Annotated in this window: 201 protein-coding genes, 2 tRNA genes, 1 pseudogene and 1 riboswitch (1 of these 205 running past the window's edge); of the genes and pseudogenes, 78 read left to right on the forward strand and 126 right to left on the reverse strand. The window is 72.4% G+C overall.

The window, feature by feature from the left end; translation table 11 throughout:
- Positions 1-2,033 (reverse strand): hypothetical protein (locus QSK22_RS00695; RefSeq protein ID WP_285491901.1); only part of this gene is annotated, 2,033 nt, incomplete at its 3' end.
- Positions 2,034-2,147: 114 nt separating this feature from the next.
- Between QSK22_RS00695 and ybiA the strand changes: the two genes are divergently transcribed.
- Both ybiA and QSK22_RS00705 read left to right on the forward strand, forming a co-directional pair.
- Positions 2,148-2,681 (forward strand): riboflavin biosynthesis intermediates N-glycosidase, encoded by a 534-nt coding sequence (gene ybiA, locus QSK22_RS00700; protein ID WP_285491902.1) that lies wholly within the window; start codon positions 2,148-2,150, stop codon positions 2,679-2,681.
- A gap of 19 nt (positions 2,682-2,700) precedes the next feature.
- Positions 2,701-3,879, forward strand: a complete 1,179-nt coding sequence (locus QSK22_RS00705; protein ID WP_285491903.1) for an alpha/beta hydrolase family protein — start codon at positions 2,701-2,703, stop codon at positions 3,877-3,879.
- Here the strand turns inward: QSK22_RS00705 and QSK22_RS00710 are convergent.
- The 4 genes from QSK22_RS00710 to QSK22_RS00725 all read right to left on the reverse strand — a co-directional run bounded on the left by QSK22_RS00710 (position 3,869) and on the right by QSK22_RS00725 (position 7,435).
- Positions 3,869-4,759: an LLM class flavin-dependent oxidoreductase gene (locus QSK22_RS00710; protein ID WP_285491904.1), complete on the reverse strand. Its 891-nt coding sequence runs from the start codon at positions 4,757-4,759 to the stop codon at positions 3,869-3,871. The two genes, QSK22_RS00705 and QSK22_RS00710, sit on opposite strands and share 11 nt — an antisense overlap.
- Positions 4,759-5,694, reverse strand: coding sequence for a zinc-binding dehydrogenase (locus QSK22_RS00715; RefSeq protein WP_352231395.1), 936 nt, complete (start codon positions 5,692-5,694; stop codon positions 4,759-4,761). Before QSK22_RS00715 ends, QSK22_RS00710 begins: the two co-directional genes overlap by 1 nt.
- 77 nt (positions 5,695-5,771) lie before the next feature.
- Positions 5,772-6,551 carry an ABC transporter permease gene (locus QSK22_RS00720; RefSeq protein ID WP_285491906.1) on the reverse strand — a complete coding sequence of 260 codons (780 nt, stop codon included), beginning with the start codon at positions 6,549-6,551 and terminating at the stop codon, positions 5,772-5,774.
- Positions 6,548-7,435, reverse strand: coding sequence for an ABC transporter ATP-binding protein (locus QSK22_RS00725; protein WP_285491908.1), 888 nt, complete (start codon positions 7,433-7,435; stop codon positions 6,548-6,550). Before QSK22_RS00725 ends, QSK22_RS00720 begins: the two co-directional genes overlap by 4 nt.
- A gap of 160 nt (positions 7,436-7,595) precedes the next feature.
- Here QSK22_RS00725 and QSK22_RS00730 point away from each other — a divergent pair, with 160 nt between their 5' ends.
- The 3 genes from QSK22_RS00730 to QSK22_RS00740 are packed head-to-tail and all read left to right on the forward strand — an operon-like array spanning position 7,596 to position 9,714.
- Positions 7,596-8,192, forward strand: a complete 597-nt coding sequence (locus QSK22_RS00730; RefSeq protein WP_285491909.1) for a hypothetical protein — start codon at positions 7,596-7,598, stop codon at positions 8,190-8,192.
- The gene (locus tag QSK22_RS00735) at positions 8,186-8,944 is read left to right on the forward strand and encodes a hypothetical protein (RefSeq protein ID WP_285491910.1); all 759 of its coding nucleotides are present in this window, start codon (positions 8,186-8,188) and stop codon (positions 8,942-8,944) included. The genes QSK22_RS00730 and QSK22_RS00735 overlap by 7 nt, the downstream gene beginning before the upstream one ends.
- A 44-nt stretch (positions 8,945-8,988) precedes the next feature.
- Positions 8,989-9,714 carry a hypothetical protein gene (locus QSK22_RS00740; RefSeq protein ID WP_285491911.1) on the forward strand — a complete coding sequence of 242 codons (726 nt, stop codon included), beginning with the start codon at positions 8,989-8,991 and terminating at the stop codon, positions 9,712-9,714.
- A gap of 116 nt (positions 9,715-9,830) precedes the next feature.
- Here QSK22_RS00740 and QSK22_RS00745 read toward each other — a convergent pair whose 3' ends face one another.
- From QSK22_RS00745 to QSK22_RS00765, 5 genes are all read right to left on the reverse strand, one after another.
- Entirely contained in the window at positions 9,831-10,439 is a 609-nt protein-coding gene (locus QSK22_RS00745) for an HDIG domain-containing metalloprotein (RefSeq protein ID WP_285491912.1), read from the reverse strand.
- A 129-nt stretch (positions 10,440-10,568) separates the two neighbouring features.
- A complete protein-coding gene (locus QSK22_RS00750) occupies positions 10,569-12,623 on the reverse strand; it encodes a M6 family metalloprotease domain-containing protein (protein WP_285491914.1) in 2,055 nt (684 codons plus the stop codon).
- 135 nt (positions 12,624-12,758) lie between these two features.
- On the reverse strand, positions 12,759-13,343 hold the full coding sequence (locus tag QSK22_RS00755; protein ID WP_285491915.1) for a hypothetical protein: 585 nt from the start codon (positions 13,341-13,343) through the stop codon (positions 12,759-12,761).
- Positions 13,344-13,413: 70 nt separating this feature from the next.
- On the reverse strand, positions 13,414-13,896 hold the full coding sequence (rraA, locus tag QSK22_RS00760) for a ribonuclease E activity regulator RraA (protein ID WP_285491916.1): 483 nt from the start codon (positions 13,894-13,896) through the stop codon (positions 13,414-13,416).
- Between the two features lie 17 nt (positions 13,897-13,913).
- Positions 13,914-14,393 (reverse strand): Lrp/AsnC family transcriptional regulator, encoded by a 480-nt coding sequence (locus QSK22_RS00765; RefSeq protein ID WP_285491917.1) that lies wholly within the window; start codon positions 14,391-14,393, stop codon positions 13,914-13,916.
- Between the two features lie 139 nt (positions 14,394-14,532).
- Here QSK22_RS00765 and rocD point away from each other — a divergent pair, with 139 nt between their 5' ends.
- The 3 genes from rocD to QSK22_RS00780 all read left to right on the forward strand — a co-directional run bounded on the left by rocD (position 14,533) and on the right by QSK22_RS00780 (position 18,168).
- Positions 14,533-15,765 carry an ornithine--oxo-acid transaminase gene (rocD, locus tag QSK22_RS00770; RefSeq protein ID WP_285491918.1) on the forward strand — a complete coding sequence of 411 codons (1,233 nt, stop codon included), beginning with the start codon at positions 14,533-14,535 and terminating at the stop codon, positions 15,763-15,765.
- 169 nt (positions 15,766-15,934) lie between these two features.
- Positions 15,935-16,558: a PadR family transcriptional regulator gene (locus tag QSK22_RS00775; RefSeq protein WP_285491919.1), complete on the forward strand. Its 624-nt coding sequence runs from the start codon at positions 15,935-15,937 to the stop codon at positions 16,556-16,558.
- Positions 16,555-18,168 carry a DHA2 family efflux MFS transporter permease subunit gene (locus tag QSK22_RS00780; RefSeq protein ID WP_285491920.1) on the forward strand — a complete coding sequence of 538 codons (1,614 nt, stop codon included), beginning with the start codon at positions 16,555-16,557 and terminating at the stop codon, positions 18,166-18,168. The genes QSK22_RS00775 and QSK22_RS00780 overlap by 4 nt, the downstream gene beginning before the upstream one ends.
- A 39-nt stretch (positions 18,169-18,207) precedes the next feature.
- Here the strand turns inward: QSK22_RS00780 and QSK22_RS00785 are convergent, their stop codons facing one another.
- From QSK22_RS00785 to QSK22_RS00800, 4 genes are all read right to left on the reverse strand, one after another.
- Positions 18,208-18,753 carry a flavin reductase family protein gene (locus QSK22_RS00785; RefSeq protein WP_285491921.1) on the reverse strand — a complete coding sequence of 182 codons (546 nt, stop codon included), beginning with the start codon at positions 18,751-18,753 and terminating at the stop codon, positions 18,208-18,210.
- 21 nt (positions 18,754-18,774) lie between these two features.
- Positions 18,775-19,383 carry a DUF6113 family protein gene (locus tag QSK22_RS00790; RefSeq protein ID WP_285491922.1) on the reverse strand — a complete coding sequence of 203 codons (609 nt, stop codon included), beginning with the start codon at positions 19,381-19,383 and terminating at the stop codon, positions 18,775-18,777.
- Positions 19,384-19,465: 82 nt separating this feature from the next.
- Positions 19,466-20,371: an N-acetyl-1-D-myo-inositol-2-amino-2-deoxy-alpha-D-glucopyranoside deacetylase gene (gene mshB, locus QSK22_RS00795; protein WP_285491923.1), complete on the reverse strand. Its 906-nt coding sequence runs from the start codon at positions 20,369-20,371 to the stop codon at positions 19,466-19,468.
- Positions 20,372-20,502: 131 nt separating this feature from the next.
- Complete coding sequence (locus QSK22_RS00800) at positions 20,503-21,990, reverse strand: serine/threonine-protein kinase (protein ID WP_285491924.1); 1,488 nt, start codon at positions 21,988-21,990, stop codon at positions 20,503-20,505.
- Between the two features lie 387 nt (positions 21,991-22,377).
- Here QSK22_RS00800 and QSK22_RS00805 point away from each other — a divergent pair, with 387 nt between their 5' ends.
- Complete coding sequence (locus QSK22_RS00805) at positions 22,378-24,471, forward strand: S9 family peptidase (protein ID WP_285491925.1); 2,094 nt, start codon at positions 22,378-22,380, stop codon at positions 24,469-24,471.
- A gap of 1 nt (position 24,472) precedes the next feature.
- On the opposite strand, the gene QSK22_RS00810 is transcribed toward QSK22_RS00805, so the two are convergent.
- Entirely contained in the window at positions 24,473-26,227 is a 1,755-nt protein-coding gene (locus tag QSK22_RS00810; protein ID WP_285491926.1) for an ABC transporter ATP-binding protein, read from the reverse strand.
- 75 nt (positions 26,228-26,302) lie between these two features.
- Positions 26,303-28,000, reverse strand: coding sequence for an ABC transporter transmembrane domain-containing protein (locus tag QSK22_RS00815; protein WP_285491927.1), 1,698 nt, complete (start codon positions 27,998-28,000; stop codon positions 26,303-26,305).
- Positions 28,001-28,323: 323 nt separating this feature from the next.
- Here QSK22_RS00815 and QSK22_RS00820 point away from each other — a divergent pair, with 323 nt between their 5' ends.
- The 4 genes from QSK22_RS00820 (at position 28,324) to QSK22_RS00835 (ending at position 33,161) form a co-directional block, all read left to right on the forward strand.
- A complete protein-coding gene (locus QSK22_RS00820; protein WP_285491928.1) occupies positions 28,324-29,559 on the forward strand; it encodes a PP2C family protein-serine/threonine phosphatase in 1,236 nt (411 codons plus the stop codon).
- Between the two features lie 212 nt (positions 29,560-29,771).
- On the forward strand, positions 29,772-30,461 hold the full coding sequence (locus tag QSK22_RS00825; RefSeq protein WP_285491929.1) for a succinate dehydrogenase cytochrome b subunit: 690 nt from the start codon (positions 29,772-29,774) through the stop codon (positions 30,459-30,461).
- Position 30,462: 1 nt separating this feature from the next.
- On the forward strand, positions 30,463-32,406 hold the full coding sequence (locus QSK22_RS00830; RefSeq protein WP_285491930.1) for a fumarate reductase/succinate dehydrogenase flavoprotein subunit: 1,944 nt from the start codon (positions 30,463-30,465) through the stop codon (positions 32,404-32,406).
- Positions 32,407-32,408: 2 nt separating this feature from the next.
- Positions 32,409-33,161, forward strand: coding sequence for a succinate dehydrogenase/fumarate reductase iron-sulfur subunit (locus QSK22_RS00835; RefSeq protein WP_285491931.1), 753 nt, complete (start codon positions 32,409-32,411; stop codon positions 33,159-33,161).
- Between the two features lie 59 nt (positions 33,162-33,220).
- On the opposite strand, the gene QSK22_RS00840 is transcribed toward QSK22_RS00835, so the two are convergent.
- The 5 genes from QSK22_RS00840 to sdhC form a co-directional block, all read right to left on the reverse strand.
- A complete protein-coding gene (locus tag QSK22_RS00840; RefSeq protein WP_285491932.1) occupies positions 33,221-34,219 on the reverse strand; it encodes a LysR family transcriptional regulator in 999 nt (332 codons plus the stop codon).
- Positions 34,220-34,583: 364 nt separating this feature from the next.
- Positions 34,584-35,300: a Crp/Fnr family transcriptional regulator gene (locus QSK22_RS00845; protein WP_285491933.1), complete on the reverse strand. Its 717-nt coding sequence runs from the start codon at positions 35,298-35,300 to the stop codon at positions 34,584-34,586.
- Positions 35,301-35,543: 243 nt separating this feature from the next.
- Entirely contained in the window at positions 35,544-36,314 is a 771-nt protein-coding gene (locus QSK22_RS00850) for a succinate dehydrogenase/fumarate reductase iron-sulfur subunit (protein WP_285491934.1), read from the reverse strand.
- On the reverse strand, positions 36,311-38,260 hold the full coding sequence (locus QSK22_RS00855; RefSeq protein ID WP_285491935.1) for a fumarate reductase/succinate dehydrogenase flavoprotein subunit: 1,950 nt from the start codon (positions 38,258-38,260) through the stop codon (positions 36,311-36,313). The genes QSK22_RS00850 and QSK22_RS00855 overlap by 4 nt, the downstream gene beginning before the upstream one ends.
- A gap of 139 nt (positions 38,261-38,399) precedes the next feature.
- A complete protein-coding gene (gene sdhC / locus QSK22_RS00860) occupies positions 38,400-39,230 on the reverse strand; it encodes a succinate dehydrogenase subunit SdhC (protein ID WP_285491936.1) in 831 nt (276 codons plus the stop codon).
- Positions 39,231-39,691: 461 nt separating this feature from the next.
- On the opposite strand from sdhC, the gene QSK22_RS00865 reads away from it, so the two are divergent.
- Positions 39,692-41,764: an LCP family glycopolymer transferase gene (locus tag QSK22_RS00865; protein WP_285491937.1), complete on the forward strand. Its 2,073-nt coding sequence runs from the start codon at positions 39,692-39,694 to the stop codon at positions 41,762-41,764.
- Between the two features lie 24 nt (positions 41,765-41,788).
- On the opposite strand, the gene QSK22_RS00870 is transcribed toward QSK22_RS00865, so the two are convergent.
- Positions 41,789-42,304 (reverse strand): prepilin peptidase, encoded by a 516-nt coding sequence (locus QSK22_RS00870; RefSeq protein WP_285491938.1) that lies wholly within the window; start codon positions 42,302-42,304, stop codon positions 41,789-41,791.
- 268 nt (positions 42,305-42,572) lie between these two features.
- Here QSK22_RS00870 and QSK22_RS00875 point away from each other — a divergent pair, with 268 nt between their 5' ends.
- A complete protein-coding gene (locus QSK22_RS00875; RefSeq protein ID WP_285491939.1) occupies positions 42,573-44,102 on the forward strand; it encodes a DUF2079 domain-containing protein in 1,530 nt (509 codons plus the stop codon).
- On the opposite strand, the gene QSK22_RS00880 is transcribed toward QSK22_RS00875, so the two are convergent.
- The 8 genes from QSK22_RS00880 to QSK22_RS00915 form a co-directional block, all read right to left on the reverse strand.
- Positions 44,075-45,370 (reverse strand): glycosyltransferase 87 family protein, encoded by a 1,296-nt coding sequence (locus QSK22_RS00880; RefSeq protein WP_285491940.1) that lies wholly within the window; start codon positions 45,368-45,370, stop codon positions 44,075-44,077. The two genes, QSK22_RS00875 and QSK22_RS00880, sit on opposite strands and share 28 nt — an antisense overlap.
- On the reverse strand, positions 45,367-46,374 hold the full coding sequence (locus tag QSK22_RS00885) for a phosphatase PAP2 family protein (protein ID WP_285491941.1): 1,008 nt from the start codon (positions 46,372-46,374) through the stop codon (positions 45,367-45,369). The genes QSK22_RS00880 and QSK22_RS00885 overlap by 4 nt, the downstream gene beginning before the upstream one ends.
- Before the next feature lie 121 nt (positions 46,375-46,495).
- Positions 46,496-47,971: a hypothetical protein gene (locus tag QSK22_RS00890; protein WP_285491942.1), complete on the reverse strand. Its 1,476-nt coding sequence runs from the start codon at positions 47,969-47,971 to the stop codon at positions 46,496-46,498.
- 465 nt (positions 47,972-48,436) lie between these two features.
- On the reverse strand, positions 48,437-48,571 hold the full coding sequence (locus QSK22_RS00895) for a hypothetical protein (RefSeq protein ID WP_285491943.1): 135 nt from the start codon (positions 48,569-48,571) through the stop codon (positions 48,437-48,439).
- 36 nt (positions 48,572-48,607) lie between these two features.
- Entirely contained in the window at positions 48,608-49,105 is a 498-nt protein-coding gene (locus tag QSK22_RS00900) for a DUF3592 domain-containing protein (protein ID WP_285491944.1), read from the reverse strand.
- Positions 49,102-49,509 carry a hypothetical protein gene (locus QSK22_RS00905; protein ID WP_285491945.1) on the reverse strand — a complete coding sequence of 136 codons (408 nt, stop codon included), beginning with the start codon at positions 49,507-49,509 and terminating at the stop codon, positions 49,102-49,104. The genes QSK22_RS00900 and QSK22_RS00905 overlap by 4 nt, the downstream gene beginning before the upstream one ends.
- Positions 49,510-49,552: 43 nt before the next feature.
- Positions 49,553-50,125 carry a hypothetical protein gene (locus QSK22_RS00910; RefSeq protein ID WP_285491946.1) on the reverse strand — a complete coding sequence of 191 codons (573 nt, stop codon included), beginning with the start codon at positions 50,123-50,125 and terminating at the stop codon, positions 49,553-49,555.
- On the reverse strand, positions 50,098-51,678 hold the full coding sequence (locus tag QSK22_RS00915) for a hypothetical protein (RefSeq protein WP_285491947.1): 1,581 nt from the start codon (positions 51,676-51,678) through the stop codon (positions 50,098-50,100). Before QSK22_RS00915 ends, QSK22_RS00910 begins: the two co-directional genes overlap by 28 nt.
- Positions 51,679-52,132: 454 nt before the next feature.
- Here QSK22_RS00915 and QSK22_RS00920 point away from each other — a divergent pair, with 454 nt between their 5' ends.
- Positions 52,133-53,284, forward strand: a complete 1,152-nt coding sequence (locus QSK22_RS00920) for a C40 family peptidase (protein ID WP_285492377.1) — start codon at positions 52,133-52,135, stop codon at positions 53,282-53,284.
- A 113-nt stretch (positions 53,285-53,397) separates the two neighbouring features.
- Here the strand turns inward: QSK22_RS00920 and QSK22_RS00925 are convergent, their stop codons facing one another.
- From QSK22_RS00925 to QSK22_RS00940, 4 genes are read right to left on the reverse strand one after another with little or no spacing between them, the layout of a single operon-like run.
- Entirely contained in the window at positions 53,398-53,979 is a 582-nt protein-coding gene (locus QSK22_RS00925) for a hypothetical protein (RefSeq protein WP_285491948.1), read from the reverse strand.
- Positions 53,967-54,377: a DUF3592 domain-containing protein gene (locus QSK22_RS00930; RefSeq protein ID WP_285491949.1), complete on the reverse strand. Its 411-nt coding sequence runs from the start codon at positions 54,375-54,377 to the stop codon at positions 53,967-53,969. Before QSK22_RS00930 ends, QSK22_RS00925 begins: the two co-directional genes overlap by 13 nt.
- Positions 54,378-54,746 carry a hypothetical protein gene (locus QSK22_RS00935; RefSeq protein ID WP_285491950.1) on the reverse strand — a complete coding sequence of 123 codons (369 nt, stop codon included), beginning with the start codon at positions 54,744-54,746 and terminating at the stop codon, positions 54,378-54,380.
- Between the two features lie 25 nt (positions 54,747-54,771).
- Entirely contained in the window at positions 54,772-56,469 is a 1,698-nt protein-coding gene (locus tag QSK22_RS00940; protein WP_285491951.1) for a hypothetical protein, read from the reverse strand.
- A gap of 510 nt (positions 56,470-56,979) precedes the next feature.
- On the opposite strand from QSK22_RS00940, the gene QSK22_RS00945 reads away from it, so the two are divergent.
- Both QSK22_RS00945 and QSK22_RS00950 read left to right on the forward strand, forming a co-directional pair.
- Positions 56,980-57,180, forward strand: a complete 201-nt coding sequence (locus QSK22_RS00945; protein ID WP_285491952.1) for a hypothetical protein — start codon at positions 56,980-56,982, stop codon at positions 57,178-57,180.
- Between the two features lie 20 nt (positions 57,181-57,200).
- Positions 57,201-57,830, forward strand: a complete 630-nt coding sequence (locus QSK22_RS00950) for a hypothetical protein (RefSeq protein WP_285491953.1) — start codon at positions 57,201-57,203, stop codon at positions 57,828-57,830.
- Between the two features lie 68 nt (positions 57,831-57,898).
- On the opposite strand, the gene QSK22_RS00955 is transcribed toward QSK22_RS00950, so the two are convergent.
- The 13 genes and pseudogenes from QSK22_RS00955 to QSK22_RS01015 all read right to left on the reverse strand — a co-directional run bounded on the left by QSK22_RS00955 (position 57,899) and on the right by QSK22_RS01015 (position 70,232).
- Positions 57,899-58,516 carry a hypothetical protein gene (locus tag QSK22_RS00955; protein ID WP_285491954.1) on the reverse strand — a complete coding sequence of 206 codons (618 nt, stop codon included), beginning with the start codon at positions 58,514-58,516 and terminating at the stop codon, positions 57,899-57,901.
- Between the two features lie 127 nt (positions 58,517-58,643).
- Positions 58,644-60,119 (reverse strand): OmpA family protein, encoded by a 1,476-nt coding sequence (locus QSK22_RS00960; protein ID WP_285491955.1) that lies wholly within the window; start codon positions 60,117-60,119, stop codon positions 58,644-58,646.
- A 167-nt stretch (positions 60,120-60,286) separates the two neighbouring features.
- On the reverse strand, positions 60,287-60,526 hold the full coding sequence (locus QSK22_RS00965) for a hypothetical protein (protein WP_285491956.1): 240 nt from the start codon (positions 60,524-60,526) through the stop codon (positions 60,287-60,289).
- 143 nt (positions 60,527-60,669) lie between these two features.
- Complete coding sequence (locus QSK22_RS00970; RefSeq protein ID WP_285491957.1) at positions 60,670-61,416, reverse strand: response regulator transcription factor; 747 nt, start codon at positions 61,414-61,416, stop codon at positions 60,670-60,672.
- Positions 61,417-62,622, reverse strand: a complete 1,206-nt coding sequence (locus QSK22_RS00975; RefSeq protein WP_285491958.1) for a sensor histidine kinase — start codon at positions 62,620-62,622, stop codon at positions 61,417-61,419.
- Positions 62,622-63,503 (reverse strand): type II secretion system F family protein, encoded by an 882-nt coding sequence (locus QSK22_RS00980; protein ID WP_285491959.1) that lies wholly within the window; start codon positions 63,501-63,503, stop codon positions 62,622-62,624. Before QSK22_RS00980 ends, QSK22_RS00975 begins: the two co-directional genes overlap by 1 nt.
- Positions 63,503-64,429, reverse strand: a complete 927-nt coding sequence (locus QSK22_RS00985) for a type II secretion system F family protein (protein WP_285491960.1) — start codon at positions 64,427-64,429, stop codon at positions 63,503-63,505. Before QSK22_RS00985 ends, QSK22_RS00980 begins: the two co-directional genes overlap by 1 nt.
- 284 nt (positions 64,430-64,713) lie before the next feature.
- Positions 64,714-66,027 (reverse strand): annotated as a pseudogene (locus QSK22_RS00990) (TadA family conjugal transfer-associated ATPase); the annotation flags it as partial.
- 4 nt (positions 66,028-66,031) lie between these two features.
- On the reverse strand, positions 66,032-66,379 hold the full coding sequence (locus QSK22_RS00995) for a TadE family protein (protein WP_285491961.1): 348 nt from the start codon (positions 66,377-66,379) through the stop codon (positions 66,032-66,034).
- A complete protein-coding gene (locus QSK22_RS01000) occupies positions 66,376-66,753 on the reverse strand; it encodes a TadE/TadG family type IV pilus assembly protein (RefSeq protein ID WP_285491962.1) in 378 nt (125 codons plus the stop codon). Before QSK22_RS01000 ends, QSK22_RS00995 begins: the two co-directional genes overlap by 4 nt.
- Positions 66,754-66,806: 53 nt before the next feature.
- A complete protein-coding gene (locus tag QSK22_RS01005) occupies positions 66,807-68,021 on the reverse strand; it encodes a CpaE/TadZ family protein (RefSeq protein ID WP_285491963.1) in 1,215 nt (404 codons plus the stop codon).
- On the reverse strand, positions 68,018-68,773 hold the full coding sequence (gene cpaB / locus QSK22_RS01010) for a Flp pilus assembly protein CpaB (protein ID WP_285491964.1): 756 nt from the start codon (positions 68,771-68,773) through the stop codon (positions 68,018-68,020). The genes QSK22_RS01005 and cpaB overlap by 4 nt, the downstream gene beginning before the upstream one ends.
- Positions 68,774-68,807: 34 nt before the next feature.
- Positions 68,808-70,232 carry a hypothetical protein gene (locus QSK22_RS01015; protein WP_285491965.1) on the reverse strand — a complete coding sequence of 475 codons (1,425 nt, stop codon included), beginning with the start codon at positions 70,230-70,232 and terminating at the stop codon, positions 68,808-68,810.
- A gap of 1,103 nt (positions 70,233-71,335) precedes the next feature.
- On the opposite strand from QSK22_RS01015, the gene QSK22_RS01020 reads away from it, so the two are divergent.
- Positions 71,336-72,205, forward strand: a complete 870-nt coding sequence (locus tag QSK22_RS01020) for an SCO4651 family lipoprotein (RefSeq protein WP_285491966.1) — start codon at positions 71,336-71,338, stop codon at positions 72,203-72,205.
- A gap of 9 nt (positions 72,206-72,214) precedes the next feature.
- On the opposite strand, the gene QSK22_RS01025 is transcribed toward QSK22_RS01020, so the two are convergent.
- Positions 72,215-72,463 carry a hypothetical protein gene (locus QSK22_RS01025; RefSeq protein ID WP_285491967.1) on the reverse strand — a complete coding sequence of 83 codons (249 nt, stop codon included), beginning with the start codon at positions 72,461-72,463 and terminating at the stop codon, positions 72,215-72,217.
- On the opposite strand from QSK22_RS01025, the gene QSK22_RS01030 reads away from it, so the two are divergent.
- Positions 72,452-72,682 (forward strand): hypothetical protein, encoded by a 231-nt coding sequence (locus tag QSK22_RS01030; RefSeq protein ID WP_285491968.1) that lies wholly within the window; start codon positions 72,452-72,454, stop codon positions 72,680-72,682. The genes QSK22_RS01025 and QSK22_RS01030 overlap by 12 nt on opposite strands.
- Before the next feature lie 167 nt (positions 72,683-72,849).
- Here QSK22_RS01030 and QSK22_RS01035 read toward each other — a convergent pair whose 3' ends face one another.
- The 3 genes from QSK22_RS01035 to QSK22_RS01045 all read right to left on the reverse strand — a co-directional run bounded on the left by QSK22_RS01035 (position 72,850) and on the right by QSK22_RS01045 (position 75,621).
- Positions 72,850-73,329 carry a hypothetical protein gene (locus QSK22_RS01035; protein WP_285491969.1) on the reverse strand — a complete coding sequence of 160 codons (480 nt, stop codon included), beginning with the start codon at positions 73,327-73,329 and terminating at the stop codon, positions 72,850-72,852.
- Between the two features lie 224 nt (positions 73,330-73,553).
- Positions 73,554-73,952, reverse strand: a complete 399-nt coding sequence (locus QSK22_RS01040) for a hypothetical protein (RefSeq protein WP_285491970.1) — start codon at positions 73,950-73,952, stop codon at positions 73,554-73,556.
- A 43-nt stretch (positions 73,953-73,995) separates the two neighbouring features.
- Entirely contained in the window at positions 73,996-75,621 is a 1,626-nt protein-coding gene (locus QSK22_RS01045; protein WP_285491971.1) for a polymorphic toxin-type HINT domain-containing protein, read from the reverse strand.
- Between the two features lie 333 nt (positions 75,622-75,954).
- Between QSK22_RS01045 and QSK22_RS01050 the strand changes: the two genes are divergently transcribed.
- Positions 75,955-76,650: a hypothetical protein gene (locus tag QSK22_RS01050; RefSeq protein WP_285491972.1), complete on the forward strand. Its 696-nt coding sequence runs from the start codon at positions 75,955-75,957 to the stop codon at positions 76,648-76,650.
- Between the two features lie 541 nt (positions 76,651-77,191).
- Here QSK22_RS01050 and QSK22_RS01055 read toward each other — a convergent pair.
- Positions 77,192-77,881: a hypothetical protein gene (locus QSK22_RS01055; RefSeq protein ID WP_285491973.1), complete on the reverse strand. Its 690-nt coding sequence runs from the start codon at positions 77,879-77,881 to the stop codon at positions 77,192-77,194.
- A 221-nt stretch (positions 77,882-78,102) separates the two neighbouring features.
- On the opposite strand from QSK22_RS01055, the gene QSK22_RS01060 reads away from it, so the two are divergent.
- From QSK22_RS01060 to QSK22_RS01085, 6 genes are all read left to right on the forward strand, one after another.
- Positions 78,103-78,570, forward strand: coding sequence for a DUF4282 domain-containing protein (locus QSK22_RS01060; protein ID WP_285491974.1), 468 nt, complete (start codon positions 78,103-78,105; stop codon positions 78,568-78,570).
- A gap of 52 nt (positions 78,571-78,622) precedes the next feature.
- Positions 78,623-81,019: a protein kinase domain-containing protein gene (locus QSK22_RS01065; RefSeq protein WP_285491975.1), complete on the forward strand. Its 2,397-nt coding sequence runs from the start codon at positions 78,623-78,625 to the stop codon at positions 81,017-81,019.
- A gap of 67 nt (positions 81,020-81,086) precedes the next feature.
- On the forward strand, positions 81,087-82,235 hold the full coding sequence (locus QSK22_RS01070) for a response regulator receiver protein (protein ID WP_285491976.1): 1,149 nt from the start codon (positions 81,087-81,089) through the stop codon (positions 82,233-82,235).
- Between the two features lie 94 nt (positions 82,236-82,329).
- Positions 82,330-84,231 carry an AAA family ATPase gene (locus QSK22_RS01075; RefSeq protein WP_285491977.1) on the forward strand — a complete coding sequence of 634 codons (1,902 nt, stop codon included), beginning with the start codon at positions 82,330-82,332 and terminating at the stop codon, positions 84,229-84,231.
- Entirely contained in the window at positions 84,228-84,980 is a 753-nt protein-coding gene (locus QSK22_RS01080; RefSeq protein ID WP_285491978.1) for a 4Fe-4S single cluster domain-containing protein, read from the forward strand. Before QSK22_RS01075 ends, QSK22_RS01080 begins: the two co-directional genes overlap by 4 nt.
- Positions 84,968-86,131 carry an FHA domain-containing protein gene (locus QSK22_RS01085; RefSeq protein ID WP_285491979.1) on the forward strand — a complete coding sequence of 388 codons (1,164 nt, stop codon included), beginning with the start codon at positions 84,968-84,970 and terminating at the stop codon, positions 86,129-86,131. The genes QSK22_RS01080 and QSK22_RS01085 overlap by 13 nt, the downstream gene beginning before the upstream one ends.
- A 73-nt stretch (positions 86,132-86,204) precedes the next feature.
- Here the strand turns inward: QSK22_RS01085 and typA are convergent, their stop codons facing one another.
- Positions 86,205-88,058, reverse strand: coding sequence for a translational GTPase TypA (gene typA, locus QSK22_RS01090; protein WP_285491980.1), 1,854 nt, complete (start codon positions 88,056-88,058; stop codon positions 86,205-86,207).
- A gap of 197 nt (positions 88,059-88,255) precedes the next feature.
- Positions 88,256-88,440: riboswitch (cyclic di-AMP (ydaO/yuaA leader) on the forward strand.
- 40 nt (positions 88,441-88,480) lie between these two features.
- Between typA and QSK22_RS01095 the strand changes: the two genes are divergently transcribed.
- Complete coding sequence (locus tag QSK22_RS01095; RefSeq protein WP_285491981.1) at positions 88,481-89,455, forward strand: C40 family peptidase; 975 nt, start codon at positions 88,481-88,483, stop codon at positions 89,453-89,455.
- Positions 89,456-89,482: 27 nt separating this feature from the next.
- Here QSK22_RS01095 and QSK22_RS01100 read toward each other — a convergent pair whose 3' ends face one another.
- On the reverse strand, positions 89,483-90,031 hold the full coding sequence (locus tag QSK22_RS01100) for an SUKH-4 family immunity protein (protein ID WP_285491982.1): 549 nt from the start codon (positions 90,029-90,031) through the stop codon (positions 89,483-89,485).
- Entirely contained in the window at positions 90,028-90,444 is a 417-nt protein-coding gene (locus QSK22_RS01105) for an ATP-binding protein (RefSeq protein WP_285491983.1), read from the reverse strand. The genes QSK22_RS01100 and QSK22_RS01105 overlap by 4 nt, the downstream gene beginning before the upstream one ends.
- Positions 90,445-90,805: 361 nt before the next feature.
- Between QSK22_RS01105 and QSK22_RS01110 the strand changes: the two genes are divergently transcribed.
- The 5 genes from QSK22_RS01110 to QSK22_RS01130 all read left to right on the forward strand — a co-directional run bounded on the left by QSK22_RS01110 (position 90,806) and on the right by QSK22_RS01130 (position 92,950).
- Positions 90,806-91,687, forward strand: coding sequence for a helix-turn-helix domain-containing protein (locus QSK22_RS01110; RefSeq protein WP_285491984.1), 882 nt, complete (start codon positions 90,806-90,808; stop codon positions 91,685-91,687).
- On the forward strand, positions 91,684-91,869 hold the full coding sequence (locus QSK22_RS01115; protein ID WP_285491985.1) for a DUF397 domain-containing protein: 186 nt from the start codon (positions 91,684-91,686) through the stop codon (positions 91,867-91,869). Before QSK22_RS01110 ends, QSK22_RS01115 begins: the two co-directional genes overlap by 4 nt.
- A 126-nt stretch (positions 91,870-91,995) precedes the next feature.
- Positions 91,996-92,181, forward strand: coding sequence for a DUF397 domain-containing protein (locus tag QSK22_RS01120; RefSeq protein WP_285491986.1), 186 nt, complete (start codon positions 91,996-91,998; stop codon positions 92,179-92,181).
- A 122-nt stretch (positions 92,182-92,303) separates the two neighbouring features.
- Positions 92,304-92,492 carry a DUF397 domain-containing protein gene (locus QSK22_RS01125; protein ID WP_285491987.1) on the forward strand — a complete coding sequence of 63 codons (189 nt, stop codon included), beginning with the start codon at positions 92,304-92,306 and terminating at the stop codon, positions 92,490-92,492.
- Positions 92,493-92,761: 269 nt separating this feature from the next.
- The gene (locus QSK22_RS01130; protein ID WP_285491988.1) at positions 92,762-92,950 is read left to right on the forward strand and encodes a hypothetical protein; all 189 of its coding nucleotides are present in this window, start codon (positions 92,762-92,764) and stop codon (positions 92,948-92,950) included.
- An 85-nt stretch (positions 92,951-93,035) separates the two neighbouring features.
- Here the strand turns inward: QSK22_RS01130 and QSK22_RS01135 are convergent, their stop codons facing one another.
- From QSK22_RS01135 to QSK22_RS01185, 11 genes are all read right to left on the reverse strand, one after another.
- Positions 93,036-93,410 carry a (deoxy)nucleoside triphosphate pyrophosphohydrolase gene (locus tag QSK22_RS01135; protein ID WP_285492378.1) on the reverse strand — a complete coding sequence of 125 codons (375 nt, stop codon included), beginning with the start codon at positions 93,408-93,410 and terminating at the stop codon, positions 93,036-93,038.
- 29 nt (positions 93,411-93,439) lie between these two features.
- Complete coding sequence (locus tag QSK22_RS01140) at positions 93,440-94,228, reverse strand: Mut7-C RNAse domain-containing protein (protein ID WP_285492379.1); 789 nt, start codon at positions 94,226-94,228, stop codon at positions 93,440-93,442.
- A 99-nt stretch (positions 94,229-94,327) separates the two neighbouring features.
- Positions 94,328-95,383 carry a C40 family peptidase gene (locus QSK22_RS01145; protein WP_285491989.1) on the reverse strand — a complete coding sequence of 352 codons (1,056 nt, stop codon included), beginning with the start codon at positions 95,381-95,383 and terminating at the stop codon, positions 94,328-94,330.
- The gene (locus QSK22_RS01150; RefSeq protein WP_285491990.1) at positions 95,380-96,018 is read right to left on the reverse strand and encodes a hypothetical protein; all 639 of its coding nucleotides are present in this window, start codon (positions 96,016-96,018) and stop codon (positions 95,380-95,382) included. Before QSK22_RS01150 ends, QSK22_RS01145 begins: the two co-directional genes overlap by 4 nt.
- Positions 96,019-98,373 carry a type IV secretion system protein gene (locus QSK22_RS01155; protein ID WP_285491991.1) on the reverse strand — a complete coding sequence of 785 codons (2,355 nt, stop codon included), beginning with the start codon at positions 98,371-98,373 and terminating at the stop codon, positions 96,019-96,021.
- A gap of 293 nt (positions 98,374-98,666) precedes the next feature.
- Positions 98,667-101,168 carry an ATP-binding protein gene (locus QSK22_RS01160; RefSeq protein ID WP_285491992.1) on the reverse strand — a complete coding sequence of 834 codons (2,502 nt, stop codon included), beginning with the start codon at positions 101,166-101,168 and terminating at the stop codon, positions 98,667-98,669.
- The gene (locus QSK22_RS01165; RefSeq protein WP_285491993.1) at positions 101,165-104,299 is read right to left on the reverse strand and encodes a TcpE family conjugal transfer membrane protein; all 3,135 of its coding nucleotides are present in this window, start codon (positions 104,297-104,299) and stop codon (positions 101,165-101,167) included. The genes QSK22_RS01160 and QSK22_RS01165 overlap by 4 nt, the downstream gene beginning before the upstream one ends.
- Before the next feature lie 89 nt (positions 104,300-104,388).
- Positions 104,389-104,673 carry a hypothetical protein gene (locus tag QSK22_RS01170; protein ID WP_285491994.1) on the reverse strand — a complete coding sequence of 95 codons (285 nt, stop codon included), beginning with the start codon at positions 104,671-104,673 and terminating at the stop codon, positions 104,389-104,391.
- Between the two features lie 74 nt (positions 104,674-104,747).
- On the reverse strand, positions 104,748-105,779 hold the full coding sequence (locus QSK22_RS01175) for a conjugal transfer protein (protein WP_285491995.1): 1,032 nt from the start codon (positions 105,777-105,779) through the stop codon (positions 104,748-104,750).
- A 540-nt stretch (positions 105,780-106,319) separates the two neighbouring features.
- A complete protein-coding gene (ychF, locus tag QSK22_RS01180; protein ID WP_285491996.1) occupies positions 106,320-107,411 on the reverse strand; it encodes a redox-regulated ATPase YchF in 1,092 nt (363 codons plus the stop codon).
- A 78-nt stretch (positions 107,412-107,489) separates the two neighbouring features.
- Positions 107,490-108,497, reverse strand: a complete 1,008-nt coding sequence (locus QSK22_RS01185; RefSeq protein ID WP_285491997.1) for an alpha/beta hydrolase — start codon at positions 108,495-108,497, stop codon at positions 107,490-107,492.
- Positions 108,498-108,652: 155 nt separating this feature from the next.
- Between QSK22_RS01185 and QSK22_RS01190 the strand changes: the two genes are divergently transcribed.
- Both QSK22_RS01190 and QSK22_RS01195 read left to right on the forward strand, forming a co-directional pair.
- The gene (locus QSK22_RS01190; RefSeq protein WP_285491998.1) at positions 108,653-110,035 is read left to right on the forward strand and encodes a DNA recombination protein RmuC; all 1,383 of its coding nucleotides are present in this window, start codon (positions 108,653-108,655) and stop codon (positions 110,033-110,035) included.
- Between the two features lie 56 nt (positions 110,036-110,091).
- Positions 110,092-110,655, forward strand: coding sequence for a DUF6542 domain-containing protein (locus QSK22_RS01195; protein ID WP_285491999.1), 564 nt, complete (start codon positions 110,092-110,094; stop codon positions 110,653-110,655).
- 52 nt (positions 110,656-110,707) lie between these two features.
- Here the strand turns inward: QSK22_RS01195 and QSK22_RS01200 are convergent, their stop codons facing one another.
- Entirely contained in the window at positions 110,708-111,667 is a 960-nt protein-coding gene (locus tag QSK22_RS01200) for a 4-hydroxy-3-methylbut-2-enyl diphosphate reductase (protein ID WP_285492000.1), read from the reverse strand.
- 183 nt (positions 111,668-111,850) lie between these two features.
- On the opposite strand from QSK22_RS01200, the gene QSK22_RS01205 reads away from it, so the two are divergent.
- Positions 111,851-112,846: a DUF8129 domain-containing protein gene (locus tag QSK22_RS01205; protein ID WP_285492001.1), complete on the forward strand. Its 996-nt coding sequence runs from the start codon at positions 111,851-111,853 to the stop codon at positions 112,844-112,846.
- 66 nt (positions 112,847-112,912) lie between these two features.
- On the opposite strand, the gene QSK22_RS01210 is transcribed toward QSK22_RS01205, so the two are convergent.
- A complete protein-coding gene (locus tag QSK22_RS01210) occupies positions 112,913-114,163 on the reverse strand; it encodes an MFS transporter (RefSeq protein ID WP_285492002.1) in 1,251 nt (416 codons plus the stop codon).
- A 10-nt stretch (positions 114,164-114,173) separates the two neighbouring features.
- Positions 114,174-114,695 (reverse strand): MarR family winged helix-turn-helix transcriptional regulator, encoded by a 522-nt coding sequence (locus QSK22_RS01215; protein ID WP_352231396.1) that lies wholly within the window; start codon positions 114,693-114,695, stop codon positions 114,174-114,176.
- A 122-nt stretch (positions 114,696-114,817) separates the two neighbouring features.
- On the opposite strand from QSK22_RS01215, the gene xseA reads away from it, so the two are divergent.
- Both xseA and QSK22_RS01225 read left to right on the forward strand, forming a co-directional pair.
- Positions 114,818-116,062, forward strand: a complete 1,245-nt coding sequence (gene xseA / locus QSK22_RS01220) for an exodeoxyribonuclease VII large subunit (protein WP_285492003.1) — start codon at positions 114,818-114,820, stop codon at positions 116,060-116,062.
- Positions 116,063-116,071: 9 nt separating this feature from the next.
- Entirely contained in the window at positions 116,072-116,326 is a 255-nt protein-coding gene (locus tag QSK22_RS01225; RefSeq protein ID WP_285492004.1) for an exodeoxyribonuclease VII small subunit, read from the forward strand.
- 24 nt (positions 116,327-116,350) lie between these two features.
- On the opposite strand, the gene QSK22_RS01230 is transcribed toward QSK22_RS01225, so the two are convergent.
- On the reverse strand, positions 116,351-117,235 hold the full coding sequence (locus QSK22_RS01230; RefSeq protein ID WP_285492005.1) for a DUF4245 domain-containing protein: 885 nt from the start codon (positions 117,233-117,235) through the stop codon (positions 116,351-116,353).
- A 20-nt stretch (positions 117,236-117,255) separates the two neighbouring features.
- Positions 117,256-117,945 carry a TetR/AcrR family transcriptional regulator gene (locus tag QSK22_RS01235; protein ID WP_285492006.1) on the reverse strand — a complete coding sequence of 230 codons (690 nt, stop codon included), beginning with the start codon at positions 117,943-117,945 and terminating at the stop codon, positions 117,256-117,258.
- A 180-nt stretch (positions 117,946-118,125) separates the two neighbouring features.
- Here QSK22_RS01235 and glpX point away from each other — a divergent pair, with 180 nt between their 5' ends.
- The gene (glpX, locus tag QSK22_RS01240) at positions 118,126-119,160 is read left to right on the forward strand and encodes a class II fructose-bisphosphatase (RefSeq protein WP_285492007.1); all 1,035 of its coding nucleotides are present in this window, start codon (positions 118,126-118,128) and stop codon (positions 119,158-119,160) included.
- 63 nt (positions 119,161-119,223) lie between these two features.
- Here glpX and QSK22_RS01245 read toward each other — a convergent pair whose 3' ends face one another.
- On the reverse strand, positions 119,224-119,793 hold the full coding sequence (locus QSK22_RS01245; protein ID WP_285492008.1) for a DUF1707 SHOCT-like domain-containing protein: 570 nt from the start codon (positions 119,791-119,793) through the stop codon (positions 119,224-119,226).
- A gap of 207 nt (positions 119,794-120,000) precedes the next feature.
- On the opposite strand from QSK22_RS01245, the gene QSK22_RS01250 reads away from it, so the two are divergent.
- The 3 genes from QSK22_RS01250 to QSK22_RS01260 all read left to right on the forward strand — a co-directional run bounded on the left by QSK22_RS01250 (position 120,001) and on the right by QSK22_RS01260 (position 123,127).
- Entirely contained in the window at positions 120,001-120,960 is a 960-nt protein-coding gene (locus QSK22_RS01250; RefSeq protein ID WP_285492009.1) for an ABC transporter ATP-binding protein, read from the forward strand.
- Positions 120,957-121,769, forward strand: a complete 813-nt coding sequence (locus QSK22_RS01255) for an ABC transporter permease (protein ID WP_285492010.1) — start codon at positions 120,957-120,959, stop codon at positions 121,767-121,769. The genes QSK22_RS01250 and QSK22_RS01255 overlap by 4 nt, the downstream gene beginning before the upstream one ends.
- A 128-nt stretch (positions 121,770-121,897) precedes the next feature.
- Positions 121,898-123,127, forward strand: coding sequence for an MFS transporter (locus QSK22_RS01260; protein WP_285492011.1), 1,230 nt, complete (start codon positions 121,898-121,900; stop codon positions 123,125-123,127).
- 53 nt (positions 123,128-123,180) lie between these two features.
- Here the strand turns inward: QSK22_RS01260 and QSK22_RS01265 are convergent, their stop codons facing one another.
- The gene (locus tag QSK22_RS01265) at positions 123,181-123,411 is read right to left on the reverse strand and encodes a hypothetical protein (RefSeq protein WP_285492012.1); all 231 of its coding nucleotides are present in this window, start codon (positions 123,409-123,411) and stop codon (positions 123,181-123,183) included.
- A gap of 29 nt (positions 123,412-123,440) precedes the next feature.
- Positions 123,441-124,964 (reverse strand): MocR-like pyridoxine biosynthesis transcription factor PdxR, encoded by a 1,524-nt coding sequence (gene pdxR / locus QSK22_RS01270; protein ID WP_285492013.1) that lies wholly within the window; start codon positions 124,962-124,964, stop codon positions 123,441-123,443.
- Between the two features lie 175 nt (positions 124,965-125,139).
- Here pdxR and QSK22_RS01275 point away from each other — a divergent pair, with 175 nt between their 5' ends.
- The 3 genes from QSK22_RS01275 to QSK22_RS01285 all read left to right on the forward strand — a co-directional run bounded on the left by QSK22_RS01275 (position 125,140) and on the right by QSK22_RS01285 (position 129,683).
- The gene (locus tag QSK22_RS01275; protein ID WP_285492014.1) at positions 125,140-126,780 is read left to right on the forward strand and encodes a fumarate hydratase; all 1,641 of its coding nucleotides are present in this window, start codon (positions 125,140-125,142) and stop codon (positions 126,778-126,780) included.
- A 93-nt stretch (positions 126,781-126,873) separates the two neighbouring features.
- Positions 126,874-128,157 (forward strand): serine/threonine-protein kinase, encoded by a 1,284-nt coding sequence (locus QSK22_RS01280; RefSeq protein WP_285492015.1) that lies wholly within the window; start codon positions 126,874-126,876, stop codon positions 128,155-128,157.
- Positions 128,158-128,270: 113 nt separating this feature from the next.
- A complete protein-coding gene (locus QSK22_RS01285; protein ID WP_285492016.1) occupies positions 128,271-129,683 on the forward strand; it encodes a class II fumarate hydratase in 1,413 nt (470 codons plus the stop codon).
- 34 nt (positions 129,684-129,717) lie between these two features.
- Here QSK22_RS01285 and QSK22_RS01290 read toward each other — a convergent pair whose 3' ends face one another.
- The 7 genes from QSK22_RS01290 to QSK22_RS01320 all read right to left on the reverse strand — a co-directional run bounded on the left by QSK22_RS01290 (position 129,718) and on the right by QSK22_RS01320 (position 138,930).
- A complete protein-coding gene (locus QSK22_RS01290) occupies positions 129,718-130,503 on the reverse strand; it encodes an aggregation-promoting factor C-terminal-like domain-containing protein (RefSeq protein ID WP_502872260.1) in 786 nt (261 codons plus the stop codon).
- A 629-nt stretch (positions 130,504-131,132) separates the two neighbouring features.
- Complete coding sequence (phoH2, locus tag QSK22_RS01295; protein WP_285492018.1) at positions 131,133-132,491, reverse strand: RNA 5'-3' helicase PhoH2; 1,359 nt, start codon at positions 132,489-132,491, stop codon at positions 131,133-131,135.
- 132 nt (positions 132,492-132,623) lie between these two features.
- Complete coding sequence (locus QSK22_RS01300; RefSeq protein ID WP_285492019.1) at positions 132,624-133,418, reverse strand: isoprenyl transferase; 795 nt, start codon at positions 133,416-133,418, stop codon at positions 132,624-132,626.
- A 257-nt stretch (positions 133,419-133,675) separates the two neighbouring features.
- A complete protein-coding gene (gene abmR / locus QSK22_RS01305; protein ID WP_285492020.1) occupies positions 133,676-134,197 on the reverse strand; it encodes an ATP-binding transcription factor AbmR in 522 nt (173 codons plus the stop codon).
- Positions 134,198-134,528: 331 nt separating this feature from the next.
- Complete coding sequence (locus QSK22_RS01310) at positions 134,529-135,710, reverse strand: C40 family peptidase (RefSeq protein ID WP_285492021.1); 1,182 nt, start codon at positions 135,708-135,710, stop codon at positions 134,529-134,531.
- A 244-nt stretch (positions 135,711-135,954) separates the two neighbouring features.
- On the reverse strand, positions 135,955-137,940 hold the full coding sequence (locus QSK22_RS01315; RefSeq protein ID WP_285492022.1) for a thioredoxin domain-containing protein: 1,986 nt from the start codon (positions 137,938-137,940) through the stop codon (positions 135,955-135,957).
- Between the two features lie 30 nt (positions 137,941-137,970).
- Entirely contained in the window at positions 137,971-138,930 is a 960-nt protein-coding gene (locus tag QSK22_RS01320) for a ribonuclease Z (RefSeq protein WP_285492023.1), read from the reverse strand.
- A gap of 89 nt (positions 138,931-139,019) precedes the next feature.
- Between QSK22_RS01320 and QSK22_RS01325 the strand changes: the two genes are divergently transcribed.
- Complete coding sequence (locus QSK22_RS01325; RefSeq protein ID WP_285492024.1) at positions 139,020-139,496, forward strand: pyridoxamine 5'-phosphate oxidase family protein; 477 nt, start codon at positions 139,020-139,022, stop codon at positions 139,494-139,496.
- Positions 139,497-139,555: 59 nt separating this feature from the next.
- Here the strand turns inward: QSK22_RS01325 and QSK22_RS01330 are convergent, their stop codons facing one another.
- Both QSK22_RS01330 and mca read right to left on the reverse strand, forming a co-directional pair.
- Positions 139,556-139,819 carry a hypothetical protein gene (locus QSK22_RS01330; RefSeq protein ID WP_285492381.1) on the reverse strand — a complete coding sequence of 88 codons (264 nt, stop codon included), beginning with the start codon at positions 139,817-139,819 and terminating at the stop codon, positions 139,556-139,558.
- On the reverse strand, positions 139,819-140,673 hold the full coding sequence (mca, locus tag QSK22_RS01335; RefSeq protein ID WP_285492382.1) for a mycothiol conjugate amidase Mca: 855 nt from the start codon (positions 140,671-140,673) through the stop codon (positions 139,819-139,821). The genes QSK22_RS01330 and mca overlap by 1 nt, the downstream gene beginning before the upstream one ends.
- A 225-nt stretch (positions 140,674-140,898) precedes the next feature.
- On the opposite strand from mca, the gene QSK22_RS01340 reads away from it, so the two are divergent.
- A complete protein-coding gene (locus tag QSK22_RS01340; RefSeq protein WP_285492025.1) occupies positions 140,899-141,291 on the forward strand; it encodes a DUF4307 domain-containing protein in 393 nt (130 codons plus the stop codon).
- A gap of 178 nt (positions 141,292-141,469) precedes the next feature.
- Positions 141,470-141,970 carry a transcription elongation factor GreA gene (gene greA / locus QSK22_RS01345; RefSeq protein ID WP_285492026.1) on the forward strand — a complete coding sequence of 167 codons (501 nt, stop codon included), beginning with the start codon at positions 141,470-141,472 and terminating at the stop codon, positions 141,968-141,970.
- Between the two features lie 128 nt (positions 141,971-142,098).
- On the opposite strand, the gene QSK22_RS01350 is transcribed toward greA, so the two are convergent.
- Positions 142,099-142,647, reverse strand: coding sequence for an Lrp/AsnC family transcriptional regulator (locus QSK22_RS01350; protein ID WP_285492027.1), 549 nt, complete (start codon positions 142,645-142,647; stop codon positions 142,099-142,101).
- Positions 142,648-142,769: 122 nt separating this feature from the next.
- Between QSK22_RS01350 and hppD the strand changes: the two genes are divergently transcribed.
- From hppD to QSK22_RS01380, 6 genes are all read left to right on the forward strand, one after another.
- The gene (hppD, locus tag QSK22_RS01355) at positions 142,770-143,861 is read left to right on the forward strand and encodes a 4-hydroxyphenylpyruvate dioxygenase (protein WP_285492028.1); all 1,092 of its coding nucleotides are present in this window, start codon (positions 142,770-142,772) and stop codon (positions 143,859-143,861) included.
- Between the two features lie 128 nt (positions 143,862-143,989).
- A complete protein-coding gene (locus QSK22_RS01360; RefSeq protein WP_285492029.1) occupies positions 143,990-144,679 on the forward strand; it encodes an RDD family protein in 690 nt (229 codons plus the stop codon).
- Positions 144,680-144,750: 71 nt separating this feature from the next.
- Positions 144,751-146,313, forward strand: a complete 1,563-nt coding sequence (locus tag QSK22_RS01365; protein ID WP_285492030.1) for a M1 family metallopeptidase — start codon at positions 144,751-144,753, stop codon at positions 146,311-146,313.
- Between the two features lie 100 nt (positions 146,314-146,413).
- Positions 146,414-147,838 carry a M1 family metallopeptidase gene (locus QSK22_RS01370; protein ID WP_285492031.1) on the forward strand — a complete coding sequence of 475 codons (1,425 nt, stop codon included), beginning with the start codon at positions 146,414-146,416 and terminating at the stop codon, positions 147,836-147,838.
- A gap of 256 nt (positions 147,839-148,094) precedes the next feature.
- Entirely contained in the window at positions 148,095-148,973 is an 879-nt protein-coding gene (locus tag QSK22_RS01375; protein ID WP_285492032.1) for a LysR substrate-binding domain-containing protein, read from the forward strand.
- A 113-nt stretch (positions 148,974-149,086) separates the two neighbouring features.
- Positions 149,087-150,511, forward strand: coding sequence for a M1 family metallopeptidase (locus tag QSK22_RS01380; RefSeq protein WP_285492033.1), 1,425 nt, complete (start codon positions 149,087-149,089; stop codon positions 150,509-150,511).
- 52 nt (positions 150,512-150,563) lie between these two features.
- Here the strand turns inward: QSK22_RS01380 and ilvA are convergent, their stop codons facing one another.
- The 3 genes from ilvA to QSK22_RS01395 form a co-directional block, all read right to left on the reverse strand.
- The gene (gene ilvA, locus QSK22_RS01385) at positions 150,564-151,787 is read right to left on the reverse strand and encodes a threonine ammonia-lyase (protein WP_285492034.1); all 1,224 of its coding nucleotides are present in this window, start codon (positions 151,785-151,787) and stop codon (positions 150,564-150,566) included.
- Between the two features lie 71 nt (positions 151,788-151,858).
- Positions 151,859-152,815, reverse strand: a complete 957-nt coding sequence (locus QSK22_RS01390; protein WP_285492035.1) for an ROK family protein — start codon at positions 152,813-152,815, stop codon at positions 151,859-151,861.
- Positions 152,816-152,819: 4 nt separating this feature from the next.
- Positions 152,820-153,983 (reverse strand): FIST signal transduction protein, encoded by a 1,164-nt coding sequence (locus QSK22_RS01395; RefSeq protein ID WP_285492036.1) that lies wholly within the window; start codon positions 153,981-153,983, stop codon positions 152,820-152,822.
- 159 nt (positions 153,984-154,142) lie between these two features.
- Here QSK22_RS01395 and QSK22_RS01400 point away from each other — a divergent pair, with 159 nt between their 5' ends.
- From QSK22_RS01400 to QSK22_RS01410, 3 genes are all read left to right on the forward strand, one after another.
- Complete coding sequence (locus QSK22_RS01400; protein ID WP_285492037.1) at positions 154,143-155,588, forward strand: sigma 54-interacting transcriptional regulator; 1,446 nt, start codon at positions 154,143-154,145, stop codon at positions 155,586-155,588.
- 92 nt (positions 155,589-155,680) lie between these two features.
- The gene (locus QSK22_RS01405; protein WP_285492038.1) at positions 155,681-157,660 is read left to right on the forward strand and encodes a vWA domain-containing protein; all 1,980 of its coding nucleotides are present in this window, start codon (positions 155,681-155,683) and stop codon (positions 157,658-157,660) included.
- 105 nt (positions 157,661-157,765) lie between these two features.
- Positions 157,766-158,308 (forward strand): hypothetical protein, encoded by a 543-nt coding sequence (locus QSK22_RS01410; RefSeq protein WP_285492039.1) that lies wholly within the window; start codon positions 157,766-157,768, stop codon positions 158,306-158,308.
- A gap of 38 nt (positions 158,309-158,346) precedes the next feature.
- Here the strand turns inward: QSK22_RS01410 and QSK22_RS01415 are convergent, their stop codons facing one another.
- Positions 158,347-159,432: an alpha/beta fold hydrolase gene (locus QSK22_RS01415; protein WP_285492040.1), complete on the reverse strand. Its 1,086-nt coding sequence runs from the start codon at positions 159,430-159,432 to the stop codon at positions 158,347-158,349.
- A gap of 130 nt (positions 159,433-159,562) precedes the next feature.
- The gene (locus QSK22_RS01420; protein ID WP_285492041.1) at positions 159,563-160,711 is read right to left on the reverse strand and encodes a cystathionine gamma-synthase; all 1,149 of its coding nucleotides are present in this window, start codon (positions 160,709-160,711) and stop codon (positions 159,563-159,565) included.
- A gap of 244 nt (positions 160,712-160,955) precedes the next feature.
- On the opposite strand from QSK22_RS01420, the gene QSK22_RS01425 reads away from it, so the two are divergent.
- Entirely contained in the window at positions 160,956-163,112 is a 2,157-nt protein-coding gene (locus QSK22_RS01425) for an MMPL family transporter (RefSeq protein WP_285492042.1), read from the forward strand.
- A gap of 217 nt (positions 163,113-163,329) precedes the next feature.
- On the opposite strand, the gene QSK22_RS01430 is transcribed toward QSK22_RS01425, so the two are convergent.
- Entirely contained in the window at positions 163,330-164,700 is a 1,371-nt protein-coding gene (locus QSK22_RS01430) for a cystathionine beta-synthase (RefSeq protein WP_285492043.1), read from the reverse strand.
- 174 nt (positions 164,701-164,874) lie between these two features.
- Here QSK22_RS01430 and QSK22_RS01435 point away from each other — a divergent pair, with 174 nt between their 5' ends.
- From QSK22_RS01435 to QSK22_RS01445, 3 genes are all read left to right on the forward strand, one after another.
- Positions 164,875-165,912, forward strand: coding sequence for an SGNH/GDSL hydrolase family protein (locus QSK22_RS01435; protein WP_285492044.1), 1,038 nt, complete (start codon positions 164,875-164,877; stop codon positions 165,910-165,912).
- 122 nt (positions 165,913-166,034) lie between these two features.
- The gene (locus tag QSK22_RS01440; protein ID WP_285492045.1) at positions 166,035-167,255 is read left to right on the forward strand and encodes an acetyl-CoA C-acetyltransferase; all 1,221 of its coding nucleotides are present in this window, start codon (positions 166,035-166,037) and stop codon (positions 167,253-167,255) included.
- Positions 167,256-167,447: 192 nt separating this feature from the next.
- The gene (locus QSK22_RS01445) at positions 167,448-167,675 is read left to right on the forward strand and encodes a DUF4287 domain-containing protein (RefSeq protein ID WP_285492046.1); all 228 of its coding nucleotides are present in this window, start codon (positions 167,448-167,450) and stop codon (positions 167,673-167,675) included.
- 368 nt (positions 167,676-168,043) lie between these two features.
- On the opposite strand, the gene QSK22_RS01450 is transcribed toward QSK22_RS01445, so the two are convergent.
- From QSK22_RS01450 to QSK22_RS01470, 5 genes are all read right to left on the reverse strand, one after another.
- Positions 168,044-168,856 carry a Bax inhibitor-1/YccA family protein gene (locus QSK22_RS01450; RefSeq protein WP_285492047.1) on the reverse strand — a complete coding sequence of 271 codons (813 nt, stop codon included), beginning with the start codon at positions 168,854-168,856 and terminating at the stop codon, positions 168,044-168,046.
- 646 nt (positions 168,857-169,502) lie between these two features.
- Positions 169,503-169,575, reverse strand: a tRNA-Leu gene (locus tag QSK22_RS01455).
- Positions 169,576-169,774: 199 nt separating this feature from the next.
- Positions 169,775-171,022: a class I SAM-dependent methyltransferase gene (locus QSK22_RS01460; protein ID WP_285492048.1), complete on the reverse strand. Its 1,248-nt coding sequence runs from the start codon at positions 171,020-171,022 to the stop codon at positions 169,775-169,777.
- 142 nt (positions 171,023-171,164) lie between these two features.
- Positions 171,165-172,523, reverse strand: coding sequence for an NAD(P)/FAD-dependent oxidoreductase (locus QSK22_RS01465; RefSeq protein WP_285492049.1), 1,359 nt, complete (start codon positions 172,521-172,523; stop codon positions 171,165-171,167).
- A 198-nt stretch (positions 172,524-172,721) separates the two neighbouring features.
- The gene (locus tag QSK22_RS01470) at positions 172,722-173,570 is read right to left on the reverse strand and encodes a uracil-DNA glycosylase (protein WP_285492050.1); all 849 of its coding nucleotides are present in this window, start codon (positions 173,568-173,570) and stop codon (positions 172,722-172,724) included.
- A gap of 125 nt (positions 173,571-173,695) precedes the next feature.
- Here QSK22_RS01470 and QSK22_RS01475 point away from each other — a divergent pair, with 125 nt between their 5' ends.
- The gene (locus QSK22_RS01475; RefSeq protein ID WP_285492051.1) at positions 173,696-174,406 is read left to right on the forward strand and encodes a DUF2510 domain-containing protein; all 711 of its coding nucleotides are present in this window, start codon (positions 173,696-173,698) and stop codon (positions 174,404-174,406) included.
- A gap of 19 nt (positions 174,407-174,425) precedes the next feature.
- Here the strand turns inward: QSK22_RS01475 and QSK22_RS01480 are convergent, their stop codons facing one another.
- Genes QSK22_RS01480 through eno form a run of 4 tightly spaced genes read right to left on the reverse strand, consistent with a single transcriptional unit; the run spans position 174,426 to position 177,746 of the window.
- Positions 174,426-175,364, reverse strand: a complete 939-nt coding sequence (locus tag QSK22_RS01480) for a Ppx/GppA phosphatase family protein (RefSeq protein WP_285492052.1) — start codon at positions 175,362-175,364, stop codon at positions 174,426-174,428.
- Positions 175,361-175,966: a DUF501 domain-containing protein gene (locus QSK22_RS01485; protein ID WP_285492053.1), complete on the reverse strand. Its 606-nt coding sequence runs from the start codon at positions 175,964-175,966 to the stop codon at positions 175,361-175,363. Before QSK22_RS01485 ends, QSK22_RS01480 begins: the two co-directional genes overlap by 4 nt.
- A gap of 45 nt (positions 175,967-176,011) precedes the next feature.
- Positions 176,012-176,443 carry an FtsB family cell division protein gene (locus QSK22_RS01490; protein WP_285492054.1) on the reverse strand — a complete coding sequence of 144 codons (432 nt, stop codon included), beginning with the start codon at positions 176,441-176,443 and terminating at the stop codon, positions 176,012-176,014.
- A gap of 19 nt (positions 176,444-176,462) precedes the next feature.
- Positions 176,463-177,746: a phosphopyruvate hydratase gene (gene eno, locus QSK22_RS01495; protein WP_285492055.1), complete on the reverse strand. Its 1,284-nt coding sequence runs from the start codon at positions 177,744-177,746 to the stop codon at positions 176,463-176,465.
- Between the two features lie 200 nt (positions 177,747-177,946).
- Between eno and QSK22_RS01500 the strand changes: the two genes are divergently transcribed.
- The 3 genes from QSK22_RS01500 to QSK22_RS01510 are packed head-to-tail and all read left to right on the forward strand — an operon-like array spanning position 177,947 to position 180,727.
- Positions 177,947-179,020 (forward strand): ABC transporter substrate-binding protein, encoded by a 1,074-nt coding sequence (locus QSK22_RS01500; RefSeq protein ID WP_285492057.1) that lies wholly within the window; start codon positions 177,947-177,949, stop codon positions 179,018-179,020.
- The gene (locus QSK22_RS01505; protein WP_285492058.1) at positions 179,017-179,835 is read left to right on the forward strand and encodes an ABC transporter ATP-binding protein; all 819 of its coding nucleotides are present in this window, start codon (positions 179,017-179,019) and stop codon (positions 179,833-179,835) included. Before QSK22_RS01500 ends, QSK22_RS01505 begins: the two co-directional genes overlap by 4 nt.
- Positions 179,825-180,727, forward strand: a complete 903-nt coding sequence (locus QSK22_RS01510) for an ABC transporter permease (protein WP_285492059.1) — start codon at positions 179,825-179,827, stop codon at positions 180,725-180,727. The genes QSK22_RS01505 and QSK22_RS01510 overlap by 11 nt, the downstream gene beginning before the upstream one ends.
- 161 nt (positions 180,728-180,888) lie before the next feature.
- Here the strand turns inward: QSK22_RS01510 and QSK22_RS01515 are convergent, their stop codons facing one another.
- The 6 genes from QSK22_RS01515 to mfd all read right to left on the reverse strand — a co-directional run bounded on the left by QSK22_RS01515 (position 180,889) and on the right by mfd (position 191,244).
- Complete coding sequence (locus tag QSK22_RS01515) at positions 180,889-181,419, reverse strand: RICIN domain-containing protein (RefSeq protein WP_285492060.1); 531 nt, start codon at positions 181,417-181,419, stop codon at positions 180,889-180,891.
- 185 nt (positions 181,420-181,604) lie between these two features.
- On the reverse strand, positions 181,605-183,461 hold the full coding sequence (nhaA, locus tag QSK22_RS01520) for a Na+/H+ antiporter NhaA (RefSeq protein ID WP_285492061.1): 1,857 nt from the start codon (positions 183,459-183,461) through the stop codon (positions 181,605-181,607).
- 63 nt (positions 183,462-183,524) lie between these two features.
- Positions 183,525-185,936, reverse strand: a complete 2,412-nt coding sequence (locus QSK22_RS01525; protein ID WP_285492062.1) for a transglycosylase domain-containing protein — start codon at positions 185,934-185,936, stop codon at positions 183,525-183,527.
- A gap of 97 nt (positions 185,937-186,033) precedes the next feature.
- Positions 186,034-187,008: a nucleoside triphosphate pyrophosphohydrolase gene (locus QSK22_RS01530; protein WP_285492383.1), complete on the reverse strand. Its 975-nt coding sequence runs from the start codon at positions 187,006-187,008 to the stop codon at positions 186,034-186,036.
- A 2-nt stretch (positions 187,009-187,010) separates the two neighbouring features.
- Positions 187,011-187,682, reverse strand: coding sequence for a SurA N-terminal domain-containing protein (locus QSK22_RS01535; RefSeq protein ID WP_285492063.1), 672 nt, complete (start codon positions 187,680-187,682; stop codon positions 187,011-187,013).
- A 67-nt stretch (positions 187,683-187,749) separates the two neighbouring features.
- Positions 187,750-191,244, reverse strand: coding sequence for a transcription-repair coupling factor (gene mfd, locus QSK22_RS01540; RefSeq protein WP_285492064.1), 3,495 nt, complete (start codon positions 191,242-191,244; stop codon positions 187,750-187,752).
- A gap of 357 nt (positions 191,245-191,601) precedes the next feature.
- Between mfd and QSK22_RS01545 the strand changes: the two genes are divergently transcribed.
- The 5 genes from QSK22_RS01545 (at position 191,602) to QSK22_RS01565 (ending at position 197,196) form a co-directional block, all read left to right on the forward strand.
- Entirely contained in the window at positions 191,602-191,790 is a 189-nt protein-coding gene (locus QSK22_RS01545) for a hypothetical protein (protein ID WP_285492065.1), read from the forward strand.
- Positions 191,787-193,370: an MFS transporter gene (locus QSK22_RS01550; protein WP_285492066.1), complete on the forward strand. Its 1,584-nt coding sequence runs from the start codon at positions 191,787-191,789 to the stop codon at positions 193,368-193,370. The genes QSK22_RS01545 and QSK22_RS01550 overlap by 4 nt, the downstream gene beginning before the upstream one ends.
- A gap of 123 nt (positions 193,371-193,493) precedes the next feature.
- Entirely contained in the window at positions 193,494-194,408 is a 915-nt protein-coding gene (locus QSK22_RS01555) for a class I SAM-dependent methyltransferase (protein ID WP_285492067.1), read from the forward strand.
- A gap of 147 nt (positions 194,409-194,555) precedes the next feature.
- A complete protein-coding gene (cysC, locus tag QSK22_RS01560) occupies positions 194,556-196,076 on the forward strand; it encodes an adenylyl-sulfate kinase (protein WP_285492068.1) in 1,521 nt (506 codons plus the stop codon).
- A gap of 121 nt (positions 196,077-196,197) precedes the next feature.
- Complete coding sequence (locus QSK22_RS01565) at positions 196,198-197,196, forward strand: sulfite exporter TauE/SafE family protein (RefSeq protein ID WP_285492069.1); 999 nt, start codon at positions 196,198-196,200, stop codon at positions 197,194-197,196.
- A 17-nt stretch (positions 197,197-197,213) separates the two neighbouring features.
- On the opposite strand, the gene QSK22_RS01570 is transcribed toward QSK22_RS01565, so the two are convergent.
- The 6 genes from QSK22_RS01570 to QSK22_RS01595 all read right to left on the reverse strand — a co-directional run bounded on the left by QSK22_RS01570 (position 197,214) and on the right by QSK22_RS01595 (position 202,894).
- Positions 197,214-197,642 carry an FAD synthase family protein gene (locus QSK22_RS01570; protein WP_285492070.1) on the reverse strand — a complete coding sequence of 143 codons (429 nt, stop codon included), beginning with the start codon at positions 197,640-197,642 and terminating at the stop codon, positions 197,214-197,216.
- Positions 197,639-198,433, reverse strand: coding sequence for a CDP-alcohol phosphatidyltransferase family protein (locus tag QSK22_RS01575; protein ID WP_285492071.1), 795 nt, complete (start codon positions 198,431-198,433; stop codon positions 197,639-197,641). The genes QSK22_RS01570 and QSK22_RS01575 overlap by 4 nt, the downstream gene beginning before the upstream one ends.
- The gene (locus tag QSK22_RS01580; RefSeq protein WP_285492072.1) at positions 198,430-198,897 is read right to left on the reverse strand and encodes an adenylyltransferase/cytidyltransferase family protein; all 468 of its coding nucleotides are present in this window, start codon (positions 198,895-198,897) and stop codon (positions 198,430-198,432) included. The genes QSK22_RS01575 and QSK22_RS01580 overlap by 4 nt, the downstream gene beginning before the upstream one ends.
- Before the next feature lie 132 nt (positions 198,898-199,029).
- On the reverse strand, positions 199,030-200,343 hold the full coding sequence (locus tag QSK22_RS01585; protein WP_285492073.1) for a lipopolysaccharide biosynthesis protein: 1,314 nt from the start codon (positions 200,341-200,343) through the stop codon (positions 199,030-199,032).
- Positions 200,340-201,656, reverse strand: coding sequence for a GumC domain-containing protein (locus QSK22_RS01590; RefSeq protein WP_285492074.1), 1,317 nt, complete (start codon positions 201,654-201,656; stop codon positions 200,340-200,342). The genes QSK22_RS01585 and QSK22_RS01590 overlap by 4 nt, the downstream gene beginning before the upstream one ends.
- Complete coding sequence (locus tag QSK22_RS01595) at positions 201,653-202,894, reverse strand: glycosyltransferase family 4 protein (protein WP_285492075.1); 1,242 nt, start codon at positions 202,892-202,894, stop codon at positions 201,653-201,655. The genes QSK22_RS01590 and QSK22_RS01595 overlap by 4 nt, the downstream gene beginning before the upstream one ends.
- 197 nt (positions 202,895-203,091) lie before the next feature.
- On the opposite strand from QSK22_RS01595, the gene QSK22_RS01600 reads away from it, so the two are divergent.
- The gene (locus QSK22_RS01600; RefSeq protein ID WP_285492076.1) at positions 203,092-204,222 is read left to right on the forward strand and encodes a DUF1972 domain-containing protein; all 1,131 of its coding nucleotides are present in this window, start codon (positions 203,092-203,094) and stop codon (positions 204,220-204,222) included.
- Positions 204,223-204,359: 137 nt separating this feature from the next.
- Here QSK22_RS01600 and QSK22_RS01605 read toward each other — a convergent pair whose 3' ends face one another.
- Positions 204,360-205,988, reverse strand: a complete 1,629-nt coding sequence (locus QSK22_RS01605) for a PQQ-binding-like beta-propeller repeat protein (protein ID WP_285492077.1) — start codon at positions 205,986-205,988, stop codon at positions 204,360-204,362.
- A gap of 168 nt (positions 205,989-206,156) precedes the next feature.
- Positions 206,157-209,261, reverse strand: coding sequence for a LamG-like jellyroll fold domain-containing protein (locus tag QSK22_RS01610; protein ID WP_285492078.1), 3,105 nt, complete (start codon positions 209,259-209,261; stop codon positions 206,157-206,159).
- Positions 209,262-209,600: 339 nt separating this feature from the next.
- Here QSK22_RS01610 and QSK22_RS01615 point away from each other — a divergent pair, with 339 nt between their 5' ends.
- The 4 genes from QSK22_RS01615 (at position 209,601) to rfbC (ending at position 214,294) form a co-directional block, all read left to right on the forward strand.
- Positions 209,601-210,212, forward strand: a complete 612-nt coding sequence (locus QSK22_RS01615; RefSeq protein WP_285492079.1) for a hypothetical protein — start codon at positions 209,601-209,603, stop codon at positions 210,210-210,212.
- Positions 210,213-210,288: 76 nt separating this feature from the next.
- Positions 210,289-212,097: a right-handed parallel beta-helix repeat-containing protein gene (locus QSK22_RS01620; protein ID WP_285492080.1), complete on the forward strand. Its 1,809-nt coding sequence runs from the start codon at positions 210,289-210,291 to the stop codon at positions 212,095-212,097.
- Positions 212,098-212,325: 228 nt separating this feature from the next.
- A complete protein-coding gene (locus QSK22_RS01625) occupies positions 212,326-213,672 on the forward strand; it encodes an O-antigen ligase family protein (protein WP_285492081.1) in 1,347 nt (448 codons plus the stop codon).
- 22 nt (positions 213,673-213,694) lie between these two features.
- Positions 213,695-214,294 carry a dTDP-4-dehydrorhamnose 3,5-epimerase gene (rfbC, locus tag QSK22_RS01630; protein WP_285492082.1) on the forward strand — a complete coding sequence of 200 codons (600 nt, stop codon included), beginning with the start codon at positions 213,695-213,697 and terminating at the stop codon, positions 214,292-214,294.
- Between the two features lie 12 nt (positions 214,295-214,306).
- Here the strand turns inward: rfbC and rfbD are convergent, their stop codons facing one another.
- The 12 genes from rfbD to QSK22_RS01690 form a co-directional block, all read right to left on the reverse strand.
- Positions 214,307-215,152 carry a dTDP-4-dehydrorhamnose reductase gene (rfbD, locus tag QSK22_RS01635; protein WP_285492083.1) on the reverse strand — a complete coding sequence of 282 codons (846 nt, stop codon included), beginning with the start codon at positions 215,150-215,152 and terminating at the stop codon, positions 214,307-214,309.
- Positions 215,149-216,138, reverse strand: a complete 990-nt coding sequence (rfbB, locus tag QSK22_RS01640) for a dTDP-glucose 4,6-dehydratase (protein ID WP_285492084.1) — start codon at positions 216,136-216,138, stop codon at positions 215,149-215,151. The genes rfbD and rfbB overlap by 4 nt, the downstream gene beginning before the upstream one ends.
- Positions 216,135-217,202, reverse strand: coding sequence for a glucose-1-phosphate thymidylyltransferase (locus QSK22_RS01645; RefSeq protein ID WP_285492085.1), 1,068 nt, complete (start codon positions 217,200-217,202; stop codon positions 216,135-216,137). The genes rfbB and QSK22_RS01645 overlap by 4 nt, the downstream gene beginning before the upstream one ends.
- Positions 217,203-217,377: 175 nt before the next feature.
- Positions 217,378-218,640, reverse strand: coding sequence for a sulfate adenylyltransferase subunit 1 (locus tag QSK22_RS01650; RefSeq protein WP_285492384.1), 1,263 nt, complete (start codon positions 218,638-218,640; stop codon positions 217,378-217,380).
- 44 nt (positions 218,641-218,684) lie between these two features.
- Complete coding sequence (cysD, locus tag QSK22_RS01655; protein ID WP_285492086.1) at positions 218,685-219,599, reverse strand: sulfate adenylyltransferase subunit CysD; 915 nt, start codon at positions 219,597-219,599, stop codon at positions 218,685-218,687.
- Between the two features lie 91 nt (positions 219,600-219,690).
- Positions 219,691-220,509 carry a 3'(2'),5'-bisphosphate nucleotidase CysQ gene (locus tag QSK22_RS01660; RefSeq protein ID WP_285492089.1) on the reverse strand — a complete coding sequence of 273 codons (819 nt, stop codon included), beginning with the start codon at positions 220,507-220,509 and terminating at the stop codon, positions 219,691-219,693.
- 132 nt (positions 220,510-220,641) lie between these two features.
- Positions 220,642-222,120, reverse strand: coding sequence for a sugar transferase (locus tag QSK22_RS01665; protein ID WP_285492090.1), 1,479 nt, complete (start codon positions 222,118-222,120; stop codon positions 220,642-220,644).
- A gap of 246 nt (positions 222,121-222,366) precedes the next feature.
- Entirely contained in the window at positions 222,367-222,942 is a 576-nt protein-coding gene (pth, locus tag QSK22_RS01670; protein ID WP_285492091.1) for an aminoacyl-tRNA hydrolase, read from the reverse strand.
- Positions 222,943-223,092: 150 nt separating this feature from the next.
- Positions 223,093-223,710, reverse strand: coding sequence for a 50S ribosomal protein L25/general stress protein Ctc (locus tag QSK22_RS01675; protein WP_285492092.1), 618 nt, complete (start codon positions 223,708-223,710; stop codon positions 223,093-223,095).
- 237 nt (positions 223,711-223,947) lie between these two features.
- Entirely contained in the window at positions 223,948-224,916 is a 969-nt protein-coding gene (locus QSK22_RS01680) for a ribose-phosphate diphosphokinase (protein WP_502872254.1), read from the reverse strand.
- 367 nt (positions 224,917-225,283) lie between these two features.
- Positions 225,284-226,744, reverse strand: a complete 1,461-nt coding sequence (glmU, locus tag QSK22_RS01685) for a bifunctional UDP-N-acetylglucosamine diphosphorylase/glucosamine-1-phosphate N-acetyltransferase GlmU (RefSeq protein ID WP_285492094.1) — start codon at positions 226,742-226,744, stop codon at positions 225,284-225,286.
- Between the two features lie 248 nt (positions 226,745-226,992).
- A tRNA-Gln gene (locus QSK22_RS01690) sits at positions 226,993-227,063 on the reverse strand.
- Between the two features lie 487 nt (positions 227,064-227,550).
- Between QSK22_RS01690 and QSK22_RS01695 the strand changes: the two genes are divergently transcribed.
- Entirely contained in the window at positions 227,551-228,504 is a 954-nt protein-coding gene (locus QSK22_RS01695; protein WP_285492095.1) for an acyl-CoA desaturase, read from the forward strand.
- A gap of 17 nt (positions 228,505-228,521) precedes the next feature.
- Complete coding sequence (locus tag QSK22_RS01700; protein ID WP_285492096.1) at positions 228,522-229,259, forward strand: TetR/AcrR family transcriptional regulator; 738 nt, start codon at positions 228,522-228,524, stop codon at positions 229,257-229,259.
- Positions 229,260-229,577: 318 nt separating this feature from the next.
- Here QSK22_RS01700 and QSK22_RS01705 read toward each other — a convergent pair whose 3' ends face one another.
- A complete protein-coding gene (locus QSK22_RS01705) occupies positions 229,578-230,381 on the reverse strand; it encodes a trans-aconitate 2-methyltransferase (RefSeq protein WP_285492097.1) in 804 nt (267 codons plus the stop codon).
- A 75-nt stretch (positions 230,382-230,456) separates the two neighbouring features.
- Between QSK22_RS01705 and QSK22_RS01710 the strand changes: the two genes are divergently transcribed.
- Positions 230,457-230,686, forward strand: the 5' end (the start) of a protein-coding gene (locus QSK22_RS01710; protein ID WP_285492098.1) for a MarR family winged helix-turn-helix transcriptional regulator. Its footprint extends 289 nt past the window's final position; only the first 230 of its 519 coding nucleotides appear in the window; its start codon is at positions 230,457-230,459; its stop codon lies off the right edge, out of view.

Consider the following 230,686-nt stretch of genomic DNA (forward strand, 5'->3'; position numbering starts at 1 on the left):
GAAGCGTCGGCCTGCGAGCCAGGCACACCGACGGACGGACCCGAAACACCAGCCTGCGGGACAGACACACCGGCAGGCGGGGCCAGGGCATCGGCAGGCGCAGAAGCGTCGGCCTGCGAGCCAGGCACACCGACGGACGGACCCGAAACACCAGCCTGCGGGACAGACACACCGGCAGGCGGGGCCAGGGCATCGGCAGGCGCAGAAGCGTCGGCCTGCGAGCCAGGCACACCGACGGACGGACCCGAAACATCAGCCTGCGGGGCAGATGTGTCGGCGGGCGAGGTGGCAGCGTTGGCGGGCCGGGGCATGGGGACCGTCCGCGAGTCGGGGGTGTCCTGCTGCGGGGACACGAGCAGCAGGGTGCCCAGCAGGTGCGCGGCCGCCTGCCGACCGGTGTCGAAGACGGCCTCGTCGCGGCGCTCGCCGTCTTCGAAACGGAACACCGCCCAGCGCAGCCCGTCCCGCACCAGGCACCAGGCGCCCTCGGCGGTCTCCTCCAGCCGGTAGGAACCGGGGTCCACCCCGAGTTCCTCAAGCCGCCGCCGCACTCGCGCGACCCACACTTCACCGGGAGGCCGGAGTTCGAACGTCCGCCACCGGTAGCCTCCGTCGGTCTCCTCCCCGGCGGCTTCCTCCGTCGCCTGGGCGGGCACGGCCTCAGGAGTGGGGTCCGGGGCACTCGCGGGCGCCGCTTCCGGGGCCGCTCCGGGGGAAGCGGGGTCCGCAGCAGGGGGCGGCGGCGGTGTGGCGGGCTCCGGGTCGGGGGGCGCGGGGGCGGGTTTGCCGGACAGGGCAGCGGTGGCGGCCTGCAGGGTGGGTTCGTCCACCTCGGGGACGCGGAAGCCCTGGGCGCGGATGTGGGCGACGAGGTCGGGTTCGGGTGGGAGGCCGTGCTCGCGCAGGTAGTAGCCGACGGCACCGGCCCAGATCCAGGTGCCGTCGGTGTGGAAGCTCAGCGGTACGCGGTCACCGCGTTCGGGGGCGAGCTGGTCCGGGGCGTAGGAGCCGGCGGCCCGCACCAGCGGTGCGTTGTGCAGGTACTCGGCGAGGCGTTCGGCCTCGTCGGGGGCCACGGGGGGACGGGACACCGAGGGCTGGGCGCCGTCCGATCCGGCGTGGTCGAAGACGCGGGCCCTGCGGAACGTGCGCGTCGGGGCGCCGCCCAGGCGGCGGCTCATCCAGTCGGGCACCTCCTCCATGGGGAAGCGCTGCAGTTCCCGGCGGACGTCGTCGGCGCTGGGCTCGGTGCTCCAGGAAGGTTCCTCATCGCGCGGAAAGCCCCCGCTGGCGCGCACCGCGCCGTTCTCCAACCGCACCTGGAACTCGACACGCGACCAGACTTTGCCTTCGATCGCGTACATGCCCGCGCGCAGCCGGTCCAGCAACGCCCCGGCGGCGGCGGGCGGCCTCCAGGGGCGCAGGGTCTCGTCGTCGAAGAAGACCGTCACCGGGGGGAACTCGACGTGGTCCCCCACCGCCTGGTAGTAGCCGTGCAGCCGGCGCCACAGCGCCGGAGCGTGGTCGGCCAGCAGCACGGACAGGTCGTTCATCATCTTGACGGGGTCGAGCCGCTCGGGGGCGGGGTCGGGGCCGTACTCGGGTTCGCGTCCCTCCAGGCGCGCCGCCAGCCAGGCGGGCGTGTGCTCGGGGGCGCGCGGCATGACGACCTGGTCGCGCTGGTAGCACTCCGCGGGGATCGGCGGGTCCCACAGGGGGTCGAAGTCGCGGTTGTAGAGCCGTGCCACGACGCCGCCGGGCTCGATGAGGAACAGCGCGGAGAACCAGGTGCCGCGTCCGGGTTCGTAATGCGCGCGGCGCAGCTCCCTCAGCAGGTCGGTGAGCTGGGACGGCAGGCCCTCGGACGGGACTGCCGCGCCGTCGGCGGTGAGGACGGTGGCGGTGACCTCGCTCACCGCCACCGTGGCCGCGCAGCGCAGGTCGATGCGGCGCCATCCGGGCGGCGCCGTCCGCTGGACGAGCTCGACGATCTGGCCTTCCAGCTCGGCCACCCGGTCACCCGACACGGACATATCCCCTCATCGTCTACCGTTGCACGACATCGGGCAGGGTATCGGGCCGCACCCACAGCGACGTCCGGGTAAAGGCGTTGCCCGGGCTCGGTCATCTGCCGGATGCTCGGAGGCATGCGAATCGAGCAGTTGATCGAACTGGAGCAGCGCGGCGAGCTTCCCGAGTTCGTGTTGTTCTGGGGCGGCACGAAGCCCAAGGGGTGCCTCAGCCAGTGGTATCCGTCGCCCTTCACGCTCGACGGCGTCACCTACGCCACGGCCGAGCACTACATGATGGCCGAGAAGGCGCGCCTGTTCGGCGACGGCGAGGCGGTCCAGCGGATCCTCGCCGACCCCGACCCCAGGCGGGCCAAGGCGCTGGGGCGCCGCGTCAGGAACTTCGACGAGGACACCTGGGCCAAGCACCGGTACGACATCGTCGTGACGGGCAACAAGGCCAAGTTCGGCACCCACGAGAGGCTGCGCGACTTCCTGCTGGGGACGACGGGCAAGGTGCTGGTGGAGGCCAGCCCGGAGGACACCGTCTGGGGCATCGGGCTGAGCGAGCAGCAGCCCGAGGCGCGGCGGCCGTCCCAGTGGCGGGGGACGAACCTGCTCGGTTTCGCTTTGATGGAGGTTCGGGAGTCGCTGCGGGAATACCCGGCCTGAGGCAATACGGTCGGGTGCCGTGTCGAGCGAAGCCGTCTCCGCCCCCGAGCCCACCGTCACCCCTCCCCCGCCGCGTCGCCGCCGCAGGGGGCGCATGCTGCTGATCGTGCTACTGGCCGTCGTCGTCGTGCTGGGCCTGGGGACGGGCGGGGTCGGCTGGTACTTCTCCGGTGTCGCCACCGAGGTGTCGCACGAGGAGGAGTACCCGCTGACGGTGCTGGACGTGGCGGACGGCACCGTGACGCTCCCCCGCGACGAGGCCACGGTACGGCCGGGCACATGGGCGCTGGCGTGGAAGGGCGGACGTGCGCTCCTGGGCCCGGTGGTGAAGCAGGACAAGCGCAGCGTCGCGCGCGAGGTGGCGAAGGTCGTGCAGGGCACGCTCGCCAAGGGCCTGGCCGTCCACTTCGACCATTGGGTGTACGCGGGGGATCCCCGGCGCGCCCTGGGCCTGGAGTTCCGCGACGTCACCTATCCCACGCAAGTGGGGACGATGCCCGCGTGGTTCCTGCCCGGCACGACGAACCGGACGACGTGGGTCATCGCGGTGCACGGACGCAACGCCGACAGGGCCGAGACGTTCCGGGCCATGCCCGCAGTGCACCGCCTGGGCCTGCCCATGCTGTCCATCGCCTACCGCAACGACGTGGGGGCGCCCCGCTCACCGGACCACCGCAACCACCTGGGCGACACCGAATGGCGCGACGTGGCCTCCGCCGTGGCGTACGCCCGGTCGCAGGGCGCCACGGGGGTGGTCCTGTACGGGTGGTCGATGGGCGGGGCGATGGTGACGACCGTCCTGCGCCACTCCGACGACCCGGGGTTCGTCCGCGGCGTGGTGCTCGACTCCCCGGTGCTGGACTGGAACGCCACCCTGGACAAGCAGGGCGCCGCCCGCAACCTGCCCGGGTTCGTCACGGCCGCGGCCAAGCGCATCCTGCAGTGGCGTACCGGCATCGATCTGGAGGACTACGACCAACGCCGGTACGCCCCCGACCTGAAGACCCCCACGCTGCTGTTCACCACGGAGTCCGACGCCACCGTGGACAACGCGCCGTCAGTGGCCTTCGCCGAGCGCGCGCCCCGGGGCATGGTCACGCACGTCCGGGCCCAGGGCGACCACACCGAGGCGTGGAACATAGACCCGGCCGCCTACGAGCGCGCGCTGCACACCTTCCTCACCGGCCTCAAGCCGTGAGCAGGCGCGCCGTCTCCCCCAGCAGTTCGATCTGGCGCAGCGGGTCCCCTCCGAACGGCAGGCCGATGATGCGGTGCGCCCCCGCTTCCGCCAGCGCGGCCAGGCGTTCGGCGGCCTGTGCGGGGCTTCCCACGGCCAGCGCGTTGCGCGCGGCCTCCTCCGGCATGCCGTACTGCATCAGCCCTCGCACCTGGGCGTCGACCACGGACGCGGGCAGGTCTCCCAGGCCGATGCTGATGCTGGCGGTCAGCTTCGGTGCCGGGCGGCCCTGCTCGGCGGCCAGTTCCTCCAGCCGCGCCTCCGCGTCCTTGAGGGCGCCCGGCGTGGGGAACCCCGCGTACCACTCGCCCCCGAACCGCAGCAGGCGGCGTATCGTCGCCTTGCCGAACCCGCCGCCGATGAGCAGCGGCGGCATGGGCGCGCCCGGCTCCAGCGTGACCTGTTCGCCGTTGACGGTCGCGGGCTTGCCCTCGACCAGGTCCGGCAGGACCTCCAGTGCGGCGTCGGTGCGCTTGCCGCGTTCGGCGTAGGGGACGCCCACGGCCTTCCATGCCGCGTCACCGTGCACGGCCCCGCCCGTGCCGATGCCCAGCAGCACCCGCCCGCCCGACAGGTGCTGCAGGGTCGCGACCTGCTTGGCCGCCCACGCGACCGGACGCAGCGCCAGCACCATCACGCCGAAGCCGAGCTTGACGCGTTCGGTCGCGGCCGCGGCCGCGGCCAACCGCAGGGTGCTGTCGAGGAACGGCTTGGCCGCGATCAGGTGGTCCCCCGTCCACACCGACTCCAGCCCGGCCTCCTCGGCGAGCCGGGCCTGCGGGACGACCGCCGCCTGCGGGCTCCCCGACGACAGCCCGACCCCCACCTTGAGCTTCTCCATCACCGCACCTCCAGCAGGGTCTTGCCGACGGTCGCGCGCGCCTCGATGGCCGCGTGCGCGTCCGCGGCGCGTTCCAGCGGGAACCGCTGGCCGATCAGCGGACGCAGCCGTCCGGCGGCGGCCTCGGCGAGCGCGCTCTCGGTGCTCTCGCGCAGCAGCTCGGGCGTCACCTCCGCCTTGACCAGCGTCACACCGCGCTCGGCCGCCTCCTCCTCGGACACGCCGGCCCACTCGCCGCTGGCCAAGCCGTAGCTGACCATGCGTCCCCCCGGGCGCAGCAGCCGGAACGCGGCACGCGCCACGGCGCCGCCGACGCCGTCGAGGACGACGTCCACCCCGTCGACGCCCTCGGTCCAGTCCGGCTTCAGGTAGTCGACGGTCTCGTCGGCGCCGAGCTCCCGCGCCACGTCCAGCTTGCGCGGACCGCCCGCCGCCGCGACGACCGTCGCCCCGGCCGCCTTGGCGAGCTGCACCAGCAGCGACCCGACGCCTCCCGCGGCCGCCTCCACCAGCACGCGCTCCCCCGCGCGCGGCGCGGCGGCCCGCAGCTGCAACGTGGCGGTGCGCCCGTCGGCCAGCAGCGCGACCGCCGCGTCCATCTCCAGCGCGTCGGGCACCAGGTACAGGCCCGCCGCGTCCACGGCGGCCCGTTCGGCATACCCGCCCGAACCGCCGGTGCCGGTCACCACCCGCTTGCCCACCAGCCCCGGGTCCACGCCGTCGCCCACCGCCGCCACGACACCGCCGACGCCGTTGCCGAGGATCATCGGCAGCTGCGCCTTGAACGGCCCGTTGCCGGTCGCGCGGAACTGCGTCTCCACGAACGTGATGTTGGCGAACGCCACGTCGACGACCGCCTGTCCCGGCCCCGCCACGGGGTCCGGGGCTTCACCTGCGACGAGCACCTCGGGCCCGCCGAACTCCTTCAACCACACCGCTCGCACGGTTCAGCCCCCCAGTTCGGGAACATCGTCCCGACGAGGCTGCAACCTCAAGCGCACTGCAGGTCAAGTCAGCCGATGTCGCGACGGACCGCGGTGACCATCGCGATCACCGCGAACACCAGCCCGTAACCGACCAGCACCAGCGTGCCGCCCCAGGGCGGCAGCGTGTCCAGCTCGCCCATGCCGCCGAAGCCGCCGGTCGTCCGCGTGATCGCGCGCACCGCCCCGGCGGGGAGCCACTGCCCCACCTGCGGCAGCGCGACCGTCACGATCGCCTCGACGAGCTGCACCCAGCCGATCGCCACCAGGATCGCCGCGATCTGGTTGCGGATCAGCGCGCCCAGCCCCAGCCCGACGAGCGCATACAGGCCCATGGCCAGTACCGTCCCGCCGAGGATCATCGGCACGTCGTTGTCGAGCAGCGACGTCGAGCCGCCCCGGATCGCCAGCGCGGGCAGCGCCACCGCCACCGTCGCCAGCACCGTCACCAGCCCGAAGGCCAGCCCGAACAGGAAGTAAGACACCAGCTTGGCCGCCAGCACCCGGCCCCGCCGCGGCGTGACCAGGAACGCCTGCGTGATCGTCCCGTGCCGGTACTCGCCGGTGATGCCGACGATGCCGAGGATCATCATGAACAGCACGCCGCCGCTGGCGTTGGCGTAGAAGGCGCGCACGGTGTCTGGGTCGGTGACCGGCGGCAGCGCCTCGCGCCCGTCCATCTCGACACCCGCCAGCGCGATGTAGAACACCAGCCCCATCAGCGCGAACCCCACGCTGAGGCCGAGCATGCCCAGCCACATCCGGGTGGACCGGATCTTCAGCAGCTCCGCCTGGATCAGCCGGATCATCCCGCCTCCCCCATCTCCGCCCGGGTCAGCTCCAGGAAGACGTGCTCCAGCCCGGACCGCTCCTCCACCAACTCCGTCAGCACCGCACCGGCGTCCAGCGCCGCGCGCCCGACCTGTTCGGCGTCCACCCCGCTCACCCAGAGCCGGTCGTCTTCGAACCGGACGGTGGCGCCCGCCTCCTCCAGCGCCCGCCGCAGCTGCTCCGGCTGCCGCGTGCCCACCTTCAGCTCGCCTCCGCGGACCAGCTCGGCCAGCGGCGCGTCACGCAGCACCCGCCCCCGCGCGACGATCACCACATGGTCGGCGACCTGCTCGACCTCGGCCAGCACATGGCTCGACACCAGAACGGTGCAGCCGATGTCGGCCAGGTGCCTGAGGAAGTCGCGCAACCAGCGGATTCCGGCGGGGTCCAGGCCGTTGGCGGGCTCGTCCAGGATCAGCACGCGCGGCTCGCCCAGGATCGCCTCCGCCAGCGCCAGCCGCTGCCGCATGCCGAGGGAGAACCCCAGCACCCTGCGGTCAGCCGCTTCCTTGAGCCCGGTCGTCTCCAGGGCTTCGTCCGCCCGCCGCGTCGGCAGCCCCGCCGCCGTGCACGCGACCCTCAGATGGTCGCGTGCGCTGCGTCCCGGGTTGAACCCGGTGGCCTCCAGCGCCGCCCCCACCTCCACCACGGGACGTTCCAGGTCAACGTACCTGCGCCCGTTGATGAGCGCCCGCCCGGACGTGGGCGCCACCAGCCCGAGCATCATCCGGAGCGTCGTCGTCTTCCCCGCCCCGTTCGGTCCGAGAAAACCCGTCACCTCCCCCGGCCGGGCCGTAAAGCTCACCCCGTCCACGGCCCGGACCGTTCCGAACGTCTTGGTCAGTTCCTGCACCTCGATCACGGACACATCGTGCCAGTCGCGACAATCCCCCAGCATTCGACTATTCGGCGGCCCCGGCGCGTCCCCGGCTCTCACCACGAGGCTCTTTTCTCGCCACAGGCACCTCTGTAAGCTTGCGGCCGTACTCGATCCCGTTGTCGGCTGTTGATCAGGGATGGCGATGAGCGCCCGGTTGATTGGCCTGCGCCCCGGCTCCGGGCCCGCCCGCCGCGCACGCCTCGCCGTCGCCCTCACCGCGATCGCCGCGACGGCCTCCTGCGGCGGCTCGTCCTCCGGCGGCGCCTTCAAGCCGAGCGGAACCTTCGGCGGCGCCGCGGCCGCACCCGCCACCACGGCCGCAACCCCGCCGTCGGCCCTTCCCACCGCCCAGGTCGACCGGGACGTCCTGCAGCGCTACCGCGAGTACCAGCGCGTCTACAAGCAGGTCTACGCAACCAACGACCCCACTCCCCTCGCCTCCGTCGCCACCGATCCCCTTCTCACCTCCATCACCCAGGATGTCGAGGAGACCAGGTCGAAAGGCGAGATCTGGCGCTTCACCAACGCCCTCAACCCGAAGATCCAGGGCCGCACGAAGGACGGCTCCCAGGTGGCCGTGCTGGACTGCGTGCGGACGCTCGCCGCCTACCGGTACTCCGCCAAGACCGGAAAGCGGCTCGGCGGCTACGAAGGCGGGACCTTCCTCTACCAGGTCATCATGAAGTTCGAAGGGGGGACCTGGAAGGCTTCCAAGGCGACCCAGGGAAAAGAATGCTGAACACACCGGTGAGACTGGCGAGCGCGCCCCTCTCCCTCGCGCTGCTGTCGGCGGGCACCCTGCTGCTGTTCCCCTCGACCGCCGAAGCGGCCCCCTGCGTCGGCGGCAAGAAGGTCAAGTGCACCGCGAACGGCGAGCGCACCATCCCCGGCCGCGGCGGCTCAGGCGGCGGAGGCGACAGCACCGGCGGCGGCCCCGTCGAGCAACCCGACATCGCCTGCCCGGTGGAAGTCGACGACTTCGACTGCCCGACGCCTGAGGAAAACGCCGCCCCGGTCCCCCACATCCCAACACAGGTCGTAGTCGAGTCGGCAACGGACGACCTGGCGCTTCCGTCACCGACAATCCACACGGCCCCCAGCCCGAAGACCTACGTGCGGGCTTTCACCTCCCTGTGGATCGACTCGGGGAGCTTCACCCCCCGAACGGCCCAGGCCTCAGTTCCCGACCAGGTGGTCACGGCCACGGCCACTCCCCAGTCGGTGACCTGGAACATGGTGGAGCGCACCATCACATGTGGATCGGCGGGATCGCCGAACGGGACGGAATGCGGCTACACCTATAACCGCTCATCGGCGAGCCAGCCCGGCGGCCGCTATCAGATCACCGCCACGATCAACTGGACCGTGGCGTGGACATGTCAGGGCGCGTGCGACCCGGGCCAGCAGGCCGGCACGCTGCCGAACATGACCACCTCTTCCACCACCCCGCTCGTCGTTGAGGAAATCCAGACCAGCACCCGCCCGCGGTAGCGAGGATGAGAGAGCAGGGACGACCCCGGAAAGGCGCCATCACCGTGTCGGCACACGCGCAGACAGGTCTGCTCGTAATATCCGCCTTGCTCGCCGGAGTGACCGCGGGCTGCGGTGGCGACGAGCCCAAGGCGGCGTCCAAGACGCCATCACCGTCGACAGCGTCCCCATCCGCACCGACCTATGCTGAGGCGCAGTTGAAGTCCGCCCTACTGCCCCCTCAGGACATCGGCAAGAAGCTACGCGACCAGCGCACCATGCCGCAGGGGCTCTCCGAGCAGAGCGTGCCAACCTGCCCGGACTCTCCCGTGAAAGTGGCCGAGCCGCAGTGGTCGAGCATTCGACACCTCGCGGACACTAGCAGCCCCTACGGGACCCACTACGCACAGTTCGCCGCCGTGTACGGTGATGCCGCAGCCGCCCAGCGGGAATTCGACAAGATCCGGACGGCGGCGCGCGAGTGTCCGGCGAAGGGAAACGTCGAGTCCAAGAAGCTTTCCAATAACCGCATCCGCCTGGGCTACGGCTACACCTGGTCGATGCGTGAGGAATCCATCGAAGGATGGCGACTGGTGCGATCCTCCTTTAAAAAGACGGCAAAGGCAGCCGGCAAGTCCAACACACTCAGTTTTGCCATGGACTATGGCATCCGAGGAAACGCACTGATCGCATCGCTCTACTGGGAGCGACTTCCTCCCGGCGACTCCGGCGACCCTATCAGCAAATACGCTACCGATATCCTGACCAAGCAGCTGCAGAAAATAGGCTGACAGGCATATAAATCGGCGACGTCGCCCGGTATACGTTGCATTTGACCGGTTGCCTGCGCCTCCCCACCTGGATCGCTCGGTCGCGCTCGTGATGTCGGCGTGCCGCTGGATGGGGGTCAGGTGACGGTGTGGCCGTAGGCGGCGGCCAGTTCGGTCAGGTCGGGGTCGCCGTAGTGGGTGCGTAGCCGGGTGAACCTCTGGACCTTGTCTTCGCCGAAGCGGCGGATCTTCTCGGTGAAGGTGGCGGGGGTGACGAACGTCGGGGGCGTCGTCTTGCTGTGGAACTTGTCGGCGTACATGACGAGTTGTTCCTCACCGGTCTCGGCCACGTAGTCGGCTTCCGGGATGGGCAGGGACTGGGCGCGGACGTCCTCGCGGGTCACGCCGACGCCGGTGTGGCAGGAGCAGAAGCGGCAGAGGAACTCGGGGAAGCCGAGGTCGCGCAGAAGTTCATGGCCGAGGACGCCGTGCCGGATGTAGCCGGCGTGGTCCAGTTCCCCGGACGGGGTGTAGAGCAGGTACACGCCGATGTCGTGCAGAAGGCACCCGGCGCGCACGAGGTCCCCGTCGACGTCGAGGCGCTGCCGGGCGATGAGTTGTTCCGCCAGTTCGCACACGATCCGGCAGTGCGTGTAGACCAGCTCGAACGCTTCAGGCGTCGGCGCGTACTTCTCGTGCAGGGCACGAATCTCCTGGTCCGTGGGGATGCGCGCGGAAGGCGTCATGAGATGACTGTGTCCGGGCGGGAGGTGTCCCGTGCGTGGGTGACCGGCAGGCGCAGTTTCACGGTCCGAGTGTAAGGACGCGCCCGAGGCGGCGGGGAACGGCCCGGCGCCTCGGGCGCTTCGCAGCGGTCAGCGGATCCGGCAGGTGGCGGTGTCGGTCTTGGTGGTGTCACTTTCGGAGGTGGCGGTCACCTTCACGTCGCCCTTGCGGGCGCCGTTCGACGGCTTGGCCCAGACGTCCACGATGGTGGCGCCGCCGACCTTGGCGGTGGCCAGGGCGTTCGGCAGCCAGGTCCGCCAGCCCTTGGCGTCGGCCTGCAGGCGGTAGACGTCGGCCGCGCTGTAACCGGTGCCGCCCTTGCCGGTGTTGCGCAGCGTCAGCGTGCACTTGACCCAGCCGGAGCCGGCGGAGCGGGTCGCGGCGGAGTTCAGGCGGACGCCGCGGCGGGCCGGGCCGGAGCCGTCCAGGGAGCGGATCGCGACGGTGTAGGACAGCACGCCCTTGGCGTCGCGTTCGCGGTCGAGCACGTAGAAGTGCAGGCGGTTGGCCTCGTCGACGTACTCGTACTCGCTGCCGGAGTCGGTGCCGGCGTGGAACAGCGCGTCCGACAGCTGGCGGTAGTCGCCGATCGTCATCTTCTGCGGCTGCCCGTTGGGCAGGACGAAGTCGACCTTGTCGATGTCCTGCGGGTTGGCGTCCTTCACCCAGATGAAGGGGGCGCTGTCGCGGTCCTTGGTCTTGGCGAGCAGGACGCCGGAGTCGGGGGTGAACGAGTCGAAGCCCATGCGGTCGACGACCTCGACGGTGTAGTTGTCGTAGCCGCCGCCGTCGCACAGCGGGTCGGCGGCGGTGTCGCAGGCGGGGCTCTTGTCGCCGTCCGCGCCGAGCCCCAGGTTGATGCCCGCCAACCCGCCCTTGCCGGGCTGTGCGGCGCGGGCCGTCACCTTGGCGACGACGACGCCGGACGCGGCCAGGGCCTCGCGGCTGGTCTGCAGCACCTTGGACTCGTCGACGAGGCCGAGCTTGAGCTTGTTGCGCAGCATGTGCTGGGCGCCCATGGAACCGCCGCCGGTGGCCGGGATCGTCCACCGGCTGTGCGGGCCGCCGGGGCCGTTGAACGAGCCGCGGCTGAGCATCTCCCACGGGCCCGAGTAGGAGCGGCGCGGCGGGTTGCCGTACGGGTTGTTGTAGTTGTCGCCGATGCCGAGGATGTGGCTGAACTCGTGGGCGAACACGCCCATGCCGGAGCTCTCCGCCTGCGTGGAGCTGCCGGTGACCGCGTTCGGCCAGATGGTGGAGCCGGCGGCCCAGGAGGTCCAGTCGACGTAGCGGGTCTTCACCCAGTTGGGCAGGTTCGCATCCCCCGGGCCCCACTCGGGCGGGACCTCTTCCTTGGAGTTGAACTTCATCTGCCCGAACTCTTGCCAAGTGGACGATTCGTCCTGACCCGCTGACAGGTAGAAGACGAAGTCGAACTCGGCGGCCTTGGCCTCGCCGACGTCGGCGATCCAGGCGGCGCGGGCGTCGCGGCGGATGTCGCGGCCGCAGGTGTCGCCGGTGGGGCAGCCGGTGCCGCCCTGGAAGGAGTCGATGCCGTACTCGTGGGACTTGCCGGGCATCCGGTAGGCGCCGAACGCGGTCAGGTCGACGCCGTAGCGTCCGCCGGAGTCCTCCATCCAGTACTCGTGCAGCGTGTGTCCGCGGTTGAGGGCCTGCGGCTTGTTGAGGAAGTCCTGGTAGAACTGGGCGACCTGGTCGCGTGGCACGTTCCCGACGAGTGTCGGGTTGCCGAAGATCGTGGAGTTCTTCGGCTGGGTCACCACGAACGGCTGGTCGGGGTAGTCGACCAGCACGACGGCGCCCTTGAAGTTCTTCACCGAGCCTTTGCGGGACGGGTCGGCCCAGTTCGTGCCGGGGACCGGTTTGTAGTCGTCCCAGGTCATGGTGTCGGGAAGCTCGTAGTCCTGCGGGTCGATCGGCCGTGGCTGCCCGGCGGCGTAGGTGCGGGTGCGCTGGCTCTCCTGCCACGGCTGGGTCTTCGGCCAGTGGCGCATCTGCCAGGGGTTGGCGGTCGGCTCGGGTATGCGCGGCCGCGGTTGCGCCGCGGCGGGCGCCGCCGCGAGGACGGTCGCCAGCGCCAGCCCCGCCGCGGCGGACACCAGGAGTCTGTTTCGGACGAGCATGTCTCCCCTGTCTCTGAAAGGTCGCTGAGACGGTAAAGACGTGCCGATCTTGAAACAACGGCCGACTTGCACGATCTTGCCCGGGTGTGCCTGGCAGCTCACGCCAGCATCTCCGCCGAGCCGGAACGGAAACGTTCAGTGTGTGATCATCCGGGCGCCGAGCAGGCGCTGGAACCGGGCGACCAGGTCCCGGCCCGCCGCGCCGTCCGCCGTGTACCGGATCTGCGTCCCGTTGGTGAAGTGCAGCGACACCGCCGTCCTGGTTCCGTCGCGGACGGCCCACGCCTGCCCGATCCACCCGGCGTGCACGAACCCGGGCCGCTCCCGTACCGGCGGCTTCTTCGGCAACAGCCACCCCCGGTACGAGGGGATCAGCAGGAACGGCAGCGTCACGAAGGCCATCACGTAGGCGACCGCACCGACAGCGGCGTGCAGCAGCATGCCGACCAGGAAGTACAGGAGCAGCAGCAGGGGCACGGTGGTGGTGGCGAGGATGACGGCGTCGGATTCGCCCAGGATGCGTATGGCGGCCCAAGCGGGCAGGGAGGTCAGGATCGCCAGTCCGAGCGCGATGAACAGCTTCTTGGTGCCGAACAGCCGGGCGCCCCAGCGCTCCAGACGGTCGCTCCAGGACTCGCCGTCGGCCGCGTAGCCGTCAACGGTGAACGAGAGCACCACGCGCCCGCCGGGCTCGGCACGCACCGCCTTGATCACTGTCATGCCCGGTTAGAGGAGGGAACGTTCCATTTCGTTCCGGCCCCGGCGAAACCCTCCTCGGCCGCGGCCGGACCTAGGCCAGCAGGTCGCGGGTGGCCAGGACGATGCCGTCCTCGTCGCTGTAGAGCCAGTCGCCCGGGCGGAACTCCACGCCGCCGAACGCCACCGGGACGTCCACCTCGCCCGCCGCGTCCTTGGCGCTCTTGCGCGGGTTGGAGCCCAGGGCCTTGATGCCCAGGTCCAGCGTGCGCAGCGCGGCGACGTCGCGCACCGCACCGTTGATCACCACGCCGGACCAGCCGTTGCGCACCGCCGCCCCGGCGATCATGTCGCCCATCAGGGCCGTCGCCAGCGAGCCGGCGCCGTCCACCACCAGCACGCGCCCCTCGCCGGGGCCGTTCAGCAGCTGCTTGACCAGGCCGTTGTCGTGCAGGCAGCGCACCGTCGCCACCGGGCCCGCGAACGCGGTGCGGCCCCCGTACTGGCGGAACTGCGTCTCGCAGCTGCGCAGCTCGTCCCCGAAGTCGTCGATCAGGTCGGCGGTCGCGAACTCCATGCCGGGGAGCCTACCGGTCAGTACCGCGACGCCGGGCGCCCGGGTCGCTCGGGGGAGTCGGTGGGACGGCCGATCAGCCGGGACAGCACGATCGCGGTCTTGGTGGCGGTGATGTTGTCCTCCCGGCGCAGCCGCTCCAGGGCCTGCTCCAGGTGCTGGATGTCGCGGGCGCGCACGTGCACCAGCGCGCTGGCGTCGCCGCTGACGGTGTAGCCGGCGACGACCTCCGGATGGTTGCGGATGCTGGCGTAGATCTCCTCCGGGGAGGTCGCCCCGGTGCAGAAGATCTCGATGAACGCCTCGGTGGTCCAGCCCAGCGCGGCCGGGTCCACCACCGCGGAGAACCCGGTGATCACGCCGTCCGCGCGCAGCCGGTCGACCCGCCGCTTCACCGCCGGGGCGGACAGGCCCACCGCGTCGCCGATCTGCGCGTACGAGGCGCGGCCGTTCTCCAGCAGCTGCGCAACGATTCGACGGTCGATCTCGTCAAGACGCAACGAACCTCTCCCTTGAAGTGCACTTTCTTCAATGGTCGGCGCCCTCATTGCGAACATACGCTGTAAGGGGAGCACCGGCCACCGTCCGGCGCCCCGGCATGCCGCATCGTGTCCACACCGCTTCGTTTGAGGAGGCTGCGTGTCTCGTACCGAACGGCTGCGGGCCCTGTCCGAGGAGCACGGCGCGCACACCTACCACCCGCTCCCGGTCGTGATCGCCGAGGCCGAGGGGGCGTGGGTGACCGACGTGGAGGGCCGCCGCTATCTGGACATGCTGGCGGCGTACTCCGCGGTCAACTTCGGGCACCGCAATCCGCGGCTGGTGGCCGCGCTCACCCGGCAGCTGGAGCGGGTGACGCTGGTCAGCCGGGCCTTCGACCACGACCAGTTCGGGCCGTTCGTGGCGGAGCTGGCCGATCTGTGCGGCAAGGACATGGTGCTGCCGATGAACAGCGGCGCCGAGGCGGTGGAGAGCGCGCTGAAGACCGCCCGCAAGTGGGGCTACGAGGTGCGCGGCGTGCCCGCAGACCGGGCCACGATCATCACGTTCGAGGGCAACTTCCACGGCCGGACGACCACGATCATCAGCTTCTCCACCGACCCGGAGGCGAAGAACTCCTACGGCCCGTACACGCCCGGCTTCCGCACCGTCCCGTACGGCGACGCGGCGGCGCTGCGCGCGGCCATGGACGACACCACGGTGGGCGTGCTGGTCGAGCCGATCCAGGGCGAGGCCGGGGTGAACGTGCCGCCCAGCGGGTTCCTGACCGCGGTGCGCGAGCTGTGCACCGAGTTCGGCGCGCTGATGATCGCCGACGAGATCCAGTCGGGGCTGGGCCGCACCGGCACCACGTTCGCCGTCGAGCACGAGAACGTCGTCCCGGACATGTACCTGCTGGGCAAGGCGCTGGGCGGGGGCCTTCTGCCGGTGTCGGCGGTGGTGGCCGACGCCGACGTGCTCGGGGTGTTCCGGCCCGGCCAGCACGGCTCCACCTTCGGCGGCAACCCGCTGGCCTGCGCGGTCGCCCGGGAGGTGATCGCCATGCTGCGGACCGGCGAGTACCAGCGGCGGTCCCGCGAACTGGGCGCCCACATGCACCGGCGGCTCGGCGAGCTGCCGTCCGACCTGGTGCGCCAGGTGCGCGGGCGCGGCCTGTGGGCGGGCGTGGAACTGCGCGGCAAGGCCCGGCCCGTCACCGAGCGGCTGATGGAGCTGGGCGTGCTGGCCAAGGAGACCCACGACACCACGCTGCGGCTGGCCCCGCCGCTGGTGATCGACCGCGCGGACCTCGACTGGGCCCTGGACCGGGTGGCCGAGGCCCTGTCCGCCGCCTCGTCCGCTTCGGTCCGCGAGGCGGTCGGTCAGACGTGACCCTGTAAGTCGCGAGCTCGACGAGGGCTTCCCGCAACGGTGTGGGGAGCCCTCGTCGCGTTGTACGCCGCGTCATGTGCGCGCGTTGTACGCCGCATCTGCGATGCCCGGTGTGACACGGGGACGTCCTCGTGGAATAGTCTATGTGGACTATTCCACGAGGAGTACCATGTCGAGACCCATCACACCGCTGGCGCTCACCGTGCTGCGGATGCTGTGCGACGGGCCCATGCACCCGTACGAGATGCAGCAGCGCATCCGGAAACACGGCTACGACCACTCCGTCAAGGTCACCCACGGCGCGCTGTACAACTCGGTCGAGCGGCTGGCCGCACAGGGGCTGATCGAGCCCGTGAAGACCAGCCGGGAGGGCCGCCGGCCGGAACGCACCGTCTACCGCATCACCGACGCCGGCCGCGACGCCGCGCACCGGCGGCTCGGCGAAATCCTGTCCGAACCCGTCGAGGAGTACCCCCTGTTCAACGCCGGGCTGGCGTTCATCAACCTGCTGCCGGCCGACGAGGTCGACATGCTCCTGCAGCGGCGGATCACCGCGCTTGAGTTCCTGCTGGGCGGGCACCAGACCGCCTATGAGGCACTGCGCAAGCGCGGCTTGGAGCGGTACAAGCTGCTGGACATGGAGCTGAACATCGCCCGCGTCCGCACCGAGCTGGACTACGTGCGAGCGCTCGTGGACGACCTCGCCGAGGGGCGGATGACCTGGGCCGACGACGAACGACCGACCACCCGTCACCAGCACGGTGACACCGCCGACGAGGAGACCTGCCAATGACGCGCTGGCGCGCGAACCCCTGGGCGATCCTGCTCACCCTGTCGCTCGGGTTCTTCATGACGCTGCTGGATCTGACGATCGTGAACATCGCGATCCCCAGCATGATCGACAAGCTGGGCGCGTCGCTGGACCAGACGCTGTGGGTGCTGAACGCCTATGTGCTGGTGCTGGCCGTGCTGCTGATCACCGGCGGCCGGCTCGGCGACCTGATGGGCAAGAAGACCCTGTTCATCGCCGGTGTCGCCGTGTTCACCGCGGCCAGCCTGGCGTGCGGGCTGGCCCCGGATCCGGTCTGGCTGATCGGCGCCCGGGCGGTGCAGGGCCTGGGCGCGGCGCTGCTGATGCCGCAGACCATGGCGATCATCATCGACACCTTCCCGCCGCAGCGGCGCGGCGCCGCGCTCGGCGTGTGGGGCGCGGTGGCCGGGGTGTCCACCGTCGCCGGGCCCACCGTCGGCGGCCTGCTGGTCACCACGCTGGACTGGCGGTGGATCTTCTTCGTCAACCTGCCGATCGGCGTGCTGGTGCTGGCCATGGCGGTGCCGATCCTGCCCGCGTCCGCCCGCACCGTGCGGCACCGCTTCGACCTGGCCGGGGTGCTGCTGGCCTCGGCCGCGCTGTTCTGCCTGACCTTCGCGCTCACCGAGGGCGAGAAGTACGAGTGGGCCGGGTGGATCTGGGCGCTGATCGGCGCGGCCGCGGTGCTGTTCGCCGTCTTCCTGGCGCACCAGCGCACCCGCCAGGACCGCGAGCCGCTGGTGCCGTTCACGCTGTTCCGCGACCGCAACTTCGCCGTGCTGACCTTCGTCGGCGCCACCGTGTCGGTCGGCATGATCGGCCTGTTCCTGCCGATGACGATCTACTTGCAGTCGGTGCAGGGCCGCAGCGCCCTGGCCGCCGGGCTGATCATGGCGCCGTCGTCGGTGATGTCGATGCTGCTGGCGCCGGTCGCCGGCCGGCTGACCGACCGGATCGGCGGCAAGTACATCCTGATGGGCGGGCTGGTGCTGTACGCGGCGGGCACGGTGTGGCTGGTGGCCGTCGCGGACGTGGACACCCCCTGGCCGGTGTTCCTGGCCCCGCTGGCGTTGTCGGGCGTGGGCATCGGCGGGGTGTTCGCGCCCATGACCACCGAGGCCTCGCGCAACGTGCCGCCCCGGCTGGCGGGCGCGGCCTCGGGCGTCAACAACACCATCCGGCAGATCGGGTCGGTGCTGGGCAGCGCGGTCGTCGGCGCCGTCATGCAGAACCGGCTGGCCGCGGCGCTGCGGGACGAGGCCGTGGCGCGGTCCGGCGCGGTGCCGGCGCAACTGCGCGAGAGGTTCGTGGCCGGGTTCGCCAACGCGGCCAAGGGCGGGCTGGAGGTCGGGGTCGGCCAGACGGGCGCGCACCAGCTTCCGTCGAACGTGCCGCCGAGCGTCGCACACCGGGTGCAGGAGGTGGCAGCCCAGGTGTTCGGCCACGGGTTCGTGCACGCGCTCGCGCCCACGATCGCGGTGCCCGTCGCGGCCGTCCTGCTGGGCGCGGCCGCGTGCCTGGGCGTCCGCGGCTACCGGGCGCCCGCCCGAACCGTGGACGCCGACACCACCCCCGCACCGCTCGCGGGCTGAACCGCACGCCGGCCGTCCCGGCGCTGCGGGGCGCCGGGGTCAGGCGATGCCCCGGTACTCGCCCTCGTAGAAGATCAGCGGCTTGCCGGACGGGTCGGGCATGTGCAGGGCGAGGACCTCGCCCACCACGATGCTGTGGTCGCCGCCGTCGTGCACGGCGTGCGTCCGGCACTCCACCGCGGCCACCGCGCCCGCGAAGATCGCGGCGCCGGTGGCCGCGCCGCGCCGGTGCTCCCAGCCGCGCAGCGGGTCGTCCAGCGGACGTCCCCGGGTGGCGAACCAGCGCGAGGCTTCCTGCATGTCCTCGGTCAGCACCGACACCGCCCACACCCCGGCGTCCAGCACCGCGTCGTGGAACCGCGCCGTGCGCTGCACGCAGATCAGCACGAGCAGCGGGTCCAGGGACACCGAGGTGAACGCGTTGACGGTCATGCCGTGGTCGACGCCGTCCGCGACCGTGGTGACGACGGCGACGCCGGTGGCGAACCTGCCCACCACCTGCCGGAACCGGAGGGGGTCGATGCGTGGTGCGGCGCCGTCGGGATCGGGGCGCGGCGCGCGGGGGCCACCGGGGTCAGTGCTCATGAGGCGAATACTCTAGGGCCGCTACCGGCGCTCGCGAGCGTGCCCGTGATCCATCTCACGCGGCGCGGCGTCCGGATCCGGGCCCTTTTCCGGCCTCGTGCCGGCCTGCGGCGCGGAGAGCGGGCCCCGGACGAGCCACTCCCCCGGCGGGCGGCGGGTCGGCTGCAGCGCCGCCGCGATGACCGCGCCGACGACCCCGCCCAGGATGAAGACGTATCCGGCGGCGGTGCCCGGGACCACCAGGTCGCCCTCGGACCGCTTGATCGACATCAACAGCACCGCGAGCCCCCAGGGCACGGCGAACACCACGCCGCCCAGCGGCGACCGCATCGCCCAGGCCGCCAGCCGCACCGCGGCGAAGTTCACCGCGGTCAGCACGATCGCCGCCACCGGCACCGCGCCGACCAGCCACCCTTGAGCGAACGACCCGAACAGCCCGAACAGCAGCCCGAGCACGCCGAGCGCCGCGTAGGCGGCCCCGGCGGCGACCGCCTCAGCCGACGACTCGGCCGACGACTCGGTCTCCGGCCCGGTCGGCGGCTCGCCTGCAGGCGCGGTGGGCCCGGCGTCCGCGTGCCGCACCGGGGGCGTCCCGGTCTCGGACGGCCGCCGGTCGTCGTCCCTGTCCACGCCCGCCAGCGTAGCCCCGCGCCACCGCCGCGGCGAAACGGCCACCCCCTGGGGGCAGGGTCCCTGGACGCCCGGGCGGCGGTCAGGCGGATCCGGCGCGTCCGGCCGGTTCGGCGAACAGGTCGGTCTCGCGGCCGTTGGGGCCGGCGGGGCCCGGCTCGCCCGCCAGCAGGATGAAGTACTCGGTGCCGAAGGCCTGCTGCCCCAGATTGTTCGACAGCGCGAAGAACGGGCCGACCTCGTCGGGCGCCACCGTGATCTGGGTGTGGTGCGCGCGCAGCGCCGCGATCTTGGCGGGCAGGTAGGCGCGGGCGTCCACCTGCGTGGTGACCAGGTGGTCGGGGACACCGGAGCCGAGGTCGTCCAGGCTGGCCACGCGCGGGAACGGCAGCCGCGCCTCGCGCATCACCGCGACGGCGCGCGCCAGCACCGACCGGGGCATGGCGTAGGCGTAGAACTTGGCCACCTGCCAGGGCTCGCCGCCGTCCTGGTACTGCGGGTCGGCGGCCAGGTGGAACGCCCGCCAGGTCACCCGGTGCGCCTGGATGTGGTCGGGGTGGCCGTAGTTGCCCCGCTCGTCATAGGTGACGATCACCTGCGGCCGCACATCCCGGATGATCTTCACCATCTCGGCGGCGGCCTCGTCCACATCGGCCCGCCAGAAGCAGCGCGGGTCGTCGTTGGACGGCGTGCCCATCATGCCCGAGTCGCGCCAGCGGCCCGGTCCGCCCAGGTAGCGCTGGTCGCGCACGCCCAGCGCGGCGCACGCCTCGGCGAGCTCGCCGATGCGGTACTCGCCGAGCCGGTCCTCCTTGTCGGCGGCCAGATGGCGCAGCTCGCCCGGGATGACCTCGCCCTCCTCACCGAGTGTGCAGGTGACCAGGCAGACGTGGGCGCCCTCGGCCGCGTACTTTGCCATGGTCGCCCCGGTCCCGATGGACTCGTCGTCCGGGTGGGCGTGGACGAACAGGATGCGCGGCTCCTTCATAGGATCCGAGCCTACTCACGACGCAAGCGTTGGTCGCGATCGCTGCAGGGGTGATACGGGGCACGCCCGGGTGCGCAGCGTCACCGCCGGGCGCCCCGCCACCGCTCCGCCTTCAGCGGCCGCGCCGGGTGCTAGTTACCGGTGTCCTGGTCGCCTCCGCTGCCGGTGCCGCCGTTGCCGTTGTTGCCTCCGGTACCGCCGTTGCCGCCGTTGCCGGTGCCGCCGTCGTCATCGTCGCCGGTGTCGCCGCCGTCTCCGCCGGGCAGACCGGTGTCGGGCGAGGACGGGGTGTGCGACGGTGTGAGCGTCGGCCGGGTGGGCCGGACCGGCGTGCTGGGCTCGGGGTTCGGACGGGTCGGCTCGGTGTCGCGCGCACGCGTCGGCTCCTCGGGCGTGGGCTCGGGCTCGTCGCTCTCCTCCGGCTCGTCGGTCGCGCTGTCGGTGACCGCCTCCGACGCGGGCGGGCTGCTCGGCGAGCCGGGCTCCTCATCGCCGCGGGACAGCATCACGATGCCGACGATCAGCGCCAGCACCGCGATCGCCGCGACGGCGGCCACGACCGGCCACCGCGAGGACCGGTCGTCGTCCGGGTAGCCGCGGTGCCGGCCCGGCGGGCGGCCGGGCGGCGGGCCCATCGGCCGCACCGGCGGCAGCGCGTCGCGGATCGCCTGGGTCTCGCTGACCGGCTGCTGCATCGGGCCGGTGCGGCCCATGACCCGGGTGGCGTCCGGGGCGCCGTGGCCCGCGGCCATCTGCGACCCCTCGGCCAGCAGCGAGGTGGCCTGCGCCGGGTCGTCCATCCGGGTCTGCGCCGCCGGACCGCTGCCGATCAGCCGCATCATCAGGTGCTGCGCGGTGGGCCGCCGGGACGGCTCCTTGGCCAGGCACGCCGCCAGCAGCGGCTTGAGGTCGTCGGGCACGCCGTCCAGCGTGGGCGGCTCGTGCATCACCCGGTTGATCACCGCGACCACCGTGTCGTCGCCGAACGGCGGGTGGCCGGTGGCGGCGAACACCATGGTGGCCGCCCAGGCCCAGATGTCCACCGCCTCGGTGAGGGTGGCGCCCGCCACCTGCTCGGGCGCCATGTAGGAGGGGGTGCCGATCGCCTTGGTCGCAGCGGTCTGCCCGGTGTCCAAGGCCCGCGCGATACCGAAGTCGATCACGCGCGGCCCGTCCGGCGCCATGATCACATTGTGCGGCTTGAAGTCGCGGTGCACGATGCCGGCCTGGTGGATGGCCACCAGCGCGGTCGTGGTGCCGATCGCCAGCCGCTCCAACGCCGCCCCGTTGAGCGGGCCGTCCTCGATGATCTGCCGGTGCAGCGACTTGCCCGGGACGTACTCGCTGGCGATGTACGGCTGGTCGCCCGCGACGTCGGCCTCCAGCACCTGGGCGGTGCAGAAGCGGGCGACCTGCTTGGCGGCCTGCGCCTCCCGGATGAACCGGTTGCGGGCCGAGGCGTCGGCGGCCAGGTCGGCGCGCAGCAGCTTGATCGCGGCCTGGGTGCCCGAAGACGGGTCGACACCGAGGTACACCACGCCCTGCCCGCCTTCTCCGAGCCGTTCGACCACGTCGAACGAACCCAGCCGCCGGGGATCACCCGGCTGCAGCTCCGGCATGGACCACTCCTTACAGCCCGCGACGACATATGCGATGGGGGAGCTTTGAGCTTACGCGAGCCCGGTGACGGGCACGGGCCGTTCCCCGCCCGCCGCGATCGCCGGCCGTCGGCCGGTGCGGTCGCCTGCGGACGCGTGTCGGCAACCCCGGTCCTGTCTAGAGCACTGCCCGCCCCGGTTCAACCGGCATGCCGGAATCGACCCCGGTTCCTGGTCACGTCTCGGTCACGTCTCGGTCACGTCACGCGCCGCGCCGCGGGCCGCGCGGCCCCGGTGCGGGGCACCCGTCACGCGCGATGCCCGCTCCGGCTGGCAGACTCGTAACGCGTGAGCGGCGCCCAAGGCGACCAGGGCCAGACCAGGGCTAACGGTGGGGAGACACGGCAAGTGAGCATCAGCTTTCCGCGGCAGAGCGCGCGTACGCGGCGGTTCACCCTCGGCGTCCCGCGGGCCTTCCAAGTGGCGCCGGACGGGTCGCGTGTGGTGTTCCTGCGCACCCGGGCGGGCGACGACCCGGTGACGTGCCTGTGGACGCTCGACCCCGCGTCCGGCGAGGAGCGGCTGGTCGCCGACCCGGCGGCGCTCGACCTGCCCGGCGAGCAGGACCTGCCGCCCGAGGAGCGCGCCCGCCGCGAGCGGGCCCGCGAGCAGGCGGGCGGCATCGTCGGCTACGCCGTGGACCGCGACGTGCGCCAGGCCGTGTTCACGCTGGCCGGGCAGCTGTTCCTCGCCGAGCTGGACACCGGGCGGGTGCGGAGCCTGCCCGCCGCCACCCCCGTGTTCGACCCGCGTCTGGACCCGGCCGGGCGGCGCGTGGCGTACGTGTCCGGCCGCACCCTGCGCGTGCTGGACGTGGCGAGCGGCGAGGACGCCGCGCTGGTGACGCCCGAGTCCGAGCAGGTGTCCTACGGACTGGCGGAGTTCATCGCGGCCGAGGAGATGAACCGCATGCGGGGCCACTGGTGGGCGCCCGACGGCGAGACCCTGCTGGCGGCGCGGGTGGACGAGACGCCCGTGCTGCGCTGGCACATCGCCGACCCCGCCAACCCCGAGCGGTCCCCGGTCGAGGTGGCCTACCCGGCGGCGGGCACGCCGAACGCCATCGTCTCGCTGGTGCTGCTGAAGCTGGACGGCCGCCGCACGGCGGTCGCCTGGGACCGCGGCGAGTTCCCCTACCTGGTCACCGCCGTGTGGGACGGGCACGGCCTGCTCATCGTCGTGCAGACGCGCGACCAGCGCGTGCAGCGGCTGCTCAAGGTCGATCCGTCGTCCGGCGAGACGACGCTGCTGCACACTCTGCACGACCCGGTGTGGACCGAGATCGTGCCGGGCGTCCCGGCGCGGCTGGGCAGCGGCGAGGTCGTGTGGGTCGTCGACGACCGGGACAGCGACACCCGCCGCCTGACCGTCGCGGGCAAGCCCGTCACCCCGCCGGGGCTGCAGGTGCGGTCCGTGCTGGGCGTGGAGGGCGAGACGGTGCTGTTCACCGCCTCGCAGGAGCCGACCGAGGCGCATGTGTGGTCCTACGGGCCGGACGGGGTCGTGCGGCTCACCGACGGCCAGGGGGTGTTCTCGGGCGTCCGCTGCGGCGAGGTGACCGTGCTGACCGGTTCGCGGATGGACCGGCACGGGGTGTCCACCGAGGTCCGCGGGCCCGGCGGCGCCGTCCACCCGATCGCGTCGCGGGCCGAGACCCCGGTGGTGGCGCCGCGGGTGGAGCTGCTGCGCGCCGGCGAGCGGGAGATCCGCACGGCCGTGGTGCTGCCGGCGGACTGGAAGCTCGGCGACGGGCGGCTGCCGGTGCTCATGGACCCCTACGGCGGCCCGCACGCCCAGCGGGTGCTGGCGGTGCGGCGCGCCTACAACGAGGCCCAGTGGCTGGCCGACCAGGGCTTCGCCGTCGTGATCGCCGACGGCCGCGGCACCCCGGCGCGCGGCCCGGCCTGGGAGCGCGCGGTGGACCGCGACTTCGCCGGGCCGGTGCTGGAGGACCAGATCACCGCGCTGGAGGAGGCCGCCCGCCGCCACCCCGGCGCGCTGGACCTGGGCCGGGTGGGCATCCGCGGCTGGTCGTTCGGCGGCTGGCTGGCCGCGCTGGCGGTGCTGCGCCGGCCCGACGTGTTCCACGCGGCGGTGGCGGGCGCCCCGCCCACCGACTGGCGGCTGTACGACACCCACTACACCGAGCGCTACCTCGGCCACCCGGACGAGGAGCCGGACGGCTACGCCGCCAACTCGCTGATCGAGGACGCGCCGCGGCTGGAGCGTCCGCTGCTGCTGATCCACGGCCTGGCCGACGACAACGTGGTGGCCGCGCACACGCTGCGGCTGTCCAGCGCGCTGCTGGCGGCCGGGCGGCCGCACACCGTGCTGCCGCTGTCCGGCGTCACCCACATGACGCCGCAGGAGGTCGTCGCGGAGAACCTGCTGAACCTGCAGGTGGACTTTTTGAAGAACGCGCTGGCCGAGCGCAGCGCGTGAGTCACCGCGAGGGCTCCCTCTCGCCGTGCCAGGAGGCCCAGAGCGCGGCGTAGGAGCCGCCCGCGGCGAGCAGCTCGTCGTGGGTGCCGAGCTCGGTGATGCGGCCGTCCTCCACGACGGCCACGCGGTCGGCGTCGTGCGCGGTGTGCAGGCGGTGCGCGATCGCCACGACCGTGCGGCCGTCCAGCACGGCGGCCAGGGTGCGTTCGAGGCGGCGGGCGGCGCGCGGGTCGAGCAGGGACGTCGCCTCGTCCAGCACCAGCGTGTGCGGGTCGGCCAGAACGAGCCGGGCCAGCGCGAGCTGCTGGGCCTGGGCGGGCGACAGCTCCTCTCCGCCGGCGCCCACCCGCGCGTCCAGGCCGGGGCCGTCCCAGTCGACGGCCCGCAGCGCCGCCTCGGCCTCGGCGTCGCCGACCGGCCGCGCCATGAGCAGGTTTTCGCGGACGGTGCCGTGGAACACGTGGTGGTCCTGGGTGACCAGGGCGACGTGGCCGCGCAGGTCGTCCAGCGGCAGGTCCACCAGCGGGACGGCGCCCGCGCCCTCGCCCACGGTGACGGTGCCGGCGCGCGGCCCGTCCACCCCGGCCAGCAGGCGTCCCAGCGTGGACTTGCCCGCGCCGCTCGGCCCCACCACGGCCAGCCGCTCGCCGGGGCGCAGCGTCAGGTCGACGCCGTGCAGGACGTCATGGCCGTCGCGGTAGGCGTAGTGCACGCCCCGGGCGGCCAGGCGCTCCCCGTCGGGCCGCGCGGTGCCCGGGGAGCGGTCGGGCGGGACCCTGCCTACGACATGGCCGACGCCCAGCAGCCGGGCCAGCGACGCGCCGCCCAGCTGCAGCTCGTCCAGCCAGGTGAGCAGCACGTCCACCGGGCCGACGAGCTGCTGCACGTACAGGGTCGCGGCGGTCACCTGGGCCAGCGACGCCATGCCGTGGATGTGCAGCAGGCCGCCGGCGAACACGGTGGCCGCGACCGGCAGCACGTAGGAGAACTCGGCCACCGGGACCAGCACGGTGCGCAGCCCCAGCGAGTAGCGCTCGGCGCGGTAGGACCGGTCGATGTCGTCGTCGCAGCGCCGCACCCGCCGCCCGGCCAGGCCCAGCGCGTCGACGGTGCGGGCGCCCTGCACGGTCTCGGTGAGCCCCTCGGTCAGCTGCGCCCAGGCGGCCATCTCGCGCCGGTAGGCGGCGCCGGCGCGGCGCAGGTACCAGCGCATCACGGCCCACAGCAGCGGGACGACGACCAGGCACGGCAGCGCCACCAGCGGCCCGGTCAGCACCAGCGCGCCCAGCGTGAACGCGATCGACAGCAGGGAGATCGCGATCTCCGGCGCGGCGTGCCGGACGGCGTTGGACAGGGTGTCGACGTCCCGGGACGTGCGGCTGAGCAGGTCGCCGGTCCCGGCGCGTTCGACGCGCGACAGCGGCAGCGCCAGCACCCGTCCGACGAAGTCCTCCCGCAGGTCGGCCAGGATCCGCTCGCCCAGCCGCGCGGACGCGTAGTAGGCGTAGCGGGTCAGGACGCCCTGCGCGACCACGAACCCCGCGATGGCCAGGGCGACGGTGTCGATGTCGGCGGCGCCGCGCTCCACCCCCTCCGCCAGGCCGCCCAGCAGCCGCGGGGTGACCAGCCCGGCCACCGCGGCCAGCGCGTGCAGGCCCAGCGCGCCGAGCAGGGCGCGGGGACGGCGCAGCAGCAGGCGCCGGGTGTGCGCGCGCACCTGCGCCGACGTCGCCACGGGCAGGATCTCGGAGCTCACGGCCGGTGGTCCTCCTGGGTCGTCATGCCGGCTTGTCGAAGACGGCCGCCCCGCCGGGCGCCGTCGGAAGGCGTGTCAGGGGATGTCCTCGCCGCGGGTGACGGCGGCGGCGTAGCGGGGCTCGGACGCCAGCAGGTCGCGGTGGCGCCCCTCGGCGACCACCGCGCCGTTCTCGACGAAGGCGACGTGGTCGGCGCGGTCGAGCATGAGCGGGCTCGTCGTGCACACCACGGTGGTGCGGCCCGCGCGGGCGGCGCCGAGCCGGTCGGCGATGCGCGCCTCGGTGTGCGCGTCGACGGCGCTGGTCGGGTCGACCAGCACCAGCACCTCGGGGTCGGCCGCCAGCGCGCGGGCCAGCCGCAGCCGCTGCCGCTGCCCGCCGGAGAACTCGCGCCCGGCCTCGGCGACGTGCGCGTCCAGGCCGACGGCCGCGGCGATGTCCTCGGCGGCGGCGGCCCGCAGCGCCGCATGCAGCGCCGCGTCGTCCACCGGGCCGCCGAAGCCCGGGGTGAGGGCGTCGCGCAGCGTCCCGGAGAACAGCAGGTCCTCGTTGACGGCGACGAGGATCCGCTCCCGCACGCCGGCGACGTCGCGCAGCGGGACGCCGCCGTAGGAGACCTCGCCGTCGGCGTGCCGGCCGAGGCGGTCGGCGATGGCCTGGGCGTCGCGCGGGTCGGCCGCGGCGACCGCGGTGAGCCGCCCGGGCCGCACGACCAGGCCGGACTTGGCGTCCGCCAGCTCGGCGGGCCCGGCCGGGGCGACGGCGCCGGTGTCCGGCAGGTCGGGTTCGGTGCGCAGCACCCGCACGACCCGCCCGGCCGCGACGTGCCCGCGGGTGAGCTTGCCCGCCGCCTCCCCGATCGTCTTCATCGGCGCGATAAGGAACACCGCGTACCCGTAGCCCGAGACCAGGTCGCCCACGCTGATGGCGCCGGAGGCGGCCAGCCGCGCGCCCACCCAGGTGACCGTGGCGAGCAGCAGCCCGAGCAGCAGGGTCTGGGCGCCCATGATCCGCGAGTCGGCCCACGCCACGGCCGTGCCCGCCCGGCGCACCCGCTGCGACTCGTCCCGGTAGCGGTCGGCGAACAGCGCCTCGCCGCCGATGCCGCGCAGCACCCGCAGGCCCGCCACCAGGTCGGTGGCCCGGGTGTTCAGCTCGCCGACCAGCTCGCGGTGGCGCTCCTCGCGTTCGCGCAGCGGCCGCAGCATCGGCCCGCCCACCGCCAGGAGCACCGGGACGCCGACCAGCACGACCAGGCCGAGCGGCGGCGAGGTGACCAGCATCAGGGCCGCCACCACGACGACCGCGGCGACGGCGCCGCTGCCGCGGGCCAGGATGTCCAGGCAGTCGCCGATGTCGTCCAGGTCCGACACGCCGACGCTGACCACCTCCCCGGCGCCGATCCGGCGCGGCAGCGTCCCGCCGAGCCGGGTCGCCTGCCGGGTGACGAGCTGGACGGTGCGGTAGGCGGCGGCCAGCCAGTTGTACACGGCCATCCGGTGCCGCAGCGTCGCGGTCGCGGCGACGCCGACGCCGAGGGCGAGCAGCACGGCCGACCACAGGGCCAGGGCGGACGCGTCGCGGGCCGTCACGCCGTCGTCGACCGCCCGGCCGATCACGGCGGGCAGGAGCGCCTGGCAGAGCATCCACCCGATGCCGAGGACCGCCCCGGCCAGCACGGTGCGCCACTGGCAGCGCGCCAGCCACAGCAGGTAGCGGGTTGGCGAGCGCACGTCGGGGGTGCCGGGGTCGGCGACCGGTAAGCGCTTCACGGGGCGAAGAGTATGCGGCGCCCATCCGGAGTTCGACTGGTTTTTGCGGCGCACATGGCCTGTTCCAGGGGCTATTGCGATGTTCCCTGGGTGCGGGCGGTCGACCGGAGACGCTAAGGTCGGTGTGTACGGAGCGGCCCCGCACCGCTCCCCTGAGCCGCGACCCGCCGACCGCCGCGATCGACGACCGCGATGCGCGCGCCGCGGTCCGGCCCGTGGTCGCGGGACGGTCGTCGTCCGTGGGAGCACCGTCCGTGGGAGCACCGTCCCTGCAAGCGGCAAGGTGCCCCGTGCCGTCAGACCGCCGACAGTCCGGAACCTCAGTGAGCACGATAAGCCAGCACAGCCGTCCCGCGGCGCCACCGGGCACCGAGGACAGGATCGACCTGCTCCTCATCGACGACGACCCCGGCAACGTCCGCGTGGTCGAGAAGATGCTGACCGAGGCCGGGCTGGACATCGGCATGGCCGTGGCCGACAGCCTGGACGCGGCGCGCCGCCGGCTGACCCGCCGCATCCAGTGCGTCTTGGTGGACCTGTCCACCCCGGGCATCGACCATCTGGAGGGGCTGCGGCAGGTGCTGGACATGGCCGAGCACGCCGCGGTGGTGGTGCTGACCGGCCTGGCCGACGCGCACCTGGGGGTGCGGGCGGTCGCCGCGGGCGCCGAGGACTACCTGGTCAAGCAGGAGGTGGACGGGCCGCTGCTGGCGCGCGCCATCCGCTACGCCATCGAGCGCAAACGCGCCGAGAAGAGCGAGCGGCGGCTGGTCGAGGCGCGCATCCTGGGCCGCGAGAACGCCCGGCTGGAGCGCGGCCTGCTGCCGGTGCCGCTGATCGACGACCCGTCCATGCGGCACGTCACCCGCTACCGTCCGGGCCGCCGCCGGGCCCTTCTGGGCGGCGACTTCTACGACACGGTGCAGACCGAGGGCGGCGCGGTGCACCTGATGATCGGGGACGTGTGCGGGCACGGCCCCGACGAGGCGGCGCTCGGCGTGCAGCTGCGCATGGCCTGGCGGACGCTGGTGCTGGCCGGGCACACCGGGCAGCAGCTGCTCGGCATCCTCGACACCGTCCTCGGCCACGAGCGGCGCAGCGAGGAGCTGTTCACGACGCTGTGCATGGTGACGGTGGCGCCGTCGCGCCGCACCGCGCGCATGCATCTGGCCGGGCATCCGCCGCCGCTGCTGTTCCGGCACGTCCCCGGCGGCTCCGGCGGGGAGGCCGGTATGGAGGTGGCGGCGCTGCCCGACTACGCGCACGGGCCGGCGCTGGGCCTGGTGCCGGGCGCGGAGTGGCCCACCACCGAGATCGACCTCGGCGAGTCGTGGGAGCTGATGCTGTACACCGACGGGCTGATCGAGGGGCGGGTCGGCGCGGGCCCGGCCCGGCTGGGCACCGAGGGCCTGGTCGACCTGGCGCGCAGCGCCCGCCGCCGCGGCTTCACCGGCCGTGCGCTGATCGACGAGCTGGTCAACGAGGTCGAGGCGCTGAACGGGGACGCGCTCACCGACGACCTGGCCGTCCTGCTGCTGTCGCACACGCGGTCCACCTGACGGCCGCGCCGGGGCCGAGGGCACAGCGGCGGAACACAGAAAGACCCGAATACCAGGGTCAAAGTTCCCTTACCACGTGTGAAGTCCCTCACGTTCCGGCCAGCATCAAATGGGCGAAATGCCCGGTCCCGCACGGGCTATAGCCATCGGCTATGGAAACAAGGCCCGTGATGACTTGGAACTCTCGCCACAGGCAGGCATAACTTCGCTGCGTGGCTATTGCGATACCCGCGATCTACCGGACGACGGTCGGCAAGAAGGCCGTCATGGCCGTCACCGGCGCCGTGCTGGTGCTCTACCTGATCGCGCACATGATCGGGAACCTGAAGATCTTCTTCGGGGCGGAGGACTTCAACCACTACGCGCACTGGCTGCGCACCATCGGGGAGCCCGCCGTCCCGCACCGCACCGTGCTGACGCTCATCGAGGTGGTGCTGGCAGCCTCGGTCGTCCTGCACATGTGGTCGGCGGTGTCGCTGGCCAGGCGCGCGTCCGCCGCCCGGCCGGTCAAGTACCAGGCCAAGCGCAAGTCGCACGCGCAGGGTTACGCCACCCACACCATGCGGTACGGCGGCGTCATCATCCTGCTGTTCGTCATCTGGCACCTGCTGGACCTGACGTTCCTGGTGGTCAACCCCAAGGACTCCGGCGCCACCCCCTACGAGCGGATGGTCGCCGACTTCGCCCCCGAGCGCTGGTACATCACGCTCTGGTACGTGCTGGCCGTGATCATGGTCGGGTTGCACCTGCGGCACGGCATCTGGAGCGCCTTCCAGACCCTCGGCCTGCGCACCTCCCGCGGCGACGGGCCGCTGCGCGCCCTGGCCACCGCCGTGGCCGCGGTGGTCACCGTGGGCTTTCTGGCCGTGCCCCTCTCGATCACCTTCGGATGGGTGAGCTGACATGACCGACGACGGCTTCTACACCACCGGCGACCCCATCGCCGACACCAAGGCCCCGGCCGGGCCCATCGAGGAGCGCTGGACCAAGCGCCGCTTCGAGGTCAAGCTGGTCAACCCCGCCAACAAGCGCAAGAAGACGATCATCGTGGTGGGCACCGGGCTGGCCGGCGGCTCGGCCGGCGCCACCCTGGCCGAGGCCGGCTACCACGTCGTCCAGTTCTGCTTCCAGGACAGCCCGCGCCGCGCCCACTCCATCGCCGCGCAAGGCGGCATCAACGCCGCCAAGAACTACCGCAACGACGGCGACAGCGTGTACCGGCTGTTCTACGACACGGTCAAGGGCGGCGACTTCCGCTCCCGCGAGTCCAACGTGCACCGGCTCGCCGAGATCTCCACGCAGATCATCGACCAGTGCGTGGCGCAGGGCGTGCCGTTCGCCCGCGAGTACGGCGGCCTGCTGGACAACCGCTCCTTCGGCGGCACCCAGGTCTCGCGCACCTTCTACGCCCGCGGCCAGACGGGCCAGCAGCTGCTGCTCGGCGCGTACCAGGCGATGATGCGGCAGGTCGACGCGGGCAATATCGAGCTGTACCCGCGGCACGAGATGCTCGACCTGATCATGGAGGACGGGCGGGCCCGCGGCGTCGTCGTCCGCAACCTGCTCAACGGGGAGATCAAGCACTTCACCGGCGATGCGGTCGTGCTGGCCACCGGCGGGTACGGCAACGTGTTCTTCCTGTCCACCAATGCGATGGGCTCCAACGTCACCGCGACGTGGCGGGCGCACAAGCACGGCGCGTACTTCGCCAACCCCTGCTACACGCAGATCCACCCGACCTGCATCCCCTACAGCGGCGAGCACCAGTCCAAGCTCACGCTGATGTCGGAGTCGCTGCGCAACGACGGCCGCGTCTGGGTGCCCAAGAAGGCCGGCGACAAGCGCAAGCCGGCCGACATCCCCGAGGACGAGCGCGACTACTACCTGGAGCGCATCTACCCCTCGTTCGGCAACCTGGTGCCCCGCGACATCGCCTCCCGCGCCGCCAAGAACGTCTGCGACGAGGGACGCGGCGTCGGCCCCGGCGGCCAGGGCGTCTACCTGGACTTCGCCGACGCCATCAAGCGCCTCGGCCGCAAGACCGTCGAGGCCAAGTACGGCAACCTCTTCGAGATGTACGAGCGCATCACCGGCGAGAACCCCTACGAGACGCCGATGCGCATCTACCCCGCCGTCCACTACACGATGGGCGGGCTGTGGGTGGACTACGACCTGATGTCCAACCTGCCCGGGCTGTTCGTGATCGGCGAGGCCAACTTCTCCGACCACGGCGCCAACCGGCTCGGCGCCTCCGCGCTGATGCAGGGCCTGGCGGACGGCTACTTCGTCCTGCCGGTCACCATCGGCGACTACATCGCCCGCAACAGCGACCTGCCGCCGGTCGACCCCGCGGCGATCAGCGAGGCCGAGACCCGGGTCCGCGAGCAGATCGACAAGCTGCTGTCGATCGACGGCGACCGCACCGTCGACTCCTTCCACCGCGAGCTCGGCCACATCATGTGGGAGTACTGCGGCATGGAGCGCACCGACGAGGGGCTGCGCAAGGCGCTGGAGCTCATCCCCGCCCTGCGCGAGGAGTTCTGGTCCCGCGTCAAGGTCACCGGCAAGGGCGAGGAGCTCAACAAGGAGCTGGAGAAGGCCGGCCGCGTCGCCGACTTCCTGGAACTGGCCGAGCTGATGTGCATCGACGCGCTGCACCGCACCGAGTCGTGCGGCGGCCACTTCCGCGCCGAGAGCCAGGACGAGGACGGCGAGGCCAAGCGCGACGACGAGAACTTCTCCTACGTCGCCGCCTGGGAGTGGGCCGGCGCCGGCAAGCCGCCCGTGCTCCACAAGGAGCCCCTCGAGTTCGAATACGTCAAGCCCACTCAGAGGTCGTACAAGTAATCATGAAGGTCACACTGCGCATCTGGCGCCAGAAGGGCCCTGAGGACAAGGGCGGAATGGTCGAGTACCAGCTCGACGACATCTCTCCCGACGCCTCCTTCCTGGAGATGCTGGACGTGCTGAACGAGCAGCTCATCCAGAAGGGCGAGGAGCCGGTCGCCTTCGACCACGACTGCCGCGAGGGCATCTGCGGCATGTGCTCGCTGGTCATCAACGGGACCCCGCACGGCCCCGAGCGCAACACCACCACGTGCCAGCTGCACATGCGCAAGTTCAAGGACGGCGAGGTCATCGACGTCGAGCCGTGGCGCGCCAAGGCGTTCCCCGTCGTCAAGGACCTGGTCGTGGACCGCTCGGCGTTCGACCGCATCATCGCCGCCGGCGGCTACATCACCGCCCCGACCGGCACCGCCCCCGAGGCCCACTCGGTGCCGGTGCCCAAGCCGGACGCCGACAAGGCCTTCGAGGCCGCCGAGTGCATCGGCTGCGGCGCCTGCGTGGCCGCCTGCCCGAACGGCTCGGCGTCCCTGTTCCTCGGCGCCAAGATCACCCACCTGGGTCTGCTCCCCCAGGGCCAGCCCGAGCGGTGGGACCGGGTCGTCAACATGCTGGAGGCCCACGACGCCGAGGGCTTCGGCGGCTGCACCAACACCGGCGAGTGCACGGTCGCCTGCCCCAAGGGCATCCCGCTGGACGTCATCGGCCGCCTCAACCACGACTACCTCAAGGCCACCGCGGGCGGGAAGAAGAAGTAACCCTCTCGCCGAAGCGCGCGTCCCGGCATTCGGGACGCGCGCTTTGCGCTTTTTCGCAGTCAGCGGGTGACGAGGGCTTCCACGCCGGACGGCAGGCTGCCCGCCTTGGCCGCCTCCACCAGGAAGGTCTCCAGGGTCTCCCGGAAGGCGCGGGCGGCGTGGGTGGGATCGACGTCCTTGCGGTGCGCCAGCGCGACCGTCCGCTGCAGGCCCGGATGGGGGCCGCGGCGGGACGCGTCGGGGCCGCAGTCGTCCAGCACCAGGGGCGTGCCGCGCAGACCGGGGCGTCCGGCCAGCACCATGCTCGGCACGACGGCGATGCCCAGCCCGGCCTCGACGAACCGCAGCACCGCGTCCATCTCGCCGCCCTCCACCGCGAAGCTCGGCTCGAACCCGGCCGCGCGGCAGGCGCCGATCGTCGCCTCGCGCAGGTCGTAGCCGGAGCGGAACATCACCAGCGGGCGGTTGCGCAGGTCCTCGATCCGCAGGTAGGGGCGGCGCGGCAGCATCCCCCGGTGCGCCCGGTCGGCGTGCTCGGCGGCCGCGGGGGACGCGACGACCAGGTTCTCGCGCAGGATGGGGGCGGTGTCCAGCGGCGGGTCGCCGTGCAGCGGAAGGATCACCAGCGCCAGGTCGAGGGAGCCGCGGGTGAGCTCCCGGACCAGGTCGCGGGAGCCGCCCTCCTCGACGATCAGCCGGATGCCGGGGTAGGCGTCGTGGAAGCGGCGCAGCACGTCGGCCAGCAGCCCGGCGCACAGCGACGGCGTGGCGCCCAGCCGCACCCGGCCGCGCCGCAGGCCGGCCAGCTCCTGCACCTCCAGCCGGGCGGTGTCGACGTCGGCGAGGATCCGCTTGGCCAGCGGCAGCAGCGCCTCGCCCGCCGGGGTCAGGGTGATGTTGCCGCGCGCCCGGCTGAACAGGGACGCGCCCAGTTCCGTCTCCAGCGCGCGGATCTGCTTGGACAGTGACGGCTGCGCCACGTGCAGGATCTCCGCCGCGTGGGTGAAGTGCCGGACCTCGGCCACCGCGACGAAGTAGGCGAGCTGCTGCAACTGCACCCTGCACAGGGTACGGCCCGCCGCAGCCGCGGTCGGCGACCACCCCGCCGCCGCCCCGCCTGCACCGTCCGCGGGCGGGCCCGGCGCCGGCGCCGTCCGCGTCCGCCGGGACCGGTGTCACGCTGTTCCGCCTTGCGGCGCGCGGCATCCTCGGCACCCGCGGCCGACCCGGCGGCGCCCCGCACAGCTCGGCCCGCGGCACCGCATGCCCGGGACGCGGCACCGCATGCCCGGGACGCGGGCGCCGGCGTCCGCAGGATCACCACCGCCGCCCGGCCATGTCGGCAGCTCCCGGGTGCCGTCACGGGCAGAGCGGCCCCCGCCGTGGCGCGGCGCCCAGGGGCAGCGGGTGCGCCGTCCCGGGTCAGCGGGCGTGGCGGCGCAGGGCCTGCAGGTCGTGGACGATGACGCGGCGGCGTCCCGTCTCGATCCAGCCGTGGCGGCGCAGCGTGCGCAGGGCCTTGCTGACCGCCTCGCGGGACGCGCCGACCCACCCGGCCAGCTCCTCCTGCGACAGGTTCAGCGTGATGCGCACGCTCTGGTTCCCGTTGCCGCGTCCGGCCGCGGCGCCCCGGCCGTTCGGCTCGTACGGGACGCCGAACCGCTCGGCCAGCTCCACCAGGCGCTGGGCGACCCGGCCGGTGGCGTCGAACATGCCGAACTCGACGCGCTTGCGGTCGGCGTCGCGCCACCGCTGGCACAGCATCCGCATCATCAGCAGCGACACCCGGCCGTTGTTCTGCAGGAACGCCATGAACTGCGGGGCGGTGAGGGTCAGCGCCCGCGCCGGCTCCAGGGTGGCGACGGTGGCCGAACGCGGCTGGCCGTCGATCGCGGCGACCTCGCCGAGCAGCGCGCCCGGCCCGCGCACCGCCAGCAGCGCCTCGCCGCCGTGCTCGCGGTGCGAGTACGCCTTGACCCGCCCGGCCAGCAGGACCGCCACCCAGGTGGACGGCTCCCCCTCGGCGAACAGCACCTCGCCGCGGGCGAATACGCGGACCCGGGAGCGCCGTTCCAGTTCGGCGCGTTCCGCGGACGTGAGCTCGGCGAGAAACGAACCGGGCTCCAGGGGGGCGTTCATATCTCCACGCTAGAGCGAACGACCCCACCTTGTGAGCAGTCGCCAAATCACGAATGCGTCACGCGTTGTGTGTACTTCTTCCTATTACCGCGCCCGCCGGCGGGGCAGACTCGGACCCGGTGTGCGCGGCCAGGTTGCCGCTGCGCGAACGTTCACGGTGAACGGCGGCACGGGCGGGCGGCGGCGACGGGGGCACGCCGCCCGCCGACCTCGCCGGGCCGAGCCGCCCGGGCCCGCCGCACGTCAGGCCGAGGGGGTGTCCTGCCCCTTCTTGACGATGCCGAGCTTGGAGCCGAGCCAGACCACCGGGTCGTACCGGCGGCCGACCACCCGCTCCTTCATCGGGATCAGCGCATTGTCAGTGATCTTGATGTGCTCGGGGCAGACCTCGGTGCAGCACTTGGTGATGTTGCAGAAGCCGAGGCCGTGGTCCTCCTGCGCGATCGCGCGCCGGTCGGCGGTGTCGGCCGGGTGCATCTCCAGCTCGGCGATGCGCATCAAATACCGCGGCCCGGCGAAGGACGGCTTGTTCTCCTCGTGGTCGCGGATGACGTGGCAGACGTTGTTGCACAGGAAGCACTCGATGCACTTTCGGAACTCCTGCGAGCGCTCGACGTCCTCCTGCTGCATCCGGAACTCGCCCGGCTTGGTGTCGCCCGGGTCGAACGAGGGGATCCGCCGCGCCTTCTCGTAGTTGAACGACACGTCGGTGACCAGGTCGCGGATCACCGGGAAGGTGCGCACCGGGGTGACGGTGACGGTCTCGTCCGGCGCGAACGTCGACATCCGCGTCATGCACATCAGCCGCGGCATGCCGTTGATCTCGGCCGAGCACGAACCGCACTTGCCCGCCTTGCAGTTCCACCGCACCGCCAGGTCGGGCGCCTGGGTGGCCTGCAGCCGGTGGATGATGTCGAGGACGACCTCGCCCTCGTTGACCTCGACGGTGTAGTCGCGCAGCTCGCCCTCGCCCGCGTCGCCGCGCCAGACCCGGAACTTGGCCTCGTAGCTCATCGGTCGCCCTCCTCGCTCTCGTCACCGGCGGCGGCCCCGACCTCGGCCGGCAGCTCCTCGGCGGTGAGGTACTTCTTCAGCTCGTCGGTCTCGAACAGCCCGAGCAGGTCGTCGCGCATCGGTTCCATGGGCTGCCGCTTGAGCTCGACGCGGGGATCGCCGGGGTCCCCGGCCAGGCGGACGACCAGGTTGACCTTGCGCCACTCGGCCGACATCTGCGGGTAGTCGTCGCGGGTGTGCCCGCCGCGGCTCTCCTGCCGCTCCAGCGCGGCCCTGGCGATCGCCTCCGACACCAGCAGCATGTTGCGCAGGTCCAGCGCCAGGTGCCAGCCGGGGTGGTAGCCGCGCCCGTCGTTCACCGCGACCGGCTCGACGCTGACGTTGCCGACGCGTTCGCGCAGCTTGTCCAGCGCCTCCAGGGCCCGCTTGAGCTCCTCCTCGGTGCGGATGATGCCGACCAGGTCGTTCATCGTCTGCTGCAGTTCGGCATGCACCGCGTACGGGTTCTCGCCGCCCTTGCGCTCCAGCGGCGCCAGCGCCTCGGCGGCCGCCGCCTCGACCGCCTCCTCGGTGACCGCCGGCCGGGCGTCCAGCGAGTCGACGTACTCGGCGGCGCCGAGCCCGGCGCGGCGGCCGAACACCAGCAGGTCGGTCAGCGAGTTGCCGCCCAGCCGGTTGGAGCCGTGCATGCCGCCGGCCACCTCGCCCGCCGCGAACAGGCCGGGCACCAGCGCCGCGGCGGTGTCCGGGTCGACCTCCACCCCGCCCATCACGTAGTGGCAGGTCGGGCCGACCTCCATCGGCTCGGTGGTGATGTCGACGTCGGCCAGCTCCTTGAACTGGTGGTACATCGACGGCAGCCGCCGCTTGATCTCCTCGGCGCCGCCCGGCATGCGGTCCACCACGGTGAGGAACACCCCGCCGTGCGGTGAGCCGCGGCCCTCCTTCACCTCGGCGTTGATCGCGCGGGCCACCTCGTCGCGGGGCAGCAGCTCGGGCGGGCGCCGGTTGTTGTCCGGGTCGTCGTACCAGCGGTCCGCCTCCTCCGGAGTGGTGGCGTACTTGTCCTTGAAGACCTCGGGGATGTAGCGGAACATGAACCGCTCGCCCTCGGAGTTCTTCAGGATCCCCCGGTCGCCGCGCACCGACTCGGTGACCAGGATGCCCTTCACCGACGGCGGCCAGACCATCCCGGTCGGGTGGAACTGGACGAACTCCATGTTCAGCAGCGTCGCCCCGGCCAGCAGCGCCAGCGCGTGCCCGTCCCCGGTGTACTCCCAGGAGTTGGACGTCACCTTGAACGCCTTGCCGATCCCGCCGGTGGCCAGCACCACGGCGGGCGCCTCGAACACCACGAACCTGCCGGTCTCGCGGACGTAGGCGAACGCGCCGCAGATCCGGTCGCCGTCCTTCAGCAGCCGGGTGACGGTCGTCTCCGCCCACACCTTGATGCGGGCCTCGTAGTCGCCGAACTCGGCGTGGTCCTCCTGCTGCAGCGCCACGACCTTCTGCTGCAGCGTGCGGATCAGCTCCAGCCCGGTGCGGTCGCCGACATGCGCCAGCCGCGGGTACTCGTGCCCGCCGAAGTTGCGCTGGCTGATCTTGCCGTCCTTGGTGCGGTCGAACAGCGCCCCCCACGCCTCCAGCTCCCACACCCGGTCGGGGGCCTCCTTGGCGTGCAGCTCGGCCATACGCCAGTTGTTGAGGAACTTGCCCCCGCGCATGGTGTCGCGGAAGTGGACCTGCCAGTTGTCGTTGGGGTTGACGTTGCCCATCGCGGCCGCCGCGCCGCCCTCGGCCATCACCGTGTGGGCCTTGCCGAACAGCGACTTGGAGATGACCGCGGTCTTCTTGCCCTGCATGCGGGCCTCGATCGCGGCGCGCAGCCCGGCCCCGCCCGCGCCGATCACCACGACGTCGTAGGCGTGCCTTTCGATCTCACTCATGACCTGCTCCCCGGTCCCGTCCGGTCGCCTCGGCGGCGCGCCGCCGCGCCGCCCTTCCTCCGCGCGCGCTCCCCGCTCGTCCGCTGCGCTCCGGTGCGGCGCCGCGCGGCCGTGCCCGTGCTGTGCACCATGCCCACCCTCAGTTGATGAACCGCAGGTCGGAGATGGTGCCGCTGGCCACGAGCATCACGTAGAAGTCGGCCACCACCAGCGACCCCAACGTGATCAGCGCGTACTGGCCGTGCCGCTGGTTCAGCTTGGAGACCTGCTGCCACATCCAGTACCGCACCGGGTGCTTGGAGAAGTTCTTCAGCCGTCCGCCGACGATGTGCCGGCAGGAGTGGCACGACAGCGTGTAGCCCCACAGCAGGATCACGTTGACGAGCAGGATGAGGCTGCCCAGCCCCACGCCGAACCCGCCGTCGGAGCCCTGGAAGGCGCGGATCGCGTCGTAGGTGTTGATCAGCGAGATGACCACGGCGGCCATCCAGAAGTAGCGGTGCAGGTTCTGCCCGATCAGCGGGAACCGCCGCTCGCCGGTGTACCTTGTGTGCGGCTCGGCCACCGCGCACGCGGGCGGCGAGGCCCAGTACGACCGGTAGTACGCCTTGCGGTAGTAGTAGCAGGTCAGCCGGAACAGCAGCAGGAACGGCAGGGACACCGCCGCGAACGGGATCCAGCCCCTGGTCACGGCGGGCAGGAAGGTGCCGAACTCCGCCGCGTCCGCCGTGTGCCCGTTCTGCGTGACGTTGTTGCAGATCTCGTTCAGGCACGGCGAGTAGAACGGCGTCAGGTAGTGGTACTCGGGCACGAAGAACGCCGCGCCCCAGAACGCGCGTATCGTCGCGTACACCACCCACGCCGTGAAGACCACCAGCGTGGTGATCGGGTAGACGCGCCAGTTGTCCCGCCGGAGAGTCCGTTCCTTGATCTTGGCGCGCGCTTTGGCGGGCGCCTCCACAGTGCTCATCGCTCGCGCTCCTGAGTTCGGGTCTTCGGGTCCCCGTACCGCGGGCCGCGCGCCCGTGCGACCGCCGCGCCTCGCCACGACAGGCGGTGACGCCTCGTGCGCGCTTTCCGGTCAGGCGACCTTACGCCACCACACTGGCACTGTGACATACATAACAGCCACCCCTTCATGTGAGCTGGGACACACATTTCGGAGGACCGCAATCTCAGGAACCCATAACCAGGAGTTATGGCGCACGGGAATCGAGACAAGCGCGAACAAGCATCGCGTCACCGCCCCCTCACCCGCCGCCATACCGGAGCCGCTGCGGCGGGCGCCGCCCCCGGCCGTCGCCGGGCGCACGAATGCGCGGCCGTTTGGGGACGCGCGCCGTTTGCGACACGCTGAGATCCGCGGTACCTGCCTAGACTGACAGACATTGACAACCCAACGCCCAGGCAGGGCCTGCCGAAACGGGACCGATGAGCGACAACGACCCCGGACGCGACCACCTTGCGGAGGACCCCGCCACCAGCGAAGCCCCGGACGCCACCCGCGCCACAAGCTCCACGGACGACGTCCCCCAGGGCACCGGCACGACCACGCCCGGCACTAAACCGGCCGACAGCACGGCGGCCGAGAGCGACGGCACAGCCACTGACCCGGCATCAGCCAGTGAGGCGGCCCCCGACGCCGGGGCGCCCGAGGGCGGCGATGCGGCCGGTGACGCCCAGGGCGATGCGAAGAAGACGGCCACCGCAACGGTCGGTACCGCGGGTGACGCTCCACAGGGCACCGACAACACCACGTCCGACGGCAAGGCGGCCGACGACAAGGCGGCCGAGAGCAGCGGCACGGCTGGTGACCGGGCACCGGCCAGCGAGGATGCTTCCGGCACCCGGGCGCCCGAAGGCGGCGATGCGGCCGGTGACGCCCAGGGCGATGCAAAGAAGACGGCCACGGCAACGGCCGGCGCCACGGGTGACGCTCCACAGGGCACCGACAACACCACGTCCGACGGCAAGGCGGCCGACGACAAGGCGGCCGAGAGCAGCGGCACGGCTGGTGACCGGGCACCGGCCGGCGAGGATGCTTCCGGCACCCGGGCGCCCGAAGGCGGCGATGCGGCCGGTGACGTCGAAGGCGGTGCGGAGAAGGCGGCCGACGGTCCGGAAGACGGCGGTCCGGGCGGAGGCGATGGGCGGCGTCAAAGGCGGCGTCGGGTGTGGCGGCGGGTCGCCGTGGGCGCGACGGCGCTGGTGGCGGTGGCGGCGATCGGGGCGGGCTGGCTCTACGCCGACCTGATGGGCGGCATCGAGAAGAAGGACATCACCGAGGAGCAGCTCGGCACCGACCGTCCCAAGAAGCTGAACAAGTCGCTGAACATCCTGCTCCTCGGGTCCGACAGCCGCGAAGGGGACAACGCCCGCTACGGGGCGGCCGCGGGCATGACGGGGGCGCGGTCGGACACCGCGATCCTGCTGCACCTGTCGCCCAACCGGGACCAGGCCGTGGGCATCAGCTTCCCCCGCGACTCGATGGTGCAGATCCCCGAATGCAAGAAGGAGAAGGGCGGCACCGTCCCGGGCCGGTTCGGCATGCTCAACTCCGCGTTCGCGTTCGCCGGGCCGACCTGCACCTGGAAGACGCTGGAGAAGCTGACCGGCATCCACATCGACCACTTCGTGCAGGTGGACTTCGCCGGGTTCAAACGGGTGGTGGACGCGCTGGGCGGCGTGGAGATCTGCGTCGACCGGCCCGTCAACGACCCTCGCGCCGAACTGGTGCTGAAGGCCGGGAAGCAGACCGTCAAGGGCGAGGAGGCCCTCGGCTACGTGCGCGCCCGCTACAGCCTGGGCAACGGTTCGGATCTGGAACGTATCGAACGGCAGCAGCGGTTCATGGCGTCGGTGGTCGACAAGGCCACCAGCAGCGAGGTGCTGACCGACCCGGCCAAGACCTACAAGTTCCTCAAGGCCGTCACCGAGTCGGTCACCACCGACGACGGCCTGGACCTGTCGACCATGCGGAAGCTGGCCGAGGGCGTGCGCGGGATGAGCGCGGGCCAGGTGCGGTTCGTCACGGTGCCGGTGGAGCGCTACGCCCCCGATCCCAACCGCGTCCAGTGGAACGAGGAGCTGGCCAAGCCGCTGTTCGAGGCGATACGGCACGACAGCGAGCTGCCCGCCGAGCAGCCGGCGGCGCCGCGGCCCGCGACGCCCGAGCCCAAGGACGTGAAGGTGACGGTGGTGGACGCGGGCGGCAAGAACGTCGAGCGCGTCGCGCGGCAGCTGAAGAACCGCGGGTTCGACGTGGACAAGAAGATCGACAAGCGCCCGAAGGCGGCGGACAGCCGCATCGTCTACCACTCGTCCGCCGAGGCCCAGGCGTCCGCGCTGGCCGCCGCCGTCCCCAACGGCGTGCTGACCGCCGACGCCTCCGCCCCCGCCGACCGGGTCACGCTCGTCGTCGGCACGAACGGCGTCCGCCTCGCCCCGCCCGCCATCGACAAGATCACCGGCGGGGTCGAGGCGGGCAAGAACCTGTGCACGTGACGGGAGCGGGCGGCTCCGGCGGCGTCAGGCGTGCACGAGCACGCCGGCGAGCGTCCCGAGGAGCATGAACGGGCCGAACGGGATCGTCGCGCCGCGGGCGGCGCGACGGAGCACGATGAGGGCGATCGAGTAAAGGCCGCCGAAGACGAACATGGCCAGGAAGCCGAACATCCAAGCGTCGGAGCCCAGCCACCCCAGGTACAGGCCGATCACGCCCGACATTTTCACGTCCCCGAGGCCGAGCGCGCGGGGCAGCACCACCCATTGGAGGGCGAACAGCCCCCACAGGACGCCGCACCCGATGAGGGCGTCCACGAACCGGTCGCCGCCGTCGTCGGTGAACGGCGCCGCCGCCCCCAGCAGCGCCGCACCGATGGGGTAGGACGGCAGCGTCAGGGGGTCGGGGAGGCGGCGCAGGGCGATGTCGACGGTGCCGAGCACGGTGCCGACGCAGGCCAGGTAGGCGAACGCGACGAGATCGGGCCGCAGGCCGATCCGCCAGACCAGCAGCGCCAGGGCGACGACCCCGGCGAGGACCACCGGAACCGGCCGCCGCCGGACCGGTTCCGTCCAGTCCGCGCGCAGGGACCAGGCGCTCCCGGCAGGGGATTCACCGGTAGGGGATTCAACTGACGCGTCGCTGCTCACCCGCGCATCCTCCCATCTTTCCGTTCCCCCTCCCAAGCCCCGATCACAGGCCCGGCGCCGGGCGGTCGCCGCGCATTCGGCGGGAATGGCGCGGAGAATGCGCTGCAGCGGGACAGGGCCGCCTTGTCCCGCACGGTCGCACGCAGATAAGGTCGGCTTTATGTCCGGAGATAATCGGGGGGAAGCGTCCACGGCGACGCGAAATGACGTCCCCACGGAGGAATCCGCGAAGAATTCGGCGGAGGCGGAGTCCGCCGGGGGCGCCCGGGAGAAACTCGCCCGCCGGTCGGCGTACGCGATCGCGCTGGCATTCTTCGTGCTCTATGCGGGCTACTCGCTGCGCCGGCATTACCTGCTGCGGACCTCCGGGTACGATCTCGGGATCTTCGAGCAGGCGGTGCGCGCCTACTCCCGGTTCCAGGCGCCGATCATTCCCCTCAAAGGGCCGGACGTCCATGTGCTGGGCGACCACTTCCATCCGATTCTGGTGACGCTGGCGCCCTTCTACCGGATCTGGCCGGGCGCGCAGACCCTGCTGGTGGCGCAGGCCCTGCTCATCGCCCTTTCCATCGTGCCCGTCGCCCGGCTGGCGATCGTCCGGCTCGGCGTCGGCGTCGGCCTGTGGCTGGCGGCCTGCTACGCGCTTTCCTGGGGAATCCAGGGCGCGTTGGGATTCGATTTCCACGAGATCGCCTTCGCCGTTCCGCTGCTGGCGCTTGCAATGGTGGCGCTGGTGGAGCGGCGCTGGCGCGCGGCGGTGGCGTGGACGCTGCCGTTGCTGCTGGTCAAGGAGGACATGGGGCTCATCGTCGCGGCGATCGGCGGATATCTGCTGTGGCGGGGGCGGCGCCGGGCGGGCGCCGCGCTGGTCGTCGCCGGACTGGCCGCGGTGGTGCTGACGGTCAAGGTGGTCCTGCCGTTCTTCAACGACGGGCGGTTCAGCTATTCGGTCTATCTCGATCCGGACAAAAACCTGTGGTCGCTGGCGCTGTCGTTCCCCGCAGGGCTCGTCGAGCAGCCGCGCAAGCTCGTCCTGCTGACATTGCTGCTGTTGCTCACGGGAGGCGCCGCGGTGCGCACCCCGCTGGCGCTCATCGCCGTTCCCGTACTGCTTTCCCGGCTGGTGTCGACCAATCCGGTGCACTGGGAGGTCGGCCGGGTCCATTACAACGCGGTGCTGATGCCGATTCTGTTCGTGGCGCTGATCGAGGTGCTTCCCGCGATGATGGCGGACGGGCGGCTGCGCATGCGGCTATGGCGGCGGACCGCCATCGTCTTCCCCGGCATTTTCGCGCTCATGATGCATCCGACCCCGTGGGGGATCACCAATCCGCAAAACTACGCCGACACCCCGCACTCCGCGGCGGGGCGGCGCCTGCTGGCGATGGTGCCCGACGGCGCGGCGGTGGCGGCCGGGAACTCCCTGGCGCCGCACCTCACCGGCCGGTGCCGGGTGGTGATCTTCCCGCCCTTGCACGGCGAACGGGTCGACTGGGTGGTGACGGACACACGGGTCAAAACGATCCCGCACAAGTCGGTGAACCAGGAGAGCGCGGCGCGGGCGGGGCTGTGGCCGCCGACGGCCGAACAGGTGCACGGCGCCCTGCGGGCGCTGCCATCACAGGGATTCACCAAGGTGGCCGAGGACGACGGCGTGGTGCTCTACCGGCGCACGGCCGCCGCGCCCTGACGGGGCGTGTCCTTGCGCGGCCGCCGCCACACGGCCCGCACGGCGAGCACCGCGGCCGCCACCAGAAGCGCATTGCGAAGGGTCAGCACGGCGTTCGGCAGGAACCTGCCTTCGTTGAGCAGCCTCCACAGGATGGGGTATCCAAGGTGCGTCAGCGCGGCCGCCGCCAGGACCATCGCTGCCGGGAGCCGCTGCCGGGAACCCGCAGTCGCCAGGCACGCCGCGGCGACGCCCAGCACCCAGATCAGGTACTGCGGCGACAGCACCCGGCCGCCCACCACCAGGACCAGGACACCGGCCAGGACGGCGTCGGCGCCCGCGGCCGGGGTCCACTCCCGCGGGTCGCGGCGCAGCACCGGCACCGCGAGCAACACCAGGCCGACGACGGTGATCACCAAGCTCGCCGCGACGGCGGCGCCCACCCCCGGCCCGACGAGCTCCCAGGACCCGTACTGGTAGCGGACCTCCCCCGTCCAGCCGAACAAGCGCGCCACGTTGATCGGGGTGGCGGCCACGGCCTCGATCTCCGCACCGCGGTCGCGCTGGGCCCGCAGGAAGCTCCACACTCCGTCGCCCGCGATCGTGACCGCGCCCGCGACCAGCGCCCCGGTCGCGGCGCACGCGACGGCCACGCGGACCGCCGTGCGGTCGCGGCGCAGCGCGAACGCCAGCGCCACCGGCCACGCCTTCATCAGCGCGCCCACCGCCATCAGAACGCCGAACAGGCGGTGGCGGCCGGGCCAGAGCAGCGCCGCCACGACCGGGATGGTGACGAAGAGGTCGAAGCGGAACAGGCAGATCGGGCCGAGCAGGAAGATCCCGGTGATCCAGCACCACGCCCCCGCCGGTGCACGGTCCTTGCTCCGCAGCAGGCACAGGATCGCCAGGTCGGCGGCCAGCGCGCACAGCATGAAGGTGATCCCGTACTGGCCGCCCAGCACCCTGGGCAGTAGGAGCGGCAAAACCGCCAGCGGCGGGTACTGCCAGCGCGCGTCGTCGCCGGGGAACCGCCCTTCGGCGAGGGCGGGGCCCCACTCGTGGTAGAGCACCACGTCGCTTATGGTGCTGCGCAGCGGGTAGCCGGGCGAAAAGCAGATGGCCAGCATGAGCAGCCGGGTCAGCACCCATGCCCAGATGAACCGGTCGCCGGCCCAGCGCCGGCCGGGGCGGGCCGTCCACCGGAGCGTCGTCGCGCCCCCGGCCTCGGGCGCGGTGGCCGAGCCCTCAGGGGCGCGCACGGAGACCTCCGAACCGGCGTCGTCGGTCATCCTGTCGCGGCCTCCGCGCGCGCGTCCCCGGCGGGCTTCCCTCGGGAGCGGCGTCGACGCAGGCGGGCGAACAGCAGCATCGTCACCTCGTAGGCGGCGGTCGCGTAGAGGGTTCCCAGGATGAAGTCGATGACGTAGTGCTCGGCGAAGTAGACGATGCCCAACCAGACCGAAATCGGGTAGAGGCTCAGCCACCAGACGCGCCGCCAACCGAAGCATCGGCCCATGAACAGCAGGAACAGCGTGGGGTATGCGGCGTGAAGCGAGGGCACCGCCGCTACCGGATTGGGCGAGATGCGGTCGTAGATCGAGCTGTAGCTGTGCACGCCCAGGGACGCCCAGACGTCCCCGGCGATCCTGTCGACGGGTGGGATGGCCCCCTGTTCGGATGCCATCCACGGCGGCGCCGCGGGGAAGGCCGCATACGTGAGAAACGCCGAGAACGACAGGACCAGCAGGCTCACAACGAACGGGCGGTAAAGCGCGGGACGCCGCCGCCACAGGTAGAGCGCCAGCACGGCGGGCATCGGGAAGTGCAGGATGTAGAGCAGGTAGAGGTAATAGTCGAACCAGCCGACCTGCCCGTCCCACAGGTGCGACTGGAGCCAGACCGTCGGCAGCGTCCCGCCGAACAGCCACTCGTCCACTTTGATCATCTCGTGCACGTGCACGTTGCCGCTGAGGTCGTCGGCGATCGCACGGAAGGAGTCGTAGACGGCCACCAGACCGACGAACGGGCCGAAGTGCGTCAGGTAGGCGCGCGCCTCGCCGAGCAGCGTGAACACCGCCAGCAGCAGGAGGAACAGCAATTCAGGCTGCCAGAGGGGCAGCCTCGCGAGCACGACGACGACCAGGAAGGCCAGCGCGGTGAGCCGGGCCAGGGCCTGCAGCAGCGCGGTGACGGTCAGCTGAGCGGACAGGCGCGAGAGCATGGTGCGGCGGCCGGAGCGGCGGGCCTCGGACCGGTCGTCCGCATCGATGCCCGGCTCGGCCATGCTCCCCATGGCGCGCAAGGCTAACCTCGCCGAGGGTTGAAACGGAGGGCCCTTGGTCCTGAAAGCACCGTTCGCGGGCATTGGGCCCTCGGGCCCAGTGTGAACCCGCCCTGCGGGCCGTTGGACGTGGTCAGCGGCGGACGAGGACGGTTGCCAGGCGGTCCCGGTACAGCACCCGCCACGACGGGCTCTGTGTGAGGATCTCGGTGAGCGCGGTGCCCGTCTCCCACACCACGACCTCCACCCGGTACCGGTCGAACGTCGTCTGCCAGCGCGCGTCGCCGTACCGCACCTTCTGGAAGTTCACCGCGAACTCGGTCGGATACATGTCGTAGCGGTCGTCCATGAATACCCGCTGCCGCGGCCAGTACCGGTGGATGACGTAGCCGGCCCACCCGGTCGTGGTGAACAGGCGGCGCCCGAGCAGGCCCTGCTGTTCGACGGTGCGCATCGCGGCGACCGGGTACCTGCTCAGGTCGAACGACGGCCGGGACAGTTCCGACCGGGCCGGCGGGACGGCGAGCAGCACCACCGCGGCGATCATCGCGACGTCCAGGCGGGGACGGCGGACGGGCGGCGGGGCCTCGGGCAGCAGCCGGGCGGCGATCGGCAGGCCGACCAGGGGGGCGACGGCCGCGTTGCGCAGGGCCCACAGGCCGAGCAGCAGGAACGGCAGCGACACCAGGACGTCGCGCCTGGTCGGGCGTTTGCGGGCCAACGCCAGCACGGCGGCGAAGACGGCGATCCAGACGGCGAAGGCCGCACCCGTCAGCGTGCGGAAGTCGGGCGACTTCCACTCCTGGACGTACTTGAGGGCCTCGCCGTGGGTCAGCAGCTCCACGGGGAACAGCACCAGCCCGGCCCCGTACGGGTTGAGGAAGCAGACCGCGAACGCCAGGACGGTCGCCTGCAGGAGCCGACGTTCCCGGCCCTGCCAGGGCCGGTGCCCGTCGGCCCAGCGGCCGAGCAGGTGCAGGGCCAGGTAGGCGAACCCGAGTGCGAAGCTGCCGTGGCAGTTGGCCCACAGCCACATCAGCGGCGGCAGCGCGACCAGCGGGCGGCGGCCCGCCGCCGAGTCCGGGATCTCGACGATCCACAGCAGCGCCAGGAACGCCAGGATGCCTGCGAACAGGGGCCGCTCCACCCAGTACAGCGTCGAGACGAACAGTGCCGGAACCAGCACGACCACCGTCCGGACGCGGCCTCCGGAGGCCCGGACGGCCAGCCGGTAGGCCAGGTACGCGCAGGCCGCGCCGAGTATCCCGCCCAGCACTCGGATGCCGTTCGGCCCCACCGATTCGTAGAGGCCCGCGTACAGGACCTCCATCAGCCAGGACTGCGCCACCCAGTCGGCGCCGGGGACGGTGTAGGAGTAGATGTCGGAGTGCGGCACACCGTGGTGTTCGAGGATCCAGCGTCCGGTGCGCAGGTGGGTGAGGAACGAGTTGTCGTCGAGCTGTTCGAGCCCCGCCGTCCATCCCAGGACGATCCAGATCAGCGCGGTCCGGACACGTGCGAACGCGGACCGGGCCGCGGCGGTGTCGGCGGGTGCGGTCTCCTCGGGGTGTGGGCGCGGATTTTTCTCGTCGGTGTAGGAGGTGTTCACCTGACCGCGTTTCTCCCGTTGGTGGTGGGAAGGTCCCCTGCCCCGTCGTCCGTCCCGGTGTAGGCCGGACCCTAGTGGGGCGGCCGTCCGGACTCCAGGGCCCCGGGACCCAACCGCCTTCCCCGGCTCAGCCGGTCGAGCGCAGGCGGCGCACCGCACGGAGCAGGCGGCGGGCCGCGCGCAGCAAATTTCAGCCGCCCGCGGTCCCGGCGAGGGCCGCCGCGAACCCGCTCCACGCGGACCGTCGGGGGTGCGGAACCGGAACACCCCGGAGCGGCCGGCGATCCCGGGCCCGGTGCCCACCGCGTCCGTCCGCCCGACGACCACGCCGGGGGCGCGGGCGCCGCGCAGCTGCAGCCGCACCCGCTCGGCCAGCGCCCACACGCCCGCACCGCAGACGAACAGGCCGAACAGCACACCGACCACAGGTTTGATCATCGCTGCTCCGCACCGCCGGGCATCGGTTCACCGGCACGCCTCAAGGTTGCTGTAGATCCGCCTGCCCTTGGCGGTGGGCGCGCCGAGGTACTGCGCGTCCTGCGCGGCCCGGTCGGTGGTGGAGATCGCGAGGTTGGCGCCGATCTTCACGCGTGAGCCCACAGACCCAAGATCGACCCCAAACCGGACAGTGGGCCGTCAACCACTCAGGTGGCCGCCCCACAGCAGGAAGCACATCACGACGCCCATGGCGAACATCAGCACGGCGGCCGCGATCTCGGTCACGGGGTGGGCGTACAGGCGCGCGTCGGAGGGATCGCGGGCGTCGTACATGACGCGCACGCGACGTCCCGGGGGCCGACGCAGGTTGCTGTGGGCGGTGAACACCCGCTCGCGCGCGTCCAGGTCGGTGAAGCGGATCGTCAGGTCGTACTCGTCGAAGGCGTCCGAGCACGTCTCCACGACGCCCTCGGTGACCTCGGCGCGTCCACGGAACCGGAAGGCGGCCACGAGCGAGACGGGCGCGGCCAGGACGAGCCCGGGGCCTCCCACGACCAGCACCGCCGTCCGCAGCCACCCGTCGGGCACCAGCGACAGCGCACCCGACAACGCGTCGAACAGCACCAGCAGCGCGACGACGAGGGCGGCCAGGAGCAGCAGGCGGCGCCGCCGTCCGCGGAACACGCCGCCGGTCACGGCACCGTGCGGGATCGGCGGGCGACCGACCAGCCGCCGGTCAGGGCGCCGACGCAGGCGGCGCCGAGCGCCGCCAGCGCGACCGGTGCGCGGCCGTCGCCCAGCGCGCCGGCCTGCGTCACGACGGTGGCCAGCACGGGCCCGGCGCACACCAGCAGGTGGAACCTCGCCGCTCCGTCGCCGGGGCCGTCCAGCCGGCGGGCCGCGATCCGCCCCCCGACCAGCCCGAGGACGCCGTGCAGCACCACCGCGGCGGCCGACGACGTCCAGTAGAAGCCCGGGCCCACCACGGCACCGGGCGCCGCGACCGCGACGACGGTGACGGCGACCGCGGCCGCCGCCGCGCCCGCCAGGGTGACGAGGCCGCCCAGCAGGACGGTCCCCGGACCGCTTCGAGACCGCACCGAAAAAACTCCGTCTCCGGTCGTGCCGGTCATACCGATCGGGCTAGTGATCCAGCCGGAAGGAATCGAATATCACCGGCAGCCGGGAACGCGCGGCACCGTTCTGCGGTGAACGCAGCATGAATTCCAGAAGAACGCCGTCGTCGGTGAGCGCGTAAAGACCCAGCAGCGTGAACGGGACGCTCGCGCCGCTCTGGTCCTGCATTTCGTAGGTCGCCTCGAAGCGGTGGGCGCGCTTCGCGCCGTCGATCTCGATCCGCCGGTCGGCGGTCAGCCGGTAGCGGTGCATCGTGGCCAGCGCGCGGAACTGGCCGAGCTGGACGTCCAGGTCGTGCCGGTAGTCGGCGATGCGCCCCACGTGGATCTGGCCGTCGACGGCGCCGGAGGGCAGCCGCGGCCCCATGAACAGCAGCGTGGGACGGCCGTACTCGTCCTTGTCGTCGCGGCGCTGCCATCCGCTGGGGTAGGCGAACGAGTACTCGCCGGTGCGGTACTCGGTGTACCCCGCAGGGACGCGCGGCCGCTCCCCGCCGCCGCATCCCGCCAGCACGGTGCAGGCGAGCAGGGCCGCCGCCAGCGTCGCACACCTCACCGGCAGCGCTGCCAGGGCACCCATCCCTGTCCCTCCTTGTAGTAGTGCGCGCTCTGCAGCGAGGCCCGTTCGGTCTCGCGTCCGATCTCGATGAAGCCCAGGCGGCGCCGGGGGGTGGAGCCGCGGCCCTCCAGCTTGGAGGTGTCGCCGGTGTTGTCGTAGGTCAGCCGGCTCATGGTCCCGGCGCCGTCCTCCCACGCCTGTTCGACGGCGTCGTCGTCGCCGTCCCGCAGGTACCGGTCGATGACGGCGCGGTCCTCGGCCGAGGAGTAGTCCAGGTTCTTCTGCGTCACGGTGCGCTGGGCGAACAGGATCCACTGGCCGCCCGCGGAGATCTGGGTCTTGTCGCCGATGCTGTTCTTCCCCTCGAACTTGCCGTCGGCCCGGACGTAGACGATGTCCTGGCCGTTCTGCACCTGGCTGATCCCCACGATGTTGCCGTTGCGGTCGTAGGTGACGCCCCACTGCGTGCCGCCGCGGTGCTTGTAGTTGAACCCGACGCTCGGGTTGAGCTTGATCTGCGCCTTCATCTGCGCGCGCTGGTCGGGCAGCAGGACGAAGCCGTTGCCGTACTGGCTGCGCAGCTGGCGCTCGATCATGTCGAGGACCACGTCGACGCCCTCGTCCAAGCCCTGCTGCACCTGCCGCCGGACCGACGCGGGCAGCGTCCGCACCAGTTGGCTCACATCGATCTGCACCGCCGCCTCGAACTCGCCGCGCTGGGTGAAGTAGTGCGTGGTCTGCCCGTTGGTGTTGTTGACGCGGGTCCCGGTGAGCAGCCAGCCGCGGCCCTTGAACGGCAGCTTCAGCTTGGCGGGTCCGACGCTGAGGTTCAGGTCCGCGCGGAAGCCGCCGGTCAGGCCGCCGTCCATGTACTCCTCGGTCGGCTTGCGGTCCGGTTCGCTGCCGCCCATGAAGTCGTCGATGTCGTCGCCGATCCACGGCAGCTTGCTGCCGAGCCACACGAAGCCGCCGGTGATGGGGTTGGTCCGCAGGGTGAACTTGATGTCGCTGCCGATGCGGTGTTCGCGCAGGTCGTCGAAGAACCGGCGGGCCTCGCGCTCGCTGGTGAAGCCGCCGTACACCTTCCCGTTGGTGATGGACAGGCCGCCCCAGAGCCCGCCGCCGACCGGGCCGGCGCTCAGGCCGTCGGGGGTGCCGACCCCGCCCTCGCCCCAGGTGAAGTCCACGACCTCCCATGTGCGCTTGCCGTCCGGCCCGACGCGTTCGATGAGCTGCAGGGTGCCGCGGCTGTTGGTGCGGACATCGACGTAGCGCACGGGGATGCCGACCGTCTCCTCCAGGTAGTGGCTCTCCATGTAGGGGACGCAGCCACTGGTCGGCTCGTCGGGGTCGCGCTGGGCCTGCTGGCCGTCGCGGTTCGGCGTCCGGCAGTCCTGGACGAGCCCCGCCACCTGGATGACCCGGCAGACCGCGGCCGCGATGTCGGAGGCGACCCGGCCGCTGACACCCGACAGCGCCAACGCCAGCGCCAGCGCCGCGCACAGCAGCACCACCACCATATAGCTGATCGGCCCCTCGCCCGCGTCGCGGCGCCCGGCCGTCCGCGCCGCCACACCCCGGCTCCATTCGCGCACGGCCGCCAAAATGCCACCGAAAGACCGGTTTTAATTGAGCCTGCGGGCCCATTTCCAGACCCAAACAAAAACCGCAACCCGGCCGTAACTTTTCATTTCCGGGCCGTTGTCCGAGAATTAACATCGGCTCCCGGGGCGGGGCCGGAAGGATATGCGCCGCGATCGCCGCCGACAGTATCCGGACCGCCGGCGGGGCGCCGCGCGGGGCCGCGTCCAGGGGGCTGCCGGGCTCCGGACGCACCGCCGCGCCCACGAACCGGGCTTTTTTGGGCCCCCGGGCCCTTTCTTCGCGGTGTCCGCGTCTTTAGAGTTCTCACCGGTCCTGGTGTGATCACATGTGGTCTCGACTCGACTGGGGGACACGGTGAGAGCTGGACGATGGCGTGCGCTCAGCCGAGACGAAGGCTCGACGCAGATCATCCTCTTGCTCGCGATGGTGTGCGCGTTCGGCCTGACCCTGATGGCCATTCAGGTCGCCCGTGCCAACGACCTGCGCTCCCACGGGCAGACCGCCGCGGACGCCGCCGCCATCGCCGCGGTCACCCCGATGCGGGACGCCGTGCTCAACGCCGCCCGCAGCGGGCAGCTGCCCAGCGGCATCGGCCTGTGGACGATCGCCGACGACGTCGACGACGACGACACCCCCTTCGCCGAGGCGGCCCGCAAGTACGCCGGACGCAACGACGCCGAGCTGGTCGGCAAGGTCAAGGTGTCCGGAGCGCTCGGCCACACCATGAAGGTGTCCGTGCAGACCAAGGACTGCGTCATCAAGAAAGAGGACGAGCTGACCGCCAAGGACCGCGAGGACCTCGCCAACCGGCGCAACCTGTGCACCGACAACCGCGGCCGCACGGGCATCATCAAAGGCCGCGGCACGGCCGAGGCGATCGCCGAGCTGCGCCTGCCCGACTGCGAGTACCGCAACACCGGCGGCCGCGGCTCCGAGGAGGCACCGTTCTTCGACGAGCTGTGGTGCGACAACGTCCGGGTGTGGAGCGCCACCCAGGGCGCCGCCCCGCGCGACCGGGTCGTCCGGCTGTTCAAGATTCGGCTGGTGGGCAAGGAGGACCCGGTCAAGTACACCGGGATGCCCGACAACGGCCTGTACGCCCTGTCCGGCCCCTATGTCAAGGGCGAGTGCGCCAAGGACAAGCAGCCCGACCCCAGCATGCCGTTCGGGCACCGCGTCATCGCCTGGGCGCGCTGCTGGCTCGGCACCCCCTACTCCTGGGGCGGGGGCACCCCGGCCGGCCCGAGCCGGGGCATCTGCTGCTCCCCCGGCGGCTACAGCGGCGCCAACATCGTGGGCTTCGACTGCAGCGGCCTGACCCTGTACGCGGTCTACCAGGCGTCCGGAGGCCGGATCACGCTTCCGCACTACACGCTGTCGCAGCTCAACGACCCGCGCGGGCGCAGGGTCTCGCAGAGCGAGCTACAGCCGGGCGACCTCGTCCTCCCCAATCCCGGCCATATCGGGATATATGCGGGCGGAGGCAGATTTATCGAGGCACCACATACCGGTGCCGTCGTCAGGGAGTCGACCCTGGCCGGCCGAGGCTTCTACGGCGCGGTGCGGTTCGGGTGACGGCGCTCGTGGGCTGCACCCGGACGCGGCGTCCGGCCGCATGACGGACGCCGCGCCCCGGCAGGCCGGCACTTGCGACCTGGGGGCTCAGGCTTGGCGAGGGCGCGGGCGCCTCAGGGGCGCACCCAGAACGAGGACACGACCTTGGGCATCCCCGCCGCGTCGAACTCCTCCTGCGAGGCGCGCACGGTGAGGTCGAGCATCGTCCCCCCGCTGGTCAGCGCGTAGATGTCGATGCTGCGCACCCGGGCCGTGGCGCCGGTGGAGGTCTTCTCCTCGTACGCGGTCTCCAGACGCCACGCCTCCTCGGCCCCGGGCACCTTCGCGTCGCCCTCGCGCACGATCCGGCGGCCGCTGAGCTGGTTCAGCCCGCGCGCCTGCGCCTTCATGGCGTCCATGCTCCCGCCGAAGCGGTCGGTGCGCGACACGATGACCTGCCCCCGGTACGCGCCATTGGCACCCACCGGCCCATGGGCCTCCACCAGCGGAGCGCCGCGGTCGTCCTTGTCGTGGGTGACGCTCCAGCCCTGCGGATGCACGAAGGTGTAGACGTCGCCCTTGTAGGTGGTGAACCCTGCCGGGGGCTTGGGAGGCTCCTCCTCCCCGGAGCACCCCGCGAGCGCCACCAGCAAGGAGCACGCCAGCGCGGTCAGCCGTACCACCGGACCACCCTTCTGCGACTTCACTGCGACCACGGCTGCCACACGAAGATGACCAGCCAGGTGACGACGGCGCCCAGCACCGCCATGACGGCCGCCTCCACCCAGGCGTGGGTGGAGGTGAACTCCAGTCGGGCACGCTCGGGCCGGGACGGGTCGTACAGCACCCGCACGACGGCACCGTCATCGTGACGGCTCTGGCCGCTCTCCCGGAACGTGAACTCCCGGCCGTCCGGGACACGGTAGCGGACCTCCAGCTCGTAGGACCCGACGCTGCCGTCATGCGTGCGTTCCGCCCGGCTGCCGACCACCACACCGTGTGTCGGCACGGCCGACCTGCGAAAGCGCAACCGCCGCACCAGTACGAGCGGAGCCGACACCACAAGCGCCGGGCCCATCACCACGGCCAGGATCTTGAAGAAGGTCTCCAGCATCTACGGCCGTCCCCCGCGCGTGCCGAACCGGGCGGAGCCGAACGCTCCCGCGACGCTGCCCACCAGGGTCGCCACAAGGTAGAAGATGCCCGCGACCCAGTCCTCGCCGAACAGCGACGGGACGGCGACCAGCGACACCACCGCCAGCGGCCCGACCGGCCCCAGCAGGGGCCGCGCCCGTCCGGCTGCCAGCGCGCCCCCAACGGCCGCGCCCAGAGCCAGCACCAGCCCGCCCGCCACCGTGTACCCCCAGAAGAATCCCTCGCTCAGCAGCGTTTCGGCGGGAAAGAAGCTGATCACCACGACGCCGATCATGAGCACCACGAGGGTGGCGGCCATGACCACCGCCCCCAGGGCGACGGCCCGCACCGGGGAACTCACCGCGCCCCGCCGATCAGCGATGACACTCGTTCCATGGCACCCACCCGAAACCGTCCCGCCAGATCTCGGCCTTGGTCAGTGTCGTCTGGCTGTCCTCTCCGTCGTAACGTATCGCCCCGCCGCCCAGCCTGCCGAGACCCTCCAGCCCAGCCGACCGCCCGCGGACGCTTTCGTCGTACGTCGTCCGGGTGTTGGTGCCCCTGGTCCGCAGAAGGTCGTCCATCTGCTGTCCGAACGGGGTGTACTCGGTGAATATCGCGCTTCCTGCGGTCTTCTGGGTGAGCATCCCGGTCGCGAACACGCCGGTGGCGACATTGCGGTTCTGGGGGTCGGACAGGTCCAGGGAGTAGCTGGTGACCTGGCGCCCGCCGTCCAGCGGAATCTGGCGGGTCAGAGGAATCTCCGTCTTGCCCTTGCCGCCGCCGAGCGTCACGTTCTCCCGGCCGCGCAGCGTCCACGACGTCAGCACATTCCGGGTGAACTTGACCGGGTTCCCGTTCTTGTCCACCACGTACTGGTACTCGTTCTGGCCGATGAGTTCGACGGTGACCCCGGTCTTGACCCCGTTGGCCAGGCTCCTGTTGATGTAGTCGCGCAGTTTATCGGGGATCTCGAAGTAGGGCCCGAACTTGGCCTTCCCGGCCACCTCCAGCTCCTTCAGCACGGCCTCGGCCCCCCGCTGCGTGACCTGCTTGGGCAGCTTGGTCAGGTCGAAGGTGAGGGTCGGATCGGTCAAGATCTTGTCGCGCATGTTCAGGATCGTGTTGCCGTCCTTGTCGCGCTGCACACCGGACAGCGACCAGTAGCGGGTGGCGGCCGAGAAGTCGAAGCCGCCGATCTTCAGCTTGGGGGTGAAGCCGCCCGCCGGTCCGGCCTCCACCGACCAGCGAACGGGGGCCGGCAGCTTTCTGGGCTTGAGCAGATCCCTCAGCATGCCCCCCAGAAACGGCACCCTCATCAGAGGGGCGACCGCAGGATGGTGGCGCGCGATGAACTTGGCGTGTTCCGCGGCGTACCGTGCGGGGAATTCCCGGGCATCCTTCTCGTTGTCGAAGGTGTAGTACTGCGCGCCGGTGATGTTGAGGCCGCCCCACAAACCGTTGATACCGCCACTCAACGGGCCTTTGTTAAGAGGGATCTCGGGGGCCTGCGCTCCGCCCTCGCCGAAGGCTCCCAGCGCCACCGTCCACCGGTCGGGCTTGCCGGGGGTGACGATTTTCGCCATCGAGTAGAAGACCCGGACGCTGCCGCGCACGTTGACGAAACGCAGCGGCACCACCACCGTGATGTCGTCGTAGCCGGCAGTGCCGTCGGCCGTGCAGACCGGCTCGGGGCGCTTGACCGGGCGAACCGGTGAACTCGGAGACGGGCTGGGGCTCGGACTGTCGGACGGCCCTGGGCTGTCGGAGGGGCCGGGGGTGCCCGGTCCGGACGGAGTGGAAGTGATTGACGGCGAGGGACCGCCAGTCGGCGTGCCGCGGGCCTCAGGGCGTCCGTCGCTGTTGGCGCAGCTATCGACCAGCCCGCCGGCCTCCATGACCTTGCAGACGGCCAGGTAGATGCGGTTGGCCACCGTGCCGCCGATGCCGGACAGCCCGAGCGCCAGCACCACCGCCGCGATCAAGGAGATCACAACGATATAGCTGACCGGGCCCTCGCCGAGTTCACGGGTCCTTCCGGCTCGATTAACCTGACGGCCACCTGACAGCACATCGCGAACGTTATGATCTGTTTGTCCCAATGCGCGTGAGTCCCTAGGCCCAATATCGGGCCCAATGGTGGTCCCTGGGCCCTATCGCGCCGGTCGTCCAGTGCGACGTACTCGCCCCTGCCGTTTTCGGGCCCTCGCCCGGCGACGGCCCTCTTCCGGACGACAACTCCCCCGAGGCCCAGGAGTACCGCGCGGCGCAGGAAGCGCTGAGCCGCGCCTAGCAGGACCTGGCGGGCCCGGAACGCGCAGCGGGCGGCGCCAACCTGCTGGTGCACAACTGCACGGACCTGGACCTGCACGAGGAACCGCCGCGCGGGCAGCGCCCCGGCCCTCACCGGCCGGGCCACACGATCAATCAGCACATCGACATCAGCGACCAAGACCTCATCGCCCGCGCGAGAGACCCGGCAACACCCAGGGCGCGGCGGGCCGCTGGAAGGACAAGGCGACCGCGCAGGCGACGATCGACGCCGCCATGGCCGACCCGAAGCTGCAGCCGATGATCCAGCGGTGGCTCAAGGAAGGCCCGAACGGGCGGCGACGCTGGAACTTCCGGTGCAGCAGTACGGAAACGGCTCGCTGGGCGACATCGCGCCCAAGAACGGCGACATCAACCCGGCGGGGAACAATCTCAAGATCATTCTGCACCGCACGCAAAGTCCCAAGCACAAGCCGGGCCGGTATATTTTCACAGCCTATCCGGTCCCCTGATCTCGGCGAGTGGTGACGGCATGGAAGACAGGTCGGACGACTTCGGCATCACCGCGCTCGCGGGGGGCTACTTTCACCAAGCGTGGTGGTCGCGCCACCCGACGTCCGACGAACTCCTCATGTTCGTGCGAGACGAAAACCCCGTCCCAGTCATCGAGCAGTGCGTGCACGACGCGACGCTGCTGGCCGAGTCGCCGCTGACCGGCGAACAGCTCGCGGCGCTCTGGACATCCGCCACCGACGGCTACCACGCCGTCACAGCCGAAGGACGGGACGGCCGCCGGTGGTTCCAGCGGATGATCGAAATTCTCACCCCGAAGCTGGACGCGGCGGGCGTCCGCGTCTCGGCCGAAGGAGCACAGGACTTCCGCCCCGAAGTGACGGAACCGGTGGCACGGGTCGTGCGGCGTTTCTCAATCGTCACGAATTTTCTGGGCGAGCCGGCCGATGAGCAATTCCTGCGGCAGGCCCTTGAGGATCTGATACGGGCGGGCCTGCCGGAACTGTCCCTGCGCTTCTTCCTCCGCTTCGCGGTAACGCACGATGCACCGATACCGAAGGACTTCTACGCCGAGATCAAGCGGGCGTCCGTCCCGTTCGGCTACGGCGCCTTCATCGTCGAGCGCCTGGAACACCTGATCATCGACTGACCGGCGTCCGCGACGGTCGAGCGCCCGGGTGCGGCCTGACCGGCGCGAGACCGCACCCGGCGAGGCGGTCAGAAGAGGTCGAACCAGTTCCGCGGGTCCCAGCCCTGCTCGGCGAACCGGTTCTTCCCGCTGATCTTCACGGTGTCGAGAACGCGCGGCAGCTGCTCCTGCGTCTGCTGCTTTTCGGGGGCCTCCGCGGTGATGGCCAGCAGCACCCCGTCTTCGGAGACGGCGAACGTCTCCGAGCCCCGCATGCTGACGGAGGCGCCGGACAGGGCCTTGATCTTGCGCACCACCTCGAAGCGGTGCGCCTCGGCGGCCCCCTCTATCGTCACCGTACGGGAACCGACGATCTGGTAGTGCTGGACGGCGGCGGCCGTCTGGAACTGCGTGAGCTTGTCCTGCAGGCGATGGTTCCAGCCGTCCTGACGGATGACGCGCACCTGCCCGGAGTACGCCCCCTCGGGCGTCGCCGGGCCGTTGAACTCGACGTAGTCGTGCCCTTCCGCGTTCGTACCGGTGCGGATCTGCCAGTTCTCCGGGTAGGCGAGGCGGTAGTCGTCGCCCCGGTAGATCCGGTAGCCGTCGGCGACGCTCATGGCGTCCACGAGGCCCTGCCAGGGGGACCACCACACCAGTCCCCCGAGGACGGCGCCCAGTAGAAAAAGGCGGGGAAAGTAACGCACCCACCACGTATATATCCGGACCGTAGGTTCTGTATGGGGCCCGCAGACCCATTTCCGGCCCCAAGAGCACGCGAAAAAGATCCCGGGGTCGGGAGCGTATTGACGCTCCCGACCCCGGGCGAGCGGATCAGTTGATCGTGAGGTTCTCGGCCTTCTCGTACCCGGGGATCTCCAGGGTGACCGTCGTGACGTCCGAGGGCACCTTGATCATCGTGTACAGGCGGAGCTGCTCCCCCTTGACGACCAAGGGCACATCAGGGGTCATGGTTGCGAACCGCGGACCGATCGCGTATCCGTCACCGTCGCGCACGGCGCGGAACCGGCGATCGCCCGACACCAGCGAAACGGCACTCGTGCCCTCGAGGATGTAGCCGTCCTCAGCCGGCGCGGTGAACATGGTGCCGGCGTAGGCCGTTTGGTCGCCGTCGTTGCGCAGGGTGAAGGACACGGTGGTGAAGCCGTTGGAGTCGCGGTGCAGCTCGTCCACATGGATGGACGTGCCTTTGGGGCCGCTCTTGGGGTTCAGCGTGCTGCCGGGTGCGGGCGCGGCCGAAGCGCTGGGAGTCTGCGCCGGAGCGGGCTTGGGCCGGGCGAACGAGATGACGACCCGGCGGTTCTTTCTGCGTCCCTCCTCGGTGCTGTTGGAGGCGATGGGGCGCTTGGATCCAAAGCCCTGGGATCGGTAGGTGATGCCCTGCCTGGTCACCATCTGCTTCAGCGCGTTCTCCACGCTCTTGGCGCGGCGCTCCGACAGCGGCTGGTTGATGGCGTCGTTGCCGGTGCTGTCGGCATGCCCCTCGATCGTGACCGTGTTGCCGGGAGAGTTCTGGATCTTTTGGGAGACCTCGCGCAGCGTCGCCTGGGCCTCGGCGTTGAGGTCGGCCTTGTTCACCGCGAACAGCACGTCGGTCGAGATGTTCACGTTCAGGTTGGTGCCGTCGTCCTCCTCGAAGCCGACGTTGTTCTGGGTGATGGTCGTCACCGGCAGGATCCGCGTCGGCCCCTTCTGCGCCGTGACGGGGTCGACGCCGCGGTTGTTCTCGTCGATGTCGATCTTGACCCCGGTGCGGTTGCCGACCGGGACGTCGGTGAAGGGCAACACCCCCGGCACGATCAGGCCCAACCGCGACACCTCGGCGGGCGGCGCGGGGAACGCCGCGTGCAACGTCAGCGTTCCATTCGCGGGAAGCGTGAGGAAGCCGCCGAACGACTTGGTGCACAGACATTTGCGGCCGGGTTGGACATAGGGATGGTAGAGGCGCATGTTCACGCCGTCCAGCAGCGCCATCCCACCGACCGAATCCGAATCGAAGTTCTCGCCGGCATCCTTGCGGGCCGTCGGGACCATGATCCGGCCGAGGGAGACAGTCGACCTGGTGGTGTTGCGCGCTCGCAACTTGGCGACCACCACCTGATCCGACACCCGGTCCAAAGCCAGCAGGTCGAACTTGACCTCGCCGGTCGGCAGGTAGGGCTGGGTCTGCAGCACCCTCTCCCCGCCGCTCTGCGAACCGGACGTCGGAGAAGCCGATGGCGACTGCTTGCCGCCCTCAGATCCGCCGGAAGAACTGCAGGCGCTGAGCACCATGGCCGCGGCGACCACACCCGCCGCGTACCGTCCTCGCCCCGTCACGGCGCTTTTCACTCGCCAGTCTCCCTTCGCGACCCCTGGCCGGAAGAAATCCTACTTGACATGAGAAAAGCCCGCACGGGGGGACGGGATTCCCGTCCCCCCGTGCGGGCGGTATTCGACCTTGCCCGGCAACGAGGTCAGCTGGATCCGCCGCCGCCGCCGAGGCCGTTGTTCCAGACGCGCCAGACCGCGTTGGAAATGCCGTTGGCGATGGTCGTGCCGACCTTGCTCTGGCTGACCGCGAGGGCGATCGCAGCGATCAGCAAGATCACCGCGAGGTAGGAAACCGGACCTTCGCCGCGGTCCCGGTCGCCACGGGTGGTATAGGCGGTGATGAACGCAGCGACCCGAATGCTTGCGTCCCGCAGAGGCGCCATGGTTTTCTCCCGCGTTTTCGATCTCCCCATCTACTAGAAAAATGTAGGCAGCCGACGCCATTCGCCCCAGGGTCCTCAGGCCCAATCTGGACCCATTGTCGAGGCCCATGTCCGGGCCCAACCGCGCGTCCATCGCCCGCCGGTCAGCGTGACTCCACGGCGGTGCCCAGCCAGCGGGCGATCGCCGCCGCCCGATTGGTCACGCCGAGCTTGGCGAAGATGCGGTTGACGTGGTTCTTGACGGTCTTCTCGGTGAGGAACAGCCGTTCGGCGATCTCCCGGTTGGTACGGCCCTGCGCGATCAGGTCCATCACCTCCGACTCGCGGGCCGACAGTCCATGCCCGGGCCGGGCGGCGGCCGTCCCCCCACCGGAGCGTTCCCGCGGCGGCGGGGCGGGACGGTCCTCCGCCCCCTTGACAGCGGCCATCAGCGCGGCCACCGCGACCGGCGACAGGGGGTTGTTGGTGCCCGCCACGGTGTCGCGGACGGCCGCGGCCAGTTCGTCGGCGGTGAACGTCCCGTGCACCAGGTAGCCGGCGGCTCCGTTGCGGATCGCCGTGCGGATCACCTCGTCGTTGTCGGTGTAGGTGAGCATGAGGACCTTGGTCATGTCGCTCAGCGTGCGCAGCGCGGTGATGCCGTCCATCAGCGGCATGCGCACGTCCAGCAGGACCAGGTCGGGCGCGAACCGGCGGGTCATCTCGATGGCCTCGCCGCCGTTGGACGCCTGCCCCAGCACCTGCACCTCGCCCGTCGCCTCCAGCAGGGCCACGAGCCCCGAGCGGACCACCGGGTTGTCGTCGGCGACCACCACCGTGACCTGGCGGGCCCCGCCGTCTCCGCTCTCTCCGCCGTCCCCGTCCGAGCGCCACTGCGCGCCGACCGTCATTCAGGCCACCTCCAGATCCACCGATCCGGTCGACTCCGCGCCCGGATCGGGCACCGCGACAGTGATCGTCGTGCCCGCGCGCGGGGCGGAGTCGACGCTCAGGGACGCGCCGACGTTGTGCGCCCGCTCACGCATCCCGACCAGTCCGTAATGGCCGCCGCTCAGCAGGCGGCCCAGGTCCTGTCCGCCGTCGAAGCCGCGGCCGTCGTCGCGCACGCGCAGGACCGTGCGGTCCGCTTCCTGGGTCAGGCAGACCTCCACCGCCGTGGCCTGCGCGTGCCGCTGCACGTTCTCCAACGCCTCCTTGAGGATGGCGATCACCTCGTACCGGGCCCGCAGCGGCAGGTCGATCCCGGTGTCGACCCGCTGGGTCACCACCGTCCCGGTCTCCTCGGCCCAGGCCGCCGCGATGTCCGCGACCGCCCGGCCCAAAGGCTGCTGGAACATCTCGTCCCGCAGGTCCTCGATAAGCTGCCGCGCCTCGCGGGAGGCGACCTCGGCAGCGGCGGCGATGCGGCGGGCCTCCTCGGCGGCGCGCACCGGGGCCCGGTCCACCCACAGCGGCAGCGCCTGCGCCGACAGGGCGATGCCGCGCAGCGTCTTGGCGAGCGAGTCGTGCATCTCGCGGGCCAGGCGGCTGCGCTCCTCGGCCGCGGCGGCCACCACCTCCGCCGTGCGCCGGGCCGCCTCCAGCTGGGACTGCCGGTCGTACAGGTGCCGCAGCCGCGCCCCGGCGAACCCCGCCACCAGGTAGAACGCGGGCATCGCCACCACCGTCTGGAAGTTGACCAGCTCGCGGGTGGCGCCGAACCCCGTCGAAGCCGCGAAGTACAGCAGCACCTGCATGCCGCAGACCGCCACCAGCCACCGGCCGGTCAGCAGCAGGCCCGCGAGCATCGAGGTCACCACGGTGAACAGGAAGAACGGCCCGGTCACCCCGCCGATCTCCAGCACCGCGTAGGCGACGAACACGTCGAAGCCGATGAGCACCGGGTGCTTGAGCAGGGACGGCACGATCTGCTTCCAGGAAAACAGCACGATCACCGACAGCGACCCGACCCCGCTCAGCAGCAGCAGGGTCTCGAGCGTCATCCGCCCGCTCGAGACCAGCGCGAGTGTCAGCGCGGTGACCAGGATGCGCACCTGCATCAGCAGGCGGAACGTCGCCCCCAACCGCACGGCGCCGACCGGGTCGTCCCACTCCATCAGAACAGGATCCCCTCGGACATCGAGAAGTAGAGCCCACCCAGGATCAGCAGCAGCATCGCCGGGACCATGAGGAAGGTCACGATCAGCGTGATCTGCGGGTCGGCGCGCTGGGCGCGGCGCCGAGCCTGCTGGAAGGCGTCGCGGCGCATGTCGGTGCTGATCTCGGTGAGCGCGCGGGCCAGCGGGGCGCCCAGCTCCTCGGCCTGCAGGATGGCGGTGACGAAGCTGGCCAGCGCCGCGTTGTCGTTGCGCTGGCGCAGTTGCTCGAACGCATCGCGCAGCGGGGTGCCCAGCTCCATCTGGCGCAGCGCGTTGTTCAGCTCGTCCGCCAGCGCCCCCGGCATGCTCTCGGCGACCCGTGCCAGCGCGTGCCGGAAGCCCAGCCCGGCCGAGACGGTGACGGTCAGCACGTCGAGGAAGTCCGGAAGCGACCGCTGGATCTCTTCCTGGCGCTCGCGGCTGAGGTTCCACAGGACGATGTCGGTCTGCAGCAGACCGATCAGCAGCAGGATGACGCCGATGAGCGCCTGGCCGGCGAGCATCACCACCAGGCTGGCCCCGCCGTAGAACAGCACGCAGCCGACCTTGTTGGCGGCGTATCCCTCCACGGTCAGCCCGGCGGGGCGGCCGGCGCGGTCGATGCGACGGCGCAGCCGGGTCCGCCCGGCGCCGCTCATGGCGTTGACGATAAGTCCGGCGAACGGGCGTCCGAGCGGGTTGATGATGGAGCCGAGCGGGCCGAACTCCTTGGTCTTGATCTTCTTGACCGGTAGTACGTCCAGGTCGGCGGGTGCGGGCCGACCGGCGACCCTGAGGTGATAACCGTAGACGAACAGCGGCACCATCAGCCCGGCCGCCAGGGCGAGCAGCACGGGCATCAGACGTCGATCCTTGTCATCCGGCGGATCAGCAGCAGCGCGACGGTGAACAGGACCAGCACCACCAGCAGGATCGCCTGCCCGATCAGCGAGGAGGTCATCTTGTCGACGGTCTCCGGCTGCAGCACGCCCATCCCGATGAACAGCGCCGCCCCCATTCCACTGATGGCCCATCCCGCGACCACCGACTGCCCGAGGATCGTCTTCACCTCCCGGCGGGTCTCCTTGCGCTCCTCCAGGGCGGTGGAGATCTTGCGCAGCGCGGTGATCAGGGAGCCGCCCGACTTGTCCGCCACCACCAGCGTGCTGATCAGCACCGCCAGCTCCCGGGACGGCAGGCGCTCTCGCAGGTCGTTCATGGCATCGTCGAAGGACTGGCCCAGCCGCAGCGCCTCGGCGGTCCGGCTCAGCTCGGTGCGGGCCGGGTCGTCCAGCTCCTCGGCCGCCATCCCGATGGCGGTGCGGATCGACAAGCCCGCCGACGCCGCATTGCCCAGCACCCGGGCGATCTCGGGCAGCTGCCCGACGAACTCGTCGCGGCGCCGGTCCTCCTGGTGCCGCATGTAGATGAAGACGGCGCCGCCGACACCAGCCGCGACCACCAGCCCCAGGAACGTGGACAGGAGGCTGCCCACCACCGCCATCACGACCAGGGCGCCGACGGCCATTCCGAAGACGAACACCGACAGGCGGATCCGCAGCCCCGCCGCCATCAGGCGGCGGGAGATCTGGCGTCCCAGCGTGGTGCGGCGCAGCCGGGCGTCCCAATGGTCCAGCAGCGTGGCCATGCGGCGCTCGTCGTAGCCGCGTTCCCCGCGCATGACCAGTTCGCTGCGCTGGTCGAGACCTCGGCCGAACTCCCAGGCCGCCCAGACCGCCAGGCCCAGGACCGCGATCAGCATCAGCAAGATGAGAGGAAGGCTCATCCCGTCTCCCCGTTGTCGTCCCGGGCACCGAACGCGGGCGGCGTCTGCCCGGTCGGCCTCCCCGTGTGCCCCGGCGGTTGCGCGGCCGCGCCCGCCCTCTCGGTGGTCCCGTTCGCGCCGGCCGGCGGCGCGGGCACGGGTGCGGGCCGCGGTGCAGGCTGCTGCGGCGGTGGCATGTGGCCGCCCTGTGGCGCGGGCACCTGCCCGCCAGAGCCGTGCCCTGCCGCGGGCGGGGCTCCGGCTGTGGGCGGGTGCTGCCCGGCCGTGGGAGCGGGCGCAGCCCCGGGCGCGGAGCCGGGGGCGGCCGCGCCGAAGACCGCGGGGACCGCCTCCCCCGCGTACATCAGCCGCTGCACCAGGAGCTGCGGCAGTGGCCGGTGCGTGAAGCGGCCGCGGACCTGCAAGTCCAGGCCGATCGGCTCCTGGACGAAGCGCATGACCGTCTCCAGCTGCAGCGACTTGCTCCGCTCGGAGGACGTCACCCCGATCTCCCTGACACGGCGGGATCCGTCCGGGCCGCGTTCCAGGAACACCACCACGTGCACGGCGTTGGCGATCTGCGCCCGGATCGCCTCGTAGGGCATCTTCACGTCGCTCATCGACGCCAGGGTCTCCAGCCGGTAGATGGCGTCCTCGGCGGAGTTGGCGTGCACGGTCACCAGCGAACCGTCGTGACCGGTGTTCATGGCCTGCAGCATGTCGAGCGTCTCGGGGCCGCGGACCTCACCGACGATGATCCGGTCCGGGCGCATGCGCAGCGAGTTGCGCACCAGGTCGCGGATGGTCACCGCACCCTCGCCCTCGATGTTGGGCGGGCGCGACTCCAGCCGGATCACGTGCTCCTGCTGCAGCTGCAGTTCGGCCGAGTCCTCGATGGTGACGATGCGCTCGTGCGGCGGGACGAACGCCGACAGCGCGTTGAGGAAGGTGGTCTTGCCGGTGCCGGTACCGCCCGTGACGACGATGTTGAGCCGCGCCCGCACCAGCGCGGCCAGCAGCACGGCGGTCGGCTCGTCCAGCGACCCCATCTGCACCAGCTCCTGCATGGAGTAGGCGCGCGGGAACCGCCGGATCGTCATGACCGGGCCCACCAGCGACAGCGGCGGGATGATCACGTTGACCCGCTCGCCGGTCGGCAGCCGCGCGTCCACCATCGGGCTGGACTCGTCCACCCGCCGGTTGACCTGCGCCACGATCCGGTCGATGGTCTGGTAGAGCTGGGCCTCGCTGGCGAAGCCCAGGTCGATGCGCGTCAGCCGGCCGCCGCGCTCGATGTACACGTCGTTGGGGCCGTTGACCATGATCTCGGTGATCGTGGGGTCGGCCAGCAGCGGCTCCAGCACGCCCAGGCCCAGCGCCTCGTCGACGATGCGGCGGATGAGCACGGTCCGCTCGCGCGTCGACAGCACCGGGCCCTCTCGGGTCAGGATGTGCCCGACGACCTTCTCCAGCCGCGCCCGCCGCTGCGCCATGTCGAGCGCGGCCAGGTCGTCGAGGTTGACCTCCTCCAGCAGGCGCTTGCGCCAGTGCGCGAGGTTCTCCCCAGCCGCCTGGCGGTCGCCGCCGTTGTCGGCGTCGAGGCGGTTGCGCAGTCCCACGAGTTCACCCTCCGACCGGCATATGGACCTGGCGGGTCACCGCGATGTGCATCGGAACACCCTTGGCCAGAACCGGCACCTCGGCCCATATGACGCACTCGACGTCGTCTCCGTTCTGCCGCACCTGCACCCGGTGCTCGTTCAGCCAACCGGGCAGCGTCCGGCGCGCCGCGGCGTCCCCGGCCGCGGCGCCGCTCATGCTGCCGACCCGGGCGCCGGTGCGGGCCGCCTCCTCGACCTTCTCGATCGTGCTGAACGCGACGTAGGCTTCGAAGCACACCATGAGCACGAAAAGGAAGAGCCCGATGGTGGCCGCGTACTCGGTGGCGGCCGTTCCGCGGTCCTTGCTCACCCTTCCCCCTCATAGATGACCCGGGCCCGGTGGCTGACCTCCATCGGCAGCAGCACACCGGGGAACAGCAGGGGAGGCTTGATGGTGACGCGCACCCAGCCGCAGTCGGGGTCAACCCGGGTGACCTGCTCGGAATCGCACACCCGGCCCGTGGGGTAGTGGACGTCGATGTTGTCCTCGTCGGCCCACGCCCCCGACACGCGTTCCACCGCGGCCTTCTTGACCTCGTCGTAGCTGCCGTTGACGGCGGCCACGCGGGCGCCTTCGTTGGCGGAGTGACCGGCGTAGGTGGCGGCCATCCCCAGCAGGAACGCCTCCCACACCATCAGCACGGTGACGAGGATCAGCGGCAGCATCGCGGTGAACTCGACCATGCCTGCGTCACGGCGCAGGGGGGGTCGGCGGGTGAGTCGCCGTGTCAGCCGTCTCATACTGCCTCCGCCTTGGCCTTCTTGGGGCCGCCGCGCGGTTCGGCCGCGGCGACGGGAAGGACGCCCAGCTCCTCTCCGAGCCGGTGCATCGCCGCGCGGAACCCGTCGTGCTCGACCCGGATCGGCGGGCCGTTGTTGATGGCCTTCTCCAGCGCGCGGAACGCCGGGGGCACGGTGGTGCGCAGCGGGGTCATGCCGAGGATCCGCGCGGCGAAGTCGGGCTGGATCTCGTTCTTGCGGGACTGTCGGGTCAGCACGATCGACACGTCCTCGGGCTTGCGCACGTCCAGCCGCCGCCACAGGTGGCTCATCCGCTTGGCCGCGCGCAGGCAGGGCAGGTCGGGGGTGACGGTGATGACCGCTCGGTCGGCGATCTCGATCGCGGTGACCGAGCCCTCGGTCATGAACGCGCCGCAGTCCACGATGATCATCTCGTAGCGGGAGCGGAGCACGCCGAGGATCTGCCGCGCCGCCGAGGAGGTGACGTCCTCGGCCTGCTCCCCCTCCTGCGGGGCCAGCAGCACGTGCGGGCCGGCCTCGTGGATGTACATCACGTCGGCCAGCACCGCGCCGGTGATCTCGCTGGCGACGCCGACCAGGTCGGCGATGCTGCGCCGGTGCACCATGTCCAGGTAGGTGGCCACGTCGCCGGTCTGCAGGTCCATGTCGACCAGGCACACCGACCGGCCGGCGCGCGCGGCGCCCAGCGCGAGCTGCACCGCGATGGTGGTGGTGCCCGTGCCGCCCTTGGCGCCCGCCAGGGCGATCACCCGGCCGCGGCGGCCGCCCAGGTTCGATCCGGCGGCGCGGCCGCTGCCGAGCAGGGAGCGCATCCGCCGGGACCACTCCGCCACCGTGTCGAGCCGCGAGCTGAGCTCCTCCAGGCTGGGCGAGCGGCCGAGCACGCCGCGGGCGCCGACCTCCAGCGCGCGGGCCAGCACCTCCTCGCCGAGCTGCTCGCTCACCAGTACCACCGCGACGTGCGGGGTGCGCAGCGCGATGTCGCGGATCAGGTCGTGGCCGGGCTGCGGGCCGATGTTCTCGTCCAGCAGGACGACGTCGACCTCGTCGTGGGTGGTGACGATGCCCAGCACGTCGGTGGAGTTGTTCTCGACGCCGAGCAGCTGCACGTCCGCCAGCTCGGCGATCATGGTGCGGAGCTGGGAGGCGAGCGCCTCATCGCCGGTGCCGACGAGGACCTGGATGCTCATCGGTTGTCCACCTGCGGGGTCTCGCACAGCCGGTTGAACGGCGGCTTGGCGTCCTCGGTGCCGCCGACGAGGGCCAGCCGCACCTTGCGGGCGAAGCTCTCGGCGTAGGTCAGACGCAGCGTCTCCTCGGAGCTGAGCGCGAACGTCACCGGAAGCACCGACCCGGAGGTGTTGCTGGTCTGGGTGCCGTTGTTGCTGTTTTGGCGGCCGGAGTCGCCGGTGGCCGGCTGCACCCGTCCGACGTTGATGACCTGGACGCGGTTGAGGATGCGCACCGCGCAGGCCGCCGTCGTCCGGTTGCCGTTCTGGGTGGAGTCGAAGGTGGCGTAGACGTCGACGATCGAGCCGTTGACGACCTTGCCCGCCACCCCGGTCTCCGCGTCGATCATGATGGCGATCTCGCGTTGGCCGGCGCGCAGGGCGGGGGCGTCGACGAGCATGCCCTGCTGCAGGTAGGCGCCGCTGGGGATGGGGCCGGCGGCCACCTTGCCCTGCAGGTCGGCGATGTTGCCGATGAAGGCGCTGGTCGCCCACTTTCTCGGCACCCGCGCCTCGCGCACCGACGCCGCGGTGACCGGCTGGTAGGCCTCCAGGTCGGACTGGACCTGCAGCACGGTGGTCATCTCGCCGACCGCGGCGTCCGCGTCGGCCTGGACCTTTCCGATGTATCCGATGACCGTGACGAACACGAACACCGCGCCGACGGCCGCGAGGATCATCAACAGGACGCCGCGTCGCTGTCGGGGGTTCATCTGACTCCGTTTCCTCGTATCGGGGAGGCGCCTGTCAGGTGCGCCGGGCAGGCCGGAACACCACGGTGTCGCTCCGGAGCGGGTCGGGGCTGTCGGCCGGTTCGGAGGCCGGCCCGTGGTCCTGGTCGGGTTGTTGGCGGTGCCGCTCGGGCGGCCGCCGCGGAGCCGCCTGGTCGGGCGGCCGGGCGGGTCCCGGGCCCGCCGCCGGGGTGTTGGGCCCGTCCGGTGGAGCCGGGGCCTTGCGCAGTGACGGCGGCTTCGCGTCCCGAGGCACCGGGGGTAGGTCGGGAAGCGTCTGCTCGGCGAGCGGCCCCCGCCCCGTCGAGAGGTCGTAGTCGCCCGGCACAGGGGCCGACAGCACGGGCTCGGGCTGGGGGAACTCCTGCGGCCGCGCCGCCGGCTCGGCGGGGGGCGTCCCCTTCGCGGGAGCGGCGGACGGCGCGCCGCCCGCTCCGGGCTGCCCGGGGTGCGCCGGCTTCGACGGGGCGGACGGGGCGGTACCCGGCCGCGCCGCGGGAGGCGTCGTAGGCGGCGTCGCAGGCGGCGTCGCGCCGGGCCGGCCCGGGGCGGGCTGCGCCGGTGCCGGTCGGGCACCGCCCGGAGGTTGCGGCGGCTGGGGCGGGCCCGCCTCGGCCGCGGTCTCGGGCTTGACCATGCCGCAGAACGGGCACGTGCCGGACATCACCATCTCGCCGCACCACCGGCACGGGACGCACGGCTGGGAGCGCAGCAGGAGCGGCAGCTCCTGCGGATGGCCGCTGAAGGCGACGAACTCGACATACTTCTTGGTGCCCCAGTACGCCGCGCTGCGGGGCTGCTCCTGGACGAGCATCAGGCGGGACACGCCCAGCGCGGGCTGCAGCCGTCCGCGCAGCCAGTCCATGTCGCCGTTGCCGTGCGCGGCCAGCAGCAGCACCGGGTCGAGCGGCCGCTGGGAGAGCTCGGCGACCGGCTTGGACGAGGTGACCCGGTGCACTCCCTGGGTGGGCGCGGCGGTCACCATGAACCCGCTTCCGGGCAAGTAAGAAGTGACGTGCTGGCCGATCCCCGTCTTGACCCGTTCCAACTTGGCGACGCTGTTGACCCACGCGCCCGCGACGATGCGCTGAGTCAGCGGCGCGGCGATGCCCGCCACGATGCCGGGGCTGACGTATCGCGCGACGAAGGCGAGCTGGTCGGCGATGAGCGACAGGGCCAGCGGCGGCAGTTCCAGGGGCACGCCCGCGATGCGGTCGGTCTTCAACAGCCCGCGCGCCATCCGCAGGATCCGGCCGATCTCGGGCTGTTCGGCGGCCGGGTAGACGGCCACGACGGCGCCGTTGCGGCTCAGCAGATACGTCATCTGGTCGACGAAGGCCAGCAGGCCCTCGGGCGTGTCGGCCACGGGCAGACGAGCGGCGCTGACGCCCTGGATGACCTGGGTGCTCGGAACGTCCCCGAGCAGCACGACCGCTGTCATGGCGACCCCAGATGGTTCACGAGCCTCACTGCGTCGCTCCTCCGTCCACCCGACGTCGTGTTGACGGCTGACCGTGGCTTCTGTTATGCGGATCCCGTTGACGGTAACCAGCCCGTTGATAACAACTCAAGGCGCTTTCTCCGCGATGGGGGCGCCGCCGGCGGCTTCGGTTCACCGCTGTTGGATGCACATCGCGCTGATCGGGGTCGCGGTGAGGATCGAGCATGCCGGGGCTCCGTGTCAGGATCTCCTGGGATCGCCTCTGGAGATCACGTCCAGACCTTCCACCCCGATATCGCCGATCGGTCCCGACACGGGACCCAGAGTCCTTGACAACTATCCTGCCCGACGCTAAGGGCGATCATCGTTCGCCTGCGTCGCCGTGCACATCGGGAGCAGTGCGCCCGGGACGCCGGTCGCGGCCGGATCCCGTCGGCCCCGCCGGATCCCATGCGCGGTCGCCTGCCCCCATGCCCCCGTCAAACCACGTATGCGGACCCTCCCTTCGGCAAAACGCAGATGACGTTAGCGTCCTACCGAAGACGATCTCAAGCGTAAGTATGTAACGCTAAAGCGAACTTTCGGAACGGTGGCCTCACCCCCCGGGGTCACCGTCAACGCGGAAGAGCCCCGAAGGCATACGACGGGCGCGCCGCCGGTCCCAGCCTCGCCCTGCAGTACCTCCGGCTCCGACCAAGACGCCCCCGCACCCGCCGGGACGCGGGTTCGGCCTCCCCTCCGGCCGCCCCGCGCCCCCTGCCCGTTGATCGGCACCGTGCAAAGCCGGGCCGCCGCGACGAATTGCGTCTTCACCGCCGACTTCCCCGCAACTATTGATATTTCAAACGAATTTGGCTGATCGGCAGGCACCTCTGTGCCGGCGGTCACATAGGCACCGGCCGCCGCGGCCCCGGCGGCGGTCCGGCCGGGCGCTCCGCCGCGGCGCAAGCGGCGTCCGGACGCCACACCCCGAACGGCGCACCCCGAACGGCGCACCCCGAACGGCGCCGGCAGCGCGGCGCACGGGCCCGAGGGCCCAAATCAGGCCCCAAAGAATCGGTTGAACGTGCCGTAAGGCGACACCAGCCCATAGTCTTCTCACCATGAGGCTCCTCGCAACCGCCCTCGCAGTCGGTGCCGTCGTCGGCATGGCGGCGGCGTGCTCGGACGAGGAGAAGCCGAAGAACAACGGCGCCTCCAAGGCGAGCCAGGCGGCGCTGCCCGCCCCGGTCCCGGCCGCCTCGCTGCGTCCGGTCACCCTGCCCGACCAGCCGGGGCCGCTCATCGACACCGTCGCCCGCCAGGCGCGCACCGCCGGGACGGTCCGCGCCGACGTGGTCTCCAGCGGCACCGAGAACGGCGGCGCGCGGCAGCAGGAGAAGATCAGCGCGCAGGTGCGGATCGGCGCCAAGCCGCCGCTGGCGCAGATGACCATCGTCGACCAGGACTCCACCACCGAGGCCGTGGTGGCGGGCGGCACCGTCTACACCCGCGTCGACGGCGAGGAGCAGGCTCCGGGCAAGCCGTGGGTGCGGCTGTCCCGGCAGGATGTGCGCAACCCCGAACTGGCGCCGTTCAGCAAGATCCTCACCGGGATCCTGGACTCGGTCGACACCGGCCTGGCGCAGATCTCCGTCGACAGCGGCCTGCAGCTGGTGCGCGCCGGACGGTTCGACAAGGCCGCCGCGACCGAGACCGTGGACGGGGTGCCCACCCGCCGCTACACGGGCCGCACGCCGACCGCCGAGCTCGCCAAGACCGACACCGCCTTCAAGGCCGTCGCCCAGCTCGGCGGCGACGAGGTGCCCTGGACGCTGTGGGTGGACGACAAGGGCCTGCCGCGCCGCTTCCGGGTCGACGTCACAACCGACCGCGGCCTCGGCTCGACGCAGGACATCCGCTACCGGCAGTGGGGCGAACCGGTCAGCATCCAGGCCCCGCCCGCCGACAAGGTCCACACCATCGGCACCTGACCCGGCGCTTCACTCGGCGCCGATCTCGATGACTCTTTCGAGGCGTTCGGTGATGAACGGGCCGTAGCCGAACGCGGCGCCCACGCGCTTGATGTCCGCGTACAGCGAATGCGACACGGGGCTGAGATGCACGACGGCAAGGCGGAGGTAGAACCGCAGCGCCAGTTCGGGGAAGCCGCCCTCCGCCAGCTCGACGAGCGCCCCGCGCAGGAGCCCTTCGTCGACGGGGACGGCCCCGAGGTCCCGGTGCACCGACAACGTGCCGACGACGGCGGCCACGCCCGACACGACCTCGATCTGCTGCGCCCGCCCGGTCCTCCGGCACCCCGTCCCGCCGGGCGAGTTGGTGGGGCGACAGCCAGACTGCCGAACAGGGTCATCGACTGCGCGCTGGCCGAGCCCCGCAACCAGTGGCGCATCCAGAACTGGCTGCGGCAGGGCGGCAACGGCGACCCGCGGCCGACCCTGGCCGGGTAGTTCGGGCCGCGTGGCTGCACGCCGCTCGGGGAGGTCATGTACGCCGACAGGCGTATCACGGGTGCGCAGCTGGCGGCGCTGTGGACGTCGGTCACCGGCGGGCGCCACGCACCGTCGGTCGACGGCCGGGACGGGCGGCAGTGGTTTCGGCCTCCGTGCGCCTCGCCTCAGGTGGTTCCATGAGGGAGAAGAGTGGGCTCGGGCGCGAAACCGTAGCACCAGACCTTGCCCGGAGGCTCCGCAGGAAGGGTTCCCCGGATCAACTGGATCACCGCTGTCCCCAGTGAGATCACGGACGCGGTCGGGATGGCCTCCGTTCCCCTCCATTCGAATTGTTCGAGCGGCCAGTGTGCGGCTTCTTCCGGCTCCACCGCCGCACGCGTGCCAAGGCTGCGATTCGCCTGTTCCAGCCATCCGGTGAACGTGCGGAGCCGCTGCCGGCCCCATGCCGGGTCGATGGAGAGCGCGAAGTCACTGATCTCCGCACAGGCCGCCAGCTGGTCGAGTACTTCGTCCACCCAGCGATCGGGTTTCGCCCCGGTCGTGCCGCGGACCGTCATGATGACTTCGGCCAGCAGGACCGAGCGGGCCAGGTCGTACGACCAGAACCAGCGGTCACCGTACTCGATCGTCGTCGTAGCGCTCATGGGAGATCAGTCCACACCATCGGCAGCCGACCCGGCGTTTCACTCGGCGCTGATGTCGATGACCTCTTCGAGGCGTTCGACCACGAACGGGCCGTAGCCGCGCATGGTCCCGCGTGCAGCGGCGTGCGTCCACCACCATCGCCCGGCTGCCGTCGGGCATGGCCGGAAGGTCGTCGAAGGCGAGCTCCCCGGCGCCGGATCGGTTCTTCCGGCTCACAGCGTCATCAGGTGTAATCGATGAGCCCGTCCTCCGGCGTGTAGACGGCTTCGAGCGTCTGGAGATCGTCGCTCAGGAACGCCCGCCACCGCCCCTCGTCCACGACGGCGTGAAAGATCTCCCGTGCGATCTCCATCTGACGACCGTAGTTCTTGTCCAGGTCGCGGACCTCGAACCAGTAGGGATGCGCCTCGAAGGACGGGAAAAAGTCATCGTCGTCCTCCGGGTCATCTGTGATGTTGTGTCGGCTCAGGTTCACCGCCACGGCCCCACCGCGCATCACCAACACGAGCGTTCCGTCACCGTCCGGAACGAAGGACCCTTCCAGAACCCGCTCGCCGAGCGCCACCAAGTCATCCAAGGTGACATCCGGTCCACCGACGAGCACGAAAGCATGTCGTGACATGGGTCTTATCATCCTCGCCGATCCGCGACGCGACTCAGGACGGTCACGTGCACCACAGCTGCCCGCCATGCTCAGGAGACGGAGCACAGTTGATCTCCCAGTTGTCCCCGAAGAACCGAATGCTCTTCTGGTTGGCGTGCGGCTGTCCGAGATACCGCCTGATTCCCTTCATCGCCTCTTCGCGGGTCATGCCCGTGCCCTCGGAACTGAGGACGGCATGCTGTGCCTGACCAGTGGCACTGTTGAGAGACCTCTTGACGGTGTTGCTGTTCGGAATCGGGTTCTTCTTGTCGCCTTTGATCGTCTTGAACTCGGTGGGCACCCCGTCGACCTCCGAGTCCCCAGTCCGTCCTCTCTCCCCTTGCAGGGCCTTCTCCTGCTTCGCCTTGACGATCTTGCCCTCCTGGGCGAGCCTCTCGGCGATCCTCCTCTCGTCGGGGTCGAAACTCTTCTCTCGTTCGTCGATGATGCCCTTGCCGTGACGGCGCACTCCCTGCGGGAGCGGGTCGGTGTAACCGGCCTCACGAATCTTCTTCTCGATCGGGTCGTCCGGATCAACACCACAAGCTTCGGGACCGGAAGCGGGGTCATTGTGAACGAGCAGGTCCGCGCTTCCGAGCCCGATGAAGTAGGTGTGCAGGTCTTCGACGGTGAGGTTGTAGACCGTCTCGTCACGACGGCGGTGCGAGGAGTCGACGACCATCGCCCGGCCGCCCCCGGCGGCGCCGAGCACGTCGCCGAAGGCCAGGCCGTCCGCGCTGATCCAGTCGTCGACGCCGGTCACCCAGAACGGGTGGTTGGCCGTCGCGGTGATGCGGGCGGTCGGGCCGCCCAGGCTCCCGTCGAGGTCGACGGTGAGGTTCACAAGATCCTTCGGCCCGCTGCCGACGATGCGGGCGGTGACCCGCCGAGGCCCGCTCCGGCCGGTCATGGGGTCGCTGGCCCAGACCATGTCGCCGACCCGGACACGTTCGATCGGTTTACGGGTTCCGTCCGCCATCAGCACCGGCGTACCCGGGAGGAAGCTGTTGCCGGACTTCTTGCGTTTGCACGCCTCCAGCGCCTTGTCCAGACGGATTCGGGCGTCTCGACGCGCTTTGCGCGCCTTGTCCAGCCGGCGTTTCAGGTCCAGGAACCGGTCGATCAGCTTGACGACCTTGGGGATCGACTTCAGCAGCTTGCCGACCTTGCTCCATGGGACGACGCCGAGCAGAGCCCAGGCGCAGTCGGCGAAGTTGGGCTTATTGACGCAGTTCAAGATGTCCCCGGCCAGAAAGTCCAGGCCGAGCTTGCCGATCTCTTTCAGCAGGTTGAAGCCGTCCCACTGCTGCTGGGCGCCGTTCAGCTCGCGATCGGAGGCGGCCAGGGCGCTCTTGGCCGCCTCGTACTCCTGCTCCTCCGGCGTGAGGCCCCCCGAGGCGGAGGGCGCGGGCGACGATCCCACCGGGGACGCCGTGGTGGACGGCGACGCACCGGCCCGGTCCTTTCCGCCACCGTCCGGATCGCAGCCGGAACTGCCGGTGATCTTGCACACACCGGCCCTGATGTTCGCGACGACCGAGTCGGGAATCGCCACCACCGTCACGGCAGCGGCGATCGCGCCCACCAGGAGGGCGACCGCGATGTAGGAGAGCGCCCCCTCACCTGTATCGCCGAGTCGACGCAGCATGCAAGTCCCCCGCAGACCGTCCCCCGAGAACGAAACCCCAACGAAGCCTGTCTCAGGAGATCAGCGGCAGCGGCGATCGCAAAGGGCCCGTGGGCCCAAAATCAGCACGCGGCGCACTCCGGGCGGGCTTGCGCGGCCCCCGGCAGCCGGTATCGGTCGCCCTGGGGACAAGCCTGTTCACTCGCTGTTCAATGGCGTGCTTGTATACGCCGCCGAGGCATGGTCTAAGCGGCCCGCTGTGCCTCCATGGCTCGGACCTGTGGGAACGCAGGGTAGGGAAGTACATCCGTATGGGTGTGGAACGGAAGCTAGGCGGCCGTCGTCTTTCTATAGATGACCACCTCCAGGCGCGAGGGGACGATCGAGTTGGCGAACAGGGACTCGACGGGCGTCCTAGAGATCTGCCCCGCCTGCGGGCAGAGCGGCGTCTGCCTCTACCGCGTGCGCACCACCGGCGAGCAGTTCTGGCTTTGCGAGGAATGCGATGCGGCCTGGCGCCCGGGCACCGACCGTTCGGTGTTGGACATCACCCTGTCCGGCTTTCTGCCCGCCGAGCCCAACCCGTGGAAGGCGATCGAAAGGGCAGATGGCCCGCGGCGGCCGCAAACCCTGCAGGCCCTGGTCGACCTGGTGTCAAAGGGCGAACTGTCCGGGCTGGCGCTGGGCATGCACCGCACCGACGCCCTGACCGTGGTCGACGTCCCACATGCCCCGGCGTCCAGCAGCGTCGTGACGGCAGGTGACGTTTCACTGACCTTCGAGGCCGACACCCTGGTGGGAATCGCGGTCCGCCTGCCACCGACCGGCGTCCGCTGGCCCGGCCTGATGTCCTTGGCAACCTCCTCCCGTTTGGCGTCCGCCCCCCGCCCCGAGGCCCTGGAGGCCCTACGAGACGCGGGCTTCGAGCCCCTGCCCGGCGCCTCGCCGGACGACGATGCCGTCGAGTTCCAGGCCGTTGGACGACGGATGAGCCTCGAATTCGACCAGGGTCTGCTGAGCGCCGTCGCCGTCTCCGACACAGGCAACTGACCACCGAACCGCCCGCGACGCCTCCCGGAATTCGCGGCGAACCGGGATGTCACGGACCGTCGCCGGTGAACGCAGCGCCCCCGTCCCTGCCTGGCCGTCAATCCCCGGACGAGTTCGCCCATGTCGAGGTCGAAACCGAAGGACGCCGCACGGTCGGCGAGGAGTCGCGGGTGGGATCGACCTGCCGCCGGCCCAGCCCGGGAAAGCTCCGCCCGGGCTTTGCTGTCCCAGTGCCGCTTATCGGCGTCGACGGATTCTCCGGTGTCCTTTTCCGTTGGTCTCCGAGGCGTGCTTGATCAGCCTTCTTCGGGGTTTGTCTGCGCCCAGGCTCGGGCCCAGTCTCGGACCCGCGCGGTCCATTGCCCGCCATGCGACGGGTCCTGGGCCAGTTCCTGGAGCCTCTTGCTCACGCTTTGACGTCCCCGGGAATGGGGCCGGTACCGTCGGGGGGACGAGCACCGCATCCCCGGGCCCGACGAAGTAGCGGGGTTCGCCAAGGGGGCCGTTGGCTCGAATCGGTGTCGGGCGGGCTTCTGGCGGATCAGGCGAGGGCGAAGGAGGCGGCGATGCGCTCGGCCTCCGGCGGCATGGCGCCCTGGCGCGCTTCGATGTCGACGTAGCAGAAGCGGTCGTCGGACAGCGAGACCCGGACCGTCATGCCGCTGACCGGTCCGGACTTGTTCGTCGAGTCATAGGTGGCCTTGAAGCCGGGCTTGCCGCTGACGGTCAGGTCCGTGATGCGCGAGCCGGGTTCCAGGGCCTGCTGCTTGCGCTTGAGCTGCTCCAGGGACGCGCCCACCGCGCCGCCGCGGTCGCAGCCGGCCGTCAGGTGGGGGGCGAACCCCGAGGTCACCGAGCCGTCGATGGCGAAGACGGCGCCCTGCTTGATCTGCTGGGCCAAGAGCTGCCGGACGAGAACGCCCATGTCGAGGTCGAGGCCGAAGGACGTCCGCACGGTCGGCGAGGAGTCCGTCGTGGGATCGACCTGCCGCCAGCCCGCGGGAAGGGTCAGGGTGACACCGGTCTTGCCGCCGCCGATGCGGGTGCCGCCGCCGGACGGCGCGGAAGCGGACGACGCGGGCGTCGCGGGGACGGCGCGCGTGGTGATCTGCTGGGACGGCGACGCGCTCGCGTCGGCCTCGCCGTCGCCTGAGTCTCCGCCGCAGGCGGTGAGGGCCAGCGGGACGAGCGTGCCGATCACTCCTGCGGCGACCGCGGTGAGACGGCCCATGAGTCCACTCCGTGTCCGGTCGGGTGCTGGCGCCCGGACCATATCAGGAAGGCCGCGGAGACGGTCATGCCATTTTTCCGCCGGGGCGCTGAGCGCGGTGCGGCGGAAAGACCGCGGGCGAGACGCACAAGAGGCGGTTCGGTGCCTCGGCGACCCGCTCCGCTCGGCCTAGAGTCTTCCTGTAGGCGGAGCCTCGGTGGACGAACCAGGAGTCGACGGCGATGACGAACCCTCCCGATCCCGGCCAGTACCAGCGTCCTCCCGCGCCGCCGGGCGCCCCGTACATGCAGCAGCCCCAGCCGCAGCCGGCCTACGGCGCCGCACCCGGCGCTCCGGGCGCGGGGCAGGCGGCGTTCGGGCGGCCGGGCGGGACGGGCGGCGTCCCCGAGAACAAGGGCCTGTTCGGCGCGCTGTTCGACGCCAACTTCGACCACCTGGTGACGCCCAAGCTCATCAAGCTGTGCTACGTGCTGGCGCTGCTGCTGGTGACCCTGTCGGCGTTGATGGTGCTCGTCATCGGCGTGTGGGTGTTCCAGCTGCGCAACGGCTGGCTGCTGGGGCTGCTGATCATGCTGTGCGCCCCCGTCATTTGGATCTTCGAGGCCGTCCTGGTGCGCATCTTCATGGAGGCGGTGGTGGTGCGGTTCAAGGGCGTCGAGCATCTGCGGGTCATCAAGGACAAGATCTGAACAGCAGGGTTAGGCTCGCCAGGAGTCACGCGACATAGACGGGGCAGTGCAGGTGGCCGACTTCGAGCCTCAGGGTGGCGGCGAGGACGCTTCCCCGCGCGAGACGCGGCGGGACCCCGGTGTCACACGGCGCGACGCGTACGTGCCGGGGCCGCGGCCCGCGCAGACCCGGCGGGACGGGACGGCGGCCGGCGATCCGCTGATGCGGCTGCCGGCGGTGCTGGCCGAGCGGTTCGAGACGGTGGCCGAGCTTCCCGTGCAGGGCGCCGAGTCCGACCTGCTGCTGGTACGGGACGCGCGCGGCGTCCGGTACGTGGTGAAGCTGTTCCGCCGCGGTTTCACCGCCGACCGCGACGTGTGGGGGAAACTGCCCGAGCTGGACTCGCCGCACGTGGTGCGGGTTCTGGAGACCGGGCACGCCGAGGGACGCGACTACGAGATCACCGAGTACGCGCCCGCCGGCAACCTGCGCGCCGCGCTGGCGGGCGGGCCGCTGCCGCCGGAGATGGTCGCCGAGGTGGCCGCCCAGCTCGCCGACGGGCTGGCCGCGCTGCACCGGGCGGGCATCGTGCACCGCGACCTCAAACCGGAGAACGTGCTGGTGACCGGCACCGATCCGGTGCGGGTGGCGATCACCGACTTCGGGCTGAGCCGGGTCCTCGAGCAGAGCGTGGTGTTCGCTTCGGCGTCGCGCACGCTGGCGTACGCGGCGCCCGAGTCGCTGTCGGGGCAGGTGTCCCCGGCGCGGGACTGGTGGTCGCTCGGCATGATCCTGCGCGAGCTGGCGACCGGGCGGCCGCCGTTCGCGGGGCTCAGCGAGACGGCGGTGATCGACCATCTGGCGACGCGTCCGGTCACGGCCGACGACGTGGCCGATCCCCGGCTGCGGCTGCTGTGCCGGGGGCTGCTCACCCGCGACCCGCGGCGGCGGTGGGGCGCCGAGCAGGTGGCGCAGTGGCTGGACGGGGCGTCGCCGCCGGTCGCCGAACCGGCGCGGCCCGTCGTCGAGACCGGGCCGGGCGTGCCGTTCGCCGGACGCCGTTTCACCGACCGCGGCGAGTTCGCCCGCGCGCTGGTCGAGCGGTGGGACCAGGCCGCGCGCTACTTCTTCGGCGGCGGGCAGGAGGCGTTCCGCGTCCTGCGCGAGTGGCTGTCGGGCCTGCCGGACGACAGCCGCATCGAGCTGGTCGACGGGCCGCTGTCGTCCAGGCAGCCGCCCGATGTGAAGCTGCTGCACCTGGTGCGCTGGCTCGACCCGTCGCTGCCGCCGCACTACCTGGGACGGCGCGTCACCGCCGACGACCTGGCGGGCCTTGCGGCGCTGGCCGGCGACGGGACGCATCCCGACCACCGCACCGCCTGCCTGCTGGGCCGGGACCTGTGGGAGCACCGGCTGCTGCACGTGCTGGCGGGCTTCGACGGCGCGCACGACCTGGCGCGCATCGACGAGCAGTGGCGCGCGCACGTGTCCGCGTGGAACGACCTGGCGCGGTGGCTGCGCACCCAGAACGCGCTCCCGGCCGGGGCCCAGGCGCGGTTGCCGGATGCGGGGACGACGTCCGACACGCGTGTAGCCGGCCCGCCCGTCCCTGCCGACGACCCGCCCGTGGTGCTGCTCACATTGCTGGCGCTGGCCGTCCAGCCCGGGCAGACACGTCAGGCGTTGAGCGATGCCGCCGCCCGCGCGCGCGCAGGTCTGCCCGAGCCGGTGCCGTGGCTGGAGTGGCTCGCCGACGGCGCGGGGGACGATCCGCTTCGGCTGCTCGCCGTGGCCCGTACCGCTCCTGAGGCCGTCCTGGAGTTGGAGGCCCGGTCCCGTGACGCCAGAGCGGCCGAGCAGCGCGCCCAGACGCTGCGCGAGTGGTGGGCCGAACGCGAACGCCAGCGCCTGGCCGGACGCAACGGCGCCGTGGCACGAGCCGTCGGCTGGACCCTGCCCATCCTCGCCTTCTGGCTCCTGGGCAGTTGGGTCGTCGGTGCACTCTTCGGTGGAGACGCCCCCGACAAGATGTCGGCCTTCAACTCCCTGCCCGGCTCCGGCGTGCCGTTCGGTGCGCTGGCGGTTCTGTCCGTGGTCGCATGGGTCGTTCAGTGCGGCTGCGAGATTCTGCTCGCGCGCGTGCAGGGACGCGACTACCTGCCCTACGGTCCCTGGTCCTGGCTGTCCCGCGTCCTGGGGGCCGGCGGCCGCGGCCTGTCGAAGGCGTCGCAGGCTGTGTCGGGCGCGGCGCGTCGCACGAGCGGACGCGGCTGCGGCGTGCTTCTGCTGGCCGGCACCATCCCTCTGCTGCTGATCCTCCTGCTTGTAAGCATGATCACGCCGGTAGCGAGCCTGCTGTGGTTGCTGCTGCTCGTTGCCGGACCGGCCGCGCACGCGGTGGCCGCGGGCGTCCGGTTGCACCGGTGGCGGCAGCAGCACGCGGAGGACGAGCGGAGGGCGCTGGCGTGACGCCCCACATCCACGGCCCCCGGCGCACGGCTGCGGGGGCGACGCAGCACGGCCCTGGAGGAGCATCATGAGCAGTGGTGTCGAGGCCGACATCGCGTTGGACGCGGCAGTGGTCCTGACCCTGGGGATGAACCGGGTGCTGGGCCGCGCCGCGGGCGCGGCCGGACGCGGCGCCGAGGCGCTGGCGGCGCTCGCCGCGGGCAAGGCGAAGGAGCGGGCTGCGGCCCTTGCCGAGGTGGAGGCGTACGAGCGCGCGCTGCGCAGGGTGCTCGAACGCAACGCGCGCATCGCCGCGCTGGCCGAGACGGCCGAGCGTCTCGGCGCCGACGTGGCGCTCCCCCAGCACCTCCAGCCCACCGACCAGGACATCGCCGACCTGGACGCGTGGTGCGCCGCGGCCGACACCGCCCTGGACGAGGCCGAGTCCCGGTTGTCGCGCCACCTGGCCGCCGAGATCGGCGAGCAGATCTTCCCGCCCGCCGCGACGTCGCTGCGCACCGAACTCGGCCCGGCTACCGGGCGTCCACCGCAGCAGGAGACGCAACCGGCGCAGGCGGAGGCCGTCCGGCAGCGCCTTGAGCGGGTGGTGGCCCGCCTGCTGCCGGACGTGTCGGCCGAGGACCGCCGCGCGGTCGCCGAGGCGGCCGCGCTGCTGCCGGGCGCGTCCGGCGAGGAGGAGGCCGAGGGGGTGCTGACCGAGGTGCGGCTGCGGGTGCAGGCGGCCAACGCCCGCACGCGGCAGCGGCGGGAGGAGGAGCGGCGGCGCGCCGCCGAACGCGAGGCCGCCGAGCAGGCCGAGGCCGAGCGGCGCTACGTGCTCGACTCGATCACTTCGGCGTTCCAGGACCTGGGCTACGAGGTGCAGGCCGGGTTCGAGACGCTCACCGCCGCCGGCGGCGAGGTCGTGCTGACCCGCGGGTCGTGGCCCGACCACGGCGTGCGCATGCGCGTGGACGACGCGGCGCAGATCCGCGCGGCCATGGTCCGCACCCGTCCCGCCGAGAGCGAGGACGACCGCAGGCTGGACGTCGAACGGGAACGGGAGTGGTGCGAGGCGTTCGAGGCGGCGCGGGCGCGGCTGGCCGACGCGGGCGTGCGTTCCCAGGTCACCTGGCGGCTTGAGCCGGGGGTGAAGGAGCTGCCCGTCACCGACCGGGCGCGGCGCAGCGCAGCCCGTGCGGCCGCCCCGCGCGAACGCCGCCGGGAACGCGGGTGAACCCCGGCACGCGGGACGCGGGACAATAGGGCGTGCATGACAGGGACGCCGGCGACCAGGACGCGGCCATGGCGGGCCGCGAGCGGAGCGAGGAATGACCACTGATTCACCCACCCTCGGCGGGCGGCTGCTCGGCTGGCCGCCGTTCATCCGCGAGCTGGACGCGACCCTGTCGGTGCACTCCCAGTACGTCCTGTCGGGCAACCTCTACGACAGCTTCCTGGCCCCGCCGCTGGAGGCCGACGGGCCGGGCCGGCTGCTGCCGCTGCGCGACCTGCTGTGGGAGTCGCTGCACTCCAGCGGCTACTCCTGCCTGGTGGTGTACGACCCGGTGGACGGCCTGCAGGTGCACCCTGACACCGAGGACGACATCGGCGACGCGGCGGCGGAGGCGGCCGAGCGGCTGCTGGGCAAGCTGAAGGGCGAGCAGAAGCCGTCGCTGGAGGGGCTGACCAAGCATCTGGCGGCGGTGGCCCGCCCGTCGGAGAACGTGCGCGCCGCGGTGCTGATCGACTCGGCGTCCCGGATCGCCCGCAGCCCCACCGACCTGGAACCCGCCGAACGCGACTTCTTCCGGTTCTGCGCCAAGCTGTCGCGCACCGCGCGGCCGGTGCGGGTGGTGGGGCCCCGGCCCAAGCCGCTGTACAACCCCGTCATCTGGCTGGTGGAGCGGCCCGGCGACCTGCCGCCGTGGCTGACCGCCGACAACGACAACATCCGCGAGATCACCATCCCGCGGCCGCATCTGGGCGACCGGCAGGAGACGGCGCGGCTGCTGGCCCGCGCGTTCGGGATCAGCGATGTGGACGCCGACCAGGCCGCCGCCGAGGCGTGCGACGCGTTCGCCGAGCAGGCCGACGGGCTGACCCTGCAGTCGATGATCGAGGTGACCCGGCTGGCCAAGGAGCGCAACGTCCAGCTGGCCGACCTGCCCGACGCGGTGCGCACCTACAAGCTGGGCGTGCTGGACAACCCGTGGAACCGCGGGCATCTGCGCCGCCGGGTGCTGGAGGGCGAGCGCCGCGTCCCCGAGCGGGTGATCGGGCAGCCGCAGGCCGTCACCAAGACGCTGGACATCCTCAAGCGGGCCGTGCTGGGCCTGTCGGGCGCGCAGGCCACCCGGTCGGGCAGCCGCCCGCGCGGGGTGCTGTTCTTCGCCGGTCCTACCGGCACCGGCAAGACCGAGCTGGCCAAGGCCATCACCGAGCTGGTGTTCGGGGACGAGTCGGCCTACCTGCGGTTCGACATGAGCGAGTTCTCCGGGGAGGGCTCGGGCGACCGGCTGATCGGCTCGCCGCCCGGGTATGTCGGCCACGAGGCGGGCGGGGAGCTGACCAACGCGGTGCGCGAGGACCCGTTCCGGGTCATCCTGTTCGACGAGATCGAGAAGGCGCACCCGCGGATCCTGGACAAGTTCCTGCAGATCCTGGAGGACGGCCGGCTGACCGACGGGCGCGGCAACACCGTCCACTTCTCCGAGTCGATCCTCATCTTCACCTCCAACCTGGGCATGTACGTGCGCGGGTCGGAGACCGGGCCGGACGGCGCGCCGGTGCGCGTGCGCAACATCACACCCGGCATGACCTACGACGAGGTGGAGCGGCGCATCAAGGCCGCCGTCGCCGAGCACTTCACCGAGGTGCTGAACCGGCCCGAGCTGCTCAACCGGTTCGGCGACAACATCGTGGTGTTCGACTTCATCGGCCCGGAGGCCGCCGACAAGATCTTCGACCTGCAGTTCGCCAACATCTGCCGCCGCGTCACCGAGGAGCACCGGCTGGTGCTGGCGGTCAAGGGCGACGTGCTGGAGACGCTGCGCGGATGGTGCACCGGCGACCTGGACCACGGCGGCCGCGGCATCGGCATGAAGCTGGAGTCCTTCTTCGTCAACCCGCTGGCCCGCGCCCTGTTCGACCGGGAGCTCACCCCCGAAGAGCGGATCACCGTGACCGGCATCCGCCGCGAGGGCAGCATCGTCCATCTGGACCTGCAGTGACCGGGCCGTCTGCGAACGAGCAGTCCGCGAGCGGGCAGACGCTGCTGCTGGCCAAGGCGCACTATCCTGTCACCACGCTCGGGCCGGGCGTGCGGGCGGGCATCTGGACGCAGGGGTGCACGCTGCACTGCCCGGGCTGCCTGTCGCGGGACACGTGGGAGGCCGACCCGGGCAAGGCCGTGCCGGTCACGGCCGTGCTCGGCTGGCTGCGGTCGCTGCCGAGGCCGCTGGACGGCGTCACCGTCTCCGGTGGCGAGCCGTTCCAGCAGCCCGAAGCGCTGGCCGCACTGCTTCGGGGCATCCGCGCGTGGCAGGACAGTTCCGAACATGAGACGATTCCGGTGGACATACTCGTCTACAGCGGATATGTCTACTCTCGGCTTTTGCGTTCGGCGCGGACGAGCGAGATCCTTGGGTTGTGCGACGCGGTCATCACGGGACCGTACGTCGACCGGCTCAATCCGGGGGGGCGACACTCCCCGGACGGCTCTCTACTCTGGAGGGGGTCGTCCAACCAGCGCATCGTCCCGCTGTCCCCGCTGGGGCACGAGAGGTACGGGGCTCTGGCCGACGGCTCCCAGCAGACCGGTCGCGACGCAGCGCCCCGAGTCCAGGTGTCCGTGGACGAGGGGCCGGAGGGAAGGCGGGTGTTCTACATCGGGATCCCGCGGAGGGGTGACATGGAGCACCTCACAACGAGGCTCGAACGTGCCGGCGTACGTGCGGGGGAAGTGTCATGGCGACCTTGAACTGTCCTGTCTGTGACGAGCCCTACCAGCAGGGCGATCTGGTCTGCATGAGCTGCGGTGCCAACCTGGCCCGCAGCGGCGGGGCGCGTCGCCACGGCGCCGGGTACCCGCCGCCGCAGCAGCCGGGCGCCCCGCAGTACCCGCACCAGCCGCCGTACGAGCCGCAGGGCCCCGGGCAGCCCCAGCACCAGGTCCCGCCGTACCAGCAGCCGGACCCGGGCCAGTACGACCCGGCGCAGCAGTACGACCCCGGCCGGTACCAGCCCTCGGGCGGCCACCCGCAGCATCAGGCGCCGTCGCCCTACCAGTCGGCGCCGCAGCCCCAGTCCCCGCCCGCTCCGCAGGACCCGTGGGCCCAGCAGCGGCCGGAGCCGTGGAACCAGCCCGCGCAGCCGCCCGCGCCATCCCAGCCGCACACGCCCCAGTACCAGCCCCCGGGCCACCAGGGCGGCCTGAGCGGCGGCCAGCAGGTGCCCGACAACGCCTGGGGGCAGCCCTCGCCGCAGATGCCCGAGCACCAGTGGGGGGCGCCTCAGCCGCAGGCGCCGACCGGGCACGACCCGCACCAGCAGCCGCAGCACGGCGGCCCGGGCCCGCAGCCGCACGCCCCGGCGGAGCACCAGTACGCCCCGCCGTCGCACCAGCCGGACCCGCGCGCCCCGATGCCGCCGGCGTACGGCCGCGAGGCGACGCTGCTGCCGCCCGAGCAGCAGCAGGCCCAGGCCCGCCCGGACTCCACCGCGCTCATGTGCCCCTACTGCGAGGCGGTGCTGACCAACCCGGGCGCGGCGCAGTGCGACTCGTGCCTGCGGCCGCTGCCCGCCCAGGGCCAGGGGCAGGGCGCGCCGGTGCTGCGCGTCCAGTTCCCCAGCGGCGAGATCAAGGTGTCGGTGGGCCAGCACCTGGTGCTGGGACGCGACGCGGGCCAGTCCCCCGTCGCCTCCACCTTCACCCAGTTCGACAACGTGTCGCGGCGCCACTCGACGGTCTGGTTGGACCCGTCGGGCACCGCCTGGGTGCGCGACGAGGGCTCCACCAACGGCACCTTCGTCAACGGCGAACGGCTGCCGCGCGGCGTGGAGGCCCCGCTGCGCGACGGCGACCAGCTCCGCCTGGCCGCCGACGTCACCGGCACCGTGACCCTCAAGTAGCAGACGAAACGGGCGGCCCTCCCCTTGGAGGGCCGCCCGGTCTTGTCAGCGGCTTGCGAAGGGCCGACGCACCTCAGTTCGAGCGCTTGGTGCGGGCGCGGATGCGTTCGCGTTCCTTGGCGTCCAGGACGACCTTGCGCAGGCGCACGGCGGACGGGGTGACCTCGACGCACTCGTCCTCGCGGATGAACTCCAGGGCCTGCTCCAAGCTCAGCGGGCGCGGAGGCGTCAGCGTCTCGGTCGCCTCGGCGGTGGACGAGCGGATGTTGGTCTTCTGCTTCTCCTTGCAGATATTGACGTCCATGTCGTCGGCGCGGGAGTTCTCCCCGACGATCATGCCCTCGTAGACCTCGGTGCCCGGGCCGACGAAGAAGGTGCCGCGCTCCTGCAGGTTGATGAGTGCGTAGGCGGTGGCGGCGCCGGAGCGGTCGGCGACCAGCGAGCCGGTGGGGCGGGTGCGCAGCTCGCCGAACCACGGCTCGTAGCCCTCGAAGACGTGGTGGGCGATGCCGGTGCCGCGGGTCTCGGTGAGGAACTCGGTGCGGAACCCGATCAGGCCGCGCGCCGGGACCAAAAACTCCAGCCGGATCCAGCCGGTGCCGTGGTTGGTCATCTGCTCCATGCGGCCCTTGCGGACGGCCAGCAGCTGGGTGACGGCGCCCAGGTGCTCCTCGGGGATGTCGACGGTGAGCCGCTCGACGGGCTCGTGCTTTCTGCCGTCGATCTCCTTGGCGACGACCTGGGGCTTGCCGACGGTCAGCTCGTAGCCCTCGCGGCGCATGTTCTCCACCAGGATGGCCAGGGCCAGTTCGCCGCGGCCCTGCACCTCCCAGGCGTCGGGGCGGTCGGTGGGCAGCACCCGGATGGACACGTTGCCGACCAGCTCGCGGTCCAGGCGGTCCTTGACCAGCCGGGCGGTGACCTTGGTGCCCTTCTCCCGGCCGGCCAGCGGCCCGGTGTTGGTGCCGATCGTCATGGAGATCGCGGGCTCGTCCACGGTGATCAGCGGCAGCGGGCGCGGGTCGTCCGGGTCGGCGATGGTCTCGCCGATCATGATGTCGGGGATGCCGGCGATGGCGATGATGTCGCCGGGCCCGGCCTCCTCGGCGGGCTTGCGCTCCAGCGCCTCGGTCATCAGCAGCTCGCTGACCCGCACCCGCTCGACGCTGCCGTCGCGGCGGCACCAGGCGACCTGCTGGCCCTTTTTGATGGTGCCGGCGTGCACCCGGCACAGCGCGATGCGGCCGAGGTAGCTGGAGGCGTCCAGGTTGGTGACGTGCGCCTGAAGCGGGCTGTCGGGGTCGTAGGACGGCGCCGGGACGGTGTCCTTGATCACCTGGAAGAGCGGTTCCAGGTCGGGCGAGTCGGGCAGCTCGCCGTTGCCGGGGGCCCGCAGGGACGCCCGGCCCGCGCGACCGGAGGCGTAGACGATCGGGAACTCGATCTGCTCGTCGTCGGCGCCGAGGTCCATGAACAGCTCGTAGGTCTCGTCGACGACCTCGGCGATGCGGGCGTCCGGCCGGTCGGTCTTGTTGATCACCAGGATGACCGGCAGCCGGGCCTCCAGGGCCTTGCGCAGCACGAACCGGGTCTGCGGCAGCGGGCCCTCGCTGGCGTCCACCAGCAGCACCACCCCGTCGACCATGGACAGGCCGCGCTCGACCTCGCCGCCGAAGTCGGCGTGGCCGGGGGTGTCGATGATGTTGATGGTGAGCCCGCCGTGCCGGACGGCGGTGTTCTTGGCCAGGATCGTGATGCCCTTCTCCCGCTCCAGGGCGTCGGAGTCCAGCACGCGCTCGTTGACGTCCTGGTTCGCGCGGAACGCCCCGGACTGCCAGAGCATGGCGTCGACCAGCGTCGTCTTGCCGTGGTCGACGTGGGCGACGATCGCGACGTTCCGGAGGTCGTCGCGGGTGGAGATGGGCATGCGCTTCTCGCTCTGGTGGAGGTGCAGGGAGTCGCCGCGGAGCCGCGGCCAGCCCGATTCTACTTGCCGGTCCGTACCGTCCCGGCGAACCGCACATCACGTTCACCACATATGCCCTGGTTGCTGTGTTTTACGGTTTCTTTGTAGTCTCTCCCGGACCCGGCCGTCTTGGAGCCCGCCGGACCGCTGCGCGGGCTGCGGCCGGACCGCCGAATCCCCTCGCGGGGAGCCGGGGAACCACATCCCGGGGCGCCGCCGCCCCCGGGACTCGGGGTGAATCGACGCAGGTCGCACCGTCACCGGTGACGCGCGCCCGCGCCGTAGGGCGAACTCCCGGCCCGAACCCGTCAGCTAACCCGGTAGGCGGACGAGGAGAGGAGTGCACGACCTTGCCCCCCGGTCACCGTCCACGGCGCGTCGCCGTGTCCACCCTCGCAGCGGCCGCCGCGGCCTCCGTCGCCCTCGGCTGGACCGTCGCCCCCGCCGCCGCGACCGCCCCGGCCGCCGCGCCGCGCCTCGCCGACCCCGGCCGCCCCAGCGAAAGTGAACTGCGCAAGCAGTTGGACGAGCTGAACACCGAGGCCGAGCGACTCACCGAGCAGTACAACAAGACGCGCGTCGAGCTGGACAAGGCCCGGCGCGCCGAACGCGCCGCAGCCCGGACCGCCGCCGCGCTGGAGCAGCAGGCCGCCCCCGCCCGCGCGCAGCTCGGCAAGCTCGCCGCCGCCAACTACATGAGCGGCGGCCCCGACACGCTGTTGCTCTCCTCCGGCGACGCCAGGGCCCTGTCGGCGTCGGCGTACCTGGTGCAGAGCCAGACCGCCGCGCTGGGAAGCCTCCAGGCGCAGATCGACCGGGCCGACCGGGCGCAGCGCGAGGCCGCCGCCAAGACGGCGCAGGTGCAGCGCGCCGCCGCCCAGGCGCAGACCGCCCGCAACGCCGCCAAGGCCAAGGTCGAGGAGGTCGAAAAGCAGCTCGACAAGCTCACCACGACCAAGGCCAAGGACCCCAGGACCGGCCTGACGGCCACCATCAAGGGCTCCGGGCTGCCCGCGAAGATGGCGCGCAAGGCCTACTCCAAGCTCGGCAGCCCGTACGTGTGGGCCGCGGCCGGACCGAACAGCTTCGACTGCTCGGGCCTGGTGGTGTGGGCGTACGCGCAGGTCGGCAAGAAGGGCCTGCCGCACTACACCGGCGCCCTCTACGAGCTGGGCCACAAGGTCGACCGCAGCGAACTGCGCTCGGGCGACCTGGTCTACTTCGGCAGCGACCTGCACCACATGGGGATCTATCTGAGCGACGGCAAGTACCTGCACGCCCCGCAGACCGGCGACGTCGTCAAGATCTCCAAGCTGTCGGACCGCTCCGACTACGCGGGCGCCAACCGCATCTCCTGACCCGGCGCGGGCCGGAGAGCCGACGGCCTACGGCGCGCCGCGCAGGTAATGGCGGTAGCGCTCGGCCAATTCGGCGGTGGGCAGGTCCGGCCAGCGGGTGAGCGCCCCGGTGGCCCGGTCGACGACCAGCAGGCCGTTGCCGCCGGGGACGGGCCGGGCGACGAATCCCTCGGCGAACTCCTCGATCACCAGCGGCACCCCGCGCGCTCCCAGGTACGCGTCCGCCCGCCGCCACGCCTCCGCGCGGTCCACGGCCGCCGGACGGACCGCATAGGCCGCGAAGACGTCCGCAATGGCCTTGAGCGTCGAACAGGCGGACGTGCCGCAGGCCCGGCAGACCTCGTGCCCGTAGGGGTCCGTGCCCGGCCGGTGCCTGTCCAGCACGGCGCTCAGCCCAGCCGCGCAGCCGAGCGTCAGCCGCCGCGCCTCGCGCACGAAGGTGCGGGTCTGCCAGTCCGCCCGGCCGTCGCCCGCGACCGTGTGGATCGCGCGGACGTCGGCCCGCATCGCGATCAGCATCACCGAGTCGACCCGGTCCTGAAGCCTGCCGTGCTGAGCCGCCAGTCCGCCGGTCATGCGGCCTTCTCCTCGGTGAAGACGGCGGTCACGGTGCGGCCTTCGGCGTTGCCGTGCCACCCCCAGCTGTCGGCCAGCAGGGCGAGGGTCCGCAAGCCGCGCCCGGTCTCGTCCCACTCGGACGCGTCCGCCGGGACGGGCACCCCCGGGCCGCCCTGGTCGGCGACCGAAACCGCGACCCGGCCGTCGCTCCGCAGCACTTCGACGACGAACGAGCCGCCGTCCTGGCCGGACCTGGTGTGGCGGAGCGCGTTGGCCACCAGCTCGTCCGCGGCGAGCAGAACGTCGTCCAGATATGGGCAGCCGTCGAGCAGGCAGGCGACGAACCTGCGTGCGCGGGCGACCTGTTCGAGACCGCCGGGGAAGACACGGCGCCAGTGCATCGGCGCGGCGCCGGTCGCGGGGATCGCCATCAGGGGCATGGGACACCTCGGATGCTGAAGGAGCCTGACGGAGCGTCGGGGATTCACCCTCCGCCTCTTGCACATCGTCACAACGCGTGGCCATCCGAGCACGAACAATCGGCGACTGTGAGCGGCTGGCGCCTCAATTGGCACGATCCCGCGCCGTTGATTCCGCCTTGCGCCCGTGCCGTGCTCGCACCGCACGCACGCGCACGTGCAGCCCGCGCACGTGCGAATTCCGGCCCGTGATGCGAAAAGAGTTGCGGAACCGGGGCGCACGACCGCAACCGGCCATTACATTGCGTGATGCGGATCGGTCGCAGAAAGTTAGCGATCCGCACGCTGTGTCATCACACGGAGGGAGACGGCCATGCCGAGCCCCTATGTCCGTCGCCGCCGACTCGCGGCCGAACTGCGCAAGCTCCGCGAGGAGCGCGGCATGACCGCTGAGGAACTCGGCCAGGTCCTGTTCCACTCCCGCACCAAGATCACCCGGCTGGAGAACGCCCAGGTCCGCCCGAACGTCGCCGAGATCATGGACCTCCTCGAACGGCTCGACGTCACCGGCAACCGATACGACAAGATGCTGCGCCTGGCCCGCGACGCCGCTGCCAAGGGCTGGTGGGACCGCTTTGGGGACTCCATGGGTCCCCGCCAGCGCCTCGCCGCCGACCTGGAGTCCGGCGCGGACACCATCCGCATCTACGACCAGACCAGCATCCCCGGAGTCCTGCAGACTCCCGAGTTCATCTGCTCTCTGGTCGAACTGGACCAGCTCCAGGGAACGCTCGAATACCGTCCGGAGCGCATGGCCGATGCTCGCCTACGGCGTCAGCAGGAGCTCCTGCGCGAGGATGGCCCCAGCTACGAGGCCGTACTGGACGAGTGCGTCCTTCACCGTCTGGCCATCCCACCCCAGGTGATGGCTGCCCAACTCAAGCACATGATCCAGGTGGTGTCCGAGCACGAACGGCTCACCCTTCGTGTGCTGCCGTACGACGCTCGCATCCCTGGCGGCCTGCTCCCCAAGTCATCGTTCTTCCTGTACACCTTCCCCGACCCCGGCGACACACCGCTGGCAGTGGTCGACACCGTCACCTCCGACCTCCTGGTCACCAAACGACGCGAGATCGTGCGGTATACCGGGATGTACAACCGTCTTCGGGAGGCTGCCCTGTCCCCCGAGGCCAGCCTCACATATCTCAGTCAGGCAGCCGACCGACTGACCGACGCGGCAGGATCGGGAGTATGACCAGGCACTACAGCAACTGGCGCAAATCAAGCCACAGCGACCCGAACGGCCACTGCGTCGAAGTGGCTCGGGCCTCGGACGGCACCATCGGCGTCCAAGACTCCAAGAATCCAGGCCCCCACCTGGAGCTGACCCCCAACGAATGGCGCGCCCTCCTCAACAGGCTTCGCGCACACCACTGACACCACCACCCCGAACCGGCCTTGAGGTCAACACGCTGGTCTCAAGGCCGGTTCACGTTTACACACAAGCCAGCCCACCCTTCCTCAGCCAGCCGACTGACACACCAACCCGCCATAATCAGGATCATGGCCAAGAACTACACCGGTTGGCGTAAATCAAGCCACAGCGAACCAAACGGCCACTGTATCGAAGTCGCCCGAGCCACCGACGGCACCATCGGCATCCAAGACTCCAAAGCCCCAAGCAACATTCTAGAGCTGATCCCCAACGAATGGCGAACCCTCCTCAACACACTCCGCACACACCACTGACACCACCCCCACCGGCCTTGAGATCAAGACACTGACCTCAAGGCCGGTTCACATTTACACACAAGCCAGCTCCCCCTTCCTCAGTCAGCCAACTGACACACCGACCCGCCAGAATGAAGAATATGGCGAAGCACTACAACGGCTGGCGTAAATCGAGCCACAGCAATCCGAACGGCGAGTGCGTCGAAGTCGCCCGAGCCACCGACGGCACCATCGGAATCCAAGACTCGAAGGCCCCGGGTTTCCCCCTAGAACTCACTCAGGAGGAATGGCGTGCCTTCCTGAGAGCGGTCCGCTCGCTCCCCCGTTGACACAGCACCAAAACTGACCGACCTTGAAGTGATAACGACTACCCCAGGGCCGGTGCTTTTCATCGAAAACTCCTAAGTGTGGAGACCCCGGGCTTCAACCCTCGAAAACCGGTCAGGTAGGGGCCCGGTGCGTCCTCGGCGTTCAGCCGGTCTCCCACTCGCCGACCGCCGATATCCTGTGCGAGGGACCTGCGGGAAAGGTTTTCTACGAGGTCCTCGGCGAGGGCGAGACCAGCTATGCGCGCCTGCGGGAAGCGGTGCTGAGGATCATGGAAGTCCAGTACGCCGAGGGGCAGCCCGCCGACCAGCGGTTCCTCGTCCTGCCCGACGCGCCCGCCGACCCCTGGGTCGTGGACGTGCTGTCGGAGGCCTTCGACGTCTCCGTGATCTGGCGGACGGCCGACGGATGGGACGGGCAGCGGGTGGACGTGGCGCTCGGCGGCCCCGGCAAAGACTGATCCACGCCGCCGCCGGCCTCGGCCTACGACCCGCTGACCCGCTGCACCGGGTCGTAGGCCCCGCCCGTCTCCAGGAACGCTTTCGTCAGCGCAGGTGAGGGCGGATCGCCGCGACGACCGGCAGGTCGCCGGGCAGCCACGCCACGTCGTACAGCTCGTCGGGGCTCAGCCAGCGCAGCGCCAGATGCTCCAGCGGCTCCGGCCGGCCCTCGACCAGCTCCGCCGTCCACACCCGCAGCACGCTTCCCGCGCCGAGCGCGAGCGGCCAGTCGCCGCCGATCCGGTCGATAAGCGCGATCTTGACGCCCAGTTCCTCATGGCACTCGCGGACCAGGGCGTCCCGGTCCGACTCGCCCGGATCGACCTTGCCGCCGGGGAACTCCCAGCCGCCGGCCAGCTCCGGAGGCTCGCCGCGCTGGGCGGCCAGCAGCCGTCCCCCGGCGATGATCGCCGCCCCCACCACCACGTTGATCGTGACCAGCCCCTCTCTCAGGACGCGGCGCTGTCCACGCCGCCCGCCCCCGGTCCCGGCGCGCCGGGCGAGGACGCCGGGCGGGCGGCACGGGCCGCCGCGACCGTGCGCGCGGCCTCCCGGACGATCTTCTCCAGGTGCCCGCCGTGCGCCCCGCGCCAGTAGACCTGGCCGCACTCGGTGCACCGACCGTACACGTCGTAGCTGCGCCGCGTCCCGTCCGCCAGCTCGGGCGCGACCTCTTCTTTGCCAACGGGGACCAGCCGCCCGTTGCAGGCGGTGCAGCGCGTCCACGGCGACAGCGCCGGCGCAAACCGGTCGAGCAGGTCGCGCAGCTGGTCGTCGGGGCGGGCGCCGCGCACGTACGCGCCGAACCACAGGGCCCGGCGGCGCAGCAGGCCGCGGTCCTGGGTCAGCAGCACCCGCCGCTCCTCGTTGGCCTGCACGACCAGGGCCGGGTCGTCCATGTCGTTGTGGTAGGCGGTGTCCAAGCCGAGCAGCCGCATCCGCCGCGCCAGCGTGCCCAGATGCACGTCCAGCAGGAACCGCGGCGCGTCCTGGCCGGGCTCCAGCGGCACCGGCTGGGGGCGCGGCACCGACGCGACCTCGACCCGCTCGCCCGGCGACGGCTGGTGCGACGGTCCGCCCCGGACGCCGTCGGCCGTCAGCGCACCGACCTCGGGCAGCGGAACGCCGAGGGCCTCCACGAGGTGCCCCAGCGTCGAGGTTCCGTCGCAGGCCACCGTCTGCTCCTCCCGCCTGCGCGCGGCGGGCAGGAACAGCAGCAGCTCGGGGGCGACGCGCATCCGGATCTCGGGTGTCTTGGGCTCCACGCGGCCAGCATGCCACGCCAAGGCCCCGGTCCCACCTGAATAATCGGCGGCGATCAGGTGCCGGGCCGTGGATCAGCCGGAGGCGTCGGCGTCCAGCTGGGCGAGCTGCTTTTTGAGGTTGTCGGTGGCCAGGGGGCGGGTGGTGCCGACCCAGTCGCCGCGCTTGTACGACTTGACGCCGATGTTGGGCACGCAGGTCGAGCAGCTCGCCACGATCATCTTGCCGTTGCCGATGACCATGCCGACGTGGCCGGGGTTGTTCGGGCTGGTGCCCGGGCCGGAGTTGAAGAACACCAGGTCGCCGGGCTGCTCCTTGCCCTTGGCAATCCGCACGCCGAACGGCCACTGCTCGAAGGTGGTGCGCGGGATCCGCAGGCCCACCGAGCGGTAGGCGCCCTGCACCAGGCTGGAGCAGTCCCACGCGTCGGGGCCGTTTGCGCCGAAGATGTACCGCTTGCCGCGCTGCGCCATGGCGAAGGCGATGATGCGCTGCACCAGGCCGTCGATGCCGGCCGGCAGCTCGTTGTCGTCGCACTCGACGCCGTTGGACTGCACGACCTCGAAGTCGCCGGCCGCGTACCGCTTGGCCCAGCTCAGCACGAGGTTCACGTAGTCCCACGAGTGGTTGTACATGAAGATGGCGGTGCGCATGCGCTGCGGGGCGCCGTTGTGCTTGAGGTAGCGGGCCGCGGACGGGATGGCGTCGGCGGGGTCGTAGCGGTCCTTCTTGTTGTCGCCGTTGCCGTCGACGCCGAACTCGCGGAACGTGGCGGCCAGGAACTGCATGGGGCCGCCCGCGCCCGCGTAGTTCTCGCCGCTGGACACGCCCGGCAGCCGGGAGGTGCCGTGGTTGGTCTCGACCTTGCCGATACCGGCCAGGACGTTCCACGGGATGCCGTAGTCCTTGCCCGCCTTCTTGTAGAGCGCGAGGTAGTCCGCGGGGATGGAGCGGGCGTCGGACGCCTCGGCGGGCTGCGCGCCGGCCTTGGAGGTGTCGACGCAGCCCGCGGTGCCCCCGCCGAACAGGAACTGGGTCGACCCGAACAGCACCGGGACGACCATCAACGTCGCGAAGAGCATGCCGACCGCGCCGAACGCCGTGGCCAGCAGGACGGTACGACGGTTCATCCGGTGTCACCCGCCTGTCCCTCGTCGGCGGGCGCGACCGCGTAGACGCGCATCGCTCCCCCGTCGCGCGCCACGGTCACCGCCCACTGCCGGCTGTTCTCGCTCTTCTGCCCCCCGCGGGTGACCTGCTGTTTGCCGGTCACCAGAAAGATGATCGAGTTGTCTTCGATGTCGCGGACCCGGTCGAGCGTGGCGGTGCACTCGGCGACCTCCTGCCGGCGGCGCCGCTCCTCCAGCTGCCCGGGGGAGCTCTCGCCGCGTACCAGCTCGGTCAGCAGGTCGTCGGTGACCAGGCCGGACAGCCGCTGCGCGTACGTCTGCGGGCCCTCGTCGTACCGGTACGTGCCGTGCGCGGCGACGAACCGCTGCGCCACATCGGCGGCGGTGGCGAACTCGCGCTGGGAGAACGGCAGCAGCCGGTAGATGTCGAAGGAGTTCGGGTCCACCGCCGAGGAGATCCCGGGCGGCGGGGACGCGGGCCCCGTCGCGCTCGGCACGGCCGCCGCCGAGCGGCCGCCCGTCTCCTTCTCCCCGTCGCCGTCGGGCGCGGCCACCGTCAGGTACACCCCGATCGCGGCGAGGACCACCACCAGACCGGCGAACAGGAACCTGCGCTGACGGTCGGACAGGTTCATCTACTCGTCCCGCTGCCGTTCGCGTTCCACCGGACGGAGCCAGAACGGCATCGGCGGGCCCTCGTCCCGGCCGCGGCGCGCCCACAGCGGCGGAGGCTGCGGCCTGCCGCCGTTGCCCGAGCCGCCGCCGGAACCGTTGCCGGAGCCGCCCGAGCCGCCGGAGCCGTCGGCGGAACGCGGCCTGGGCACACCGGCCGCGGCGTCACGCGGCCGACGCGCCACGCTCGAACCGCCGCCCGAACCGGACCCGCCGGAGCCCGAGCCACCGCCCGCCCGGACGCGGCCGCCGCCGCTCGACGCTCCCCCGGACGAACGTCCGCCGCCCGAGGATCCGCCGTTGGAACGGCCGCCGCCGGCGAACCACCCGCCACCGGACGCACCGCCGCCGGACGAGCCGCCGCCTCCCGAGGACGCCCCGTCACCGGCCGCGACGGCGCCGCCCCGGCCCGTCCACGAGGTGGGACGCGCCGTGCCGGTTCCGCCGCCCGACGACGAGCCACCGCCGCCGCCACCACCGCTGCCGCCGCTGCTGGACGGCGCGGCGCCGCCGCCGGAGGCTTCACCGCCCGCGGCCCGCGCCGTGACCGCGCGGTCGGACAGCCCGCCGCGCGTCGGCAGGTTCAGCGGCGGGGCGGCGCGCCGCGACCGTCCGGCCGCCGCCGCGTTGCGCGGTTTGGCCGCCAGCACCGGTGCCGCGTCCGCGGAGGAGCCCTCGCCGTTCCCCGCCGCCGCGCCGACCCCGCCGCGCCGCTCGGACGTTGTGCCGGCGCCGACGGACGCCTCCGACAGCCCCGCCGTGTCGGCACCGGCCTCGTTCTTGCCGAGACGGCCCAGCCGGTACCCGGCCGCGCCGGGCACCACCGCGGTCGCCAGCGCCGTGGTGTTCTTGCGCGTCTCCACCACCGACTTGTCGAGCTGCGCCTCGCTCTTCTCCCGCGCCCCCACGGCCGAGTAGCCGACCGCGGAGAACAGGTGCTGGAACGGTTTGCGGTAGACGAACGCCGCGAACGTGACCAGCGCGATGAGCAGGATTTGCAGGCCCCACGGCAGCGTCTCGCCGAGGATCAGCCCGTACGCCCACAGCAGCAGCGACAGCACGCCGATCAGCGCGGCCTGCTTGAGCAGCATCGACAGCAGCAGCTCCAGCCAGCGCACCGCGATCACCCGGCCGATGCCCGGATGGATGCCGATGCCCAGGAAGATCGGCCCGGCCACCAGCAGCAGCAGGAACGCGATCTTCACCACGATCAACGCGATGGCGATGACCAGGATGAGCAGCCCCGCGACCAGCGCGGCGAACAGCCCGCCGAAGGCTACCGCGAGTCGGCCCTGCCAGTTCTTGCCCTGGAACAGCGGATAGACGCCGGCGTGCTCCTCCTCGATGTTCTTGGCGACGTCCTTGTAGGTGTCGTTCTTCTTGCTCAGGTCGAGCTTCTGCTTGCCGTAGGCCTCGGGCATGTCGACCGCCTGCGCCCACAGCAGCTTGTCGGCGTTCTCCTTGACGATCTTGGCGTCGGGGTCGGCGGTGCCGAACTCGCCCATCAGCCACGGCTTGCACACCAGCGCCACCCACAGCCCGTTGGCGTTGCGGGTGGTGGCGTCCACCTTCGTCGTGGTCGCCGGGTCCGGCTTGCCGTCCGGCCGCGGGATGCAGGTGCTGCCGCGGGTGTCGCTCTGCGGCAGCGCGGCGTTGAACGCGGCGCTGGTCGCCTCCGACACCTTGGTGCCGAGCGTGGTGAAGTCCCCCGGACGGGCGATCAGCCAGATCAGCGCCACCATGGCCGCGACCATCCAGATCACGCCCTCGGTGACCCTGCTGGCGCGCTTGCGGACCAGCCCCCACCAGGCCAGCCACATCGCGCCCAGGATCACCACCCAGGACCAGTAGCGGGCGTTGAACGTCGTGCCGATATCGCTGATGACGCCGTCGACGGTGTTCTTGAGCCAGCCCAGCAGCGAGTCGGACGCGGCGGCCTGGTACACGCTGATGGTGGTGCGGTCGATGACGCGCACCAGCGTGAACGTGGTGTTGGCCAGCGCGTTGCCCATCATGGCCATCGCGTCCGAGCAGCCCATGTCGACCGCGTACCAGTACTGGCCGACCGTCCCGTACCGGTCGTAGTAGGTCAGGTCCTCGACCGGGGTCTTGCGCAGCTTCTCGTCCGGGTAGCCGGGCGGCATGATCATCCCGTCGAGGCCCGACCCGTACTGCTCGGGAGGCGGATAGTCGGCCGGACGGCAGGCGTCGCCCACGCTCGGCAGCGGGATCGACGCGCCGGCGGGCGCCACCGGGCTGAGCAGGAACACCGCCAGCAGCGCCAGCAGCACCGCCGACCGGCGCCGCGCCAGACGCATGCGCCGCCGCCGCGTCCTCAGGGCGGCCGGGTCGAGCCCTTCGGCCGGTGAACGCTGCACGCGCACGCGGGCCGGCCGCCGCACCAGACGTCCGACCATCCGACCTGTCACGGCACGCCGAACGCCGCCCTGCCCCACGGCACGTCCCCCGCCCCGGCCGCCGACGGCCGCACGGCCGCCGGACACACCACGCCTCACCTTGCGACCAGCCAGGCCGCCGCCGCGTGCGACACCGCGCGCGGGGCGGGCCGTCGTGCGGGCGCGGCGCGCCGCGACCGCCCACCGGGGACCCCTCATCGGCCGACCTCCTCGATGTCCGCCCCCGCCGCGGTGAGTTCCGACTCCGGACGCGACCGGGTCGGGTTGGTGTCCAGCCAGCGCAGCAGCTCCTCGGAGATCAGGTCGATCCCGATGCGGCCCGCCCGTCCGTCCAGGTCGCGGAAGATGCACTCGCCGTTGCCCAGGTTGCGCAGCACGGCCCGGTGCTCGTCGGAGTTCTCCACCCCCAGCAGCGACATCACGTTCCCGACCTCCACCCGTTCGGTGGAGCGGAACGAGAACACCGACGACAAGCAGTTGGTCACCTGTTCGTTCAAGAGGTCTCCGGCGTTCTGCGACACCAGGATCAGGGCGGTGTTGCGGGACCGGCCCATCCGCGACACCTCGGGGACGAGCTTGGCGCCCTCGGGCGTGGAGGTGATCGCCCACGCCTCGTCCAGGAAGATCGCCTTGGGCAGCCGCCGGTCCAGGCCGTGCATCAGCCGCCGCGCGAACTGCGACACCAGGTACATCAGCGCCACCGACAGGCGCTGCTCGTAGGAGTAGTCGTCCCGCGAGATCGCCATGTCGGGCAGGGTCAGGCCGCTCAGCGTGAACACCGTCGTCCAGCCCTCGGTGTCGATGCGCTCCCCGCCGGACGGGTCGAAGCACAGCCGCGCCAGCCGCATCTCCGACATCGACCGCAGCACCGCGCCCAGGTTCTTGGACGCCGGGTCGGCGGCCTGCTCCAGGTAGTCGACGACCTTGCCGAGCGAGGGCCGGTCGGCGTTGGCGACCGCGCCCACCGCCTGGATCATGGCCGACTCGCGCTCCTCGGACATGCGCGGCAGCAGCAGCCGCAGCGTCTCGGTCGCCATGGTCTTCTTGGCGGCCAGGTCGTCGCCGAACGAGAACGGGTCCAGCAGGCCGGGCGCCGCCGACCCCAGCGGCAGGATCCGCGCTCGGCGGCCGCGCGAGCGCAGCAGCTGCACCAGCGACTCGGCGTCGCCCTTCGGGTCGATCGCCGCGATCGTCACCCCGCGCAGCGCCATCTGGTAGAGCAGCAGCAGCGCCAGCGTGGTCTTGCCGCCGCCCGGCTCGCCGGTGATCGCGACCGCGGTGGGGCGGTTGCGGGCCGCGGCGACCAGCGGGTCGAAGTGCACGATGGACCGCGCCCGGCCCAGCGTCTCGCCGATGTAGGGGCCGACCCAGCCCTCGCCGTTGTCGTCGGGGCGGTCGCCGAGGTCGACGGTCGCGGTGGGCATGCCGCCCGCGATGGTGCGCAGCGGCTGGCGCTGCGCGTAGGCGTTCAGCCTGATCCGGTCGCCCGGCAGCGACTCGCAGAACAGCGAGAACTGGTCGCCGGTGGAGTTCACCACGTCGATGCCGATGTCGCGGTAGTGCTCGACGACCGCGTCGACCCGCTGGGCCAGCAGCTCCTCCGTCGGCGCCGACACGATCAGCCGGTGCCACCCGTACACGAACGGCAGCCGCTCCTTGGTGATGCCGTGCTCCAGCATCCGCGCCGCGTCGATCTGCTCGGCCAGCGCGATCGGCGCCTCGGCGCCCGCCTCGCGGATGTGCTGGTCCATGTCGCGGGCGTGCGCCAGCTTGCGGGAGACGTCCTTGGACGCCTTGGCGGGCGGGATCAGCTTCATCCGCGAGCTGATCTCGACGGGGAACGGCAGCGCGTCGGCGTAGTGCAGCCACGGTTCGCCGTCGGGGAACGGCATCATGTCCGGGAACCGGGCGAACGACAGGTACGCCACGTACGACTGGGCGGTGGCGCCCGACCCGACCCCGCCGACGTTGGGCTGCTCCACCCTCAGGTACGAGCGGCCGTTGTGGATGGCGCCCTCGACCAGGGCCTCGATCTCGCCCCTGCCCCAGGTGCGGCGCGGCACCGCCGAGGGCGGCGGGTCGGCCAGCGAGGCGGTCACCGCGTGCTGGAACAGCCACGCCACCTCCGTGGAGGTGGCGTGCCTGGCGTACAGCGCCGACGACGACAGCGCCCGGCCGAGCCGCTCGGCCTGCTCGGTCCAGCGGGCGATCTCCTTGTCGTCGATGGCGTCGTCGTCGATGCCCAGCGCCTGCTCGCTGCGCTTGTAGAAACCGAGCAGCTGCGCCAGCACCCCGCCCGACAGGTGCGCGCCCATGCCGCGCGGGCCGAGCCGCACGCCCAGATAGACCTCCTTGGCCCAGAAGTCCTTGGCCCAGACGTGCGCGTAGGTCTCCTCCAGGTACTCGCGCCAGCCGGCCCCGCCGTCGGACGTGCGGTCCAGCGCCAGCGCCCAGTCCGCCGCCGGGTACGTGCGGTGCGCGATGCGCAGGTGGATCTCGGCGTCCTGCATCCGGATCCCGGCCAGCGCGATGGTGATGTTGGTGGCCAGCGCCTCGCGCTCCTCGGCGGTGGTGAACTCGTACGACACCGTCGGCAGCCGGAAGTACGCCCATGCCGCGCTGTCGGTGAGCAGTACCCGGTCGTCGAAGTACCGCACCGCCAGCCGGCTCGCCCGAGCCTTCGCTGCCCTGCTCATCGGGTGGCCTCCTGCTCCTGCTGCTGCGGCTCCTGGTAACGCTCGGGTACGAGGGCGAACCCGCCGGCGACCACGCCGGCGAGAGCGAGGTAGGCACGCCGCGTCGGGGCGCGCAGCGACCTCAGCTCGTTGCGCGGCGCGCGGTCCATGCTGAGATGATCGTCCCACGGGATGCGCACGAGCGCCCGGCAGCGGCCGCGGGCGACCGCCTCGGCCTGCTCGACGTCGTCCATGCTGCGGCGGCTCACCCCGTTGATCACCGTCACGGCGCGGGAGCGCAGCTCGGAGTAGCCGTGCCCGTCGAGCCACTCGAAGGTCATCGCCACCGCGCGCGGCGCGTCGGCGCTGGCGGGCGCCACCAGCACCAGCTGGTCGGCGTACGGCAGCACCCGCGCCACCACCGCGGCGGCCGCGTCCAGCAGCGTCACCGAGTAGAACTTGTCGATCGTGCGGATCGCCAGGGCGTAGTCGCGGTCGTCCAGCGCCTGCAGCGGGTTCTTGCCCGCCGCGATCACGTCCAGCCCGGACTTGGCCTGCGAGGTGTACCGGCGCATCGCGGTGAGGCTGGTGACCTGGTCGGCGCGGGTGATGAGCCCGGTGAGCGTCTCGTTGGTCTCGCTGCGGGTGCGGCGGGCCAGCGCGCCCGGGCCCGGGTTGATGTCGATCGCCACCACCGGTTCGCCGTTGTGCTGGGCGAAGGTGTGGCCGAGCATCAGCGCGGTGACGGTCTGCCCGGCGCCGCCGGTGCAGCCCAGCACCACGATGTGCCGGGTGCCCTGGAAGGGCTGCTGCAGCCGCTGCTCGTACTCGGCGTCGGCCTCGGCGTGCCCGCCGCCGACCGCCTGCAGCAGCCGCCGCAGCCCGCCCGTGGGCGCGGGCTGCTGCTCGGGGTCGGGGGGCGTGATGGCGGGCCCCTGCGCGGGCGGTTCCGGAAGCGGCACCGGACGCGGCCGGGGGCGCGGCTGCACGGGCGGCGGCCCCGGTCGGATGGGCGACGCGGGCCCCGACCGCACCTCGCGCGGCGGCTCGTGCGCGTCTGCTTCCGCCGGCGCCTGCTCGTCGGCCTGCGGTTGCGGGTCGGCATGCTCGTGCCGCGGCGCCGGCACGGGCGGCCACACCCGCGCGTCGGCGGCGGCCGGGCGCAGCGGCGTGGACGCCTCCTCCGGCCCGGGGCGCCCGGCGGTCCCGTCGTCGGGCGTCGGCCGCCCGTCCCGCGCGGCGGGCCGCTGGGGCCGCCGCTGCGGGGGCTGAGGCGGTTCGGGCCGCCCTCCGCCGCCGAAGGCCCCCGGCACCGCCGGGATCTCGGGCCTGGTCTGTTCGGGAGCGCCGGTGCCGTCCCCCTGCGGGGGCCGCACCGGGATGTCGGGCCGCGTCACCGGCGCGGGAGGCGTGGCACGCGGAATGTCGGGACGGGTCGCGGCGGGAGCGGCAGGTGCCTGCCGCGGGATGTCGGGACGGGGCGCCGGCGGTTCCTGCGCGGGCGGCTGCTCCTGCCCGCCGGGCTCCGCCGCCTGCCAGAACTCCGCCGGTCCCCCGGGGCGCCGCATGCCGGAGGCGAAGGCGCGCTTGCCGGACCCGGCCGCCGGGGCGTCCTGCGCAGGGGGCGCCTCGAGCGTCGGCGTGGCCGGGGGCCGGTCGAGCTCGCCGGGCCGGTCTTCGGCGCCCGCCTGGGCGGCGGGCGCCACCCGCACGTCGTCCTCGTGCGCGATGTCGCGGGACCTGTGCCGCCACGGCTTGTACCTTCTGGTCTTCAGCGACTCCGGACCGGCGACGCGCACATCGTTCTCGGTGCCGACCACGTAGGACCTGCGCGGCGCCGTCGCGGGCCGCTGCCGCTCGGCTCCCTGCCGCTGTTCCCGTTCGCGGGTGGGCTCGCCCGCCTCGGACCGAGGTTGTGCGCTCGGGGCGCCCGCGCCTTGTGCGCGAACGCCGCCGGGCACGTCGGCGGCGGCCGGGGAGGGGGCCTGGTCACGGGCGGTCGCACGGCGCTCGTCGCCGGCCTTCGCGCCTGTCGGCGTGTCCGCCCACGGCGCCGGGCCACGGCGCGCCCCCTGGGCGGGAGCACCGGCCTCGGGCGGACGCCTGCCGTCGCCTGCGGCGCGGACGCGGCCGGGAGCGCCGGCTTCGGGCTGCTGCACGGGCGGCATCTCAGAGACCTCCGCCCGCGGCGACGAGGGGCGGCCTGCCTGCTCGCCGGGAGCACCGGTTCCGTGCGAACGCTTGCCGTCGTCTGCTGCGTGAGCGGGGACGGGGGCGTCGGCTTCGCCGGAGGGGGTCGCGTCGGAGTGGTCGCGCTGTGCTCGGGGGGACGCCGCGTCGTCGGCGGGTGCTTCGGACCACGGCGACCTGCGTGGGGCGGTGGCAGCGGGCTGCGTCGCCTGGCCGTCCCCCGCGGTCGCGCGGGCTCGGGGTGCGGCCACGTCCGCCGAGGCGGGGCGCGCCCACGGCGGGGTGTGGCGGTGCGGTGCGGCGGACAGTTCGCCCGAGTGGACGTGGCCGTCTTCGGTGGGGCGTGCTTCGGTGGGGCGTGCTTCGGCGGGGCGTGCTTCGGCGGGGCGCGTCGCGGCCACGGCGGGCCGGGAGCCGTTGGCGGCGGCCCGGCGCTGGGCGGAGTACTCCGCCAGGGGCTGGGGGGCCGCGGCCACGGCGGGGCTGGGGGCCAGCGCGGGGACGGGGGCCTCCTCCACCGCCACCCGGGCGCGGCGGGACCTGCGCCGCGACTTGATGGCGGCGCGTTCGGGCGCGGCGGGCGGGGCGGGCGCGCCGGCGCGGCGCCAGATGCGGGCCACGACGACGACCTCGCGCGGTTCGCGGATCGGGGTCAGCCGGCACCAGGTGCGCGGCTCGGCCAGGAAGCGCGCCTGCGACAGCAGCAGCTCGGTCAGCCGCTTGCCCTCGATGACCGGGCGGGTGGCCAGCCAGGTCAGCACCCCCGGCGGAACGATGTAGAGCACGTGCCACGGGGACTCGAAGGGGACGCCGACAAATCGCAGCAGCACGATCCACGGCACGAACACGCCGGCGAACACGCCGATCTGGACGAGCGGCAGAGGCATCGGAAGCCGCAGGTCGTACAGCTTGTACAACCGCTTCTCAATGCGCCATATGTTCGTGTACGTGGGTAGATCCACGCCCCAACTCCCCTAACTGTGCAAGCACAGTGCCGCCTGCGGCCCGCGCGGGGCCGTTCCGACCTCCCTCGGTGACCGCGGGGCCCTGCTCAGGTCACGTCGACCCCGAGGGCCTTGGCGATCGCTTTGGCCGTGGTCTCGATGATGTTCGGCACGTAGAAGACCACCCCGATTCCAATGGCCAGGACGATGAATTGCACGAAACGAGTGATTTCCCGGGTGAACAAGAAAAAAATCGCGACAATGCCCACGATGACGAGGAACAGCGGGCCGAATATCTGGCGCAGCCAGTCCGCGAGCTGGTCGGTCCGCAGTTCGTCGTTGGGCGCCGCGACGACGTCAAGCGGAATCGACGCCATGATGTGCTGCAGCATCGACTGAAACTAACCTCCTGGACGGGGGGTCCGGCGCGAGGTCGGGCCCCGGTGTGCTCTCACGTCGTGGCCTCTCATGATCCGCTCGTTGGGGTGGCGCCGCGGATGTCTCGCACGTACCAGGTGGACCCCTTCTTGATCATTTCCAGTTCGTAGGTCTGCTCCAGCTCGCCGCCGCCGCCGGAGGGGCCGGTGCCGGGCAGCTGCCAGGCGACGGTGGCGGTGACCGTCCGCTCGCCCGCCGGTCCGCGCGGCGCGATGATCTCGCGGACCTGGTAGAAGGTCACCGTGTTGGCGAGCCCGCCGATGGCGGCGCCGTCGGAGAAGCGCGACAGCGTCGCCTGGTTGCTGCTGGCGTACGCCGGGAAGAAGTTGCCGAGGACGGGCTGCAGCTCCGCCTCCAGCGCGCTGTCGCGTTCGCGCACGCTCTGCTGCGGGAGTGCGGCCTTGCTCAGAGGCGCCAGCAGCGCGGGGCGGCCGGAGACGACCAGCGACGAGTCGTCGGCGGCGTAGACGGGCACGGCCAGCCGCAGCCACTTGTCCTGGCTGCGCGCCAGCACGGTGACGATGCCGTTGTGGTCGTCCTTGACGTCCACGCCGGCGACGTTGACCGACTGGACCTGCAGCTGCCCGACGCCGTTCCAGCCGAACTGCCCGTCGGCGTCCTCGGGGAGGAACGCGCGCAGCTGCTCCTCGCGGGCCGACGCGTTCTTCTGGTCGTAGTTGAGGTAGACGTTGGCGAACTGCAGCGCGAACGCGCCCGCCGCACTGCTGGGGAACCGGGCGCCCTTCTCGGGGCGGGACGTGCCGGACGACCCGGTGTCGTCGGCGGTGAAGCGTTCGAACGGGGCGCGCACGCCGTTGACGACGATGACGATGATCAGCGCCCACAGGACGGCGCGGCCGACCCAGATCCACCAGCGGCCGCCGGAGCCGCTCCAGCGGCCTCCCCGGGTGCCGGAGCCGCCGCCGGAGCGCTTCCGGCGGCCGTCGCCCTCCGGCGCGTCCCACGGATCGACGGCCTGGCCGAGCGCGGCGCCTGCCGGCGCCGCCTCCTCGACCACGGCGGTCTCACGGCCGTTTCCCACGGCCGACCTGCGAGCCATCCTGCCTCCGCTCGCGCCTCGCCCCGATCGGCGCGGTCGTTGCCTGTGCCTGGTCCTGCTCTGGTCCTGTCCTGGTGCGGCCTCGCCCGCCCGGGGGGCGGACGACACGGTTTCTGGACCCCACTACGGGCCCAGGGTAACCACGAGCGTCAATTGTTCCAGCGCATCGCGGCGAAGCACAGCCCCGGCACGCGGTTGTGGATAATGCAATCCACCTCAGTCGGAACGGGGAAGATTGCCAAACGGTGACGATCTGCTATCCATGGCGCCGAACGGCGCGCCGCACCCCCTTCGCGACGAGCGCCCCGGCACAGGAGGGTGCTTACCTACCAGGTCAGACGGCACTTCGGCCGACCATTCCCAAAAACCCGACACTCTGCTATAAAGCGGACAAATCACCGCGACCGGCGATACGCGGCCGCCGCCGCGCGGGCAAGGGCGCTCAGTCCGCCGGGCCACCCTCCGCGCGGCGGGGCGCCGGAGCGGCCCGCCGGCGGCGGGCTGCAGGTTGCGGTGCAACTCCCACACCGCACCCGGCCGTCAGACGTTGAAGCGGAACTCGACCACGTCGCCGTCCTGCATGACGTAGTCCTTGCCCTCCATGCGGACCTTCCCGGCGTTGCGGGCGGCGGCCATGGAGCCCGCGGCGACCAGGTCGTCGAAGGAGACGATCTCGGCCTTGATGAAGCCGCGCTGGAAGTCGGTGTGGATGACCCCGGCCGCCTCGGGCGCGGTGGCGCCCTTGCGGATCGTCCAGGCGCGGGCCTCCTTGGGACCGGCGGTCAGATAGGTCTGCAGGCCGAGGGTGTCGAAGCCGATGCGCACCAGCTGCGACAGGCCGGACTCCTCCTGCCCCATGCCCTGCAGCAGCTCCAGCGCCTCGTCGTCGGGCAGCTCGATCAGCTCGGACTCGATCTTGGCGTCCAGGAAGATGGCCTCGGCCGGGGCGACCAGCTCGCTCAGCCGGGCGCGCAGGCCCTCGTCGCCGAGCTCCTCCTCGTCGAGGTTGAACACGTACAGGAAGGGCTTGGCGGTCAGCAGGTGCAGCTCCCGCAGCAGCGCCAGATCGATCCCGGCCGCGGCGGCGCCCGCGAACAGCGTGACGCCCTCGTTCAGCACCTTCTGCGCGGCGGTGACCGCGTCGACGACCGCGAGCTTGTCCTTGTCCTTGCTGGTGCGCGCCTCCTTCTCCAGGCGCGGCAGGGCCCGCTCGATCGTCTGCAGATCGGCCAGGACCAGCTCGGTGTTGATCGTCTCGATGTCGCGGGAGGGCGCCACCTCGCCGTCGACATGGGTGACGTCCGGGTCCTTGAACACCCGGATGATCTGGCAGATCGCGTTGGTCTCGCGGATGTTGGCCAGGAACTTGTTGCCCAGGCCCTGCCCCTCGGAGGCGCCCTTGACGAGCCCGGCGATGTCGACGAACTCCATGGTCGCCGGAACGATCCGCTGCGAGCCGAACATCTCCGCCAGCCGGGTCAGCCGCGGGTCGGGCACCCCGACCACGCCGACGTTGGGCTCGATGGTCGCGAACGGGTAGTTGGCGGCCAGCGCCTCATTCTTGGTCAGCGCGTTGAACAGGGTGGACTTGCCGACGTTGGGCAGGCCGACGATTCCGATGGAAAGGCTCACGACCCTCAAGTCTATGGGCCCCAAGACGCCGGCCGGACCCCGGACGGGCGGCCGGCGGGCGGCCCGCGGGCGGACGGCTCAGGCCTTTGCGGCCCGCAGGAACTCGGCGATGTGCCGGAAGGCCGCCCTGCCCTCGGGCACGAACCCGGCGAACAGCGGGAAGACGTGCGCCTGGCCGTCCCATTCCTGGTAGACGGCGTGCACCCCGGCCGCGCGCGCCCGCGCGGCCACGTCGCGGGCGTCGTCGCGCAGGATCTCCGCGCCGCTGGCCATGACCATCAGCGGCGGCAGGCCCGACAGGTCGCCGCGCCGCGGGGAGAACACGGGATCGTCGTCGTCTTTCCCGCGGCAGTACCGGCGGCCGAGCCGCGCGAGCTTGTCCGCGGGCAGGAGGTACTCGGTACGGCGGTTGAGGCGGTGCGAGTCGGCTTCGCAGCACAGATCGACCCACGGGGACAGGCAGACCGCGGCGGCGGGCAGGGGCGCGCCCCGCTTCTTCAGCTCCAGCAGCAGCGCGAGCGTCAGGTGCCCACCGGCGGAGTCCCCGGCGACGACGACGTCCCGCGCCCTGTACCCGCGGTGCAGCAGGAAGTCGTAGGCGGCGAGCGCGTCCTCCAGGGCGTCGGCGGGGGTGTGGCGGGGCGCCAGCCGGTAGTCCAGTGCGAGCACGGGGCGTCCCGTCGCGGCCGACAGGCGCCAGCTGAACGGACGGTACAGGCGGGGGCTGCCGAAGAAGTACGCGCCGCCGTGCAGGTGGAGGACGACGCGCCGTTCGTCGGGCGTACCGGCGCGCACCCACTCGGCCGTGCACGCCCCCAGGTCCTGCGGGGCCGTGGACACCCCGGGCGGGACGGCCTGCAGGCGCGCGACGGCGCCGACGACGCGCTGCATGCGCGTCATGCCCGCCGGGGAGTCGGGGGCGCACTGCCAGGCGGTCTTCACCGTGGCGCGGACGACCTGGCCCGCGATGCGGGCGCGCAGGGTGGGCGGGCCGCCCGGTTCCATCGCCAGCGTCCGGGCGACTCTGCGCTGCGCCGCCGTCGCCGCGACGAGACGTAGCGGCCCTGGGCTGGTGCTGGTCGTCATCCTGTCGGTCTCCTCCGTGGCGGCCACACCGGCGCCATCGGACGCTACCGCGCCCGCTTCACGGGTGTAAGTAGTCGCTCAGGTCATTTGTCCGGGGCGGCGTCGTCCGGCGCGTCGCTCCCGGCGGTGCCGGGCCGCGCTGTCACGATGAACGGATGGATCTCGCGCTGTTCGCCGGCCTGCTGCTGGGGGCCGCCCTCGGCGTGGTGGTCGGTTTCGCGCTCGCCACCGGCCGCCAGGCCGGTCTCATGGCCCGTGCCAGGGCGGCGGAGGAGAAGCTGGCCTACGCCGAGGAGCGGATGGCCGAGCGCTTCGAGAGCCTGTCCGCGCGTGCGCTCGACGCCAGCAACGAGCGCTTCCTGGAACTGGCCGACGCGCGGTTGAAGGCGGCGGAGGCGGAGGCCGCGGGCGAGCTGGAACGCCGCAAGCAGGCGGTGGAGCACCTGGTGGCCCCCTTGCGCGAGACGCTGGCCAAGGTGGAGGAGCAGCTGCGCGAGGTCGAGACGGGCCGCCGCGAGTCGCATGCGATGCTGGCCAAGCAGGTCGACTTCGTCCGGCAGAGTTCCGAGCAGCTGCGCAACGAGACCCGGACGCTGGTGCGGGCGCTGCAACGTCCCGAGGCACGGGGGCGGTGGGGCGAGCTGCAGCTTCGCCGCGTGGTGGAGCTCGCCGGGATGACCCACCACTGCGACTTCGACGAGCAGGCCGCCGCGTCCACGGTGGACGGGACGGTGCGTCCCGACATGGTGGTGCGGCTCGTGGGCGGAAAGAGCATCGTCGTGGACTCCAAGGTCTCCCTGGCCGCGTACCTGGAGGCGGCCGAAGCGGACGACCCCGCCGTGGAGCGCGCGCGCTTGGACGCGCACGCCCGGCACCTGCGCGACCACGTGGACCGCCTGGCCGCCAAGTCGTACTGGCAGGCGTTCAGCCCCGCCCCCGAGTTCGTCGTGCTGTTCATCCCGGGCGAGGCGTTCCTCGCACCTGCGCTGGACCGCGACCCCGGCCTGCTGGAGTACGCGATGAGCCGCCGGGTGCACATCGCCACGCCGACCACGCTCATCACGATGCTGCGGACCGCCTCCTACGCCTGGCAGCAGGCGGCCCTGTCGCGCAACGCGCGCGCGGTGTTCGAGCTCGGCAAGGAACTGTACGAGCGGCTCGGCACGATGGGCCGGCACGTGGACGAGCTGGGCCGCTCGCTGACGAACGCCGTCCGGTCCTACAACCGCACGGTCGGCTCGCTGGAGACGCGTGTGCTGGTCAGCGCCCGCCGCCTGAACGAGCTGGGGGTGGTGGAGGCGGCGCTGGACGGCCCCGAACCGGTGCAGGAGAGCCCGCGCGCCCTGTCGGCCGCCGAGTTCCGCGACACCGGCGACGGCGCCGCGGGCGGGAGCACCGCCGGGGACGAGCGCGGCGGGGCGGCCGGCGGGGAGCCGGGCGGAGACGGGCGTTCCCGGCCGGGGCAGGCGACCGAACCGGTAGGTTTCGGCGGACGGGCCATCCCTGATCAGATTGATCGGCGAAAGAGGTGGCAATGAGTTCATCGACGGTACGCGACGCGTCGGAGGACGCCTCGCCTGCCCCGGGGAGAGCTGTGCGACGTGGAAGCCGGCGCGGGCGCGGCGCCGCCGCACGCTCCCGGGCGGGCGGGCCGGGCGGCTCGCCGACCACGCTGACCGGGCGCGGCGGCATCGTGGTGATCTTCGCCGCCGGGCTGGTGGGCGCGCTGCTGTCGCGGTGGCTGGACTGGGAGCTGCCGGCGGGGGCGGGCTTCGTCGCCGGGTGCGTGCTGGCGGTCCTGACCACCCGTCCCGCCGACCTGCTGACGCTGGTGGTCAGCCCGCCGCTGGTGTTCCTGGCGGCGACCGTCCTGGCCGAGTTCCTGACCACCCTGGGGCAGGGGTCGATGCTGCGCGGGGTGACGGTGGGCGTGCTGACATCCCTGGCCACCACGGCGCCGTGGCTGTTCCTGGGGACGCTGCTGGTGCTGCTGCTGTCGCTGCCGCGCGGGCTGCCGGCCAACGTCCGGGAGCTGCGCGCCAAGCTGGCCCGTACGCGGCTGTTCGAGGAGGAGGAGAACGAGAACCCGGTCCGGTGGGACGAGTCGCCGGACTCCCCCCGCGACCGCCGCCGCCTCCACCACGGCGAGGTCGACTGAACCGCGGCCTGGGCGCAGCCGAACCGCGCCCCCGGCGGCGCCGCGCGGGCCGTCAGGCGGAGCGCAGGTCCTTGCGCAGCTCGTGCGGCAGGGCGAAGCGCATGCTCTCCTGGACCGACTCGATCTCCTCGACGTCGCCGTAGCCGCGTTCGGCCAGCCAGGCCAGCACGCCCTGCACCAGCTCCTCGGGGACGGAGGCGCCGCTGGTGACGCCGACGGTGGTGACGCCCTCCAGCCAGGCCGGGTCGATCTGCTCGGCGTAGTCGACCAGGTGAGCGTCGTCGGCGCCGTGCTCCTTGGCGACCTCCACCAGCCGCTTGGAGTTGGACGAGTTCGCCGAGCCGACCACGATGACCAGCTGGGCGCGGGCCGCGATCTCCTTGACGGCGGTCTGCCGGTTCTGGGTGGCGTAGCAGATGTCGTCGGACGGCGGGTCCACCAGCTTGGGGAACCGCTCACGCAGCTTCTCGACGGTGGCGACCGTCTCGTCCACCGACAGCGTGGTCTGCGACAGCCAGGCGACCTTCTCGGGGTCGCGGACCTGGACGCCTGCGACGTCGTCGGGGCCGTCCACCAGGTGGATGTGGTCGGGCGCCTCGCCGGTGGTGCCGATGACCTCCTCGTGGCCCTCGTGCCCGATCAGGAGGATGTCGTAGTCCTCCTTGGCGAACCGGACCGCCTCCTTGTGCACCTTGGTGACCAGCGGGCAGGTGGCGTCGATGGTGCGCAGGCTGCGGCTGCGCGCCTCGTCGTGCACGACGGGGGCGACGCCGTGCGCGGAGAAGATCACGATGGCGCCCTCGGGGACCTCCTCGGTCTCGTCCACGAAGATCGCGCCGCGTTCCTCCAGCGTCTTGACGACGTGCACGTTGTGGACGATCTGCTTGCGCACGTAGATGGGCGGACCGTACTTGTCGAGGGCGATCTCGACCGTCTGCACGGCGCGGTCCACACCCGCGCAGTAACCGCGTGGCTTGGCGAGCAGGACCTTGCGCTGGCTGGTGGAGGTCATGGCCCTATCGTACGGGCCGCATCGCCGGTCCCGTACGGCCGTCGGCGTCCCGCCCCCCCGCGGGGGAGGGCTCCGGCGAGGCCGGCTCGCTGTGACTCACTCCACGCGCTTGTTGGACGGCATTCCATTAACCCCGGGGTGACCGCTCTTGCACCGATGCGGCAGAGTGAAAGGTGACGAACGATGCGGTGGCCGACCGACCGGGCCAAGGATCCCGACAGCAGGGAGTGGATGACGATGACGAGATCGCCGCGCCGCCTCAAGGAGCGGGTCCGTGACACCGTCGGCGAGCAGGTTCGCGATCTCCCGCTGCACGCCGTCCGTCTGGCCATGTTCGGGGTGGGCCGGGCGCTGCTGCTGAGCGACCGGCTGACCAGGGACTACAAGGAGCTGACCGAGGGCGGCGGGGTTCGTCCGGTGCTGAGCCGGCTGGGCTCGGACGTGCGGCAGACCGCCGAGAAGGTCGTCGGCCAGGTGGTGGAGCGCGTGCGCGGCGGCGAGGGCGCGTCCGCGCCGTCCCCGGCGCCCGCGCGCAGCCGGGTGACCTCGCGGCCCGCCCGGACCGGGCCGGCGGCGCGGCCGAGGCCGGCGGCCCACACCGCGGGCGGCGAGATCTCCGTGGGCAAGCCCGCGGCCACCAGGCCCCGGCCGGAGCCCGCGCCCAAGCCGGCCCCGAAGCCCGAGGCCGCGACCGAGCCGGCACCTGGAACCAAGCCGACGCCCGAAGCCGAGCCGGTCTCCGAGACCAAGCCTGCCCCCGAGGCCAAGTCGCTCTCCGAGACCAAGCCGGCTTCCGAAGCCGAGCCGCTCTCTGAGACCAAGCCCGCTCCCGAGGCGGAGGCCGAGCCGGCGCCGAAGCCCGCCCCCGAGCCGGAACCGCGGGCCGAGCGCGAGCCCGAACCCGAAGCCGAGGCGAAGGACGAGGCGAAGGACGAGGCGCGGTTCGAGCCGCGCCCCGAGTCGAGGCCCGCGGCGCAGGCCGAGGCCGAGAAGGTCGCCGAGGACCTGCCGGTGCCCAACTACGACCAGGCCACGCTGCCGCAGCTGCGCGCCCGGCTGCGCGGCCTGACGGTCGACCAGGTGAAGCTGCTGCGCGAGTACGAGAGCAAGCACGCGGCCCGCGCCGACGTGCTGCGCATGTACGAGCGCCGCATCGCCAAGCTCAACGGCCTCCACTGACCGACGGCGGCATGCGAACGGCCCCCGGGGAACACGTCCCCCGGGGGCCGTCGCGTGTCCAGGGGTTCAGGTGCGGCTGGGCAGCGGGTTCTCCTGGAAGGCGTGGTCGATGTCCACGCGCTCCAGGTCGCGCAGGTGGTGCCGGCGCAGGACGAGGATCAGCACGGCGATCAGGCAGCTGACCGCGCCGACGTAGTACGGCACATCCGAGTTGATCTCCTCGCCGAGCCGTCCGGCGATGTACGGGGCGACAGCGCCGCCGAGCCAGCGGACGAAGTTGTAGCCCGCCGAGGCGACCGGGCGGGGCGCGTCGGAGACCTCCATGGCGGCCTCGGTGAAAACGGTGTTGTTCAGGCCGATGGGGATGCCGCACAGGATCGTGGAGATGATGATCCCGGTGTGGCCGGTCAGCGCCAGGCCGAGCTGGCACAGCACGAGCAGCCCGAGCGCCAGGTGCATCACTCGGACCGTTCCAATACGGCGCTGCAGGAACGGCGCGCCGAACACCGACGTCAGCGCCACCAGCACGCCCCAGCCGAAGAACACCAGGCCGATGCCGTGCGCGTCCATGCCCAGGACGAACGGGGTGAAGGCCAGGACGGTGAAGAACGCGTAGTTGTAGAACAGCGCGGTGAACGCGGTGGTCGACAGGCCGCCGTGGGCGAGCGCGCGGATCGGGTCCGTCAGCCTGGTCCGCCGCTCCGGCGGGGGCGTCGGCCCGAGCAGCGCAGCGATCAGCAGGAAGCCCACGGCCATCAGGGCGGCGGTGCCGAAGAACGGGTAGCGCCAGTTCATGTCGCCGAGCAGCGCGCCGAGCAGCGGGCCCATCGAGATGCCGAGGCCGAGTGCCGCCTCGTAGAGGATGATCGCGGACTCGGCGCCGCCGCTGGCCGCCCCGACGATCACCGCCAGGGCGGTGGCCACGAACAGTGCGTTGCCCAGCCCCCAGCCGGCGCGGAAGCCGACCAGCTGGCCCACCGTGTCGGACGTGCCCGCCAGCGAGGCGAACACGACCACCAGCGCCAGCCCGGCCAGCAGCGTACGGCGGCCGCCGATGCGGCTGGACACCCAGCCGGTGACCAGCATCGCCACCGCCGTGATCAAAAAGTAGCTGGTGAACAGCAGGGAGACCTGGCTGGGCGAGGCGTGCAAACCTTCGGCGATGGCGGGCAGGATGGGATCGACCAGGCCGATGCCCATGAAGGCGACGACGGCGGCGAAGGCGGTGGCCCAGACCGCCAGCGGCTGGCGCAGGATGCCGCCGCGCCGCGCCGCCTGCTCGGAGGCGGACGGGGCGCCGGGGGGCGTCGGGTGCATGAAGCTCCTTTCAGGGGACGGTGAGGAGCCGTTCCAGGGCGGGCAGCGCCGCGGCCACGGCCGCGCGGTCCTCGTCGCTGAGGGCGGCGAACCGGTCGGCCAGGAACGCCAGGCGGCGTTCGCGCCCGGCGCGCAGCAGGCCGGTGCCCGTCTCGGTGAGCCGGGCGGTGACGACGCGCGCGTCGGCGGCGTCCCGGCCCCGCGCGACCAGCCCGTCCCGTTCCAGCCGGTTGATCTGGGCGGTCATGGTCGGAAGCCGGACGCCGTGCTCGGCGGCGAGCTCGGTCATCCGGCGCGGCCCGGCCTCCAGCGAGCCCAGCACGGACAGCTGCTGGGCGGTGATGGGCTGGTCGGCGGACACCCTGCGCAGCAGCAGGACGACGTCGCGCATGCGCCGGTTGAACTGGTCGGCGAGCGCGCGGTCGGCGTCGGTGGGCCGCCGGTGCGGCGGTGCCTGCCCGGCCGGGGGCGTTACGGGCGCCGGCGCCGGACGGGACGGTGCCGACGAGGACACGGGCTCGGACGCTGTCACGGAAGGTCACCTCACGGACAGATACTTAGGCAGTCTAACTTAGTTTGGCTAACTATTCGGGTGAGTCCGGTCACACCAGCGTGCCGGACCGCGGCCCGGCACGGGCGGCATAGGCTGCCTGCATGGCGATGGAGACCTCGGCGGAGTCGCCGGTGCCGGTCCGCACCGTCCTGCAGGCGGTCGGCGGCTGGATCGGGCGCCTGGGCCGCATCTGGGTCGAGGGGCAGATCACCGACCTGAACGCCCGCGGCGGCACGGTCTACCTGACGCTGCGCGACCCGGTGGCCAACATGTCGGTGCGGGTCGTGGGGCCGCGCGCGGTGTTCGAGGCGGCCGGCCCCGCGGTGGCCGACGGCGCCCGGGTGGTGCTGCACGCCAAGCCCGACTTCTGGCTCAACCGGGGGACGTTCTCGCTGGCCGCCCTGGAGGTGCGGCCGGTCGGCGTCGGCGAGCTGCTGGCCCGGCTGGAGCGGCTCAAGCGGGTGCTGGCGGCCGAGGGGCTGTTCCGGCCCGAGCGCAAGCGGCCGCTGCCGTTCCTGCCCGGCAAGGTCGGCCTGATCTGCGGGCGCGACTCCGACGCCGAGCACGACGTGCTGCGCAACGCCCGGCGGCGCTGGCCCGCCGTGGCGTTCCAGGTGGAGAACGTCGCCGTGCAGGGCTCGTACGCGGTCGGCGAGGTGATGGAGGCGCTGCGCAGGCTGGACGCCGACCCCGGGGTCGATGTGATCGTCATCGCCCGCGGCGGCGGATCCATGGAGGACCTGCTGCCGTTCTCCGACGAGGCGCTGGTGCGGGCGGTAGCGGCCTGCCGCACCCCCGTGGTCAGCGCCATCGGGCACGAGCAGGACACCCCGCTGCTGGACCTGGTGGCCGATGTGCGGGCGTCCACGCCCACCGACGCGGCCAAGAAGGTCGTCCCGGACGTGCGCGAGCAGCTGCAGTACGTGCGGCAGCTGCGCGACCGCGGCCGCCGCTGCCTGGCCGGGGCCGTGGAGCGGGAGCTGGCGTGGCTGAAGGCGATGCGGTCGCGGCCGGCGCTGGCCGACCCGGTCCGCGAGATCGAACGGCAGGACGAGCAGGTGCGCGCGCTGCGCGACCGGGCCCGCCGCTGCCTGACCGCCGCCCTGGACCGCGCCGACGACGAGCTGACGCACACCCGGGCGCGGCTGGTCGCCCTCTCCCCCGCCGCGACGCTCCGCCGCGGGTATGCGATCGTGCAGCGCGAGGACGGCGCGGTGGTGCGCGAGGCCGGGGCGGTCGGCGCCGGCGAGCGGCTGCTGGTGCGGCTGGCCGACGGCCGCATCGCGGTCACCGCCACCGGCGACGACTCCGGCGGCGGCCCCGCCGACGACTCCGCCGACGACTAAGGTTGAACGGTGACCGAGGAGAACTTCGCCCGAAACGGCCCAGGTGAGCAGCGGCTGTCCTACGAGCAGGCCCGTGACCAGCTGGCCGAGGTCGTGCGGCGGCTGGAGGCGGGCGGGCTCACGCTGGAGGAGTCGCTCGGCCTGTGGGAGCGCGGCGAGAAGCTCGCCGCGATCTGCGAGGAGTGGCTCGAAGGCGCCCGCGCGCGTCTGGCCGCGGCGATGAGCGAGCCCGCGGACGGTGACGGCCCGGACGCCCCCTTCTGAGGCCGCCACGCGGTCGTCTCGTCCTCAGGACGGGTTCGACGGCGAGGCCGCGGGCACCGGGACGCCGCCGGTCTGCCGGGGCTGCGGCTTGAGGGACGCGGCCAGCACCGCCAGCTCCTCGTAGGAGGCCGTGCCGGTCACCACCAGGCTCACCCCGTTGGGCAGGGTGCGCGCCAGAGAGTTGGCCTTCTTGTCCTTGCGGTGGTACTTGGTCCAGGTGACGCCGTTGACCTGCTGGGTGCCGATCGGCTTTTTGTTGTTGGTCATCCGGGGGACGTACTCGGACGCCTTCTCGTTGCTCTGCTCCAGCGCCGCGTACTCGTCGCTGGGGGTGACGAACCCCAGATGCCACGCCACCGGCCCCTTGCCCTCGCCCAGGCCGTGCAGCCGCGAGCTGGTGGGACGCCACGTGGGCGGCAGGTTCTCGGGCGCGTACACGGTGTAGGGGGCGTCGCTGCGCATCGCCCACAGCTGGCTCTGGTAGTCGACGGTCGGCAGGACCTCCTTGTGGCTGCGCGGCGTGATCAGGTAGATCGCCGCGACGAGCAGCAGGCAGGCGCCCATCGCCATGGTGAACCCGCCCAGCCCGGTGGTCAGCCGCTTGTAGACTGCGGGGCTCACCCGGACCGGCCCCTCGGCCTCGGCCCGGCCGCCGCCCGGCGCCTCGGCCCGCGCCGCCGCCTGCTCGCCCGCAGCGGCGTCACCCGCGGCGGCGTCGCCGGCAGCGTTGGCGGCATCGTCGGCGGCGGCGTTCCCGGCGTCGTCGGGAGCGGTGCCGCCCGGCACCGCGTCGCTCGGCCGGGCGTCGCTCGGCTGGGCGTCGCTCGGCTGGGCGTCGCTCGGCTGGGCGTCGCTCGGCTGGGCGTCGCTCGGCGGCGCTTCAGTCGTCGCTGGGGTCTTCTCGCTCACGGTCCCAGGATCCCGCACGGTCAGCGGTGCTGCGTCCGGGGGTTGTGGATCGTCGACACGATGGCCATCACGTCGGCGGCGAGCGCGCGCGAGGCCGCCTCGTCGTCGCTGAGGGAGATCTCCGACACCGCGCCCGCCATCGCCCCGGTCAGCACGACGACCAGCGCCTCGTCCACGCCCCCGTCGGCGGTGTGGAACAGGGCGGCGTTGCGGCGGGCCCACTTGTTGAGCCGCTGGCGCATGACGCGGTCGAAGCCGGGCGGGCCGTCGCCGGAGATGAACAGCCGGGCCACATCGCGTTCGGCCAGGCAGCCGTCCAGGTAGGCGCGCGCCCCGGCGATGAACAGCCGCATGGGATCGGTCTCCCCGGCCTCGCGCGCCCGGTTCACCGCCTCCCGGGTGCGCTCCTGCTGGCGGACCTGGAACTCCTCGAACAGCGTGAGGTACAGGTCCGCCTTGCCGTTGAAGTGGTGGTAGAGGCTGCCGACGCTGGCCCCCGCCTTGGCGACGATGTCGGTGACGGCGGCCTGGGCGAAGCCCGCCTCGCAGAACACGTCCCGCGCGGCGGCCAGCAGCGCGCTGCGCGTGGCGGCGCCGCGGTCGGAGGTTCGCGCGGGGGCCTCGCCGCCGGTGTCCGCGCGGGTACCGGCCGCGGCCGCACCGCCCTCCGCGGCGACCCGGCCGGAGGGGACATCGATCTCGCTGCTCATGAGCCCTGAGATTACGCCCTCCGGGCCGGTGGAGCGCGCTCCGCCGATGCCCGGTCCGTCAAAAACGGACCGTTCGGGGTATTGGATCCCGCATGCGCCATGTCTGGTCTGGTCCAATTTGTGACCCTGGACGGGGCGCGCCGACAATCCACGGAGATCACCGACCGAAAGGCCGCCGTCATGTCGCACGAGACCACCGTCCACTCCCCGCTCGTCACCGAGCCCGCGGCGCCGGACCGCAACCTGGCCCTGGAGCTGGTCCGGGTGACCGAGGCCGCCGCCATGGCCGCCGCCCGCTGGGTGGGCCGCGGCGACAAGAACGGCGCCGACGGCGCCGCCGTCAACGCCATGCGCCAGCTGATCAACACCGTGGCGATGCGGGGCGTGGTGGTGATCGGCGAGGGCGAAAAGGACAACGCCCCGATGCTGTACAACGGCGAGCACGTGGGCGACGGCAGCGGCGCCGAGTGCGACGTGGCCGTGGACCCGATCGACGGCACCCGGCTGACCGCGATGGGCATGGGCAATGCGATCGCGGTGCTGGCGGTGGCGCCGCGCGGGTCGATGTACGACCCGTCGGCCGTGTTCTACATGGAGAAGCTGGCCACCGGCCCGGAGGCCGCCGACGTGGTGGACATCGAACGCCCGATCGCCGACAACATCGCCGCCGTCGCCAAGGCCAAGGGCTCCTCGCCGCACGACGTGACCGTGGTGATCCTGGACCGGCCGCGGCACGAGGACATCGTCCGGCAGGTCCGCGCCGCCGGCGCCCGGATCAAGTTCATCACCGACGGGGACGTGGCCGGCGCGATCATGGCGGCGCGCGAGGGCACCGGCGTGGACCTGCTGCTGGGTATCGGCGGCACCCCGGAGGGGATCATCGCGGCCTGCGCGATCAAGGCGCTGGGCGGGGTGCTGCAGGGCCGGCTGTGGCCGCGCAACGACGAGGAGCGGGAGAAGGCCCTGGCCGCCGGGCACGACCTGGACCGGGTGCTGACCACCGACGACCTGGTCACCTCCGACGACGTGTTCTTCGCCGCCACCGGCATCACCGACGGCGAGCTGGTGGACGGCGTGCGCTACCGCAAGGGCACCGCGGTCACGCACTCGCTGGTGATGCGCTCGCGCAGCGGCACCATCCGCTCGATCACCAGCGAGCACAAGCTGAGCAAGCTGCGGGCCTACAGCGCGATCAACTTCGACACCGCGCAGTAGCGGCGCCGGCGGCCGGGCCGCGGCACGGCGGCCCGGCCGCATGGTCCGGCTCAGCGGTCCGGCTCAGCGGCGGCGCTGCAGGCGGCCGCGGACGCGGTCGCGCAGGGTGCGCTTCGGGGTGCGGGCCCGCACCGACCCGAAGATCATCGTGCCGCCGATCTCGACCGTGGGGCCCTCGTTGCCGGAGCGGGTGCGCACGTCGCGGGTGCTGAGGACGGTGCGCCCGGTGACGTTCACCCGGACCCCGTCGGGCACCAGCAGGCGGATGCGGCCGCCCAGCACCATGGCGTCCAGCACCACGTGCCGCCGCTGCAGCACGGCCTGCCGCAGGTCGAGTTCGACGGTGCCGAACAGCGCCAGCAGCGGCAGCCGAACCGGGACCACCCACCGGCCCTCGCGCCGCGTCCGGCCGAACATGACCGACACCGGGCGGTCGTCGACGACGATCGGCTGGGTCTCCTGGGGACCGAGGTCGGCGGTGAGGCCGGTGAGGTCGCCGAGGGTGCGGGCGGCGTAGACGCGCTCGGTGCGCTCGGCGTGCTCGTCGATCGTGAGGCGCCCGTCGGCCAGGGCCTCCCGCAGCACGGCCGCCACGCGTTCCCGGTCGGCGTCGGAGGCGCGCAGGTCACGCACGCTCGGTTCGCTTGTGGGCCGTCGGCTGGGGGTCTCCACGCTTAGAGAGTAGCCGCCGTCCGCGCCTGCCCCGCCGGATCCCGAGAGGCTCGCGGACCGTGTCGAAAGCGGCGGGGAATGCCGCGTCGGGAGCGGTGGCGGAAAAGATCGTCAACGTCCCGGAAAAATCTGTAGGGATTTGCCCGATCTGTACCTAGAGTGACGCTCATGGCCGTTCAGCGTGGTGCGCAGACCTCCGTCCGGGCCTCTGCCGAGGGGGGTACGGCCGCGATCAGCATGCGGGGGGTCGTCAAGCGCTTCGGCGACTTCACCGCCGTGGACGGCCTCGACCTGGAGGTCGCGCCCGGCACCTGCCTGGGCCTGCTGGGCCCCAACGGCGCGGGCAAGTCGACCACGATGAAGCTGCTCACCGCCCAGGCGATCGCCGACGAGGGCGCGATCCGGGTGCTGGGGCTGCCGGTGCCGGGCGAGTCCAAGCGGGTGCGCGCGGCGATGGGCGTCGTCCCGCAGCAGGACAACCTGGATGAGGAGCTGACCGCCCGGGAGAACCTGGAGGTGTTCGCGCACCTGTACCGGGTGCCGCGGCGCGAGCGGCGGGCGGCGGTGGACGACGCGCTGGCCCTGGCGCACCTGACCGGCCGGGCGCACACCAAGGTGGACGACCTGTCGGGCGGGATGCGGCGGCGGCTGCTGATCGCGCGCGGGCTGGTGCACCGGCCCGCACTGGTGCTGCTGGACGAGCCGACCGTGGGCCTGGACCCGCAGGTGCGCGCCGAGCTGTGGGGGCTGATCGACGGGCTGCGCTCGCACGGCACGACGGTGCTGATGTCGACGCACTACATCGAGGAGGCCGAGCGGTTGGCCGACGACTGCGCGCTGATGTCGCGCGGCCGGGTGGTGGCGCGGGGCGCGCCGGCCGAGCTGATCGCCGAGCACGCCGGGCGGCAGGTCGTCGAGCACTTCGGCCCGCCGGAGCGGCTGGCGGAGGTCGAGCGGCTGGCGCACGCGGCGGGGCTGGCGACCCGGCGCACCGGCCCGTCGGTGTCGGTGCTGAAGGCCGAGGCGATGCCGCCGTCGCTGGCCGAGGAGCTGGGGCCGGACGGCGTTCGCCGCGCCGCCACCCTGGAGGACGTGTTCGTGCTGCTCACCGGGGAGAGTGTGGAATGACCGCCGACCGCGCGGCCGAGCGGGTCGCGCCGCCGCGTCCGCTGCGCCGCTTCGAGCTGGCGCCGGTGGGCGGGATCTGGCGGCACGAGCTGGCGCTGTTCCGCCGCTACTGGAGGTCGCAGACGTTCGCCGCGACCGTCGAGCCGACGTTCTACCTGCTGGCGTTCGGCTACGGGTTCGGGTCGCTGGTCGCGGTGGTGTCCGGCATGCGCTACCTGGACTTCATGGCGACCGGCGTGGTGGGCATCGCCGCGCTGTTCACCGCCGTGTTCCCCGGGATGTTCAACGGCTACATCCGGCGGGTGTTCCAGCACACCTACGATGCGATCCTGGCCACGCCGGTGGACGTGCACGAGCTGGTCGCCGGCGAGGCGCTGTGGATCGCGGCCAAGTCGTCGGTGTACTCGTGCACGCCGCTGGTGGTGGCGCTGTTCTTCGGGCTGGACCCGGCGCCGGGCATGCTGCTGGTGCCGTTCGTGGTGTTCTGGCTGTCGCTGGGGTTCGCGCTGTTCGGGATGTGGACGTCCACGGTCGTGCCGTCCATCAACTCGTTCGACTACGTGATCACCGGTGTGGTGACGCCGCTGTTCCTGGTGGCGGGCACCTTCTTCCCGGTGGACGCGCTGCCGCGGTGGGCGCAGTACGTGGCGATGGCCAATCCGCTGTTCCACTGCGTGGAGCTGGTGCGGCACGCGGTGTTCGGGCTGCGTCCGGCGGCCGACGTGGGGCATCTGGCCCTGCTGGTGGTGTTCTCCGCGCTGATGTGGCTGCTGGCCGTGCGCGGCATGCGCCGCCGCCTCATCGACTGAAACGCCGTCTCGGCGCCTCGAGACCGTCCGGCCGGGGGATTCGCGCGGCGGAGGCGCTGCGGTACGCTGCCGCCCTGACGCGAAACTTTCTCATCTTCGGCCCGGGTGGGCGGAGAGGCGGGCGCCGGATGACCGTGCGGATCACCGGTCGGGACCGGCGGGCGCGGCTGGCCGCCTACGCCGCGTTCGGCGTGCAGGGCCTGTGCTTCGCCGCGCTGGTGACCCAGGTGCCGCGCATTCAGAAGGCGCACCACCTCGGCGACGTCGCGCTGTCGCTGGTGCTGCTGGCCGTCCCGCTGGTCGCCGGGCTGGGCAGCGTGCTGGCGGGCGCGGTGTTCGCGCGCGCCGGCAGCGGGCCGGTGCTGCGGGTGGCGCAGCCGGCGGTGTGCGCGGCGATCGTGCTGATCGGGGCGACCGGCGACGCGGACGTGCCGCTGTACGCGGCGGTCGCGCTGTTCGGCCTGTTCGTCGGGGCGGTGGACGCGGCGATGAACGCCCAGGGCGTCGCGGTCGAGCGGCGCTACGGCATGAGTCTGATCACCGGCTGCTACGCGGTGTGGAGCGTCGCGGGCATCCTCGGCGGCCTGTGGGCGTCGCTGTCCAACCGGCTCGACCTGCCGCTGCCGGCCTGCTTCGCCGCGGCCGCGGCGGCGGGGCTGGCGGGGACGCTGTGCACCGGCCACCTGCTGTACCGCAAGCACGAGGAGGGCGACGGGCCGAGCGCCGAGGAGCTGAAGGCGGCCGGACGCAGCGTCCCGTGGCGCCCGATCCTGGTGGTGGGCACGGCGATGGCCGTGGCGTACCTCGCCGACGCCGCCCTGTCCAACTACGGCGCCCTGTACCTGGAGGACGAGCTGTCCGGCAGCGACTGGGTGGCGCCGCTGGGCTACGTGGCCTACCAGATCGCGATGGTGGTCAGCCGCGCGGTGGCCGACTTCGGCGTACGGCGGTGGGGCGCGGTGCGGGTCGTGCGCGTGGGCGGGGCGGTCGGCCTGGCGGGGATGGCGGGCGTGGTGGCCGCGCCCAACGCAACCGTCGCCATCGCCGCGTTCGGCGTGGCGGGGCTGGGCCTCAGCGTGATCGTGCCGGTGTCGTACTCGGCGGCGGGCAAGGTGGACCCGACGGGGCTGGGCGTGGCCGTGGCGCGGGTCAACGTCTTCAACTACGTGGGGTTCGTGCTGGGCGCCGCCGTCGTGGGGGCGATCGCGCCCCTCGACCCCGACCACGGGCTGCGGCTGGCGTTCGTCGTGCCGACGGTGCTGGTGCTGCTGGTGTTCGCCACCGCGCGGGGCTTCGACCCGGTGGTGGACGGGGCGGCCCGGCCGGACGCTCCGGCGATGGAGCGCCCGGCCGTGTGACGCGGTGGGCCGGACGGCGCCGGCCGGGCCGCGCAACGGGGCGCCGGTCGGGTTCAGGCGTCTTCCAGGGCGGTGACGGCGCGCTCCCCCGCGGCCTGCGCCTCCTCGGGGGTCAGGTCCTGCTGCGCGCGAGCGAGGGCGGCCTCGGCGGCGTTCACGGCGGCCCTGGCGGTGACCGCGTGCTCCTGGGCCCGGTCGAGGTCGCCGAGCCCGACACAGTCGAACGCCACCTGCGCGTCGTGAACGGCCATCTTGAGCTGCCGAGCGGCCTCGTCCAGGCTCATCCATACCTCCTTGTGCGGGAAGCCTCTTCCTACCCTCCTGTACCCTCCGTAACCGCCCTGCCCAACAGTTCGGCGGCGCGCGCCAGGCGCGCCTCCGGCAGCCGGGCGTAGCCGAGCACCAGCGCGGGCGCGGCCAGCCCGGCGCGCGCGGCCGACCACATCGGCGTCGCCCCCGCCACCGCCACCCCGGCGCGGGCTGCGGACGCGACGACGGCCTCCTCGTCGCATCCCCTGGGCAGCTCCAGGTACAGGTGGATCCCGGCGGAGATGCCGCGCACCACCGCGTCGGGCACGTGGGTGCGCAGCGCCGACACCAGGGCGTCGCGGCGGGAGCGGTACTGCCGCCGCATGACCCGCAAGTGCCGGTCGTATCCGCCGTCGGCGATGAAGCGCGCCAGCGCGTGCTGCTCCAGTGCGGGGCTGCCGAGGTCGGTGTGGGCGCGGTAGGCGCGCAGCCGTTCGGCCAGGTGCGGCGGCGCCACGGCCCAGCCCAGCCGCATGGCCGGGGCCAGGGACTTGCTCACCGACCCGAACAGCACGACGTGTTCGGGCGCGATGCCCTGGATGCACCCGACGGGATCGCGGTCGTAGCGGAACTCGGCGTCGTAGTCGTCCTCCAGGATGACGCCCCCCGTCCTGCGCGCCCATGCGACGAGGGCGGCGCGGCGGTGGGGGGCCATCACCACGCCGGTGGGGTACTGGTGCGCGGGCGTCACCAGCACCGCGCGCGCCCGGGTGCGGGCGAGCGCGTCGACGTCCAGGCCGTCGCGGTCCACCGGGACGCGCTCCAGCCGCATCCCGGCCGCCTCCAGCATCGGCAGCTGCCGCACGCTCGTGGGGTCCTCCACGGCCAGGACGCGGTGCCCCTCCTCGGCCAGCAGCCGCACCGTGATCGCAAGGCCCTGCGCCACCCCGTTCATCACCAGCACCTGCCTCGGCTCGGCGTGCAGGGCGCGGACCCGGCCGAGGTATGCGGCCAGTGCCGCGCGCAGCGCGGGCACGCCCGCCGGGTCGGGGTAGGCCAGGTCCTCGTTCGGCACGTCGCGCAGTACCGCGCGCATCGTCGCCAGCCAGCGCGCTCTCGGGAAGGCGGACAGGTCGGGGAGGCCGGGCCACAGGTCGTAGGTGAACTCCAAGCGCGCGTCCCGCGGCACGGCGGCGGGTTCGTCCACCGCGGCCGTCCCGCTGCCGTGGGACGGCGCGTCGACGGCGGGCGCCCTGCGCACGGTGGCCTTCGGCTGCGGGCCGGGGGCGGTGTGCGCGGCGTCCCAGGGGGCGAGGCGGGGCGGCGGGGGCTCGTCGGGGCGGGCCAGGGGCGCGACCCGCGTGCCGTCCCCGCGCCGCGCGAGGAGGAAGCCCTCGGCGACCAGTTGCTCGTAGGCGGCGACCACCACACCGCGGGAGACGTCGAGGTCACGGGAAAGGTCACGGCTGGACGGCAGCCGCGTCCCCGGGGCCAGCCGCCCCGAGCGGATCGCCGCGCGGAATCCTGCGGCTATCTGTGCGGCCAGCCGTCCGGCGGACCGGTCGAGGGGAAGATGCAGATCCGTCACATCAGGTTCAGCGTTCCCGACGCCGTATCCCGTCACCCGTGGACCATGAGGCCCGTGCCCCAGCGCCGCCTTACCGGCGCGGCGGTCGTACGCTGTAGGGCGGCCCCACCGGAAGCCCGGGCCGCTCCCCAGCCGGGTGCGCGCCCGCGAGCAAGACAGCGCGCGAGGTACATCGATGCCCGAGTTCTCCTACACCGACCTGCTGCCGACCGGCCCGGACGACACCGAGTACCGGCTGCTGACGTCCGAGGGCGTGTCGACGTTCGAGGCGGGCGGGCGGAGGTTCCTGCAGGTCGAGCCGGAGGCGCTGCGGCTGCTCACCGAGACCGCGATGCGCGACATCGCGCACCTGCTGCGGCCCGCGCACCTGGCGCAGCTGCGCAAGATCCTGGACGACCCCGAGGCCAGCCCCAACGACCGGTTCGTGGCGCTGGACCTGCTGAAGAACGCGGGCATCGCCTCCGGCGGCGTGCTGCCGATGTGCCAGGACACCGGCACCGCGATCGTCATGGGCAAGCGGGGCCGGCACGTGCTCACCGACGGCCGCGACGAAGAGCACATCTCCCGCGGCGTGTACGACGCCTACACCCGGCTGAACCTGCGCTACTCCCAGATGGCGCCGCTGACCATGTGGGAGGAGAAGAACACCGGCAACAACCTACCCGCGCAGATCGAGCTGTACGCCACGTCCGACGACGCCTACAAGTTCCTGTTCATGGCCAAGGGCGGAGGCAGCGCCAACAAGTCGTTCCTGTACCAGGAGACCAAGGCCGTCCTGAACCCCAAGCGGATGATGTCCTTCCTGGAGGAGAAGATCCGCTCGCTGGGCACGGCGGCGTGCCCGCCATACCACCTGGCGATCGTGGTGGGCGGCACGTCCGCCGAGTACGCGCTCAAGACCGCCAAGTACGCCTCCGCGCGCTACCTGGACACGCTGCCCACCGAGGGCTCCCCGCTCGGCCACGGCTTCCGCGACCTGGAGCTGGAGCAGCAGGTGTTCGAGCTGACCCAGCGGCTCGGCATCGGCGCGCAGTTCGGCGGCAAGTACTTCTGCCACGACGTGCGCGTGGTGCGGCTGCCCCGGCACGGCGCGTCCTGCCCGGTGGCGATCGCCGTGTCGTGCAGCGCCGACCGGCAGGCCCTCGGCAAGATCACCGCGGAGGGCGTGTTCCTGGAGCGGCTGGAGACCGACCCGGCCCGGTTCCTGCCCGACACCACCGACGACGAGCTGGACGGCGAGGTGGTGCGCATCGACCTGAACCGGCCGATGGACGAGATCCGCGCCGAGCTCACCCGCTACCCGGTCAAGACCCGGCTGTCGCTGACCGGGCCGCTGGTGGTGGCCCGCGACATCGCGCACGCCAAGATCAAGGAGCGGCTGGACGCGGGCGAGCCGATGCCGTCGTACCTGCGCGACCACGCCGTCTACTACGCGGGCCCGGCCAAGACGCCCGAGGGGTACGCCTCCGGCTCGTTCGGCCCGACCACCGCCGGCCGCATGGACTCCTACGTCGAGCAGTTCCAGGCGGCGGGCGGGTCGCTGGTCATGCTGGCCAAGGGCAACCGGTCGCAGCAGGTCACCGACGCGTGCAAGAAGCACGGCGGCTTCTACCTGGGCTCCATCGGCGGCCCGGCCGCGCGGCTGGCGCAGGACTGCATCAAGAAGGTGGAGGTCCTGGAGTACCCGGAGCTGGGCATGGAGGCCGTCTGGAAGATCGAGGTGGTCGACTTCCCGGCGTTCATCGTGGTGGACGACAAGGGCAACGACTTCTTCGCCGACACCACCGGCCCGCTGCTGACGATCGGGCGGCGGTAACGGCGCCGGACGTCGGCGGCATTTCACCCGACACCTCAACAAACTGCCTCACACCGCCGGGTGACGGAGGGTCCCTCCGGTATCTTGTCCGCCATGTCTCGGTCAGAGCGCCTCGTTCTCGCGACGCGCTACCGGCTGGTCTCGCGCATAGGCCAGGGCGCCCACGGCACGGTCTGGAAGGGCCACGACGACCTTCTCGACCGCGCCGTGGCGATCAAGGAGCTGCGGGTGCCCGAGGACCTGTCCGAGGACGACCGCATCGTCTTCTACCGGCGGACCCTGCGCGAGGCGCGGGCCCCGGCCCAGCTGCGCAGCCCGTCGATCGTCGAGGTCTACGACGTGGTGATCGAGCAGGGCCGGCCGTGGATCGTGATGGAGCTGGTCGAGGCGCCCAGCCTGGAGCAGATCATCCACGAGTCCGGCCCGCTGCCGCCCGAGCGGGTCGGCCCCATCGGCCGCCAGCTGCTGGACGCGCTGGCGGCCGCGCACCGCGCCGGCATCGTGCACCGCGACATCAAGCCCGGCAACGTGCTGCTGGACGGCGACCGGGCGGTGCTCACCGACTTCGGGCTGTGCTCCCCGGCCGGGTCGGCGAGCCTGACCAAGTCGGGGCATTTCATGGGGTCGCCCGCGTACGTGGCGCCGGAGGTGGCCGCCGGCGAGCAGGCCACCCCGCGCTCGGACCTGTGGTCGCTGGGCGCCACGCTGTTCGCCGCGCTGGAGGGCCGCCCGCCCTTCGAGCGCGACAACGTGCTGGCCACCCTGAGCGCGCTGGCCAACGAGCCCGCGCCCGTCCCGCGCAACGCCGGGCCGCTGGCGCCCGTGGTGAGCGGCCTGCTGGACAAGAACCCCGCCCGGCGGCTCAGCCACGCCCGCGCGGCCGACCGCCTGGAGCGGGCGCTGGCCGGGCCGCGCTCGGGCCGCCGGCCGCCCACCCCGCGGCTGCGCATGGTGGCCGCGATCGCACTGGCCGGGGCGACGGTGGCGTCCTGCGGCATCGGCGTCACCGCGCTGGTCATCGGCATGTCCAAGCAGAGCTCCGGCCCGCCCGCCACCGAGCCCGCCACGGCCGCCGCGCAGGCCCGGGCGGGCGACGACGGCGACGCGCCGCCCGGCGCCGCGTCCGCCGCCCTGGTCGTGCGGGCCCGCACCGACAACTGCAAGATCTTCGTATCGGTGCCCGGCCACGGCATGGAGGTGCTCGCCGACGAGACGCTGGCGCGCGGGGACGTCCGCCAGTACGACCGGCCCAGCCTCAACGTCGTGATCCACGACGCGTCCGCGTGCGACGTGTGGGTCAACGGGCAGCGCAAGCCGCTCGGCGAGCCGGGCCGCCGGCAGAGCTACACCGTCACCAAGCAGACCCCCGGAAGCTGACCGCCGGTCCGCGCGTCCGCACCGCATGCGGCGGGCCCCGCCGGGAATGCACAGGGCCTTCTTCGGGCTGCTGAGAGAGCAGCGGTGGAATCCGAAGCCGGAGGTGGCCTTCCATGAGCGAGCATGCGCAGTTCCGGATCGAGCACGACTCCATGGGCGAGGTGCGCGTCCCCGCCGACGCCAAGTGGCGGGCGCAGACGCAGCGCGCGGTGGAGAACTTCCCGATCTCCGGGCGGACGCTGGAGCCCGCGCACATCGCGGCGCTGGGCCATATCAAGGCGGCCGCCGCGACCGTCAACGCCGAGCTGGGCGTGCTGGACAAGGACCTGGCCGAGGCGATCCGCGAGGCCGCCCTGGAGGTCGCCGCCGGCCGCTGGAACGACCAGTTCCCCGTCGACGTGTTCCAGACCGGGTCCGGCACGTCGTCCAACATGAACGCCAACGAGGTCATCGCGACGCTGGCGCAGGAGCGGCTGGGCCGTCCCGTGCACCCCAACGACCACGTCAACGCCTCCCAGTCGTCCAACGACGTGTTCCCCTCCTCCATCCACATCGCGGCGACGGGCGCGGTCGTCAACGACCTGATCCCGGCGCTGTGGCACCTGGAGGCGGCGCTCGGCCGCAAGGCCGCCGAGTTCGCCGCGGTCGTCAAGGCGGGCCGCACCCACCTGATGGACGCCACCCCCGTCACGCTCGGCCAGGAGTTCGGCGGCTACGCGGCGCAGGTGCGGCACGGGGTGGAGCGGCTGGAGGCCGTGCTGCCGCGGCTGGCCGAGCTGCCGCTGGGCGGCACCGCCGTCGGCACCGGCATCAACACCCCCGAGGGCTTCGCGCCGCGCGTCATCGCCGAGGTCGCCCGCGCCACCGGGCTGCCGCTGACCGAGGCGCGCGACCACTTCGAGGCCCAGGGCGCCCGGGACGGCCTGGTGGAGGCCAGCGGGGCGCTGCGCACCATCGCGGTCGGCCTCACCAAGATCGCCAACGATCTGCGCTGGATGGGCTCGGGGCCGCGCGCCGGACTGGCCGAGATCCGGCTGCCCGACCTGCAGCCCGGCTCCTCGATCATGCCGGGCAAGGTCAACCCGGTGATCCCCGAGGCGGTGGCCCAGGTGGCCGCCCAGGTGATCGGCAACGATACGGCGGTCGCCTTCGGCGGCGCGTCCGGCAGCTTCGAGCTGAACGTCATGCTGCCCATGCTGGCCCGCAACCTGCTGGAGTCGATCGGCCTGCTGGCGAGCGCGGCGCGGCTGCTGGCCGACCGCTGCGTCGACGGCATCGAGGCGAACACCGAGCGGCTGCGCGAATACGCCGAGTCGTCCCCGTCGATCGTCACCCCGCTCAACCGCTACATCGGCTACGAGGAGGCCGCCAAGGTCGCCAAGCAGGCCCTCGCCGAGCGCAAGACCATCCGCGAGGTGGTGCTGGAACGCGGCTACGTCGACGCCGGCAAACTCACGCTGGAGCAGCTCGACGCGGCCCTGGACGTGCTGTCCATGGCCAACGCCGAGCCGCCCCGGCGCTCCTGACGACGATCGGCGTCCGGTCGGGCCGGACGGCCGGTCAGTACCAGCCCGTGCTCTGCGAGTGCTGCCACGCCGCGCACGGGCTGCCGTACCGGCCCTTGATGTAGTTGAGCCCCCAGCGGATCTGCGTCTTGGCGTTGGTGCGCCAGTCGGCGCCCTCGCTGGCCATCTTGGAACCCGGAAGCGCCTGCGGGATGCCGTACGCGCCGGTGGAGGGGTTGCTGGCGCGGTAGTTCCAGTGGCTTTCCTTGTTCCACAGGTTCACCAGGCACCCGAACTGGGTGCTGGGGTTGAACCCGTAGTTGTCCATGATGGCCTTGGCGTACGCCTGCGCCTCGCCCGCGGGCATCGGGTTGCCCGCCGTCGGCGCCTCGTCCGACCCGCTCTCTTCCTTCTCCTTCTCGGGAGTCTTGGTCGGGATCGGCGTGCCCTTGGGCAGCAGCGCGGGCCGCTTGGAGGTCTCCTTGCGCGCGCTGCGGGAGGCGCGATCCACCGCCTGCTTCTTGCGCGCGGCCTCCAGGGCCTCCAGGTCCACGGTCGGCTGCTGCTTGGGGGCGTCCGCCAGCGGGGACGGCTGCACGACGGCCTTTTCCTCGCCGCCGGTGAAGGCGAACGCGGCGACCGCGCCGCCGCCCACCAGCACCAGCGCACCCGCCGTCACCGCGGCGACCTTCAGCCCGGTGCGCCCGCCGCCCGGGCGGCCCGGCTCGCCGGGCCCCTTGGCCGCCTTAGGCGTCCTGGGAGCCTTGGGCGCCTTGCCGATCCGGGCGGGCTTGCGCGACCTGGCGGGCTTGCGGGAGCGCGGCGCGCCCGGCTGGGGCATGCCGCCGACCTCGATCTCGTCGCGCGGGGCGTCGGGGGCGCCGTGGGGCGCCTGCGCCGGGTCGTCCGCCGGGACGGCCGACATCGTGGCGGTGTCCCCGCCGGGCTCGCCGAAACCGTCGCCCGCACGCGCGGACACCCCGGCGACCCGCACGTCGTTCTCGTGGGGGCTCTGCCGCGGAAGCTGCTGGGGAGCCGCCTGGAAGGGCGTCTGCGGCTCCGGCTGTGGGGACTGTCGATCGTCTCGCCTAGGGGACCCGGGACGGTCTCCGTACAAGGCGGTCCTTCCGACGGTCGCACGCGCATGGTCACGCGCACGAACTGCTTCCACCCCCGGCCCACTCGGGGGGTGCTTACCGGGAGACACAATGCCCGACGGAAAGGGAGGCTCCGCAACAAGAATGCGACGAATGCTATGGATGAGGCGGTTGTCAACTCGCCGGTAACACCCCCAAAACGGGTGCGGGACCTGCGATTCCGCGACACGCCGCACGATCTTGTGACCTTACTCACAGATACACGCAGCGGCGTCAGACGATCACATTGCGCACCCGAGTCGGTCTCGGAAAACGCCGCGCCCCGGCGGCCCGCACGGGACCGCCGGGGCGCGGCGCGCGACCCGCGCGACCGTCAGACGCCCACGTCGCCGAGCAGGTCGGTCACCAGTTCGGCGATCGGCGACCGTTCCGAGCGCGTCAAAGTGACATGCGCGAACAGCGGATGCCCCTTGAGCCGCTCCACCACGGCGGCCACCCCGTCGTGCCGACCGACCCGCAGGTTGTCGCGCTGCGCGACGTCGTGGGTGAGGACGACGCGCGACCCCGCGCCGATGCGCGACAGGACGGTCAGCAGCACCCCGCGCTCCAGCGACTGCGCCTCGTCCACGATCACGAAGGCGTCGTGCAGGGACCGGCCGCGGATGTGGGTGAGCGGCAGCACCTCGAGCATGCCGCGGTCGAGGACCTCCTCGATGACCTCCGGCGTGGTCACCGCCGACAGCGTGTCGTAGACGGCCTGCGCCCAGGGCGACATCTTCTCGTTCTCGGTGCCCGGCAGATAGCCCAGTTCCTGGCCGCCGACGGCGTACAGCGGACGGAACACCACCACCTTGCGGTGCCGGCCGCGCTCCAGCACGGCCTCCAGGCCCGCGCACAGCGCCAGGGCGGACTTGCCGGTGCCGGCCCGGCCGCCCAGCGACACGATGCCCACGTCCTCGTCCATCAGCAGGTCGAGCGCGATCCGCTGCTCGGCGGAGCGGCCGCGCAGGCCGAACACCTCGCGGTCGCCGCGCACCAGCCGGACCGACTTGTCGGGCTGCACCCGGGCCAGCGCCGAGCCGCGCTCCGACAGCAGCCGCAGGCCCGTGTGGCAGGGCAGGTCGCGGGCCTCCTCCAGATCGGCCGTGCCGGCCTCGTACAGCTCCTCGATCCGGTCGGCGGGCACCTCCAGCTCGCGCATCCCGGTCCAGCCGGACTCCACCACCGCCAGCTCGGCCCGGTACTCCTCGGCCGCCAGCCCCACCGCCGACGCCTTGACCCGCATCGGCAGGTCCTTGGACACCAGCACCACGTCGCGGCCCTCCCGGGCCAGCCAGGCCGCCACCGACAGGATGCGGGTGTCGTTGTCGCCCAGCCGGAACCCGTCCGGGAGCACGGCGGGGTCGGAGTGGTTGAGTTCGACTCGGACCGTTCCACCCAGGTGCCCGACCGGCACCGGGGCGTCCAGCCGCCCGTGGGCGACGCGCAGGTCGTCCAGGGTGCGCAGGGCCTGCCGGGCGAAGTAGCCCAGCTCCGGATGGTGCCGCTTGGCCTCGAGCTCGGAGATGACGACGACGGGGAGTACGACCTCGTGCTCGGCGAACCGGGTCATCGCCCCCGGGTCGGCGAGCAGGACGCTGGTGTCGAGGACGTACGTGCGCCGAACCGAGCCGTCGGGTGCGGGCCCGGAGGAGCCCCCGGGAAGGGGCCGGCGCGTGGAGGTTGTGGCCACTCGATCTCCCTGTGCAGAGGGGATTTGCCGGTGGCGCCGCAGTCCGCCCCCGTCGCGGGCTGGACCGGCCGGATCGCCGGGACGCCCGGGGCGGCGATCGGCGGGAACGGCGGGCGCTCCCGCGGGTGATCCTCAGGAACCGAAGCGCCGGTGCCGCGCGGCGTAGGAGCGCAGCGCCCGCAGGAAGTCGACCTTGCGGAAGTCCGGCCAGTGGACCTCGCAGAAATAGAACTCCGAGTGGGCGCTCTGCCACAGCATGAACCCCGACAGGCGCTGCTCCCCCGAGGTGCGGATGAGCAGGTCCGGGTCGGGCTGGCCGCGCGTATAGAGATGCTCTGCGATGTGCTCGACTTCGAGGACCTCGGCGAGCTCCTCGATGCTGGTGCCTTTGCTCGCCTGCTCAAACAGCAGTGAGCGCACCGCATCAGCGATCTCACGCCTACCTCCATACCCAACTGCGACGTTCACAATCAGGCCGGGGGCGCCGGATGTGGCCTCATAGGCGTCTTTCAGGACACGCGCCGTCTTATCGGGCAGCAGGTCCAGCGCGCCGACCGGCTTGACGTGCCAGCCGTCGGCGGCGAGCTTCTGCACGGTGTTCTCGATGATCTCCAGCAGCGGGTCGAGCTCTGCGGCGGGCCGCGACAGGTTGTCGGTGGACAGCAGCCACAGCGTGACCACCTCGACCCCGGCCTCGGTGCACCAGTGCAGCAGGTCGGAGATCTTGTCGGCTCCGGCGCGGTGGCCGGTGCTGACGTCGGTCAGGCCCATGGAGCGGGCCCAGCGGCGGTTGCCGTCCAGGATCACCCCGACGTGGCGGGGGATGTTGTCGGTGGGCAGCGACGCCTCGAGGCGCCGCTCGTACATGCGGTAGACGGCGTCGCGGATCGCCGCGTACGGGCCGCTGCGGCGGACTGCCGAGGTCACGCGCGCCCGGTGCCCGTCCCCCTTGGCGGCGTCACGACCCGCGCCGGACCCCGCGACACGACGCGTCCCACCCCACCGAACCCCCATGTGGGCTTCCCTTCGAGCAGCCGTCTCCAGTGAGAACGAGGCTCAATTATGGCTTGCGAGCAAGGGTTGTCCTACCGTCTTGGACGTTTGCAGCCCCGTGCGTCGTTTCAGCATATTTCGCGCCGGACGACGGGAAATCCCCCCGGAGGGTGACGTGCGGGCCGGGGCGGCTACACCTGCGGACCGGCGGCGCGGGCGCGCTCGACGTGCTCCAGGGCGGCGCGCAGCTCGGCGAGCCAGTCGTCGGTGTGCTTGCCGACCAGCCGGACGCACCAGGCCAGCGCGTCGCTGCGGCTGCGCGCCACGCCCGCCTCGACCAGGGTGTCCAGGACGCGCCGCTCGGGCTGGCGCAGCCGGGTCATCACCGGCACCGACAGCGTGGTGAACATCTCGCGGACGTCCCCGCAGACCACCCCCCACGACACGCGCTGCCCGAAGCGGTGCTCGGCCTCGCGCGCGATGGCCATGCGGCGCTCCCGGGTGTCCTCGCGGAAGCGCTGGATGTGCCCGGCCAGCATGGCGGCGCGCTCGGTCTCGGAGACGCCGCGCGCGGCGGCGGGCTCGGGCAGGCGGCCGACCACGCTGATCTCCTCGCGGTCGAGGACGACCTCGACCGGCCCCTCGAACCAGTCCTCGGGCAGGCGGCCGGTGAACCAGCCCCGGACCTTCTCCACCGCCTCGCTCGTAGTCATGTAATCAAAATTACAACTCCTCGCCGACCTCGGCCAGCACCGCTCCTCGAATGACGCCGATCCCTGTAACCGACCGTGCTGGGCGTGGGCCTCGGCCGCACCGCGGTGCCCGCCATGGACCTGGTGATCTCGCCGCTGCCCGGCGGCGAGGCCGGCCGCGACTCCGGGCCGGTGCAGACGCTGCCAAGGAGGACCCGGGCGAACTCATCGACCGCACCATGGCGTTCCTGGCGGCGGGCTGCCCGGTCGACGCCCCGCCCGAGGACTGACCAGGGCCGGCGCGCACCGGCCGGTGCGCTGCCGTCGGCCCGCGGTGCTCAGTGCGCGGTGCTCAGTACGCGATGCTCGCGGCGCGCCGCGGGTTGACGCGCACCGCACCCTTGAAGTTGCGGAAGTAGACGTCCTGCACCTGCACCACGGTGCCGCGGCGCGGCGCGGCGATCATCTTGCCGTTGCCGATGTAGAGGGCGATGTGCGAGATGTACCCGGGCGCGGTCGGGTCGTTGGCCCAGATCAGCAGGTCGCCCGGCTGCGCCTTGTCGAACGGGATCACCCAGCCGGCGCGGGCCTGGTCGGCGGCCACGCGCGGCAGGCGGATGCCGGCGCGGGCGAAGGCGTACTGCATCAGCCCCGAGCAGTCGTAGCCGCCCTCGGCCTCCGACTCGCCACCCCACACGTACGGCCAGCCCAGCCGCGACCGCGCCGCCTCGATCACGGTGCGCACCTGCCGGGCGGTCATCACCTGGCCGTTGGCGTCGGGCAGCTTCTCGGCGCTGGGGTAGTCGATCTCGGGATCGACCTCGACGGCCTTGGCCTGCTTCGGCAGCACCTTGGCGCGCAGGTATCTGATCAGCTTGTCCGGATCGACCTTGGGCGCAGAGATCAGCAGGGCGTTGCCGGACGGCACCCCCAGCGCGCGGGCGGTGTCGTGCGAGACGACGGCGTCGACGTCGGCGATGCCCATGGTGGCGTACGCGCCGACCCGCACCTGGCTCTGCCGCTCGCTACCGCCGATGGGGACGCGGCTGCCGAGCTGCAGCCCGCCGTCGCTGCCCATGGTGAACGACACCGCCACGTCGCCCGCGGCGATGTTGCGCCACAGCGCGTCGGACTGGGCGGTGGGCTTGGGCGTGAAGTTGCGGAAGGTGGACGGGTTGACGCCCAGCAGCCCCACCCGCTTGCCCGCGACCATGGCCTGGACGGCGTCGACGACCTCGACGCCCTGCACGCCCTTGATCCGGCGGATCTTCTCGACGGTGGCGGCGGGCAGCGTGCCGGGCGCGGCCACCAGCACGTGCGGGGTCAGCCGCTTGCCGAGCGGGGCCACCTCCGCCGGCGACAGCGCGGAGTTGCCGGACGCGGCGACGTAGCGGCCGGCGATCTGGGTCTGCGGCTGCACGCCGGGGGACGCCGACGAGCCGTGGGCGAGCAGCACCGCGATGTCGGCGGCCAGTGTGGTCGCCGCCGTCACGCCGATGATCATCGGTAGCATCCGGCGGCTCGGCTCGCGCACCCCACCACTCCCTCGTCCTCGCCCCGATCGGCCCCAGGACCGCGACCCTGGTGACTATGGCCGATTTCACGGCCTACGTCCAGGTTCATACCGTAACCGGCGCCACTTGCGGCGATCCGCCAGCAAATCGGCATATCCGCCCCAGCTACTCATTGGTAACACCCGGCTGAGACGAGATCAATCTCACGGTGCCACAAAATGGATCTTTCGTTCAATGAAGCCGGGCATCTGTCCCCATCCGGCCCTAGGAATGCAGCTCCCGGGTCAGGTCGGCCGGCGTCGTCACCGGCAGGCGGCAGGCGAAGCCCCGGCACACGTACGCGGCGGGCGCGCCGTCCACCGGTCCGCGTCCCTCCAGCAGCGGCACCCGCGCCGGGGCGCCCGGCGCGCCCACGCTGACCACCGCGCCCGGCGCGGGCGACATCAGCGCCGTGCGGTGCAGCCGGCGCGTGCGCTCGTCGTCCGGCTCGCCCACGATCGCGATCTCCACCGGCCCCGCCGCGTGCGCCTCGGCCACGGCCAGCCCCCACCCGGCGAACCGGGCGTGCCGGGCGGCCAGCAGGCCGGCCGGCGCCAGCGCCGCCGCGGCGGCCTCCCGGTGCCGGGACGAGCCGGTCAGCGCCGCGTACGACAGCAGCGCCCCGGCGGCGGCGAACTGGCCGGACGGGGTGGCGCTGTCGGTGGGGTCCTGGGGCCGCCGGAACAGCCGCTCGGCATCGTCGGCGGTGTCGTAGAAGCCGCCCGAGCCGTCGCCGAACCGCTCCAGCACCGCGTCCAGCAGCACCCCCGCCAGCCGCACGTGCTCGGCGTCGCCGGTGACGGCGTGCAGGGCCAGCAGCCCCTCGGCCATGTCGGCGTAGTCCTCCAGCACGCCCGCATTGGCCCCGGCCGCCCCCGCCCGCGAGGTGCGGGCCAGGCGGCCGTCGCGCAGGTGCACGTCCGCCACCAGCCGGACGATCTGCGTGGCCGCCGCCACCAGGTCGGGACGCTCGAACAGCGCCCCGCACTCGGCCAGCGCGGCGACCGCCAGCCCGTTCCAGGCCGCCACGACCTTGTCGTCGCGGGCCGGGGGCACGCGCCGCCCGCGCGCCTCCAGCAGGGCGGCGCGGACGCGTGCGTGGCGCTCCGGGTCATCGGGGTCGGCCGGCAGTTGCAGCACCGAGGTGCCGTGCTCGAACGAGCCGCCCTCGGTGACCTGGAAGACCTCGGCCGCGTACGCGCCGTCGCCGTCGCCGAGCACCTCGCGCAGCTGCGCGGGCGTCCACACGTAGTACCTGCCCTCCACGCCCTCGCTGTCGGCGTCCAAGGCCGAGGCGAGGCCGCCCTCGGGGGTGCGCAGGTCGCGCAGCATCCAGTCGCAGGTCTCCACGGCGATCCGGCGGGCGAAGGGGCTGCCGGTCAGCCGCCACCAGTGCGCGTACACGCGCGCCAGCAGCGCGTTGTCGTACAGCATCTTCTCGAAGTGCGGCACGACCCAGGAGTCGTCCACCGAGTAGCGGGCGAACCCGCCGCCGAGCTGGTCGTAGATGCCGCCGCGCGCCATCGCCTCCAGCGTGTGCCCGGCCATGGCCAGCGCCTGCTCGTCGCCGGTGCGGGCGTGGTGGCGCAGCAGGAACTCCAGCGCCATCGACGGCGGGAACTTGGGCGCGCCGCCGAACCCGCCGCGCGCCGCGTCGTAGTTCGCGGCCAGCGCCCGCACCGCCCCGGCGAGCTGCTCGGCGCCGGGCGGCTCGGCCCGCGCCGCCACCGGGCCGCGCGAGGCCAGGGCGTCGACGACCTGCCGCCCCTGCCCGACCACCTCGTCGCGCTTGTCCGTCCACGCCTTGTGGACGGCCTGCAGCAGCGCCTGGAACTGCGGGCGCGGGAAGTAGGTGCCGCAGTAGAACGGGTGCCCCTCGGGCGTCATGAACACCGTCATCGGCCAGCCGCCCTGGCCGGTCATGGCCTGGGTCGCCTCCATGTAGACGGCGTCGACGTCGGGCCGCTCCTCCCGGTCCACCTTGATGTTGACGAACATCTCGTTCATCATCCGCGCGGTCGTCTCGTCCTCGAACGACTCGTGCGCCATCACGTGGCACCAGTGGCAGGCGGCATAGCCCACCGAGAGCAGCACCGGCACCTCGCGGCGCCTGGCCTCGGCGAACGCCTCCTCGCCCCACTCCCGCCAGTCCACGGGGTTGTCGGCGTGCTGCAGCAGATACGGGCTGGTCGCGTCCTTGAGGCGGTTCATGCCACCGATCCTGCCCGATCCACCGGTACCTCACCCGTCCGCCCGGCCCCCGCCGGCGGGCGCGCGGCGGCGGCGGGGCAGGGGGACGCGGTCGAGGTCGCGGGCGACGACGATGTCGCCGGCGAAGCCCGCGGCGGCGGCCTGGGCCGCGAAGCGCGGCTCGTCGTCGGCGCGGTAGCGCTCGGAGAAATGGGTGAGCACCAGGCGCCGCACCCCGCCGCGGGCGGCGACCCGGCCCGCCTGCCCCGCGGTGAGATGGCCGTATTCGGCCGCCAGCGCCGCGTCCTCGTCGAGGAAGGTCGCCTCGATGACCAGCAGGTCGACGCCGTCGGCCAGCTCGAAGGCGGCGTCGCAGAGCCGGGTGTCCATGACGAACGCGACCTTCTGACCGGGCCGCCGCACGCTGCACTCCTCCAGCGTGACGGTGCGGCCGTCGCGGGTGGTGATTCGCCCCTCCTCCTGCAGGCGCCGCACGAGCGGGCCGCGCACGCCCCGGGCGGCCAACTCGGCGGGCAGCATCGTCACCCCGTCCGGCTCCTCAAGGCGGTAGCCGTAGGCCTCCACCGGGTGCGACAGGCGCCGCGCGGTGAGGGTGAACGGGCCGGCGGCGATCTCGGCGCGGTCGCCGGAGACCGGCCGTTCGCGGATCACGGCCGTGTCGACGAACGCGGTGGCGTGCCGCAGCCGCTCCCAGTAGACGGCGCCGGCGGCGGGGAACACGGCGTGCACGGGGTGCGGCACGCCGTCGCGGGCGATCCGCTGGACGATGCCCGGCACGCCCAGGCAGTGGTCGCCGTGGAAGTGGGTGACGCAGATCCACGTCACGTCGTGCGCCGAGACGCCCGCGAGGGTCATCTGCCGCTGCGTGCCCTCCCCCGGGTCGAACAGCAGGCCGTGCCCGTCCCAGCGCAGCAGATAGCCGTTGTGGTTGCGGAACCTGGTGGGCACCGCGCTCGCGGAGCCGAGGACGACGAGATCACGCGCGGACATGCCCCCATGATGGGCCCCGTCCCACTCCGGTAAGCGACTGGTTATTCTGGCGGCGACGTCGGTGACGCGATCGGATTCGAGGAGCGCCGGTGGCCGCGAACAAGCGCGAGCAGATCAAGATGACGCCGCAGGAGGTCGCCGACTTCCTGGCCGCATCGTCCAAGGTGCAGGTCGCCACGGTCGGCCCGCACGGCGAACCGCACCTGGTGACGATGTTCTACGCGCTGCTCGATGACAAGATCGCCTTCACCACGTACCAGCGCTCGCAGAAGGTGCTGAACCTGCGCCGCAACCCCACCATGACGTGCCTGGTGGAGGACGGCACCCAGTACCACGAGCTGCGCGGCGCCGTGCTGTACGGCAAGGGCCGCATCATCGAGGACCCGGACGTCCGGCTGCGGGTCGGCGCGGTGGTCGCCGCCCGCATGGCCGGGCTGCCCGTGCCCGAGCCCGGTCGGCCGCTGGACGCCGACTTCGCCGCGGGCCTGGAGAAGTCGCTGGCCAAGCGCGTCGTGATCGTGATGGAGCCGGACCGGGTGGTCAGCTGGGACCACCGCAAGGCCTGACCGCGGCCCGCCCCCGCGCGGCGCGGCCGCCGGGGGCGGCCCGGCCGGTTCTCGCCCGCTCAGTCCTTGCGGGGCGCGTCCGCGGCCTTCTCGGCCTTGGCCTGCTGGGCCCGCTCCCACTCCTGCTGCTTGAGGTCCTCCTCGCGCGGCGCCTGGATGTTGCGCATCCGCTTGTTCATCGAGCGCAGCAGCAGGAACGTCGCCACCGCCAGGGCGACGAAGAAGCCGAACCCCAGCAGACCGGGGGTGACCGTGTCGTCGTTGAGCGGAATGGCGTTGCCGAGCGCGACGGCCCGGTCGAGCGGTACGGCCAGCGGAAGCATCACACAGACACCTTCTCCCGGATGCCGGCGAACAGGTCGTCCTCCGGCAGTTCGGTGTCCACCAGGGACCTGGCCAAATGGTAGTCCTCGGTCGGCCATGCCTCGCGCTGGAGGTCCAGCGGGCAGGCGAACCAGAAGCCGTTGGGGTCGATCTGGGTGGCGTGCGCCAGCAGCGCCTTGTCGCGGATCTCGAAGTAGTCGGCGCAAGGCACGCGGGTCGTGATCTCCCACTGCTGCGGCCGGTCCTCGAACCGCTCGACCCAGTCGTTGTAGGGGGACTCCAGCCCGGCGTCCTGCATCGCCCCGTGCAGGGCGAGGATGCGCTCCCGGTTGAAGGTCATGTGGTAGTAGAGCTTGAGGGGCTGCCACGGCTCGCCCGTCCCCGGGTACCGCTCGGGGTCGCCCGCCGCCTCGAACGCCTCCACCGACACCTCGTGCGTCTTGACGTGGTCGGGGTGCGGGTAGCCGCCCTTCTCGTCATAGGTGAGGATCACGTGCGGGCGGAACTCGCGCACGGCCCGCACCAGCGGCTCGGCGGCCTTCTCCAGGGGCTCCAGCGCGAAGCAGCCCTCCGGCAGCGGGGGCGGCGGGTCGCCCTCGGGGAAGCCGGAGTCGACGAACCCCAGCCAGCGCTGGTCGACGCCCAGGATCTCGCGGGCGCGGGCCATCTCCTCCTGCCGCACCCGGGCGATGTCCGCGCGGACCTCGGGACGCTCCATCGCCGGGTTGAGGATGTCGCCGCGCTCGCCGCCGGTGCAGGTGACCACCAGCACGTCAACGCCCTCGGCGACGTACCGGGCCATGGTGGCGGCCCCCTTGCTCGACTCGTCGTCGGGGTGGGCGTGCACGGCCATCAACCGCAGCCGGCCGCCGCCCCGGCCGGATCCGTCCGGTCGTGGGCCGCCCTGCGCGCCGTTCGGCGAGCCGGCCGGCGCGGTACCGTCGATGAGCTCGGACACTAGGGGTTCTCCCTCTCAGCAGCATGTTCGGGCGTTACGAGGGCCCCGGTACGGAGCACCCGCCGCGACAGATGAGAATTGTTCCTGACAACGTCCACGGATCGCACGGAGATTCCCGCCATGGCCACCAGCGCGTCCCCCGCCCCCACCGCCTCCGAGCGGCCGCGCCGCGGCGGCCGGCTGGGGTACGCCGTCATCGGCGTGCTGGCCGCGGTGCTGGCCGTGGGCTGGGCCGTGGTCATGGCGAACGTGGGCCAGCCGGCGGGAATAGCGGCGCAGACCATCACCTTTTCCATAGTGAACGATTCTTCTGTTCAGATCCGGTATCAGGTGGCCAAGCCGAAGGACGCGGAGGTCCGCTGCGTTGTGAACGCCTTCGGCCCCGACTTCGGCGTGGTGGCGCACAAGGAGATCACCATCCCGCCGGGGACGTCGACGCTCGAGCGCACCGACGTCCTGCAGACGTCCCAGCGGGCCACCACCGCCCGGATCAAGGACTGCCGCAAGATCTGAGTCGCCGCGTCGGCCGCGGCCGGCGACTTCGGTTTTGGCAGATTACGTAGCCCGCCCGCAGGGAACCTTTACCCGCACACATCGCATAGGCTAGAGGTTTCACCTGGCCGCATTTCATGTCGATGTGGCGCTCTCCCCCGGGCGAGCGAGGATCGCAACATGTGGATGAGGAGTACCCGTGACCGAGACCCGCGCTGACAACGTCACCTGGCTCACCCAGGAGGCGTACGACCGGCTCAAGGCCGAGCTGGACCACCTGTCGGGCCCCGGCCGCATCGAGATCGCGCAGAAAATCGAGGCGGCGCGAGAGGAGGGCGACCTCCGCGAGAACGGCGGCTACCACGCGGCCAAGGAGGAGCAGGGCAAGATCGAGGCGCGGATCGTACAGCTCCAGAGCATCCTGGAGAACGCCCGCGTCGGCGAGGCCCCGCGCACCGAGGGCGTCGTCGGTCCCGGCATGACCGTCACCGTGGCGTTCGAGGGCGACGACGAGGAGGTCACCTTCCTGCTGGCCTCCCGCGAGGAGAGCGGCGCCCCCATCGACGTGTACTCGCCCAAGTCGCCGCTCGGTGCCGCCATCCTCGGCAAGAAGGTCGGTGACAAGGCCACCTACACGCTGCCCAACGGGCGCACCATGACCGTCGAAATCCTCGGTGCGACCGCCTACCAGGGCTCCTGACCTCCCGGCCACAGCCGACCGAGCCTCCGGCCCGCCGCCCGCCAGGGCGGCGGGCCCTCGCCTTTCCCCGCCCCGTCACGCCCCTTCGCCGACCGACCGCACAAGACCGACCGCACAAGACCGACCGTTCACCGGGCCCGGTTCCGGGGCGGCCGGTCGGCGGTGGGGGGTTGTGCGGGGCGGGACGGGTCGGTGCCGGCGGTGCGGGCGGCCTGGCGGACGAGCGGGAGGGTGCGGTAGGGCACCTGCGTGGCCAGGGAGATCACCGTCGAGGCGCGCTCCACCCCGCTGACGTCGACGACCAGGTCGATGACGCGCTGCAGGTCCTGGTTGCTGCGGGCGACGATGCGGCACAGCATGTCGCCCGGGCCGGTGATCGTGTGCGCCTCGATCACCTCGGGGATCGCGGCGAGCCGCTCGGCCACCGGGTCGTGCCCGCCGGGCTGGCGGATCTGCAGGGTGACGAACGCCGTCACGCCGTAGCCGAGCGCGGCCGGGTCCACATCGGGGCCGAAGCCGCGGACGACCCCGCGCCTGGCCAGGCGGTCCAGCCGCGCCTGCACGGTGCCGCGCGCCACGCCCAGGCGGCGGGACGCCTCCAGCACCCCGATGCGCGGTTCGGCGGCCAGCAGTTCGATCAACCGTCCGTCCAGGGCGTCGACGGGTTCGGCGGGCACCGTGTCCTCCTCGTGGTCATCCTGTACAGATCGCCCGGACACTCCGGCGCGGCACTGTGCAGATTGCCCAGTGATTTGGACCACTCTTGCGCACTCTGCAGCCGCCTGTCGAGATTGGCGGCATGGACGAGTTTCCGGTCAAGGGCATGGACGCCGTCGTGTTCGCCGTCGGCAACGCCGTGCAGGCGGCGCACTACTACTCCACCGCGTTCGGCATGCGCCGGGTCGCCTACCGCGGCCCGGAGAACGGCAGCCGCGACGAGGCGGTGCACGTGCTGGAGTCGGGTTCGGTGCGGTTCGTGTTCCGCGGGCCGGTGCGGGCGGGCACCGACCTCGCACGGCACGTCGCCGAGCACGGCGACGGGGTGGTCGATCTGGCCATCGAGGTCCCCGACGTCGAGGCGGCCTACCGGCACGCGCTCGCCAAGGGCGCCACGGGGCTGGCCGAGCCGCACGTCCTGGAGGACGACCACGGCAAGGTCATGATCGCCGCGATCGCCACCTACGGGGAGACGCGGCACTCCCTGGTGGACCGCTCCAACTACACGGGGCCGTACCTGCCCGGCTTCGTCCCCGCCGACCCGATCGTCGAGCCGCCGGCCAAGCGGTACTTCCAGGCGATCGACCACTGCGTGGGCAACGTCGAGCGCATGGACGAGTGGGCCGACTTCTACCACCGGGTCATGGGCTTCACCGACATGGCCGAGTTCATCGGGGACGACATCGCCACCGAGTACTCGGCGCTGATGTCCAAGGTCGTGGCGGACGGCACCCGCAAGGTCAAGTTCCCGCTGAATGAGCCCGCCGAGGGCAAGCGCAAGTCGCAGATCGAGGAGTTCCTGGAGTTCTACGGCGGCCCGGGCGTTCAGCACATCGCGCTGGCGACCAACGACATCCTGGCCGCGGTGGACCAGATGAAGGCCGCCGGGGTGGAGTTCCTCGACACCCCCGACTCCTACTACGAGGACCCGCAACTGCGCGCCCGCATCGGCGAGGTGCGGGTGCCGGTCGAGGAACTGCACAAGCGCCGCATCCTGGTGGACCGCGACGAGGACGGCTACCTGCTGCAGATCTTCACCAAGCCGGTCCAGGACCGCCCCACGGTGTTCTTCGAGCTCATCGAGCGGCACGGCTCCATGGGCTTCGGCAAGGGCAACTTCAAGGCCCTGTTCGAGGCCATCGAACGCGAGCAGGCCCGCCGCGGCAACCTGTGAGCCGGCCCGCCGCACAGCGCGCCGGGCGGCCGACGCGGCGGCAACGGGCGATCAGCGGCCGGTAAACATTCGCCGGTCCCGGGCGTGGTGAGGTCCGGGCGGCGGTGGCGCCAGCCCACCTTGGCGGCATGACGCAACCGCCGCACGACCCCACGCCCGGGGGACGGCCGGAGGACGAGCCGTGGCGCGCCCCCGGCGAGTCCGGCGCCCAGCCGCCGCCCCGGCAGCCCCAGCCCGGCGAGCAGCCGCCTCCGTATCCCGGCGCCTACGGCGGTCGGGACGAGGTTCCCCGGTACGGCATGCCCCCGTCCCGCCACGGCCCTTCCGGAACGCCCGCGCCCCCGGCCGAACTGGCCAGCCGCTGGGCGCGGCTCGGCGCGGCCGTCGTCGACTCCCTTCTGCTCAGCATCGTGATGCTGCCGATCCTGCTGCCGCTGGTGAACTTGCGGCAGATGACCGGCCCGTCCCCGAACGCCCCGGCGATCGACCGCGGGCAGCTGGCCGCGAACCTGGCCTACCTCGCGGTCGCCTTCCTCTACTACTGGCTGATGCACCTGCGGTTCGGGCAGACGCTCGGCAAGATGCTGCTGAGGACCAGGGTGGTGCGGGCCGACACCGGTGGCGCGATCAGCGTCGGCCAGGCCGCGGGCCGCTCGGCGTTCTTCAGCATCCTGGGCGGTTTGTGCGGCTGCGTCGGCATCGTCGACGTGGCGTGGATCCTGTGGGACGAGCGCAAGCAGGCCCTGCACGACAAGGTCGCGGGGACGGTGGTGGTCAAGGCGCCGCCCGGCTCACCCAACCCCTACGCCCGGCGCTGATCGACCCCCGTCGGTAAAGCTTTTTACTGCGGATTTGCCCAGCCCGCCCGGCGGCAGGCAGGCTGGGCACCGTGCCTATCGCCGGAAACCCGCCCAGGCCCGCCCACCCGCGCCGCTCCCGAACCGCCGCACGCGGAGTCGCGGGACTGACCGCGCTGGCGCTCGTCGGCGCGCCGGCGGCCTGCCAACTGCCCAGCGCAGACCGCGGCACGGGCCGGTCGGCCCAGGCCTCGCAGGAGGCGGCCGCCCGCCCCGGGCAGGACACCATCGGCGACCCGTACGTGCCCGGTGCCGGCAACGCCGGCTACGACGTCCAGCACTACGGCCTCAAGCTGGCCATCACGCCGGACGGCGCTCAGGAGCTGGACGGCACCGCCGAGATCACCGCCACCGCCACGCAGCGGCTGCCCTCGTTCAACCTCGACCTGGCCGGCCTGCGGGTGTCGCAGGTGACGGTGGACGGCGCGGCGGCACAGCAGCGGCAGGAGGGCGAGGAGCTGACCGTCTCCCCCGCCAAGCCGGTGGAGAAGGGCGCCCGGTTCACCGTGGTGGTGCGCTACTCGGGGACGCCGCGCGCGGTGAACGACCCGATCCTGGGCCGCTACGGGTGGATCCGCACCCCCGACGGGGTGTTCGTGGCGTGCCAGCCGAGCGGCGCGCACACCTGGTTCCCCAGCAACGACCATCCCAGCGACAAGGCCACGTTCGACTTCGAGATCACCGTTCCGGAGGGGCTGACCGCCATCGCCAACGGCGAGCCCGCCTCCCCGCTGAACACCGGGGGCGGCACCCCGTCCGGCGGGCCCGAGGCGCCGCATTCGCCCGGCGCGGAGCAGAGCCCGGCGGTCACGCCGATCTCCGCGCGGCGGTCGACGACGACCAAGTGGCGGGTGACGGAGCCGATGGCCACGTACCTGGCCACGGTCACCGTGGGCCGGTTCAGCGTCGCGACGAGCCGCACGCCCGGCGGGGTGACCAACATCTCCGCGGTCGACCCGACGCTGCCGGGCGCCGACCTGAACGCCTTCCAGGCCAAGAACGCCGAGATCACCGACGAGCTGGCGCGGCGGTTCGGCCCGTTCCCGTTCTCCTCGACCGGCGGCATCGCCGACAACGCCGAGGTCGGGTTCGCGCTGGAGACGCAGAACCGCCCGGTGTACGGGGCGTACGACCTCGACGAGTCGTTGCTGGCGCACGAGCTGGCGCACCAGTGGTTCGGCGACAGTGTCAGCGTGACGCGCTGGAAGGACATCTGGCTGAACGAGGGCTTCGCCACCTACGCCGAGTGGCTGTGGTTGGAGAAATCGGGCGGGCAGACCGTCCAGTCCAAGTTCGACGAGCTGTATGCGGGCAGCGGCAACCGCGAGCTGTGGGACGTGCCGCCGGGCAACCCCGGCCGCACGCAGATGTTCGCCCGTTCGGTGTACGACCGGGGCGGCATGACCCTGCACGCGCTGCGCATGAAGGTCGGCGACGACGCGTTCTTCCGGATCCTGCAGACCTGGGCCAAGGAGCGGCGGCACTCCTCGGGCACCACCGAGCAGTTCATCGAGGTGGCCGAGCGGGTGTCGGGGCAGAAGCTGCGCACCCTGTTCGACGACTGGCTGTACAAGCGGGGCCGCCCCAGCCGCTGAGGCCGTGACCGCCAAAGGGCGGTCAAGCGGCGGCAAGCACTGGGAAACCTCCGGCGCGTCGGTGCGGCGCCGCGCCGCCCCGCCGCGCACAGTGGCGTCGATGAACGGGGCTTGGGTGCGCGCGACCGCGGCGACGACCGTGGCCGTCCTGCTGGTGACCTCGGGCGGCGGGGACGCGTCCGCCGCCCCCGGGGAGGATCCCGCCGACTACGGTGTGATCGGCGGTCCGGGCCTCGGCGACCCCTACTTCCCCCACGCAGGCAACGGCGGTTACGACGTCCAGCACTACGACGTCGACCTCACCTACTCCGGCAGTAAGGGCGAGGTGGACGCCACCGTCACCGTCAACGCCCGGGCGGCGCAGCCGCTGTCGGCGTTCAGCCTGGACTACCGCGGCCCGGCCGTCTCCTCGGTCACGGTCGAGGGCAGGCCGGCCCGCCACGAGCGCGACGGCCAGGAACTGACGGTCATCCCGGCGCGGAGGCTCTCTGCGGGGCAGACGTTCACCACGGTGGTGCGCTACGCCGGACGCCCCGGCCCGATGCCGGACGGCCCCCTCGGCACGTACGGGTGGATACCGACCCGGGACGGCGCGGTCGTGCTGTCCCAGCCGGACGGCGCGCCGACCTGGCTGCCGGTCAACGACCATCCCAGCGACAAGGCGACCTACTCGTTCCGGATCACCGTGCCCAAGGGCCTGCGCGCGGTCGCCAACGGCAGGCCCGGCCGCGTCGTCCGCCGAGGCGGCAAGACGACCTACGAATGGGCCGAGGACTCGCCCATGGCCAGCTACCTGGCGACGGTCGCGATCGGCCGGTTCCGGATGCGGCGCGGCAGGGCGGGCCGCATCCCGGTGATCACGGCCGTCGATCCGAAGTTCCGCGGGTCGGCCGAGCGCGTGCAGCGCACCACGATCAAGGCGGTGCGCTGGGCGGAGCGGATGTTCGGCCGGTACCCGTTCGCCACGGCGGGCGCCGTCGTCGACGACCCGGAGTTGGACTACGCGCTGGAGACCCAGGAGCGCCCGGTCTACGCCGGGTTCGTGCCGAGCGAGGAGTTCATCGTCCACGAGCTGGCGCACCAGTGGTTCGGCAACAGCGTCAGCGTGCGCAACTGGCGGGACATCTGGCTGAACGAGGGCTTCGCCACCTACGCCGAGTGGCTGTGGCGGGAGCGGAACGAGCGGGGCGGACGCCACCGCGGCACCGCCGAACAGGTGTTCCGGCGGTATTACCGGATGCCCGGCGACTCCTCGGTCTTCCGCCCGCCACCCGGGGTGCCCGGCCGCAAGGACATGTTCGGGTTCTCGGTGTACACGCGGGGGGCGATGTGCCTGCACGCGCTGCGCCGGCGGGTCGGCGACCGCGCGTTCTTCGCGATCCTGCGCGAGTGGGCGCGCACCCACCGCGACGGCAGCGCCGCCACGCCCGAGTTCGTCCGGCTGTCCGAGCGGATCTCCGGCCGCGATCTGGACGGCCTGTTCCGCGCCTGGCTGTACGGCAAGGGCAAGCCCCGCCGCTGGTGACCGCGCCGCGGGCGTCCTCGCCGTAGCCGTCGCCGGTGCCGACGAACGCGGCGCCGGCATCGAGCGCGTGGCGCAGCGCGGCCGGCGCCCGGTCCTCGTCCACCTCGCCGTACTTGCCGGGCGAAGCACCATCGCCCCGTATCCGATCGCGGGCACCCGCAGGCGTCCGAGCTCGCGCGCAGGATTCTCGGTCATGCCTCCGCGCCGCCGCCGGGACGGTCCGACCGTCCACGACATAGCGGTATAACCAGAAGTAATGGATGCCCATCTCCGGGAGCTGCGCTACTTCGCGGCCATCGCCGACGAGCTGAGCTTCACCCGCGCCGCCGCCCGGCTGTTCGTCTCGCAGCCGGCGCTGTCCAAGCAGATCCGGGCCCTGGAGCGGCGGCTGGGTTTCGAGCTGTTCGAGCGGCGCGGCCGCGGGGTCGCGCTGACGCCGCAGGGTGCGGCGCTGCTGCCGGCCGTCCGGGACGTCCTTGGCACCTGGGACCGCGCCTACGCCGAGACCCGCGCGCTGGGCCGCCCCCGCACCCTGGTCGTCGGCATGCAGCCGGCCGTCGGCCGCGACCTGCAGCGCCGCGCCCTGCGCCGGTTCCGCGAGCTGGCGCCCGACTGGACGGTCTCGCTGCGGCTGGTCGGCTGGGACGACCCCACCGCCGGGCTGGCCGACGCCTCCAGCGACGTGGCGTTCGTGTGGCTGCCGGTGCCCGCCGTCGGCATCCGCACCCGCACCCTGGCCGGCGAGCGCCGCCATGTGGCGTTGCCCGACGACCACCCGCTGGCCGCCCGCGCCGAGATCGACTTCGCCGACCTGCTGGACGAGCCGTTCATCGCGCTGCCCGCCGCGGCCGGTCCGCTGCGCGACTTCTGGCTGGCGCTGGACGCCCGCGGGGGCCGTCCGCCGCGGATCGGCGCCGAGGCCACCGCCCCGGACGAGGTGTTCGAGGCGGTGTCGTCCGGCCTGGGCGTCGTGCTGCTCGCGGAGGGCAACACCGGCCTCTACCGGCGGCCCGGCGTGGTCTGCCGGCCCGTGCGCGGCCTGGCGCCCGCCGAGCTGGCCGCGGCCTGGCGCGCCGACGACACCCGCGAGATCACCCGGCTGTTCCTCGCCGCCCTGCGCGGCACCGCCGGCTGACGGCCCCGGCCGCGGCGGGCCGCCCCAACGAATTCGATACCGAATCGAGCTTGTCCCGCGCAGATCGCGCTGACAGCTTGATTGGCGTTGTCTGATGAGCTGAGGACGGGCCGATGAGCAGATCTCCCCGAGCGGTGGCCGCGGTGGCGCTCGGCGTCGCCGCGAGCCTGATGGCGACGGCCGCACCTGCGGGCGCGGCCGCCGTGCGGTACACGCCCGGCGCGGCGGGCGCGGGCGACCCCTACTTCCCCGACATGGGCAACGGCGGCTACGACGCCGCCCACTACGACATCGCGCTGACCTACGACCCGGCGTCCAAGGGCATCTCCGCGGTCACCACGATCAAGGCGAGGGCCACCCAGAACCTGTCGCGGTTCAACCTCGACTTCCAGGGGCCGCTGAAGATCTCGGCGCTGGCGGTGGACGGCAGGAAGGCCGCCTACAAGCGCACCGGCGCCCAGGAGCTGGAGATCACCCCGGCCAAGGGACTGCGCAAGGGCACCGGCTTCACCGTCCGGGTGGCGTACTCCGGCGTCCCCGAGGGCGTGGACGACACGGCGCTGGGCCGCTCCGGCTGGATCCCGACCGCCGACGGCGCGGTCATGCTCAACCAGCCGATCGGCGCCGCGACCGTCTACCCGGTCAACGACGCCCCGACCGACAAGGCCACCTACACCTTCACGCTGACCGCGCCGAAGGACCTCACCACGCTCGCGGGCGGCGACCCGGCGGGCCGCTGGACCAGCGGCGCCCGCACCACCACCCGCTGGGTGATGAACAGGCCCATGGCCAGCGAGCTCAGCATGATCGCGATCGGGAAGTTCGACGTGGTCAAGGGCCGCACCGAGCGCGGCATCCCCAACATCACCGCCACCGACTCCCGGCTCGGCATCTCCGCCTCGCTGGCCGAGGACTTCCACACCCAGACCGGCGAGTTCCTGCAATGGCTGGCGAGCACCTACGGCCGCTACCCGTTCTCCTCCACCGGAGGCATCGTGGTCGACGCCGGGGTCGGGTACGCGCTGGAGACCCAGGGCCGCCCGGTGTACGACCTGGGCCGGCGGCCGGGCACCATCCCGCGGCCGGACCTGGCCGTGCACGAGCTGGCCCACCAGTGGTTCGGCGACAGTGTGACGCCCAAGCGGTGGGCCGACATCTGGCTCAACGAGGGCTTCGCCACCTACTCCGAGTGGCTGTACTTGGAGAAGTTCACCGGCAAGACCGCGCAGCAGAGCTTCGACGAGGTGTACGCCACGCCCGCCGACGACGACCTGTGGAAGCCGGTCACGGCCGACCCCGGCCGCGACAACATCTTCCACTCCACGGTCTACGACCGGGGCGCGATGACCCTGCACATGCTCCGCAAGACCATCGGCGACCAGGCGTTCTTCCGGCTCGTCAAGCTGTGGCCGACGGTCAACGCAAACGGCAACGTCTCCACCCGGGACTTCATCGCGTTCGCCGAGAAGGTCTCCGGCAAGCAGCTCGACGACCTGTTCGCCAAGTGGGTCTACAGCTCCGGCAAGCCCGCCCTGTGACCCGTCCCTGACCCGATGCCGGGCCCGGGGGGCGCGCCGCCCCGGGCCCGGCTCACGTCTGGACGAGGGTGTACCCCTTGTCCCGCAGCCGGGTCAGCACCTCCTCGCAGTGGTCGGCGCCGCGCGTCTCCAGGTGCATGAGCACCTCGGCCTCCTCGACGTGCAGCCGGGCCGCGACCCGTTCGTGCATGACGTCCAGCACGTTGACGCCCAGCTCGGCCAGCTCGCCGAGCAGCGTGACCAGCGCGCCGGGACGGTCGTGCAGGCGGCACCGCACGACCAGGTAGCGGCCCGCCCCGGCCAGGCCGTGCCGCAGCACCTTCGACAGCAGCAGCGGGTCGATGTTGCCGCCCGACAGCAGCACCGCCACCGGGGTCCGCACGGCGTAGGAGTGCTCCAGCAGCGCCGCCACGCCCGCCGCGCCCGCCGGCTCCACCACCAGCTTGGCGCGTTCGAGGCACAGCAGCAGCGCCTGGGAGATCGACTCCTCGGTGACGGTGACGACCGCGTCCAGCAGCTCGGTCACCAGGTCGTAGGTGAGGTCGCCGGGGCGGCCGACGGAGATGCCGTCGGCCATGGTGGGCTGGACCTCCACCCGGACGGGCCGGCCCGCCGCCAGCGACGCGGGGAACGCCGCCGCCCGCTTGGCCTGCGCGCCGACGACCTTGACGTCCGGGCCGCCGCGTTCGGCGACCGCGCCCTTGAGCGCCACGGCCACGCCCGACATCAGCCCGCCCCCGCCGACGGCGCCGACGACGGTGCGCACGTCCGGCAGCTGGTCGAGGATCTCCAGCCCGATCGTGCCCTGCCCGGCCACCACGTCCGGGTGGTCGAACGGGTGGATGAGCACCGCGCCGTGCTCCTCGGCGTGCCGCTGCGCGGCGACCAGGCAGTCGTCCACGGTGGGGCCGGGGAACACCACGTCGGCGCCGTAGCCGCGGGTCGCGGCGACCTTGGGCAGCGGCGCGCCCTCCGGCATGTACACCGTGGCCTTGGCGCCGAGCATGCTCGCCGCCAGCGCCACGCCCTGGGCGTGGTTGCCCGCGCTGGCCGCCACGACCCCGCGGGCCCGCTCGGCGTCGCTGAGCCGGGCGATCCGCACATACGCGCCGCGGATCTTGAACGAGCCGGTGCGCTGCAGGTTCTCGCACTTGAGGTAGACGGGGCCGCCGATCAGCTCCGACAGCACCCGGGAGCGGACGAGCGGCGTCGGCTCGATCACCTCGCGCAGCAGTTCGCGCGCCGCGCGGACGTCGTCGACGGAGACGAGGGCCATGCCCCCGATCCTCCCACGCGCACGCTCCGCGCCGCCGCCGCAGACGGCCGCGGGCCCGGCGCCGCGGAGGGTCAGCCGCCCGTCCAGTACCGGTCGCCGGCCAGCACGAGGGCGGCGGCGCCGACCAGGCCGGAGGTCTGGCCGAGGGCGGTGGGCACGACCCGCAGGCGCCGCGCGAAGTCCATCCGGGCGTGGACGCCCAGCGCCTCGCGCACCGCGTCGAACAGCGGCGCGCCGATCTGCGACACCCCGCCGCCGATGACGGCCGCGTCCAGGTCGCACAGGTGGGTGGCGGACGCCAGCGCGACGCCCACCGCACGGCCCGCGCGCCGCACGGCCGCCAGGGCGAGGCGGTTCCCGGCGAGGGCGTCGGCGGCCAGGTCGGCGCCGGTGGCTGCGGGCTCGTCCGGGCGCCAGCCCTCGCCGCGGGCCCAGCGCACCAGGGACGGCCCGCTGGCCACGGCCTCCAGACAGCCGCGTCCCCCGCACGGGCACGGCGGGCCGCCGGGCTCGACGACGATGTGCCCGACGTGCCCGGCGTTGCCGGACGCCCCGTCCACCAGGCGGCCGCCGAGCACCAGCCCGCCGCCGACGCCGGTGGACACCACCATGCCCAGGACGTTGCGGTGGCCGCGTCCGGCGCCCCGCCAGTGCTCGCCGACGGCGACGCACACCGCGTCGTTGTGCACCCGCACCGGCAGGCCCGGGTAGCGCTCGCGCAGCCGCCGACGCAGCGGGAACCCCCGCCAGGCCGGGATGTTCAGCGGCGACACCTCGGCGTCCGGCCAGGTCATCGGGCCGCTGCAGCCCACGCCGACCCCGGCCGGGGACGGGCCGCCCGCCGCGGCGTGCACCTGGTCCAGCAGATCCGTCAGCGCCTTCCACAGCACCTCGGGCGACTCGTCGGCGAGCGTGGGCGTGCGGCCCTGCGCGAGGATCCGTCCGCCGCCGTCCACCACCGCCGCGGCGATCTTCGTGCCGCCGATGTCGACGGCCAGCACCGCCGGCTCGGTCATCGGCTCGGTCATCGGCTCAGTCATCGGTGCCGGCCGGGCCGAACGCCAGGATCGACGCGGTGAACCCGTGCACGTGGTTGCGTCCGGCGACCGGGCCGATCTCGCCGGCGGCGAAGAAGCCGCCGACGCCCGCGGGCCCGAACGCGCGGGTCAGCATCTTGGCGTCGTGGTCGGAGTCGGGGAACATGGCCCGGCCGCGTCCGTTGCAGGAGAACAGCAGCGCACCCTCCACCGGGTTCAGGTCGAAGCGCTCCAGCAGGTCGGCCAGGTCCTGGTCGGCGGCCCCGGCGTCGCGCACCTGGAACCGCACGGTGCGGCCGACCTCCACCACGTCGCCGATGGCTATGGCGCCGCTGTCGGTGTCGGCGCCCACCACCCCGCGCACCAAGAAGTCGCCGTACTCGTGCTCGTCGGCGTACTCGTCCATGGCCAGGCCGATCAGCAGGCCGCGCCCGGCCAGCTCCTGCTCCTCCTCGGGCAGGCCCAGCACGATCTGCTCCAGCTTGTCCAGCGCCGGGGTGCCCGCCAGCTCGTACACCAGGTTGTCGTCGGCCCGGGTGACCACCATGTCGGGGCCGATCGGCCGGGCGCCCTGGCTGACCACGGTCGCCGCGGCCACCGGTCCGCCGAGCACCAGCCCGACCGCGCCCGAGTCGTACACCCGGCCGTTGAGGAACAGCCGGGTGGCGCCGCGTGCGCCGCCGTCGGCCATGCCGCCGACCAGCGGCAGACCGGGCAGCGCCTCGCTGGAGCGCTCCACGAACGCGTCCACCGGGAAGGTGTAGGGGTCGGTCAGCAGCACGCCCACCACGTCGTCGTCGCGGGTCTCGGGCATGCCGACCACGACGAGCCGGTCGTCGGCCCTGAGGGTCTCCAGCCGGAACGGCTCCAGCCGCGCCCCGGGCAGCTCGGCCGCCCAGGCGCTGGCCGCCCGCTCGTCCTCCACCCCGCGGCCGCCGCCGATCACCCCGGAGGCGCTGCAGCCGACGACGACGCGGGCGCCCGCGCCGCGCATCGCCCGGTGCGCCGCCTCCGCCGCCTCGCTCGGGTCCGGCCCGGACACGAACAGGCACAAAAGGTCCGGGCGGCCGTCCAGCGGGGCGATCGCCTGCTCGACCGCCGACTCGGCGGCGGCCGACAAGTCGGGGCCCAGGGCCAGTCCGTCACCGAATCGCGTCATCGGCGCCCCCTCCCTCGTCCGCGGCGTCCCGCGGTCCCACTACCGGGGGTTTCCCGCACCGTCGTGCGTTCACCGTTCCAGTCTCCCCCGTACCGCCCGCGGGCCCAAACCCGCTGGCGGGGGTGCGACCGGCCGCATCGGCGACGTAGTGTCGATCGCGTGCGTCCATCCACACCTCCAGAGACCACGCGGGGCGGGCTGCGGGACAGCGGCCACGTCCACCGGTCGGTGAAGGCCGAGATCCGCCACAACCTGCTCGTCCGCCTGAAAACCGGCGAGCCGCGCTTTCCGGGCATCGTCGGGTTCGACGACACCGTGCTGCCGCACGTGGAGCGTGCCCTGCTCGCCGGGCACGACATGGTGCTGCTGGGCGAGCGCGGCCAGGGCAAGACGCGGCTGATCCGCACCCTTGCGGGCCTGCTGGACGAGTGGACCCCGGTCGTCGCCGGGTGCGAGATCAACGACCACCCGTACGCACCGGTCTGCGTGCGCTGCCGCCGCCTGGCCGACGAGCTGGGCGACGACCTGCCGGTCACGTGGAAGCACCGCGACGAGCGGTACGGCGAGAAGCTGGCCACCCCCGACACCGGCGTCGGCGACCTCATCGGCGACGTCGATCCGATCAAGGTGGCCGAAGGCCGCACGCTGGGCGACCCCGAGACCGTCCACTTCGGCCTGGTGCCGCGCACCAACCGGGGCGTGTTCTGCATCAACGAGCTGCCCGACCTGGCCGAGCGGATCCAGGTGGCGCTGCTGAACGTGCTGGAGGAGCGGGACGTGCAGGTCCGCGGCTACGCGCTGCGGCTGCCGCTGGACGTGCTGCTGGTGGCCAGCGCCAACCCCGAGGACTACACCAACCGCGGCCGCATCATCACCCCGCTCAAGGACCGGTTCGGCGCCGAGATCCGCACCCACTACCCGCTGGAGCTGGACGACGAGCTGGACCTCATCCGCCAGGAGGCCGAGTTCGACTTCTTCGCCGGCGACGGCCCGGCGAGCGCGGCCGACCTGCCCGCCGAGGTGCCGGCCCACCTGCTGGAGGTGGTGGCCCGGTTCACCCGGCTGGTGCGCGAGTCGACCGCGGTGGACGCCCGGTCCGGCGTGTCGGCGCGGTTCGCGCTGGCGGGCGCCGAGACGGTGGCCGCGGGGGCGGTGCGCCGCGCCGCGCTGACCGGCGAGGAGCACGCGGTGGCCCGGGTCTGCGACCTGCCCGCCGTGGTCCCGTCGCTGATGGGCAAGGTGGAGTTCGAGGTCAGCGAGGAGGGCCGCGAGCAGGAGGTGCTGGAGCACCTGCTGCGCCGGGCGATCGCCGAGACCTACCGGCGCACCCTGGGCGGGGCCGACCTGTCCGGGCTGCTGGACAAGTTCGACGCCGGCCAGAGCGTGGAGTCCGGCGAGCTGGTACCCGCCACCGAGCTGCTGCGCCGCATCGGCCCGGTGCCCGGCCTGGCCAAGATCATGGAACGGCTCGGCATGACCGGGGAGTCGCCGGGGCAGGCCGCGGCGGCGCTGGAGTTCGCCCTGGAGGGGCTGTTTTTGACCCGCCGGCTGTCGAAGGACACCGCGACCAGACGCGGCGACGGCACCGCCACCTACCGAACCTGACGCCGAACCTGACGCCGAACCTGACGCCGCAGATGACCCTCCCGGGTCGCAGATGACCGTCCCGGGTCGCACACCGAGAGCCTGGGGGTTCGATGAGCCGTTACCGGTACGGGCCTTATCAGGGCGGGCCCGACCCGCTGGCCCCGCCGTACGACGTGCGGGCCGCCCTGGACGCGATGGGCGACTCGGTGCTGGAGGGGACCCGCCCCGAAGAGGCGCTGCGCGAGCTGCTGCGCCGCGGCCTGCCCGGCGCGCAGGGCCGCCGAGGACTGGACGACCTGCTGCGCGAGGTGCGGCGCCGCCGCCGCGAGCTGCGCGACCGCGGCCGCCTGGACGGGACGCTGGAGCAGGTGCGCGCGCTGCTGGACACCGCGATCGGGCAGGAGCGGGCCGAGCTGTTCCCCGACCCGAGCGACGAGGCCCGGCTGCGCGAGGCGGAGCTGGACGCGCTGCCGTCCGACACGTCCCAGGCGGTGCGGCGGCTGGCCGACTACGACTGGCGGTCGGACGCGGCCCGCGCCACCTACGAGCAGATCAAGGACCTGCTGCGGCGCGAGGTGCTGGACGCCCGCTTCCAGGGCATGAAGCAGGCCCTCAGCAGCCAGGACCCGCAGGTGATGCAGCGCGTCAAGGACATGATGGCCGCGCTGAACGACATGCTCGACCGGGACGCCCGCGGCGAGCACACCCAGGCCGACTTCGACCGGTTCATGCGCGAGTACGGGGACTTCTTTCCCGACAACCCGCAGAACCTGGAGGAGCTGGTCGACTCGCTGGCCCGCCGCGCGGCCGCCATGGAGCGCCTGCTGGACTCGCTGACGCCCGAGCAGCGCGCCGAGCTGGCCGGGCTGATGGACCAGGTCATGCAGGACGCGGGCCTGGCCATGGAGATGACCCGGCTGACCGACGCGCTGCGCGCCCGCCGTCCCGACCTGGCCTGGGGCGGGCAGGAGCAGATGACGGGGCAGGACCCGCTCGGCATGGGCGACGCCACCGCCGCGCTCGCCGAACTGGCCGACCTGGCCGATCTGGAGGCCGCGCTCGCCCAGGACTACCCGGGCGCGCGGCTGGACGACATCGACGAGGAGGCGGTCCGCCGCGCGCTGGGCCGCCAGGCCGTCGACGACCTGGCGCAGCTGCGCCGCATCGAGGCCGAGCTGGAGCGGCAGGGCTACCTGCAGCGCCGCCGCGGCGGCCTGGAGCTGACGCCCAAGGCGGTGCGGCGGCTCGGCGAGACGGCGCTGCGCCGGGTGTTCGCCCGGCTCACCTCCGGCCGGCAGGGCGACCACGACCAGCGCGACGCCGGGCAGGCCGGGGAGCTGACCGGATCCAGCCGGCCCTGGCGGTTCGGCGACGAGCAGCCCCTCGACGTCGTCCGCACGGTGAGCAACGCGATCCGCCGCAACGCCATGGAGGGCCCCGCCAGCGGCGGCCTGCGCCCGCACGGTGTCCGGCTGGACGTCGACGACTTCGAGGTGCAGGAGACCGAGCGCCGCACCGCCGCGGCCGTGTGCCTGCTGGTCGATCTGTCGTACTCGATGGTGCTGCGCGGCACCTGGGCGGCGGCCAAGCAGACCACCCTGGCCCTGCACACCCTGGTGACCAGCAAGTACCCGCAGGACGCCATCCAGATCATCGGGTTCTCCAACTACGCCCGGGTGCTGCACCCCACCGAGATGGCCGGGCTGGACTGGGACATGGTGCAGGGCACCAACCTGCACCACGCGCTGATGATCGCCGGCCGGCATCTGGACCGGCACCCCGACTTCGAGCCGATCGTGCTGGTGGTCACCGACGGGGAGCCCACCGCCCACCTGCGCCCCGACGGCCGGTCCCTGTTCGACTACCCGCCGTCCCCCGAGACCCTCGTGCTGACGCTGGCCGAGGTCGACAAGATGACCCGGCGCGGCGCCTGCCTCAACGTGTTCATGCTGGCCGAGGACCGCCGCCTGGTGTCGTTCGTGGAGGAGGTGGCCCGGCGCAACGGCGGCCGGGTGTTCGCCCCCGACGCCGAACGGCTCGGCGAGTACGTCGTCAGCGACTACCTGCGGGTGCGCCGCGGCCGCCGCTGAGGGCGCGTCACCGTCCGGGGGGCTGCTGCCCGATCCCGTCAAGCGATCGGGCGGGCCGCGCCCCCTCCCGCCGTCCGCCGCCGCCCGGTCGCTAGGGTCGGTGGTATGTCGACCACCGACCGGCTACTGCTCTTCCTGCACATCGGGTTCGCGATCTTCACGCTGGGGCCGCTGACGGCCGCCACCATGGCCAGCCCGCGCTACATCCGCAGGGGCGACGTGGTGGTGCTGCGCTACCTCACCCGGATCACGCGGATCTACGGGCTGGGCACCCTGGGGATCTTCCTGTTCGGGCTGTTCCTGGCCAAGGGGCGGTTCGACCAGATGTGGCTGACGGCGTCCATGACCCTGTTCCTGGTGGCGCTGGTTTTGCTGCTGCTCGTCGAACGCGATCAGCGCAAGGCGGCGCACGCGCTGGAAGTGGCGGCGGCCGAGGCTCGGCGGCCGGTCGAGGCGGAGCGGCCGCAAGCGGCGCCCGCCGGGGAGCAGCCCGCCGCGGCGAAGGGCGAGCAGGAGCCCGCCCGGTCGGCGGCCGCCGCGACGTCCGAGGACGTCGCGCAGGTGGAACGCGGCCGCATCGCCGCGATCTCCGGCGTGGTGGCGCTGATCTGGCTGGTGATCCTCGTCCTGATGATCTGGAACTCCTAGCGCGCCCGGCCCGGACGGCCGGGTGCGCCGGCCTGGCGTCAGCGGGTGCGGGCCTTGAGGAAGGACAGGATCCGCGGGTAGACGCTCGAGTCCTGCATCAGCCCGAGCCCGTGCATGCCGCCCGGCACCGTGACCACCGTGGCGGGCACCCCGGCGCGGTTGAGCACCCCGGCCAGGCCGGTGCTCTGCGTGCGCGGGACGAAATCGCCGTCGGCGTGCATGAGCAGCATCGGGGCGTCGCCCGCCGAGGCGTGCGTGGCCGAGGTGGCGTCGTCGACCTTCGTCCAGCAGGTGGCGCTCCCGGACACCGGACGGCAGCCCAGCAGCGTGACCACGGCGCGGCGCAGCTTGCGCTGGCGGGACGAGGCGGTCTGCCCGGCGCCGACCTGGTAGGCCAGGTACGGGGTGTTGACCGGCGACAGCGCCACCACCCCGCGGACGCGCTGGGCGCCCTGCCCGTAGGTGCCGAGCTGGGTGGCCAGCATCCCGCCGGCCGACGAGCCGACCACCGCGATGCGGTCCGGGTCGACGTTCCAGCGGGCGGCGTTGCGCTTGACGTAGTCGAGCGCGGCCTCGGCGTCGTCGCGCTGGGCGGGCCAGGCGGCGCTGCCCGCCAACCGGTAGTTGGCGGCGAAGACCGCGAAGCCCTCGTTGGTCAGGCGGCGCGCGAAGTACTTCCAGTCGCTCTTGTCGCCTTCGAGCCAGTAACCGCCGTGCAGCAGCAGCACGCCCGGGCGCTTGCCCGTCTGCCGCGCGCTCGACGTCGACGGGCGCCAGTACGCGTCGAGGCGCTGGCGCGGCGCGGATCCGTAGGCGTAGGTGGCCGTGCGCGGCGGCGCGGGCGTCACCATCACCGCCCGCGCCGTCGTCACCGAGTCGGTGTCGGTGTCGGGGGCGGACGTGCCCGGCGAACCGGGGGTCTGCGACGGCGTCGACGAGCCCTCCGGGCCGGACGGCTCCGACGACGCCTCCGGCTCCGGCGTCGCGGACGTCGGCGACGGCGAGACGGGCGCCTCGGCGGTGGCCTGCCCGCCGGACGGTGGGGTCGGCGCGGCGGCCTGGGCGGCCCCGCCGGTCGCGGCGACGGCCGCGATGCAGGTGGCGGCGAAAGCCGCTCCGCTCACCAATACCTTGCGCACCCCGGACCCTTTCATGAAGAGATCTTGGTGCGCACATCATATAGAGCGCCCCCGTCCCGCGCCGGGCCATCGCCTCCGCCGCCGGCGCCGCCGCGGCCGCGGCCGGCGGCCGAGGTCAGCCGAGGGCGCGGCGCAAGTCGGCCAGCAGGTCGCCGGCGTCCTCGATGCCGACCGACAGCCGCACCAGGTCGGCCGGGACCTCCAGCGGCGAACCGGCGGCCGAGGCGTGGGTCATCCGCGCCGGGTGCTCGATCAGCGACTCCACCCCGCCCAGGGACTCGCCGAGGGTGAACAGCTCCGTCCGCTCGCACACCCGCACGGCGGCCTCCGGCGACCCCATCCGGAACGACACCATCCCGCCGAAGCCGCGCATCTGCTTGGCCGCGGTCTCGTGGCCCGGGTGGTCGGGCAGCCCGGGGTAGAGCACCTGCTCGACGGCCGGGTGCGCGGTGAGCATGTCCACCACGGCGGCCGCGTTGGCGCAGTGCCGGTCCATCCGCACCGCGAGCGTCTTGACGCCGCGCAAGGTCAGCCAGGCGTCGAACGGCCCGGCCACCGCGCCCATGGAGTTCTGGTGGAACGCCAGGCGCTCGCCCAGGTCGGCGTCGGCCGCCACCAGCGCGCCGCCGACCACGTCGGAGTGGCCGCCCAGGTACTTGGTGGTCGAGTGGACGACCACGTCGGCGCCCAGCGCCAGCGGCCGCTGCAGGTAGGGCGAGGCGAAGGTGTTGTCGACCACCAGCAGGGCACCCGCCTCGTGCGCGACCTCGGCCAGCGCGGCGATGTCGGCCACGCCGAGCAGCGGGTTGGTCGGCGTCTCCACCCAGATGACCTTCGTTTCGGGGCGGACGGCGGCGCGCACCGCCGCCACGTCGCCGAGCGGCACCGGGTCGTACGCCAGCCCCCACCGCTCGAACACCTTGGCGAACAGCCGGTACGTGCCGCCGTAGGCGTCACCGGGGATGACGGCGTGGTCGCCCGGCGCGCACACCGTGCGCAGGAGGGCGTCCTCGGCGGCCAGTCCGGAGGCGAACGCCAGCCCCCGCGCTCCCCCCTCCAGTTCGGCCAGGCATACTTCCAGCGCAGTACGCGTCGGATTGGCCGAACGGGAGTACTCGTAGCCGCCGCGCAGCCCCCCGATGCCGTCCTGCTTGTAGGTCGAGACCTGGTAGATCGGGGGCACGACCGCCCCCGTGGCCGGGTCGGGCTCCTGCCCGGCGTGGATGGCCAGCGTCTCGAATGCCCGGTGAACCTCGTCGTCCATGAGCACGAGGCTATCCACCGCCCGGCACTCCTTCGGGAGGAGGCGGTCCCCCGTAGGTATCAGCCGCCATTTCGGCTCCCGGGTTGACCACTTCCGCCGGGCCGATCCCTACCGTTGAACGCGTAATCCGAGACGAGTGCTTGCTCCCGTTCCGGCGCCCCCCGCACGCCGGGCGGCCCGAACCGAGCGCGCGATCCTCCGGGGCCGCGCACGCGTACCGCTTCCCCCCATCGAAGGAAACCGTATGTTCGCACGCCTGGCCCGTGTGGTGGTCAGACACCCGTGGCTGACGCTCCTGACATGGGCGGTGGCCTGGGTCGCCATCGTCTTCCTGTCACCCTCGCTGAAAACCGAGTCCGACCAGAGCGAGTTCCTGCCGTCCTCCTACGAGGCCGTGCAGGCCGCCGAAGTCGCGCAGAAGTCCTTCCCGCAGCAGGCCGACGCCACCACCCTGATCGTGGTGAAGCGGGCCGACGGCGGGCAGCTCACCGCGGCCGACAGCACGAAGATCGGGCAGGCCGCGCAGGCGCTGACGGCCAAGAAGTACCCGACGGTGCAGGCGTTCGCCACCGGCCCGCAGGCGGTGTCGCCCGACAAGAAGATCCAGCTGATCAGCGTGCCCATGAAGGGCATGTCGCAGGACGAGCAGACCAAGCAGGGCGATGCGGTCAAGGACATCCGCAAGGACCTGCCGGGCCTGCTGGGGTCCGGGCTGAAGGCCAACGTCGGCGGTGACGTCGCCACGTTCACCGACAACGAGGACTCCTTCAACACCTCGTTCGTGCTGGTGTCCGTCGGCACCTTCGTGCTGATCATCGGACTGATCCTGGTGATCTTCCGGGCACCGGTCGCGGCGATCCTGCCGATCGTCGTGATCATGCTGACCGAGGCCATGGCCAGCGGGCTGATCGGCGCCGCGTCCAAGCTGCTGGATTTCACCGGCGACGACAGCCTGCAGATCATCATGACGATCGTGCTGTTCGGCATCGGCGCCGACTACTACCTGTTCGTGCTGTTCCGCTACCGGGAGCGGCTGCGCGCCGGCGACGACAAGAAGACCGCGATGATCGTGGCGATGGAGCGGGTCGGCGAGGTCATCACCTCGGCCGCGGCCGCCATCGCGGTGACCTTCCTGGTGCTGATGCTCGCCTCGTTCGGCATCTTCTCCGCGTGGGGCCCGTCGCTGGCCATCGGCGTGCTGGTCATGGGCATCACATCGCTGACGGTGTTCCCGGCGATCGTGTCGCTGCTGGGCCCGGCGGTGTTCTGGCCGTCCAAGTCGTGGAAGCAGCAGCCGAAGGCGCGGGTCGCCACCGGTCTCGGCCGGATGGTCGGGCGGCGCCCGGCGCTGGTCGCGCTGGTGTCCGGGGCGCTGCTGGTCGTCCTGGCGGTCGGGGCGACCCAGTTCAAGGCCGACTACGACTTCCAGTCCAGCTTCCCGGACAACACCGAGTCCGCACAGGCCATGAAGGACATGCAGAGCGCCTTCCCGGCCGGCCTGACCAAGCCCGTCCAGGTCTACCTGCAGTCGGAGAACGGGCAGCCGATCCCCAAGTCCGCGATCGAGTCGTTCCGCAAGCAGGCCGGGTCGCTGCCGGGGGTGGGCGGCGTGCAGCCCGCCCAGTCCGCGCCGGGCGGCCGGGTCGTCCAGGTGGACCTGCTGCTCAAGGACAACCCGGTGTCCAACGAGTCGATCAACCTGGTCAAGGACGAGCTGCGGCCCGCGGCCCACAAGATCACCCCGCCGGGCACGAAGATGCTCGTCGGCGGCGAGACCGCCATCTACGGCGACATCAACAAGGTGGTCAACCGCGACCTGTCGGTCATCCTGCCGGTGGCGGGCGTGCTGATCGCGCTGATCCTGCTGCTCCTGCTGCGCTCGGTGGTCGCCCCGCTGTACCTGGTCCCGGCGGTGCTGCTCGGCTTCGCCGCCACCATGGGCGCCGCGGTGTACCTCTTCCAGGGGGCGATGGGCGAGCCCGGCGAGGTCTTCCACCTGCCGATCATGCTGTACCTGTTCGTGCTGGCCATCGGGACCGACTACAACATCCTGATGACCGCGCGGCTGCGCGAGGAGGCCAAGGAGGGGCACGACCCGCGGCGCGCCGCCGCGCTGGCGGTGGAGCACGGCGGCCCCACGGTCGCCGCGGCGGGCCTCATCCTGGCCGGCACCTTCTCGGTGATGCTGCTGGCCGAGGTCTCGATGCTGCAGCAGATGGGCTTTTCGATCGCGATCGGCATCGCGCTGTCGGCCTTCGTGATGTCGATCTTCCTGGTGCCGGGCGTCACCGCGCTGCTCGGCCACCGGGCCTGGTGGCCCGGGCACGGCGACCGGCCCGTCTCCTCCGGCAAGGCCGATCCGCTGGAGGAGGAGTTCGCCCGCACGGGGGCCCGCACCTAGCGGGTCCCGGCCCGGCGGGGGCGGCGCCCCCCACGGCCGATGGCGCCGACCTCGCACGGCCGATGGAGACGTTGGGTCGCGGAACGCCGGCTGACATAGCCGCCCACAGGTCGGCGGGCCCGCGGCCCAACACCCGGGGAAAACCGAAGCGCCGGAGCCCCCATTGCGCGGAGTTCCGGCGCTTCGCCTCCGTCCGGGGACGGCGACTCGCCGGCGGCTATCCGCCGGCGAGGAAGGCGAGCAGGTCCTGGCGGGTGAGCAGGCCCTTGGGCTTGCCGTCGACGAGCACGACCAGCGCGCCCGCCTTCTCCAGGACCGCCACGGCCTTGCTGACCGGCTCGCCGGACCCGATCGTCGGCAGCGGCGCCGACATGTGCCTTTCGATGGCCTCGCCCAGCGAGTCGCGGTTGCGCACCAGCAGGTCCAGCAGGTCGCGCTCGGCGACCGAGCCGACCACCTCGGCCGCCATGACCGGCGGCTCCTCCTTCATCACCGGCAGCTGCGACACCTCGTACTCGCGCATGATCGAGACCGCGGTCTCCACGGTCTCGTGCGGGTGGACGTGCACGAACTCCGGCAGCTGCCCGCTTTTGCGGGTGAGCACCTCGCCCACCCGGGCCTCCTCGGTGGCCGGGGTCAAAAAGCCGTAGTCCGCCATCCAGTCGTCGTTGAAGATCTTCGAGAGGTAGCCGCGGCCGCCGTCCGGCAGCAGCACCACGATCACCGCGTCCTCGTCGGCATCCGCGGCGACCCGCAGCGCGGCCGCCACCGCCATCCCGCAGGACCCGCCGACCAGCAGCGCCTCCTCGCGGGCCAGCCGCCGGGTCATGGTGAACGACTCCTTGTCGGAGATCGCTATGACCTCGTCGCAGATCGTCCGGTCGTAGGTCTGCGGCCAGATGTCCTCGCCGACGCCCTCCACCAGGTACGGTCGGCCGCTGCCGCCCGAGTACACCGAGCCCTCGGGATCGGCGCCGATCACCTTGACCCGCCCGCCGGAGGCCTCCTTGAGGTAGCGTCCGGCGCCGCTGATCGTGCCGCCGGTGCCGATGCCCGCCACGAAGTGGGTGATCCGCCCGTCGGTCTGCTCCCAGATCTCCGGGCCGGTGGTCTCGTAGTGCGAGCGCGGGTTGTCGGGGTTGACGTACTGGTTCGGCTTCCAGGCCCCGGGGATCTCGGCGGCCAGCCGGTCGGAGACCGAGTAGTACGACTCGGGGTGGTCGGGCGGCACCGCGGTCGGGCACACCACGACCTCGGCGCCGTACGCGCGCAGCACGTCCAGCTTGTCCTTGGCGACCTTGTCCGGGCACACGAAGACGCAGCGGTAGCCGCGTTCCTGCGCGACGATGGCCAGCCCCACCCCGGTGTTGCCGGAGGTCGGCTCGACGATCGTGCCGCCCGGCCGCAGCAGGCCGGACCGCTCGGCGGCGTCGATCATGCGGACCGCGATGCGGTCCTTGACCGAGCCGCCGGGATTGAAGTACTCCACCTTGGCGAGCACCTGTGGGCGCAGCCCGGCGGTGACTTTGCGCAGCCGGACGAGCGGGGTGTCGCCCATCAGCTCGACCAGCGAATCGTGTACCTGCACCGCGACTTCCTTGTCGAATCAGTTTGTTACATCCCTGTTCAACCAGCGTGTGCCTGGTCGGGGAGGGATGCGGGTTCGGATAGATTCCAATTCCTGACGGTAGCCCAGTGAGACGGCGGCGGGCACGTTCCGGTGACGGTGCCGTGCCCGCCGGATACGGAGGGTCAACGGACGATGCTGAGAGCGTTGACGGCACGCCGCATCGCTACCGCCGCCGCCTACGGAGGCGGTGGCCTCACCGCCCTCGGGGGCCTGACCTTCGGTCTCATCGTCATCGAGGCCAAGCTGGCCCGCCGGATCATCCAGGCCAGGCCCAACGGCGACCCACCGGTCGCCGACGGCGTGTACGGGATCGGCGCCGGGGACGGGGAGGCGTCGGCCGCTCCGCTGTCGTTCGTGATGCTCGGCGACTCCACCGCCGCCGGGCTGGGCGTGCACGAGCCCGACGAGACGCCCGGCGCGCTGCTGGCGGCGGGGCTGTCGGCGATCGCGGGGCGTCCGGTGCGGCTGACCAACGTGGCGCTGTCGGGCGCCCGTTCCGAGGCGCTGCCCGGCCAGGTGGACAAGGCCCTGGCCGCCGGCCCCGACATCGCCGTCATCATGATCGGCGCCAACGACGTCACCGCCCGGGTGCCGGCCGCCGAGTCGGTGCGCCACCTGGCCGCGGCCGTGGAGCGGCTGCACGGCGCGGGCTGCCGGGTGGTCGTCGGCACCTGCCCCGACCTCGGCACGGTGCAGCCGGTGATGCAGCCGCTGCGGTGGATCGCCCGCCGCGCCAGCCGCCAGCTCGCCGCCGCGCAGACCATCGCGGTGGTCGAGCGCGGCGGGCGGACGGTGTCGCTGGGCGACCTGCTCGGCCGCGAGTTCGAGGCCGACCCGCGGGAGATGTTCAGCGCGGACCGCTACCACCCGTCCGCCCGGGGCTACGCCGCGGCGGCCGCCGCCGTGCTGCCGTCGATGGCCGCGGCGCTCGGGCTGGAGCCCGAGGTGGAGGAGCAGCCGGACGTGCGGCGCGGCGAGGGCATCCTGCCCGTCTACCTGGCCGCCGCCGAGGCCGCCGAGGAGCCCGGCACCGAGGTCGCCGGCACCCGGGTCGCGGGCCGCGAGCGCGGCCCCCGGGGCCGCTGGGCCACCCTGCTGCGGCGCCGCGAGGTCGGCGAGACCGCCGGGGAGCCCGACGACCCCGAGACGGTCCGGCACGGCGCAACGTGATCCCGGCGCCCCGGCGGTCTCCGCCGGGGCGGGGGCCTGGGGCTGCGGGGATCCGCCTGTTAGATTTCGAAGTGACCAGCGGGTAACATCCGGCATCGGCCGCTGACACGAGGAGATCCGTCATGCCCGAGGCAGTCATCGTCGCCACCGCGCGCTCCCCCATCGGACGCGCCTTCAAAGGTTCGCTGAAGGACCTGCGCCCCGACGACCTCACCGCCGAGATGGTCAAGGCGGCCATGGCCAAGGTCCCGCAACTGGACCCGGGCCAGGTCGACGACCTGCTGCTCGGCTGCGGCCTGCCCGGAGGCGAGCAGGGCTACAACATGGCCCGCGTCGTCGCGGTGCTGCTCGGCTGGGACCAGGTGCCCGGCGCCACCATCACCCGCTACTGCTCCTCGTCCCTGCAGACCACCCGGATGGCCTTCCACGCGATCAAGGCGGGCGAGGCCGACGTGATCGTCTCGGCGGGCGTGGAGATGGTGTCCCGGTTCACCAAGGGCAGCAGCGACGGCCTGCCCGACACCCAGAACCCGGTGTTCGCCGAGGCGGTGGAGCGCACCGCCAAGCGCTCGGAGGGGCAGGCCGAACCCTGGCGCGACCCGCGCGAGGACGACCGGATCCCCGACGTCTACATCGCCATGGGCCAGACCGCCGAGAACGTCGCCCAACTGCGCGGCGTCTCGCGGAAGGCGCAGGACGAGTTCGGCGTCCGCTCCCAGAACCTCGCCGAGAAGGCCATCGCCAACGGCTTCTGGGCGTCCGACATCACCCCCGTCACGCTCCCCGACGGCACCGTCGTGGACAAGGACGACGGCCCCCGCCCGGGCACCACCTACGAGAAGGTCGCGGCGCTGCAGCCGTCCTTCCGCCCGGACGGGACGGTCACCCCCGGCAACTGCTGCCCGCTCAACGACGGCGCCGCGGCCGTGGTCATCATGAGCGACGCCAAGGCCGCCGAACTGGGCATCACCCCGCTGGCGCGGATCGTGTCCACCGGCGTGTCCGCACTGTCCCCAGAGATCATGGGGCTGGGCCCGGTCGAGGCGTCCCGCCGGGCGCTGGCGCGGGCGGGCATGACCATCGACGACATCGACCTGGTCGAGATCAACGAGGCGTTCGCCGCCCAGGTGCTGCCGTCCGCCGAGGAGCTGGGCGTGGACATGGACAAGCTGAACGTCAACGGCGGCGCCATCGCGGTCGGCCACCCGTTCGGCATGACCGGCGCCCGGATCACCTCCACACTGATCAACAGCCTGCGCTTCCACGACAAGCAGTTCGGCCTGGAGACCATGTGCGTCGGCGGCGGCCAGGGCATGGCGATGGTGATCGAGCGGCTGTCCTGAGCCCGACCTCGGGCGGTCGCACACGATCTGCTGGTGCGCGGCGCCCGCCGACGAGCACAGCGGCGGGCGCCGCGCCCGGTACGTTACAAATGATCTACGTTACGCCAGCGATAGGTCCCCGTTAGGGGGTTGTCACTTCCGGCGCGGTGTTGCACAGTCCAAAGAAGAGCCCCGCCGACCTGGAGGTGCCCATTGTCCCTGAACCACTCGCCGGAGACGCACAGCAAGCTGCTCGCCCGCATCCCCGCGGTCACCGGTCGTGACCTACCCGAGTGGTTCACCGCCATCGAGAACGGCCCGTCGTTCCTGCGCTGCGAGGAACGCTGCAACTGGCTCGTCGAGGAGCACGGCATCTCGTACGGATACGCCGCCGCCCTCGTCCGCGAACACGAACGCACCCGCCGCGCCCGCCACTACTGATCGCGGGCGGCCCCCGTCGCCCCCGTTCGGGCCGTAACCGACTCGTCTGGCTGAGCCGACCGCCCAATCGCAATCCGCCGCAGTCCCTCCCGGGGAGGTTTTCCTGTATTTCGCTCGTCGTCGCGACGACGAACACAATCGCATAGCCGCCCGGGTATCTCACGACGTTCGTTGCGCTGGCGCCGCCGATTTCAACGGGGTCGGCCACGACGGGCGTGACGGGACGGACCCGTCCAGGCAATGCCCCCGCACACCGTGGCGCCGGGCGCCACGGTGTGCGACGCAGAGTCCGCCCCGTAATGGATCCGCCCCCGCAGCGGCTCGCGCCGATGCGGGGGCGGATTCTCGTCGGAAGGCGTGTCGCGCGGTCAGTCGCGGCCGGAGAAGTAGGACAGGAACCGCAGCAGCTCCAGGTAGATCCACACGAGGCTGAGCACCAGCCCGAACGCGCAGTACCAGGCGAACTTCTCGGGCGCCCCGGCCCGCACGCCCTGCTCGATGGTGTCGAAGTCCAGCAGCAGGAACAGGCAGCCGAGCAGGATGGCGGCCACGCTGAACACGTAGGCCAGCGGGTTGCTCGGGTCGCGGATGCCGATGCCGTCCTCGACGCCGAACAGCTGGACGACCAGGTTGACCAGCATCAGCCCGACCAGCGCCAGGCCCGCCGCGAGGACGAACCGGGCGAACTTGGGGGTGACGCGGATGATGCGCAGCGAGTGGACGGCGAGCATCGCCCCGAACGCCAGCGCGGTGCCGACCACCGCCTGGAACACCACGCCGTGGTAGACGTCGTTGTAGGCGTGGCTGACGATGCCGACCGCGACGCCGTACACCGCGGCGAACGCCAGCACCAGCGGCGCGTTGGCCTTCTGCCCGAAGGTGATGAACGCCCAGATGCCCAGCTCGGCGAGGACCGCCACGGCCAGCACCGGCACGGCCAGCTCGGTGGGCACCAGCGTCCACGACAGCGCCGCCGCGACCGCCAGCGTCAGCAGTGTGAGGAACCCGCGGACGACGACGTCGTCGATGGTCATCGGCCGGGTGGCCGCGGGCGCGGGCGGCGCGTAGGCGGGCGCGTTGTACATGTCATACAGCTGCTGGGGCGGCGGCGCGCCGTAGCCGCCACCTCCCATCTGCCGCCCGAAGGCATTGCCCCGGAAGGCCGGGTTCCTGCTCTCCATCACTAGCCTCCACAGTGGCCGACCTCTTCGATCAGTCTAGACGCGACAAACATTCCCCGTGTTCCCCGGACATATGACGGCTTGGTATCGGTCCCGTATCACCGTGCCGTAGCGGCCGTGAAAACCATCCCGTTCAAGCCATGACCCAGGTCGCGCCCTTGACGCCGCATTCCACATGGTCTTGCCGCCGTCGAGCAGGGCCTGTCCTTCCGCCCGAGCCGCTCCCCGGCCGGAACGGGGACATCCGCCCGGCCGCTTACGCGCTCGTGGGCCGTAGTCCGCACAGGCGTGATCGAGTTCAGGGTAGTGTTCCCAGCCGCCCGCCCCACGGCCGCACGGCTGCGCCCCTCAAGCCGTGCACCACCGCACCGCGCCCGCGACAGCGGCTCCAGGGCAGCGCCCCCGGGTGAGCACCTCGGGCCACGGCCGAGCCGAGCAGAGCCCGACGCACACACTCCCGGCCTCAACGGGGGTTCCAGGGGGGCGCCCCCCTGGGTGAACACTGCGGGCCGTGGCGAAGCCGAGCAAAGCTCGACGCACACACCCCCGGCCCCAACGGGGGTTCCAGGGGGGCGCCCCCCTGGGTGAACACTGCGGGCCGTGGCGAAGCCGAGCAAAGCTCGACGAGCATAGTCGGCCTGCCTCGTGCCCCCGGTCGGATTCGAACCGACACATAAGCTCTTTTAGGGAGCCTGCCTCTGCCATTGGGCTACAGGGGCGGCGTCATCATACCCAGGATCTTTGAATGCTCCGCGAGGAATATTCGAGCGGGGTGACATTTGGCGTGAAGCTCGGGCGGAGCGGACGGAAACGTGTCGGAAACATCCGGGTACGGAGGGGAACGGGCAGGTCGGCAAGGGTGATCACAAAACCGCCGGTTCTACGGACAGAAGCGGTCAAAACCGGAAAAGGTACGGCTCAACCGCTCATGACCGCCCGTCCCTCCACCAGGGTGGCGCCGGCGCGGCCGTCGCGGTCGCGGCGGATGGCGCATATCTCGTGGACGCCGACGCGGCCGCTCTCGCAGGCCAGCGCGGACGCGGCGAGGTAGAGCAGCCACACCCGGACGCGGCCGGGGCCGGCCAGTTCGGCGCACTCGTCCCAGCGCCGCTGCAGGTTCGCCGCCCAGGCCCGCAGCGTGCGGGCGTGGTGCTCGCGCAGCGCGCCGACGCCGCGCACCTCCAGGCCCGCCTCCTCCAGCGCGCCGACCAGCTCGGCGAGCGGCCGCAGCTCCCCGTCCTCGGGGAACATGTAGCTGGTGGTGAAGGTGCGGCGGATGCGGTGGCGGCCGGGGCGGCGCACCGCCTGCTGGACGACCAGGCGCCCGCCCGGGGCCAGCAGCTCGTACAGCCGGGGGAAGGCGCGGTCGAGCGTCTCCAGGCCCGCCAGGCCGACGATGGCGTCGTACGGGCCGTCGCCCGCGCCGCTGAGGTCGGTGTCGCGCAGGCCCACCTCGACGCGGTCGGCGACGCCCGCCTCCCCGGCCTGTTCGCGCACGTGGTCCACCTGGGCGCGGGAGCGCGCCAGCGCCACCACGCGGGCGCCGTGGTCGCGGGCGAGGGGGACGGTCAGCGCACCCCAGCCGCAGTTGAGGTCCAGCACGCGCGCGCCCGGGAACAGGCCGAGCCGCGCGGCGACCTGGGCGAGGGCGGCCCGCTGGGCGTCCTCCAGGTCGACGGCCTCGTCCCACAGGCCGGTGCCGTGCGCCATGCTCGGGCCGAGCAGTCGGGCGAAGAACGCCCCGGACTCCAACAGCGGTCCGTCCACGTCGCCGCGGCCGCCGGTGGGGAACTCCTCCGGCGGCGGCTTGGGCTCGGGTCCGACCGCGCCGAGGGTGACGGCGGTGCGCACGATCTCGCGCTTGTCGTCGCTGCTGAGCCGGATGGGCTCGTCGCCGCTGCGCATGACCCGCTGCACGGCGCCGAGCGCGGCGAACACATCGCCCTCGATGTCCAGTTCACCGGCGACGTAGGCGCGCACCAGGCCCATCTCGCCGGGTTTCCACAGCAGGCGGCGCAGCGCCCGGCGGTGGCGGATGACGAAGGTGGGCGCTCCGGCGGGGCCGATGGCGCTGCCGTCCCAGGCGCATACCCGTATCGGCAGGTCGTCGGCGGCCTGCCCGTCCTCGTCCGCCCCCAGCATGATCCGCGTCAGCAGCGGTGCCAATCGGGCGGCGACCCCGTCGTTTTTCACAGTCCACCGCGCATGTCCGGCGCGCCTCCCCTCCCGGTGCCGTCCGCGTCACCGGGTGCCCCCCACGGTGCCTCATCGCCGGACGCGGACCTGGCCCGGTCCGGCGGGACCGCGCTCACCCGGTGTGCCGTCGACCGGCCGCCAGCTCGAACTCCTTGCGCGGAGCCTGCAGCGCGCCGAGCGAGACGATCTCCCGCCGGAAGAACGCCGCGAGCGTCCAGTCGCCGGTGATCCGAATTTTACGGTTCACCGTCGGCATTCGTGACAGATGGTAGGTCCGGTGCAGGAACCAGGCGAGGCGGCCCTTGAGCTTGATGCCGTAGACGTTCGCCACGCCCTTGTGCAGGCCGAGCCCGGCCACCGAGCCAACGTACCTGTGAATGTACGGCTTGCGCGGCGCCCCGCGCAGGTCGGCGACGATGTTGTCGGCCAGCCGCTTGGCCTGCCGCACCGCGTGCTGGGCGTTGGGCGCGGTGTAGTCGCCCACCGAGGTCAGGTCGGGGACGGCGGCGTTGTCGCCCGCGGTGTAGACGTGCGGCACGCCCTCGACGGTCAGTTCGGGGGTGGCCTTCAGCCGGCCCTTCTCGTCGACGGGCAGGTCGCTGTCGCGCACGACCGGGTGCGCTTTGACGCCCGCCGTCCACACCAGGGTGCCGGCGTCGAACTCCTCGCCGTCGCTGAGCACGATGTGGTGGTCCTCGGCGGATTTCAGCAGCGTGTTCAGCCGGACCTCGATGCCGCGGCGGCGCAGCGCCTCGATCGTCCAGCGGCCCATCTCGGGGCCGACCTCGGGCAGGATGCGGTCGGTGGCCTCGACGAGGATCCAGCGCATCTCCGGTGGGTCCAGCCCGTGGTACCAGCGGCAGGCGTCGCAGGCCATGTCCTCCAGTTCGCCGAGCGCCTCCACGCCCGCGAAGCCGCCGCCGACGAACACGAAGGTCAGCGCGCGCTGGCGGGCCCGCGAGTCGCGCACGGACGCGGCGATGTCCAGTTGGCGCAGCACGTGGTTGCGCAGGAAGATCGCTTCCTCGACCGTCTTGAAGCCGATGCCGCATTCGGCCAGTCCGGGGATGGGCAGGGTGCGGGAGATCGATCCGGCGGCCACCACGAGGTAGTCGTAGGGCAGCTCGAGCACGCCGTCCGGGACGGTCTCCGCGCCGACCGGGCTGACCGTCACGCACCGCCGGGCGTGGGAGATCTCGGTGACGTTGCCGGTCACGATCTGGCACCGCCGCAGAATCTTGCGCAGCGGCGCGACCACGTGCCGCGGCTCCAGGTTCCCGGCGGCGGCCTCCGGCAGGAACGGCTGGTAGGTCATGTAGGAGTGCGGGTTGATCACCGTGATGACGATCTCGTGCCGCCGCAGCCGTGCGCGCAACCTGCGCTGCAGCCGCAGCGCGGTGTACATGCCGACGTAGCCGCCGCCGACGATGACGATCCGCTTGGCACCGTCCGGGATAGACAGAGCAGACATACGGCAGCGGTACCCACGGATCCGTTCAGATCACGCGATCCGGGCCGACAGTCGCGACAGGCCGAACCTCGGGCCCCATTCGTGCATCTACACGGATGTATCGCCCTTACGGGCGGTTCGCGGCATCGGGCAGAGTCCAACGGGGGCGGCTCTGCCCGATGCGCGTTCCTACCGGGTCCACAAGCCTGAGCTCGGCGTTCAGAGCCCGGCCAGCGACCGGGCCTCGGTGAACACCGCGTCCAGCATCTCCTCGGTGACCCGGCCGGTGAAAGTGTTCTGCTGGCTGGGGTGGTAGCAGCCGAGCAGCGTCACGGCGGGTCCCTCGCCTCCCGGCGGGCCGAGTTCGACCCGCGCGCCGTGCCCGAACGGCGGGCGCGGGCGGGGCAGTCCGTAGCCGGCCTGCGCGAGCGCGGGCCACACGCCCTGCCAGGCGTACCCGCCGAGCGCGACGATGCAGCGGACGGTGGGCGCCGTCTCGGCGACCTCGCGCGCCAGCCACGGCAGGCAGGCGGCGCGTTCGGCGGGGGTGGGCCGGTTGCCGGGCGGGGCGCACCGCACGGTGGCGGCCACCCGGGCTCCCAGCAGCCGCTGCCCGTCGCCCGCGCGGACGCTGATGGGCTGCGCGGCCAGGCCGACCCGGTGCAGGGACGCGAACAGCCAGTCGCCGGACCGGTCGCCGGTGAAGATCCGCCCGGTGCGGTTGCCGCCGTGCGCCGCCGGGGCCAGGCCGACGATCAGCAGGCGCGGCCGCGGGTCGCCCCAACCCGGCACCGGCCGTCCCCAGTACTCCTGGTCGGCGAACGCGCGGCGCCGCTCGACCGCGACGCGCTCGCGCCACTCGACGAGCCGGTCGCAGGCGCGGCACACCGACTGGCGGGCGCACAGCTCGGCCAGGTCGGGCGCCTTGGCCGCCAGTTCGGCGACCTCTTCGGCGGTGTGCGCGACGGGGGTGCCGGGGGTGGCGGGGTCTTCCGGCCACCCCGTTCCGGGAGGGACGAATCGGGCTCGGGGGGACGAATCTCCGCCCGGGGCGTGCGGGCTGGTCATGGCACGATCCTGCCACGCGGGGCACGCCGCCCCGGTACGCCGCCGCGGCTTCCGATCTCGGTACGATGCGACACGCCGGTCGGGGAGGCGGTGTCCGGCGCGGCCGTGAGACGCGGAGGCATGCCTTGTCGCAACCAGGCTGGTATCCCGACCCCTATGGCACCGCGAGCCTGCGCTGGTGGGACGGCCGCAACTGGACCCGCCACGTCGACCACGAGACGCCGGGGCCCGCACGCCCCCACGGCACCTTCCAGAGCGGACCGGCGGCCCACGCCGCCCCCTTGGACGTGAACGTGCGCGGCGTCCCGCTGCACGCCGACGACGACGTGATCGCCTACGGCTCCGACATGCTGGCCTGGTCCCAGGTGGAATGGGTGGCCCACTGGACGGCCGACGTGCCCTCCGCCCCGGGTGCGGCCCCCGCCGTCGCCTGGGCCTTCCAGGCCGGGCGGCACCCTTTCCGCGGCGGGCCGCGCGTCGAGGTGGTGCTCGACTCCACGCTGTTCCCCGAGCGGGAGACCGAGGCGATCTGGACGCGGCTGATCGACCTGTGCCGCCGGCGCGCCGAGCCCCGCCTGGTGGCCGAGCTGGCCGGACGGGTGCGCGCGGGCCACCCGGTGGACGTCGCCGAGGGCCTGACCGTGCATCCGGGCGGGGTGCGCGGCACCCGCGTGTCGCTGGGCTGGGCGGAGATCTCCGGCGCGGTGGCGGACGGCGGCCGGGTGTGGATCCAGCGGTCCGACGGCGGCACGCCCACCCTCTACGTGCCCCGGCAGAACCCGAACGCCGTGCTGCTCCCCGAGCTGCTCGCCGCCCTGCGGCCCGCCCGCTACTAGCCGCCCGCCCAGCGGGGGGCTAGGCGAGGGACCAGGCGATACCGTCGAGGATGTCGTGCTCGCTGACCACGACGGCGCCGAAGCCGTACTCGCGCATGATGCGGTCCAGGATGAGCGCGCCCGCGCCGATCACGTCGACCCGGCCCGGGTGCATGACGCCGATGGCCGCGCGCTCGGCGCGGGTGGCGTGCAGCAGGCCGCGGGTCACCTCGTGCACCTGCGCGGCGGTGATGCGGGACCCGTGGATGCGGGACGAGTCGTACTCCGGCAGGTCGAGCGCGATGCCGGCGACCGTGGTGACCGAGCCCGCCAGCCCCACCAGGGTGCGCGCCTCGTCCACCGGGACGGTCTGGCGCACCGTGTCCAGGGCGGCGTCGATGTCGGCGGCGGCCGCGCTGATCTGCTCGGGCGAGGGCGGGTCGCCGTCGCGCAGGTGCCGCTCGGTCATCCGCACGCAGCCGATGTCGACCGACCGGGCCGCCTGCACCTGCGAGCCGCCCAGGACGAACTCGGTGGACCCGCCGCCGATGTCGACCACCAGGTAGGGCCGGGCGGGGCGCAGCGCCGCCAGCTCGCGGGTGGCGCCGGTGAACGACAGCGCGGCCTCCTCGTCGCCGGTGATCACCTCCGGGACCACGCCGAAGATGTCCACGACGCCGGAGGCGAACTCGTCGCGGTTGGCCGCGTCGCGGGTCGCGCTGGTGGCCACCACCCGCACCTTCTCGGCGCCGTGCCGCTCGATGAGCTCCTGGTAGCCGCGCATCGCCTCGAACGTGCGCGCCAGGGCCTCGGGCGCCAGGCGGCCGGTGCGGTCGACGCCCTCGCCGAGCCGCACGATCCGCATGAGGCGCTCCACGTCGGTCAGCGTGCCCTCGCCGGACGGCCCGCCGGGCACGACGTCGGCGATCAGCAGGCGGACCGAGTTGGTCCCGCAGTCGATGGCGGCGACGCGTGTCACTGATCACTGCCTTCCATGTCGTCCTGTTCGGCCCTCCCGGGCACCGTACCGGCGGCCCGGCTCGCGGCCCGGTCGCGCGGCTTCTCGGGCGCCGCGCAGGTCACGCAGGGGCCGGCGCGCCACCACTCGGGCAGTGCCGCCAGGGCCTCGCGGCCGAACGGGTTGGCGCCCGGAACGGCCAGCTCGTGCGCGACCAGGGCGTGCAGGCACTTGACCCGCTCGGGCATGCCGCCCGCGCTCTGCATGCCGGGCGGCAGGGGCTCGATGCCCTCGTCGCGGGCCGCCTCGTCGCGGCGCCGCAGGTAGTCGTGGTGGGCGGCGGCGTACTCGGCGCGCAGCCCCGGCTCGTCGGCCAGCCGCGCCTGCATGGTCCGCATGAGCCCGCTGCCCTCCAGCGTGCCGATGGCCGAGGCCGCCTTCGGGCAGGTCAGATAGAACAGCGTGGGGAACGGCGTGCCGTCCGGCAGGCGCGGCGCCGTCTCGATCACGGCGGGCAGGCCGCAGGGGCAGCGGTAGGCCACCCGGCGCAGACCGCGCGGCTCACGCCGCAGCTGAGCCGCCACCGCGGCCCGGTCGCGTTCGTCGATCTCCTTCTCCCCCACCGAGTCTCCCCCCAGCCGCTTCTCCCCCGCCGAGGGCCCGTGGGCTCAGCGCGGGCGGTCGGCCTCCTGGACCGACCGCCACAGCGTGACGTACCACGGCTCCTTGCGCGTGGCGTCGGCGGGCTTGGACTGCTGCCGCTCGCCGCCGCCACCGTCCAGGACGATGTAGCAGCGCTCCCCCGGCATGCAGTAGTGCAGGCGCCGTTTGGCCTCGCGCTCAATGTACGACTTGTCGCCGAGCTGCCGCTTGCGCTCTTCGAGCTGGGCCACCTCACGGCGGGCGACCCGCTCCTGCTGCTTGAGCTGGGCGATCTCCTGGCGCTGCGCGACGTACTCGCGCACCGGGTAGGCCAGGCTGAGCGCGATGGCGCACATGACGACCGCCAGGATGGCGGCACGGCCGGTCAGCGCCGTGCCGCCCCTGCGGCCGGGGCGCGCGCGCTCCTCGCCGCCCTCGTCGTCCCGCCGGCGGGCCACCGCAGCCTCCCGTCCGCGCTCAGCCCTCCCAGGAGAAGCGCGGGAAGGCGGCGGCGCCGGCGTAGCGCGCGGCGTCGTCGAGCAGCTCCTCGATGCGCAGCAGCTGGTTGTACTTGGCGACGCGGTCGCTGCGGGCGGGCGCGCCGGTCTTGATCTGGCCGCAGTTGGTCGCCACGGCCAGGTCGGCGATGGTGGTGTCCTCGGTCTCGCCGGAGCGGTGGCTCATCATGCAGCGGTAGCCGCTGGTCTGGGCGAGGGAGACCGCCTCCAGGGTCTCGGTGAGGGTGCCGATCTGGTTGACCTTGACCAGCAGCGCGTTGGCGGTGCGGGCCTCGATGCCGCGGGCCAGCCGCTCGGGGTTGGTGACGAACAGGTCGTCGCCGACGAGCTGCACCTTGTCGCCGACGGATTCGGTGAGGGCCTTCCAGCCGTCCCAGTCCTCCTCGCCGAGCGGGTCCTCGATGGACACCAGCGGGTAGGACGCCAGCAGCTCGCGGTAGTAGGCGGCCATCTCGTCGGCCGACCGCTTGCCGCCCTCGAAGGCGTAGACGCCGTCGGAGTGGAACTCGGTGGCGGCCACGTCCAGGGCGAGCGCGATGTCGCGGCCCGGGGTGAACCCGGCCCGGCCGATCGCCTCCATGATCAGGTCCAGCGCCTCGCGGTTGCTGGGCAGGTTGGGGGCGAAGCCGCCCTCGTCGCCCAGGCCGGTGGCCAGGCCGCGCCCCTTGAGCACGGCCTTGAGGGCGTGGTAGGTCTCGGCGCCCCAGCGCAGCGCCTCGGCGAAGGTGCCGGCGCCGATCGGGGCGATCATGAACTCCTGCACGTCGACGTTGGTGTCGGCGTGCGCGCCGCCGTTGAGGATGTTCATCATCGGCACCGGCAGCAGGTGGGCGTTGGGCCCGCCGACGTAGCGGAACAGGGGCAGCCCGGCCGACTCGGCGGCGGCCTTGGCCACCGCCAGGCTGACGCCGAGGACGGCGTTGGCGCCCAGCTTGGACTTGCCGGGCGTGCCGTCCAGGTCGATCAGCAGCTGGTCGATGAGCCGCTGGTCGGCGGCGGGGAGGCCGACGAGCTTCTCGTCGATGGTCTCGTTGACGGCCTTGACCGCGTTGCGGACGCCCTTGCCGCCGTAGCGCTCACCGCCGTCGCGCAGCTCGACGGCCTCGAACTGGCCGGTGGACGCGCCGCTGGGCACCGCGGCACGCGCCTCGGTCCCGTCGGCGAGCAGCACCTCGACCTCGACGGTCGGGTTGCCGCGAGAGTCCAGGATCTCCCGGGCGAGGACGGCCTCGATCGACGACACGGGCAACTCCCCTGATCTACGGTGCGGTCGACTTGCCCCCTGAGCCTATCGATGCCCTCTGTCCATCCTCCAACGGACACGGGGGTGGCCGGGAAAGGCCGAGTGTGATGCATCCGTCCCGCGCCCAAGACTTGACGAAAGCATTACCTAGCTTATCTACTGTCCAGGTCAAACCCACTTATTTAGTAGGGATCTTGGACATGCGTCGCACACATCGTTCGTCACTGTGGGGGCTGCCCCGTCGGCTCGCCGCGGCCGCGCTGGCCGTGCTGCTCGGCGCCGGGACGCTCGGCGCCTGTGGTGGCGACGACGACAGCGGCGGCTCCGGCGGAGCGGAGGAACCGCTGCGGCTCGGATACTTCCCCAACATCACCCACGCCACCGCCCTGGTCGGCGTGCAGCGCGGCATCTTCGCCAAGCACCTGGGCACCGCGCCGCGCACCTCCACCTTCAACGCCGGCCCGTCCGCGGTCGAGGCGGTGTTCTCCGGGGCGGTGGACGCCACGTTCGTCGGCCCGAACCCGACCATCAACGCCTGGGCCAGGTCGCACGGCAAGGCCATCAAGGTCATCTCGGGTGCCGCCTCCGGCGGGGCGTCGCTGGTGGTCAAGCCGGAGATCAAGTCCGTCCAGGACCTGCGCGGCAAGAAGATCGCCACGCCGCAGCTGGGCAACACCCAGGACGTGGCGGTGCGCTACTACCTCAAGAGCCAGGGCCTGACCGCCAACAAGGACGGCAGCGGCGATGTCAAGATCGTCCCGCAGGAGAACGCGCAGACCCTGCAGACCTTCGCGCAGGGCACCATCGACGGCGCCTGGGTGCCCGAGCCGTACGCCTCCCGGCTGATCCTGGAGAACAAGGGCAAGCGGCTGCTGAACGAGGCGTCGCTGTGGCCCGGCGGCAAGTTCGTGGTGACCAACCTGATCGTCCGGCAGGACTACGCCAAAGAGCACCCCGAGCAGGTCAAGAAGCTGCTGCAGGCCGTGGTCGAGGCCACCGACCTGATCAACAACAACCCCGAAGACGCCAAGAAGGCCGTCAACGAGCAGCTCACCAAGCTCAGCGGCAAGCCGCTCAAGCAGGAGATCCTCGACGCGTCCTTCAAGGAGATCACCTTCACCGTGGACCCGGTCGCCTCCTCGCTGGTCCAGGGCGCCCGGCACGCCGAGGAGGTCGGCCTGCTGGAGCCGGTGGACCTGAACGGCATCTACGATCTCGGCCCGCTCAACGAAGTGCTCAAGGCGAGCGGAAAGGCACAGGTCAGCGACAAATGACAGAGGCCGTCACGGCCGCGCCCAGCCGGACCCCCGCGCCCGCGGCGGTCCGGCTGAGTGGCGTGTCCAAAGCGTTCGGAACCGGTGACGCGGCCCTGCTCGCGCTCGACGGCGTCTCCCTGGACGTGGCGCCCGGCGAGTTCGTGTGCCTGCTCGGCGCGTCCGGCTGCGGCAAGAGCACCCTGCTCAACCTGGTCGCCGACCTGGACAAGCCGACCTCGGGCAGCATCGACACCGGCGGCGCGCGGGTCGCGCTGATGTTCCAGGAGCCGGCGCTGTTCCCGTGGCTGACCGTCAGCGCCAACATCGAGCTGGCCCTGAAGATGCGCGGGGTGCCGCGGGCCGAGCGGCGCGAGCGGGCCTCGGCGCTGCTGGCCTCGGTGCACCTGAGCGGGTTCGGCAAGAAGCGCCCGCACCAGCTGTCGGGCGGCATGCGCCAGCGGGTCGCGCTGGCGCGCGCCCTCGCCCTCACGGTGGACGTGCCGCCGGGGAGCGACGGCGGCCAGGGCACCCTGCTGCTGATGGACGAGCCGTTCGGCGCGCTGGACGCGATGACCCGCGACCTGCTGCACGACGAGATCGAGCGGATCTGGCGCGAACGCGGGCTGACCGTGCTGTTCGTCACCCACAACGTGCGCGAGGCCGTGCGGCTCGGCGACCGGGTGGTGCTGCTCAGCAGCCGCCCCGGCAAGGTCGTGGAGGAGTTCCCGGTCGACATCGAGCGCCCCCGGCGCATCGACGCCGCCCCCGTGGCGGCGCTGGCCGGCAAGATCACCGACCGGCTGCGTGAGGAGGTCGGCCGCCATGGCGGTTGAGACCCGCAAGAACGTGCCCGACCCCGCCGACGACCCCGCCGACGACCCGGCGCTGCAACGGCAGATCACCGGGCTGGACGCGCTGGAGCTGGCCCAGGGCGCCCGCCGCGGCCCGCTGTCGCGGCTGTGGTCGGCGGCCTGGCCGATGGTCACGGCCGTGGCGATCGCGCTGGCGTTCTGGCAGGCGGTGGTGTGGAGCGGCTGGAAGGACCCCTGGGTGCTGCCCGGCCCCGCCGACACCCTGCCGGTGTTCTGGGACCAGATCACCAGCGGCCGGTTCTGGGAGGCCGTCGCGCTGACCATGCAGCGGGCGGTGATCGGGTTCGCGCTGTCCATCGTGATCGGCGTGCTGGTCGGTGCGCTGGTGTCGCAGTTCCGCATCCTGCGCCGGGCGTTCGGGTCGATGATCACCGGGCTGCAGACGATGCCGTCGATCTCCTGGTTCCCGCTGGCCATCCTGCTGTTCCAGCTCAGCGAGAGCGCGATCCTGTTCGTGGTGGTGCTGGGCGCGTCTCCGTCCATCGCCAACGGGCTGATCGCGGGCGTCGACTACACCCCGCCGATCCTGCTGCGCGCGGGCAAGGTGCTCGGCCTGCGCGGGCTGCTTTTGTACCGGCATCTGATCCTGCCCGCCTCGCTGCCGTCGTTCGTGGCGGGGCTCAAGCAGGGCTGGGCGTTCGCCTGGCGCAGCCTGATGGCGGGCGAGCTGCTGGTGATCATCGGCGACACCACCTCGCTGGGCGTGCTGCTGTCGCAGGCCCGCGAGCTGAACAACACCGCCGACATGATCTCCTACATGATCGTCATTCTGATCATCGGGATCGTCATCGACCAGCTGTTCGGCGTCGCCGACCGCGCCCTGCGCACCCGCTGGGGCATGGACAGCGACTGACCACGGCGACTGACCACGGCATCTGACCCGGACCGGCGGGGCGGGGGCACGCGACCCCGCCCCGCCGGCCGGGCGACGGTGGGCGTACGGCGTCCGGGTGCACGCCGTCCGGGTGCACGCCGTCCGGGTGCACGCCGTCCGGGTGCACGCCGTCGCGGACGCTAGACGCGCTCGAAGGTGAACCGCTGGTTGGCCCCGCCGTTGCAGCGGTACTGGACGATCGGGGTGCCGTTCGAGGCGCTCAGGCCGGGCACGTCCAGGCACTTGTTGTGCAGGGTGCGCACCTCGTACCGGCCGGAGCCGACCGGCCGCAGCCGGAACCTCTGGTTGGCCGTGCCGCGGCACCGGTACTGGATGATCGCGGCGCCGTCCGCGGTGCTCCTGCCGCTGACGTCCAGGCACTTGTTGTGCAGGGTGCGGATCTGGAAGCGGCCGCGCTCGGCGGCCACCAGCCGGAACGTCTGGTTGGCGCCGTCGTGGCACCGGTACTGGATGATCGGGGTGCCATCGGCGAAGTCGCCGCCGCGGACGTCCAAACACTTGTCATGCAACGTCAGGATTCTTCCGCGCTCGGAGGACTGCAGCCGGCCCGCGGACGCGGCGTCGGCGGCGGTGGACGCCATCAGGGGGGCGGCGAGGGCGAGCAGGGCGGCGGCCGGCAGGCCGCGTCGCGCCGTGAGGGGGAAACGCATGGCACACCTCTCAGGTGGAAGGATGTCGCGTCCGATCCACATCGGACTACCTCAAGTAATCATGTAGTCGCCAATTGTGTTCAAGAGGGGATCGGACACAACCCCCTTGCGCCGGCGTTACCCAAACCCCACCTGCCCGCACAGCCACAGCAGCAACAGATCACCCCGAGGCAGGTGCCTGGGGTTCAGCCGCGGTCGCCGCTCTGCTCCCTGAGCGCGGCTTCGATGGCGGCGGACATCGAGGGCACGTCATGGCCGCCCTCATAGGGTTCGCCGTTGATGAAGAACGTGGGGGTGCCGCCCACGCCGCTGCGTTCGCCGCCCTCCATGTCGGACAGGACGCGCTGCCGGTGCCGTTCCACGTCGCGCCACAGGGGGACGCCCATCGACTCGGCGTAGGAGGCCAGGTCGGAGTCGGACAGGGCGAGCTGGTTGCGGAACAGGGTGTCGTGCATGTCCCAGAACCGGCCGTGGTCGGCGGCGGACTCGGCGGCCAGGGCGGCGGCCATCGCGCGCGGGTGCAGCTCCGACAGGGGGAAATGGCGGAACACGACCCGCAGCCGGTCGCCGAAGCGTTCCCGCAGCTCCTCCAGGACGGGGTGGGCGCGGCCGCAGTACGGGCACTCATAGTCGCCGTACTCGACCAGGGTGACCGGCGCGTCCATAGGGCCGCGGACGTGGTCGGCGTCGGTGACCGGCGGCAGCGGCTCGGCCTCCACGGGGATCTCGTCCTCCCGGGACGGCGGCGCGCAGACGGCGCCGCGGTTCCAGGCCATGCGGAAGACCAGCCAGCCGAGCCCGGCCGCCAGCAGCGACCCGGCCAGGATGCCGATCTTGGCCTGGCTCTGCAGCGCCGGATCGTCGGCGAACGCCAAATCGGTGATGAACAGCGAGACCGTGAAGCCGATGCCGGACACCGCCGCGCCGCCGAGCACCTGCCCCCACACCAGGCTGCCGGGCAGCACCCCCCAGTTCCACCGCAGCGGCAGCCAGGTGCCGAGGGCGATCCCGGTGAACTTGCCGGCCACCAGGCCGGCCGCCACCCCGATGGTGACCGGCGAGGTGGCGGCGGCGCGCAGGGTGCCGCCGTCCAGGCGGACGCCCGCGTTGGCCAGCGCGAAGATCGGCACGATGACGTAGCTGGTCCACGGGTGCAGCAGCAGCTGCAGCCGCTCGTTCACCGAGACGGTGCGCTGGACGGTGCGGCCCGCCTCGACGGCCAGTTCGGGGCTCGGGGCGCGCGCCAGCTCCCGCAGCATCTCGTTGGCGCGCAGCACCTTGTGCCCGCTGGGCGCGTACACCACGACCAGGGCGCCGAGCAGGATGCCCGCGAGGGTGGGGTGCACGCCGCTCTCCAGCATGGCGGCCCACACCCCCAGGCCGAGCACCAGGTAGGCGGGGGCGCGCCAGAACCGCAGCCAGCGGGCCGCGACGATCAGCCCGGTGAGCAGCACGGCGACCGCCAGCGCGGTGACCGACAGCGACTCGGTGTAGAAGACCGCGACGACCAGGATCGCGCCGATGTCGTCGACCACGGCCAGGGTGAGCAGGAAGGCGCGCAGCGGCTCGGGGCAGCGGGTGCCGATCACCGCCAGCAGGCCGAGGACGAACGCGGTGTCGCTGGCCAGCGGGATTCCCCAGCCGCTCGCACCGGGGCCGCCGGCGTTGACCGCCGTGTAGACCAGCGCGGGGACCGCCATCCCGCCGAGCGCGGCCACCGCGGGCACGGCGATCAGGCGGCGGTCGCGCAGCTGGCCGATGCGGACCTCGCGGCTGATCTCCAGCCCGATGACGAAGAAGAACAGCGCCATCAGCCCGTCGTTGACCAGGTGCCGCAGGTCGAGGGCGACGGTGTGGTCGCCGATCCGCACCGCCAGTTCGGTGTGCCAGAACGTCTCGTAGGTGTCGCCGAACGGGGAGTTGGCCCACAGCAGCCCGGCGACCGTCGCGGCCAGCAGCACGCTGGTCCCGCCCACCTCGGTGCGCAGGAACGAGCGCAGCCCCGGCGGCACCGCCCGTGCGGCGATGGAGATCTCGCTCACGTCCGCTTCCTCACCCCGCGTCCCGCCTCGGCCCAGAGCCGCCGCGCGGTACAACCTCCCGGGTCAGGGGCTTGTTCCGGGAGGATCCTCGACGCCCCGTCCGGGGCCGGGGGGCTGCGGCCCTGCCTCGGGGGGCGGCGTGGGGTCGGGGCCCGGCTCGTCGGGTTCGGGGGGCTCGGGGTCGGGCCGCGGGCGGTCGCCGCCGCGGCTGACGTGCAGGATGACGGTGCCGTCGGCGGCGGCGGTGGACATGCCCGCCACCGTCCCCGCCGGGTACCGGTCGGACCGCACGGGCGCCCCCAGGCGCGCCTGGAAGCCGGCCGCGCGGAGCCGGGCGAGCGCGGCGCCCAGCGTCATGCCGCGCACGTCGGGGGCCCGGTCGATCTCGCCGCTGCCGCGGCGGAAGAAGCGGGCCGGGGGCCGCGCGAACGGGGTGGCGGGGCGCCCGGCCAGCGCGCCGGCCATGGTGTCGTGCCAGATCGGCGCGGGGATCGTCGCCCCGTACACCGCGCCGTAGCAGCGGCCGTCCATGCACAGGTTCCGCATCGGGTGCTTGTAGCCGCCGCGCGGGTCGCCCACCCACACCGCCGCGGCCAGGTCGGGCGTGTAGCCGGCGAACCAGGCGGCGGAGAAGTCGTCGACGGTGCCGGTCTTGCCCGCGGCGGGGCGGCCGATGCCCTGGCCGCGCGCGGTGCCCTTGGTCAGCACGCCGCGCAGCACGTGGTTGACCGCGTCGGCGACGCCCTTGTCCAGCACCTGCTCGCAGTCGGCGCCCGGCACCCGCAGCTCCCGGCCCTGCGCGTCGGTGATCCGCTTGATGGCGATCGGCTTGCAGTAGCGGCCGCGGGCGCCGAACGCGGCGTAGGCGGCGGCCAGCCGCACCGGCGACACCGGGTTGAAGCCGAGGGTGAAGGACGGGTACTGCTCCAGCGGCTTGCCGTTGGCCTGCCGCATGCCGAGCTTTTCGGCCATCTTCACCGTGTCGCACAGCCCGACCTTGCGCTGCAGCGCCAGAAAGAACGTGTTCACCGAGTGGTGGGTGCCGGTGACCAGGGTGAACTCGCGGCCGCCCTCGCCGTCGGCGGCGTTGCGCAGCGGCTTGGTGTCGCCGACGCGGCGGCCCTTGCAGTCGCGGTACCCGGTCGGGACGAAGGCGCGCGGCGCCATCAGGCGGGTGCCGAACGGCATGTTCTCGTCCAGCGCGGCGGCCAGCGTGAACACCTTGAACGTCGATCCGGCCTGCATGCCGATGCTGGAGCCGTGGCTGGCGTCGGCGGCGAAGTTGATCCATGTCTTGCCGCGTTCCCGGTTCGAGCCCAGTTCGCGGTCGACGGCCATGCCCTTGATCTCGCCGGTGCCGGGTTCGACGAGCGCCTCGGCGGCGGCCTTGCCGGCGGAGTTCTTCGGGGGGACGTGCCGGTCGACGGCGCGCTGGGCGGCCCGCTGCGTCTGCGGGTCCAGGGTGGTGCGGATGGTCAGGCCGCCGCGTTTGAGCAGCCGTTCGCGGGCCTTGGCCGTCTTGCCGAACACCGGATTGGTGAGGATCTCGCGCTGTACGTAGTCGCAGAAGAACGGGGCCTTGCTGACGACGCAGCCGCTGCGGGTCCGCTTGACGCGCAGGCCGAGGGGTTTGCGTGCGGCGGCTTCGGCGGCGGCCCGGTCGATCCAGTTCAGCTCGGCCATGCGGCGCAGCACGACGTTGCGCCGTTTGCGCGCGGCCTTGGGGTGGCGGATCGGGTCGTAGGCGTGCGGATAGCGGATCACCCCGGCCAGCAGCGCCGCCTCGGCCAGCTGCAATTCGGCCGCGGGCTTGCCGAAGTAGTGCCGGGAGGCCGCCTCGATGCCGTAGGCGCCGTCGCCGAAGTAGGCGATGTTGAGGTAGCGGCGCAGGATCTCGTCCTTGGAGAACCGCTTCTCCAGCGCCACCGCGTACCGCAGTTCGCGGATCTTGCGGGCGGCGCTGATCTCCTGGGCGGCGCGCTGCTCGGCGACGGTGTCGGCCTGGGCGATCAGCAGGTTCTTGACGTACTGCTGGGTGATGCCCGAGCCGCCCTGGGTGATCTGCCTGGACGTCAGATTGCTGGCCAGCGCCCGCAGCGTGCCCTGGGAGTCCAGGGCGCCGTGCTCGTAGAACCGGCTGTCCTCGATGGCCAGCACGGCGCGGCGGGCGATCGGCGCGATCTGGTCCAGCCGCACGTCCACCCGGTTCTGATAGTAGAACGTGGCGATCACCGAGCCGTCGGCGGCCAGGATCCGGGACCGCTGCGGCACATCCGACACGTCCAGGTCGTCCGGTTCCTCCTGGAACCAGCGGGCGGCGTCGCGGGCGCCGATCCCCGCGCCGCACGCGGTGGGCAGCAGCATCAGCGCGACCAGGACGCCCGCCAGGGTGCTGAGGCCGCCCAGGTGCCGGACGGCGCGCATGCGCGCCGCGCGCACGCTCGCGGCCGAGCCCCCGCGTGACCCTCCCAGCACGGGCCAAGAGTAAACGGGGCGATCGCGGCCCACCACCCCCCGGCGGCCCCCGTCCGACGGCACAGGAGCCGACGGTGCGGGCGGGGGCCGCCCGCGGTCATTCGGCCGACCGCGTCCGCTCCCATGACCTGACACGGTCACGAAATACCCGGCACACGGCGCGCAACTCCGCCTCGGCATCACGGCCCTGCTCGCGGCTCTCGCGCACCAGCCGGAACAGGCGCGCGCCCAGGGCGGTCTCCTCCTCGGCGGGCGGGTCGAACAGCTCGGGCGGGGCGCCCGCGCGGTCGGCGCGGCGCTGCAGCTGCGCGGCCAGGGTCAGCGCGGGCTGGCCCATGGGCACGCCGTCCAGCACCGACGCCTCGCCGCCGTTCTTGGCGGCCCGCTCGGCGGCCTTGATCTGCTCCCAGTTGGCGTTGACCTCGTCGGCTCCGGACACGGTCACGTCGCCGAACACGTGCGGGTGGCGGCGCACCAGCTTGTCGACGATCGCGCCCGCCACGTCGTCGATGGTGAAGCGGGTGTCGTCGGTGCGCTCGGCGGCCACCACCGAGTGGAACGCCACCTGCATCAGCACGTCGCCGAGCTCCTCGCGCAGCGCGCCCAGGTCGCCGTCCTCGACGGTGTCGGCGACCTCGTAGGCCTCCTCCAGCAGGTAGGGGACGAGCGAGACGTGGGTCTGCTCGGCGTCCCAGGGGCACTCGCGGCGCAGCCGGTCCATCACCGCCACCAGGTCGAGCAGCCGCGCCCCGGGCAGGTCGTAGGAGCCGTGCAGCACCTCCACCTCGAGCGGGTCGTCGACGACGAGCCGCCCGATCTCGCGCATGAGGCCCTCGTCGCCCTCGGGCGCGGCCACCCACACCGCCGTGGCGGCGCGGGCGGCGGCGACCAGGGCGGCCGGGTCGGGTTCGGGCACCTCCTCGGGCTGCACGCCGGCGTCCCGCAGGTAGGGCAGCAGCGGATGGCCGGCGGGGGCGAGCACGCGGTCGGCCGAACGCAGCGTCTCCCACGCCTTCCACGTCAGCAGTCCGGGGGCGACGCGGTGCGTGGTGGCCAGCAGGATCAGGCCCATGGTCACGCCGTCCCCGAGTCGGTGGCCGACAGGCGCTGCCGCATCGGCTGGATGGCGACCTGCCGCGGGTCGAACGTGCCGAACCGGGGATTGATCTTGATGTCCATGTCGGCGGCGGTGCGGACGAACCGGTCGACGACGCCCTGCATCGCGGTGGTGGTGCGCGGGCCGCGCGGGTCGGCCGGGTCGGCGCCGAGCCGGACGGCGAGCTGGTCCTGGACGGTCAGGTAGCGGGCCAGGTCGCGGGTGTAGCGGGCGGGCAGCCCGTAGGCGAGCGTGACCGAGCGGGCGCCGCCCTGGCGGTCCAGCGCGGCGATGGTGCGGTCGACGGTGCCCTCGGTGATCGCCAGGCCGTTGCGGCGCGCGACCTCGTCGGCGACCCGGATCTTGACCAGCATGTTCAGCGCGCCGCGCATGTCCGACTCCGACAGCGCCTCGGCGGCCAGCTGCTGGTCGCTGTCGCCGGGGTAGGCGCGCATCTGGTTGGCGACCGGGTCGGCGCGGAACTGCGCCTGCCAGTCGCGCACGGCGCCGTCGAGGGTGGCCGTGGTGATGCGCTCGTCGCCCACCAGCGCGGCCGCGCCCGCCTTGGGCGGCGTACCGCCGCAGCCCGCCAGCACCCCGGCGGCCACCGCCGCCAGCGCCGCCGCCCCGACCAGCCTCGCCGCCCTCACGGTTGTACCGAGCACGCCAGACCTCGTTCCTGTACGCATTCCTCTGCGGTGTCCGATCTTGGTCAGCCTAGGTCCGGACGGGCTCCGGCAACAGGGCCTCGACCAGGTCCGTGGCCCATTTCAGCAGCTCCTGGTCGCGCAGCGGGCGGCCGCCCAGCGGCTTGGTCTTGGGGGTGGGCACCAGCAGCGTGCGCAGGGCGGGCTTGAGCACGCTCCTGGGGTAGAGCCGCTGCAGCCGCACCTGCATGGAGTCGGGCAGCTCGACCGGCGCGAACTTGACGTAGTTGCCCTGCAGCGCGACCTCGGTCAGCCCGGCCCGGCGCGCCCGCGCCCGGAACCGCGCCACCGCCAGCAGGTTGAGCACCGGCTCGGGCGGCGCCCCGAACCGGTCGCGCAGCTCCTCGTGCACCTGGGCGACCTCCTCGTCGGAGGTGATCGCGGCGATGCGCCGGTAGGCGTCCAGCCGCAGCCGCTCGCCCGGGACGTACTCGTGCGGCAGGTGCGCGTTCACCGGCAGCTCGACCTTGGTCTCGGTGACCTCCTCGGCGGCGCCGCCCTCCTTCAGCTCGCGCACCGCCTCGCCGACCATCCGCACGTACAGGTCGAACCCGACGCCCGCGACGTGCCCGGACTGCTCGGCGCCCAGGATGTTGCCGGCGCCGCGGATCTCCAGGTCCTTCATCGCCACGTACATGCCCGCCCCGGCCTCGGTGTGCTGGGCGAGGGTGGCCAGGCGCTCGTGCGCGGTCTCGGTCAGCGGCGCCTCGGGCGGGTAGAGGAAGTAGGCGTAGGCGCGTTCGCGGCCCCGGCCGACGCGGCCGCGCAGCTGGTGCAGCTGCGACAGGCCGTACATGTCGGCGCGGTCGACGATCAGGGTGTTGGCGTTGGGCACGTCCAAGCCGGACTCCACGATCGTGGTGGCCACCAGGACGTCGAAGTTCTTCTCCCAGAAGTCGACCATGACGCGTTCGAGCTCGTGCTCGTTCATCTGGCCGTGCGCGACCGCGATGCGCGCCTCGGGCACCAGCTGCGCCAGGTTCGCGGCGACCCGGTTGATCGACCGCACCCGGTTGTGGACGAAGAACACCTGGCCGTCGCGCATCAGCTCGCGGCGGATGGCGGCGGCGATCTGCTTGTCCTCGTAGGGGCCGACGAACGTCAGCACCGGGTGCCGCTCCTCGGGCGGGGTGAGGATGGTGGACATCTCGCGGATGCCGGTGATGCCCATCTCCAGCGTGCGCGGGATCGGGGTGGCGGACATGGCCAGCACGTCCACCTGGGTGCGCAGCCGCTTGAGCTCCTCCTTGTGCTCGACGCCGAACCGCTGCTCCTCGTCGATGATCACCAGGCCGAGGTCCTTGAACCGGGTCTGCCCCGACAGCAGGCGGTGGGTGCCGACGACGACGTCCACCGTGCCGTCGGCCAGGCCGCGCAGCGTCTCCTCGACCTCGCCGCTGCTCTGGAACCGGCTGATCGCCTTGACCACGACCGGGAAGGGGCCGAACCGCTCGGTGAAGGTGGACAGGTGCTGCTGGACGAGCAGGGTGGTCGGCACCAGCACCGCGACCTGCTTGCCGTCCTGCACGGCCTTGAACGCGGCGCGCACCGCGATCTCGGTCTTGCCGTAGCCGACGTCGCCGCAGATCAGCCGGTCCATCGGGACGGGCCGCTCCATGTCGGCCTTGACCTCCTCGATGGCGGCGAGCTGGTCGGGCGTCTCCACATACGGGAAGGCGTCCTCCAGCTCGCGCTGCCAGGGCGTGTCGGGCCCGAAGGCGTGGCCGGGGCTGGCCATCCGCGCCGAGTACAGCCGGATCAGCTCGCCGGCGATCTGCCGGACCGCCTTGCGCGCCCGCGACTTGGCCTTCTGCCAGTCGGCGCCGCCCAGCCGGTGCAGCGACGGCGACTCGCCGCCCACGTACCGGGTCAGCTCGTCGAGCTGGTCGGTGGGGACGAACAGCTTGTCGCCCTTGGCGTACTCCAGGATGAGGTACTCGCGGGTGGCGCCCTGCACGGTGCGGCTGACCATCTCCACGTAGCGGCCGACGCCGTGCTGCTCGTGGACGACGTAGTCGCCCGCGCGCAGCTGCAGCGGGTCGATGCCGCCGCGCCGCCGCGACGGCATGCGCCGCATGTCCTTGGTGGACGCCTTCTGCCCGGACAGGTCGGCCTCGGTGATGACCGCCAGTTTGATCTCGTCCCAGGTGAAGCCGTGCTCCAGCAGGCCGGTGGAGACGCTGACCACCGCGGGGGCCGGGGGTTCGGCCAGGTCGGTGAGGGCGGCGCCCAGGCCCTCCTCGCCGATGAGCTGGACGAGGCGTTCGGCCGGGCCGTGGCCGGGGGTGACGACGACGACGCGCCAGCTGTCGCCCGTCCAGCGCTTGAGGTCGCCCATGACGCGGGCGGTGTCGCCCCGGTACGCCTCGGCGGCGTGCACCCCCAGGTTGAGCGCGTCGCCCTCGGGGTTGAGGGCGGTGACCGTCCAGCGGGCCAGCCCCAGCTCGGCGGTGTGCTGCTGCACCTCCTCCAGGGGGCGGAACGCGGCTGCGCCCAGGTCGATGGGGGCCTCTCCCCCGGCGGCGGCCGTGACCCAGCTCGCCTCCAGGAACTCCTGGCTGGTGCGCACCAGTTCGGCGGCGCGGCCCCGGATGCGCTCCGGCTCGCACACCAGCAGGCACGAATCCTCGGGAAGCAGGTCGGTGAGCAGCTCCATGCGGTCGGCCAGGACGGGCGAGAACGCCTCCATGCCCTCCACGGTGTCGCCGTCGGCGATGCGGGTGAGGACGTCCTCCAGGGCCGGGTACTGCTCGGCCAGCAGTTTGGCCCGTTCCCGGACCTGCTCGGTCAGCGGCAGCTCGCGGCACGGCGGCGCCCACAGGCCGCTCTGGGCCACTTCAAGGGAGCGCTGGTCGGCGGCCTTGAAGTAGCGGATCTCCTCGACGGTGTCGCCCCAGAACTCCACGCGCAGCGGGTGCTCCTCGGTGGGCGGGAACACGTCGAGGATGCCGCCGCGCACGGCCATCTCGCCGCGCTTCTCCACCAGGTCGACGCGGTGGTATCCGGCGTCGGCCAGGCGGCGGACGACGTCGTCCAGCTCGGCGTCGTCGCCGGCGCGCAGCCGCACCGGCTCCAGGTCGCCGAGGCCGGACACGATCGGCTGCAGTACCGCCCGCACCGGCGTCACGACGACGTCCAGCGCCCCGCCGGCCCCGTCGCCCGCGTCCGGGTGGGCCAGGCGGCGCAGGACGGCCAGGCGCTTGCCGACGGTGTCCGAGCGCGGCGACAGCTTCTCGTGCGGCAGCGTCTCCCACGCCGGGAAGTGCGCGACCCGGTCGGGGTCGAGCAGGCTGGTCAGCGCGGACGCCAGGTCCTCGGCCTCGCGTTCGGTGGCGGTGACGGCCAGCACCACGCCCCCGCCGGTGCCGTGGCGCGCCAGGGCGGCGGCCAGGATCGGCCACATGGCCGGGGGCGCGACAACGTCCCGGTCGGCGCGCGCGTTCTTGAGCGCGGCGGCCAGCCGAGGGTCGCCGCAGGCCAGGTCAACAAGTCCAGAAAGCGTCATGTTCGCCCGCTCGTCGGTGCTCCTTGCGAGGGCGGCCCCCGCCCCGCCGTTCGAAAGACCTTTGCCCGCCGTGCCCGGCGCCCGCCCGGCCGCGCCGCCGGTGGACGCCCCCGTCGCGGGGCAGCCCGAAGCCCCGGAATCCGCCGGACCCCGGTGCGCGGTACCAGCGTACGCGCCCGCATACCGTCCCGTACCGGTCCCCGCACGATCATCCGGCCGCGACGCGCTCGGATAGGCCGCGACGAAATGTCGCTAGGCCAAGAAATTTGCATGGGTCGCGGCGAAATTCGCGCAGCCCAAGAAATTTGTATAGGCTGCGACGAAATTGTCGCAGTAGAGACGAGCGTAATTCACTACATGGACACCGAGGAAATTTCCACTGCGGGGATCCGGCATCGCAATGGCCGCCCGACCGCCTCGTCGGCCCAGCTCACCCAGGTGATCGGCGTCAACCTCGGCCCCCTGCGCAGCCATTGCACCGGCCGGGATTTTCCGCTGCACGCACTCGACCGGCGCGCCGCCGCGGACGAGCGGGGGTGGGCATGACCCGCACCGCCGAGCCGGCCGACCCGGCCCGCACGCGTCCGCACCCGCGCCGCTGGGCGGGGCTGACGGTGCTGTCGGCCAGCCTGCTGATCGTCGTGATGGACATGACGGTCCTCAACGTGGCGCTGCCCGCGCTGTCGGCCGACCTGCGGCCGGACGCGGTCAGCCTGCTGTGGATCGTCGACGTCTACTCGCTGGTGGTGGCCGGTCTGCTGGTCACCGCCGCCGCGCTCGGCGACCGGTGGGGCCGCCGGCGGGTGCTGCTGGCGGGATTCGCGGTCTTCGGGCTGGCCTCGCTGGCGGTGCCGGCCGCCGCGACGCCGGGCGCGGTCATCGCCCTGCGGGCCGTGCTGGGCGTGGGCGGCGCGCTGATCATGCCGTCCACCCTGTCGATGATCCGGCACCTGTTCACCGACCCGCGCGAGCGCGCCACCGCCCTGGGCATATGGGCCACGATGGCGGGCCTGGGCTCCGCGCTCGGCCCGATCCTCGGCGGCGTGCTGCTGGAGCACTTCAGCTGGCGGTCGGCGTTCCTGGTGAACGTCCCGGTCATGGCGGCGGCGCTGGTGCTGGGCCGCTGGCTGCTACCCGAGTCGCGCAACCGGCATCCGACCGCTTCCGACGGGGCCGCCGGCGCGGGGAGCTGGGACCTGCCGGGCACGCTGCTGTCGATCGTCGGCATGGTCGCCCTCGTCTACGCGATCAAGCACTTCGGCGAGGACGGGCCGGCCGACCACGGCGCGCTCGCCGCCGCCGCGATCGCCGCCGTCGCGCTCGGCTGGTTCGTGACGCGCTGCCTGCGCCGCCCCGACCCGATGCTGGACGTGCGGCTGCTGCGGCGGCCGGCCTTCTCCGCCGGGGTGGTGGCCGCGCTGAGCACGAGCATCGCGCTGGCCGCCGCGATGCTGCTGCTGGCGCAGTGGATGCAGCTGGTGCAGGGCTATTCGCCGCTGGAGACCGGCGTGCGGCTGCTGCCCAGCGCGATCGCCACGGCCGTGCTGTCGCCGCTGGCCCCCGCCCTGGCCGCCCGGATCGGCGCGCGCACCGTGCTGGCCGCGGGCCTGGCCATCACCGGGCTGGGCTTCCTGGTGCTGCCCGCCGCCCCCCATCCGCTCGGGTACGGCGCCGTCGTGGTCGCGCTGACGCTGGTCGGCGCGGGACTGGGCGCGCTGGCCGTCGCATCCGCCGTCATCATGGCGGGCGCCCCGCCGGAGCGCTCCGGCAGCGCCGCCGCCATCGAGGAGACCAGCTACGAGCTGGGCGGCACCCTCGGCGTGGCGGTGCTGGGCAGCGTGGCCGCCGCCGTCTACCGAGCCGGCCTGCCCCCGGAGCGGCTCGCCGACGCCGGGCTGACCGGAGCGGCCGCCGACGCCGTGCGCGAGTCGCTGGGCGGCGCGCTGGAGATCGTCCCGTCGCTCGGCGAGGCCGGCGCGCGGCTGGCCGAACGGGCGCAGGAGGCGTTCACCTCGTCGCTGGAGTGGGCCGGCGCGGCGGGCGGCGCCCTGCTGCTCCTCGGCGCCGCGCTGGCGTGGCTGCTCACCCCGCGCGACCTGGACCTGGCCGGCGGCCACGAGCACTGACACCGGCGCGCCCCGCTTTTGACGCTCGGATCCTCCCCGGGGTTGGTCGCCTGGCCGCATGCGGCATGCCAAGAAGCCGCAAATAGCGGACAGTGCGCAGTCGTACGATTACGCTGCGAGATTGTGACCGATCTGCGTACGCCGCCGCTCAACGACGGTGATCTGTTCTCAGAACGCGTCCGGCAGTACGCCCATGACCGGCCGCTGCGGCCCGTCCACATCCTGGAGGCCGGATGCGGATGGGGGCGGGGCCTGGAGCTGGGCGACTGCGAGCGTCGGGTCACCGGTGTCGACATGGACGCCCCGGCGCTGCGGGCGCACACCGCCGACCGCACCGACCTGGACGAATGGCACCTGGGCGACCTGCGCACCGTGCCCATGCCGCCGCGCGCCTACGACGTGGTGCACGCCTCGTTCCTCATCGAGCGGGTGCCGCACGCCGAACTGGTGCTCGACCGGTTCGTCGCCGCGCTCAAGCCCGGCGGGCTGCTGCTGGTGCGGCTGCGCGACCGCAACACCGCGTTCGGCTTCCTGGACCGCAGGCTGCCCCGATGGCTGCGCGACCCGCTGTGGCGGCACCTGGCCCGGCGCGGCCGGGTCGAGCTGCTGCTGCGGCCCGAGGCGTCGCCGGGCGCGATGCGGTCCGCGCCGCAGGCCGGGGCCCCCCGGGAGGCTGCCCCGTCCGGCGCCTCCGAAGACGGCGCCGCGGAGGGGCGCGAGGGGCGCGAGGGGCGCCGCGCCGGCGGGCGGCGGGCCGGTGACGAGCGCGCCGCCCGGATCGGCGTGCCGCCGCCCGCGGTGTACGAGAAGGTCGCCTCCCGGCAGGGCATGCGCTGGTACTGCGTCATGCGCGGGCTGGTGATCGCCGAGGAGTACACCTCGCGCGCCTCGCTGGACGCCCTCGGGTCCGGTTCCGGCATCGTCGGCGGGCTGTGCCGGCTGGTGGCGTCCCTGTCGCGCGGGCGGCTGACCGCCGAGCACAGCGAGGTGACGCTGGTCATCCGCAAGCCCGAGAACCGTTTCGCGCGGGTCATCTGAGCGCGTGCCCCGTCCGGGCGGCCGCCCCGCCCCGCCGCGGCGGGGCCGAGATGCGCGCACCGGTGGACGGTAGGTAAATTCTCTGCGGAATCCCCCTACTGACCTGCGTCGGCCCGGTTCCCCGCCCGGGCAGGATCGGAGACCGCGGTGACCGCCGAGACGGCCCTTCCCGACACGCTGCGCGACCTGCCCGCACACACCCCGGGCAAGGTCGAGCTGGCCGATCTGGAACTGCTGCTGGCCGGGGCCTACCCCCCGCTCAAGGGGTTCCTCGGCTCGTTCGACACCGCCATGGTGATCGCCGGCGGCCGGCTGGCCGACGGCACGCCGTGGCCCGTGCCGGTCACCCTCGCGGTGCCCGAGGAGCTGACCGGTCACGAGAAGGTCGTCCTGCAGGACCCCGAGGGCGTGCCGCTGGCCGTGCTGACCGTCGCCGAGGCCTGGCGGGACCCCACCAGCAGCGGCTGGCGGCTGGCCGGCGGTCTGGAACCGCTGCGCGCCCCCGCGCACGGACCGTTCCACCGCCTGCGCCGCCGCCCCGACGAGCTGGAGCGCCCGGACGGCCCGCTGCTGGCCGTGGCCACCCGCGAGCCGCTGCACCGCAAGCAGCTCGGCCAGGTGCGGCAGGTGGCCGAGCGGCTCGGCGCGCGGGTGCTGGTGCTGCCGCTGCTGGGCGGCGAGCACGACGAGGCGCTGGTGCGGGCCCTCTTGGCGGTGCGCCGCGACCTGCCGGACGGCGCGCAGGTCGTCCCGGTGCCGCTGCCGCCGCGCGACCTCGACGACGCCGACGGCGAACGCGACCTGCTGCTGCGCGCGCACGTCGCCGCCGCCTACGGCGCCACCCACCTGCTGGCCGACGAGCAGCAGGCCGGCACCGCCGAGAGGATCGCCGACGGCGCCCCGATCCCGGTGGTGGTGCCCGAGCCGTGGGCCTACGACGCCGACGTCGAGGTGTGGCGTCCCGTCGCCCGCATCGAGCCCGACCACGTCCAGGCGGAGCTGACCCGCGAACGGCTCGGCGAGCTGCTCGACCGGGGCGAGCCGATCCCCGACTGGTTCACCCCGCCCGCGGTCGCCGCCGAGCTGGCCGTGGCGCGGCCGCCCAAGCACGAGCGCGGTCTGACGGTGTTCTTCACCGGGCTGTCGGGGTCGGGCAAGTCGACGGTGGCGCGCGGGCTGGCCGACGCGCTGATCGAACGCGGCGGCCGCACCGTCAGCCTGCTGGACGGCGACGTGGTGCGGCGGCTGCTGTCGGCCGGGCTGACGTTCTCCCGCGCCGACCGGGACCTGAACATCCGCCGCATCGGGTATGTGGCGGCCGAGATCACCCGGCACGGCGGGGTGGCGATCTGCGCGCCGATCGCCCCGTACGCCGCCACCCGCGCCGAGGTGCGCCGCATGGTGTCGGCGGTCGGCGACTTCGTGCTGGTGCACGTGGCCACGCCGCTGGAGGAGTGCGAGCGGCGCGACCGCAAGGGCCTGTACGCCAAGGCGCGGGCCGGGCTCATCCCCGAGTTCACCGGGATCTCCGACCCGTACGAGGAGCCCGACCCGGCCGTCGACGGGGGCGCCGACCTGCGGCTCGACACCACCGGGCTGGAGCCCGACGAGGCCGTCGCCCGCGTGCTGGCCCTGCTGGAGGAGGGCGGCTGGGTGCGTCCCGCCTGACGCAGTCGCCGCAGCAGTCGCTTTTTTACTGTCCGGTACGGGCCCCCTGGCTGCCGATCATGCCTGCCGACCGTTTAGTCTTGTTTTTCGGTTTTCCCGATATACCCGGTAGGTCATGCTCATGGACTTCGATTGGACGATGGCGTTCGGCTCGTTCCTGGTCGCCATCGTCGTCGGGCTGACCGGCATGGGCGGCGGCGCGCTCATGACACCGATGCTCGTGACGTTCTTCGGCGTGAGCCCGCTGGCAGCGGTGTCCAGCGACCTGGTCGCCGCGGCGGTGATGAAGCCCGTGGGCAGCGCCGTCCACTACCGCCAGGGCACCATCAACCTGCGCCTGGTGGCGTGGCTGTGCGCCGGCTCGGTGCCCGCCGCGTTCTGCGGCGTGCTGGCGGCCCGGGCCCTCGGCGACGGCGACACGGTGCAGGACGTCATCCAGAAGGCCATGGGCGTGGCGCTGCTGCTGGCGGCCGCCGGGTTGATCGCGCGCGGCTACCTGGCGCTGGCCGACCGGGCCGCGCGGCGCGAGCCCGGCGAGCGCCGCACCGCCGCCCCCGGCTCGCCCGCCGCCGTCGACACGCCCGACATCAAGGTCCGGCCGGTGCCGACCCTGCTGGTCGGCGCCGTCGGCGGGCTGGTGGTCGGCATCACCTCGGTCGGCTCCGGCTCGCTGATCATCGTGGCGCTGCTGGCGCTGTACCCGACGCTCAAGGCCAACCAGCTCGTCGGCACCGACCTGCTGCAGGCGGTGCCGCTGGTGTTCGCCGCCGCCCTCGGCCACCTGCTGTTCGGCGACTTCCACATGGAGGTCACCGCGGCGCTGCTGGTCGGCTCCGTCCCCGGCGTCTACCTGGGGTCGCGGATCTCCTCGCGCGCCCCGGGCGGCCTGATCCGCCGCGCGCTGGCGTTCGTGCTCGTCGCGTCCGCGCTGAAGATGTTCGGCATGGGCACCGAGGTGCTCGCCTGGACGCTCGTCGGGCTGGCCGTGGCGGGCACCGCGGCGTGGGCGCTGCTGCGCCGCCGCCACGGCCTGCCCGCCCTGGAGATCACCGGCAGGCTCGCGCGGGCGCCCCGGCAGGACGAGCCGGAGGTCTCGCGCACCCCTGTGAGCAGAAGTTAGCCGCCGCCCGGCGCCGCTCAGCGGGAGCCGGTGATGAGGGCCCGCAGCGCGGTGCTGGAGGTGTGCACCGTGTACGGGAAGTAGACCACCCGCACCCCGCGCGCGCCCAGGTCGGCTTCGAGGCGGTCGCCCTTGGGGGTGCCCTTCCAGTCGTCGCCCTTGAACAGCACGTCGAACCCCAGGCGCTCCCACATCACCACCTTGTCGGCGGAGACGTCGGTGACGACCTCGTCGACGCAGCCCATCGAGCCGACGATCTCCATCCGCTCGGCGTGCGGGACGATCGGCGCCCGCCCCTTGACCTGCTCCAGCACCTCGTCGGTGACCACGCCCGCGATGAGGTGGTCGCACTCGGCCCGGGCCCGCTTGAGGATGTTGAGGTGCCCGATGTGGAACATGTCGTAGGCGCCCGGCACGTACCCGACCACGCCCGTGCGGCGGCTCACCGGCGCACCCCCGTCTCCGCCGGCTGCGCGGCGGCCGCCGGGGCGTCCAGCCCGGCGACCTCGCGGAACCACTTGACGGAGGCGGCCAGCAGGAACAGCGCGTTTCCGGCGAACAGCAGCGTGTAGACGGGCAGGAACACGTCGGTGAAGCCGAGCAGCAGGAACGCCACGCACAGCACCCCGTAGTCGGTGGGGATCACCAGCAGCGACCGCAGCGTCGACGGCGCCGCCGGGGCGGGCGCCGGGCCGGTGCGGCGGGCCCGCGCCAGCAGGTCCTTGAGGATCATCCCGAAGAACATCACCGCGGCCACGATGGTGAACCCGAGCGGGACCAGCAGGTAGGCGTCGCGGTCCAGGTCGTAGAACCGGTACCAGGACACCAGCACGGCCGAGTGCAGCGCGGAGATCTTCGCCGCGTCCACCATGTGGTCCAGGTACTCGCCGGACGCCGAGCCGCCGCCGCGCAGCCGGGCCAGCTGGCCGTCGGCGGAGTCGAAGGCGTAGCCGACCACCAGCGCCAGGCACACCGCCGCGCCCAGCCACGGCGCCGGATCGACCAGCGCGATCAGCGCGATGCCGGTGAAGGTGAAGCAGGCGCTGATCGCGGTGACCTGGTTGGGCGTCAGGCCGGCCACGTACGAGGCGGCGGCCAGCACGCGGCCCAGCTTGCGGTTGACGAACCGGGAGTAGGCCGGGGCGCCCTTGGCGCTCTTCTGCGCGGACGCCAGCCGGGTCAGCGCCGCGCGGAAACCGGCGGGCGCGGCGGCGTCCGAAGCGGTCGGCGCGCTCACGCGACCGACGTCCTCGGTGCGGCGCCGACGCCGCCGGCGCGGGACATGCGGATGTGTTCGCGCAGGACGGGGCTGCGGGTCTCGGCCACGTCGGTGAACGACACCACGCGCACGCCCGTGCCCGCCAGCTCGCGTTCGGCCGCCGCGGCGGCGCCGGCGGCGTCGTGCGGGGACGCGTCCGCGCCGGCGAACACCACGCCGAAGCCGACCGCGTCGAAGGCGGGCCGCAGCGCCGCCTGCTCCAGCGGCACGACGTCGTGGACGCCGCGCACATTGCCGACGATCTCCATGCGCTCCAGCTGCGGCACCACCGGCCGCGTGCCGTGCACCCGTTCGGCCAGCTCGTCGGACCACACGCCGACGACGAGCCGGTCGCACAGCCGGGCCGAACGTCGCAGGACGTCCAGGTGACCGACATGGAAGAGGTCGAAGACCCCCGGCGCGAAGCCGATCACCCCGTGCATGCAGCCCCCTTGCCCCTGTATACGGGCCTACGTGTACGTCCGTCCTGGGAGAACAGCCGTACGCTAGCAGCCCTTCGCCCGAGCGTTGTCGCAGTTCTGCCTATTGGTTCCATGGCGTTCATCTGGTGTCCATCAGGTTCTGCTGAGGTCCGCGGTGTGGTCCTCCGACGCGGGCGGCCCGGCCGGTGCGGCGCCGGCGGGCGGGTCGCCGCGGCGCAGCATCCGCCACAGCAGCGCGGCCGACACCAGGCCCCCGGCGCCGAGGCAGAACGGGGCGATGGACGCCGCCTGCCCGTCCACGGCCAGCAGCACCGCCAGGATCAGCAGCCCGACCAGGCTCTCCACGCCGCGGATGGCGAACACCGTCCGGGACCGCTTGCGGGCGGTGGCCAGGCTCGACAGCGGCAGCGTGCAGGCGAAGCACACCGCGTACACGCCCCAGCCGACCGCGGCCAGGCCGTCGACGTCGAACGAGCCGCCGGTCACCACCGGGCCCAGCCAGCCCGCCAGCAGGATCCCGGCCAGGCTCATCACCAGCGCGATCCCCGCCATCAGCGTGCACGCCCGCACCGCCTGCCGGGCCCGCATGGGGCGTCCCTCGCGTTCGGCCTTGGCGAAGTCGCCCAGCAGGAACCAGCCCGCGCCGTTGACGAACGTCAGCGCCGGGGCCAGCAGCAGCCGGGCCGCCTCCACCGACGCCAGCGCGGCCGTGGACGCGAATCCGGCGATCATGAGCCGGGCGGTCAGCAGCGCGGTCGGCCGGATGCCCGCCTGGATCGACCGCCACCACGCGAACGCGGCGATCTCGCGGAACGCGGTGCCGCGCAGCGGCACCCGGGCGTACTCCTCGCGCGGCAGCCGCAGCCAGGCCAGCAGGATCGAGGCGGTGCAGCCCACGCACATCGCGCCGAGCAGCAGCTCCAGCGACGCCCCGCCCGCCAGCGTCTGCCAGCCGCCCAGCACGCCCAGCGTGACGAGCAGGTAGCTGCAGTCGTTCAGCGCCAGGCGCCAGAACTCCATCCGCGCGGTGAAGATCCGGCGGCCGGTCTCGTTCAGCAGCCACAGCGCGACCAGCAGCGCGAACAGCGCCGTGCCCGCCGCGCCCGCCAGGTCCATCGCCAGCGAGATGACCGCGCCGACGAACGCGCCCGCCGTCACGGTGCCCGCCACCGACAGCAGCAGCGCACCGCGCACCCGCGGGTCGAACCGGTCGTAGACGGTCAGGGTGTCGCCCACCCACGCCGTCTGCACCGCGGTGATCATGACGAGGACGGCGACGAACAGCGCGTACGCGCCGTAGCCGTCGGCGCCCAGGGCGCGGGCGGCCAGCGCCTGCACGACCAGGCTGCCGCCCGCGGTGACGAACTGGACCGTGACCGCGCCTCCCGCGGACGACAGCAGCCGCCCGAGCTTGCGCGCGATCCGGCCTTTCGAGCCCCCGCTCACCTGTCGAGGTCGTAACGCATCAGGGTGGACTCGTTCTTGCGCGGCCGGGCGTCCTTGGCCAGGTCGTCCAGGGAGAACTTGTCCTCGGCGGTGCGGCTCGGGTCGCCGTCGCCGGGCTTGCTCCGGGAGGACGACGCCGACGGCGCGGACGCCCCGTTGCGCGACATGCGGCCGCCGGCGGGGGACGCGTCACGCGGCGAGGGGCGGCCGGCGTCCGAGCCGGGGGCGCCGTGCCGGCTCGGACGCGCCGGACGGCGGCCGTCGCTGCGGCCGCCCACCGGCCGTCCGTTGCGCGAGCCGTTCAGCTCGCTGCGGCCGTTCTGGGCAAGCGGCGGCACCGGGCCCTTGGGCGCATCGGCCGTCCACGGCGGGCCGGACCGTTCGGCCGCGGGGTCGGCCGGGGCGGACCGGCCGCGGTGCGGACGCGACGGCTCGGGCGCGGCGGGCGGCGCGGCCGCCTGCTCGCCGGGATCGGGCGGCGCCCCCGCCGCGACGGCCTGCACGCGCCGCCGGGAGTTCGGCGAGGCGGCCCGCAGGAACGACACCACGCACGCCGCGATCAGGCCGACGGCGAGGCCGATGGCGGCGTTGCGCGGCAGCTTGCTCGGCTCGGACGCGTTGGGGTCGGCGGTGTCGACGAACTGCACGCCGTCGTTGGTGTTGGCGCGGGCCGACAGCACGCCGCTCTCGTCGGACTGCAGCTTGGTCAGCCGGTTGGCCAGCAGCCGGTAGTTGCGGCTGCCGACGGTCGTGGCCTCCATCTGCTGGGTGACCTGCTGCTGGGTCTGCTGGATGGTCTTCAGCTGCTCGTCGAGCTTGGCGATGTTGGTGGAGACGGTCACCTGCTGGTAGGCGGCCACCACCGCGTTGGCGATCATCGCCGCCTCGCGCATGTCCGACCCCTTGGCCTCGACCAGCACCACGCCGCCGTCGGCCTTGCTGGAGGTGGACACCCGGCCGCGCAGCTGCGCGCTGGTCATGGCCGGGCCGCCCTTGCTCTTGATGATCTCGGTCGCCTTGGTCAGCACGGGCGTGGACCCGGCGAACGCGGCGCGCTGGGCGGTGTAGGTGGCGAAGCCCTGCCCCGAGACCACGCCCATGCGCAGCACGTTGTTCTTGTTGGTGGGGTCGGTGACCGCGAAGCGGGCGGTGGCCGTGGCGCCGCTCAGCAGCAGCAGCGTGACCGCCGACGAGAGCAGCACGGACGCGAGCACGATGATGAGCGACATCGTCCGGTAGCGCCACACCGCCTCGACGAGACTGATCTCCGGCGTGGGCGGGACGGAGGCCGGAACGGGAGTCTGTGCTGTCATCGGCTGCTCTGTGTCCTCGTGGGAACGGATGTGGAGACGTCTGACGTGGGTTCTGAAGTGGATGCCGGCGCGGATGCGGGGGCGGACGCCGGCGCGGCGGCGGATCCGGGCGAGACCAGGGCGCGCACGGCTGCGCGCAGCTCGCGATGGTAGCGCTCCTCGCCGAAGCGGTGGGCCGCATCGGCGCGGGCCCGCTTGGCCATGGCCAGGGCGCCGTCCCAGTCGTCCAGCAGGCGGGCGATGCCGTCGGCGAGGGCCTGCGGATCGTCGGGGGGCACCAGCACGCCGTTGTCGCCGTCGCTGACGATCTCAACCAGCCCCTGGGTGGCGCTGGCCACCAGGGGCCGCCCGGCCAGCATCGCCTCGACCGCGACGTTGCCGAACGGCTCGACCCGGGACGGCACGACCGCGACGTCGGCGGCGGCGAACGAGTCCCACACCGAGGGCCGGAAACCGGCGAACTCCACCGTCCCGTCGTCGCCGGCCAGGGCCCGCAGCTCCTCTTCGAACCATTCGTAGCCGGGGAAGACGTTGCCGACCAGGGTCAGCGTCACATCGCGGCCCCGTTCGCGCAGCAGCCGCACGGCGCGCACCGCCACGTCCGAGCCCTTGCGCGGCGACAGCCGTCCGACCAGCGTCACCCGCACCGGCCCGTCCAGGACGGGGCGCGGCTCGGTGACCTCGGCCGGGTCGGGCTCGGCCACCCCGTTGTAGATGATGCGGGCCCGGCGGCCGACCTGCCCGAGCGCCGCCGCGCTCGCCCGGCTGTTGACGACCACCGACCGGGCCAGCCGCAACGGCATCGCCAGCGCCGCGCGCACCGGGCGGGGCACGTTCTCCTCGGCCTCGTGCACGTGGCACAGCGCCGGGACGCGGGCGAGCCGGGCCGCCGCCAGCCACAGCGGGATGGTGACGGTGTTGACGTACAGGGCGGCAACGCGTTCGCGGCGCAGCAGCCGCACGGCGCGCGGCAGCGCCCGCACCGACGCGGCCGCCAGCCGCAGCACGCCGGTCGGCGACATGTACGCCTTGCGCAGCACGGGCACAGGCAGCACCACGACCTCGGCTCCCGCCTCCCGCAGCGGCTCCGACAGCGGCCCGTCGGCGGGCAGGGTCACCACCACGCGGTGTTCGGCCGCCAGCGCCCGGACCGACTCGACGAGCATGCGGTCCGAACCGTAGAGATCGGGCGACGGGTGCGCCAGCACCACAACGGATCTCTCGTCACCCTCGTCCACGGCCCCCTCCTTCCGGCGCCGGCGAACCCGGCGACCGCTGTCGCGCCACCCTCAGATTAACCGGGCTTTACTTACAGGACGCGCGAGATGTCCACTCGCCTTACGCTGGCCTGATCAGACCTTGCGGTTCTACGACCGCGGCTGGATCCCGGTTCAACAAGGTAATGCTCAGGCAGGGGGTCAAGGTGCGCATCGCCATGGTGGGGACTCGCGGAGTTCCGGCGCGCTACGGCGGCTTCGAGACGGCGGTGGAGGAGATCGGGCGCCGCTTGGCCGCGTCCGGCCACCAGGTGACGGTGTACTGCCGGGGGGAACGGCATCCCGAGCGCGAGTACCTGGGCATGCGGCTGGTGCACCTGCCCGCGGTGCGCGCCAAGGTCGCCGAGACGCTCAGCCACACGGCGCTGTCGGTGCTGCACGCGTCCGGCCGGCGGATCGCACGCCGCGGCCCCGACGTGGCGCTGGTGTTCAACGCCGCCAACGCGCCGATGCTGCCGATGCTGCGGGCGCTGCGCATCCCGGTGGCCACGCACGTCGACGGGCTGGAGTGGAAGCGCACCAAGTGGAGCGGCGCGGGGCAGCGCTACTACCGCACCGCCGAGAGCCTGGCGGTGCGCTGGTCGGACGCGCTCATCGCCGACGCCCGCGGCATCGAGGACTACTACCGGGAGCGCTTCGGCGCCTCGTCGGTGTTCATCCCGTACGGCGCGCCGATCCTCACCGAGCCCGACAACGCCAAGCTGGCCGAGGCGGGGTACGAGCCGGGCCGGTACCACCTGGTCGTGGCGCGGTTCGAGCCGGAGAACCACGTGCACCTGGCCGTCGAGGGCTACCGGCTCAGCAAGGCCGAGCACCCCCTGGTGGTGGTGGGGTCGGCGCCGTACTCCGACGCCTACACCGCGCGGGTGAAGGAGCTGGCCGGGGACGACCCCCGCATCACGTTCCTCGGCGGCGTCTGGGACCAGGACCTCCTCGACGCCCTGTACGCGGGCGCGCTGACCTACATCCACGGGCACTCGGTGGGCGGCACCAACCCGTCGCTGCTGCGGGCGATGGGCGCCGGCGCCTCGGTGGTGGCGTTCGACGTCAACTTCAACCGCGAGGTGCTGGGCGAGGAGGCCGGCCGGTTCTTCACCGGCCCGCAGGACCTGGCGGCCGAGATCGAGGCCGCCGAGAACGACCCGGGCGCGGCCGCCGACCGGGGCGCGGCGGCGCGCAAGCGGGCCGCGGAGAACTACGTGTGGGACGACGTGGCCGCCGCGTACGAGCGGCTCTGCGAGGACCTGCTCGCCCGCCGGCTGACCCGCAAGACGATCCGCGCCAGGTGATCCGCCGCTACCGCTACCGGTCTCCTGAGCGGCCGGCGGCGGTCACGCGGACGGGCCGCGCGCCGAGGGGCGACCCCGGTGCGCGGCCCGTCGCCGTTCACACGATTTCCGTGGCGCGGCCCGTCAGGCGGTGCGCGTCACCTGGTCACCGCGTTGGACGCGGCGCTGGTCACGGTGTTGCCGAGCGGGTCCTTCACGCGGATCTTGTAGGTGTGCTTGCCCTTCGGCGCCTTGGTGTCGGTGAAGGACAGGGAGGGCTTGCTCCAGAACGTGGACGCCTTGGTCACCGTGCCGATGGGGGTGGTGCCGTTGTCGCGCAGCACCTCGTAGGTGAGGTTGTTGTTGTCCATGTCCCAGGTGGCCTTCCAGGACACCTTGATGCCGCTCAGGCCCGCGGCGGCCTTGGGCGCGGCGAGGTCGGACTTGACCGGGCCGGACTTGTTGGGCGCCTTGGCCTTGACCGCGAACCGCACGAGGCCCTGCTGCGCGACGCCGTTGACGCGGGGGAACTCACCGCCCATGGCGACGTACTCGGAGTTGCCCGTCACCGCCCACGCGGCCTGCGACTGGCCGGTGAACGTCCCCGCCGTCAGCGTCGGGAACCAGTGCAGCAGGCTCGGCACAGGCTGCCTGCGGTAGTTGCTGTTGGAGCCGGGGGCCGCCTGGTCCTTGCCGGTGGCGTAGGTCGTCTCGGCCAGGGCGCGGTGCCACGTCGCCGGGGTCGTCTCGGGGAACGCCCCCAGGGACGAGCAGTCGTGCGCGTGCGACACGCTGTAGAGCGACTTGCCCTGGACGAACACGCCGTAGGTGGCGCCGTAGCAGTTGTCCAGCCACACCAGCTCGCCGTTGGACGCCTTGGCGGCGAACCGGCCGTCGAACCAGTGCAGCCCCTCGCCGTTGGCCGAGCCGTACACGGTGTCGCCCGACACGTACAGGTCGGTGACGTAGGAGTACCGGCTGCCCTGGCGCGTGGGGATGGGACGGCTCGTCCAGGTGGCGGACGCGCCCGTGGTGGTGTTGACCGCGCCGATGCCGACCTTGGTCGCGCCGTTGAGCTTCTGGAAGCGGCCGCCGATGATGACGCGGTTGCTGCCCGCCATGGCCATGGCGAACACCTCGTCGTCGTCGGCGGTGGGCTTCCAGGCGTCCACCAGCGAGCCGTCCGAGGCCTTCACCGCCGCCAGGCGCGTGCGGGACTTGCCGTTGACGTTGAAGAAGTTGCCGCCGAAGTAGACGGTCGAGTTGGTCGCGGCGATCCCGCGGACCTTGTTGGACACCTTGGGCGCGAAGTTGGAGACCAGCTTGCCGGTGGCGGTGTCGAAGGCCGCCAGCCGCGACCGCGGCTGCCCGTCCACCGTGGTGAACTCGCCGCCCACGTAGACGCGCTTGCCGTCGGGGGAGCGGGTGATCCGCAGGCCCTGGCCGTTGAGCGAGTGCTTGAAGGAGGTGACCAGGTTCCCGGTGCGGATGTCGAAGGCCAGGATGTTCTGCGCGCTGACCTCCTTGCTGCTGCCGGCGGCGGTGCCCGGCGGGCGCGCCTTGGTGAACTTCCCGGTCGCGTAGACGGTGTTGCCGACCGTCGTCATGCTCCACACGACGCCGTTGACCTGCCAGGTGGGCAGCGGGTCCACGCTGACGGTGGCCGGTGTTCCCGAGGGCGGCGCGGTGTCGGCCGCCGCGGGCACGGCGGAGGCGCCGAGCAGGACGGTCGAGGCCGCGGCTGCAGTGGCGGCGACGCGACGACGTCGAAGCGAAGGACTTGTCACGAGTCAGATCCCTTGCCGAATGGCCGCTGTGACCCCTGCGGTCACTTCGATCCGCAGATCGTAGTGCGGTCCCGCAGGGGACACGGCGGCATCGTATGAATTTGTCAACTTCTCCGGAGGAGACGCGCCGAAATGACGATCTGTCGGACGGCCGTACTCACTCCGCGCTCACTCCACGGCCTGCGCGGTGAAGTCGTCCACCGACAGCACGACCGGGGCGTTGGTCGCGCTGCCCGCGAGCTGGGAGCGCAGGCCCACGGCGCCGGCCGTCTGCAGCTCGGCGGTGGAGTCGGTACCGGTGACCTGCCAGTCGGGTTCGGCGGCGCCGTCCGCCCACACCTTGGCGCTCAGCGTGGTCGGGGCGGTGCCGGTCACCCGCAGGCGCAGCCGCAGCGGCGTGCCGGGCGTGTACGTCAGGCCCGAGATGGTCTGCTCGGAGCCGATGACGGTCTCGCTGTTGCTGGCGTTCGTGCGGCTGATCTGCAACGAGACCACCCCGGACGGCCGCAGCCGGACCCGCGCCCGGTAGTCGCCCGCGCCGGAGACGCGGCGCCCGGCCAGCCAGAGGTAGACGCCGTTGCCGGTGCCCTCCTTGTCGACCGACAGCTTGACGGTGGCGTCGGTGCCGGCGGCGGACACGCTGTTCAGGTAGGCGCCCATGGCCGCGCCGGCGGTGGCGAGGTTCATGCGCCCGGCGCCGCCGCTGACCGACAGGCCGCTGACCGTGCCGACGCCCGTCCAGGCCCCGCCGACGTCTGCGGTGCCGAAACCGCCGCTGACGGTGCGGTCGAAGGCGTCCGAGGCGACCGTCTGGGAGCGTGCGGTGACGGTGCGCTCGGCCTCGTCGGTGGCGCCGTCGTCGTCGGTGACGGTGAGCTTGACGGTGTGCTCACCGGGGGTGGTGAAGGTGTGCGAGGCGTTGGCGCCGGTGCCGGTCGTCCCGTCGCCGAAGTCCCAGGAGTACTGGGCGATCGTGCCGTCGGCGTCGGTGGAGCCGCTGGCGTCGAACGTGCAGGTCAGCCACTCGCAGTCGGCGGTGAAGGAGGCCGTGGGCGGCTGGTTGGGCACGACCGTGCCGTCGCCGACGCCGTGGTGCTCGGCGACCTCCTCGGCGGTCAGCGCCCGCGGGTACACCGCCACCTCGTCGAGGGTGCCGGCGAGGAAGTTGCTCGTCGGCCGGTTCGGCCAGGAGCCGAGGTTGTCCCCGCCGACGCGCCAGTACCCGGAGTTCTTCTCGCCGTTCTTGGCGTCGGCGTCGGCGTCGACCTGCGCACCGTCCACGTACAGCCGGATGCCGGAGGACGAGTCCAGCGTGGCGACGACGTGGTGCCAGCTCCCGTCGTTGAGGCCGGTGCCGCTCTGGATCGTCACCACGGACGACGCCGGCTTGACCCCGAACACGACGCGGCCGTCGTTGGTCATGTACAGGTGCCGGTCGTAGACCGTGCTGGTGCCGCTGCTGCGGTTGCCGTAGCCGATGATCTTCCCGCCGGAGCGGCTGGTGGTCTTGACCCACGCCTCCAGGGTGAAGTTGTCGGGCGCGGCCACGGCGGCCGTGCTGGACGTGCCGGACGACGTGCCGCTGAACGTCATCGCCTTGTCGGTGTCGTCCTTGATGGCCCCCGCCTGGCCGCGCGTGACCCCGGACTGGAGCGTCAGGTCGTACGGGCCGGTGTGGTCGTAGGCGGGGCCGCTGCCGCTGTCGCCCAGGCGCCAGTGGTCGGCCGCCCCGTCGTCGGCGATCATCTTGGCGTACGCGCTGGGCGTCGCGGACACGGCCGTCACCGAGTTGGACGCGTCACTGGTGACGGCGTTGCCGAACGGGTCCTTCACCCGGACCTTGTACGTGTGCGACCCCGACGGCGGGGCGGAGTCGGTGAACGCCGCGTCCGGCATGTTCCAGAACGTGGACGCCTTGGTGACGCGGCCGATCGGCGTGGTGTCGTCGTCGCGCAGCACCTCGTAGGTGAGGTTGTTGTTGTCCATGTCCCAGGTCGTCTTCCAGGACACGCGGATGCGCCCGTCGGGCAGCGCGGTCGCCTTGGGGGTGCCGAGGTCGGAGGCCTCGGGGCCCGTCTCGTTGGGGGCCTTGTCCTTGACGGCGAACCGCACGAGGCCCTGCTGCGCGACGCCGTTGACACGGGGGAACTCGCCGCCCATGGCGACGTACTCGGAGTTGCCCGTCACCGCCCACGCGGCCTGGTACTGGCCGGTGAACGAACCCATCGCCAGCGTCGGGAACCAGTGCAGCAGGCTCGGCACGGGCTGCCCGGAGTAGTTGCTGCCCGACCCGGGGGAGGCCTGGTCGGTGCCGGTGGGGTAGCTGGTCTCGGCCAGGGCGCGGTGCCACGTCGTCGGGCTGGTCTCGGGGAACGCGCCCAGCGAGGAGCAGTCGTGCGCGTGCGACACGCTGTAGACCGCCTGGCCCTGGGCGAAGATGCCGTAGGTGGCGCCGTAGCAGTTGTCGAGCCACACCAGGTCGCCGTTCTCGGCCTTGGCGGCGAACCGGCCGTCGAACCAGTGCCATCCCTCGCCGTTGGCCGAGCCGTACACCGTGTCACCCGACACGTACAGGTCGGTCACGTACGAGTAGCTGCTTCCCGACTTCGTGGGGATGGGGCGGCTGGTCCAGGTGGCGGTCGCGCCGGTCGTGGCGTCCACGGCGCCGATGCCGACCTGCGTCGCGCCGTTGAGCTTCTGGAAGCGGCCGCCGATGATGACGCGCTGGTCGCCCGGCGCCATGGCCATGGCGAACACCTCGTCGTCGTCGGCGGTGGGCTTCCAGGTGTCGATGTTCGAGCCGTCCGACGCCTTCACCGCCGCCAGGCGCGTGCGGGACTTGCCGTTGACGTTGAAGAAGTTGCCGCCGAAGTAGACGGTCGAGTTGGTCGCGGCGATCGCGCGGACCTTGGCCGACACCGTCGGGGCGAAGTCTTCGACCAGGTCGCCGGTGGCGGTGTCGAAGGCCGCCAGCCGCGACCGCGGCTGCCCGTCCACCGTGGTGAACTCGCCGCCCACGTAGACCCGCTTGCCGTCCGGGGACGCGACGATGCGCAGGCCCTGGCCGTTGAGCGAGTGCTGGAACGAGGCGACCCGCTCGCCGGTGCGGATGTCGAACGCGAAGATGTTCTGCGCATCGACCTCCTGCGAGCTTCCGGCCGCCGTGCCCGGGGGACGCGCCTTGGCGAAGTTGCCCGTCGCGTAGACGGTGTTGCCGACCGTCGTCATGCTCCACACCACGCCGTCCACCTGCCAGGTGGGCAGCGGATCCACGCTTACCGTCGCGGGCGTTCCCTCGGGCGGCGCCGTGTCGGCGGCCGCCGGAACGCCGGCGACCGCCGTCGACGCGAGGAGCCCCGCGGTCGCGACGGCCGCAACGCGGCGCAGGAGACTTCTCATTGGACGCAACCCCTAGTCGTTCTGCTCCGGGGCTCGTTCCGCCCCGTGGTACCGCCGGCTCGGAAATCCCGGTCAGTTGCCATAAGTCGGCTGTTCATCATTGCCGCTCTTTTACACTGTTGGCCAGTCCAGGGGATCAACTCCGCGTCAGCACGCCCGCTCCACTGGCCGGCGTCCGTGCCCCCGATCCGCGATGCCCGAGGAGATAGCCGCATGCCCCGTTCGGTTACGCGCTCGTCCCGGCCGGTCCGGCAGGCGCGCCGCGTGGCCGGTTCCGGCCTGACGCTCATCCTGGCGTTCGCGCTGGCCGTGACCGGATGCTCCAGCGACGACAAGGACAAGGCCGACAAGGCCGGATCGCCGCCGCCGTCGCCCAGCCAGCAGTCCGAGTCGGAGGCCAACGCCGCGCCCGGCGCGAAGAGCATGCGCCTGTCGCAGGGCCTGCGCAAGCCGGTGACCTACGACGACAAGATCACCGTGCAGGTCACCGCGATCCGCAAGGTGCGCAACAGCAAGACCGGGCCGGGCGAGATCACCGGCCGCACCCTGACCATCTTCACACTGCGCTTCACCAACGGCTCGTCGCGCCCGCTGGACCTCAACCAGGTGCGGGTCGTGGCGCGCTACGGGGCGAAGGGCACGCAGGCCAGCCCGACCTCGTACGCCAACCTCAACGACTTCTACGGGTCGGTGGCGCCGGGCAAGAGCAGGTCGGCGTCCTACGCCTTCGACCTGCCCAGCTCCGGCTACGGCAAGGTCACGCTGGGCGTGAAGTTCAGCGAGACGCACAAGGTGGCCGTGTTTACGGGGGCCATAGAAGCCTGACCAGGCCGTAATGGTCGCCTTCCGGTAGCGGTCACAGCCGCCTCGATCGTCCCACCGACCGGCTAGGGTTCGCGCTATGACCGGCAGCAGCACCCGCAGGACGTGGATCATCAGGGCGGCGGCCCTGCCGGCGGTCGCCGCCGTGGCCGTCCTGGGCTGGCTGGTGCCGCGCGGCGAGCAGCCCGCCCAGAAGGTCGCCAACACCGCCGGCGCCGCCCAGGTCGGCAGCACCCGGTACCCGGCGCCCGACGGCGCCCTGTACGTCGCGCCGTCCGGCAGCGACTCGGCATCCGGCGCGCGCGGCGCGCCGCTGCGCACCGTCGGCGCGGCCATCCGCCGGGCGCGCTCGGGCGCCACCATCGTGCTGCGCGGCGGCACCTACCACGAGTCGGTCACCATCCCGGCCGGCAAGAGGCTGACCCTGCAGGCCTACCCGGGCGAGGCGGTCTGGTTCGACGGCAGCTCCCCCGTGTCCGGCTGGGTCAAGCGCAACGGCGTGTGGGCCGTCGACGGCTGGACGGCCCGGTTCGACTCCTCGCCCAGCTACACCAAGGGCGCCGCGCCCAGCCGCGACGACGACTTCCGCTTCGTCGACCCGGCCCACCCCATGGCCGCCCACCCCGACCAGGTGTGGATCGACGGCGTCGCGCAACGGCAGGTCGAGTCGCGTGCCAAGGTGAGAAGCGGCACCTTCTACGTCGACGAGAACGCGCGGCGGCTGTACCTCGGCACCGACCCGCGCGGGCGGGCCGTGCGCGCCAGCACCCTCGCCGAGGGCATCACCGTGCGCGGCGCCGGGTCCGCGCTGCGCGGCATCGGAGTGCGCCGCTACGCCACCTCGATCCCCCAGCTCGGCATGGTGAAGGTCGCCGCGCCGAACGTCACCGTCGAGAATGTGGCGATCACCGACTCGGCCACCACCGGCCTGAGCGTGCTGGCCGCGCACGCCCGCATCCGCCGCGTCACCGCGACCCGCAACGGCATGCTCGGGGTGCACGCCAACCAGGCCGACGACCTGCGGCTGGAGGCGGTGCGCGCGGCCACCAACAACACCGAGCACTTCAAGCCGGCCCCGGTGGCCGGCGGCGTCAAGATCACCCGCTCCCGCAAGGTGGCGCTGGTCGGCGGCGCCGCCGTCGGCAACCGCGGCAAGGGCCTGTGGCTCGATGAGTCGGTGTACGACATCACCGTCACCGGCAACCGCGTCGCCCGCAACAGCGACCACGGCATCTCCATCGAGCTGAGCGCCAAGGCGGTGGTCGCCGACAACGTCGTCGTCGGCAACGGCGGCGACGGGCTGCGGCTCAACGACAGCGGCGACGCGCAGATCTGGAACAACACCCTGACCGGCAACGGCCGCACCGTCCACCTGGTGCAGGACGGCCGGCGCGCCACCGACCTGTCCACCCCCGGCCACGACCCGCGGCAGAAGCTGCCCGACCCGACCGTGCCGTGGCTGGTGCAGGACATCACGCTGAGCAACAACGTCCTCGCCGACGCCCGCTCGGGCGCGCCGTGCCTGCTGTGCGTGCAGGACCACTCCGGACGTCCGCGCAGCGCCGAGCAGATGCGCATCACCGCCAACGGCAACGTCTACGTCCGCCCCGGCCGCGGCAACCCGTTCTTCCTGATCGTCTGGCAGCGCGCGGGCAACGCCGCCACCTACGCGACCCTCGACGCCTTCCGGGCCCAGACCGGCCAGGAGAAGAAGGGCCTGGCCATCGACGACCCCGACGCCGCCGCCCCCGACGGCCGGCTCGCCTCGCCGCCGAAGGGCCGCGCCCGGCCCACTCCCCTCCCCCTGCCGAACCGCATAGCCAAGCTCGTCGAACGCCACGCCGGCACCCGCCACACCGGCGCCTGGAGCCTCTCCACCCCTAACTGAGCCCCCGCACCCCGTCACGCGCAGCTGCGTGCGGGCGTGCGGCGACTGCGCGCAGCCGACCGCCGCCCCTGCCGCACCGGTTGGCCGTGAGGTCGGTCACGTTGAGCTCCGCGGACCACGCGGCACGTGTGCACGGCGGAAGCATCCGTTGGGGCATGGGTGCGCGTACACCTGGGCGGGGTGCGGGCGGTCATATTCTGTGGGGCGATTCGTTTTCGGGAGCGGCCGTTGAAGCTTGCCAAGGTGTCCCTCCTGCCGCGCCGGCGGCAGCGGGCTGTCGTGCCCAGCGCGGGCTGGTGGGTCGTCGTGCTGCCGCTCGCGCTGATGCTGTCCAGCGACTACAAGCTGCGCAGCCGCGATGTCGACCAGGCGGTCAGCGGCAGCGCCGACCTGACCGTGCTGGTCGAGATCGCGATCTACGGGGGCGCGGCGCTGTACCTGCACTACCGGTTCCGGCTGCGGCCCCCGGCGCGGCGGCCCACCGGGCTGCTGCTGGCCGCGTGGGCCTTCGCCGGATATGTGGCGCTGACGGCGCTGTGGTCGCCGTACCCGGCGCTCGGCGTGGTGCGCGGCGTGCAGCTGCTCATCACCATGACGGTGATCTACACGGTCGCGACGCGCGCGCAGCCGCGGGACCTGCACCGGCTGGCGCACACCTTCATCGTGATCGTGCTGCTGTCGGTGGTCATCGGCGTGGTGCATCCGTTCCCGCGCACCGCGCACACCCAGGACCGCTTCAACTGGCTGTACGTGCACCCCGTCATCGCGGGCGTGTACCTGGCCGTGGCGGTGCTGCTGGTCATCAGCTACCTGGTGCGCCGCGAGCGGCCCGAACACCGGCTCTGGCCTCCCGTGGTCTACCTGGGGGCGCTGGCGGTGCTGTCCGGGGCGCTGGTGGCCACCGGCACCCGGGGCGCGGCACTGGGGTGCGCGGCGGGGCTCATCGTCCTGCTGGCCACGGCGCGGGGCCCGCACGGCCGGGCCGACGTCATCGTGCTCGGCGCCGCCGTGGCGGTGCTGGCGGTGCTGGCGTTCTCCGACGCCATCATGGCGTTCGTGGCGCGCGGCGAGACCACCGACAAGCTGCTGTCCCTCAATTCGCGCACCGACCTGTGGGAGCTGGCGATGAGCGCCTACGCCGAGGAGCCGGTGTTCGGCCGCGGGCTGGGCGCCTCCCGGGGGCTGTTCCTGGACGACATCGGCCTGGGCGGCGGCCATAACGCGTTCATCAACGCGCTGGTCGACAACGGCGCGGTCGGCGCCGCGATATTCGCCGTGCTGCTGGTGGTCCTCGGCTTCGTGCTGCTGCTTCTGTGCCGGTACCGCCCGCTGCGGCCCGACGCGGGGCTGCTGCTGGGCCTGCTGGGGTGCTTCCTGGTCGACAGCATGACCACCGAGGGCCTGGCCACCCCGGCCAACGTGTCGGGCATCTGGTTGCTGATCATGGTGGCGTGGACGGAGACGCTGCGCCGTCAGGCCCGGGTGCTGGACGCCCCGCCACCGGCGGATGCGGCCCCGGCGGACGCTGTCCCGCCGACGGTGGCCGAACCCGAGCATGCGACGGCCGCCCGGTGAGGGTTGTGGCATTCTTTCGCGTGTGGAACCACTCGGCATCAAAGGCGCGTTCTCGTTCACTCCGAAGGTCCACGGCGACCACCGGGGGTCCTTCCACGAGTGGTTCCGGGCGGACGAACTGCGCGGCCACATCGGGCACGAGCTGAACCTCGCCCAGGCCAACTGCTCGGTCTCCGCCAAGGGCGTGCTGCGCGGCGTGCACTTCGCCGACGTCCCGCCCGGGCAGGCCAAGTACGTCACCTGCCTGCGCGGCGCGATCCTGGACGTGGTGGTGGACCTGCGCGTCGGCTCCCCCGACTTCGGCCGCTGGGAGGCCGTCCGGCTGGACGACCGGACCCGCCGGTGCCTCTACATCGCCGAGGGGCTCGGGCACGCGTTCATGGCGCTCACCGACGACGCCACCGTCGTCTACCTGTGCTCCCAGCCGTACGCGCCGCAGCGCGAGCACGGCGTGCACCCGCTCGACCCCGACCTCGGCATCGCCTGGCCGCAGGACGTCGAGCCGGTGCTGTCGGCCAAGGACGCGGCCGCGCCGAGCCTGGCCGACGCGCAGAAGACCGGCCTGCTGCCCGACTACCAGGCCTGCCTGGACTACTACGCCGAGCTCGGCCTGCCGGCCTGACGGGCGCCGCGGTCAGCGCAGCTCGGGCCAGGCGGCGTGCAGCGCCTCGCGCCAGTGGCGCATGGGCGCCAGGCCCGCCTCCGCCCAGCGGGCGTGGCCGAGGACGCTGTAGGCGGGACGCGGCGCGGGCCGCGGGAACCGGTCGGTCGTGGTCGGCCGGACGCGGTCCGGGTCGAGCCCGAGCAGGGCGAACACCTCGCGGGCCAGGCCGTACCAGGTGGTCTGCCCCGCGTTGGTGCCGTGGTAGATGCCCGGGGGCGCGTCCGACGACGCCAGAGCGATGATCTGCTCGGCCAGGTCGCCCGTCCAGGTCGGCTGGCCGTGCTGGTCGTCGACCACCTCGACGGTGTCGCGTTCGGCGGCCAGGCGCATCATGGTGCGGACGAAGCTGGCCCCGTGCGCCCCGTACAGCCACGCCGTGCGCACCACGTAGCCGCGTCCGGTGCCGAGGACGGCCCGCTCCCCCACGAGCTTGGTGCGGCCGTAGGCGCTGACGGGCGCCGGGGCGGCGTCCTCGGGGTACGGGCGGTCGCAGCGGCCGTCGAAGACGTAGTCGGTGGAGATCTGCACCAGCGTGGCGCCGACGTCCGCGCACGCGTCGGCCAGGGCGCCCACGGCGGTGCCGTTGACGGCCAGCGCGGCGTCCTCGTGCGTCTCGGCGTCGTCCACTGCCGTCCAGGCGGCGCAGTTGACCACCGTGGCCGGGCGGTGGTCGCGCAACGCCCGCCGGACGGCGTCCGGCGCGCACACGTCGAGATCGGCGCGGGTCAGGGCGGCCACCTCGTGGCCGTGCGCGCGCAGGCGGTGCACCAGGTCGGTGCCGAGCATGCCGCCGGCGCCGATGACCAGCCAGCTCACCCGGCGTCCTCCGCGCGCTTCTTCAGCGGCTCCCACCACGCCCGGTTGCCGGCGTACCAGCGGATGGTCTCGGCGATGCCGTCGTCGAACGAGATGCGGGGCGCGTAGCCGAGACGGCGCAGCTTGGCGTCCGACAGCGAGTAGCGGCGGTCGTGGCCCTTGCGGTCGGGGACGTGCTCCACCCGGCTCCAGTCGGCGCCCAGCGCGTCCAGCAGCCGCCGGGTGAGCTCCAGGTTGGTCAGCTCGGCGGTGCCCGCGATGTGGTAGACCTCGCCGGGCTCGCCGCGCTCGGCGACCGTCTGGATGCCGCGGCAGTGATCGGACACGTGGATCCAGTCGCGCACGTTGCCGCCGTCGCCGTACAGCGGGACGGTGCGGCCGTCCATCAGGTTGGTGACGAACAGCGGGATGACCTTCTCGGGGTACTGGTAGGGCCCGTAGTTGTTGCCGCAGCGGGTGATGCTGACCGGCAGGCCGTGGGTGCGCGCGTACGCCCGGGCGATCATGTCGCCGCCGGCCTTGGCCGCCGAGTACGGGGAGTTGGGCGCCAGCGGGGCGTCCTCGTCCCAGGACCCGGTGTCGATGCTGCCGTACACCTCGTCGGTGGATATCTGCACCACGCGCGGCACGCCCGCGTCCAGGCACGCCTGCATGAGGGTCTGCACGCCCAGCACGTTGGTGCGCACGAACTCGCCCGCGCTGGCGATGGACCGGTCGACGTGCGACTCGGCGGCGAAGTTGAGCACCACATCGTGCCCCGGCACGACCTCGGCGAGCAGTTCGGCGTCGCAGATGTCGCCGTGCACGAACGTGTAGCGGCCCTCGACCGGTTCGAGGTTGGCCAGGTTGCCCGCGTAGGTGAGCTTGTCCAGCACGGTCACCTCGGCGTCCGCCCACGCCGGGTAGCCGCCCGACACCAGCTCGCGGACGTAGTGCGACCCGATGAACCCGGCTCCGCCGGTGACCAGTATCCGCCGGGCCCTCATTTGCTGATCTGCACTTTGCTGTGGTCCCCCAGGACGAGACGGTGTGCCCTCGGCACGGACGGAGCGGGCGTGACCCGTGCCTGCCTTCCGATGAGCGAGACCTCGATGCGTCCCACCCCGTCAATGGACGCGCCGCGCAGCACGATGGAGTACTCGATCTCGCTGTCGATCACCGTGCAGTCGCGGTCGATGGAGGTGAACGGGCCGATGTAGGAGTCGCGGACGACCGCGCCGGGGCCGATGATGGCGGGGCCGACGATGCGCGAGCCGGTGATGCGCGCGCCCTCCTCGACCACCACCCGGCCGATCAGCTCGCTGGCGGAATCCACCTCCCCGGCCACCGACGGCTCCAGGCCCTCCAGCACCAGCCGGTTGACCTCCAGCATGTCGGCGACGTTGCCGGTGTCCTTCCAGTAGCCGGACACCATCGTGGACTCCACCCGGTGCCCCTGGTCGATCAGCCACTGGATGGTGTCGGTGATCTCCAGCTCGCCGCGCCGGGACGGTTTGAGCCGCCGCACGGCCTCGTGCACGGCCGGGCCGAACAGGTACACCCCGACCAGGGCGAGGTCGCTCTTGGGCCGCTCGGGCTTCTCCTCCAGCGCGACCACGCGGCCGGTGCCGTCGAGCTCGGCGACGCCGAACGCGCGCGGGTCGGACACCTTGGCGAGCATGATCTGGGCGTGCGGGCGCTCCTGGCGGAACCGCTCCACCAGGTCGTTGATGCCGCCGACGATGAAGTTGTCGCCGAGGTACATGACGAAGTCGTCGTCGCCGAGGAAGTCCCGGGCGATCAGCACCGCGTGCGCCAGCCCGCGCGGGGCGTCCTGCCGCAGGTAGGTCACCCGCACGCCGAACCGCGACCCGTCGCCGACCGCCTTTTTGATCTCGGCCTCGGTGTCGCCGACCACCACGCCGACGTCGCGGATGCCGGCGTCGGCGATGGCCTCCAGGCCGTAGAACAGCACCGGCTTGTTGGCGACCGGCACCAGCTGCTTGGCGAAGCTGTAGGTGATCGGCCGCAGGCGCGAACCGGACCCGCCCGCCAGGACGAGTGCCTTCACCGGGCGCTCCAGGCGGCCGGTGACGGGGGGAGGAAGGGCTTCACTGCGACTCCAGCGCGGCCAGGGACGTCAGGGACGTCGGTGACGTGGACCTGAACTCGACATTACCGGGATCTGACATGCCGGGACCCCGGCCGTCCACCTTCGGACGGGCCGGGGCCGCTGCGGCGCGGGGTCAGGACGCGCCGGTGATCATGCCTGCCGCGACGGTGTTGTTGGTGGCCTCGTCGATCAGCACGAACCCGCCGGTCAGCCGGTTGCGCGCGTACTCGTCGATGAACAGCGGCTGGGTGACGCGCAGGCTGACCCGGCCGATCTCGTTCAGCCCGAGCGCGCCGGCCTGCTCGTCGCGGTGCAGCGTGTTGACGTCCAGCCGGTAGTGCAGGTCCTTCACCAGCGCCTTGGCGGTGCGGGTGGTGTGCTTGATCAGCAGCTTGGTGCGGGGGGTGAGCTGCCGCTCCGGGGTCATCCAGCACACCATCGCCTCCAGATCCTGGGCGACCTGAGGCCGGTTGTTCGGGCGGGCGATCATGTCGCCGCGGGAGATGTCGATGTCGTCGGCCAGCCGCAGCGTCACCGACATCGGCGCGAACGCCTCCGACACCGGCCCGTTCGGCCCGTCGATGTGGGTGATGGTGGTGGTGAGCCCGGACGGCAGGTGCACCACCTCGTCGCCCGGCTTGAGCACGCCGCCCGCGACCTGCCCGGCGTAGCCGCGGTAGTCGTGCAGCTCCGGGTCGGTGCTGGCGTGCGGCCGGATCACGTACTGCACCGGGAACCGCACGTCGATCAGGTTGCGGTCGGAGGCGATGTGCACGTGCTCCAGGTGGTGCAGCAGCGACGTGCCCTCGTACCACGGCATGTTCACCGACCGCTGCACCACGTTGTCGCCGTGCAGCGCCGAGATCGGAATGAAGGTCAGGTCGGCGACCTCCAGCTTGGCGGCGAACGCGGTGAACTCGTCCACGATCGACTCGAACACCGCCTGGTCGTAGCCGACCAGGTCCATCTTGTTGACCGCCACCACCAGGTGCGGCACCTTGAGCAGCGTCGCCAGGAACGCGTGCCGGCGGGACTGCTCCAGGATGCCCTTGCGCGCGTCCACCAGGATGATCGCCAGGTCGGCGGTGGACGCCCCGGTCACCATGTTGCGGGTGTACTGGATGTGGCCCGGCGTGTCGGCGATGATGAACTTGCGGCGCGGGGTGGCGAAGTAGCGGTACGCCACGTCGATGGTGATGCCCTGCTCGCGCTCGGCGCGCAGCCCGTCGGTCAGCAGGGCCAGGTTGGTCTGCTCCTCGCCGCGGTCGGCGCTGGTGCGCTCCACCGCCTCCAGCTGGTCTTCGAAGATCGACTTGGAGTCGTACAGCAGCCGCCCGATCAGCGTGGACTTGCCGTCGTCCACGGACCCGGCGGTGGCGAACCGCAGCATGTCCATCGTCTTGCCCTGGGACGCGTCCTGGGCGGTGTCGGCGGCGGCCATCAGAAGTAGCCCTCCTTCTTGCGGTCCTCCATCGCGGCCTCGCTGGTGCGGTCGTCGGCGCGGGTCTGCCCCCGCTCGGTGATCCTCGTCGCGGCGATCTCCTCGATCACCTCGTCCAGCGTGGTCGCGGTCGACTTGACCGCCCCCGTGCAGGACATGTCGCCCACCGTGCGGTACCGCACCATCGCCTCGAACACCGGCTCGTCGTCGCCCCGGTTGGCGTACGGGTTGTCGTCCAGCAGCAGCCCGTCGCGTTCGAACACGCGCCGGGTATGCGCGAAGTAGATGGACGGGATTTCCAGGCCCTCGCGGCGGATGTAGTCCCAAACGTCCAATTCTGTCCAGTTGGACAGGGGGAACACCCGCACGTGCTCGCCCGGCCGGATCCGCGTGTTGTACAGGTTCCACAGCTCGGGCCGCTGGTTCTTGGGGTCCCACTGGCCGAACTCGTCGCGGAACGACACCACCCGCTCCTTGGCGCGCGCCTTCTCCTCGTCGCGGCGGGCGCCGCCGAACGCGGCGTCGAAGCGGTGCTCCTCGATGGCGTCCAGCAGGGTGGTGGTCTGCAGCCGGTTGCGGGACGCCCAGCGGCCGGTCTCCTCCACCACGCGGCCCTTGTCGATCGACTCCTGGACGGACGCGACGACCAGCCGCACCCCCACCTCGGCCACCCGCCGGTCGCGGAACTCCAGCACCTCGGGGAAGTTGTGACCGGTGTCGACGTGCATCACCGGGAACGGGATCGGTGCAGGCCAGAAGGCCTTGTGGGCAAGGTGCAGCATCACGATGCTGTCCTTGCCCCCCGAGAACAGCAGCACCGGTCGTTCGAACTCGGCCGCCACCTCTCGGATGATGTGAATCGACTCCGCCTCAAGGACGTCCAGCTGAGACAGCAGATAATCGCAGCGCTGCATGGTCTGGGGTTCTCTCCACGCTCTCTGGCAGATGCACCGGTGGCCGGGATGGCGCCGTCCCCGCGGGTCGGGGGCGGGCGGTCCGGCCGGCTCAGCCCGGCAGGGCCGCGCCCACGTCCCGGATGCCGGTCAGCAGCATCGATGCCGACACGGGGTGACAGACAAGGATATCCGGCAGCCGGGAGTCCTTCTGGTTGTAGCGGGGCGGGGTGCCGTCGACGCGGGACACGTGGGCGCCCGCGGCCAGCGCCACGGCGGCCGGTGCGGCCGAGTCCCATTCGTACTGCCCGCCCGCGTGCACGTAGACGTCGACCTCGCCGAGCAGCACCGCGGCGATCTTCGCCCCGGCCGAGCCGATGGGCACCGGCTCGACCTCCAAGGAGAGGCGCTCGACCAGCGCGTCGAGGAACTTGGGCGGGCGGGTGCGGCTGACCGCGATGCGCAGCCGCCCGGGAGCGGGCTCGGGGGTGCGCAGCGGGCGGTCGGGCGCGCCGTCCCACGGGCTGACGAGTGCGCCGCCGGGCGAGGTGCGGAGCGTCACACCCCGCGCGGGCAGCGCGACCGCTCCCGCGACGAGCTCGCCGGCCCGCCACAGCGCCACGTGGACGGCCCAGTCGGTGCGGCCCTGCTCGCCGAACTCGCGGGTGCCGTCGAGCGGGTCGACGATCCACACCCGGTCGGCGTCCAACCGCGCCAGGTCGTCCTTGCCCTCCTCCGACAGGACGGCGTCGGCGGGGCGGCGCTCGGCCAGCGCGGCCGTCAGGAACTCGTGGGAGCGCAGGTCACCGGCCTTCTTCAGGGCGTCGACGTCAGCGAACCCGACCTCCTGGCGCACCTCCAGCAGCAGGCGCCCGGCGTCTCGGGCCAGCCCTGCCGCCAGCGCGTGGTCATCCTGCGGGCTCTGCGTCATCACTCGGCCATTTCCTGCTCGCCTGATCGCTCGGGTCTCCATTGTCGCCTACCCCGCCTGTCCAACCCGCGCCCGGGGTGGCGCGTCCTCTTCCGGACGCCTCCCGGGCCCAGGCGGGCGCCTGTGGGCGGCCTAGTAGGCGCCGGAGCCGCGGACCACGGCCGACCAGGTCTTCCAGAGGATGAGCAGATCGAGGGCGAGCGACCAGTTGTCCACATAGCGCAGGTCGAGCCGGACCGACTCCTCCCAGGACAGGTCCGAGCGCCCGCTCACCTGCCACAGCCCGGTCAGGCCCGGCTTGACGGCCAGCCGCCGGTACACGTCGCCGCCGTAGCGGGCGACCTCCTCCGGCAGCGGCGGCCGCGGCCCGACCAGCGACATGTCGCCGCGCAACACGTTGACCAGCTGCGGCAGCTCGTCCAGCGAGTAGCGGCGCAGCCGGCGGCCGATCGGGGTGATCCGCGGATCCTTCCGGATCTTGAACAGCACCCCGTCGTGCTCGTTGTGCACCAGCAGCTCGGTCTTGCGGGCCTCGGCGTCGACCACCATCGTGCGGAACTTCAGCACGGTGAACTCGCGGCCGTCGCGGCCCACCCGGGTCTGCTTGAACAGCACCGGCCCCTTGCTGGTCAGCTTGATCAGCAGGGCGACGGTCAGCAGCAGCGGGCTGAGCAGCACCAGCCCGACCAGCGCCACCACCCGGTCGAACAGGTCCTTGACGACCTGGCGGCCGCCGTCCAGCTCGGGATGCTCCACGTGCAGCAGCGGCAGCCCGGACACCGGGCGGATGGAGATGCGCGGCCCGGTCACGTCCATCAGCGCGGGCGCCACGACCAGCTCCACGTCGTCGCGTTCGAGCTGCCAGGCCAGGCGGCGCAGCGCCACCCCGTCCATCTCCGGGCAGGCCAGCACCGCCACCGAGTCGGCGCCCGCCCGCTCCACGACGGCCGCCGCCTCTCGGAAGTCGCCCAGCACGGGGACGCCCTCCACTTCGGTGACCGCGTCCTCGCCCTCGACCAGCGCGGGCGGCAGGCACACCGCGACGATGTCCATGCCGTGGTAGCGCTTCTGCCGCAGCAGCCGGATCAGGTCGGCGACGGACGTGCGGTGCCCCACGGCGACGACGCGCCGCATGCACTCGCCCTCCCAGCGCCGCCGGTGCAGCCACTTGCGCAGCCGGTAGCGCGCGACCAGGCCGAGGAAGGTGCCGAGCGGCAGCGCCATCACCACATAGCCGCGGGCCACCTCCGTCTTGGTGGCGTAGGCGACGATCGCCACGGTGGCGGTGAGGATGAACCCCGCGCGCAGCACGCGGTGGAACTCCTCGTAGCCGACGCCGATGTAACGGGGCTGGTAGGCGCGGCACAGCGCCAGGATCGGCAGCCACGCCAGCGGCAGGGCGACGGTCAGCGCGACGTACGGCAGGGTGAACTCGCCCGGCATGCCGGGGAAGCGCAGCACGAACGCGATCGCGCCGGCGGTGAGCATGCTGAGGAAGTCCAGGGTGAGCGCACGTCGGCGGTAGGAGCTCGTCCAGTTGACGGGATGCCCCTGCCGCGGCCCGTCCTTCTCGGACGCGTCCGTTGCCTGGACCCTGTCAACGACGGCCATAGACGTCTCACCACCCCTGCCACATGCGCCCCGTAAGACGAGGTCCATCTCGGAGACGGCTGAACGGCCTTTGAGGTTCACATGTGTGCGAACCCCGGATGGCCGCATCTTAGGGGCGCTTCACCCCACGGGGCTCGCAAAACGGGCGGTCAGCCGCGGTTTTGTTACCCAAGCTAAAGGATCGGCTCACCGCGGGGGCCCAAATAGATCACCTTTCGGAGGCCACTCCCGGACCGACCCGTTTGATCAAGACGCGTGGAAAACGTTCTGGGCCGCGCCGAGCCCCCGGGTGAGCAACGCCTCGACCGCGTCGGCGGCGCGCTCCACGTGCAGGTCCAGTTCCTTGCGCTCGGCGGCCGAGAAATCCTTGAGGACGAACGCGGCCGGGTCCATGCGGCCAGGGGGACGCCCCACGCCGAAGCGGACCCTCAGGTAATTCTTATCGCCCAGCGACTTGGTGATCGACCGCAACCCGTTGTGGCCATTGTCACCGCCGCCCTGCTTGAGCCGTATCGCACCGTAAGGGATGTCCAGCTCGTCGTGCACGATAACGACGCGTTCGACGGGCACCTTGAAGAAGTCGCGCAGCCCTTTCACCGGGCCGCCCGAGTCGTTCATGTAACTGCGGGGCTTGGCCAGGACGACGCGCTCGCCCGCCAGGCGCCCCTCGACCACCTCGGCGCGCCCCCGGTGCGCCTTGAACCGGCCGCCGACCCGCCCGGCCAGCGCGTCCAGCACCAAGAACCCGGCGTTGTGCCGGTTGCCCGCGTACGACGGCCCCGGGTTGCCCAGGCCGACCACGAGCCACGGCTCGGCGCTCACCACCGCACCTCCCCAGTGCGCGCTGTCCGAATCGACACGCCCGAATCGACACGCCTGACGGCCCCCGCCGGTCCGCACCGGCGGGGGCCGTCGACGGTCTCGTGCCGCGCGCGGCGACGCGCGCCCGGCGGATGACTGCTCGGCCTGCGGTTACTCGGCCGACGCAGCGGCGGGCGCGGCCTCCGCCTCGGCCTCCTCGGCCGCGGCCTCGGCGGCCGGGGCGGTGGACACGGAGGCGTCGCTGATCTGCAGGATCAGCGTCTCCTCGTCGGTGGCCAGCGACACCCCGGTCGGCAGCTTCAGGTCCTTGGCCAGGACCTGCGTGTCCACCGCCAGGCCGGTGACGTCGACCTCCACGGCCTCGGGGATGTGCGTGGCCTCGGCCTCCACGGCCAGCTGCACGACCTCCTGCGCCACCCGGCCGCCGGCCACGACGTCGCCGACGACGTTCACCGGGATCTCGACGGTGACCTTCTCACCGCGCGAGACCAGCAGCAGGTCGACATGCTCCAGGAACCCCTTGATCGGGTCCCGCTGCACGTCCTTGGGCAGGGCCAGCTCGCTGCCGCCGTTGAGACCCTCGATGCGCAGCAGCACGTTGGGGGTCTTGAGCGCGAGCATCAGCTCGTGCCCGGGCAGCGAGATGTGCTGCGGGGCGGTGCCGTGGCCGTAGAGGACGGCGGGCACCTTGCCGGCCCGGCGGGCCCGCCGTGCGGCCCCCTTACCGAACTCGGTGCGCGGCTCGGCGGCAATGCGTACCTCGGACACGGCGAAAACTCCTCGTTCTTGCGATCCACGGCCGTCCGGTCACGGACGTCCGCTACGGACAAAGCGATCAGGCGGGTGCTCGATGCGTCGGGCGCCTCGAAGACTCTGTGCGTACCCCGGGGAGCGGGTGTCCGACGCGGAGCCGCACTGAACGACCCGGGGCTTACGCAGGTTCCCCGAGTTTAGCCGATGCGCGACCGCCCGAGCGCCCGCAGGGCGCCCGTTGCCCGCCGCGGGTCAGCTGTGGCCGCCGAAGAGGCTGGTCACCGAGCCGTCGCTGAACACCTCGTTGATGGCGCGCGCCACCAGCGGGGCGATGGACAGAACGGTCAGCTTGTCGAACTGCTTCTCCTCCGGGATCGGCAGCGTGTTGGTCAGCACGACCTCGGAGATGCGCGAGTTCTTCAGCCGGTCCACCGCCGGGCCCGACAGCACGCCGTGCGTGGCGGCCACGACGACGCGGGCGGCGCCGTGGTCGAACAGCGCGTCGGCCGCCTTCACGATGGTGCCGCCGGTGTCGATCATGTCGTCCACCACCACGCAGGTGCGGCCCTCCACCTCGCCGACCACGTCGAACACCTTGACCTCGTTGGCCACGTCCGGGTCGCGCTTCTTGTGGATGATCGCCATCGGCACGCCGCCCAGCCGGTCGCTCCACCGCTCGGTCACCCGCACCCGGCCGGCGTCCGGCGCGACCACGGTGACCTGCGACAGGTCCAGCCGCTTCTCGAAGTGCGAGGCGAGCAGGTCCAGTGCGAACAGATGGTCGACGGGGCCGTCGAAGAAGCCCTGGATCTGCGCGGTGTGCAGGTCCACGGTGATCAGGCGGTGCGCGCCGGCGGTCTTGAACAGGTCGGCCATCAGCCGGGCCGAGATCGGCTCGCGGCCGCGGTGCTTCTTGTCCTGCCGGGCGTAGCCGAAGAACGGGGCCACCACGGTGATCCGTTTGGCGGACGCCCGCTTCAGCGCGTCCACCATGATCAGCTGCTCCATGATCCATTGATTGATGGGAGCCGTGTGACTCTGGATCACGAAGGCGTCCGAACCGCGGACCGACTCCAGGAAGCGTACGAACGTCTCACCGTTGGCGAAGTCGTACGCCGAGGTCGGCGTGAGCTCGAGGCCGAGGTTGGCGGCCACTTCCCTGGCCAGGTCCGGGTGGGCTCGGCCGGTGAAGAGCATCAGCTTCTTCTGGCCGCTCGCCATGATCCCACTCACCTCTGACAACTCCCCCTCAATGGATGGTTCTTACGTGGGTGTTGTCCCCACTCCACGCACGCCGAAAGGACCGTTTCGGCGGTTTCGCAGGGCTTTTGATGTCGTTGTGCGTGGGGAGGACCCCCACCCGCCCGCCGACCGGAGGCAATCCGGCCGATGAGCCGTCGCACGCGGGCGCGCGACCGCACGCGCCCGCGCTCCGCCGACAAACCTCCTCGTCGGCCGGCGGACGCTGCCGTCGGCGGGGCGCGCACGCCCCGCCCGTCCGCCGTCCGGACGGCACCGGACGGCGGCTGTCATTCGGCCTGTCGGCCATCACCCGGACTCGCGGCCCTCATCCCGGCCAAGGCGGCCGTCAGCGGGCGTCGCGGCCGTCCTCGTCGACGGCTTCCCGTTCCCTGGCGCGGCGGGCCGCCTCCGCGGCGGGCGTGCCCGCGCGGCGGCGCTCCACCCAGCCCTCGACGTTGCGCTGCCGCCCGCGGGCGACCGCCATCGCCCCCGGCGGCACGTCCTGCACGATCACCGAGCCGGCCGCGGTGTACGCGCCGTCGCCGATGGTGACCGGCGCGACGAGCATGGTGTCGCTGCCGACCCGCGCGTGGTCGCCGACCACGGTGCGGTGCTTGCTGACGCCGTCGTAGTTGACGAACACGGTGCTGGCGCCGATGTTGCTGCCCTGCCCGATCTCGGCGTCGCCGACATAGGTCAGGTGCGGCACCTTCGACCCCTCGCCGACCTGGGCGTTCTTCATCTCGACGTACGTGCCGGCCTTGGCCTTGCGGGCCAGCCGCGTGCCGGGCCGCAGGTAGGCGTAGGGGCCGACCGACGCCTGCGGGCCGATCTCGGCCTCGACGCACACCGCGTTGACGACGGTGGCGTCCGCGCCGACCCGGGTGTCGGTGAGCGTGCAGCCGGGGCCGACCCGCGCGCCCTCGGCGAGGTGGGTGCGGCCGTGCAGCTGGGTGCCCGGCAGGATCTCGGCGTCCGGTTCGATGGTCACGTCCACGTCGATCCACGTGGTGGCCGGGTCGACGATGGTGACCCCGGCCCGCATGTGCGCCTCCAGCAGCCGGTCGTTGAGCTGTCGCCGCGCCTGCGCGAGCTGGACGCGGTCGTTGACGCCCTGCGTCTCCACCCAGTCGGGGGCCAGGTGCGCCCCGGCGCGGTGGCCGTCGCCGCGCAGGATCTCCACGACGTCGGTCAGGTACTCCTCGCCGCCGGCGTTGTCGGTGGTGACCCGCTTGAGCGCGCCGCCCAGCAGCGTCCCGTCGAAGGCGTACATGCCGACGTTGATCTCGCGGATGGCGCGCTGCTCGTCGGTGGCGTCCTTGTGCTCGACGATCGCGGCGACCGAGCCGTCGGCCGCGCGCAGGATGCGCCCGTAGCCGGCGGGGTCGGGGATCTCGGTGGTCAGGACGGTGGCGGCGTTGCCCTCGTCCTCGTGGGTGCGCACCATCGCGGCGAGCGTGTCGCCGCGCAGCAGCGGATGGTCGCCGTTGGTGACGACCACGGTGCCGCGCAGCTCGCCGACCTGCTCCAGGACGGTGCGGACCGCGTGCCCGGTGCCGCCCTGCCGCTCCTGGACGACCGCCTCGGCCTTGGGCCAGTCCCGCTCCAGATGGGCGAGCACCTGCTCCCGGCGGTGCCCGACGACCACGATCAGCCGTTCGGGGTCCAGTTCGCCCGCGGCGGCCAGCACGTGGCCGAGCATGGTGCGCCCGCCCAGTTCGTGGAGGACCTTCGCGGTACGGGACTTCATCCGGGTGCCCTCGCCCGCGGCGAGGACGATGACGGCAGCCGGGCGGCTAGCGCTCACTGGGAGGCTCCTCGGCATCGCGGTTAAGAACTAGGCACGGGCGCAACCGTATGGAGATGTCCAACAGGCTGGCGACCTGCCCGAAAAGGGGGCAGGCGGCAGGCCGCGGCTCACCCGACACCGGAAGGATACCGCCCGTCTGCCTTCTGTCACCCCGGGGGCGGTGCGTCCTTTCCGGTCCGCTACCAGGCAGGGTGTGCTGCGGGACGAGTGTGCTGCGCCGCCGCGTCGGCGCTGCGACGATCGAGCTCCCGGGGGAGGATTCGAACCTCCGTTGACTGAACCAAAATCAGTAGTCCTGCCCCTAGACGACCCGGGACCGGCCGAACCCGGGCGGCCCCGTGGCAGGGGCGCCGGTTCGCCGGGCTTAACGATACCGACTCCCCCCACAGGGGCCCACCTCTATTTCCCCGCTCCCGGGGCGCATTCGGGGGTTCTACTCCGTTCGTACGGGCTTGCCGGGACACGCCGCGTGCGCGCCTTGTCACGCCGCGATGGTGGTTTAGGGCGGCCGGAGACGAGCACGTGAGACAGGTGACAGACGTCCGTCACGGCAAGGGGGCCGGGCGGCGAACTCTGCGGCGCTGTCGCGCGTTCGTGCGGGGAGGGCTGTGAACGTGCTCCGCGTCCGCTCCCGGAGTCCCGGAGGCTGCGGACGGTGTGCGGCCGTGCGACCGGCGTGAGTTTTGTGTCCAGTGGGAGAGATTCCCACTGATTTTACGAATCTGGGCCTGTCCAACTTACGGCAGCGTAGGTTACGGTGGCGTAGGTACGGCTAGTTCCGAATCGCAGGAAGTGGTGACCGCATGACTTCAGCCCCCGTCCTCGATCCCCCTCGCCGACAGCCCCGTCCCGAGATCGAGCCGGAGCCGCAGGGGATGTTCGAACGGGTCCTCGTCGCGGTGTTCACCGGCGTCCCGTTCCTCGCCCTGTTCGCCGCCGTCCCGCTGGCCTGGAACCGCATCCTCGGCTGGACGGACGTGGTGCTGGCCGCCGTCTTCTACCTGGTCTCCGCCGCCGGCATCACCGTCGGCTTCCACCGGTACTTCACCCACGGCTCGTTCAAGGCCCGCCGCTGGCTGAAGATCGTGCTGGGGGTGGCCGGCAGCCTGGCCATGGAGGGCCCGGTCATCACCTGGGTGGCCGACCACCGGCGCCACCACAAGCACTCCGACAAGGAGGGCGACCCGCACTCGCCGTGGCGGTTCGGCAACGACTGGAAGGCGTTGACCAAGGGGCTGGCCTGGGCGCACTACGGCTGGCTGTTCGACGGCAACCGCACCTCCAAGGAGCGGTTCGCCAAGGACCTGCTGCGCGACCGCGACGTGATGTGGGTGCACCGGCTCTTCCCGGCGCTGGTCGCCGTGTCGCTGCTGCTGCCCGCCGCGCTCGGCGGCCTGGTCACCATGTCCTGGCAGGGCGCGCTGACCGCGTTCTTCTGGGCCGGGCTGGTGCGCGTCACCCTGGTTCACCATGTCACGTGGTCGGTCAACTCGATCTGCCACGTGTTCGGCAAGGAGCACTTCGAGGCGCGCGACAAGTCCCGCAACGTGTGGTGGCTGGCCATCCCGTCGCTGGGCGAGTCGTGGCACAACCTGCACCACTGCGACCCCACCTGCGCGCGGCACGGCGTGCTGAAGGGGCAGATCGACATCAGCGCCCGGATCATCTGGCTGTTCGAGAAGTTCGGGTGGGTCCACGACGTCCGCTGGCCCAATGAGGAGCGCCTGGCGGCCAAGCGCGCGAAGCAGGCCGCCTGAGCGAGACAATTGGGGGTGTGACTGAACCTGCCCCCCGGTCGACGAGACGCAAGCGCATGACCGGAAAGGAACGACGGGAGCAGCTGCTCACCATCGGACGCACGCTCTTCGCCGAGCGCGGCCTGGACGGCACCTCGGTCGAGGAGATCGCCGGCGCGGCGGGCGTGTCCAAGCCGGTCGTGTACGAGCACTTCGGCGGGAAGGAAGGGCTCTACGCGGTGGTGGTGGACCGGGAGTTCGAGAAACTCCTCGCCCTGATCACCGAGGCGCTGACCTCGGCCATCCACTACCGCAGCAAACTGGAGAAGGCGGCGCTGGCGCTGCTGGCCTACATCGAGGAGAACCCCGACGGGTTCCGCATCCTGGTGCGCGACTCGCACGGCGGCACCGGGACCGGCAGCTTCGCCAGCCTGCTGAGCGAGATCGCGGGCGAGGTCGAGTACGTCCTCGCCCGTGAGTTCGACCGGCACGGGTACGACGACAAGAACGCGCCGATGTACGCGCAGATGCTGGTCGGCATGGTGGCGCTGATCGGGCAGTGGTGGCTGGACGTGCGCAAGCCCAAGCGCGAGGAGGTCGCCGCGCACCTGGTCAACCTGGCGTGGAACGGCCTGTCCAGCCTGGAGCCGCGCCCGTCCCTGGACCCCAAGCGCCGCCGCAAGGAACGCGAGCGCATGGAGAAGGCGGCCGAGAAGGCCGCCGCCAAGGCCGAGAAGGCCCAGCGCAAGCAGGCCCGCCGCGCCGAGGAGCACTGAACCCGGCAGCGGCGGGGCAGGTCGGCCGGGACGGTGACGCCCCGGCCGCCTTTTTCGCGTCCGTTGCGCCCGCCGTCCGCCCGCCTCGCAGGCGGCCGGACCGGCCTGGCTGTTCCGCCGGCCGGGCGGGCGCGGACATACTGAGCCGGTGGCCGCGTGAAGTTCGTTCGTGCGGCCACCGGCCGGGGTCGCCGGGCTCGGATCGCGAGTCCGGGGTCTGGACGGCGCGCCGGGTGCGGCGCGCCGGGATGCCGCCCCCGCGCGAGTCGGCACACCAGGGGAAGGGTTCGCTTCTCGCGCGGCGGGCGGCACCGCGTTCTAGGGGCCCTCGCGGGCGGCCGCCACGACGAAGATCCGGCGGAACGGGAAGACCGTCCCGGCCGGGCCGGGCGGGTAGGCGCCGCGCAGGCTCGCGCCGTAGACGTCGAGGAACTCGGTCGCCTCGGCGGGCCCGAGCGCGGCGAGCACGGGGCGCAGCGCGGTGCCCTTGACCCATTCGAGCACCGGGTCGTCCCCCTGCAGGACCTGCAGGTACGTGGTCTCCCAGGCGTCGACCGCGCAGCCGTGCCGGGTCAGCAGGTCGAGGTAGCCGGCGGCGTCGCGGACCGGGGCGGGCCGGGTCAGGCCGCCGAGGCGGTCGCGCCAGCGCGGCGACTCGCACAGCTCGCGCAGCAGGACGTGGCTGGGCGCGTCGAAGTTGCCGGGAACCTGGAAGGCCAGCCGCCCGCCTGGGGCGAGCGCCTCGGTCGCCCAGCGCACCAGCAGGTCCTCATGGCCGGGCACCCACTGCAGGACGGCGTTGGAGACGATCAGATCGACCTGCTCGGCGGGCCGCCAGGTGGCGACGTCCCCGACCGCGAAGCTCAGCCGCCCGGGGATCTCGTGCGCGCGGGCCGCGCCGATCATCTCGGGGGACGAGTCGAGGGCCTCGATCCGCGCCTGCGGCCAGCGGCGGGCCAGCGCGGCGGTCAGCTCGCCCGAGCCGCAGCCCAGGTCGGCGACGCGCCGCGGCGCGGCCAGGCCGACGCGTGCGAGCAGCTCGGCGAACGGACGGGAGCGCTCGGCGGCGAACGCCCCGTACTGCGCCGGATCCCACACGGCGGCCGCTGCTTGTCTCGACATCGAGATACATCATGCCCGGCTCATATCTTGATGTCAAGAAAGTCGTCTCGATATCAAGACGAGTAGGCTGTGCGCATGCAGGATGAGGTCGACCGGCTGGTCGAGGCGTGGCACGCCGAGCGGCCCGATCTCGACGTGCGGCCGCTGCACGTCCTCAGCCGCGTGTCCCGGCTGGCGCGCCATCTGGACCGCGCCCGGCGCGCCGTGTTCGCCGCCCACCGGCTGGAGCCCTGGGAGTTCGACGTGCTCACCGCGCTGCGCCGGGCGGGCGCCCCCTACCAGCTCAGCCCGGGCCGCCTGCTGCG

This window comes from Actinomadura sp. NBRC 104425 (assembly GCF_030269545.1).
GTDB classification, from domain to species: Bacteria; Actinomycetota; Actinomycetes; order Streptosporangiales; family Streptosporangiaceae; genus Spirillospora; species Spirillospora keratinilytica.

Coding starts and splice junctions, on each gene's coding strand:
- ybiA (WP_285491902.1), top strand. CDS start 2,148: ATGCGAATCGAGCAGTTGATCGAACTGGAGCAGCGCGGCGAGCTTCCC.
- QSK22_RS00710 (WP_285491904.1), bottom strand. CDS start 4,759: ATGGAGAAGCTCAAGGTGGGGGTCGGGCTGTCGTCGGGGAGCCCGCAG.
- QSK22_RS00720 (WP_285491906.1), bottom strand. CDS start 6,551: ATGATCCGGCTGATCCAGGCGGAGCTGCTGAAGATCCGGTCCACCCGG.
- QSK22_RS00730 (WP_285491909.1), top strand. CDS start 7,596: ATGAGCGCCCGGTTGATTGGCCTGCGCCCCGGCTCCGGGCCCGCCCGC.
- QSK22_RS00735 (WP_285491910.1), top strand. CDS start 8,186: ATGCTGAACACACCGGTGAGACTGGCGAGCGCGCCCCTCTCCCTCGCG.
- QSK22_RS00745 (WP_285491912.1), bottom strand. CDS start 10,439: ATGACGCCTTCCGCGCGCATCCCCACGGACCAGGAGATTCGTGCCCTG.
- QSK22_RS00750 (WP_285491914.1), bottom strand. CDS start 12,623: ATGCTCGTCCGAAACAGACTCCTGGTGTCCGCCGCGGCGGGGCTGGCG.
- QSK22_RS00755 (WP_285491915.1), bottom strand. CDS start 13,343: ATGACAGTGATCAAGGCGGTGCGTGCCGAGCCCGGCGGGCGCGTGGTG.
- rraA (WP_285491916.1), bottom strand. CDS start 13,896: ATGGAGTTCGCGACCGCCGACCTGATCGACGACTTCGGGGACGAGCTG.
- QSK22_RS00775 (WP_285491919.1), top strand. CDS start 15,935: ATGTCGAGACCCATCACACCGCTGGCGCTCACCGTGCTGCGGATGCTG.
- QSK22_RS00780 (WP_285491920.1), top strand. CDS start 16,555: ATGACGCGCTGGCGCGCGAACCCCTGGGCGATCCTGCTCACCCTGTCG.
- QSK22_RS00785 (WP_285491921.1), bottom strand. CDS start 18,753: ATGAGCACTGACCCCGGTGGCCCCCGCGCGCCGCGCCCCGATCCCGAC.
- mshB (WP_285491923.1), bottom strand. CDS start 20,371: ATGAAGGAGCCGCGCATCCTGTTCGTCCACGCCCACCCGGACGACGAG.
- QSK22_RS00800 (WP_285491924.1), bottom strand. CDS start 21,990: ATGCCGGAGCTGCAGCCGGGTGATCCCCGGCGGCTGGGTTCGTTCGAC.
- QSK22_RS00830 (WP_285491930.1), top strand. CDS start 30,463: ATGACCGACGACGGCTTCTACACCACCGGCGACCCCATCGCCGACACC.
- QSK22_RS00835 (WP_285491931.1), top strand. CDS start 32,409: ATGAAGGTCACACTGCGCATCTGGCGCCAGAAGGGCCCTGAGGACAAG.
- QSK22_RS00845 (WP_285491933.1), bottom strand. CDS start 35,300: ATGAACGCCCCCCTGGAGCCCGGTTCGTTTCTCGCCGAGCTCACGTCC.
- QSK22_RS00850 (WP_285491934.1), bottom strand. CDS start 36,314: ATGAGCTACGAGGCCAAGTTCCGGGTCTGGCGCGGCGACGCGGGCGAG.
- QSK22_RS00855 (WP_285491935.1), bottom strand. CDS start 38,260: ATGAGTGAGATCGAAAGGCACGCCTACGACGTCGTGGTGATCGGCGCG.
- sdhC (WP_285491936.1), bottom strand. CDS start 39,230: ATGAGCACTGTGGAGGCGCCCGCCAAAGCGCGCGCCAAGATCAAGGAA.
- QSK22_RS00865 (WP_285491937.1), top strand. CDS start 39,692: ATGAGCGACAACGACCCCGGACGCGACCACCTTGCGGAGGACCCCGCC.
- QSK22_RS00875 (WP_285491939.1), top strand. CDS start 42,573: ATGTCCGGAGATAATCGGGGGGAAGCGTCCACGGCGACGCGAAATGAC.
- QSK22_RS00880 (WP_285491940.1), bottom strand. CDS start 45,370: ATGACCGACGACGCCGGTTCGGAGGTCTCCGTGCGCGCCCCTGAGGGC.
- QSK22_RS00885 (WP_285491941.1), bottom strand. CDS start 46,374: ATGGGGAGCATGGCCGAGCCGGGCATCGATGCGGACGACCGGTCCGAG.
- QSK22_RS00910 (WP_285491946.1), bottom strand. CDS start 50,125: ATGGGTGCCCTGGCAGCGCTGCCGGTGAGGTGTGCGACGCTGGCGGCG.
- QSK22_RS00920 (WP_285492377.1), top strand. CDS start 52,133: ATGGTGTGCGCGTTCGGCCTGACCCTGATGGCCATTCAGGTCGCCCGT.
- QSK22_RS00930 (WP_285491949.1), bottom strand. CDS start 54,377: ATGCTGGAGACCTTCTTCAAGATCCTGGCCGTGGTGATGGGCCCGGCG.
- QSK22_RS00950 (WP_285491953.1), top strand. CDS start 57,201: ATGGAAGACAGGTCGGACGACTTCGGCATCACCGCGCTCGCGGGGGGC.
- QSK22_RS00965 (WP_285491956.1), bottom strand. CDS start 60,526: ATGGCGCCTCTGCGGGACGCAAGCATTCGGGTCGCTGCGTTCATCACC.
- QSK22_RS00970 (WP_285491957.1), bottom strand. CDS start 61,416: ATGACGGTCGGCGCGCAGTGGCGCTCGGACGGGGACGGCGGAGAGAGC.
- QSK22_RS00975 (WP_285491958.1), bottom strand. CDS start 62,622: ATGGAGTGGGACGACCCGGTCGGCGCCGTGCGGTTGGGGGCGACGTTC.
- QSK22_RS00980 (WP_285491959.1), bottom strand. CDS start 63,503: ATGCCCGTGCTGCTCGCCCTGGCGGCCGGGCTGATGGTGCCGCTGTTC.
- QSK22_RS00985 (WP_285491960.1), bottom strand. CDS start 64,429: ATGAGCCTTCCTCTCATCTTGCTGATGCTGATCGCGGTCCTGGGCCTG.
- QSK22_RS01000 (WP_285491962.1), bottom strand. CDS start 66,753: ATGGTCGAGTTCACCGCGATGCTGCCGCTGATCCTCGTCACCGTGCTG.
- QSK22_RS01005 (WP_285491963.1), bottom strand. CDS start 68,021: ATGAGCATCCAGGTCCTCGTCGGCACCGGCGATGAGGCGCTCGCCTCC.
- cpaB (WP_285491964.1), bottom strand. CDS start 68,773: ATGAACCCCCGACAGCGACGCGGCGTCCTGTTGATGATCCTCGCGGCC.
- QSK22_RS01015 (WP_285491965.1), bottom strand. CDS start 70,232: ATGACAGCGGTCGTGCTGCTCGGGGACGTTCCGAGCACCCAGGTCATC.
- QSK22_RS01020 (WP_285491966.1), top strand. CDS start 71,336: ATGAGGCTCCTCGCAACCGCCCTCGCAGTCGGTGCCGTCGTCGGCATG.
- QSK22_RS01035 (WP_285491969.1), bottom strand. CDS start 73,329: ATGAGCGCTACGACGACGATCGAGTACGGTGACCGCTGGTTCTGGTCG.
- QSK22_RS01040 (WP_285491970.1), bottom strand. CDS start 73,952: ATGTCACGACATGCTTTCGTGCTCGTCGGTGGACCGGATGTCACCTTG.
- QSK22_RS01045 (WP_285491971.1), bottom strand. CDS start 75,621: ATGCTGCGTCGACTCGGCGATACAGGTGAGGGGGCGCTCTCCTACATC.
- QSK22_RS01050 (WP_285491972.1), top strand. CDS start 75,955: ATGACCACCTCCAGGCGCGAGGGGACGATCGAGTTGGCGAACAGGGAC.
- QSK22_RS01055 (WP_285491973.1), bottom strand. CDS start 77,881: ATGGGCCGTCTCACCGCGGTCGCCGCAGGAGTGATCGGCACGCTCGTC.
- QSK22_RS01060 (WP_285491974.1), top strand. CDS start 78,103: ATGACGAACCCTCCCGATCCCGGCCAGTACCAGCGTCCTCCCGCGCCG.
- QSK22_RS01070 (WP_285491976.1), top strand. CDS start 81,087: ATGAGCAGTGGTGTCGAGGCCGACATCGCGTTGGACGCGGCAGTGGTC.
- QSK22_RS01075 (WP_285491977.1), top strand. CDS start 82,330: ATGACCACTGATTCACCCACCCTCGGCGGGCGGCTGCTCGGCTGGCCG.
- QSK22_RS01085 (WP_285491979.1), top strand. CDS start 84,968: ATGGCGACCTTGAACTGTCCTGTCTGTGACGAGCCCTACCAGCAGGGC.
- typA (WP_285491980.1), bottom strand. CDS start 88,058: ATGCCCATCTCCACCCGCGACGACCTCCGGAACGTCGCGATCGTCGCC.
- QSK22_RS01100 (WP_285491982.1), bottom strand. CDS start 90,031: ATGACCGGCGGACTGGCGGCTCAGCACGGCAGGCTTCAGGACCGGGTC.
- QSK22_RS01105 (WP_285491983.1), bottom strand. CDS start 90,444: ATGGCGATCCCCGCGACCGGCGCCGCGCCGATGCACTGGCGCCGTGTC.
- QSK22_RS01110 (WP_285491984.1), top strand. CDS start 90,806: ATGCCGAGCCCCTATGTCCGTCGCCGCCGACTCGCGGCCGAACTGCGC.
- QSK22_RS01115 (WP_285491985.1), top strand. CDS start 91,684: ATGACCAGGCACTACAGCAACTGGCGCAAATCAAGCCACAGCGACCCG.
- QSK22_RS01120 (WP_285491986.1), top strand. CDS start 91,996: ATGGCCAAGAACTACACCGGTTGGCGTAAATCAAGCCACAGCGAACCA.
- QSK22_RS01125 (WP_285491987.1), top strand. CDS start 92,304: ATGGCGAAGCACTACAACGGCTGGCGTAAATCGAGCCACAGCAATCCG.
- QSK22_RS01130 (WP_285491988.1), top strand. CDS start 92,762: ATGGAAGTCCAGTACGCCGAGGGGCAGCCCGCCGACCAGCGGTTCCTC.
- QSK22_RS01140 (WP_285492379.1), bottom strand. CDS start 94,228: ATGCGCGTCGCCCCCGAGCTGCTGCTGTTCCTGCCCGCCGCGCGCAGG.
- QSK22_RS01145 (WP_285491989.1), bottom strand. CDS start 95,383: ATGAACCGTCGTACCGTCCTGCTGGCCACGGCGTTCGGCGCGGTCGGC.
- QSK22_RS01150 (WP_285491990.1), bottom strand. CDS start 96,018: ATGAACCTGTCCGACCGTCAGCGCAGGTTCCTGTTCGCCGGTCTGGTG.
- QSK22_RS01155 (WP_285491991.1), bottom strand. CDS start 98,373: ATGCGTCTGGCGCGGCGCCGGTCGGCGGTGCTGCTGGCGCTGCTGGCG.
- QSK22_RS01160 (WP_285491992.1), bottom strand. CDS start 101,168: ATGAGCAGGGCAGCGAAGGCTCGGGCGAGCCGGCTGGCGGTGCGGTAC.
- QSK22_RS01170 (WP_285491994.1), bottom strand. CDS start 104,673: ATGCTGCAGCACATCATGGCGTCGATTCCGCTTGACGTCGTCGCGGCG.
- QSK22_RS01175 (WP_285491995.1), bottom strand. CDS start 105,779: ATGGCTCGCAGGTCGGCCGTGGGAAACGGCCGTGAGACCGCCGTGGTC.
- QSK22_RS01185 (WP_285491997.1), bottom strand. CDS start 108,497: ATGACGACCAGCACCAGCCCAGGGCCGCTACGTCTCGTCGCGGCGACG.
- QSK22_RS01190 (WP_285491998.1), top strand. CDS start 108,653: ATGGATCTCGCGCTGTTCGCCGGCCTGCTGCTGGGGGCCGCCCTCGGC.
- QSK22_RS01200 (WP_285492000.1), bottom strand. CDS start 111,667: ATGACCTCCACCAGCCAGCGCAAGGTCCTGCTCGCCAAGCCACGCGGT.
- QSK22_RS01205 (WP_285492001.1), top strand. CDS start 111,851: ATGCGGTGGCCGACCGACCGGGCCAAGGATCCCGACAGCAGGGAGTGG.
- QSK22_RS01210 (WP_285492002.1), bottom strand. CDS start 114,163: ATGCACCCGACGCCCCCCGGCGCCCCGTCCGCCTCCGAGCAGGCGGCG.
- xseA (WP_285492003.1), top strand. CDS start 114,818: ATGGCGATGGAGACCTCGGCGGAGTCGCCGGTGCCGGTCCGCACCGTC.
- QSK22_RS01235 (WP_285492006.1), bottom strand. CDS start 117,945: ATGAGCAGCGAGATCGATGTCCCCTCCGGCCGGGTCGCCGCGGAGGGC.
- glpX (WP_285492007.1), top strand. CDS start 118,126: ATGTCGCACGAGACCACCGTCCACTCCCCGCTCGTCACCGAGCCCGCG.
- QSK22_RS01250 (WP_285492009.1), top strand. CDS start 120,001: ATGGCCGTTCAGCGTGGTGCGCAGACCTCCGTCCGGGCCTCTGCCGAG.
- QSK22_RS01255 (WP_285492010.1), top strand. CDS start 120,957: ATGACCGCCGACCGCGCGGCCGAGCGGGTCGCGCCGCCGCGTCCGCTG.
- QSK22_RS01260 (WP_285492011.1), top strand. CDS start 121,898: ATGACCGTGCGGATCACCGGTCGGGACCGGCGGGCGCGGCTGGCCGCC.
- QSK22_RS01265 (WP_285492012.1), bottom strand. CDS start 123,411: ATGAGCCTGGACGAGGCCGCTCGGCAGCTCAAGATGGCCGTTCACGAC.
- QSK22_RS01275 (WP_285492014.1), top strand. CDS start 125,140: ATGCCCGAGTTCTCCTACACCGACCTGCTGCCGACCGGCCCGGACGAC.
- QSK22_RS01280 (WP_285492015.1), top strand. CDS start 126,874: ATGTCTCGGTCAGAGCGCCTCGTTCTCGCGACGCGCTACCGGCTGGTC.
- QSK22_RS01285 (WP_285492016.1), top strand. CDS start 128,271: ATGAGCGAGCATGCGCAGTTCCGGATCGAGCACGACTCCATGGGCGAG.
- QSK22_RS01290 (WP_502872260.1), bottom strand. CDS start 130,503: ATGCCCCAGCCGGGCGCGCCGCGCTCCCGCAAGCCCGCCAGGTCGCGC.
- abmR (WP_285492020.1), bottom strand. CDS start 134,197: ATGACTACGAGCGAGGCGGTGGAGAAGGTCCGGGGCTGGTTCACCGGC.
- QSK22_RS01315 (WP_285492022.1), bottom strand. CDS start 137,940: ATGAACCGCCTCAAGGACGCGACCAGCCCGTATCTGCTGCAGCACGCC.
- QSK22_RS01320 (WP_285492023.1), bottom strand. CDS start 138,930: ATGTCCGCGCGTGATCTCGTCGTCCTCGGCTCCGCGAGCGCGGTGCCC.
- QSK22_RS01330 (WP_285492381.1), bottom strand. CDS start 139,819: ATGCTTCCGCTGGCCGTACCGCTCGACCGGGCCGTCGCGCTCGGCAAC.
- mca (WP_285492382.1), bottom strand. CDS start 140,673: ATGGCCGTGCACGCCCACCCCGACGACGAGTCGAGCAAGGGGGCCGCC.
- QSK22_RS01340 (WP_285492025.1), top strand. CDS start 140,899: ATGGCCACCAGCGCGTCCCCCGCCCCCACCGCCTCCGAGCGGCCGCGC.
- hppD (WP_285492028.1), top strand. CDS start 142,770: ATGGACGAGTTTCCGGTCAAGGGCATGGACGCCGTCGTGTTCGCCGTC.
- QSK22_RS01360 (WP_285492029.1), top strand. CDS start 143,990: ATGACGCAACCGCCGCACGACCCCACGCCCGGGGGACGGCCGGAGGAC.
- QSK22_RS01370 (WP_285492031.1), top strand. CDS start 146,414: ATGAACGGGGCTTGGGTGCGCGCGACCGCGGCGACGACCGTGGCCGTC.
- QSK22_RS01375 (WP_285492032.1), top strand. CDS start 148,095: ATGGATGCCCATCTCCGGGAGCTGCGCTACTTCGCGGCCATCGCCGAC.
- QSK22_RS01380 (WP_285492033.1), top strand. CDS start 149,087: ATGAGCAGATCTCCCCGAGCGGTGGCCGCGGTGGCGCTCGGCGTCGCC.
- ilvA (WP_285492034.1), bottom strand. CDS start 151,787: ATGGCCCTCGTCTCCGTCGACGACGTCCGCGCGGCGCGCGAACTGCTG.
- QSK22_RS01390 (WP_285492035.1), bottom strand. CDS start 152,815: ATGACCGAGCCGATGACCGAGCCGGCGGTGCTGGCCGTCGACATCGGC.
- QSK22_RS01395 (WP_285492036.1), bottom strand. CDS start 153,983: ATGACGCGATTCGGTGACGGACTGGCCCTGGGCCCCGACTTGTCGGCC.
- QSK22_RS01405 (WP_285492038.1), top strand. CDS start 155,681: ATGAGCCGTTACCGGTACGGGCCTTATCAGGGCGGGCCCGACCCGCTG.
- QSK22_RS01410 (WP_285492039.1), top strand. CDS start 157,766: ATGTCGACCACCGACCGGCTACTGCTCTTCCTGCACATCGGGTTCGCG.
- QSK22_RS01420 (WP_285492041.1), bottom strand. CDS start 160,711: ATGGACGACGAGGTTCACCGGGCATTCGAGACGCTGGCCATCCACGCC.
- QSK22_RS01425 (WP_285492042.1), top strand. CDS start 160,956: ATGTTCGCACGCCTGGCCCGTGTGGTGGTCAGACACCCGTGGCTGACG.
- QSK22_RS01435 (WP_285492044.1), top strand. CDS start 164,875: ATGCTGAGAGCGTTGACGGCACGCCGCATCGCTACCGCCGCCGCCTAC.
- QSK22_RS01440 (WP_285492045.1), top strand. CDS start 166,035: ATGCCCGAGGCAGTCATCGTCGCCACCGCGCGCTCCCCCATCGGACGC.
- QSK22_RS01450 (WP_285492047.1), bottom strand. CDS start 168,856: ATGGAGAGCAGGAACCCGGCCTTCCGGGGCAATGCCTTCGGGCGGCAG.
- QSK22_RS01465 (WP_285492049.1), bottom strand. CDS start 172,523: ATGTCTGCTCTGTCTATCCCGGACGGTGCCAAGCGGATCGTCATCGTC.
- QSK22_RS01470 (WP_285492050.1), bottom strand. CDS start 173,570: ATGACCAGCCCGCACGCCCCGGGCGGAGATTCGTCCCCCCGAGCCCGA.
- QSK22_RS01500 (WP_285492057.1), top strand. CDS start 177,947: ATGCGTCGCACACATCGTTCGTCACTGTGGGGGCTGCCCCGTCGGCTC.
- QSK22_RS01505 (WP_285492058.1), top strand. CDS start 179,017: ATGACAGAGGCCGTCACGGCCGCGCCCAGCCGGACCCCCGCGCCCGCG.
- QSK22_RS01510 (WP_285492059.1), top strand. CDS start 179,825: ATGGCGGTTGAGACCCGCAAGAACGTGCCCGACCCCGCCGACGACCCC.
- QSK22_RS01515 (WP_285492060.1), bottom strand. CDS start 181,419: ATGCGTTTCCCCCTCACGGCGCGACGCGGCCTGCCGGCCGCCGCCCTG.
- QSK22_RS01530 (WP_285492383.1), bottom strand. CDS start 187,008: ATGGGCCTGATCCTGCTGGCCACCACGCACCGCGTCGCCCCCGGACTG.
- mfd (WP_285492064.1), bottom strand. CDS start 191,244: ATGACGCTTTCTGGACTTGTTGACCTGGCCTGCGGCGACCCTCGGCTG.
- QSK22_RS01545 (WP_285492065.1), top strand. CDS start 191,602: ATGGACACCGAGGAAATTTCCACTGCGGGGATCCGGCATCGCAATGGC.
- QSK22_RS01550 (WP_285492066.1), top strand. CDS start 191,787: ATGACCCGCACCGCCGAGCCGGCCGACCCGGCCCGCACGCGTCCGCAC.
- QSK22_RS01565 (WP_285492069.1), top strand. CDS start 196,198: ATGGACTTCGATTGGACGATGGCGTTCGGCTCGTTCCTGGTCGCCATC.
- QSK22_RS01580 (WP_285492072.1), bottom strand. CDS start 198,897: ATGCACGGGGTGATCGGCTTCGCGCCGGGGGTCTTCGACCTCTTCCAT.
- QSK22_RS01590 (WP_285492074.1), bottom strand. CDS start 201,656: ATGACAGCACAGACTCCCGTTCCGGCCTCCGTCCCGCCCACGCCGGAG.
- QSK22_RS01600 (WP_285492076.1), top strand. CDS start 203,092: ATGGTGGGGACTCGCGGAGTTCCGGCGCGCTACGGCGGCTTCGAGACG.
- QSK22_RS01615 (WP_285492079.1), top strand. CDS start 209,601: ATGCCCCGTTCGGTTACGCGCTCGTCCCGGCCGGTCCGGCAGGCGCGC.
- QSK22_RS01620 (WP_285492080.1), top strand. CDS start 210,289: ATGACCGGCAGCAGCACCCGCAGGACGTGGATCATCAGGGCGGCGGCC.
- rfbB (WP_285492084.1), bottom strand. CDS start 216,138: ATGAGGGCCCGGCGGATACTGGTCACCGGCGGAGCCGGGTTCATCGGG.
- QSK22_RS01650 (WP_285492384.1), bottom strand. CDS start 218,640: ATGGACATGCTGCGGTTCGCCACCGCCGGGTCCGTGGACGACGGCAAG.
- cysD (WP_285492086.1), bottom strand. CDS start 219,599: ATGCAGCGCTGCGATTATCTGCTGTCTCAGCTGGACGTCCTTGAGGCG.
- QSK22_RS01660 (WP_285492089.1), bottom strand. CDS start 220,509: ATGACGCAGAGCCCGCAGGATGACCACGCGCTGGCGGCAGGGCTGGCC.
- QSK22_RS01665 (WP_285492090.1), bottom strand. CDS start 222,120: ATGGCCGTCGTTGACAGGGTCCAGGCAACGGACGCGTCCGAGAAGGAC.
- QSK22_RS01680 (WP_502872254.1), bottom strand. CDS start 224,916: ATGGCGAGCGGCCAGAAGAAGCTGATGCTCTTCACCGGCCGAGCCCAC.
- QSK22_RS01695 (WP_285492095.1), top strand. CDS start 227,551: ATGACTTCAGCCCCCGTCCTCGATCCCCCTCGCCGACAGCCCCGTCCC.
- QSK22_RS01705 (WP_285492097.1), bottom strand. CDS start 230,381: ATGTCGAGACAAGCAGCGGCCGCCGTGTGGGATCCGGCGCAGTACGGG.